This window comes from Brevundimonas sp., from assembly GCF_036963785.1.
Taxonomy (GTDB): Bacteria; Pseudomonadota; Alphaproteobacteria; order Caulobacterales; family Caulobacteraceae; genus Brevundimonas.
The window spans coordinates 54,997-277,790 of the sequence record NZ_JBALUS010000004.1 but is presented as its reverse complement, the minus strand read 5'-3'; the positions used below and the strand labels follow the sequence as shown (position 1 = coordinate 277,790).

The window sequence follows — 222,794 nt, the reverse complement described above, 5'->3', positions numbered from 1 at the left end:
TCAGATGCACAGGCCGCCAAGGCCGCTCGGCGCGCCCCGCGAGGACATGGGTGAGCTCGCTGACGAACGGACCCGAAGGCACCGCCCCGCCCGCACCGGCCCGCCACAGCAGCGACAGGCCATATTCCTCCCGCATCGGTCCCAGCTCGACCAGCCCGTCCAGGAACACGACTCCAGCCCCGCTGTCGGCACCCGCCTCGGCCTCGGGCTCGCCCCCGCCCTGCCCGCGCAGCAGACCGCTCAGACGCCAGACGTCCCCGCCGACCAGTTCCGCCGTCCGGTACTGCATCACCTCCCAGCCCGCCGGGGTTTCGACTGCCGCCGCATTTGCCCCGGCCAGCACCGTCAGTGGCTCGCGGCTTTCGGGAGACCGTCCTTCGATCCGCACCGTCACGGTCGCCGCCTCATCCCACCGTCCGCACACGCCGGGCGTCAGAGGTTCGGTCAGCACGCCCACGCTCGCCGGGCCACGCGCCACGCCGCGCAGGGTCTGGCTTGTGGCATCGGGTCCCGCCGTCACCGCATGCCGTGCCCAGGGCTCAACCGCGACCGCCGCCACGACGCCACCCTCCGACCGCCCGACCAGCGACGGCAGTTCCAATATCCGCAGCCAGGGCGCGCCCGACAGCCCCGACGAATCCGGCAGGCGCCAGATCGGCGTCCCGTCTTCTGCTGCCACCACCGGCACGGGCACCAGCACCGCCCGCGCCTCCTCCTCGAGGGAGATGCGCTCGACACGCCACAAAGCGTCCTCGCCGACCCCCTGCACCCGATCCCCGGGCTCAAGCGTCAACGCCTGCAGCGGGCCCAGCGTCACGGTCCGGCGCTCGACGCCCTCCAGCCCCGCCGCCACCCGTGCAGCAAACCGCCGCGCCTGTGCCTCGTCACAGACGGCGGGCAGGTCGACGTCCAGCCCCGCGACCGCGCCGCTCCCCTCATCCCGGCTCAGCGTCACCGAACCGGTCTGATAGTCATCTGCCAGGTTCAAATAACGCACCCGCACCCGGTCGGGGCTCTCGTCCACCGTGCGGTCACGGACCTCGGTCCCGCCCTCATCCGGCAGGGCCAGCGCATCGGGATCGATCGTCACCACCGGACCATCGTCCTCGGCCCTGAGCGTCAGGTGACCACCCGCCTCGCTGACCACCAGCCCCAGTCCGGAGACCAGCGGCGCCAGCGCCTCGCGCACGCTCATCGGGCGGTCGACCAAATAGCCCTCGATCCGGTCCCGCACCGGCCCTATCACCGGCACGTCCTCCGGCCCGACCCGTCCCGCCAGATCGGCCAGCAGGCCCTCGGTCTCGCCCAGCAGCCGTCCGTTCAGCCAGTGGCCGCCGTGCCAGGCCGGCGCATCGGCCCACAGCTCCGGTCGCCCCGGAAAGGCAGGCCACGGCCGCGCGTCCCAGCACCAGGCATCGGCCCCTTCCAGCATCCGTCCACCATAGACGCCCGACACCGGATTGGCTGCACTGCCGTCGAAATGGTCCAGCACCGCCGCCAGCGCCCGGCGCTGCATCCGGTCATCGCGCGCGCCGGTCGAATACGGAGGCAAGGCGCTCTCCGCGCTCTTCGGGTCCTGAAACAGATTGGGGGCATTCCCGCCCCGGTCCACCGCCGCACAGCCGAACTCGGTCAACCGGATCGGCTTCATGCCCGGCACCCAGGCCGTCGGGCTGGCCGACCTGACACCGCCCGGGCGGTCGTGGTGCGCATGGCTCCACCAGCCCTTCAGGTCCTTGGCCCGGAACACCCACTCCTCGCCATGGGCCAGATCGGCAATCGGCGTCCGCACCTGAGCCGCCCGGTCCGCATCATCGGCATAGAACCAGTCGAAATGCTCGCCCCCCGCCATCTGCATCGCCAGATAGGCAGGGTCATCCGGCCCGGCATAGGTCTCCGCATCCAGCCCGCCGTCCCCCGCGCGCCAGTCGCCCAGCGGCGGGTACCAGTCGATGCCGACATAATCGAGCGCCGGATCGGCCCACAGCGGGTCCAGGTGAAACATCACGTCGCCCGAGCCGTCGTCCGGCCTGTGCCCGGAATATTCCGACCAGTCCGCCGCATAGGACAGGGCCACCCCCGGCCCGACAATCGCCCGGCACTCGGCCAGCAGGTCGCAGAAGGCCGCCACCGCTGGATAACCGCCGGTCGCATCGCGGCTCGTCGTCAGCCCGCGCATCTCCGACCCGATCAGCAGGCCGTCGGCCCCTGTCTCTGCCGCCAAAGCCGCATAGTGACGCGCCAGCCGCCTCAGGCCCCAGCCGTCTTCCGCACCGAACATCGCAGCGACATCAACCACCGCCGTCGCCGGAGTGTCCGCCACGATGCGCCCGCGCCAGGGATAGGCGGCCTGCTCCGCTCCGCCATACGGATCGCTCAGACCATTGCCCGGCGGGATATCCATGAAGACGAACGGATACAGCGTCACCTCCAGCCCGCGGGCCTTCAGCTCCGCCACCGCCTGTCGCACGCTGTCGTCCGAAGGCGTCCCGCCATAGGCTGGCGCACCCCCCACTGCGCTCACCAGATGCGCACTCGCCCGGTCCAGTCCGGCCACCGACCAGTCCAGCGGCACCGTCGGCTTGTCGCGCCGCTCCACCCCCGGCCGGATCGTGCAATGCCCGGCTCTCAGATCGTCGCCGAACCAGCCGATCACCAGACTGACCCGCCTCAGGTTCGGACAGGCCGCCGTCAGCTGATCCAGCGACACGATCAGGTCCGGCCGCCCCTCGGCCGAGCTCACATTCTCCACCTCGGTCCGGGTCAGACCGGTGCGCCGCACGACCGGCTCGGTCGCCAGCACAAACTCCCCCGCCCCGGGGATCAGACACACGCCCGCCAGCCGGTCCTCCAGCGCGGCCGGGCCGCCCGCCGGCCTCCGAAACACCTCGAACGCCAGTTGGGGCACGCGATTGCCGAACGCCGCCAGCGGCAGGTCCTCGAACACGACATAGGCCGTCCCGCGATAGGCCGGCGCCGACCCGACCCCCTCGACCGCCTCGATCAGCGGATCGGGCATCTGGTCTTCGGTCCCGCGATGGATGCGCAGGGTCGCGCCCGCCCGGTCCAGCGGCTGCCCGTCGGCCCAGATCCGACCGATCCCGTCGATAGGCCCTTCGCAGACCGCGACGGCAAAGCTCAGGGAATAGGCATAGGACTCCGTGCGCGGCCCGCCCTTGCCGCCACCCTGCTCATGCCGCTGCTCCAGAAACCGTGCCGCCCAGATGACCTGACCCGTCACCCGTGCCCGGCCCAGCACCAGCGCCATCGGCGCCCCCTCGGCCGTCGACTGCAGCCGCAGCGCCTCCAGCCGCGGGCCCACCTGTCGCGCGGGTCCCAGACCGGCCACCAGCCGCTGGTCCAGCATCCCGCCCAAGGCCCGGCCAATCGCTTGCCCCACGCCCCCGCCCAGCGCCTGCCCCAGTCCTCCCAGTACGGCCTGCGCCATGCTGTCTCCTCACAGTTCAGATGTTGGCCCGGGCCAGGTGAAGGCCGCTGCCCGCTTCCTCAGCCACCAGTCGCCCATCCAGCTCTCGATCACCGACCGTCCCCAATAGGCGTGGATCAGCCTCGGCTCCGGCGGACCGACGGCGCTCAGGATTCCGCAGTGTTTGATCGGGACATCGGCCCGCATGCGGAACAGCAGCACATCGCCCGGCTGTGCCGCCTCCGGCTCGATCTCGATCAGCCAGCGCCGCGCCGCCACCAGCAGCGTCTCGGCCCCGCCCGCCTCGGCCCAGTCCGGCGAATAGGGTGGCAGGACCTCGGGCTCCGGCCCGACCACCTCGCGCCACACCCCACGGATCAGGCCCAGACAATCGGCGCCCTCGCCCTTGAGGCTAGCCTGATGGCGATAGGGCGTGCCCATCCAGCCCCGCGCTGCCGCGAGCGCCGCCGTCCTCACCGACGGCTCCGGCCATCGTGCCGGCCTCCGTCGACCGGGTGGGCCGCGATGAAGTCATCCCCGGGAATGTCGGGAAAGCCCCGGAAATTCATCCCGTTTGCGAAGGTCCCGACGCACGTCTCCCAGCGCTTGTCACACCGGGCATCCGGATGGGCCTCCAGGTCCACCCCGCACCGGCCATCGCCCAGCCGTGCCTCGCACAGCCGGCCATAGGTCCGCCCGATCCGCCGATCCAGGGCCGCCAGAGGCCCCTCCAGTTCGACCGTCAGCCGCCCACCGTCACATTTCAGGGCACGGATCCGCCCGACCCAAAGCCGCACCTTCAGGTCCGGTCGCGTCCAGTCCACGCGCCACAGCTCGACCCGCGCCCGGTCGAACAGGCCCGTACCGATGGCCGCCTCGGTCAGGGCATCGCCCTCCTGACCGAGGAGCCCCGCCAGCGTCAGGCTGCCAGGCTCGACCCCCGCCTCGCCCTCGCGCACCCCGGCCTCGAACCCCTCCACCGGTGAACAGGGGGTGCCGTCCACCTCCAGCGTCCGGTCATGATCGGTGAAGCCCAGCTGCACCCCGTCCGCCCGCGTCACCCGCCAGGCATGGCACAGGGTTGCCGCCCCGGACTCGATCCGGGCGGACATCTCCTCGGGAATATCACGCATGGCTCAGACCCGGATCTCGATCAGCGGCATGGCCACCATCCGCCCGCTGCCAAAGCTCTCCAGGGTGATCTCCAGCCGGTCCGCATCGAACCGGACGGGCGTGTCGAACCGAAAGCCGGCAGTGATTTCGACCCCCTCACCCGGCGCGGCCGCGAAGGTCACCACCCCTGTGGTCACGTCCACGCTCCACCCCTCCGATACCTCGATGCCGTCCACGGCAGTCCGCACCGATCCTTCGACCGGCTTGGCAATCCGTCGCGTCGTCCCGCCATAGGCCTTGGCCAGCGGAAACTGCGTCGTAACCCCGTCGCCGGTGCCGATCCCTTGATCGCCGGGACCGGGCTCCGTTCCGGGCGCACAGGACTTGAAGTCGGCAAAGTCCCGGAACCGGAACCCGTACAGCCGCCCCTGTCGCGCCTCGAAAAAGGCCGTCAACGCCGCCATGTCGTCCAGCGACCTCAGCCCCGCGCCGATCAGATAGCGCCGCCGCCCGCTCGCCCAGGGAGTGGATCGCCGCTCGTGCCCCGACGCCAGCGTCACCACTTCGGTCCGCCGCTCCACGCCTCCGGTCGATCCGAACGCCAGCCGCGCAGGCAGGCTCACTTCATGAAAACTCATTGCGCTCCCCTCAGTACCGGCGCGCGCCCAGCGCCACGGCCCGCGCCAGCGCCTGAGCGATCTGCGTCTCGGAGCGCAGCAGGCCCGACGCCCCGCCCTCGACCTTCAGGTTCAGCACCATGCCGGACCCCTGGACGCCGCCGACGACGCCCGCTTGCGAGGGTTGGAACACCTCCGGCCCGCGTTCGCCCACCAGATAGGCCCCGCCCGACATCACCGGTCCGCCGTCCGCCCGCGCCCCGGAAAACAGGCCGCCGACCGCGCTGGCCAAAGCCTCGCCCAGTCCAGCCCCGCCGCCGCCCATCAGGGTGCCGACGGCCGAGTTGGCCGCCGCCAGCACCGCCCGCGCCAGTTCCGCCAGGGTGATCTCCCCGTCCGCCGCCGCCCGGGACAGCGAGGCCGCCAGACTCTCGCCCGCGCGATCAAAGGCCTGCTCGATGGACCGGGCCGCGCGCTCTGCCGGTTCCTTCAGGCTCTCCAGCGCGGCCGCCGCCTCGGCGGCCTCCAGCGGCACGGTCTCCAGCCCCGACGGGCCGAATGTGTCCGTCATGCTCTTGCTCCCTCGTCAGGCCAGTCCCGGCTCAACCGGTCAAATTCTGTGCGGCTCAGCGGCGGCGCCTGCCCCGGCATCCGCGTCAGCGCCTGCCATTCCGCAATCGACAGGGCCCAGAAGGCGCAGGGCGTCAGGCCCAGCCGGACCGCCAGCCTCAACCGGCTGGCCCAGACCTCCGTCATCCGTCGCCCCCGCCCGCTGCAGCAAAGGCCTGCGCCACGGCCTCGGCCGCGACCTGCGGAGAGATCGCAGCCCGATCCAGCCGCCCGGCCAGCTCATGCTCCCCGCCGCCGTTCAGCAGCGCCGACAGCACGGCCATCAGGTCCCGCGCGGTCGGTCGCCTCAGCCGCTCAACCAGTCCCTCGACGCCCGACACGCCCAATGCCGTCTCGATCTCGGCCAGCGCTCCCAGCGTCAGGCACAGCCGACGCGGCGCCCCGTCCACCTCGACCAGCACCTCGCCGCGCGCGCCATTAGCCATCCGCATCAGATCGCCTCGAAGGTCAGTTCACCGGCGCTCGCCAGGCTCAGCGCAAAGCTCGCCTCGCCGTCATGCTCGCCGGCGTATTCCAGCGCCGAGACCACGAACCGTCCTTCCAGCCGGCCAAAGTCCGGCACGATCACCTGCCAGCGGTCCGTACTCTGGGCAAAGAAGGCCTCGCGGATTCGCGCATCCGACGCTGCATCGCGGAAAATGCCCTGCCCCGCGATGGCCGCCGTGCGCACCCCCGCCCCCGCCAGCAGTTCGCGCCAGCGCCCGGCGCTGTCGGCATCCGTCACATCGACCGCGCGCGCATTCAGCGACAGCGTCCGCGCTCTCAGCCCCGCCACCGTCAGAAAGGTCTCCGGGTCCGTCTCGATCTTCAGCAACAGGTCCTTGCCGCTCTGGGCCGCCATGTCCGCCTCCTTGAATGTGTGGGGATGTCAGATGTCCTGCGTCACCGCGCGCACGCGGATCACGGCCCAGGTCGTCAGTCTGTCGTCGGCGGCAAAGACGTCGCTCAGCGGCACGTCCAGCTTCAGGCTGCGCACCCCGTCAGCCTCGATCACCGCCTCGCCGAGGCACACGCGAACCGCGGCGGCCACTGCCCGCGCCTCCTCCGTCCCGCAGAACCTTGAGGCGACGATCAGGGTCAGCTGATGCTGCATCGCTCCGTCGCCCCCTGCCACGGGTCGGCTCTGGCTGCGTCCCAGCTTCACATGCGGATAGGTCGGCTCCGGCGGCGGCGCATCCCAGATCCGCCCGCCTATCAGCGCGTCCAGGGTGGCTTCCGCCTTCAGCCGCGCGAGGATGCCCTTCTGCAGAGCCAGCTCGTGGGTCATGCCAGCCGCTCCAGCTCCAGATCGGTGTCCGCCGGGCCGGTCGCCACCGCCAGGATGCGCCAGCGCACCCCCTCAGACTCCAGCACCCGCCCGGCATTCAGGCGCGGGTCCAGCCCCGCCGTCACCCGCCGCGTCTCGATCCGCTGCTGGCCATCGGGCCCGTTCCGGCGTCGCCCCCCGACCTTTCCCGGGGTCAGCCAGATCTGGCCCAGCAATTCATAGGTCCGGGCCTGGCCGCCATAGAGGGTCTCGACCACCGTGACCGCATACAGCGCCGCCAGCACCCGCCGCTCGGCCGCGCTCACAGCCGTACCGTCCGATAGGGCGCAATCCATGCCTCAACAGCGGCCGACGATACCTCTCCCAGCCCGCGCTCATACGCGATCAGGGTCAGCATCATCACGGCCAGCCTCAGCGGCGCGGGGCTGTCGGCATCCAGCGCCTCGCCCACCTCGCCCTCGATCCGCGCCTGCGCGGCCTCGATCAGGGTCTGGATCAGACCATCCTCGTCGTCATGCCCGACGCGCAGAAAGGCCTTCGCCTCGGCCAGGGTCACCGGTGCGGTCATTGATTTCTCGCTTCGCTTGGAAATGCTCGTCGGTCAGCCAGCGACGAGCGGCTCTCGCCACTCGTCACTCGCCACTCCGCGTCTAGGACGCCGCGAACTTCATCACCTTGATGGCGTCGAAATTCTGCACCCCGCCGCCCACGCGCTTGGTCGTGTAGAACAGCACATAGGGCTTGGCCGAATAGGGGTCGCGCAGCACCCGCACCCCCGCCCGGTCGACGATCAAATAGCCGCGCTGAAAGTCACCGAATGCGATCGCCGGGGCGTCCGCGCCGATGTCCGGCATCGTCTCGATCTCGGTCACCGGATAGCCCAGCAGACTGGCCGTATCTCCCGGCCGCTGCGCCGGCTGCCAGATATAGTTGCCGTCGCCATCCTTGAACTTGCGCACCGTGCCCACCGTCCGCCGGTTCATGGCAAAGCGCGCATTCGGCCGGTACAGCGCCTTGGGCGCATAGATCAGGTCGATCAGCCGGTCGGTCGGGTTCGAGGCCGGAAAGGCCCCGGCCGCGCCACTGGCGACATAGCCGATCTCACCCCACTCCTGATCACCGTCCTCGACCAGATCATAGTCGAGGAAACCGCGCGGCTTGTTCACCCCGTCGCCGTTGACGAAGGCCTCGGTCTCCTGGGCGGAAAAGGCATCCTCCACCTCGGCGGCCAGCCATTCGTCGAGATCGATCAGCGCATCATCCAGCAGGCTCTGGGTCGCGGCCGGACAGGCGTAGAGGTCCGCCGACGGGAACTCCAGCAGCGCCAGCGTCGCCGGATCGGTCTCGGGCCGGGCCGCCGTCTCGGCCACCCAGCCGGCCTCAACCCCGGCGGTCGACACAGGCTTGCGGAACACGCCCGAGCCCACCGTCCGCACCGTCGCGATCTCGCGCATCGGCGAGCCCGCCATCAGTCGCCGCTCGATGGCTCGCTCCGTCTCCGGCGGCACCACATAGCCGCCCGAGCCCGGCCCCGACGACAGCCCGGCCTTCAGCTCCAGCCCCAAGGTCGAACCGCCCGTCATATAGGCCGCAAACGCCGATTTCGTCTCCTCCCCCTTCAGGGGGGAGGTGGCGGCAAAGCCGCCGGAGGGGGTCGACGTGCCATCCCCCAGTACCGGCCGCCGCGTCTCGCTCAGCGCGCGGTCCAGACGCGCCTGCGCCGAGCCGACCGCCGCATCGATGCGCGCCACCTTCTCCTCCAGCAGCGTATCGGCCGAGGCCTTCTTCTCCAGCTCCGCCAGCCGCGCGTCATTGGCGCCCTTGAAGGCTTCGAACGCGGCCATGACTTCATGCATGGCGGCGCGCGTCTCGGGCGAGCCCGAGACGGTCTTGGTCTCTTTCATGGTGTCTCCTTGATGGCGTCCGGCAGTCCGGAATACGCCTTCCCATCCGCCGCCCGGTGCGGCAGTCTCCCCCTCCTGACGGAGGGAATTCTCATGCGTGCATCCACATTCGCCGCCGCGCTCGTCCTCGCGCTGGCGTCACCGGCCGTTGTTCAGGCCCAGGACCCGGCTCCGGCGACCGCCGCGGCCCCGGCCGCCGACCCCGCCGACGTGGCCTCGCCCGAGGCCATCATCGACGCCGTCTATGAGGTCATCTCCGGCGATGCCGGCGTGGCCCGCGACTGGGACCGTTTCCGCTCCCTGTTCCACCCCACCGCCCGGTTGGTGCCCTCCGGTTTCAATCCCGACGGCGACATGGTCGTGCGGGTCTGGACGCCCGAGGAGTACATCACCATCGCCGGTCCCCAACTCGAACGCAGCGGTTTCCACGAGCGCGAGATCGCCAGCCGCACCGAGCGGTTCGGCTCGATTGCGCACGTCTTCTCGACCTACGACAGCCGGCGCTCGGCCGACGACGCCGAGCCCTTCGCGCGGGGCATCAACAGCTTCCAGCTGGTGTACGATGGCACCCGCTGGTGGATCCTCAGCATCTACTGGACCGGCGAGACCGAGGCTTCGCCGATCCCCGCAGAGTACCTGCCGTAAAATACTTCGTCATACTCGGGCTTGACCCGAGTATCGGTCCGGGCGAACGGCCAACCGATCGGGGCGGCACCGATCCCCGGATCAGGTCCGGGGATGACGGCTTTTGCCCTGCCGCTCGCGCGCGGCCCGGTCGAACAGGGCCGCGGCGACCAGCCAGCCGGCCATGAAGATCAGGGTCACGCCCGGCGGCAGGTCCTGCTCCGTCGCACGGGCATAGACTGCCAGTCCGCCCTGCCCCGCCGCCAGCGCCAGCATGAGCAGGCTCATACCCCGCGCCCGAAACTGGGCGGCCAGGGTCCCCACGGCGGCCATGACCACCAGCGGCCACACCCAGACGTTGGCCGGATTGTCCTCGGCCCCGATCAGGCCGACCGCCAGATTGCCGACGACCAGCACAAAGGTCGTGCCGATCGCGACCGCCGCGCCCATTCGGAACATCAGGCTCTCGGACGCGCGCAGCACCAGTTCCCCGATCCCGCACGCCACGGCCAGCAACACGCCCATCAGGGCAAAATCAAACAGGGTCCACTGCACCTCGCTCGTGAACTGCATGGCCACCGCCGGGGCCAGCAACAGGGCCGCGGCCCCGCCCCACATCACCGTGCGCAACAGGTTCGTCTGTCCGTTCACCAGCTTCACCGTATCTCCACTCATGTCCGTCTCTCCCAGGGCTGAAGTCGAGCCGTCACCGTGACCAGCTCTTCCCTGAGCGTCCTGAGCGAACCCTGAGGAGCGGGTGAAATCAACGCCACACCCGCCCGAACTGGAAACCGGCGGGACCAGCCATTAGTCTCCTGACCGGGCAGCCATTCGTCGGGGGGAGACAATGAACAGCTCGGCACACCTTCTTGTCCTGATGTCGATCATCCTGGGGCTCGGTATCCGCGACCTGCTGGTCGGCGGGCGTGCCGCCGCCATTGATCGACCGCGCGAGGATCTCGCCCTTCTGCCGTTCCTCGCCGGTCTCCTCGTCCTGCTCGCGACGGTCCAGTTCTGGTGGTACCTCTTCATCGTCGCCAACCGCGATGTCTGGGGCACCAACTTCTTCCTGTTTGCGACGGTGCTCCTGCGCCCGGCCCTGTTGTTTCTCAGCGCTGCCTCGGTGTTTCCCCCCGCGGGCCGGCCCGGCAATCTGGAGGATCACTATTTTCGCAATCGCGGCTTCATCTATCTGCCGCTGGCCGCGTTCGAGCTGCACAATCTCGTGGAGTCAGCCACCAACCTCGGCACCCTCCGCCACGCCGCTCACATCTTCCACGTTCTCTTCACCCTCGCCTGCGTGGTTCTGGCCTTCTCGTCCAGCCGCAAGTGGCACCGCATCCTGCTCAGCCTGCTGCTGATCTCGGCCCTCCTCTTCATCGGAGTCTTCAGTCTTCGCCTGACGTGAACCGCGCCCCCGGCAGCACCGGAAACGTCACCAGCGACACCTCCCACAGATCGACCTCGGCCAGCACCCTCAGGCGGCCGTCGCGCCGCGCCCTCACCGCGCGAAAGCCGATCGACAGACCGTCCAGACACCCGGCCCGCAACAGCGCCGCCGCCATCCGGCCTTCGGGCGTCAGGTCCAGGATCCGCCCCTCGACCCTCAGGCCGCGGTCATCTTCCTCGATCCGGGTCCATACCCCGACCGGGCTCCGTTCGCCGTGCTGGTACAGCATCCGCACCCCGCCCGGTCCTCGCCGCGCGACGCTGGCGGCAAACGCCCCCGGCACCACCACATCCCCCGCCAGATCCGCGACACCCCACAGCGAGGCATAGCCGGTGATAAAAAGTGGCGAGTGACGAGTGGCGAGTGGCGGGGGCAATGGCGGCTCGTCATCCGCCGCCCGGGCGTCAGAAGTCATCGGCCTGCTCCTCGCCGGACGCGCTCGTCACACGCCACTCGCCACTCGTCACTAAAACCCTCTCAATCCGCTCCACCGCCCGCCGCGTGGCCAGGCTCTGTTCCTCCAGTCGCGCCAGCCGCTCGGCCACCAGCCGCTGCTCGCCCACCTGCATCTCCAGCGTCTCGATCCGCGCCGCCGCCCCGCCGGCCCAGATCAGGCCACTGACCGTCTGCAGCACCAGCATGGCCCCCAGCGCCAGCGCCGCCTTCCTCAGTTCACCGTTCACTTGCCCACCCCCGCCATCTGCCGACGCTCGTCTTCGGTCAGGAAGCTCGCCGCATTCAGCCGCGCCCACAGCGCATCGCGCTCGGGCGACAGCGCCGGCACCGCCTCCAGGTCGGCCTCGATCCGGCATGCGGGCAGGCGCGGCGACAGCCAGGCGGTCAGGGCCCCGGCGGCCTTCCTCACCAGCGGCACCACCGTCTGCCGCCAGAAGGCGACATTGGCCTCGCGATAGTTGGCATAGGTCGCATCCCCCGGGATCCCCAGCAGCTGCGGCGGAATCCCGAACGCCAGGGCGATCTCGCGCGCCGCCGCATGCTTGCCGGCGATAAAGTCCATCTCGGCCGGCGTCAGGCTCATGGGCTTCCAGTCCAGCCCGCCTTCCAGCAACAGCGGCCGTCCGGCATTGGCCGGCCCCGCATGCGCTTCGCCCAGCTCGGCCTTCAGCCGCTCGAACTGTTCGGTGGTCAGCCGCTCCCCGTCCCGGCTGGCATAGACCAGCGCCCCGCTGGGCCGCGCCGCATTGTCCAGCAGCGCCTTGTTCCAGGCCCCCGACGCATTGTGCACATCGATGGCAAAGGCCGCGGCCTCCAGCGGCGAAAAGCCGTAGTGGTCATCGGTCGGGTGAAACAGCTTCAGATGCATCACCGGCATCCAGCCATCGGCCTCGCGTCCGATCCGCACCGACCGCCCGGCAAGGCCATAATCATAGGCTTGAGGCCAGCCATGCCGCCCCGGCACCACCTTCACCCGGTCAGGCCGCAGCGACCACAACTCCTCCGGCAGTCCCGCGTCATCGCCGCCGGCCCCCTCGACATAGGCATTGCCCGCTGTCTGCAGGGCCCCGTACAGCCCTTCCAGGAACTCCGGCCCCGACTGTTCCGGATTCGGCCGGGACAGCAGCTGCGCCAGACCGTGGTCACGGCACTTCACCTCGCCGTCGAACACGGCCAGAGGCACCGAGGCCGCCGCCTCGGCGATCATGCGGATGGCGCGATAGGCCACCGGGTTCTTGCCGAACCCCTCGCGCGCCAGGGCGGCATAGTCGCGCGGCGTCCAGCGCGGACGCCCGCCTCCGGTCAGGGCGATCAGCGGCCCCGTCCGGCTCTCCTTGGTTTCGGGCACGACTGTCGTACCCCGGCGCCAGCGCCAGCGGGACCAGTCCATGGCTCTCTCCTTCAAAGGGGTATCAGCTGCTCAGCGACAGCAGGGCAGCATCCGGCTTGGCGACCGGTCTCAGCACCAGACGCTTCAGGCATCCGCCCAGCTGACCCGTGCCGTCGCCGGCGCCGCCCAGGGTCAGCCGCACCAGACCGCCGGGCGCCGTGCCCGACACATCTGCGTCCGACAGGCTCCCGTTCCGCGCCAGCCGGAAATCATCCGTCCGCGACCGCAGGGCCGCACCCTGGGCCGCACCACTGGCGGCAACCCCCGCCACCACGCAGCGGGCCTGTTCGACCCCGCCGCCCAGCACACGTCCCCCGACCGCCCCGTCCAGATTGCTGATCTCGACCCGGTTGGCACTCGTCCCGTCGTCCAGACAGACTGCCCGCCGGCCACTGGCCAACAAGCTGCCGGCGCCCCCGTGCAGGACAAAGTCTGCGGCCAGCGTCACCACGCCAAGTGCCTCCAGGTCCGTCAGCCGCGCCAGGTCCGCGCCCCGGCCGGCCACGGCCCCCGTGGTCACGATCGGGCTGGTCGCCAGCACTCCGGGCTCGATCTGAAAGCCCGCAAACTTCAAGGCCCGCGTCGCCTGGCTGGCATAGCGGATCACCCCGCCATGCTGCGCCGGAGAAGCCCCGGTCACCCCCGTGCTCCATACCCGCCAGACCTTGCCCGACAGGGCCTCCATCCCCACCGGTCCGGTCAGGATGACACCCCCGATCAGCAGACAGAGGTCACCTGTCGCGCTGGTCGTGCCGACCACAGGCGGCGATCCATCCGGGGTCTCGACCCACATCTGCAGCGTATAGGACGTCGCCGGGGCCAGGCTGACCGCCTGATAGGCATAGGCCCCGCCGCCCGTATTGTTCAGCGCCAGCCAGTTCAGGCCGGAGATCGGTGGCGCATCCGGTTCAACCGCCGCGGTGACATTGGCATTGCCGACCAGCTGCGCCTGCGAGGGCGCAAAACGGGGAAACAGATTGGTCGATGCGGGCTCGGTCCACAGCCCCATGTCGGTCCGGCGCGGCACATGTTCGGCAAAGGGGGCATAGGTGCCGTCCAACTGCCGGGCCCAGCCGGGTCCCGTCCGGCTGTAGGTCCAGCCGGGCAAGGCCGTCAGCCCCTCCAGCGCCGTCCCGTCCCAGACATGGCTGTCGGTCGCCAGGTTCAGCTCGATCCCGGGTTCAGACCCGGGCGCCGCGCCGCCCTGCCGCAACGCCAGTCCTCCCGGCGTCAGGTCCACACCCAGCCTCATTCCGACAGCGCCACAATGTCTTCGGCCGTGGTGCCGGTCTCCAGCACCCGCCGCGCCTGCACCGCCACATAGCCGACGGGGTGGTTCTTCAGCGTAACGGCGACCGTCCCGCCCGCCGGGATCACCGTCAGGTCGCCGGACGTCCCGACATAGAGGGCCTTGGCCCAGGGGGTCAGGTCCGCCTCGTCATCCGGTGTCACGGTCTGTGCTCCCCGCGCGGGGGCCCCCGGCGTGGGCGCATGAGTGCGATAGGCGTCGGGACTCGACGTCATGACTGTCTCCTTTGTCTCGGATGAACGGGCTTCAGAGCGGCCGCAGGCGCGGCGCGCTCCGGGGCTCCAGCAACAGATGGGTGATGGCCCATACCAGGGCGTCGGCGCGGTCCGGGCTTGGCCCGCCTTCCCCGCTTCCCAGCGCCATCATGTCTTCTTCCAGCGCGGGCAGGGCGGCGCAGTGCAACACCCGTCCCTGTTCATACAGCGCCGCGACCGGCTCGGCCCGCGCCCGCTTGGACCGCGTGGCATGCACCGATCGCACGGGACAGGCACAGCCTGCCTGCACCAAAAGGGTCCGCACCATGTCACCGCCCTGATTGACCTCGGCGATCACTGCCTCGGCCCCCTCGCGGCGGGCCACAGCGGCCACCACCCCGGCCCAGGCGGCGGGTGACAGGCCGCGCACCGTCTCATCGGCCAGCACATAGGCCGTCCGGTCCCGGCGCCCCGCCACCACAATCCCGCAGGCATCGCCATGGGCCGTCACCGGCGGGTCCACCGCCACCACCACGCGGTCCAGCGCGACCGGACGCGCCCCTCTGGCCCGCGCCAGATCCTCGGCGCGAAACAGGGCCCCGTCGGTCTCGACGATCTGCCCCTCCAGCTCCTGCGCCTCCAGCCGTGTCCCGGCGTACAGTCGTCTCAAATGGCCCAGAAATCCCGGGGCCAGATTGTCTGCATTGGCCTCTGTGCCCGCCCGGCTGACCTCGACACCCGGCTCGGCCAGCAACCGTCTCAGCGCCACCATCGGACGCGGTGTGGTCGTCACAACCAGTCGCGGATCGGTCCCCCGTCTCAGCCCAAACCGCAATGTGCTCAGCGTTCGCTCGGGATTGCGCCAGGCACAGAATTCATCGACCCACGCCGCATGAAACTGTGGCCCCCGCAAAGCGTCCGGGTCCTCGGCCGAATAGGCGTAGGCCACCGAGTCATTGGGCCAGCGCAACCGCCTGCGGCTGGCCTCCCAGACCGGCCTGTATCCGACCTCGCCCATCGCCTTCAGGCCCGACGGTCCTTCGATCATCACCTCGCGCACATCGTGCAGCGCCGGTCCCACCAGCGCCAGCACCTGCCCGTCCTTCCTCGCCTGTTCGCTCAGCCAGAGCGCTCCGGCAAAGGTCTTGCCCGACCCCCGCCCGCCCAGCAGCACCCAGGTCGCCCAGTCCCCGTCCGACGGCAGCTGATGCCTGTGGGCCCGGGGAGAAGCCCTGATCGCCTCCCTCACCTCGCACGTCGTCAGGCTCGCCATCCACTGCTGCTGGACCTCGAACGGCCCTGAGGTGATCGAGACGGGACTGCAGTTCGGCCCGAAGTAGGGCCTCCTCGGCGGGGTCTTCGATGTCACCGTGTGCGTCGCCCTCTTCCGCGTCCTCGACAGCGGTCCGGGATCGGGCCGGCACGCTCGCCAGCGCGGCCACCGCCTTGCTGGCGCGCGCCACATTCGTCACCAGCCGCGCAAAGCGATCCAGCCCCGCGACATCGGCGGGATCCAGTTCGACCTGGGGCAGCAGTTCCATGGCGCGATCCGTCTGGGCGGCCAGCAGCTCGAACTGCTTCCGGCTCCAGTGCTCCGCCCCGTCATCCCTGTTCCCGGCCATGGATGAACTCTAGCCGACCAGCGCCCTCAGGCGCGCAAGTCGGTCCGACAAATATCTATCATCTTGTTTTGACGCGATTTCACCCGCCGGGGGCGCACATCAGGGCGCCTCAGGCTGTCGCTGCCAGGTCCTCATGGACTTCGCTCGCACCCAGCACACGGCTGATGGTGGCCATCAGTTCGGCCACCTGGATCGGCTTGCCGACGTGGGCGTCCATACCGGCCTCATGGCACAGCCGAACCTGTTCCGGCTGCACATTGGCGGTCAGGGCGATGATGGGCGTCTGCCCCGGCCCCCCGGCCATGGCCCGGATTTCGCGCGTCGCCATCAGGCCGTCCATGACCGGCATATGCACATCCATCAGCACCAGATCATAGCCGCCACGGCGTACGGCCTCGACCGCCTCGGCGCCGTTCTCGACCCCGTCCAGCGACAGACCCATGCCCCCCAGAATGGCCGCGACCAGCTCCCGGTTCGCTGCGGCGTCGTCGGCCATCAGGATCCGCAGGCCGGCATCCACCGTCGCGTCCCCGTCCGAACCTTGAGCGTCCTGTCCCGGATCCGCCGCCACCAGAGGCACCTCGAACCAGAAGGTCGAACCGGCCCCCGGCTGGCTGTCGACGCCGATCGTGCCCCCCATCATCTCGATCAACCGGCGCGAAATGGCGAGGCCCAGTCCGGTCCCGCCGAACGTCCGGGTGGTCGAGGCATCGGCCTGCACAAACCGTCGGAACAGGGTCGCCGCCTTCTCTGCGCTGATGCCGATACCGGTATCCGTGACAGCGACCCGCAGCCGACCGTCGGCATAGGTCGCCGCGACCGACACCTGGCCCTGCCCGGTGAACTTCACGGCATTGGACACCAGGTTCAGCGTCACCTGCCGCAGCCGGCCCTCGTCCCCCATCAGTCCGGCCGGCATCGCCTCTTCGACCGAATGCGTCAGCGTCAGCCCCTTGGCCTCGCACAGGTTTTCGACGATCCCGACCGCCCCCGCGATCATCACGCGCGGGTCAAAGGCCAGCGGGTCCAGGCCAACCGCCTCGGCCTCCAGCTTGGAGTAGTCGAGAATGTCGTTGATCACGCCCAGCAGGGCGTCAGACGAGGTGGCGATCCGGTCAACGTACCGCCGCTCATCCGGCCCCAGACCGCTCGACTGTTTCAGCAGGCCGGCGAAGCCGATGACGCTGGTCAGCGGCGTCCTCAGCTCATGGCTCATATTGGCCAGGAATTCGGTCTTGGCCCGCGCGGCAGCCTCGGCGCGGTCCCGCTCCGCCATGAGATCATCCTCGAGCTGCTTGGTCGCCGTCGCGTCGCGCGCATTGTCCTGGATTTCGACCGGTCGACCGTTCTCGTCCCACAGGATGCTGGGCTGGGCATCCAGCCATCGAAAGCTGCCGTCCTTGTGCAGTCCCCGATAGCGCAACTGCGGCGACGGAGCGCCGGGGCCCGCAGCGAAAAAGTCCGCATAGGCCTGCTTCACCTGGGCATGGTCATCCGGGTGGATCACATCCCAGGTCTTGCGGCCGATCAGATCATCGCGCTCCCAGCCCATCAGCCGGGTAATTCCGGGCGACACATAGCGGAACGTGCCGTCCAGGGCGAAGACCGCGATGATGTCGCTGGTCTGCTCGGCCAGGTTCCGGAACGCCCGCTCGCTGGCCGCCACGGCATCGTGGATGCGCTCCTGCTCGGTCACGTCCTGGAAGACGCCGAACATGGCCCTGACCTTGCCGTCTGGTCCCCGCTCCGTATCCGCATGGGTCAGCACCAGCCGTTCGGCGCCGTCCCGACGGATCACCCGCATGCGGCGCTTGTAGCCTTCGCCTGTCGCAAGGCTGTGAGCAATGGCCCCCATCAACGGACCCCGGTCGTCCGGATGATAGAAGCTCACCGCGTCATCATAGTTCGGGTCAAACGTCTCGCGGTCGACCCCGTGGATGCGATACACCTCGTCCGACCAGGTCACGGCCATGGTCTCGGCGTCCAGTCGCCACTGACCGACTCCGGCCATCTCCTCGGCCAGACGCAACAGTTCCAGACGCTCGGTCTGGCGCCGGGTCAGCTCAGCCCGCTCCATGAACTCGGCAGCCAGCCGACCAATCTGGGCCAGATCCGCGACCCGGCTTTCGTCAAAGTCCGGATGCGGCTTCACATCCATCACGCCCACGGCGCCTATGGCCTTGCCCCGGCTGTCGCTGATGGTCGTCCCGGCGAAGAAGCGCAGGCGCGGGTGGCCGGTGACCATCGGATGATTCTTCAGCGTCGGGTGCAGGTGGGAATCGCGCACCACCAGCACCGCCCCCGGCCCCATGCCGACCAGTATGTTCGACGCGCTCTGGTCGCGCGCCATGGCATTCTGGTCCAGGCCGATATTGGCGCGGAACAGGGTTTGGTCCCCGTTCACAACGGAAATCACCGCGTGCGGCATGTCGAACAGCGTGCACGCCAATGCTGTCAGCCGGTCCAGCGGGCCCTCCAGCCCCGAACCGTCCATCATCACCGAGGCGCTCTTTTGGCGTTTCACTCCCATGCCGCAAGCGTCGGATGGAATAGCGAAATTTTGGTTACCGGCGGGACCCGGCCCCACGTTCGGCCATCCATTCCGGCGCCTCATAGGCCAGGGCGTCCTCCGGCTCGTCCAGCGCCAGTTCGGAGATCGTCTGTCCCCGGATTGAAACGCCGGCCGAATGAACGGTCTCGGGGTTCCCCGACACCAACGGGTGCCACCCGGCCAGACCCCGCCCCTCGGACAGCCTCCGGTAGCCACATGACAACGGCATCCACTTCAGCTGCGCCACATTGCCGGGCGTCAGCTTGATACAGTCGGGCACATGACGCTCCCGCTCGGCATAGTTGGAGCAGGCACAGGTCTTCGGGTCGAACAGTTTGCAGTGGACCTTGGTCGGCACCACCTCGCCCGTATCCTCATCCTCGAACCGCACCAGACAGCACAGCCCGCACCCGTCGCACAGCGCCTCCCATTCCTCGGGCGACATCTGTTCCAGGGTCTTCGTTTCCCAGAAGGGCTTCATCAGATCCTCCCCCGAGTAACGTGGGAGGGGGACCACTTCCCCTCCCCATCTTTGATGGGGAGGGGGACCGCCAAAGGCGGTGGAGGGGTCCGATCGCACAGCGATCGGTGGGTGGTGGAGGGGGCGAATGCGTGCACTAACTGATCCATGAGACCTTCGGTTCTTACCCAGAAACGTGCACGACGTCTCCGTCGGAAAATGTCGCTGCCGGAAGTTCTCCTCTGGCAGAGACTACGGGGACGCGGCTTCCGTCGCCAGCACCCGGTCGGTCCCTTCATTCTCGACTTCTTCTGCTCCAGCACCCGCCTCGCCATCGAGGTCGATGGCCTCCACCACGAGGCCCGAGCGGATCAGGATGCCAGGCGCGACGCACATCTTCTGGGTCTGGGCATCCAGACGCTTCGCATTCCTGCATCCGAAGTCCTGCGCGACCCTGACGGGGCGGCGGAGCGCATTCTTGGGCAGCTGGACGAAGACTAGGGTGGAAACTCCCGACTGAACCCCTTAAGTCAGCCCTCGTTTCCGCCCCCTCCACCACGCCTTGCGTGGTCCCCCTCCCCCGCTACGCTGGGGAGGATCCAGGTATCACCATGGCTGCGCGCCCCCCTCTTGTTGCCCTCAAGGATGTCCGTCTCCAGGACGGCCCCCGTCCCCTGTTCGAAGGCGTCGACATCGCGATCGAGCCGCGCACCCGCGCCTGCCTCGTCGGCCGCAACGGCGCCGGCAAATCCACCCTGATGAAGATTATCATGGGTCAGGTCGAGCCGGACTCGGGCGAGCGCGCCATCCAGTCCGGCATCCGCTTTGCCAATGTGCCCCAGGAGCCGGTCATTACGGGCGACACCCTGCTGGACTATGCGACCTCCGGCGAGGCCGAGCCCTGGACCGCCGAATCCTGGCTCGCCACCTTCGGCCTCGACCCGGCCAAGCCAGCGGTCAACCTGTCGGGCGGCGAGATCCGCCGCGCCGCCCTTGCCAAGGCCTTCGCCGAAGAGCCGGACCTGATGCTCCTCGACGAGCCGACCAACCACCTCGACATCCTCGCCATTGAAAAGCTTGAGGAAGAACTGATCTCGGCCCGCTGCGCCATCCTCGTCGTCAGCCACGACCGCGCCTTCCTCAATCGCGTCACCCAGACCTGTCACTGGCTGGAGGGTCGCCGCGTCCGCAGCCTGAACAAGAGCTTCAACGCCTTCGACGAATGGGCCACCAAGGTCACCGAGGAAGAGGCCGAGTCCCTGCGCCGCCTGTCCAAGACCATCGAGCGCGAGACCGAGACCTTCTACCGCTCCATCACCGCCCGTCGCACCCGCAACGAGGGCCGGGCGCGGTCGCTGGAGGCCCTGCGCGCCGAACGCGCCGAGCGGCTCAAGGACGTGCCGCGTGACCTGCACCTCGGCGTCGATTCCGGCGCTACCTCGGGCAAGCTGGTCGCCGACCTGAAAGGCATCTCCAAGGGTTTCGGCGAGCGCACGGTCATCAAACCCTTCACCACCCGCATCGTCCGCGGTGACCGGCTTGCCATCGTCGGCCCCAATGGCGCGGGCAAGACCACCCTGGTCAAGATCATGCTGGGTGAACTGGCCCCCGACACCGGCACCGTCCGGCTCGGCGCCAATCTGGAACCCGTCTACCTCGACCAGTCGCGCGAGGGGCTCAAGTCCGACATGACCCTGTGGGACGCACTCACCCCCGGCGGCGGCGACTCCATCCTCGTGCGGGGGTTGTCCAAACACGTCGCCGCCTATGCCAAGGACTTCCTGTTCCAGGAGGGCCAGCTGCGCCAGCCCATCTCGACCCTGTCGGGCGGCGAGCGCAACCGCCTGCTGCTGGCGCGCGCCCTGGCCAAGCCAGCCAATATGCTGGTCCTCGACGAGCCGACCAACGACCTCGACATGGACACGCTCGACAAGCTGGAAGAGCTGCTCGAGTCCTATGACGGCACCCTGATCCTCGTCAGCCACGACCGCGATTTCGTCGACCGCCTCGCCACCTCGACCATCGCCATGAATGGCCGCGGCGACATCGTCGAAACCCCGGGCGGCTGGACCGACTTCATCCGCCAGAACCCCGGCTTCCTCAAGCCCGGCACCCACCAGCGCCCCCAGGACGCCGAGGCCGAACGGCGCTCGGCCACCCCGGCTCCCGCCAGCGTCCCCGCCCCCGCCCCCGCCCCCGCAGCCGCAGCCGCGCCCAAAAAGCCCGCCAAGCTGTCCTTCAAGGACGCGCACCGGCTCAAGGAGATCGAGGGCCTGATGGAAACCCTGCCGGCCGACATTGCCCGCCACGACGCGACCCTGTCCGACCCCGGCCTCTACGCCCGCGACCCCAAGGCCTTCGACCGCGCCATGACCAACGCCGCCCGCGCCCGCGCCCAACTCGAGGCCATCGAGGCGGAGTGGCTGGAACTGGAGGCGAAACGGGAAGCGCTGGCGGGTTGAAGACGTCAAGGGGCCAGCGTCGCGGCTCCCTGTCCGACGCGCCAACCTGTCGCGTGGCATCGCGGCGACGCTTCCATACAGTTCCGCCATGTCCCTGACGGTCCAGACCCTGGAGCTCACCCCCGCCGAAGAGAAGGCGGCGCGGCGGATCAATGCGGCCCTGGCGCTCGCGCCCCGGCTCAGAACCGACGGCTGGCCCCTGGCCCTCGGCCAGCGGTTGAACGGCATGGTCAGTCAGGCGGCTGGCACCGTCACGGAAGCCACCTTGAAGCGGCGCGGGGTCCGCGTCTCCAACACCACCATTGCCGGTCCCGGCGGGCCCTTGCCCCTCAGACTGCTTGAGCCCGCCACCCCAGCCCGCGCTTTGGTCGTCGACCTTCATGGCGGCGGCTGGGTGGTCGGCAGTGCCGCGCTGAACGACCGCGTGACCGGCCATCTCGCCGAGGCGGGCCTCACCGTCGTCTCGGTGGACTATCGACTGCTCGATGAGGCGCGCGGCGTATGGATGCCTGACGCAGTCGCCGACTGCGCGACCGCCCTCCGCTGGGCCTTGGAAGACGGCCTTCCTCGTTTCGACGCCGACCGGGTCTTCGTGATTGGCGAGTCCGCCGGCGCCCACCTGGCCGCGCTGGCGGCGTTGACCTTGCGCGACGAAAGCCTGATTGCCTCCCTCGCTGGCTGCGTCTTCGTTCAGGGGGTCTTCGACCTGTCGGCGACCCCGTCGGCGCGGGCGGCAAACACCGAGACGCTGCTGTTCGATGGCCCGAATCTGGCCCGGGACCTTGAGCGACTCCTTCCGGGGCGAGACGAGGCCGCCCGTCGTCAGGCTGACGTTTCGCCCCTCTACGCCGACCTGTCAGGCATGCCGCCCGCGCTGTTTATCATGGGCGAAGCCGACCCCTTCCGGGATGACAGTCGACTGATGGCCGAGGCCTGGGGCCATCGCGCGTCGGCCACCTTGCTGGCGATCCCGACCGCTCCCCACGGGTTTCAGCATTTCGGCGCGCCCACCGCCGTACTCGCCCAAGCCTGGATTCGCCGCTGGATCGCTGAAATCAGCGGCTGAGCCGCCTTTTGGCGTGGAACTGTGCAAAAGTCACAACAGCTTCACGAATCGAATGAAATTGCTGCATTGGCACAGACGTACGCCATCGACGCACGATTTATCCCCAACACGCTCCACAGACGGTCGTTCCTGATCGCTTGCCACATCCGCAGATCGGAGCGAGCTTGATCAGGCCGAGGGACACGGCAGCGCGGAAATCCGGGGAGACCCGGGGCTCAAGGCGAACCGGTCCGGCTCTCGGATCCAGGGTAACGGGCGATCTCCGGATCGCAACGGACCCCGGACCGGATCAAGGCTTCGAGGCAGGGTTTCGGCCCATACCTCGGGGAACCGGATCGGGATCGGAAGACGGCGCAGGCCAGACCTGCGGGACGCGACCGGACCAGAGTCGAGGGATACAGCCGACCGTCACCGGGGTTCGCTCCGCTGACGCCCAGGCCAGGGTCCAGAACTCAATGGCCAAGTCCAACCCGGACTTGGCGAGGGCGCGAAATGCAACGGCTCGACCGGGCGTTTCGCGCCCTCGCTCAATTCCGGCGCCCCATTCCTCCCCGATCGGGGGAGGGAGACCGCGTAGCGGTGGAGGGGGCAGCAGCGCCCCGACCGCCCTTCCCTCTTCCCGTTTGCAATGACAGACTGGGGTTTCGACCCGAACGGGAGAGCCCCATGCGCCTGACCCTCGCCATCGCCGCCGCCCTCATCGCCGGGCCCGTCGTCCTGCCGCAAGTGGCACAGACCCAGGACCGCCCCCCAGCCTACACCAATGCCGAGACCTGCCTCCGGGACCGCGCCCCGGACGCTGTGGCGGCCAGCAACGGCGCCGCAGATGCCGCTGACTTCCTGCTCAACTACCTCTGCGCCGAACAGGTCAGCTATGCGACGGCATACGAGAACAACTCCGCGCTCATCGGCGCGTTCGAGAGCATGTCGGAGTTCGATTCGCGGGAATACGCCGAACCCGTCGCGGTGGCTGAAGCGGACAATCCGGCCGACCCCTCATTGCCGCCCCCTGCGGTGCCTGCCGAGAGCGACGAGTTGTTCAGCATGAACCCCTTTGAAGGTCTGTCTGTGGACCCTATCACGGGAGAGATCGGCTCGTCTGATCCCGATGTGCCCATCAACAGCCTATTGCCCATGCTCAGCCCGTTCATGGGGCTCCAGGGTGGGAATGGCGCTGGCCAGCCCCCCCTGTTCCTCCGCGTCCTGGCTGGCGAACTGGTTCTGCAGCAGCGCCGCTAGGTCTTGCCGGAAACCGCCCTTTCCTTCGCGGAAGTCAGGCCCTAAACCTTGGCCATGCGCCGCCCGCCCGTCCGCTTCGCTTCTCTGGATCGTCGAACCCTGCTGACCGGTGCCGCGGCACTCGGCCTGTCGGCGACGGCGGCCGGTTGCGGCTCGTCAGAACCGGCCATTGACGAGAACGGCCGCGTCCGCCTGCGCCTCGTGATCGGCGACCCCGCCAGTGCCGAACTGGGCGGCTTCTACCAGGCGCTGGCCACCGGTCTTTACGAAAAGCGCGGCCTGAATGTTCAGCTGGTGCGGCCCGGCTTCGGCCAGGACGTGCCGCGTGCGCTCGCCTCAGGCCATGCGGAGCTCGGCCTCGCCGCCGACAGCTTCACGCCCCTGCGACTGGTTGAGGAGGAGGCCCCGGTCAAGGCCGTCGCCGCCTTCTTCCAGAAGTCCCCGCGAGCCCTGATCAGCCCTCCGGAAGCGTCCCCCCGTCCGGGTCAGCCGGTCTCCTCCGCCGCCCCCCTGCGCATCCAGGTCGCCGAAGGGGACCGCGAGACGCTCTGGCCGTGGTACCAGACCATCAGCGACCTGACGGACGACCAGCTCGCCGACTACGACCTTGAGGCCTTCATCCGCGACCCCAGCGCCCTCATTCTGGGCCATGTGACGCGTGAGCCCGTCTTGATCCCCGACGCGGGCGGAGAGCCCCCCACCAGCCGTCTTCTGTTCGACGACGGCTTTGCCGCCTATGGCGCCCTCGTGCTGGCCCCCACTGCCTTTGCCCGCGACAATGACGAGGCCCTGCGCGCCTTCATCGCCGCCTCGGTCGAGGGCTGGGCCGCCTATATCGAGGGCAATCCGGACCCCGCCCACGCCCTGATCCGCCGCGCCAACCGCAGCATGACGTCGGACCATCTGGAACAGGCCCGCGACGCCCTGCGCGACGCCGCCATCGTCACCGGCGATGACCCCGCCTCCACGCCCCTCGGCACCATGTCCGCCGACCGCTGGCGCACCTTCTATGAAAGCGCGTCCGAGGCCGGCGTCTTCCCGGCGGGTCTCGACTGGCAGCAGGCCTTCACCACCGACTATCTGTCGCCCGCCGCAGACCCGGCCCCCGCCCCCTGAACAGACCGCCATATTAAGGCTGTTTGCGCCCGGCTGTTAGCGACGGGTTAAGTCTGGACGCCTTAACCTTTGGTCCGATCCCCCATTTGCCGGAGGTGGAATGCGACCCGACCCGTCCACATCGCTGTCCCGACCCGGCCGCCTGCTCGGCGCAGCTGCGGCCCTGGGCCTGACTGTGGTGGCCATGCCCGCCGTGGCCCAAGACGCGCCGGCCCTCCGCTACCTCGACTGGAACGGTCGCCCCGAGCCGGTGGCCATGGCCCGCGCCACACCCAATGCCCGTGGCGAGGTCCCGGCTCTCCGGCCCGCCGCGCCTGTCATCCCCCATGCGGGCAGCCAGTCGATGGCCGCCGCCCCGCAACTGCGCCCCGCCACGCCGCTTCTGCCCGGTCGCAGCGTGGACGCCGACGGTCGCCCCGGCCTGACCCCGGCCGACGCCTTCTTTGCACCCCCGGCCCGGACCCGGACCCAGCCGAGTCCGGCGGCTGTCGTGCCCGCCCCGACCCCGGTGCGGACCGTGGCTGCACCCGTTGAGACACCGCCGCCTCCCCCGCCGCCGCCGGTGCGTCAGATGCCTGAGCCGCCGCCCGCCCGCGTCCAGCCTGCGCCCCAGCCCGCACCGGCACCTGCGCGCCCGGCAGAGTGGGCCGATGATCCCAATGCCCCGCGCTCCGATGCCCTGATATGGTCCGTCGGCCAGCCCCAGCCGGCCCAGCCTCAACCCGCCCCCGTACAGGCCCAGACCCGTGCCCCGGCCCCGGCCCCGGCCCCGGCCCAAGCCCGCCCCGAGCCCTCCGCCCAGGGCGCCCGCTATTACTCCGTCCACCGCCAGAACGGCCGTCAGCCCGACCGCGCGGTCCTTCCGGAGCAGGTCTATCTGGACGCCCTGCCGGTTCAGATGGACGAGACGCCGACCTCGCCCAACATGGCCGAACCGCCCGGGCCGCCGCAGCTGGTCCGCAACCCCGACGGCACCGTCCGCCGCACGACCGGCGAGTCGGCCAGCAGCGCTGCGTCCCGCCAATGACCCAGCCGGCCTCTGACACGGTCGTGGAATCGCGTCTGCCCGACCTGATCGCCATGGCGCAGGAACCGTCCAGCGAGAAGCGCCGGGCCTTGCTGCGTGAACTGACCGAAGTCTTCTTCGGTACCGAAACCCACAGCGGCAAAGAGACCGACCTGTACGGCGCCGTCCTGGCCGAACTGTCCGCCGAGATGGAAACGGCGGTCCGCGCCGAGCTGGCCCAGCGGTTTGCCGACAGTCCTGCCGCCCCCCGCACCCTGATCCGCCGTCTGGCAAATGACGAGGCCGCGGTCGCCACCCCCGTCCTGTCGGCCTCTCCGGTCCTCACCGACGCCGATCTGATCGAGGTGGCCCGCACCCGGGGTCAGGACCACCTGCGCGCTGTCTCAAGCCGCAAGGATGTGTCAGAGGCCGTCGCCGACGCCATCGTCGATCACGGCGATGACGAGACCCTGCACAGCCTGCTGTCCAACGAGGGCGCCCGCCTGTCGCGCCAGGCCAGTGAAAAGGCCGTCGAGCGCGCCCGCGTCAATCCCGCCCTTCATGCCGCGACGGTCGAGCGCAAGAGCCTGCCGCCCGATCTGCTCAACGAGATGTACTTCATCGTCGAGGCCCGGCTTCGCCACACCATCCTCGAGCGCAACGCCCAGATGGACCCCGCCCTTCTGGAGAGCGCGCTCGAGGCCGGCCGCACCCGCCTCGCGACCCAGGACGGCGCCCTTCCCGCCGACTATTCCGAGAGCCTCGCCTATGTCGAGGAACTGCATGCCGCCGGTCAGCTGACCCCCCAGATGCTGGCCCGGTTCCTGCGCTCGGGCGGACGGACCTGCTTCCTGATCGCGCTCGCCCGGCTGGCCGACATCGACTTCCACACCGCCCGTCAGATCATCGAGCGCAAGGATCTGGACGCCCTGGCCGTGGTCTGCCGTTCGGCCGGTCTGGATCGGGCCCTGTTCCTGACCTACGCCGTGGTGCTGCTGAACGACGACGGCGACGCCATGGCCAAGGCCCACGCCTATGGCCGGATGTACCAGGAACTGGCCCCCGACGCCGCCAAACGAACCCTGCGCTTCTGGCGCATGCGCCGCGAAGCCAAAGCCGCCTGATCGCGGCTTCGAGCGATTTCAGCGATCCCTCACCTACTGCTCATGTTGCCCGGAATCCGGCCTGCTACCTCCGTCTCCTGACGGGAGGTGACGGCAATGGTGGTAGGGCAGGACTTTGACTTCAATGGCGCCGTCCAATGAAGAAGGTCATGCCTGGACTGGCCGCCTGCGTTCCTGCACTGATCGCAGCCCTTTGCGTCTACGCGCTCCTCACCCTGCCCGCCTTGACGCTGTCATCGGTCGCGGACAACCGCGCGAGGTACCAGGAGGTCCTGGCGGCGGCGCGCTTCGCCGACCATCATCATCGCTCGACCTCAAGGTGGCCAGGCGACGCCGCTCTGGCCGACCATGCCAATCTGCCGAACGTTCATCTGACTCCGGGATCGTGGCTGTCATTTGAAGACGCATGCCCCAGTTTCACGGGTGCCGCGTCCGACCGCTTCATTCTGTCCATGTGGCGGGGAGAGTATTTCGACTGCCTGGCCTATCCATCGGGCCGAAATACCTTCGGCTTGTCCGTCTGGGACTACATCCTTGGAAGCTCTGGAATGATGGCGGCGATCCTGCTCTCGGTCATCCTCGTCTGCGTCTGGGCAATCAGGAGACTCTTGCGAGGCATGCTCAGACCTCGTGTCTCCGCTTGAACACCTTCAGCACGCCAACAGCAGAAACGCCCGCCTCCATCGCTGGGGGCGGGCGCTGCTGTCGGACAGGACGTCCGTCTTACTTCTTGGCGCGGGCCGTGGTGCGGGCCGGCTTGCGGCCGCCCTGTCCCAGACCCATCTGCTTGGCCAGTTCCGAACGGGCCTTGGCATAGTTGGGCGCGACCATCGGATAGTCCTTGGCCAGACCCCATTTGGCCCGGTATTCCTCGGGGCTCATGTCGTATTTGGTGCGCAGGTGCCGCTTCAGCGACTTGAACTTGCGGCCGTCTTCCAGACAGATCAGATAATCCGGCGTGATCGACTTGCGGATCGGCACGGCCGGATCCTTGACTTCCGGCTCCGGCTCGATGCCGTCACCCGACAGTTGCGACAGGGTCGAGTGGATCGAGCCGATCAGCGCAGGAACAGCCTCGGGCGGCAGGATGTTGTTGCTGACGTAGGCGGAGATGATGTCCGCCGTCATTTCCAGCAGTTCGGCTTTTTCTTCCATAGGTCGTCCAGACGTTTCCAGGGCGAGGCGAAACATCTTGCAGGAATCGCCCCTGATGCCGGGCTGATAGAACAAACGCCCCCCTCATGCAATTGAGCGGGCCGATTTTCTGCATTGGTCAGTCAAGTATAGAGCGTACCCGATGCAAACACGGGCGCATCAACGCCCGAAATCTTGCGCCAGAGCCATCATCGCGGCCCGCTCGGGCATGGAGTATTCATCCAGTTCGTCTGTGTCGCCGTCGCGAATGGCCTTCAGCAGGGCCGGCGTCATGGCCGAGGTCAGCGACCAGTTCCAGTAACGCAGCACCGTCTGGGCCCGGTCCACCGCCAGCATCTCGAACGTCACCTGCACACGCTCCCACGCGGGGTGAACAGATCCGTCCGGCGCCCGCTCCGGCCGCTTCATCGACCGCCACAGCGCCGTCAGATACTCCCGGTCCAGCCCCGTCGCCTTGCACAGAATGGCCACCGGCTCGCCGCCCGGATCGCCGAGAATCTTGGCGCCGGTCAGCGGCTTGATCCCCGACAGATAGGCGATTTCGGCCACCGAATCCCGGCCCATGCCCTGCCGCTCGATCTCGGTGATGGCGTGTTCCAGACTGTCATAGGGGCTCTTGTCGATCGCCCCGCGATTGCGCTGGCGCCGCTCGATGAACTGCAGGGCCTTGCGCGACACCGGGTCCTGCCAGCCCTCTGCGGCGGCCATGGCAAAGATGTCCTCCGACACCTCCTGCATGACCTCCCGCGACACGGCGAACCGCTGCAGAATGGTCCGGCGGTCCTGCTCATTGGACCACCAGAACATCACATAGGCCCCGGACGGCCTCAGCTCCGGACGCCGCAGCAGATGCTCGCACAGACGCGGCTGGCTACGGCTCAGCGCCACCGCCGTCTCGATCCCGGTCTGCGACAGCCGGGCCGTGGTGTTCCGCAACAGGGTCTCGACCACATCCAGATGCCCGGCCTCGATCAGGGCCTCGGACACGACTTCGGATACCCCCCGGCGGGCGGCGATGCACCGGTGATGGTCATGGCCCGTATCCCGCACGCACGAAAGCAGATCCGCGTCCGTCAGGCCCGCACAGCCCTCGATCAGCACCCCGGCGATCGCGGGATCATCCCGCAACATCAGGCGCATCAGAGCATTGGGCAGCTCCGCCAGCGGCGCCAGCCGGTGCGCCATTTTCAGCCGGTCTTCCGGGGTCGCCAGCCGCGCCATCTCGACCAGCAGATCGCCGACCACCGACCGCTCAAAGGCATTGATGCGACTGGTCGGCAGCGACACCACATCGGCCAGCCGCCGCAACAGCGCATGCCGCGCCTTCCACGACGCCGCCGACCCGGCCTCGGGTGCGTCATCCTGCGGGCTGGAAAGAGGCTGGGTCATTTCGACCCAATCCTCGCCCCGTTCGGTTAACCGCCGGTCAAGAGCACGGTAAGCCCGGGCCCGGGGGCCGTGTCCTCACACTGAGCCCTAAAGCCCCTCGAACAATGCCGTCGACAGATAGCGTTCGGCAAAGCTGGGGATGATGGTGACGATGGTCTTGCCGGCATTTTCGTCCAGCGCCGCCTGACGGAAGGCAGCGATCAGGGCGGCGCCCGAGCTGATGCCTCCGGTCAGGCCTTCCAGCCGGGCGGCGCGGCGGGCCATCTCGAAGGCTTCGTCGTTCGACACCCGCTCGACCGCATCAATGACGTCGCGGTCGACGATCGAGGGGATGAAGCCCGCGCCGATGCCCTGGATCTTGTGCGGCCCGGGCTCACCACCCGACAGGACAGGCGAGTCGGTCGGCTCGACCGCCACCATCCGCACCGAGGGCTTCTTCGCCTTCAGCACCTGGCCGACGCCCGTGATGGTGCCGCCCGTGCCGACGCCGGCAATGACCATATCGACCGCCCCGGCCGTGTCGGCCCAGATTTCCTCGGCGGTCGAGACGCGATGGATTTCGGGATTGGCCGGATTGTCGAACTGTCCCGGCGACACCGCCCCCGGCGTGCTGTCCAGCAGCTCCTGCGCCTTGGCGATTGCGCCCTTCATGCCCTTGTCGGCGGGCGTCAGCACCAGCTCCGCCCCCAGCAGGGCCAGCATCTTGCGCCGCTCCATCGACATGCTCTCGGGCATGACCAGCATCAGCCGGTAGCCCTTGGCCGCCGCGACAAACGCCAGGGCGATGCCCGTATTGCCACTGGTCGGCTCGATCAGGACGGAGTCCGGCGTCAGCTTGCCGGCCTGTTCCAGCCCCTCGATCATGGCCAGGCCGATCCGGTCCTTGACCGAGCTCAGCGGGTTGAAGAACTCCAGTTTGGCCAGCACCCGGGCTTTCGGCTTCAGCTCGGCCGACAGGCGCGGTAGCTCAACCAGCGGTGTGTCACCAATGGTCTCCAGGATCGATCCATAGATCTTGCCACGCCCTGCGCGGGCGTGGCGGGACAGGTCGGGCGAAGCAGGCGGGGTACCGGTCATGGGGGAGGTCTCCGGGTGGCTGTCAGCCCCTGAACATCAGGTCGATCCGCGCCCGCGCAAGGGTCAGGCCTGCAGAAAGCCGTGTGATCGGCATTTCTGCGACTCATGGCACAGTGTTCGGTGAACCATCCGCGTGTCGCTTAAGCGGCTGTTAACCACGTTAACCGATCCCTGAGAGGCAGTTTCCGGGGCTTTCCTTGCATTCTCTCGTCGCCGCCGTCCAAGCCGTCGATCCCCTTGTCGTTACCGGCAAGGTCGCGGGGGTGAGTGGCCTGCTGATCGAGTCACGCGGCGGCCTGTCGCGCCTGTCGGTCGGGGCCCGGGCCGAGATCGACCGCCACGGCCGCCCGCCCCTGCCCGCCGAAGTGGTCGGCTTTCGTGAGGCCAAGGCCCTGCTGATGCCGTTTGGCCCGGTCGAGGGCGTGGCCCCCGGCGCCGATATCCGCATCGTCGAGTCGGCCAGTGTGGTGCGCCCCACCGCCGCCTGGCTGGGCCGGATCGTCAATGCCTTCGGCGAACCCATCGACGGCAAGGGCCCCCTGCCCTCGGGCCCCCGGGCCTATCCCCTGCGGGCCGCCCCGCCCCCGGCCCACACCCGCGGCCGGGTGGGCGAGCGCCTCGACACCGGCGTGCGCGCGCTGGACGTCTTTGCCACCACCTGTCGCGGTCAACGGATGGGCATTTTCGCCGGCTCCGGCGTCGGCAAGTCGGTGCTGCTGTCCATGCTGGCTCGCCGGGCCGAGTGCGACGCCGTCGTCGTCGGCCTGATCGGCGAGCGGGGCCGCGAGGTCCGCGAGTTCATCGAGGAAACCCTGGGACCCGAGGGTCTGGCCCGCGCCATCGTCGTGGTCGCCACCTCGGACGAGCCGGCCCTGACCCGCCGTCAGGCCGCCTATATGACGCTGGCCTGCGCCGAATACCTCCGCGACCAGGGCCAGCAGGTCCTGTGTCTGATGGACTCGGTCACCCGCTTTGCCATGGCCCAGCGCGAGATCGGCCTGGCCGCCGGCGAGCCGCCGACCACCAAGGGCTATACGCCCACCGTCTTTTCCGAACTGCCCAAGCTGCTGGAACGCGCCGGCCCCGGACCCGTGCGATCCGACGGCCGCCCGACCGGGGCCATCACCGCCCTGTTCACCGTGCTGGTGGACGGCGGCGACCATGATGAACCGATCGCCGACGCCGTGCGCGGGATACTGGACGGCCACATCGTCATGGACCGCAAGATCGCCGAGCGCGGCCGTTTCCCCGCCATCGACGTGCTGAAATCCGTGAGCCGGACCCTGCCCGGCTGTCAAACCGTGCCCGAGCGCGAGTTGAACAAGCGCGCCCGCCAGTGCCTCAGCGCCTATGCCAACATGGAAGAGCTGATCAAGATCGGCGCCTATCGCGCCGGGGCCGACCCGATCACCGACCGCGCCATCGCCCTCAACCCGGCGTTGGAAGGCTTCCTGTCGCAAACCCCCGACGACATCTGCGACATGGCCACCGCCTTTAGTCATCTGGAAAGCATTCTGAACCAAGGTCTCGCAGAGCGAGTGGAGTGAAGCCATGACCACCTGGGCCCGGTCCCTGATCCGCATTTCGACCTATGAGGTCGAGACCCTGCAGAAACGTCTGGCCGAGATCGGCTCGCGGCGGGCCTCCGCTGAAATGCGGCTGGCGGTGCTGGATGCCGAGGTCGAGATCGAGCGCGAACGCGCCCGGGCCGATGCCGAGGCCGGCATGCTGCTGCAGGCCTATCTGAACGGCTGGAAGCACCGCAAATCCACAGTCGAGGCAGACCTCGGCGAGCTCGAGGCCGAGGAAGAGGGCGCCCGCGACGCCCTGACCGGCGCCTTCGAGGAGCTCAAGAAGTTCGAACACGTCGCCGAAGTGTCCCGTCTGGAACGGCTCGCTGCTGCCGAGCGTCGCGAATCCGCAGCCTTCGACGCCCTTGGCCTCAGGCGGCGTGCCTGATTTTCGACTGACCCGCCGGCATCTGCTGGCCAGCCCCCTCGCGCTGGCGGCTTGCGGCAGTGCGCCCTCGACCCCGCCGCTTGGCCCCGTGCGCCCGCTCAAGGATCTGACGACCGTCCCTGTCGGCGTATGCGGCATGTCGGGCCAGTTCGACGACGCCGGCTGGCGCCGGGTGGTGCTGACCCATTTCTCCCAGTTCACGCCCGAGTGGGAAATGAAGATGGAGGCGATCCTGCGGCCGGACCGCAGCCTCGACTTCGCCCTCGCCGACCGCTGCGCCGACTTCGCCACCGACAACGGCCTGCGGCTGCATGGCCACGCCCTGGTCTGGTATTCGCAAGGGGACGAACCCTTTGCCGGGCTGGACCGCAAGACCTTTGCTGCCGACTACGACCGCTATGTCCGCGAGGTCACCGCGCGCTACCGGGGCCGCGCCGTCGGCTGGGACGTGGTCAATGAGGCGGTGGCCGAGGACGGCGACGGCCTGCGCACCCACCACTGGTCCGAAACCCTGGGCGAAATCGACCACATCCGCCGGGCCTTCGACATCGCCCATGAGGCCGATCCCGACGCGATCCTGTTCCTCAACGACTACAATCTGGAAAACCTGCCGCGAAAGGGCGCGACCTTCCTCGGACTGGTCGAGACGCTGCTGAAGGCCGGCACCCCGCTGGGCGGCATCGGCAGTCAGTCGCACCTCGATATCGACATCCCCGAGGGCCAGATCACCGCCTTCATGCGCGAGGCCGCCGGCTTCGGGTTGGCCGTCCATGTGTCGGAGCTGGATGCCTCGCTGCGATCCGACCGGCGTGTCGACCTGCGCAGCCCCGCCGAGCGTCAGGCCCGGCAGACCGCCCGCGTCACCGAACTGGCCGAGGCCTTTATGGCCCTGCCCCCGGCCCGGCAATACGCCTTCACCGTCTGGGGCGCGCGCGACACCGACAGCTGGCTCCGGCGTGATGAACGCGACGACGGCCGCGACAGCCCGCTGCTGTTCGATGCTTCAGGGATGGCGACGCCCCTCTATGACGCGGTGGCCGGACCTCTTGGATCAGCGCGCGTCGGCCAGTAGCTCGAACGTGCCTTCCAGTCCGCTCTCGGCGTTCGGGCCGATCCAGACGCTGAACCGCCCCGGCTCGACCGTCCACAGATGGTCCCGACCGATGAACACCAGATCGCGCCGCGTCAGGGTGAACCGCACGCGCGCGCTCTGGCCGGGCTCCAGCCGCACGCGCTGGAAGCCCTTCAGCTGCCGGATCGGCCGGGTCACACTGGCCGCGCGGTCGTGGATGTAGAGCTGGGCCAGTTCCTCGGCCACGCGCTCGCCCCGGTTGGTGATCGTGGCCGCGATCTCAAGCTCCCCATCCCAGGCCAGCGTACCGTCGCCCACATCCAGCCCCTCATAGACGGGGTCGCCATAGGTCAGGCCGTGCCCGAACGGCCAGGCCGCCGTGTTCAGCGTCTCGCGGTAGCGCGCCTTGAACTCCTCGCCGTGCTCCAGCGACAGCGGCGGCCGGCCCGTGACCTTGCGGTCATAGTGGAACGGCGACTGGCCCGTGTGGTGGGGAAAGCTGATCGGCAGGCGACCGCTCGGCTCATGCGCCCCGAACAGCACATCCGCGAGCGCATGGCCCGTCTCGACCCCCAGGAACCAGCCGACCACCAGGCCCGGCGCTGCTTTCGCGGTCTCGTCCAGCACCAAGGCCCGGCCGCATTTCAGCACCAGCACCACCGGCTTGCCGACCGCCATCACCGCCGCGATCAGTTCGCGCTGCGGCGCGGGGATGCAGACGTCGATGCGCGACTGGGCCTCGCCCGACATGCGCTCGCCCTCGCCGACCACCATCACCACGACATCCGCCGCACGCGCCGCCTCGACCGCCGCCTCGATCCCGCCGTCCAGCGGCCCCTCGGCCTCAGACCCCCGCACGACCGTCAGGTTCGCGGGGTCGTCCATCGCCGCGCGGAAGCCCTCATCGACCGGCACCGCATAGGCCGGGTCGCCGAACAGCACCCACGGCCCGTTCAGATGCTCGCGACCCTCGGCGAACGGCCCGATCAGGGCGATCCTGTCCGAGCGCCTGAGCGGCAGCACCCCGCCCTCATTCTTCAGCAGGACGATCGACTTGCGTCCGGCCTCACGCGCCAAGGCGCGATGAGGCGGCTCGTCGTTGGCCTCGACCCGCTCTGGCGCCAGCCGCCCATAAGGATCGTCGAACAGGCCCAGCGCCGCCTTCAACCCCAGCACCCGCCGCACCGACACATCGACGTCGGCCTCGGCAATCGCCCCCGACCGCACCAGATCGGGCAGGTGATGGGCATAGAGGTTGCTGCTCATGCTCATGTCGACGCCGCCCGTAAAGGCCAGCCGCGCCGCATCCCGCTCATCCTCAGCCAGGCCGTGGGCGATCAGCTCGAAGTCGCCGGTGTAGTCCGAGACGACAAATCCCTCGAAGCCCCATTCGCCGCGCAGCACATCCTTCATCAGCCACGGGTTGGCGTGAGCCGGCACGCCCGCCACGTCATTGAAGGCCGCCATGGTCGACAGGGCCCCGGCGTCGAACGCGGCCTGGAACGGCGGGAAGTGGATCTCGCGCAGGGTCCGCTCGGACACATCGACGCTGTTGTAGTCCAGCCCCCCGGCCCCGCCGCCATAGCCCGCCAGATGCTTGGGCGTCGCCAGCATGGCGCCGACGTCGGACAGACCGGCCTCGCCCTGGAAGCCCTCGACCCGCGCGACCGCCAGGGTGCAGCCCAGCAGCACATCCTCGCCGCCACCCTCGACCCCCCGACCCCAGCGGGCGTCGCGGGAGATGTCGACCATGGGCGCGAAATTCCAGGCCAGACCCACAGCCGTGGCCTCTTCCGCCGCAGCGCGCGCCGTCCGCTTGGCCAGATCTGCGTCAAAGGCTGCCGCCTCGGCCAGCGGCACCGGAAAGATGGTGCGGAACCCGTGGATCACATCGGCGGCGAACAACAGCGGAATACCCAGCCGCGACTCCTCGACCGCCACCGTCTGCATGCGCCGGTGCCAGTCGGCCGAGTCTCCGTTGAACACGGCGCCCAGTCGCCCGTCGCGCACGGCCTGGGCCTGTTCCTCGATCGAGCCGGGGACCGCGGCCGGATTGGCGGCATTGGCCGGGGCGGGGGCCAGCGCTGCCGGCATGATGGTCAGCTGCCCGGCCTTTTCCTCCAGCGTCATGGCGGCGATCAGCGCCTCGATCCGTTCGGCCACCGTCGTCGCGCCTCCCGCCCCGTCAGGCCGGTTCACCTCACCGGACAGGCGGGCTTCGGACGGTTTGGGCGCAGGGGAAGACATCAGTCAGGGGTCTCGCGTGTAATCGGTTACACCGTCATAGCCGAGACGGTCGCACACTCAAACCGTCCGGGCCAGACGCCTTGGGGAAAAGCGTATTCTGCGGCCGTGCCCACCCCTCTTGCCACCATCTACTTTGTGATATAAAGTCCTTTTTATACCCACTCGCCTCGGAGATCCTCATGTTGAAATCCCTCGCCCTCGCCACCACCCTTGCCGTCGGAGCCCTGGCCCTGCCGGCCTTGTCCCTGGCCCAGTCCGCCGATGTCGTCGTCACCCTGACCGGCGTCCAGGATCGCGGCGGCCACGCGCTCGCCAGCCTGTCGACCGAGTCCACCTTCATGCGCGGCCAGGGCGAATATTCCGCTCGCGTCGCCGTCGACTCGCCCGGCACCCTGACCCTGACGTTCGAGAATGTCGCTCCCGGCGACTACGCCCTGATGGTCATGCATGACGCCAACGACAACGGCGAGTTCGACATGGCGCCCTCGGGCATGCCGAGCGAGGGCTTTGCCTTCTCCAGCGGCGGCGCCCCGCTCATGGGCCCGCCGGCGTTCAGCCTGCTGAAGTTCACCGTCGGCTCCGAGGACGTCACCCTGACCGAGTCGATGACCTATTTCTGAGCCAATCCGGCCCGCCGAAACAGAAAGGCCCGCCCCGGCATCCCGGAGCGGGCCTTTTCAATGGATCTGATCGGAAATCAGGCTGCGGCGCTGACCGAGCCGGTGCTTTCCTGCGGGTCGCGCAGCACATAGCCACGGCCCCAGACGGTTTCGATATAGTGTTTGCCGTTCGCCGCCGTCGCCAGCTTCTTGCGCAGCTTGCAGATGAAGACGTCGATGATCTTCAGCTCGGGCTCGTCCATGCCGCCGTACAGGTGGTTCAGGAACATTTCCTTGGTCAGGGTCGTACCCTTGCGGAGCGAGAGCAGCTCCAGCATCTGGTATTCCTTGCCGGTCAGGTGCACGCGGTGACCGTCGACCTCGACCGTCTTGGCGTCCAGGTTCACGGCGATCTCGCCGGTGTGGATGATGGCCTGGGCATGACCCTTGGAGCGACGCACCACGGCGTGCACGCGGGCGACCAGTTCGTCCTTGTGGAAGGGCTTGGTCATATAGTCGTCGGCGCCGCCGCCGAACGTCTTGACCTTGGTCTCGATTTCGCTGGTCCCCGACAGGATCATCACCGGCGTATTGACCTTGCCGACGCGCAGCTGACGCAGCACCTCAATGCCGTTCATGTCGGGCAGGTTCAGGTCCAGCAGGATCAGATCGTAGTCATAGATCTTGCCCAGATCGATGCCTTCCTCACCCAGATCGGTGGTGTAGACATTGAACCCCTCAGACTTGAGCATAAGCTCAATGCTCTGGGCTGTGGCGTGATCGTCTTCAATCAACAGGACTCGCATGGATGCCCCTCCGGCAAAGCTTGACTCTGATCCTGTCGCTGCACGCACAGGTAACCTTGTTCCGACGTTAACGGTCCAAAACCTTAAGAACAGTTAACGTCACCCCATTGAGGCGAATCGTAGGCTGATTTGCGAATCGCCGTCGAGAGTCCGTGAGTCAAGACGGCGATATTTCTGACCGCCAGCGGCTGGAATCCCCGCTGACAGGGGCCGGCATGGACAGCCCGGACGCACCAGCTCGCCTTACCCCCACCGCCCACATCGCCGCGTCATGGGAAGATACGACCGGTTTTGACGTTTAACAGGTATTAATTCCTATCTCGACCGGTCATGGCCTCATCCTTCCGGTCTGCCCCTCTGAGAGAAAGGATTAAGGGCCATGAGCCGGACCTACCGCGTTCCCGTTACCGAAGCCGACCGCATCCGTGCGGGCCTGGCGCTACACCTTGTTGCCGCATGCACCGGTATCAGCGCCGAGCAGATGGCTGGCACCGATCGCCTGCCGCCCCCGGCCTGCCGCGCCCGCTGGCTGGCCTTCTATCTCGCCCATGTCGCCTATGGCTGGCCGCTGGAGCGGGTCGGCCATGCCTACGGCGTCAACCGCGCCACGGTGGCCGGGGCCTGTCGCTGGGCCGAGGATGCGCGCGACCGCCCGGCCCTTGATGCCCTGCTCGACAGGCTGGAAGACTTCACCCGGACCCTGCTGGGCGACGCGCCCGTGGTCCTGCCGCGATGACCGTGCGCACGGATCGCGCCCGGCGCCTGCTGCTCGACAAGGGTGGATGGATCGAGGCCACCACGCCGGGCGTCTATGCCCTGCGCATCCTGCCCGATCGCCGCGCCCGGGTGGTCCTGCGGCTGGACGAGGGCGAGTTCGCCGTCCTCGCCCGTGACCCGGGCCTTGCGGTGCGGAAGGGCGGCGGCTTTCAAGCGCGCCGGGCCGCAGGGGCCAACCGCGAGGGCTCCTCCGGCGGTGCCCCCGGCCGGATCGACGCTATCGAGACCCGCACCCTGCCCGACGGAGCCTCCCTGCCGGTGCGGGTCAATCTGGGCGACAGCGCCATCGCCTGGCTGGCGCGGCGCAAGGATGCCGCCGGGCGTCCCTGGCTGACCCCGACGGAGGTCGCCGCCGGCCTGCGCCTGACCCGCGATGCCGAACTGGCCATGAAAGGCCCTTCGCTTACCCAGAGGTGGGACGCCCTGCCCCGCTCGGGCGCCGGCACCGCCGCCCGGGTCGAGCCGGGCGACGCGGCCCTCGCTGCCGGTCGCCGGGTCGCCCGCGCGCTTCAGGCCGCCGGGCCCCGCCTCGCCCCCATGCTCGAGGCCGTCTGCATCCGCAGCTCGGCCCTCCAGGCCGCCGAGGGCCAGCTGGGCCTGCGCCGCCGCCAAGGCAAGACCGTCCTCAAACACGCCCTGCAGGCGCTCGCCGAACACTATGGAACCGGGTGATCCCCATGGTCCCGATTTCAGACGGCTCAGACGGTTCAGACGGTATTTTTCAGGGTCCAAATTGGCCGCCGCCAAGACCCAAGTTCAACCGGCGGGCGTCAGCGCCGCCTCGCGGATGCGGCCGACCATCTGGTTCAGGCCATTGGCCCTCTGGCGGGTCAGGGCCTGCGGCAGGCCCAGCGAGTCGAGCGCCGCCCGGGCGTCAAAGCCGAGGATCTCGTCCCGCGTCCGCCCGGAATAGAGGCCCAGCAGCAGGGCGATATTGCCCTTGGAGATGGCACTGTCGGAGTCCGCATGGAACCACAGCCGCTCGCCGCCGTCCTCGACCGCCAGCCAGACCCGGGACGCGCAGCCCGGCACCAGATTGGCCTCGACCCGGTCGGCATCGGGCAGCGGCGCCAGCCCCTGACCCAGCTCGATCACATAGGCCAGCCGCTCCTCCCAGTCCCCCAGCAGGTCGAACGAGTCCTGCAACTCGGCCAGCGCCTCGTCGAGGGTCTCGGTGGGGGGGGTGTGCGTCTCGGCCATGCCCTTCGAATAGGTATGCGGACCGGCAAGGGCAATGCGACACGGCCGGCGTTAATCGTTAATGGCCTGTCGTTCCCCAACTTTCGACCGAGCGCCCCCGGCCAGCAATCCCCTGAGACGGGAGCGGCCTCGCAGGGAATCGCCCCGCCCGGTAGGCTGGGAGCGCCAGCCTGTGGCAGCCGCCCCGTTTACCTCGTCAGATCCTCCTTGCCCCTCGCTCCCCGTCCTTTCCGGCCCGATCGCCCGCTGGGTGATCTGCCCGCCCTGACCGCCTCGCACGCGGCCTGGGCGGTGGTGACCGCCTTGGCGGCGCTGGGCCTGCGCGTGATCGAGCCGGGACCGGGGCTGAGCGGTCCCGTCTTCTTCGGCATGCTGGCCATGGCGGTGCCGGGTCTGGCCGGTCTGACCCTGCTGTGGCGCGACGGCGCCCGGGCCCGGCTTGGCGTGCTCGGCATCTGGTCGCTGGCCGCAGCGGTGACCGCCCTCCTGTCCGGTGGCGTGGGGGGCAGCCTGTCGGGGTATCTGCTGATGCCGGTCGCGGCGGGCATATTGCTGGGCAGCGGGCGGCCCGGAGGGCTGAAGCTGGCCCTGCTCGGGACCGCAGCCTCGGCCTTGTCGGCCCTTATCGGCATGGACGCGGCCCTGATGGGTGACACATCCGCCGCCCTGCCCTTTACTGCGGCCTTCTCGGCCCTGTCGGCGGCGGGTGCGACCGCCGTCGCCCTGCAACTGGCCTGGCGTCTGCGCGAGCGTGAGCTGGGCGAGGCGCTCGCCTCTGTGGCCCGGGTCGAGACCGTCCTGTCGGCCCAGCCGGGCCTGACCCTGGTGCTGGACGGCACCGGCCGGGTGCTGGCGGCCTATGGCGTCCCGCCCCAGCCCCTGCCCGTGGCGCCCTTGCTGGACGAGGGGCTGATGGCCGCCGTCCACGCGCCCGACCGCCAGACGCTGATGGCCGCCCTGCAGCGGGCCGGCGCAGGCGGCGAGGCCCAGATCCGCTTCACGCCGCGCAAGGCCCTCGATCGCCGCATCGCCCTTCTGGTGCGCCGCATGGACAGCCCGGACGGCGATCTGCGCCTGATCGCCCAGGCCTTTGACGCCACCGATGCCTACGTCCGCGAGGTCGCCCTCGACACCGCCCGCGCCGAGGCCGAGGCCACCAGCCGCTCCAAGTCGCGCTTCCTCGCGACCATGAGCCACGAACTGCGGACCCCGCTGAATGCCGTGCTGGGCTTTGCCGACATCATGCGCCAGAGCCTGTTCGGCCCCCTGCCGGCCCGCTACGCCGACTACGCCCAGTCGATCCATTCGGCGGGCGAGCATCTGCTGGACCTGATTAACGACGTGCTCGACGTCTCCAAGATCGAGGCCGAGCGCTATCAGCTCAGCATGGAACGGTTCGACGCGCGCGAGGTGTTGTCCGACGCCATGGCCCTTGTGCGGACCCGGGCCGATGAAACGGGCGTCAACCTGTCGGCCGTCCTGCCGTCCGACCCGGTGATGGTCGAGGCCGACCGCCGCGCCCTCAAGCAGATCGCGCTCAACCTGCTGTCCAATGCGGTCAAGTTCACGCCGGCCCACGGCTCGGTCACGGTCACGGTCGACGGCATCGGTCCCTATCTGGAGATGATCGTCTCGGACACCGGCACCGGCATCGCGCCCGAAGACCTCAAGCGTCTCGGCAAGCCCTTCGAACAGGCGGGCGGCGAGGAACAGCGGGCCCAGGGCACCGGTCTGGGCCTGTCGCTGGCACGCGCGCTCAGCGAGCTGCACGGGGGTCGGCTGTCGATCGAGAGCACCCTGGGCGAGGGCACGGCCGTGACCGTGCGCCTGCCGGTACACAAGCATCAGGTCGAGACGGGCGAACATCCGGGGGCCGAGATCATCGCCTTCGCCCCGGCCGCCAGCCAGACGTCCGACAGCTAGAGCGGGCCCATCTGCAGAAAGGCCCGGCCGGCCGAGACGTCGCCGACCTCGAAGGCCGCCCGCGCGACACTGCCGTCGCGGAACAGAAACTCGACCCAGAAGCCTTCGCGGGGGTCCAGCCCCTCCAGCTGGGTGCCCAGGCTGGCGGGGAAGGACCAGACCTCGCCCGCGCTACGGTCAGCCGCCAGCAGCATACGCGTCGCCGGCGCCTGGGACATGGCCATCACCGCCCGGCGCGAGGGCGCGGGCGGCAGGGCTCCGGCCCGGCCCAGCCAGGGTCGGGCCAGCACGCCGGCGTCCCGCATGACGACCCGGGCGGCATAGGGGCGGGGGGCCCCGACAAACGACACGACGACCTTCATCTCGCCTTCGGCCGAGGTCTGGCCGAACCGCACCGGCGAGGCCCCGGTCTGCGAGGTCTGGCTGAGGGCCCAGGTCTCCTGCGAATAGGCCCGGCGGTCGGCCAGCCACGGCTGCGCCAGCCCTGGAAAGCTCAGCGAGGGAATGCGGCGCCAGCCGTCAAAGGCGGTCTCGACCCGGTCCGCGACCTGGGCCAGTTCCGGATCGTCGCACGGCACTTCGGCAGCGCGGGCCTGGGCCCGTCGGGCCGTGGCATTGACCTCGGTCGTCTCGGTTCCGGCCCTCAGCGCCGCGCTGCGCGCCTGCCGCGTCGACACCGTCAGGGCCGCGCCCAGCTCGTCGGAGAACAGGCCGCACCGCTCATGCGCCGCCAGCACAAAGCTGCGCTCATAGAAGGGCACGGATCCCCCGGCCACCACAGGGCCCGCGGCCGTCAGCAGCGCCGCCGCCATGGCCATGGCAGACCCCGCCCGACCAATCTGTGCTTTCCTCGACATGAGGGGCAGCCTAAGGCTCAGACCTTCCAGCCGGGTTTCAAAGCAGGGTTATCGAATTGCTTCTCGCCACCGATGTCTGGGTCGGGGCCCTGATCCGACGGGCCCAGCTGGGCGGGGCCTTCGCCACCGTCGCCCGCCATGGCGATGCCCGCGCCGGCGCCGTGCTGGTCAAGATCTATGACAGCGCCAACCGCACCGCCCGCCTCTATTCCGAGGCCACCGGCCCTGACGGCGACCGCCTGTGGATGCGCCCCCTCGACACCGAGGTCGAGACCGAGGTCGACGCCTATATAGAGCGGCAGGCGCGCTTCGACAGCGACCTCTGGGTGGTCGAGATCGAGGACCGCGAGGGCCGCCACTTCCTCACGGAAAAGGTCACCTGACGCCGCGCGTCTGGTCGTAAATGCTTAACCGCGTTCGGGAACGGAACCTCAAACGCTGCCCGCTAGGGTGATCACAACGGGGCGATCATGACCCCGGTGATGGTGGGTGTGCTTATGCTGTTTCTTCTCAACGACGTTGTCTTCGATCTGGACGAGGCCTCGCCGGTCACGCCCGCCGACGCGCGCCGGTTCGAGAAGCTGGGCTTTGACTATCTGCTGGAACTGGGTTGCGAACTGTTTGCCGAAGACCCGCTGCTGCATCGCAACGACCCGGCCCGCGCCCGGCGCCTGGCCTGGCTGATCCACGCCCGGGGCCCGGACATCACCGCCGCCCTGTTCGCTGCCCCCTCTGCCGGATGCGATCCGACACTGGTCGAGCCGCAGTTCTGCGCCCTGCCGGACGAGGTTCTGGCCCAACTGCACGCCCGCTCGGACCACGGGAAGCCCGATGCCGTGGCTGTCGACCGCGCCGTCTGGGGCCGCCTCGCCGCCTGAGGCTGTAAACGGTTCGCGGCGTGACTTCGCGGACGGGACAGGCTAACCCCCCGCGCCATGTCGCAAGCCTCTCTCGCCCAGGAAGCGTCCCGCCGCCGGACCTTCGCCATCATCGCCCACCCCGATGCGGGCAAGACCACCCTGACCGAGCATATCCTGCTGGCGGGCGGGGCCATTCGTGCGGCCGGGGCCGTGCGGGCGCGCGGCGAAAACCGGCGGACCCGCTCGGACTGGATGAAGATCGAGAAGGAGCGTGGCATCTCCGTCTCGGCCTCGGTCATGACGTTCGAGCATGACGGCAAGCGCTTCAACCTGCTGGACACGCCGGGCCACGAGGACTTCTCGGAAGACACCTATCGCACCCTGACCGCCGCCGACTGCGCCATCATGGTGCTGGATGCCGCCAAGGGCATCGAGCCGCAGACGCTGAAGCTGTTCGAGGTCTGCCGCCTGCGCGACATCCCGATCATCACCTTCATCAACAAGCTGGACCGCGAGGCCCAGGACCCGATGGCCCTGCTGGACGAGATCGCCAGCCGACTGCAGCTGGACCCGGCGCCGATCTGGTGGCCGGCCGAAAGCGGCAACCGCCTGCGCGGCATGGTCGAGGTCGCCACCGGCACCTTCCAGCCCTATGCCCGCAAGGCCCCCGGCGCCGCCGACGAGCCCGATCACCCCGAGGCCCTGCCGCTGGATCAGGCCGGGGCCTTTTTCGAAGAGGGCGAACAGGCCAGTCTGCAGGACGCCCTCGATCTGGTCCGCGAGGGCTATCCGACGTTTGACGTCAACGCCTTCCTGGAAGGCCATATGACCCCGGTGCTGTGGGGCTCGGCCCTGCGTCACTTCGGGATCGAGGCCCTGCTGCAGGCGATCGGCGACTGGGCCCCCTCGCCCAAGGTCATGAAGGCGCGGAGGGAAGCCCCTCCAGAGACCCGCAATGCCCCGGCGCCGGAGGACATCACCATCGAGCCGGGCGAGGATCAGGTGACCGGCTTCGTCTTCAAGGTCCAGGCCAATATGGACCCCAACCACCGCGACCGGATCGCCATGTTCCGCATGGCCTCGGGCAGCTTCAAACGCGGCATGAAGCTGAAGGTGCAGAACACCGGCAAGTCGCTGTCGGTCAATGCGCCCATCATGTTCTTCGCCTCCGACCGGGAACTGGCCGAGGAGGCCCACGCCGGCGACGTCATGGGCATTCCCAACCACGGTGTGCTGCGGGTCGGCGACAGCCTGTCTGAAACCGGCCTGGTCCGCTTTGCCGGCCTGCCGAACTTCGCGCCTGAAATCCTGCAGCGCGTGCGGGTCAAGGATCCGCTCAAGGCCAAGCACCTGAAGAAGGCGCTGGACGGCCTGGCCGAGGAAGGTGTCACCCAGCTGTTCCGGCCCGAGATCGGCGCGGACTTCATCGTCGGCGCCGTCGGCCAGCTGCAGTTCGAGGTGATGGCCGACCGGCTGGGCGAGGAATACGGCCTGGACGTGATCTTCGAGCCCTCCCCCTATGCCGAGGCCCGCTGGATTGCCCCGGCCGAGGGTGCGACCAGGGCCGATGTCGAGGACTTCATGAGCAAATACCGCCCCCAGATGGCCGGCGACCTCGATTCCGACCCGGTCTTCCTGGCCAAGACCAGCTGGGAAACCGGCTATGTCGGCGAGCGCTTCCCCAAGGTCCGCTTCCTGAAGACCAAGGAACGGGGCTGACGTCTTTGGCGTCCGCTAGCGCGGGCGGATGTGAAGGGCGTTGGTGAAGAGTTGGCAGCCTGCGGCGACCGCGATTGCCGCGAGAGCCATCAGCCAGAAAAACAGCGGGTCGCGAAGCGCGTCATCGCAGCCAAGAGCAACCCCCCGGTGATTTTCCGGCAGGGCGAACGCAAAGATCGCCAGGAACAGAAAGGCGACAAAGGTGTAGGCCGGGCGCTTGCCGATCCCTGCCCGGGCGGGGATTTGTGCGGCACCGGCGCGCCATATTCTGGTGAGGTAGTAGATGACGCCCCCCGTCACGGAGAGGGCCGCCAGACTTCTCGAAATCATCATGCCGGCCTGCTGGCCGTCCGGCACGCAGCTGGCCATAAACCTCGGATACAGCGCCGCCATGCCGGGCCAGACCCAGGACGGGGACGCGGCCAGCTGCGCGATGATTGACACCGCGAACACGGCTCCCACGACGCCGAGGAACCCGGTCCACTGACTGTCCGAGCGATAGGTCTGGCGAAGCGCGCGACCCCTGTTGAAGGCATCTCTGTCGAACATTTCGGGGCCGCCGATGGATATCAAAGGGGAGCCTGACACTCGCAGCGATCCGTTCACTCGGCGCAAGTTTTCAGGGTTAATCGGACATTCCGGTGAAAGAGGGGGCTGAGGCCGTCAGCCTTCGTCATCTGGTCAGACCCGGCTCATTTTGCTTAAGCTGGGGACAGATCAAGGGAGAGGGATCATCATGCGTTTTGTCATTGCCGCCATGCTTGCCGCCGTCAGTCTGGGGATGGCCGTTCCGGCCGAGGCGCAGAGCCGCCGGGGCACGGAAGAGGTCTTTTTCGCCCTCACCCACGCCGACCTTCAGGGCATTCTGGCCGCCGAGGGCTATGACGAGCTGAAGCAGACCGAGCCCGGCATCTTCAACATCACCGTCGAGGGTGGGTTCAAGATGACGGTCGAGCAGCGGGTCTGCGACGCGGAGGGGCTGCCCGAGGGATGTCTCGGCCTGTCGATCATGGCCAGCTGGAGCTATTCCCCTGAACAACGCCCGACGCTCGAGGAACTGGCGAATGACTTCAACGGTCGATACAGCATCGCCAAGGTGATCGTGTACGCCGACGCCATTGCCATCGAGCGCTACGTCATCACCGATGGCGGCGTGACGCGGGAACATGTCTCGCGCGAGCTGAACGAGTTCCTGAATGTCTCTGACGTTCTGGTCGAACAGATGGTCGAGGCGCTGGGCCTCTGACTCGGGGGCGCCGACCGGTGCGAACCGGACGGGCGGCACCGCGTTTGCTTCGACAGGGTCTGCGGCGGGCGAAACGTCCCGCGTCGGGACGATCGGAGCGTGGCCCATGTTTGAGTTCGGGCGAGATCTCAGGCGGCTTTTTGACGGTCATCAGGCCGATCAGGAGCTCGGCTGGCTGGAAGTCGTGGACGTCGAGGTGCTGCGGGGTGAGGCCCGGCGCCAGACGGTCGACGCCGGTCGGGCCACCTGTCAGCGCCCGGTTCAGGCCTGGCTGCTGGCCTCGGCCCTGTGGCGCGAGCACACTCGCCGGTCCGGTGCCGCCGACAGCCTGCAGCACGCGCGCCTGACGGCGCTGGATGGTCGCAAGGCCGCCCGCAGCAATGACGAGCGGGCCGAGGCCGTCATGGCGCTGGCCGAGACCATGGTGCTGAGCTTTGACCTGTATGGGGGGCCGGACTCGCTAAGCCGCGCACTGAGCCTGATCGACGGCCTGAAGGATCATGCCACCCGCCCCCTGCTCCGGGTTCGGTTGACTGCCCTGCATGCCCGGATCCGGTCGCGGCAGGTCGGTTCGCCGGGCGGCGACAGTCTGCAGGCCATGGCCTTTCTGGATCAGGCCATCCACGAGCTGTCGCGCCGACCCGGCCTGCTGCTGGACACGCTGAAACTGGACCGGGCCGCCCTGACCCTGACCTTCGGGATCGAGCGGCGCGACGCGCGTCTGCTGGATCAGGCCGGGCGAGAACTGCGCGATCTGGTCGACACCTGCCCGGCCGAGCGCCGTCCCCTGACCCGGGCCCGTGCCCTGGCCCTGTGCGGTGCGGGCCTGTCGGCGCTGGCCGCGCTGGCCGACAATGCCGACGCGCTGGAGCAGGGACGCGCCCTGTTCGATGCCGCCTGTGACCAGTTCACACCCGACCACAGCCCGATGGACTGGGCCGCCGTCATCCTCGCGCGGTCCGCCGCCCTGCCCGGCGCGGCTTGTCTCGTCGAGGGGGCGCCATCGGATGTCGTGGGTGCCTTGACCCGATCCCGGACCGTGCCGGGGCTGGCCCTGGCCGATGCGGTGGTCGAGGCCGGCGTCATGAGAGCTGAAAGTCAGGGGGACATCTTGGCCCTCGACCGGCTGGCAGCCCGGCTACGATCCCGCCTTGCCCTGGATCGCCCGCGCCCCGTGGCCTGGGCCGTCGACCAGATCGGCCTCGCCCGTATTGCCCTGTCCAAGGCGCGCCTGCTGGACAAGCCCGCCGGACCCGTCCGACTGGTGCTGGTCGAGGCAGCGGCCGCGGCGCGCGACGAGGGCGCGGACCTGATCGCCGACCGGGCCGATCACCTGTTGCGTCAGGTAAAGGACTAGCCTTAGCCGCCCATGGCCACGAACGGGCCGTTCATGAAGCCGGGCTTGCCATAGCCCAGCGGGCCGCCGTCCATGTCCATGACGCGACCGCCGGCGGCCTCGAGTACGGCCTGCCCGGCTGCCGTATCCCATTCCGAGGTCGGGCCGGTGCGCGGATAGACGTCGAACCGCCCCTCGGCGATCAGGCAGAATTTCAGCGACGAATCCATGCCGGTCCAGATGCCGCAGCCATAGCGGGCGGCCAGCTTGTCGGCCTCGTCGTCCTTCAGGCTGTGGCTCAGCAGGGCGAGGGCCTGATCCGGCCGGTCGCGGACCCGGATCGGCTGCCAGGCCTCGCCAAAGCGACGACGGCGCGCGCCGGACGCATCGCCTGCCCAGGTCAGGCCGGTCGCCGGAGCCGAAACGACGCCCGCCACAACCCGCCCCTGGTTGACCAGGGCGATGTTGACGCTGAAGCTCTCGCCGCCCCGAACGAACCCCTTGGTCCCGTCCAGCGGATCGATCAGCCAGAAACAGTCGGCAGCCTCGCCCGGCCGTCCGTCCGCCTCGCAGGCTTCCTCGGCCACGGCGGACACGGCAGGATAGAGCGCCGCCAGCCTTTGCAGGATCAGCGCCTCGGCCTCACGGTCGGCCAGGGTGACGGGGCTGTCGTCGGCCTTGGTGATGACCTCGGCACCCGCCCGCCAGTAAGGCAGGATGACCGCAGAGGCCGCCTCGGCAAGGTCGGCGAGGGTTTCGACAAGCTGGCCGCTGTCGAAGTCAGACGTCAGGGAATCGTGCATCCCGGCCTGATAGACGATCCCGGCGGTTTCCCGAACCCGCAAATCAGGTCAGCCTTGTCGCACGCTGTTGCCGGAGTCCTGCCGCCCATGATGTCTCAAGCCTTTGCCCCACAATCCGACGACGCGACGGGGGCGACCACCGATCACGACGAGACCGAACTGGCCACCCAGATCGTCGCCAAGCTGTGCCACGATTTCATCAGCCCGGCCGGGGCCATGAGCTCGGCGCTGGACCTGATGACCGACCCGGACTCGGCCGATATGCACGCCGACGCGCTGGACCTGATGCAGCAAAGCGCGGCCAAGATGGTCGCCCTGGTCCGCTATGCCCGCGTGGCCTATGGCGCCGCGACCTCGAACCAGAATTTCTCCAGTGACGAGCTGAAGACCACGGTCACCGACCTGCTGGCCGGCGGGCGGGCGTCCATCGACTGGCAGGTGCCCGGCGGTGACTATGCCAAGCCGCATGCCCGCATCCTCGTCAATCTGGCCTATGTCGCCGTCGGCGCCCTGCCGACCGGCGGCACCGCGACGCTCAGCGCCCAGCACGCAGACGGGCATCTGATCCTGACGACCCTCTCGGAGGGGCCCCGGGCCCGCCTCAAGCCTGAAGCCGTTCAGGGCCTGTCGGGCGCAGCGCTGACGGACGGCCTGCCGGGCCAGTGGATCCAGCCGCACTGGCTGTGGCGCTCGGTGCGCGGCCAGGGCGGGACACTGCAGGTGTCGACGGACGAAAACCGGGTCGAGCTGGTCGCGCGCCTGCCCCTGTCCACGAACGGTTAAGATGTCTTAACAGCCCTTCCCAACGCCTCGTTAACCGGCTGCTTGCGATCATGGAGACCCCGAGGCCCCCTGCACCCGAACGGAATTCGACCTTGAGCTCCAGACTTTGTCTGATCGTCGATGACAGCCGCATCATTCGCAAGGTGTCGCGGCGCATCGTCGAGGCCTTCGGCTTCGACGTCGACGAGGCGGCGGACGGGGCCGAGGCCTTGACCTTTTGCACGGGCGCCATGCCCGACGTCATCCTGCTGGACTGGAACATGCCGGTCATGGACGGACTGACTTTCCTGCGGCGCCTGCGCGCCATGCCTGACGGGGATCGGCCGAAGGTGTTGTTCTGCACCATCGAGACGGCCGTCGACCGGATTACCGAGGCCCTCGCTGCCGGGGCCGATGACTATGTGATGAAGCCCTTCGACGGAGAGATCCTTCACGCCAAATTCGCCGAGGTCGGCGCCGTCTGACGATGCCGACCCTCGACCTCCACCAGGCCACGCCATGAGCCCCGAAGACTTTGACAGACTGCAGGCCCTGGTCGCGACGCGCACAGGAAACCGGCTTCGGCGGGATCGGCTGAATCTGGCCGAGCACCGGCTGGGCCCGGTCGCGCGCCGCGCGGGCTTCGACAGTGTCGACGTCATGCTGGCCGCCCTGTGGAGCAAGCCTGTCGCCAGTCTGGCGTGGGAGATCATCGAGTCCCTGCTGAACGGCGAGACCTGGTTCCGCCGCGACCGCGCGACCTTCCGCACGATGACCGAGGAACTGCTGCCGGCCCTGTCGCAGGCACGCCCCGGGCGCACCCTCAAGATCTGGTCCGCCGGGTGTTCGACCGGTCAGGAAGCCTGGTCGCTGGCCATGGCGGCGCTGGATCTGAAGCTGGACGTCGAGGTTCTGGGCAGCGACCTGAACCGCATCGCCCTCGAGAAGGCCCATCAGGGCGCCTATACCGGCTTCGAGATCCAGCGGGGCCTGTCGGCCGCCACCATGGTGCGCTGGTTCCAGCCGCAGGGTGAGCTGTGGACGGCGGCCGATCCGTTGAAGCGGGTCGTGCGGTTCGAACGGGCCAATCTGGTCGACCTGAGCGCGACAGAACCGGGAGCGGACCGTTTCGACGTCATCTTCTGCCGCCATGTCCTGACCGACATGGAGCCTGCCGCCCGGGCCTTGGTGCTGGAAGGTCTGGAGCGGCGGCTGGTCGATGACGGCTGTCTGTTCCTTGGGGCGGACGAAAGCCTGAACGGCGACAGCCTTGCCTTCCGGCCGGTCAGCGGCCGCCGTGGCCTGCACGTCAAATCCCCGACCTTCCTGCAACGCGCCGCCTGACCCGCCTTACGCACCGCGGACGGCTGGGTTAGGGTCGGGCCATGGTCGGTAAGGGGGTGACAATGTCGACAACCGGTCCAAGCCCACGCGTGCGGCGCCTCAAGGGGCGTCCGGCACTGGGACTTCTGCTGCTCGTGTCCTTGCTGCTGGGACTGGGTCTGGCCGCCCTGCTGACCCGCACGCCCGCGCCGCGCGCCGCAGACGCCGAGGCGCGCGTCTTCTCGGCCGGACGCGCCATGGTCGACGTCGAGCGACTGGCCCGGGCGCCCCGCCCGCTGGGCAGCCCCGAGCACGCCGAGGCCCGCGCCTATCTGATGGGGCGGATGCAGGCGCTAGGCCTGGACCCGGTGGTCATGGAGGGCCCCCTGTCGCCCGGTTCGATCCGGCGGATGGAGCGGTGGGAGCTGTCGCCCGAGGCCGCCGGATACCGCGTGCGCAATCTGGTCGGACACCTGCCGGGGCGCGATCCGGCTGCGGCCCCCGTGGTGCTGATGGCCCATTATGACAGCGTGCCCGGCTCGCCCGGGGCGGCCGATGACGCGACCGGCGTCGCCGCCGTCCTCGAAGCCGTCCGGGCCATTCAGGCGCGCGGACCGACCGAGCGTCCGCTGATCGTGCTGATCACCGATGCCGAGGAACTGGGGCTGGACGGCGCCCGGGTGTTCTTCGGCGACTATCCCGACCGGGCCCGCATCGGCTTTGTCGTCAATCTGGAGGCGCGCGGCGGCGGCGGGCGCGCCATGATGTTCGAGACCGGACCCGGCAATGCCGGTGCCGTCGGCCTGCTGGCCGAAGCGGCCCCCGATATTGACGGCGGGGTGACCAGCAACTCGCTGGCCGTGGCCATCTACCGGATGATGTCGAACGACACGGACTTTTCCATCCCGCGCGACCGGGGAATCGCCGGGCTGAACTTTGCCTTCATCGGGCGCGCCGACCAGTATCATAACCCGTCCTCGACCCCCGAGGCGCTGGACAAGGGCAGCCTGCAGCATATCGGGTCGCAGGCGCTGGAGGTCACCGACCGGCTGCTGCGCGCCGACGCCCTGCCGGAGGCCGGACCGGACCGCGTCTATGCCGATGCGTTCGGCGGGGCGATGATCGTCATGCCCGCGCCCTGGGGCTGGGGCATTGTCATCCTGTCGTTGGGCCTGCTGGGCTTTGCCGTCTTCCGCAGCCGCACGGCTTTGGCCAGCCTGCTGCGCGGAGCGGTCGACGGCGTCGCCTTTCTCGCCGGGGGCTTTGTTCTGGCGCAGGCGGTGCGGCTGGCGGCGGGGCCGATGCTGCGGCGGGTCGAGTCGTCCGATGTCTATTACACCCTGCTGGAGCGACTGCCGCTGATGGAGGTGGCGACGGGTCTGGCCTTGTTCGGGGCGGCGCTGGTGTTTCTGGCAGGGTCGAGCGGGCAGCTGCGCATGGGGTGGATGGGCGTCGTCGCGGTCCTTGGCCTGCTGGTCCAGCTGATCGGCGGCTGGGATCCGGTCAGCGCGGCCATGACCGCACTGGCCCTTGTCGCCGCCATCCCGGTCCCGCCGCCGGCCGCCAGTCCCTGGCCGCGCTGGCTGGGGCTGGTCGGGCTGGTGCTGGTGCTCGGCGCGGCGGCGCAGGCGCTTTTGCCGGAAGCGGCCTTCCTGCTGCTGTGGCCCGGTCTGGTTGCGGTCGCGGTCGCCGCCTTTGTCGCTGCGATCGACCCCGAGCTGACGCGGGTCCGGATCGGTCTGGTCCCGGTCGTCGCGACCGTGATCGTCGGCGGCTGGCTGCTGGCCATGGGCCATCCGGTGTTCCTGGGCATCGGCATGGACCTGCCGGGAATCCTGGCCCTGATCGCCCTGCTGTGGCTGAGCCTGGCGGCGCCGCTGGCGCTGATGACGCCGAATAGTCCGGGCGCCGGGCCGTGGTCGGGGCTGCGGATCCTCGGACTGGTGCTGATCGTGGCGGCGGTGTCCGTCTCGGCCTCGGCCCTGGTGTTTATGCCCGGCTGACCAGCCTCAGCCGCCGTCGGTCCAGACGGTCTTGTACAGGTCAAAGCGGCGGTCGCGCAGGTTGCGGACCGTGCCCTGCGCCTTGGCCCAGGCGAGGTCGGACAGGTCCAGGTCGGCGACCGTAATGGTCTCGACATTCTCCGACGCCTCGGCCGCGATGCCGTCGCGGGCGAAGGGGAAGTCGCACGGCGTCAGGATGCAGGACTGGGCGTACTGGACGTCCATGTTCTCGACGTTCGGCAGATTGCCGACATTGCCCGACAGGGCGATGTAGCACTGGTTCTCGATGGCCCGCGCGGCCGAGCAATAGCGCACCCGCAGATACCCCTGACGGTTGTCGGTACAGAAGGGCACGAACAGCATCCGCGCGCCCTCGTCGACCAGACGCCGGGCCAGCTCGGGGAACTCCGAGTCGTAGCAGATCAGCACGCCGATCGGGCCGCAGTCGGTGTCGATCGCGTGGACCATGTCGCCGCCCTTGATGTTCCACCAGTGGCGCTCGTTCGGGGTCGGGTGAATCTTCTCCTGGGCGTGGACCGAACCGTCGCGCAGGAAGACATAGGCGACGTTCTGGATGTCGCCGTCGTCGGTCTGGGTCGGGTGCGAGCCGCCGATGATGTTGATGTTGTACTCGACCGCCATCTTGCGCAGGGCCTCGACGAAGCGCGGGGTGTAGCGGGTCAGGGCCTCGATCGATTCCGCCGGCGTCAGCTTCTTCTTTTCCAGCGACAGCAGCTGCAGGGTGAACAGTTCGGGGAAGACGACAAAGTCGGTGCGGTAGTCGGCGGTCACATCGACGAAATACTCGATGTTGGCGATGAACTCCTCAAAGCTCGCCACCTTGCGCGCCTGCAGCTGGACGGTGGCGATACGGACGTTCTCCTTGACCGCAAAGGCCGTGCCCTTGCCCCGCTCCTCGACGAAATAGGGGTTGCGCCAGACCATGTGGGCGGCGTGGCCCATGGAGGCCGTGTCAGAGGCCAGATAGCCCTTCAGCACGCCGATGGGCTCGAAGCCCGTGCGGAGGTGGAAGCCGATGACCGGGTCATTGGCCTTGCGGGCCGAGACGGCGTCCAGATAGGCCTCGGGCTCGGCATAGGTGGCCTTCTTGCGCGCCAGGCCGGGCATGCGACCGCCGAAGACGATGCCCTTCAGATTCTTGGCCTCGCAGAAGTCGCGCCGGGCGTCATACAGGCGCTGGCCGATGCGCAGCCGCCGCCGGTCGGGGTCGACGCACACCTCCATGCCATAGAACCACTCGCCGATCGGATCGTGGCGCGAGGCATAGCCGCCGCCGGTGATCTGCGACCAGGTGTGCTGGCTCATCGCCGTCTTTTCATCGATGCGGAAGCCGGCGGCATAGCCGACGATGTCGCCCTCATACTCGACCACGAACTGCCCGTCGGGGAAGGCCGAGATCTGGCCGCGCAGCATGCCGGTCGTATACGGCGGCATGGATTTGTAGACCTTGGAAACCAGGGCCGCGATGGCGTCCACATCGGCGGCGCGGGCATTGCGAATGTTCAGGACGGCGGGCTTGTTTGTTTTTGTCATGCTGTGCCAACGCAAAGCTTGGCCATCGGATCACCCGTCGGGCAGATTTTTCTTGCAGCGCAACACGGCCATTCCGGAACGTCCGCGCGTCGGGTGACGTTGCGGGGCGATACCGATCATCACAAGGAGCGACTTCCATGCTGAAATGGGCCGTCATATTTGCCGTCATCGCGCTGATCCTCGCCGTCCTCGGCTTCGGCGGCCTTGCTGGCGTGTTCGTCGACATCGCCGTCATTCTGTTCTGGATCGCTGTCATCATCGCCGTTGCCGTCTTCGTGCTGGGCATAACGGTTTATAAAAAGGTGAAGTGAGCGCGCTCCCGCGCAGTCACGGGGGAGAAGGGCTGAATCAGGTTCGTCTCAGCGGGCGACGACAGGGGCGTGCCCCCTGTCGCCGTCACCGGCCGGAGAAGCGTTCGTTGATCCAGTCGCTGACGAGGGCAAGCACCGTCGGCGAGAACGTTTCCTCGATCGTGCTGTACTCGCCCATGCCGCCGGTCCGGGCGGTCTGGAACAGGTGGTTCAGCCCGGGGGCCTCCACGATTGTGACATCGGGATTGTTCCTGAGCGCTGCACGGATCGCGGCAAGGTTTTCCGCCGGCGGCACCTGCCGGTCGAGGCTGCCGATGACGACGAGCACGGGAACGTCGATACGGGCCAGGTTCTCTGCCGGTTCATATCTGAGCAGATAGTGGAGCCAGGGCGCCGTCAGGTTGCCGACAATTCCGGCGGGGTCCATGTCGGGCGGCAGGCCGAGCGCAATCTTTGCTTCCGGCGTCAACACCGCCACGGCGGCGGCATAGGCGGCCTCGGGCGTCTCGGTCGCGGCCACCGCCCTGAACATCGCCTCGACCACCGGCTCGCTACGGTTCAGATCCTCCTCGCTAACGCCCATCTGGGCGCTGACCAGCCGTCGCTGGGCAAGCAGCAGCTGGATAAGATCCGTGCCGGGGGGCGCCAGCCCCACGAAGAAGGCGACCTGGTGGTTTTCGATCATCGCGACCGGCGCGGTGACGCCACCCTCGGAATGGCCGATGAAGCCGATGGCCTCGGCGCGAATTTCGGGACGGCCCGACAGCCACGCGTACGCCGCGTTCGCGTCGGAGGCATGGTCGGGCGACGTCGCCTCTGAATAGACGCCCGTGGACTGACCGACGCCGCGGTCGTCGTAGCGCAGCACGGCGATGCCCCTGCGCGTCAGGTGGTCGGCCAGCACCGCGAACGGCTTGTGGCCCATCAGACTTTCGTCGCGATCCTGCGGGCCCGAGCCGGTCAGAAGGATCGCCGCCGGGAAGGGGCCCTCGCCGTCCGGCAAGGTCAGGGTTCCGGCCAGGCGAACGCCGGGAGCCCGGGGATTGTCGAAGGCGACCTCCTCGACGCGATAGGGAAAGGGGGGTCTGGGCTCCTGGGGGCGGTTCGGTGCGCCCGCTTCCGAACCCGGCGCGCGACGGACGAACGTCGTGGTCACATCCGGCTGCCCGGACGTGACCCATACACCGGTCAGCCGGTCACCGTCGTCCGACAGTGTGCCCGTGAACGTGCTGAGGCCACGAAAGGCCGCAAAGCTCACCCGGTCACCGTCGCGGGCGAGGTCGGTCAACGGCACGCCGTTTACCAGCTGGTCGGGCGAGGCATAGGCGGCAAAGGTGCCCTGCTCGAGCGTGCGGACGCGAAGGACCTGCCGTAGCTCGACTCCGTTGATTTCGACGACGCCCTCCCAGACGCCGTCGAGGCCGGCAACAACCGGGCGCGGCGGCGGCGCGCCCCTCTCAAACTCCAGAGGAAGCGCGGCGCCTTGCGTGAGCGTACCCGTCCAGCGCCGGGTCGTTTCGTCCCAATCGCCCTCATAGGTCGCCCCGGCGTCCGCCACCCGAAATGACAGTCGCTCCGGAGTCACTTCCAAATCCGAGACGGGCGTCAGCCGTCCCGGCGACTGATCGAAATTCTCCAGCGTCGCAGAGAGCGCGCCGTCTTCATCGTGCTCGACGCGGAGGACCAGGGTGATATCGCCGGTCGGCAGCGAAATCGCCCCATGCCAGCTGCCCTCGATATCAGGCGGCGACTGGGCGAAGGCGGGGGTGGCCAGAACGGCGATCAGCAGGGCCAGGAGGCCAGATGCCAGCGTCTTGAGGGACTTCATGGTCCTACCTCGATCCAGTTCGCCAAACTTCCTTGGCGATATGCAAAGCTACCTTGGCATATCAGGGGCTATTGTCAAGGGAGGCGTCGCCTCCCTACGTCAATCGCGGTCGCACCGCGAAAAAGAACATATTGGCAACCAGAACAAAACATGCACATATGCCGGTCACCGGGAGCGGGCCGGGGGTGGATGTCCATCCCTGTGGCGGGTCTCTCCCGAAGTCGGATGGGAATCATGGCAAGGGAGTCGAAGGCAATGGCACAGGCGGCTTTGAAACTGGTGGGCAAGGAAGACGGCGACAAGGCGCGGGCTCTGGAAGCGGCGCTGGCGCAGATTGACCGGGCGTTCGGCAAGGGCTCGGTGATGAAGCTGGGCAAGGGCGGACTGGTGACCGAGATCGAGAGCATCTCGACCGGCTCGCTGGGCCTGGACATGGCGCTGGGGATCGGCGGCCTGCCCTATGGCCGGGTGATCGAGATCTTCGGCCCGGAAAGCTCGGGCAAGACGACTCTGGCGCTGCACACGGTGGCGGAAATCCAGAAGGTCGGCGGTGTGGCCGCCTTCGTCGACGCGGAACATGCGCTGGACCCGGTCTATGCCCAGAAGCTGGGCGTGAACCTCGACGACCTGTTGGTCAGCCAGCCGGACAATGGCGAGCAGGCGCTGGAGATCACGGACACCCTGGTGCGGTCGGGCGCGGTCGACATTGTGGTGATCGACTCGGTCGCCGCCCTGACGCCGCGGGCCGAGATCGAGGGCGAGATGGGCGACAGCCTGCCCGGCCTTCAGGCCCGCCTGATGAGCCAAGCGCTGCGCAAGCTGACCGCCTCGATCTCGCGGACCAACTGCATCGTCATCTTCATCAACCAGATCCGGCACAAGATCGGCGTCATGTACGGCTCGCCCGAGACGACCACGGGCGGCAATGCGCTGAAATTCTACGCCTCGGTGCGCCTCGACATCCGTCGCACCGGCGCCATCAAGAACCGCGACGAGGTGGTCGGCAACACCACCCGGGTCAAGGTGGTCAAGAACAAGGTGGCCCCGCCGTTCCGCGAGGTGATCTTCGACATCATGTATGGCGAAGGCATCTCCAAACTGGGCGAGATCATCGACCTGGGCGTGAAGGCGGGCGTGATCGAGAAGGCCGGAAGCTGGTTCTCCTACGACAGCCAGCGCATCGGTCAGGGCCGCGAGAATGTGCGCGAATTCCTCAAGACCAATCCCGATGTGGCGGCCTCGATCGAAAAGGCCGTACGTCAGTCGACCAGCAAGATCGACGACGAACTGCTGGGCGCGCCCGAGCCCGACGAGGGGCAGGACCTCGAGGGCTGATCGCTCTTAGGCCCCTCAAGCCTCGCTACCGACTTCCCCGGTCGGGTCCCTCGCGACCCGCCACCGACCCCGCGACCCCGTCCGGGGAAAGAGGCCGCTCGACCCCCCGGTCGGGCGGCTTCGTCCGTTCTGGAGGGGCCTGAAACGGGTTCATCACAGAGGGCACAGAGGGATCACAGAGACCACAGAGGGGGCGAGCCTGACGAGAGGCTGAGCCAGGACGATTCCGCAGATGTGACCTCCGTGTCGTCTCCGTGCCCTCTGTGATGAACCTGATCGGCCGAAGACGACAGGCGGGCGCCTTTGCAAGGTTCGGCGGGCTTAATGCGCGACGGTTGGATCCCGAAACAGCCGCTGCAGGCGGGGCCGGACCTTCAGGAACTGCCCATACAGCGCCTCGAGCAGGGCCAGAACATGCCGGTTGCGGGCCGCAAGGCCGAAGGGCCTGAGGATCGGAATGGCGCGCCACATGGCGGCAAAGGCGGCGGCGCCGGACAGCAGCTGCCCGTCCTCGCGCACATGAAAGCGGGACAGCATGTCGGCCGGATCGAGCGGACAGGCCTGGGCCGCGCCCGGTTCGGCGACATCGACAAAGGTCAGGGCCCCGCGTCGGTCCAGGCGCCGCATCACGCCGATCTCGCGGCGACACAGGGGACAGGCCCCGTCATACCAGACGACCACTTCGCGCATGGATCGACCCTAGCCCTCCCCCGGCCCGCCGTCGCCCGCCGCAGTGTCGCGCCCGCACCGCCGATCACGGGCCACGATCACAGGCCACGATCACGGGCAGGTGATGCAATCCGGCGCATTCCCCTATATGACGGCTCCCTCCCCGTTTCCTCCCGACTGACCGAGCCCGCCCCGATGTCCAGCCTCAAAGAGATCCGTTCGACCTTCCTCGACTATTTCGCCGCCGATGGTCACACCAAGGTGCAGTCCGCGCCGCTGGTGCCGCAGAACGATCCGACCCTGCTGTTCGTCAATGCCGGCATGGTGCCGTTCAAGAACGTCTTCACCGGGCAGGAGAAGCGCCCCTACAACCGTGCGACCAGCGCCCAGAAATGCGTGCGCGCCGGGGGCAAGCACAACGACCTGGACAATGTCGGGTATACCGCCCGCCACCACACCTTCTTCGAGATGATGGGCAATTTCTCGTTCGGCGACTACTTCAAGGAACACGCCATCGAGGCCGCCTGGACGCTGGTGACCAAGGACTTCGGCATTCCGAAGGACCGGCTGATGGCCACCGTCTATATCGACGACGATGAGGCCTTCGACCTTTGGAAGAAGATCGCCGGCCTGCCCGAAAGCCGCATCACCCGCATCGCCGGCTCGGACAATTTCTGGTCGATGGGCGACACCGGTCCGTGCGGACCGTGCACCGAAATCTTCTATGACCATGGCGACCACATCTGGGGTGGACCTCCGGGCACGCCGGAAGAGGACGGCGACCGCTGGGTCGAGATCTGGAACCTGGTGTTCATGCAGTTCGAACAGCAGGAAGACGGCACGCGCCTGAACCTGCCCAAGCCGTCGATCGACACCGGCATGGGGCTGGAGCGGGTCGCCGCCGTCCTGCAGGGCGTGCATTCCAACTATGAGACCGATCTGTTCCGCACCCTGATCAACGCCTCGGAAGAGGCCACAGGCGTGGCCGCCCAGGGCGACCAGGCCCCCAGCCACCGGGTGATCGCCGACCACCTGCGGTCGTCGTCCTTCCTGATCGCCGATGGGGTGACGCCGTCGAACGAAGGCCGGGGCTATGTGCTGCGCCGCATCATGCGTCGGGCCATGCGCCACGCGCACCTGCTGGGCGCGGTCGATCCGCTGATGCACCAGCTGGTGCCGACGCTGGTGGCCGAGATGGGCGAGGCCTATCCCGAGCTGACCCGCGCCCAGGCCACCATCGAGGACACGCTGAAGCAGGAAGAGCTGCGTTTCCGCACCACGCTGGGCCGCGGCATGACCCTGTTCGAGGAGGCCACGCGCGATCTGGCCGAGGGCGGCACCCTGCCCGGCGCGACCGCCTTTGCCCTCTATGACACCTATGGCTTCCCGCTGGACCTGACCCAGGACGAGGCGCGCCGCCGCGGTTTTGCCGTCGACACGGACGGTTTTGAAGCGGCCATGACCGAACAGCGCGACCGCTCGCGCGAGCACTGGAAGGGCTCGGGCCAGACGGCCTCGACCGCCGAATGGCTGGCGCTGCGCGACCGCCTCGGGCCGACCGACTTCATCGGCTATGACGATGTGGACGGCACCGGCGAGGTGCTGGCGCTTGTGGTCGACGGCGCTCCGGCCGAGCAGGCGCCGGAAGGGGCCGAGGCCGAACTGGTGCTGGACCGCACCCCCTTCTATGGCGAGGGCGGCGGACAGGCCGGCGACCGCGGCACGCTGAGCTGGACCGGCGGCCAGGCCGAGGTGCTGGATGTGCAAAAGCCCGCGCCCGACCTCTATGTCCATCGCATCAAGATTACCGCGGGCACGCTGAAGACCGGTGACCGGGTCGAGGCCTCGGTGACGGCGCTCGCCCGCCTGACCACGCGCTCGAACCACTCGGCCGCGCACCTGCTGCATGCGGCGCTCAAGAATGTGCTGGGCCCGCACGTGGCGCAAAAGGGGCAGATGGTCGACGCCGACCGGATGCGCTTCGACTTCAGCCACAATGCCCCGGTGACCGACGAGGAACTGGCCCGCATCGAGGATGAGGTGAACGCCGTCATCCGTCAGAACCTGCCGGCCGAGACGAAGCTGATGGCCCCCGACGACGCCATTGCGGCGGGCGCCGTGGCCCTCTTCGGCGAGAAATACGGCGACGAGGTGCGGGTGCTGACGCTGGGCCACAGCCTGGTGGAGGACAAACCCTATTCGGTCGAGCTGTGCGGCGGCACCCATGTGGCGCGCACGGGTGACATCGCCCTTTTCAAGATCGTGTCGGAAAGCGGCATCGCCGCCGGCGTGCGCCGTATCGAGGCCCTGACCGGCGAGCCTGCGCGCCAGTATCTGGAAGGCCAGGCCCGCGTGGCGCGGGGTCTGGCCCGCGACTTCAAGATCCAGCCCACCGATGTGCCGGGCCGGGTCGAGGCGCTGCAGACCTCGGTCAAGGCGCTGGAGAAACAGGTCGCCGAGCTGAAGAAACAGGTCGCCCTGGGCGGCGGCGGCGGCGCCAATGCTGAACCCGAAGAGATCGGTGGCACCAGGCTGATCGCCCGAGTGCTGGACGGCGTCGACGGCAAGGGCCTGCGCGGCGTGGCCGAGGATTTCCGCAAACAGGTGGGTAGCGGCGTCGTCGCCCTGATCGGGACCACCGACGGCAAGGCGGCGGTGACCGTGGCCGTGACCTCGGACGTCACCGACCGGATCAATGCCGCCGACCTGGCCCGCGCCGCGGTTCTGGCCATGGGCGGGCAAGGTGCCGGCGGCAAGCCAGACTTTGCCCAGGGCGGCGCGCCGGACACCAGCAAGGCTGAAGCAGGTCTTCAGGCTATCCGCGACACCCTAGAGCAACGGTGATCATCGCACCTTGAACTGCAGGTTCGATCCGTTAGGTTTGCTCTCATTGGACAGGGGGAGCTGATCTAAACGACCCCTGAGAGTTGATTGGGGGTTTATTCAATGGCGGACACCAAGAACATATTTGCGAACAAGGCTCTTCTGGCCGGCGTCGCGGTCGTGGCGCTGGTCGGCGTGGGCGCGGCGGCCTGGTCCATGGGCGCATTCGGCGGCAAGGGCGGCGGCGGCATGGCCACCGAGATCGACCTGGGCCTGATGCCGGTGGCCTATGGCGAGAACTGCGGCTTCGTCGACGAGGACGGCAAGATCGTCATCAATCCGCAGTTCGACGGCGCGGGCTTCTTCACCCGGGACGGCGTCGCCCCGGTCAGCAACGGGGGCAAATGGGGCCTGATCGACCGCAAGGGCAGCTATGTGGTCAATCCGCAGTTCGACTCCCTCCTGATGCTGGATGGCGGCGACACCCTGCTGGTCGAAGTCGGCGGGCAATGGGGCACGGCGGATCGCAAGGGCGCCTATGTCATCAATCCGCAGTTCGACGAGATGGGCCCGTTCGACCCCAAGGGCCGCGCCCTGGTCCAGTCGGGTGATCAGTACGGCTTCATCGATCGCAAGGGCGCCTACATCATCAATCCGCAGTTCGACTCGGTGGCCATGTCGGGCGAGGACGACATGACCGAGGTCGTCTATTTCACCAAGGGTCTCGCGGCGGCCTCGACCGACCGGAAATGGGGCTTCATCGACGAGAGCGGCAAATGGGTGATCAATCCCCAGTACACCGCCGTCGGCCAGTTCGCCGAAAACGGACTCGCGCCCGTGCTGGTCACCTCGGTCGAGACCACCGAGAATACCCGGGCGGCCGAGGCGTGGGAACAGCGCCAGCAGAGCGCCGAGCAACGCGCCGCCTCCTGGGGCTACAGCTATGAGCGGCCCGAGCGGCCGGACTTCATGGAGGAGACCGAGACCCACCGCTGGGGCTATATCAACACCTCGGGAGAAATGGTCATCCAGCCCCAGTGGGAACAGGCGGGCGGCTTTGGCGCCGGCGGACTGGCCCCCGTGCTGGTCGGCGAGGACTGGGGCTTCATCGATGCCGAGGGCAATCTGGAGATCAATCCGCAGTTCGACATGGTCGGTGAGTTCGAGGACGGTCCCGGCGGGGCGCTGGCCACGGTGGCGGTGCAGGGCGATCGCAACAGCTATCGCTGGGGCGTGATCGACGCCTCGGGCACCTACAAGATCAATCCGCAGTTCCGGGCGATCTCGGACTTCGACAGCAACGGGCGGGCGGTGGTCTCGTCCGGCGAGAAGTTCGGCATGATCGATGCCTCGGGCACCTATGTGATCAACCCGATGTACGACGACCTGCGCCCCATCACCGGCAGCCGCGACTATTTCTTCGTCCGCGGAACGGGGGATGCGGTCGAGATGGGCCGGGTATCGCGCGACGGCAAGGAACTGGCCTCGGTCAACGGCCAGCAGTGCGACAGCCCCTACTGACGGGGCGGCTCGTCCAACCGCGCGTTGGCGGTCATTCCGGACGCCCTGGCAGGGAACGCCGGGTCACCGCTTGCGCCGGGATGAGCATTGGTGATGGAAGGCCTAGGCGTCCGGGAGGTCGATCTCGACCAAGCGCCAGCCGAACAGGCCCTGACGGTCCATGTTGAGGATCAGCGGCTGGTCCGGGCGGTCGGTGGTGGTCAGGCGCACCTCGACGCGGTTGGCGCCGCGATAGGTCCAGGATTTACGGACGTCGTCCTCGGTCTCGCCGGGGGTAGGCTTCGGACGGTTGAGTACGTCCTGGGGCTCGGGCGCCTCGGCGGTGCGAACCATGGTGGCCACGCCCTGGGGGGTGATGATGGCATCGATGGCGCCGGAGACGATGCCGGGTCCCAGCAGCATGCCGACGCCAGCCCAGGCGGGGTCGATGTCGGAGCCTTCGGCCCGCATCTCGGCCATCATGCGGGCGTTCAACTCGTCCTTCAGGCTTTGGCGAACCGCGGGAAAGTCGACCAGCCGCTCCAGCGCGGCCTCATCGCCCTGTTCGGCGGCGCGGGTGAGGGCCTGCATGGCGAACACGGGCGACAGGCCCCAGGCCCCGAGCAGCAGCACGATCGCCAGTCCGGCGACCCCTATGATCAGCTTACGCATAGTCCCCTCAACTCTCCCTGACCCGGTCTGAACCGGGCACTCCCGCTACCGTAACGCTCCCCGGGGATCAGGGTTGCGGTGAGTCGCGGCGTTCGACTATCGCCATCAACCGCCTTTGCGACCGCTCTGACCCACCATCGGGAGACGCTCCTCCGGCAGGCTGACGTGCACCAGATGCCAGCTGAAGAAGCCGGTGCGGGCAAAGGTAAAGACGGTTTCGTCGCCGCTGTTGCCGGTGACTGCCATGCGGGCCCGGTCCATGCCCCAGTAGACCGGTCGGGGCCAGGGGCCGCCGCGGGGCGGCTCGGCCCGGGCACCTTCGGCCTCTGACCGCAGGGCCGCCGCCCGTCCCTCGCCCCGGGTCAGGGCGCCCAGCGCCGCAGGCGTCAGATAGGCGTCGGCCCTCGGCCCCTCGGCCACCGGTCCGCGCTGGAACTGGCGCTGCACGGCACCGATCGGATCCTCGAGGATGGAGGGGGGTGGCGTCAGGGTCTCGACCCGCCCGGTCAGTTGCGGACCCAGCGCCTTGCGCATGGCGCCATAGTCCACCAGCCGGTCGAGCTCGGCCACGTCGCCGCTGTCGGCCGCGCTGCGCAGTCCAAAGAAGGCCACGCCCGGCGCCGCGAAAAAGCTGACGACCAGCAGCACCACCGCCGCCAGGATCAGATTGCCGATAATTTTCAAGACTGCCTCCGGGTCTGTAGCGCGCCAGAATGCACGAACCCGGCCCGGTCACAAACAAAAGCCCCGCCGACGCGAGTCGGGCGGGGCTGATGCGAAGAGGCATTCGTCATCCTCAGACTTGATCTGAGGATGACGAGGGTTTGGTCAGGCCATCGCCTTGTTCAGGTTCTCGGCGACCTTGTCGAGGAAGCCTTCGGTGGTCAGCCAGCTCTGGTGGTCGCCGACCAGCAGGGCCAGGTCCTTGGTCATGTGGCCGCTCTCGACCGTCTCGACGACGACGCGTTCCAGCGTATCGGCAAAGTCGATCAGGGCCTGGTTGCCGTCCAGCTTGCCGCGGTGGGCGAAGCCGCGCGTCCAGGCGTAGATGGAGGCGATGGAGTTGGTCGAGGTGGCCTCGCCCTTCTGGTGCTGGCGATAGTGGCGGGTCACCGTGCCGTGGGCGGCCTCGGATTCCAGCACCTTGCCGTCCGGCGTCATCAGCACCGAGGTCATCAGGCCCAGCGAGCCGAAGCCCTGGGCCACGATGTCGGACTGGACGTCGCCGTCATAGTTCTTGCACGCCCAGACGAAGCCGCCCGACCACTTGATGGCCGCGGCCACCATGTCGTCGATCAGGCGGTGCTCATAGGTCAGGCCCTTGGCCTTGAAGTCGGCGGCGAATTCCTCGTCGAACACCCTCTGGAAGATGTCCTTGAAGCGCCCGTCATAGGCCTTGAGGATGGTGTTCTTGGTCGACAGATAGACCGGATAGTTGCGCTGCAGGCCGAACGAGAAGCTGGCGCGGGCGAAGTCGGTGATCGAGTCATCGAGGTTGTACATGCCCATGGCCACGCCCGACGACGGGGCCTTGAACACCTCGTGCTCGATGACCTTGCCGTCGTCGCCGACGAACTTCATCGTCAGGGTGCCGGGGCCGGGCATGAGGAAGTCGGTGGCCTTGTACTGATCACCGAAGGCGTGACGGCCGACGACGATCGGCTGGGTCCAGCCGGGCACCAGACGCGGCACGTTCGAGCAGATGATCGGCTCGCGGAAGACGACGCCGCCGAGGATGTTGCGGATGGTGCCGTTGGGCGACTTCCACATCTTCTTCAGGCCGAACTCCTCAACCCGGGCCTCGTCCGGGGTGATGGTAGCGCATTTGACGCCGACGCCGTGCTTCTGGATGGCGTGGGCCGCGTCGATGGTCACCTTGTCGTCGGTGGCGTCGCGGTTCTCCATGCCGAGGTCGTAATAGTCGAGCTCGAGGTCGAGGAAGGGGAAGACCAGCTTGTCCTTGATCATCTGCCAGATGATCCGGGTCATCTCGTCGCCGTCGATGTCCACGATGGGGTTGTCGACCTTGATCTTCGCCATGTGCGCTCTCTGTCTTTGGGGGAAGGAAATGTGGGGGCGGTATAGCCGTCAGGCGCCGGGGCGCAAACCCCCGGCGACACGTCGCTCTCCGGCTTCGGCTCGACAGGCTCAGCGCACACCCGCGAGGACCAGACGCAGGAAGTCCGCGTCCGACCAGTCCGTCCCGCCCCCCCGCCGACGCGCGAGGATCCCCGTGGCCTGACGGACGACCACGAGGTCATGGTCCGGGATCAGATACAGCCGCTGATCGCCCGCCCCTGCCGCCATACGGACCGTCGGCAGGCCGGCAAGGGCGCCGGCCGAGGAGTCGATCGGCGAACGCCGGCTGGGCGGGACCAGTCCCGGGCGCAACAGCCACCACGTCAGGCCATACCCGGGATTTGCCGGGGAGGGACGAAAGCAGTCCGCGAGAGCGGCGGGGTCCACGATCGCCCGCCCCTGGATGCGGCACCCGCCCTGCACAAAGGCTCCGAAGCGCGCCCAGTTGCGGGCATCGAAATGCGCCCCCGAGGGCAGGGTCGCCTGGCCCGCCTGTCGACGCCACGACCCGTGCGTCACGCCGGCCGGCCGGAACAGCCGCTCATCCATGAAGGCCAGCACATCGTCCGGCCGTCCCCGCGCCGCCAGCTTGCGCCGCACGATCTCGCCGAATACCTGGAACGGGGCGGGGCCGTAGCGGAAGACCCCCGGTGCGCCTGCAAAGGGCTGGGCCACCGAGGCGGCATAGGTATCGGGCCGACCCGGGGATCCGCCGCCCACGCCGGAAGACAGGCTCAGCAGGCTGCGGATCGTGGCCGTCCGCTTGACCGGATCATCGCGCCATTCCGACAGGGTGTCGGCGCAGGCCTCATCCAGCGTCAGCAGGCCGTCCTGGACCATGGCGGCGGCCAGAATTCCACAGAAGCTCTTGGTGCCGCTGGCCAGCTCATGGGCCCGTCCGGTTTCACGACCGGGATAGTCCTCGAAGACGATCCGGTCGCCCTGCTGCACGAGGAAGGATATCCCGCGCCGCTGCGCCGAATAGTCGGCGGCTGCCGCATAGTCACGGGACCCGGCGCGGCCCGGGGCCGGCGTGGCGACAAGGGCCATGCCCCCGGCAAGGACTGTTCGTCGATCTGGCTGCACGACCCCCTCCTCCTGTGGCTGCATGATCCTTGAACGCGGGCATCCGAGGTATCCGTCGCCGCGCCCTTGCGCGGGCCGACGGGCTGGCCGAGGCTTGGCCCGAAACAGACTGGAGAATCCCCATGCGCCGCATCCCGCTTGTGCTGCTGACCCTTGGCCTTACCTCCGGTCTGGTGGCGTGCCAGAGCGAAGCGGGTCAGACCGCAGGGAGTACGGAGGCGTCGAGCGGCCCCGCCACCTCCGTTGATCCGGCGACGGCCTCGCCGGAAAGCCGGACCTTCCGCGACTGGACTGTGACCTGCGGCAATGACGGGGCCTGTACCGCCTTTGGCGGGGTCGAGAGCGGCACCGGCTGGCTGCGCATTGTCATGCCCGCCGGACCGGAGGCGGAGCCTGTGGTCGATCTGGGGATGGGGATGGACGCCGACAGCCTCGCGCCCACCGTCACCATCGACGGTCGCGCCTATGGACTGGACGTGGCCGATGGTGTGGCCCGTGTTTCGGCTGATCAGGCACGCGCCCTGATCGCGGCGCTGGCCGGGGGGCGGTCGGCCACGGTCGGCTCTGGCGACGAGGCCATGACGCTGTCGGTCTCAGGCGTGTCTGCGGCCCTGCTGTGGATCGATGAGCGGCAGGGCCGGCTGGACACGGTCACCGCCCTGATCCGCAAGGGCGATGCCCCGGCCTCGACGGTGCCCGCCGCCCCGGCCCTGCCGATGGTTTCGGCCGCGCCGGCGGTGGCCCAGACCGGGATGAAGAACGGGACGCAACTGCCCGATGCGGTCGAGGATCTGGCCAAGGTCAAGGACTGTCGCGCTGACACCGACTTCAACCCCGACTTCCAGTATGCGACGCAGCACTACCGGCTGGCGGCCGATACGGTGCTGTGGGGCGTGCCCTGCTTCATGGGTGCCTATAACACCGGCTACCTCTATGTACTGACGGACAGCGCCGGAGCGTCGCCCCGCCTTGTCAGCCTGCCGACCACGGGTGAGGCGATGGAGACGCCGATCAACCCGGACTATGACCCGGCCACGCGGCGGCTGGAGGCGTTCGGCAAGGGGCGGGGAATCGGCGATTGCGGCACGGTTCACCAGTGGATCTGGACGGGGCAAGAGTTCGTGCTGGAGCACGAGCGGCTGATGGAAGCCTGCATGGGCGTCACCGCCGACCTGTGGCCGGTCACCTGGGCCACGCGCCCGACGACGTAGCGCCGGTATCAGATTCCGTCACAGGCCAGAGCGCCGGGCCGGGTCTAGCCTTCCGTCATGGGAGGCTTGACCATGACCACGACACCCGCGCGTTTTGCCCGCTCGAAAGCCGCTGCGGCCCTGGCGGCCTGTGGCCTGCTGGCGTCCGCCTGTGCGAGCGACGATCCCCTGTCCCATCCCCTGTTCTGGCAAGGGGTGTCGATCGGCGCCGATCTGGTGGCGCTGGCGCTGATCCTGGACTCGGACTGCTACACGCGCATCGACGCCTGGGGCTATCCGTACCAGGTCTGTTACGACGACCGGGATTACCGGGACCGGCCGCATCGCCCGCACCGGCCCCGGCATCCCTGATCTGGGCTCCCTGACCGGGATCAGGCCTGCTGGCTGGCGACCCAGTCGGTGAACACCCGGTCCAGCACCGTCAGCGGCACGCCGCCGACCGCCAGACCGGTGTCGTGGAAGCCCCGGATGTCGAAGCGGTCCCCCAGCGCAGCCTTGGCCGACGCGCGCATCCGCACCCATTCGGTGTGGCCGATCTTGTAGGACGAGGCCTGACCCGGCCAGACGGAGTACCGCTCGACCTCGGTGGTCACGGCGCTTTCCTGATCGCCCAGGGTGTCGACCATGTAGCGGATGGCCTGTTCGCGGCTCCAGCGCTTGTGGTGCAGGCCGGAGTCGACCACCAGACGCGTCGCGCGGAACATCAGTGACTGCAGATAGCCGATCTGACCCCAGGGATCGTCGGCATAGACGCCCATTTCGTCGGCCAGTTGTTCCGCATACAGGCCCCAGCCCTCGGAGTAGGCCGAGAAGCCCAGAATCTTGAGCAGCAGCGGCGCCTCGTCGTTTTCCTGCTGCAGGGCGATCTGGTGGTGATGGCCGGGCGACGCCTCGTGATAGGTCAGGGTCGGCAGCGTCCATTTGGGCCATTCTGCCGTGTCGCGCAGGTTGATGTAGTAGGCCCCGGGCCGCGAGCCATCCAGCGCCGGTCCCTGATAATAGCCGCCGGGCGCGCCCGCCTCGGTAAACACCGGCACGCGCCGCACCTCGACCGGGCTCTTGGGGATACGGCCGAAATATTCGGGCAGCCGCCCCTGCATGTCCTGCATCTGCAGGTTCAGGTCGGCCAGCAGCTGTTCCTTGCCCTCATCGGTGTTGGGATAGATGAAGCGCTGATCCTTGCCCATGGCGGCGATGCGCTCGCCGACCGTGCCCTGGGTCATGCCCTCGGCGCGCAGAAGGCCGTCGGCCCGCGCCGTCAGCTCGGCCACCTGTTCGAGGCCCATCTGGTGGACCTCTTCGCCGGTCATGGTGGTGGTGGTCGAGTTGCGCAGGCCATAGGTGTACCAGGCCTCCCCGTCCGGCAGGCGCCAGACACCGGCATCGTGAACCGCCTCGGCCCGGCGCGCCTTCATCGCCTCGGCCTGACGGACGAGAGCGGGATAGATCTCGCCCTGGACGATCCGCTCGGCCCGGGCGGCCCAGTCGCCGGCGAGGCCCTTTTCCGTCGCGCGCCGCTGGACCGAGGTGGTCATGATCGACTCGGCGGCCGGGGTGTCATGCAGATTGGCCAGCTGCAGCAGGGTCTTGTCGATGACGAAGTCGGGCGGGATGGCGCCGGCGGCAAAGTCCGCGAGCATCCGCTCGGTTTCCTGATCCAGCGCCGTCGGGAAGGCCGCCAGACGCGACAGATAGGCCTCGGCGTCCTCCGCCGTCTCGATCTGATGCTGGCTGTCGAGGAAGTCGGGGATGTTGCTGTACGAGCCCGTCAGCTGGGTGATCGTATAGGGGGAGTTGCCGGTGCCATAAGGGAAGTCCTGGCTGATCTGGACCGTCTCGCCGAAGAATTTGACGGTGTCATAGTTGACCGCGTCGCGCCCGCTCAGGGCCGACCGGTCGATGGCCATCAGCTCCTCGGCAAAGCGATTGAATTTGGCCTCATCGGCGTCGATCTTGGCCTGGGAGCGGTCGTCCAGCTGGCCCTTGGCGGCGGCCATCGGGCCCTTGTCGAAGCCCAGCGAGGTAAGGGCCTCGGGTGAGGTCAGGACCAGCTCCTTGAACACCCGGTCCATCCAGTCATTGAGCTGGGCGACCGGGGTGGCGGCGGGCGCTTCCTGGGCGAGGACCTGACCCGAAGCGGCAAGGCCTGCTCCGGCGGCGGCGGTCAGCAGAAGGCGGCGGCGGTCGATCATGGGAACATCCTCTCGAAGCGTGGCCCGCATACGGCACCATCCCGACGCATCCGACAAGAGGCGGCCCGCCCCCTATTCGGCGTGGAGGTGCTGTTTGACGCGCTCGGCGAGGGTCTTGATGTCCAGCGGCTTGGGCAGGAAGGACACGCCCGCCTCGTCCTGGAGCAGGTCGGAGAAGTCGCTCTCTGCATAGCCCGAGATGAACATCACCGGGATGTCGCCCAGATACGGGCGGGCCTTCTTGAGCAGATTGGGACCGTCCAGCCCGGGCATGATGACGTCCGAGATCATCATGTCGATCTGACCCGCGTGTTCCTCGGCCAGGATCAGGGCCTCCTCGCCGTCGGCGGCCTCGATCACCTCATAGCCGCGCTGGCGCAGCAGGCGGGCGGCGATGCCCCGCACGGCGGCTTCATCCTCGACGAACAGGATGCGGCCTGCGCCCGACAGGTCGCGCGGCGCCTTGACCTTGACCTCGACGGGGGCGACGGCCTCGAGCTCGGCGGCGGCGGCGGCGGGCAGGAAGATACGGAAGGCCGCCCCCGCCCCCTCCAGATTGGTGACGTTGATATGGCCACCGGCCTGTTCGACGATGCCATAGACGGTGGCCAGACCCATGCCCGTACCCTCATTCACCGCCTTGGTCGTGAAGAAGGGCTCGAAGATCTTGTCCAGGATTTCAGGGGGCACGCCGGGTCCGGTGTCCGACACCTCGATCATGGCCACATCGACGTCGGGCGCGTCGTGCCAGCCCATGGCCCGCGCAGCATCGGACGTCAGGCGGCGGGTCGTAATGGTGACCACGCCGGCGCCCGGCTCGACCACGCCGCGCATGGCGTCGCGCGCATTGACCGCCAGATTCATGACGGCGGTTTCCAGCTGGCTCTTGTCGGCCAGCACCACCGGCAGGTCGCGTCCGTGGTCGGTTTCCAGCCGAACATCCTCGCGCAGCAGCCGCCGCAGCAGCACGGCGAACTCGCCCACCAGTTCGCCCAGATCCAGCCGTTCGCGCCGGACCGTCGACTTGCGCGAGAAGGCCAGCAGCTTGCGCACCAGATCGGCGGCCCGGATGGCCGTCTGGCGGATTTCGTTCAGCCCGTCATAGGACGGATCGCCCACGGGGTGACGCTCCAGCAGGCCCGACAGTTGCAGCTGGATGGCCGTCAGCAGATTGTTGAAATCGTGCGCCACCCCGCCCGCCAGCTGGCCGACGGCCTGCATCTTCTGCGCCTGCGAGAGCTGCAGCTCCATCGACTTCTGGGCCGAGGCGTCGAACAGCCAGACGCGCCGGGCGTCGTCCTCAGGGGCGACATAGAGGTGCAGGATGCGGTCGGGGTGCGCGCGGGCCACCAGCTCGATCGGACCGGCCGATCCTGCCGCCAGACGGGTGCGGGCCTCGGCCACACCGGCCGGGTCGAACAGATGGCCAAAGGCGGCATCGCGGGCGGAGGCCGGTCCGGTCAGCAGGGCCAGAGCCGCATTGGGCTGTTCCACCCGCCCGGCGAACAGGTCTTCGTGACGAATGATGGCCGAGCCGAACGGGGCGCCGGCGGCCATGGCGTGACCTTCGCGCAAGGTGCCTGTGCTGCGCGGACGTTGGGCCTCGGCGGCGGCGACCTCGCGGCCCGGGGCCTCGGCCAGCAGGGTTTCGGGTGCGGCGCGGACCAGAAACCGACCCGGTCCGGCATGACCGATCAGGGCCTCGACATCCTTGTCGCCCAGCGGGATCAGGGCGCGTCCCTGTTCCCCGGCGCGCGCCTGGGCAAAGGCGGCATAGAGGGCCTGGGCCGCCTTTCCGCCCCGCCGCGGCAGGCTGGACGTTGCGCCATCCGCCTCGCTCCAGGCGGCATTGAAGGCCAGCACCCGGCCGTCGGACCAGACCAGGGCGGCGGGCTCGGCCAGCGCCGACAGCATCTCGACCGCCGTGTCTCCGGTCGGTTTGCGGGATTCGCTGCGCGTGAAGATCATCAGGCCGATCAGGGCCACGCCCCCCGCCGCAACGATCAGGATCAGACCCGGCGCGCTGAACGGATTGGTGCGAAACGCCGGATAGGCCATGGCCCCGACCAGCAGGGCGCAGCCGATCGCCATCAGCACCAGGGTCAGGTCAATGGGCGCCCCTCGGGGCAGCGGCCGGGCCGGGGTGGTCATCCCGCTCTCTCCTGCGAGGCGAATCGCCTGCCCTCTTATGCCATATCCGCCGGGTACGGATGCCAAAGTCCTAGCGCCGACGTTTCTGGAAGACGAAGCCGATCACCTGGGCGGCCGCCTCGAAATGCTCGCGCGGGATGGTCTGGTCGACATCGACCGAGGCGTAGAGGGCGCGGGCCAGCGGCACATTCTCGACGATCGGCACATTGTGCTCTTTGGCGATCTCGCGGATCTTCAGGGCCAGGGTGTCGACCCCCTTGGCCAGACAGACCGGCGCGCCGTCGCCTTGATCCGGCTCATAGCGCAAGGCCACGGAATAGTGGGTCGGGTTGGTGACGATGACGGTCGCCTTGGGCACATTCTGCATCATCCGCTGGCGGCCGCGCTGGGCCCGGATCTGCTTCAGCTTGGCCTTGACGTGCGGGTCACCCTCGGCCTGCTTGTAGTCTTCCTTCAGTTCCTCGCGGCTCATCCGCATGCGTTTGGCAAAGCGCATCTTCTGCCACAGGAAGTCGGCGCCGGCCGTGAACGCCAGAAACACCAGGGTCGCGGCCATCAGCCAGACGGCCAGGTCGCGGGTGAAGGGCAGGATGCTGGCCGGCGACATGGCGGCCATATTCTCCAACTCGCGCAGGTGGGGCCTGAGCACCATCCAGCAGATGGCGATCACGGCCAGCAGCTTGATGAAGGTCTTGACGAAATTCATCAGGCCGTCGGGCCCGAAGATGCGCTTCACCCCTTCCAGCGGATTGATCTTGCTCCACTTGGGTTTCATCTTCTCGGCGCTGAAGATCAGGCCCGACTGGGCCAGATTGCCGCCCACGCCGCCCAGGATCACCGCCAGCGCCAGCGCGCCCAGAAAGGGTGCCGCCGCCCACAGGGCCCGGGCGCCGATCTCGACCCCTGCCCCGGCCTCGAGCGCGCCGACCATGGTGTGAGGCTCGGCGATAAACGGCAGCAGGCTTTCCGCCATCATCCCCGCGAACGGGCCGCCCGCCATCAGCAGCACTGCGGCCGCCCCGAGCAGCGACAGGGCGGAGGCGACGTCGGGCGATTTGGCAACGTCGCCCTTCTTTCGCGCGTCCTCGAGCTTTCGCGGGGTTGCCTCTTCTGTTTTGGACTCGGGATCCTTGTCGTCAGCCACCGGCCCCTCCGGCGAAGATCTGGGCCAGGCTGCGATAGCGGTCGATGAAGATGGTCCCGACCACGCCCAGCGACAGGGTGAAGATCGACAGGCCCAGCAGGATGCTGAGCGGCGCCGTAGCGAAGAACACCTGGAACTGCGGCATGACGCGACCGACCAGCCCGGAGGCCAGGTTGAAGATGATGGCGAACACGATCACCGGCGCGGCCAGCTGGATTCCCAGCATGAAGCTGTCGGCAATCGTCTGCAGGGCCAATTCGACAAAGTCCGCGGTGATCAGCGGCCGGACCGGCGCGATCAACTCATAGGACCCGGCCAGTCCCGCGAGGAACAGGTGGTGGGTATTGGTGGCAAACAGCAGGGTCACCCCCAACAGGGTCAGGAAGGCCGATATGGTCGAGCCCGGCTGGGCCTGCATGGGGTTGGTGCTCTGGGCAAAGCTGAGCGTGGTCTGCAGCGACACGACCTCGCCCGCCGTCGCCAGCGCCGTCATGAAGGCCCGCAGGATCGCCCCGATCATCAGGCCGGTGGCGACCTCGCGGATCACCCAGCCCGCCATGCCCCCGACGCTTTCGGGCAGGGCCGGCAGGGCGGGGGCGGCAACCGGCCAGACGACCAGGGTGATCACCAGCGCCAGCGACAGGCGGATGCGCGGCGGCACATAGGTCTCGCCGAGGCCCGGCAGCAGCATGAGGATGGCGCCGAGACGTGCAAAGACGAGGGCGGCACCCCAGACCTGATCGGCGGTGGCGTAGCCGTCCACCCGCCTACATGCCCGCGATGCGGGCGGCGATCGTCTGCATGAAACTGCCCAGCAGCGCCCCCATCATCGGCAGGAACAGCAGCAGGGAAATGAAGATGGCCAGGATCTTGGGCGCATAGATCAGGGTCTGTTCCTGGATCTGGGTCAGGGCCTGAAACAGGCCGATGCCGACCCCGACCAGCAGGGCGACGATCAGGGCCGGCGCGCACAGCTGGATGGTCAGCCACAGGGCATCGCGCCCCACATCCATGACCTCGGCACCATTCATGACTCAGAACTCTCCAGACCGGCACGCGTACCCGGCAGAAACTGCCGGGAGCGTGGTTAACACCGCCCTAACGATGCGTCGCTTTCGCTGGCCCGACCCTTGCGGGACCGGGGATCAAAGGAGTGCGGACCATGCTGGATCGCTGGATTTCGACCCGAAACGAGACAACCGCCATCGCCCGCGGCGGCTGGCTGGATGCCATCCGTTTCATTGTGGCCCTGCTGATCATCCTGCATCACTTCCAGGCGGCGGGACCGATTGCGCTGGCTGAAGGGCTGCACCCGGCGTTCGAGCACACCGGCTTCCTGCTGACCAATCTGTTCATCATCGACAGCGGCTATGTGCTGATGCGGCTGTATTCGCGCAGTCTGGCCGCGGGCGACGTGAGCCCGGGCGAGTTCCTGACGCGACGGGTGCTGCGGGTCGTGCCGGCGCATCTGATGATGGGGCTGGCGCTGGTGGCGCTGGTGGTCGGCAGTGCCGCCATCGGTCTGGCGCCGCGCAATCCGGAATGGTTCGACTGGAGCCAGCTGCCGGCGCAGCTGGGTCTGGTGCAGGCGTTCGGCATTCCCGGCGGGCTGGGCTGGAACGCCCCCACCTGGTCGATCTCGGCCCTGATCGGCTGCTATCTGGCCTTTCCGTGGATTGTGCGCAGCTGCGCGCGTCTCGGCCCCTGGACCTGGCTGGTGCTGGGCATTGGCCTGTACCTGATCGCCAATGAGCTGGCCCGGGCCCTGCTGGGCTATCCGGTCTATCAGATGCCGATGAAGTTCGGCTTCTTCCGGGCCCTGCCGCTGTTCTTCATGGGCATGGCGCTGGCGGCGTTTGCGCACCGGGTCTGGATCAACCCCAAGCTGGCCCGCTGGGTCGGGGTGCTGGCGACCGTCGGCCTCGTCGCCCTGCAGTTCTATGGCAAGAATGCCCTGCCCAGTCTGGTGATGATCTCGCTGATCATTCTGGCGGCCGGGGCCATTCCGGTCACCCGCCCCTCACGCCTGATCGAGCGGGCGGCGCTGGTGTCGTTCTCGATGTTCATCAGCAATGAGGTGGTGCGGATCGCCTGGTTCGGCGTGGCCAATGTCGCCATCGCCCGGCTGAACCTGTCGGAGCCTATCCAGTGGGCGATCTGGGCCACGGGCGTCGCCATGGCGGTCGCCTTTGCCTTCGCCTTCCACCATATGGTCGACGGCCCGTTGCAGGAGTGGCTCAAGGCCCGGACGCGTCATCGCGCTCCCAAGGCCAAGGCCGTCAGATCGGCATACGCATGATTTCCTGATAGGCCTGGATCATCTGATCACGCACGGCCAGGGCGGTTTCCAGCGAGGCCTCGGCCGAGCTGATGGCGGTGACCACATCGATCAGGCTGCCCTGCCCCTGAACCACCTGGGTCATCTGGGCCTCGGCGGCGCGGGTCTGGGTGGTGGCGCTGGCGAGGACGTTCTGCACCAGTTCGGAAAAGCCCGGCGCGTCGGTCGGGCTGACCGCTCCGGCAGAGCCTGCACCCTGAATGGCCTGATAGGCGCGGGCGGCGGCAATCGGATTCATGGCGGCCTATCCCCTATTTCTTCAGGATCTCGAGCAGGCGGCTTTCCATGGCGCGCGCTGTCTCGATGATGTTGAGGTTGGCCTCATAGGCGCGCTGGGCCTCGCGCATGTCCATGGCCTCGACCAGGGTGTTGACGTTGGGGCGCATCACATAGCCGTCGGCATTGGCGGCCGGGTGGGACGGGTCGTAGTCCATGCGGAAGTCGCCCTGGTCCGGGCGAACCTCGGCCAGCACCACTCCGGTCACGCCATCGACCGTGCGCGACTGGAACACCGGCACCTGCCGCCGATAGGGCTCGCCGCCCGCGACCGGTGAGGTCGAATCGGCGTTGGCGATGTTCTCGGCGATCACGCGCATACGCGACTGCTGGGCCTTCATGGCGCCGGCGGCCACGGACATCGCGGGATTTCTGGGCGGGACGGGATCGGGCATGGATCAGGCTTCCTTCAGCCGGGGCTCAGCGGCCCGGCGGGCGCGCGGCCATCCGCAGCAGGGTCATGGACTTCTGGTAGAAGCCGATCGCCGCCTCATAGGCCATACGGCTCTCGGTCATCTTCAGCATCTGCTCCTCGACCACCACCGAATTGCCGTCCAGCGTGGTCTCGGAGTCAGGGGCCTCGACAGCGGAATAGCGGGCGGCGGGCGACGGCGGGGCGATATGCCCGGCCTGGGTCCGGGCCAGGGTCACCGGCCGGGCCGTCATGGCCGAGGCGAAATCCTTGGGCAGGGCCAGGTCGTGCGCCACATAGCCGGGCGTGTCGGAGTTGGCGACGTTCTGGGCGATCACCCGCTGGCGTTCATCCAGCCAGGTCAGGCGGCCCTTGATCTGGGTCAGAATGGGCAGGTCGGCCACACCCATGTCAGCCTCCTTGGACGCGCGAACCCGCCAGCGTGCGGGCTGGGCATAAACTGCCGCCTCCATGGTTAATCACGGGTTATCTAAACGCGACGTTAACCCTCACGGTTAACCGTTGGCCTCGAACCCGCCCGTGCGGGCGCGTCGATTCGAGCCGCCATGTCGAGCCTTCATGTCCTTTCTTGATCTTGCCCGGGCGATCTTCGGCCTGGCCTTCACGCTTGGCCTGATCGGTCTGGCCGCCTGGGCCGGGCGCCGCTATGCGCCGCAACTGCTGGCCCGGTTCGGCACCGAGCGGGGCGAGCGGCGGCTGAAGGTCGTCGAGACCCTTGTGCTGGACCCCGCGCGCCGTCTGGTGCTGGTGCGCATCGATCAGGAAGAGCGGCTGATCCTGCTGGGCGAGGGCCGCGAGCTGATCGAGCCGCGCCAGTCGCTGGCCCCCCTGCCGCCCGGGTCACAGCCATGAGCAGGCCCCGGACGCGCCCCGCCATCCTCGCCCTGCCCAACCGGGAAGAGCTGAAGCGCGCGGCCCTGCTGTCGCTGCTGGTCACCCTGGTCTCGCTGGTCTGGCCGATCGCGGCCCTGGCCCAGGAAGTCGCCTCCGGCAGCGCCATCAACATCGATCTGGGCACCGGCGCCGGACTGACCGAGCGCGTCGTGCAACTGGTCGGACTGATGACCGTGCTGTCGCTGGCACCGTCGATCGTCATCATGACGACCAGCTTCGTGCGGATCGTCGTGGTGCTGTCGCTGCTGCGGACGGCGCTGGGCATGCAGCAGTCGCCGCCCAATGCCGTTCTGGTGTCTCTGGCCCTGTTCCTGAGCGCCATTGTCATGGCTCCGACCTGGCAGGCGGCCTATGATTCGGGCATCCGGCCCTTGCTGGATCAGGAGATGGAGCTGCCCCAGGCCTTCGATGCGGCCTCGGAACCGGTAAAAATTTTCATGCTCTCGCAGGTGGATCAGGACGACCTGGCGCTGTTCACCCGCCTGTCCAACATCGAGGCCCCTGAAACCGCCGCCGACCTGCCGATCCGGGTCGTCACCCCGGCCTTTATGATCAGCGAGCTGAAGCGGGCCTTCGAAATCGGATTTCTCCTTTTCGTTCCGTTCCTTGTGATCGATCTGGTGGTCGCCAGCGTGCTCATGTCGATGGGTATGATGATGCTGCCTCCGGTGGTGATTTCCCTGCCGTTCAAGCTGATCTTTTTCGTGCTGGTGGACGGCTGGCGACTGGTCGCGGGCAGCCTGGTCGAGAGCTTCCAGAGGGCGGCCGGAAGCGGGTGAAACCCTTTCATCCACAGGCGATGCGCCCCGGTATGGCTTGCAATGTCACCGGAAACGCGCGTTGATCCGGTCGTCATCGCCCGCAGCGGGCGAAAAAATGGAAACGACCCAAATGACCACTCAAGCTGAACTGATTGCCGCCGTCGCCAAGGATGCCGGTGTTTCCCAGGCCGATGCCGGTCGCGTTCTGACGTCGATCGTCGAGAACATTCACAAGAGCCTGAAGAGCGGCGGCGACGTCCGCATCTCGAACCTGGGCGTCTTCGACACCGCCGCCCGCGCGGCCCGTGAAGGCCGCAACCCGGCCACCGGCGCCACCATCAAAATCCCGGCCTCCAAGGCGGTGCGCTTCCGCGTGTCCAAGCCGCTCAAGGATGCGGTCAACAGCTAAGTCTGACGTTCAGACCTGTTAGCCGGCGGCGGCGGGGGCAACCTCGCCGCCGTCTTCGTTTCTGAAGCGCCCCTTCACGCTTTCGACCCAGCCGGTGAAGGTGTCGGCCCGCGCGGCCATGGCGGCGAACTCGCGGATGCTGGTGGGATCCTCCAGCCCGTTCAGACCGGCCAGGGCGATCCGCAGGGCATTGGGAGCCCGTGCCTTTTCGATGAAGGGCGTCCAGTTGCGCGACAGCCTGAGCAGCGCCGCATCGTCCTCAGCCAGCGAATAGCCGACGGCGGCACGCAGCAGGCGGTTTTCCTCGTCGCGGGTCAGCGGGGTCGCCGTATCCACATGGCGGTCGCCCAGACCCTGCTCGTAGAGGGCCGCAGCCTCACCCCATTTTTCCTGTTTCCAGAATACCTCGGCCCGGGCGGCGCGCGCCTCGGGGCTGGTGTCATTGGCCAGCACCTCGAGCGCATGATCGAAGCGGCCGAGGCCCAGCAGGGCCCGGGCTTCCAGCACCCGGCGCTCTGACGCCAGCGCCGTGGGCAGCAGGGTGGTGCGGGTCGCCCACAGGGTTTGAAGCGCGGCCTCGGGCTGGCGGTCCATCAGATAGACAACGGCCAGATCGGCGGCCACCTGGGCCTGGGCCACGCCCTCCAGCCGGTTCTCGACCTGGTGTTTCAGCAGTTCGGCGGCCTGATCCAGCAGGTCGACGTCGATCAGACGCCGTGCGAGACGCCGCACCATCTCATCGCCGTCGGCGCCGATCGGCGTCAGTTCGCGGAAGTCATAGAACAGGCCGAGGGCCTGGATGGGCGGCATGCCGTCGGCCCCGCCCTCAAGGAACAGCGCCCGGAACACACGGGCCAGATCGGCCTGCAGCGCCTCGGCGCCTGGCAGGCGCGACAGGCGGGTGCCCGCACTGCGCAGTGCCGTCAGCGCCTCGCGATACATGCCCTGGGACATATAGAGTTCACTGAGTGTGCGGATGACCTCCAGCTCGGTGACGTCGCCGCGCCAGCGCCAACGCAGACCTTCCAGCACCCGTGCCGCCTCGATGGGGGTGACCGCGCCGCGTGCCAGATCGATCTTTACCGCCGCCAAACGGGCCGGAACGGCGACCTGATCCAGCGGCGCCCGGCCCACGGCATGATAGACCGCCCGCGCGCGGTCGGTCTGGCCCTCAAGCTCGAACAGCCGGGCCTGCACCAGACGCACGGCCAGTTGTTCGCCGGCGCCGATGTCCTGGCTGAGACAGTAGGAGATCAGGGCCTTGGCCGCCTCGGTGTCGCCGGTCCTGAGCGCCGCCTCGGCATGGGCGGCCCCGAACCGGGCCCGCCAGACCGGCGGGAAGTCGTCGATGACCATGGAGGCGCGGGCGAAGGCTTCGCGCGCCGCCGTCCAGTCGCCGCGCTGCGTCGCCAGATAGCCCTGCCAGGCCTGGGCCGAGGGGTCGCCCGCCAGCGCCGCCCCCGCCAGATCGACGGCGGCCTCGTCATAGCGACCGATGGCGACGCGGGCCGCCGCGCGCAGGCCGCGCACCTCGGCCTCGCCCAGCATGCCGGGGGCTGCGGCCACGATCGAGTTCAGGACGCCGATCGCCTCATAGTGCAGGCCCGATCCGACGAGGAACCGCGCCAGCGCCAGACGGGCCTCGACGGGCGCGCGCGGATTGTCGCCCGCCGCCTGGGCCTCGTCGGTGGCCGCCGCCTGCAGCCGCCGGTGGGTGGCGACAAACCCCTTGTCGCCCGTTGCGGCCCATTCGCTCAGGATCAGGGCGGGATGGGTGGCCTTTTTCGGCGTATCGTCGGCCAGCTCCGCCGCGTCCAGCGCGGCCGAGGGGGGCGACAGGGTCAGCCCGCCGGGCCGGCTGATCAGCACGCGGTCGCCGGCGGCCTCGATGGTCAGATCGTCGGTCGGGGTCTCGATCCCCAGCCCCTGCGCCGAGGGCAGAAGGGTCAGGTCCACGGTCTGGCGGCGTCCGGCAAAGCCCTTGCCGGGGGCCAGGGCCGTCACGGCGGCAAAGCGGTCTCCGACCAGCGGATCGGTCAACCAGATGGCCTGGGTCGCCCCGGCCATGGTGACCACAAGCGACGCGCGGCCTTCCTCATCGCGACCGACCCGGACGCCACCCGGAGGGACGGCCCGGCCGCCGAGGGTCACGGTCCAGACATTGCCCTGTCCCGAGGCAGCGACCTGGAGGTTGCGGGGGGCGTCGATACGCAGCGAGGTGTAGTCGGGCCCGCGCGCCCAGCGGGCCTCGCCCGCCGGACCCAGATCGCTGGCGGCCGGCATCTCGAGCGACGCGGCCTGGTCGAAGACGATCCAGACGGCCTCGCCCCGGCGGAACACGGCGGCGCCGACCGGACGGTCCCAGTTGAAGGTCAGGGTGACCGAATCCGCAGAGGGCGCGGCGCGGACAACCACGGTGGCCGCGGAGGCTGCAGCCGCAGACGGGGGCGGGGCCTCGCCCGGGCGATACAGATTGATCCAGACGGCGCCGTCGGCCTGCCCCTGGGTGACCGAGGCCCCTTCGGCCAGGGTCAGGACCAGTTCGGTGGCATTGGGCACGGACCGGGTCTCGACCGCTTCCAGTCCGGGCGGGGGATCGACCTTGAGCCGCGACACATCGGGGGCAGCGGTGGTGCCCACACGGACCACGACCGTGCGCCCGTCGACCGACACGCGCGAGCGCGCCCCGACCACACCGGCGAACTCGATTCGGGTATAGGCGTCCGTGGTCCCGATGCGGATGGCCAGCGGCTCGGTCACGGCCGAGGCCGGGACTTCCTGGGCCAGGGTCAGCAGGGGCGCGAACGCGACCGACCCGGCCGCGGCAAGCGCCACGGTCGACCTCAGGACGCCCTTCGTGGCCTTGGTTCGGGACATGATGCCGGACCATCGCAACAAGGCGTTGCTTCACGGTTAACGGTTCCTGACCCCTTCCCTGTGCGACACTGCGTCGGACTTGTTTGACGGGACCCCGGGGTCCAGATGCAGGCCAGTCGATGAAGGGACATCTCATGACACCGCCGGAACCCGGCCCCGATCCCGTCGAGGCCCCAAAGCCCAACCTGCTGATGGTCTCGCTGAAATGCCGTTGTCCGCGGTGCGGCGAGGGGCCGCTGCTGGTCGGCTATCTGACCGTGCGCGACGCCTGCCCCGCCTGCGGGCTGGACTACAGCTTTGCCGATCCGGCCGATGGCCCGGCGTTTTTCGTCATGTCGATCGTCGGGGTGATCGGCATGGCCGCCATGATGGCGCTGGAGCTGGGACTGCACCCGCCGATCTGGGTGCACCTGTTGGTCACCCTGCCGCTGATCCTGATCCTGTGTCTGGGCAGTCTTCGGCCGTTCAAGTCCTGGCTGGTCGCCGAGCAATATGCCCGCAGCGCCGCCCCGCCCGAATTCTCAAGCGTCGGCAAGCATGGAGAAGGCTCGCGCTGGCGCTGAGGCAGTCTGGCGGTTCGGGAACCGCGATGGAGGCCTGACCCGGAATCGAACCGGGGTGCACGGATTTGCAGTCCGCTGCGTAACCACTCCGCCATCAGGCCATTGATCGCGAGCCGCGTTCGCTATCAGATCGGATTGTCCCCCGCAACGCACACTCCTATAAGCGGGCCAGCTTTTTCACTCTCCTCTCCCAGGGATCGATCGACGCATGGACTTCCAGACGGCACGCAAGGTGATGGTGGACAGCCAGGTCCGCGTGAACGATGTCACGGACCGCAGTCTGCAGGCGGCCCTGCTGGCGGTTCCGCGCGAGACCCTTTGCGCCCCGGATCGCGCCTTTTCCGCCTATGCCGAGGTCGAGGTTCCGGTGACGCCCCGGCGTAGCCTGATGCTGCCGCGCGACCTGTCGAAACTGCTGATGGCCGCCGCCCCCAAACCGCTTGAGCGGGCGCTGGTCATGTCGGGCGCCTACGCCGCCGCCGTGCTGGCACAGATGGGTCTGGACGTGACCTTGCAGGAGTCGGACGCGGAAGCCCTGGCCATATCCGCCCCGACCCTGAACGCTGCGGGCGTCACCATGGTCGAGGCCCCGCTGGACCGGCCGCAGTCGGACGGCTGGGACCTGATCGTCTCCGAGGTCGCCGTGCCCGTCCGTCCTGACGCCTGGCTGGACGCCCTGACGGTCGGCGGTCGCGCCGTGCTGGTCGAGCGCAACGGCCCGGTCGGCAAGGCCAGCCTGCACGTGCGCACACCCGAAGGCTGGTCGCGTCGGCAGCTGTTCGATGCCACCCCGCCGGTTCTCGACGAACTGCGCCCCGAGCCGGCCTTCAGCCTCTAGTCTCAGTGTGGCGACGGAATGAACCGGGTGCCGCGTGAAAAAAACTTAACTGGCGTCGGGCACAACGATCTCGCACTACGCTCGTCACCGAGAATGACACGACGCGGGCCGGCCGCGTCAGGCAGGATATGAAGATGTTCAATCGCACCCGTGCGCTGATTTCGCTGGCGGCCCTCGCCCTGGGGTCCGGACTGGCCATGCCGGCCCTTGCCCAGGACACCCTGCCCGATGCCATCCGCATGGCGTACCGGACCAACCCGACCCTGCTGGGCCAGCGCGCCAATCAGCGGGCGCTGGACGAATCGATCGTCCAGGCACGGTCGGGCCTGCGTCCGTCGATCGATGTCAGCGCCTCGGCCGGCTATACCCAGACCCGCACCGCCGGGGGACCGCAGGAAGTCGACACCAACAACGACGGCGTCCCCGACGCCACGGTCAACGTCCCGGCCAATACCTTCGACAGCACGTCGGGCAGCGCCACCATCGGCCTGTCCCAGACCCTCTATTCCGGGGGCCGCATCTCGCTGGGCATCAGCGCCACCGAAGCCAACATCCTGGCGGGCCGCGAAGACCTGCGCTCGGTCGAGCAACAGGTGCTGGCCACTGTCATTCAGGTCTATGCCGATGTGCTGCGCGACGAAGAGATCGTCCGCATCCGCGAAGAGAACCTGACCGTCCTGCAACGCCAGCTGGACGAGGCCTCGGCCCGCTTCGAGGTCGGCGAGATCACCCGCACCGACGTCGCCCAGGCCGAAGCACGCCTGGCCCAGTCCGAGGCCGATCTGGCCAACGCGCGCGCCCAGCTGTCGGTCAGCCGCGCCTCCTATGCCGCGATCGTCGGCCAGACCCCGGGCCGCCTGGCCCCGCTGCCGCCCCTGCCGGGCGTGCCGGATGACTTTGACGTCGCCCTCGACATCGCCCTGGTCGAGAACCCCGGCATCCGCGCCGCCGAATATGCGCTGGCCGCGGCCGAGGCCAATGTCGCCCTGGCGCGCGCCGAATACCTGCCGTCCGTGCGGGTCAGCGCCTCCTACGGCGGTTCGACCAATGAGCTGTCCAGCTTTGACCTGGCCGACCGCACCACCTTCCAGGCCGGCGCCACCCTGTCGGTGCCGCTGTTCACCGGCGGCCTGAACCAGTCGCGCGTGTCCCAGGCGCTGGAGCGCGCCAATGCCGCCCAGATCAGCATCGAGGGCCAGCGCCGCAATGTGCTGCAGTCGATCAGTTCGTCCTATGCCCAGCTGATCTCGGCCCGGTCGAGCCTTCGCGCCGGTGAGGAAGCGGTCCGCGCCGCCACGGTCGCCGCCGAAGGCGTCCGTCAGGAAGCCCAGGTCGGCCTGCGCACCACCCTCGATGTGCTGAACGGCGAACTGGAACTGCGGTCGGCCCAGGTGGCCCTGGTTACTGCCCGCCGCAATGAATACGTCGCCATGGCCCAGCTGCTGCTGGCCATGGGCCGTCTGGACGTCACCGTGCTGGTCCCTGCCGCAGACGTCTATGATCCGTCGGTCAACTATGACCGCGTGCGCAACCGCGGTGGCCTGCCGTGGGACGGGGTGATCGAGGCCATCGACCGCATCGCCGCGCCGCCGATCCGGCCCGCCAATGACGCCGAAGACGCCCCGATCGACAGCCAGCTCAAGGGCGACACCATCCAGACCGGGCCGCGCAACTAGCCGCAGTTTAACCAAAGAGGCGAAAAAGGTTCGTTGATTCCGGGCCCCGTTGATGCGACGACAGGACACACGGGGGCCGCATCGGTCCGTTCCGATCCCGTCTGCGCGCCGGCGCAGCGACCATGCCAGGGGTTATGAGACATGACTGATCCGACCGCCCAGGAACCGACGATGGAGGAGATCCTGGCGTCGATCCGCCGGATCATCTCGGAAGACGACGCCCCGGCCGAGACGGCCCCGGCGGCCGCCGCGCCCCAGGCGGAACCGGAACCCGCACCCGAACCCCAGACCTATGCCGAGCCCGAGCCGGCCGAGGACGTTCTGGAACTGACCGAACGCTATGAGGCGCCCGCCGAAGAGTCGGCCGAGGAACCGCCCGCCCCCGCGCAGGAAACCCTCGGCGACCTCGACATCGGCTCGGCCGATCCCTTCCCCGTCGATGAGGCCGCGCCCGAGCCCGAACCCGAGCCGGAACCTGCCCCCGCCCCGCGCCCCGCGCCGTCGTCCGACGAGGCTCTCGTCAGCGACGCGACCGCGGCCTCGGCCGCCGGAGCCTTTGCCGGCCTCGCCGCCGCCCTGCGCCCGGCGCCTGCTTCGGCCAGCGCGTCCGCCGGCAACAGTTCAACGGTCGATGAGCTGGTCCGTGCACTGCTCACCCCCATGCTGCGCGAAATGCTCAAGGACTGGCTGGACGCCAATCTGCAGGGCATCGTCGAGACCGAGGTCCGCAAGGAAGTCGACCGCGTATCGCGCCTGAACGGTGCGCCCCGCTAGCCTCTGACCCTGACTTCGTCCTAAAGACTGAGGGGGCGGCTCCGGCGGGGCCGCCCCCTTTCGTTTGCCCCCTCCCCTTTTCGACTGCCCCGATCATGCTTGAGAAGAATTTCGAACCGCAAAGCGCCGAGCCCCGCCTGTACCAGGCATGGGAAGACAGCGGTCTGTTCGCCCCGAAGACAGAGGGCGCGGCCGGGGCCTATTCGATCGTCATTCCGCCGCCGAACGTGACGGGTTCGCTGCACATCGGCCATGCGCTGAACAACACCCTGCAGGACATCCTGGCGCGCTATCACCGGATGGCGGGCAAGGCCGTGCTGTGGCTGCCGGGCACGGACCATGCCGGCATCGCGACGCAGATGGTGGTCGAGCGTCAGCTGGCCGCCGCCGGCAACATCGGGCGGCGCGACATGGGCCGCGAGGCCTTTATCGACAAGGTCTGGGAGTGGAAGGCGGAGTCGGGCGGCACCATCGTCCGCCAGCTGCGCCGGCTGGGCGCATCCTGCGACTGGTCGCGCGAGCGCTTCACGCTGGACGAAGGGCTGAACGCCGCCGTCCGCAAGGTGTTCGTGCAGCTGCACAAGGACGGCCTGATCTATCGCGACAAGCGGCTGGTCAACTGGGACCCGCATTTCCAGACGGCGATCTCGGACCTCGAGGTCGAGCAGAAGGAGGTAGACGGCGCCTATTGGCATTTCGCCTATCCGCTCGCGGACGGCGTCACCTATGAACACCCGGTCGCCTTCGACGATGACGGCAAGGCCACGGAGTGGGAGACGCGCGATTACATCGTCGTCGCCACCACCCGGCCCGAGACCATGCTGGGCGACACCGGCGTGGCCGTGCACCCGGACGACGAGCGCTATGCCGGGCTGGTTGGCAAGGCCGTGATCCTGCCGATCACCGGGCGTCGCGTGCCGATCGTCGCCGACGACTATGCCGACCCGACCAAGGGCTCGGGCGCGGTAAAGATCACGCCGGCGCATGATTTCAATGACTTCCAGGTCGGCAAGCGGGCCGGGCTGGCCACGCTGAACGTCATGGACTCGCTGGCCCGGATCACGGCCGCTGACTGTCCCGATGTGCCCGCCGACTATGAGGGCATGGACCGCTTCGCGGCGCGCAAGGCCATCGTTGCCCGCGCCGAGGAAGAGGGCTGGCTGAAGGCCATCGAGAAGACGAAGCATATGGTCCCGCACGGCGACCGCTCGGGCGTGGTCATTGAGCCGTGGCTGACGGACCAGTGGTACGTTGATGCCAAGACCCTGGCCCAGCCGGCCATTGCGGCCGTCGAGACGGGCAAGACCACCTTCGAGCCCGCCAGCTATTCCAAGATCTATTTCGAATGGCTGCGGAATATCGAGCCGTGGTGCATCTCGCGTCAGCTGTGGTGGGGGCACCGGATTCCGGCCTGGTACGATGCTGACGGCAATATCTATGTCGCCGAGACCGAGGAAGACGCCCTGGCCCAGGCGGGCGGCAGGCCCCTGACGCAGGACGAGGACGTGCTGGACACCTGGTTCAGCTCGGCCCTGTGGCCGTTCTCGACCATGGGCTGGCCGGAGAAGACGGAAGACCTTGAGCGCTTCTATCCGACCTCGGACCTCGTCACCGCCGCCGACATCATCTTCTTCTGGGTCGCCCGGATGATGATGGTGGGCCTGCATTTCATGGACGAGGTGCCCTTCCACCGCGTCATCATAAATGGCCTCGTCCGCGACGAGAAGGGCCAGAAGATGAGCAAGTCCAAGGGCAATGTCATCGACCCGCTGGAGATCATCGACGATCTGGGCGCCGACCCGCTGCGCTTCACCATGGCCATCCTGTCGGGCACGCGCGACATCAAGCTGAGCCGCCAGCGGATCGAGGGCTACCGGAACTTCGGCACCAAGCTGTGGAATGCGGCGCGCTTTTCCCAGATGAACGGCTGTGCCCGGGTGGAGGGCTTTGATCCGGCCGCGGCGGAGCAGACCATCAACCGCTGGATCCGCGGCGAACTGGTCAAGGCCGAGCACGAGGTGGCGTCGGCCATCGAGGGCGGCCGCTTCGACGATGCGGCGGGCGCGCTCTACCGCTTTGTCTGGAACATCTTCTGCGACTGGTATCTGGAACTGGCCAAGCCCGTGTTCCAGGGATCGGACGCCGCGGCGGGGGCCGAGACCCGCGCCATGACGGCGTGGGTGCTGGACCAGACCATCAAGCTGATGCACCCGGTCATGCCCTTCATCACCGAAGAGCTGTGGGCCCAGACCGCCGACAATGGCGCGGCGCGCAGCGAGCCCCTGCTGATCGGCGCGGCCTGGCCCGATCTGGCCGACAGCCTGATCGACACGGACGCGGCAGCCGAGGTCAGCTGGCTGATCGAGACGGTCGAGGCGGTGCGCTCGCTGAAGGGCGAGATGAGCGTGGCCACGGCCCGTCCGCCGCTGAGCTACATTGCGCCAGATGCGGCGACCTTGGCCCGCATCGACCGCTATCGCGAGATCCTGATGACGCTGGCCCGGGTGTCCGAGGTTTCGGTCGCCGAGGCCGCACCCGAGGGGGCCGTGACCTTCGTCGCCGGGGGGGCCACCGCGGCCCTGACGCTGGCCGGTCTGGTCGACATCGCCGCCGAGCGCGCCCGCCTGAACAAGGAAATCGCGGCCTTTGACAGCGACATCGGCCACTTCGGCAAGAAGCTGAACAACCCGAACTTCGTCTCGCGCGCCGCGCCGGAGGTGGTGCAGGAACAGCGCGACAAGCTGGCCGAGGCCGAGGCCGGCAAGGCGCGCCTGCAGGAGGCTCTGGAGCGTCTGAGCCGGCTGGGGTGAGCCTCCGCCTCGACCAGTTGCTGATCACGCGGGGCCTGTTCGACAGCCGGGCGCAGGCACGCGCGGCCATTGAGGCCGGTGGCGTGACGGTTGACGGGCAGGTGGTGCGCAAGGCCGCGGCCAAGGTCGCCGAGGATGCTGCCATCCAGGCCGAGGCCGCCCACCCGTTCGTCGGGCGGGGTGCGCTGAAGCTGGATCACGCCCTGACGCTGTGGCCCATCGCGGTCGAGGGGCGGAGCGTTGTGGACGTGGGCGCCTCGACCGGGGGCTTTACCGAGGTCTGCCTGATCCGGGGCGCGGCAAAGGTCCATGCCGTCGATGTCGGCCACGGACAGCTGCACGACCGGATCGCGGCAGACCCGCGCGTGGTGGTGATGGAGCGCACGGATGCGCGCGACCTGACGCCGGAGCAGATCGACCCGGCCCCCGAGCTGATCGTCTGTGACGCCAGCTTCATCAGCCTGTTGAAGGTGCTGCCCGTGCCGCTGTCGCTGGCGGCGCAGGGCGCCGATCTGGTCGCCCTGGTCAAACCCCAGTTCGAGGGGGATGGGCCCAGGGACGTCGGACGCGGCGGGGTGGTGCGCGATCCCGAGGCGCGTCAGGCGGCGCTCGACCGCGTCTCGGCCGGGCTGGAAGCGCTGGGCTGGGCCGTTCAGGCCTCGGCCGAAAGCCCCGTCACCGGCGGCGACGGCAATGTCGAATATCTGCTGTGGGCAAAGGGCCCCGCCTGAAAAGGCTGGGGCTGAATTGAGGAGACGCCACCGGGGGATTGCTCCTCCGGCGGCGTCCCTCCACGTCGTCGACAGACAGGGGGGCTGAAATTAGTCGACGACGCGATACTGTCCGTAGGCGTCGCGGCAGGCGCGGACGTAGCGCTGCTCCAGACGGCCATCGGGAAGACGAATGGTGCTCTCGCTCAGGCGGCAGTCCTGGCCCCGGGTCCGGTCGTCATAGCGACGGTCGTCATACCGGTCCTCGTATCCGCGATCGTCATAGCGACGATCATCGTAGCGGCGGTCCTGATAGCCCTGATCGTAGCCATAGGGCTGGCGGGACCGGGGCTGCTGATAGTCATAGCTGCGGTTGTCGTAGCCGCGATCGTCATAGCCATAGCCCTGATTGGCATAGCCGCGCTGGTCATAGCCGGACTGACACTGCTGGGCGGAGCCTCCGCCCACGCCGGCGCCGATCACGGCCCCCAGCACACCACCGATGACACTGCCTTCGGTCCGCCTGCCCCGGGCGCTCACCTGGGATCCGGCGACGGCACCCAGCACGGCACCGAAGGTGGCACCGGCGGCCTGGCGCTGCCCGCGATCCGACTGGCAGTAGGACTGCTGCGGATAGGACTGGCCGTAGCCCTGGCCATAGGGTTGGCCATAGCCACCATAGCTCTGGGCAGCGGACGGGCTGGCGGCCATCAGGCCCGCGGCAGCGATCGCCGAGGCCATGATACCGGCACTGGTCAGGGTCTTGCGCATCGCGGGCTCCTTGTTCCTTGGGGAGCGTCGTGCCCCCTGTGATGACCGGTATAGGGGGGCGCGACTGAACGGGATTTGAGCGGGCCGTTCATCTTCGTTCAGGTTTCGGGCGGGGCTCCGGTTTGCTCTGGGCCGCGAAAGCTGCTTGGAGGCGCCATGCGTGAACGGCTGACGATTTCCTATGTGGGCGCCCAGGGCGACGGGGTGGCCCCCGGTCCGGTGTTCGCCCCCCTGACCCTGGCCGGCGAGGTGATCGAGGCCGAGGTCCGCGACGGTCGGGCCGAAGGGCTGGCGCTGATCGCGCCCTCGCCCGAGCGGCAGGAGGCGCCCTGCCCCCATTTCGGTACCTGCGGCGGCTGTGCCCTGCAGCACTGGCAGACCGCGCCCTATCTGGCGTGGAAGGGCGAGCAGGTGCGGATGGCGCTGGCGCGGCAGGGACTGGAGACCGATATCCACCCGACCGTCGGCATCCCGCCGGCGACCCGGCGGCGGCTGGCCCTGCATGCCCGTCGGGCCGCAGACGGCACCGTCAGTCTCGGCTTCAAGGGACGGCGGTCCTGGGCGCTGGTGCCGATCACCACCTGCCTCATCGCCGATCCGCGGCTGGTCGAGGCCCTGCCCCGGCTGATCCCGGTGGCCGCGGCCTTCCTTGACCACCCCAAGTCGGCCCCGACCCTGCATGTGACCCTGACGGAGACCGGGCTGGACGTGGATGTCACCGGCGTCGAGCGGCGCTCGGGCGGCCTGCCTGCCGACCGCCGCCAGCAGGCCATCCGCGCCGCCGAGGCCGCCGATCTGGCTCGCCTGAGCCTGGCGGGCGAGGTGCTGGCCATGCGCCGGGCGCCGCGTGTCCGCTTCGGCCCGGCCGAGGTGACCCTGCCGCCGGGCGGCTTCCTGCAGGCCGTGCCCGAGGCCGAGGCCGCCATGGTCGCCTGCGTGCTCGACGGCGTGAAGGGAGCCAGGCGGATTGCCGACCTGTTCTGCGGGGCAGGCACCTTTACGTTCCCGCTGGCCTCGGTCGCCCCGGTGCTGGCCGCCGATGCAGCCGAAGGCGGCATTGCCGCGCTGAAGGCCGGGCGGGCGGGTCTGAAGGGACTGTCGCCGATCGAGGCGGTGGCCCGCGACCTGTTCCGCCGCCCGCTGACACCGCATGACCTGAAGGGCATCGACACCGTGGTGTTCGACCCGCCGCGCGCCGGTGCCCAGGCGCAGGTCGAGCAGATCGCGGCCTCGAAGGCGACCACCGTGGTCGGCGTGTCCTGCAATCCGGTGACCTTCGCGCGCGACGCCCGGGTTCTGGTCGACGCGGGCTTTCGGCTGGAAGAGGTCACCCCCGTGGACCAATTCCTGTGGTCCGCCCACGTCGAGCTGGTCGGCACCTTCCGGCGATAGGCCCTCAGGCCACGTCGAACAGGTCCATCTGGGGGCGGAACTCGGGCGGGACGCGGAAGCGGCTGATGTCGAGCAGGGGCTGGGGTGCGTCGAGGCCATACCGTTTGGCGGCCGCGCGATAGCGGGTGGCGATCAGCTGGGCGACGGGGCCGGTGCCCTTCATGCGCTGGGACCAGTCGGCGTCATAGTCCTTGCCGCCCCGCGTCTGGCGGATCAGCGACATGACCCGTCTGGCGCGGTCGGGGCGGGCGTCCTCAAGCCATTCGCGGAACAGGTCCTTGATCTCGAGCGGCAGGCGCAGGGTGACATACATGGCCCGGCTGGCCCCGGCCTTGGCCGCCGCCTTCAGCACATCCTCCAGCTCATGGTCGTTGAGGCCCGGGATGACGGGGGCAAAGCCGACGCCGACGGGCACGCCGGCATCGGACAGGCGCTTGATCGCCTCCAGCCGCCGCTCGGGAGTCGAGGCGCGCGGCTCCATCGCCCGGGCCAGCGACCGGTCCAGCGTCGTGATCGAGACGAACACCTGGGCCAGGTTCTCGCGCCCCATGGGGCCGAGGATGTCGAGGTCGCGCGTCACGCGGAACGACTTGGTGATCAGGCTGAATGGCTGATTGAAGCGCTGCATGACCTGCAGGAGGCTGCGGGTCGTTTGCCGCTCATCCTCGACCGGTTGGTACGGATCGGTGTTGCCGCCGACGTGGATGCGTTTGCAGACGTAGCGGGGATGGGCCAGCTCTTGCTCCAGCAGGCGCGCGGCGTCGGGTTTGACGAAGATGCGGCTCTCGAAATCCAGCCCCGGCGACAACCCCATCCAGGCGTGCGACGGCCGGGCATAGCAGTAGATACAGCCGTGCTCGCAGCCCTTGTAGGGATTGATCGAGCGGTCAAAGCCGACGTCCGGGCTGGTGTTCTTCGAGATGATGGTCTTCGGACGCTCGATCAGCTGCTCGGTGCGCAGCGGGGCGACCTCTGCATCGTCAGGGGTCCAGCCATCATCCATGGCCTCGGCCACATGGGCCTCATAGCGTCCGGTGGCATTGGAGCGCGCGCCCCTGCCCTTGGGCGCCTTTCGGGCTGTCGTCTCGACCATGGCTGAAGCCTAGTCGATGACCGGGAACAAAACAAGAACTGGCGACCCCGGCAGGACTCCAACCTGCGACCTCGGCTTTAGGAAAGCCTTGCTCTATGCAGCTGAGCTACGGGGCCGTCGGGGTGCACCTAGCGGCTCGCGGATCGGAGGGGAAGCGCCCGTGCCCCGGGTGCAGCCGAAAATCGCCCCGGCCAGCCCCAGGACGCCAAATCCGATTGTGGTTAATCGCCGTTAAGATACAATATCTTGCGGTGAACAAACCCCGAATCGACGGGTGTCAGTGATTCGGTCCTGATTCGTTTCGCGCTTGTTCCACGGGCGCGCCCCGCTTTGTTAATCGGGCCCGGACGGCAGGCGGGACGATTTATCCGGTTGAGTCCGGTCGCGACCCGCCCCACCTTGAGCCTGTCATGAATGATCGCCCCACAGGTCAGTCGGCAGCGCAGGTTGTGGCGGTGCTGGGGCCCACCAACACCGGCAAGACCCATCTGGCGGTCGAGCGGATGCTGGGCCATGCCTCGGGTATGATCGGCCTGCCGCTCAGGCTGCTGGCGCGCGAGGTCTATGAACGGGTGGTGCGCCAGCGGGGCGCGGCCTCGGTCGCCCTGATCACGGGCGAGGAAAAGATCGTCCCGGAGCGGCCGCGCTATTTCGTCTGCACCGTCGAGGCCATGCCGATGGACCGGGCGGTCGACTTTGTCGCCGTCGACGAGATCCAACTGGTCGCCGACCCGGAGCGCGGGCATCTGTTCACCCACCGCCTGCTGCATGCGCGGGGCCGGTTCGAGACCATGTTCCTGGGGGCCGGGACCATGGCGCCGCTGATCCGGCGGCTGGTGCCCGATGCCGAAATCCGGCACCGGGAGCGACTGTCGCAGCTGAGCTATGCCGGGCCGTCCAAACTGACCCGTCTGCCGCGCCGGTCGGCGGTCGTCGCCTTCTCGGCCGAGCAGGTCTATGCCATCGCCGAGCTGTTGCGGCGCCAGAGGGGCGGGGCTGCGGTGGTGATGGGCGCGCTCAGCCCCCGCACCCGCAATGCCCAGGTCGCCCTGTTCCAGTCGGGCGAGGTGGATTTCCTCGTGGCGACCGACGCCATCGGCATGGGGCTGAACATGGATGTCGACCATGTGGCCTTTGCCGGGTTGAAGAAGTTCGACGGGCGGCGCACCCGACATCTGCACGCCCACGAGATCGGCCAGATCGCCGGACGGGCCGGGCGGCACCTGCGCGACGGGACCTTTGGCGTCACGGCCCAGGCGACCGACCTTGATCCCGATCTGGTCGAACAGGTGGTCGAGCACCGGTTCGATCCGGTCAAGGCGGCGGAATGGCGGAACGGACGGCTGGATTTCGACAGCCTGGGCGCCCTGATCCGTTCGCTGGAGACGCGGCCGGACTGGCCGGGGCTGGTGCTGTCGGCGCCGGCGCTGGACGAGGTGCTGCTGAGGCGCGCCGCGCGCGAGGACGATGTGCAGCGCATCGCGCGGTCGCGCGGCAGTCTGATGCGGCTGTGGGACTGCTGCCAGATGCCGGACTTTCCCAAGACCACGCCGGAGGAGCATTTCCAGCTGGTCATGCATCTGTTCGAGGCGCTGACGGGGCCGGGCGGGCGGGTGACCGAGGACTGGTTCGCGGGCCGGTTCGCCGGTCTGGACAGCGATGAGGGGCAGATCGACCGGATCTCGGGGCGGTTGGCGGGGGTGCGGACCCTCAGCTACATCGCCAACCGCCCCGGCTGGCTTGAGGCGGCGAGCCACTGGCGTGAGCGGACCCGGGCGCTGGAAGACCGGCTGTCGGATGTGCTGCATGAGCGGCTGACCGCGCGCTTCGTCGACCGGCGCACCACCGTGCTGATGCAGGCGCTGAAGGACTATGGCGAGGCCGACACCCAGGTGTCCGAGGACGGCGAGGTCTCGGTCGAGGGACAGGCCGTGGGGCGGCTGACCGGGATCAGCTTCAAGGCCGAGGCGGGGGCCAGCGCGCTGGAGACCCGGGCGCTGGGCCGGGCCGCGCGGCAGGCCGTGGCCCCGGAGATCGAGCGGCGGCTGGGGCGGCTGGCGGCCGAGCCGGACGAGGCCTTTGGCGTCACACCCGAAGGCGCGGTGCTGTGGCGCGGCGTTCAGACGGGGCAGGTCCTTCCCGGTGGGGACTGGTTCGCCCCGCGGGTCCGGCTTCTGGGCGAACTGGGTTCGGCGCCGGCGCGTGAAGGGGCGCAGCAGCGGCTGGAGGCCTGGCTGGCGGGCGAGACAGGCCGGGCGCTGAAACCCCTGAAACGGCTGAAGACGGCGATCGAGAGCGGCGCCTTGAAGGGCTTGCCGCGCGGGCTGGCCTTTCGTCTGCTGGAGGCCGGCGGCGTCATCGACAGGGGCGACGTGGAGCGCGATCTGGCCGCGCTCAGCCAGGTCGAACGCCGCACGCTGCGGACCTTCGGCGTGCGCATGGGCGCCCATTCCGTCTGGCTGCCGGCCCTGTTGAAGACCCGCCCCCGCGCGGTCGCCCAGGCGTTCGCTGGCGGCTGGACGTTCCGGGCCCGCAGCCAGGGCGTGACCTTGCTGCCGTCTCCCCCTCCGCCGCCGCGGAGGTTGTCGGCCTTCGGTCTGCGCGCGGTCGGGCGATACGTCGCCCCGGTCGAATTGCTGGAGGCGATGGCCGAACGGCGGGCGGCCGGAAAGGGCACGCTCTCCGCCGACGATCTGCAGGCCCTTGGCGTGACCATCGGCGAGGCCAACGGCTTGATTGCGGCCTTGAAAACGACCCGCGCGGGTCAACCCGATCGACCGGGACAGGCTCCGAAGCCGGTCAAGAACTCTCCGTTCGCGGTCCTGCGGGCGTTGGCCGCGCCGGTGGATCCGGCCGCGCGGACCAAGCGCCGCCGGCCGCGCAAGGCACGGAACGCCTAGTCGCGGCGCGGCGAGACAGGGATCGGCGGAGGACCGGGCGGGGGCGGCGGGCGAAGCGCCGCACCGCCGGGGCAGAGCTCCCGATAGAGGGTCTCATGGCCACCCTCCCCCTGATAGATCGGCTCGGCCTTGCGGCGGTCCTCGGGCGCCTCGACGCTTTGCACGACAACGCCCGCCGCATCGTAGGCGCGGGCGGCAGTGAGCGTCAGGGTCTGGCCCTGGCAGTCCAGGAGGGCATCGGCCTCCATGGCTGTCGGCTCCTCACCCTCGTGCAGGGTGACGCGGTAGGTCAGCTGAACCTGGTCCCCCGCGTGGCGGACCGAGGCGTCGTTGACCGCAAAGTCGTAGCTCTCGTCTGAAAGGAGGGTCCGCCAGTCGGTCCCCTCCTGCGCCATCGCAATGCCTGGCCCCAGAACGATGAAGGCGACGGTGCAAATGGCCAGACGCATGGTAATCTCCTTCCCGATAGCCCCCGCACTAGAGACGCCCTCTGCCCCTCTTGTCCATGCCCTGGCCAGCCCTGTCAGATGCCGACACCCCGACCGGCCGGGACGATGCCGCTTGACCGCACCGGATGAGATCTGCCGCCTGGATGTATGGCTGTGGCGGGCGCGGCTGTCGCCGACCCGGACCGAGGCCGCGCGCATCATCGAAAAGGGTCGGGTGCGGCTGACCCGCGCGGGACAGCAGGCGCGCATGTCCAAGGCGGGCTATCGCGTACGTCCCGGCGATGTGGTGACCCTGATGCGCGGCGATCGGCTGGTGGAGGCGCGGATCCTCGCCTTCGGCACCCGGCGCGGTCCCCCGGCGGAAGCGGCAGGCCTCTACGAAGACCTGAACCGGGCCGGGCCGGATGCCCCGGACGGTTGACACTTGCGCCGCCGGGGGCCATCTGCCCGGTCCGGCCCCCGGCTGATCCTCCGACCCCCGGTTTCGTTCATGACCTACATCGTCACCGACGCCTGCGTGCGCTGCAAATTCATGGATTGTGTCGAGGTGTGCCCGGTCGACTGCTTCTATGAGGGCGAGAATTTTCTCGTGATCGCGCCTGACGAATGCATTGACTGCGGCGTGTGCGAACCCGAATGCCCGGTCGATGCGATCAAGCCCGACACCGAGGACGAGCCGGACGGCAAATGGCTGAAGGTCAATGCCGACTTCGCCAAGATCTGGCCGAACATCACCGTGAAGAGCGCACCGCCCGCCGACGCTGAAGAGTTCGAGCGAGAGACCGGAAAGTTCGAAAAATACTTCTCGGAAAAGCCCGGCAAGGGCTCCTGACGGCGGTTTTGCGCAACGGATGGGCAGCCGACGGCCCCATTCCGGTCACAATATGCCCCTCCCCCATGGTCATGCTTGGGGATATTTTGAATTTTCCGCTTTTTGTGATAGATTGATCTCATTCGGTCGGATGGCCCGCGACGCGCTCGCACCATCCGGAGTGACGATAGAACCCCGACATAAACCGGGGCGGCCAGAGGTTTGGTGATCCGTTTCCGCATCTGAGATCGACAGTCTGCCGGCGCCGCTTTGCCGGACGGGACAGGTCGTCTTCGATGCCGAAGTGAATTGCGATCGTCTGCGTCCGTGAAAGGAAATGACATGACGAGCAAGAGTGGTCTTGAATTCAAGGTTGGCGACGCGGTCGTCTATCCGGCTCACGGTGTCGGCAAGGTTGCTGCCGTGGAGACCCAGGAAGTCGCGGGCATGACCCTGGAAGTCTATGTCGTGACCTTTGACCACGAGAAAATGACCCTGCGCGTCCCGACCAACAAGGCCAAGACCGCCGGTCTGCGCTCGCTGGCGGCCGAGGATGTGGTCAGCCGCGCCCTGGTGACGCTGAAGGGCCGCGCCCGCATCAAGCGCACCATGTGGTCGCGCCGGGCCCAGGAATATGAAGCCAAGATCAACTCGGGCGACCTGATCTCGATCGCCGAAGTGGTGCGCGACCTGCACCGCGCCGACACCCAGCCGGAACAGTCCTATTCGGAGCGTCAGCTGTACGAATCGGCCCTGGACCGCATGGCCCGCGAAGTCGCCGCCGCCAACCGCATCGACAAGGACGCGGCCGTCGAGCTGCTGGCCAAGTCGCTGAGCGCCAAGAAGGCCCCGCCGGCCCCGGCCGCCGCCGAAGCGGCCTGAGTTCAGGCATCAGGCTGAGACGAACGAAGGCCCCGGAACGATCCGGGGCCTTTTTCGTGCGTCCTCAGTTTCGAGCGGGCTGTCAGCGGGTGACGGGCGGGGGCGAGGATCCGCTGAACTGCAAGGATGCGCGCGGGCTGCCGGTGCCCTCCCTGTCCAACCAGGGAGAACTGCCTTCGTCGACCTCTTTGTGCTAAGATAGCCCGCAAAATCCTGCACCGTCGCGGTGTGAGGTCGGAGTCAGACCCCTGATTTATATCACCGGCACTGAAACGTGAAGTTCGACGGCCGCTACAACTTATGGGGCTTGTTGTTCAGAGCGGTAGCCGCGTACGCTTTGAGCGTCGCTGTAATTACCGCGCTCTTGTATGGATCATCGCCCTACCTGCAGTTCTTTTACAGCCCACCAGGCAGCTACATAACGCTTGTTGTGGCAGCCATGATGTTTTTGACCGCTCTGGGCCTGACGTGGATGCTCGTGAGGGGTCTTTTCGGGCATCATGCGTTCATATTGACCGACAGCGGTCTGGTCATTCACACGTTTCGGACCATCAGACTTCCTCGCGATGAAATGCAAGGCGCCACGTATAGTCACGAACCCGAGCGGGGCCTGGTGACCATAGTTCTTTTATCCGGCAGCAAACGGAAACTGAGCACTGCGCTATTCAATTCGCCTCGCGATCTCACACTCGCTCTTGAGGAATTGGGCGCAAGGCAGACCTACTGACATGCCGCAGAAGCCCTTACGTCCGCCGAAGCCCTGGGGTTGGATTGACTGGTTCATTCTGGTGGGAGCCTTTGTAGGCAGCTGCAGTCTCCTGGTCCTTTTGGACGCCTTTAGACAGGGCCCGCCGCTCCCGACCTATTGGGGAGCCTTGCTATTGGCGAGCGCCATTGGGATCGCGTGCCTTTTCTGGGGCAAGCATCGTCGTGGCTTTTAGAGCAAGGCAAGTAGCTCATCGACCTCGCCCCGAGTCCTTTCAGACGAATGAAGGCCCCGGAGCGATCCGGGGCCTTTTTTCGTGCGGCCTCCTCAGCCGGCCTCAAGCGATTCCAGATAGGCGATCAGGTCGCGGATTTCGTCAGGTGCCAGCTCGACCTGCGGCATGGCGGGGTGGGCGGTGGTCAGGCCCTCGGCCAGGGCTTCCTGCAGGAAGCGGACGGGATAGCGGGTGTGCAGCTCGCGGAACGGCGGGGCCTCGGCCATGGGGCTGGCGCCGGTGAGGCCTGTGGCATGACAGGCGGCGCAGCGGGTCTGGGCAAGCACCTGGCCCCGCATGACGGACTCTGCAGAGGCCTCTGAGCGGGGTTCGGGGCCCTCGGACGAAGACGGGGCGTGGGGAAAGGCCGCACAGGCCGACAGCGCAGCGGCGGCAAGCAGGGTGAAAAGCATCGATGCGCGCATGTCTCGGTCCTCCATCGGGGCGCTCCGGATCCAGCATGAACCCGATGCGGTGACCTTGACGTGGATCAAGGCCGGTGTCCCGAACGTTGGCCACTATGAGCCCTATTCAAGACAACGTCGCCTCCGGTGTGGAAGCGACCAGACGCGGGAGCCCGCCATGACCTCGACCCTGACCCATATCCGTCTCGAACTGGCCCGCGAGCCCGGCGCGCCTGCGGGCAATCCGCAGGACGGCTGGGACATCGTCGCGGTTCTGGACGCAGACGGCAGGCTGGATGCTGCGGGGTGCCGGGACCAAGCCGAGCGCCTGCATGTCCGGCGGTTCGAGGACAATCAGACGATCGCCACCGGCACCCTGCGCCACGGCGCCGGCGGCAAGTGGCTGCTGGATCTGGCACCCGAGGACGCACCCGACGCTACCGGCTTTCGCTTTGGCGAGGAACAGTTCGTCGCGGGCGAATATGTCAGCCTGACCGACGCAGAGGGTGACAGCCACACCTATGTGGTCGCCAAGGCCGCGCCACTTTGATCAGAAATATTCGGCGCCGGCCGGGCAGGTGGCACTGATCCGTCGGGCGCTGATGCTGGCCGGGATGTAGGGCGTACCGCGCGCGAGCTGGGCCCCGCCGTTGAAGCGGAAGCTCTCCGGCTCATACGGGCCGTTCAGGCGCACGCGGACGGTGCGGTCCTTGTGGTCGCGGCAGATGCCTTCGAAGCGCGCCTGACCGTTGCCGACCTCGCGCACGGGATAGGTGCAGGACCAGCGCCGCGTCGACAGGCCACTGAAGAAGCGGGTGATCTCGCTGGGGCGGACGCATTTGGTCTCGGTGTCGCGGATACCCAGGGCGCTGGTCGTATATTCCCAGTAGCCGGGCAGGGGCGTGCCCGAAGCCTGCGGCGAGGTCGCCGACGACGGCACGGTCATCAGCATACCCAGGGCCAGCGCGCCGCCGGCGATGGGGAGTGCGCGGGCGAGGAAACGGGTGCGGCCTTGTGTGTTCGTCATGTCAGCCCTCTCTGAAAGCTCGGGTGTCGATATATGGCCTTACTATGTGTCCGCAATTGAACGGCGGCTGAACGATCCGTAATTGTGCCGTTGGGGCAAGTGGATTCCCCCGCCGGAATCCCCCGCGCGCGGCCTTGACGCCCGGCCCCCTCCTCCTCTATACGACCGCCTCTCGCGCGGGACAGGGTTTCGCGTGCACCCAATGTTTCGTGCCCGGTGTCTTTGCACCATGGCGCCAATGAGGATCAGTCCATGTCGCGTCGTTGCGAACTCACCGGGATCGGCCCGATGGTCGGCCATTCGGTCAGCCACTCGAACATCAAGACCAAGCGCCGGTTCCTGCCGTCGCTGAAGACCGTCAAGGTCGCGTCGGACGCGCTGGGCCAGACCTTCAGCCTGCGTATCTCGAACGCCGCCCTGCGCACCCTCGACTACAAGGGTGGCCTGGACGCCTTCATCGTCAAGGCTCGCGACGAGAAGCTGTCGACCGCCGCCCAGCGCATCAAGCGCCAGGTGAAGGCCAAGCTGGCCGAGCAGCAAGCTTCCTGATCCCTGCGGATCAATCTGATTTCGGAGAGGCCGGTGGAAACACCGGCCTTTTCTTTTGTGGTTCGCCCTCTAAGGTTCCGGCTTTCCCGTGACTGGCCTGCCGGAGACGCCCGTGACCGTATCGTTCCGCCCCCTTCTGGTTTCTATGGCCGCCCTTGGCCTGAGCTTTGGCGCGACGGCGCCGGTGCTGGCCCAGGAGGCGGCCGAACAGCGGACCTCGACCGAATTCACCATGGACACGGGCGGCCCGCGTACGCCGGAACAGCTGGCCATGCGCTTCGACGTGGCCGATCTGGCGATCAAGGTCATGCCGGACGACAAGGCCATCGAGGGGGTCGCCACCCTGACCTTTACGGCCACGGCGCCGCTGGACCGGCTGGTGGTCGAACTGGACACCCGGTTCGACGTCTCGGAAGTGGCCATCGACGGACGCGTCCTGTCGCCGCGCGACTGGGTCAACCCGGAAGGCCGGATGACCATCAGCCTGCCGCGCCGCCTGCGCGAGGGTCAGTCGGTCGATCTGCGCATCACCTATGCCGGCAAGCCGCATGTGGCGCGCAATGCGCCGTGGGACGGCGGCTTTGTCTGGTCGACCGCGCCGGGCGGAGAGCCGTGGATTGCCACGGCCATCCAGGGCGACGGCTGTGACCTGTTCTGGCCCTGCATCGACCATCCGATGGCCGAGCCGGGCCGGGTGGATCTGCACATCACCATTCCGTCCAATCTGTCGGCGCCGGCAAACGGGCGCTTCCTCGGCAAGGAAGACCACGGCGACGGCTGGACCACCTGGAACTGGACGGCGGACCGGCCCAACAACTATGCCATCTCGCTGACGGTCGGGCCCTATGTCGAGCTGTCGGGCACCTATGAAAGCCGGTTCGGCAACACCATCCCGATGCATTTCTGGCATCTGAACAGCACCGATCCGGCGAAGGCCGCGGCCCTGTTCGCCGAGTTCCCGGAGCAGCTGGCCTTCTTTGAGGCCACCGTCGGGCCGTTCCCGTTCGGCGACGAGAAGATGGGCGTGGTCGAGACCCCGCACCTGGGCATGGAACACCAGACCATCAACGCCTACGGCAACAACTATCGCAAGGATCACAACGGCTATGACTGGCTGTTGCAGCACGAGCTGGCGCATGAGTGGTTCGGCAACCAGCTGACCAACGTCAACTGGGACGACATGTGGCTGCACGAGGGTCTGGGGACCTATATGCAGCCGCTCTATGCGGGCTGGCTGAACGGCGAGCAGTATTATCAGGCGGGCCTGCTGGAGCAGCGGCTGGGTCTGGCCAACCGCTTCCCCATCGTCTCGGGCCAACCGATGAGCGAGGAAGAGGTCTATGAAGACGACCGGGGCCCCGGCGGCGACATCTACCGCAAGGGCTCGCTGATCATGCACTCGCTGCGCATGCTGATCGGCGACGAGGCCTTCTTCGAATCCGTGACCCGGCTGGTCTATGGCCGGCCCGATCCGCGCCCGGGCAATTTCGAGCCGCGCTATGCCTCGACCCCGGACTTCCTGGCGATCGTCAATGAAGTGACGGGTCAGGATCTCGGCTGGTTCTTCAACGGCTATCTGTATCAGGCGGCCCTGCCCGACCTGATGTCGCGCCAACAGGGCGACCGGCTGATGCTGGAGTGGGTGGTCGGCGACGGCAGCGTCTTCCCCATGCCGATCGAGGTCTCGGTGGATGGTCGCGTCCAGACCGTGCCGATGACGGGCGGCCGCGGCGAGATCCGGGGCGTGGGGCCGCAAAGCCATGTGCTGATCGACCCGCAGAACAAGGTGCTGCGGCGGCTGGACAATATTGACGAATACGAGGCCTGGGCGGCGACCCAGCGTCGGCGGTAGGCGCTTTCCAGGCTCAGGCCCGGGCGACGCTGACGGACTGGTGCAGCATCCGGCACGGGCCGTTGGTCGACAGGAAGGCGATGTCGACGGCGTCGCGTCCGCTGGCGATCCGCACCAGCCCCTCGACCGGGGCCAGGCCCGTCGGATCGACCAGCCACCAGCCGCCCGACAGATAGACCTCGAACACGGCGTGGAAGTCGGGCGGGTCGAGATCGAGGGCATAGGCGCTGACGGCGCGCGCCGGAATCCCCGAGGCCCGGCACATGGCCATGCCCAGATGGGTGAAGTCGCGGCACACCCCGGCGCGGTCGAGGAAGGTGTCGGCGGCCGTCGTCTGGGGCGTGGAGACACCGTGGGTGTAGGCGATATTGGCCTTGATCCAGTCGAGGATCGCCAGAACCTGCGCGCCGCCGGCCTCGGACCACTGATTGCCGACAAACCGCTCAAAGCCGTCGGACGGGCAATAGCGGCTGGGCCACAGATAGGTCAGGGTTTCGCCCGGCAGCTCGGTCCAGCTGTGCTGGTGGGCGGTCGGTGGCAGGCGTTTGAGGGTGCCGTTGTCGATCACGGCCTCATACATCAGGCGGACATCGCCCGAGAGGCGGGCGCGCAGGGTGCGGGAGCCATAGTCGGGCGTCGTATAGGGGATCAGTTCGACGCCCGGCGGGCCTTCCAGCCGCTCCTCCAGAATGGTCTGACCCGGCCAGCGCGCGGCCTGGACCAGATAGATGGCATCCGTCGGCGACTCGAAGCGATAGGTTAGTTCGGAGCGTATGCGCAGCTTCATGGAAGGGTCCGACAGGGGCCGCCCGAATGGGCCGCCGGTCCGCTCTGCCTAGGACAAAGCGCGCGTCTGCAACAGACCGCGAAGGCTATGGTTCCAGCTCGATGTCCCAGTAGAGATAGTCGAGCCAGCTGTTGTGCAGATAGTCGGGCGGGAAGCGCCGGCCGGCGTCCTGAAGCTGCCAGGAATTCGGCCGCCGGGGTGCGTGGCGGATCGGCATCCCGGCCTGAAGGGGCGTGCGACCGCCTTTCCTGAGGTTACAGGGCGGGCAGGCGGCGACGATGTTCTCCCAGGTCGTGCGACCCCCGTGCGAGCGGGGCACGACATGGTCGAAGGTCAGCTCGCCCGCATGGCCGCAGTACTGGCAGGTAAAGCCGTCGCGCAGGAAGACATTGAAGCGGGTGAAGGCGGGCGAGCGGTCCTGATCGATATAGGTCTTCAGCGACACCACGCTGGGCAGCTGGAACTCCATCGACGGGCTGCGAACCACCTTGTCATAGACCGAGACCACATCGACGCGGTCCTGCCACACGGCCTTGACCACATCCTGCCAGGGCCAGATCGACAGGGGATAGTAGGACAGGGGCCGGAAGTCGGCGTTCAGTACCAGGGCAGGCCAGCCGGAAGGCGTGCGAGGCGCCGTCATGCGGCCGGGCTGGACCTCAGCAAGGGCGGCGCCGGAAAGCGCGGTCAGGGAGCGGGACATCATCCCCCTCCGTTCCGCACGGAATATGCATAAGCGACCGGACTGAAGACGACTTCCTCCACGCTGATGGGGAAACCTTATCGCCGATTCGACACGACCGCCATGACGAACAGGTGTCGGTTCCGTGAAGTCGCAGGCCGGAGCCTAAGGCGCGCGGACACGGGCCGGGAAGGACGGCAGGCTCCAGCCCCAGGCGAGGGCCCCGGCGCGCAGGGCGAACCCCAGCGGCATGGCCAGCACGGCTGCCGTGACATTGCCGAAGCCCAGCAGCTTGAAGCCGACATAGGCGACGGCCGCCAGAATGGCCGCCGTCACCGTGATCTCGCGACGCAGCAGGATCGAGGGCTGGCCCGCCAGCAGGTCGCGCACAATCCCGCCGAAACAGGCGGTGACCGTACCCATGACGATGCAGATCAGGGGGCTGGCGCCCAGCGCCTCGGCCTTGGCGGCGCCCATCACCCCATAGGCGGCGAGTCCGATCGCATCCAGCCACAGCAGGGCCCGGAAGCGCCATTCGGGCCGGCCGATGACCCAGACCGCCAGCGCTGCCATCAGGCAGACGGCTATGTATTTCCAGTCGACGACCCAGAAGACCGGCACATCCAGCATCACGTCGCGCAGGGTGCCGCCGCCGACGCCCGTAATCGCGGCAAAGAATCCGAGGGTCACCAGGTCGTGCTTTTCGCGCGCGGCGGCCAGCGCGCCCGTGGCGGCGAACACGGCCACGCCCGCATAGTCGAGCAGATAGAGGTTCGGCAGGACCGGTTCGCTGAGGGTCTGAAGGATCGGGGCTTCAATCATGCGACGTCCTCCAGCGAAATCTCACCGCGCTTGACGGCACCATACCAGCTCCACAGCAGATGCGCCGCCACCGAGCGATGCGGGCGCCAGAGCTCGGCCCGCGCATAGGCCTGTTTCTGGGTGGGCCGCACCTCGATTCCATCGGCCCAGCGCATGGCCTCCTGCAAGGCCACGTCGCCGCCGGGAAAGACATCGGTGCGGCCCTCGCAGAACATCAGGAAGGTCTCGGCGGTCCACAGGCCGACCCCCTTGATGGCCGTCAGGGCCGCGATCGCCTCGGCATCGTCCAGCCGCTCCAGATGGTCGAAGTCGATCCGCCCCTCGACATGGGCGCGGGCGATCTCGTGGCCATAGCGGGTCTTCTGTCCCGACAGGCCAAAGGCCCGCAGCTGTTCCGGCGAGTGGGCCAGAACGGCTTCCGGCGTGATCTCGCCCAGCCCCTCGCCCACGCGACGCCAGATGGAGGCGGCGGCCGCCACCGACACCTGCTGTTCGACGATCATGCGGAACAGGCCCTCGAAGCCGCCGGTCCGCAGTCGCCATTCGAAGGGCGGCACGGCCTCGACCACGCGGGCCAGCATGGGGTCGGCCACGACCAGCGCCCGCCGGGCGGTCAGGATGTGGTCGGCGGTGGGGGCGGTCGGCATTACTCAGCCTTGGTCGACAGGGTCCGGACCGCGATCTAGGGTCGGCCCATGCCCAGTCTGGCGGAACTTTGCCCTGCGATCACCCCTGAATCCGGCCACCGGGGCCGGAATCCGCGAGCGCGCCCGGCATGACGCTGGTCACCCGGTTTGCCCCCTCGCCCACCGGCCTTCTGCACAAGGGCCATGCCTTTTCGGCCCTGACGGCCTGGACGGCGGCGCGCGAGGCCGGGGGGCGGTTCCTGCTGCGGATCGAGGACACGGACTTCACCCGTTGTCGGCCCGAATATACCGAAGCCGTGTTCGAGGATCTGGCCTGGCTGGGTCTGGACTGGGAGACGCCCGTGCGGCGCCAGTCGGATCACCGGGATGCGTACGACCGGGCGCTGGAGACCTTGCGCGAACAGGGGCTGCTGTATCGCTGCTTTCGCACCCGCAAGGAGCGGCTGGCGCTGGCGGGGGTGGCGCCCCATGCCGATGACCCGGCGGACCCGGCGGCCTTCACCGGGGGCCCGCACGACCCGCACGAGGAAGTCCGGCGGCTGGAGGCGGGAGAGGCCTTTGCCTGGCGGCTGTCGCTGGACCGGGCCCGGGCTCGGCTCGGCGACCTGTCGCGGCTGGGCTGGATCGAGGAGGGCGTCGACGCCGGCCCCCGCACAGCCCGGCCCGAGGCGCTGGGCGATATGGTCATGGGCCGAAAGGACATCGGCGCCGGTTATGTGATCGCCTCGGTCATCGACGATGCGGCGCAGGGGATCACCCATGTGATCCGGGGCGAGGACCTGATCCCCATGACATCGATCCAGCGTGTCCTTCAGGCCCTGTTGCAGCTGCCGACGCCGATATACCGTCATCATCCGCTGTTACTGGACGACAACGGCAAGCGGTTTGCCAAGCGGGACGGGGCCGTGACCCTGGCCCAGATCCGGGCGGGTGGCACCTTGCCCGCCGACCTCAGGGCCCGACTGGGCTTCCCCGACTGATCGGAGATAAAGATGATCCTCGACCGACGCATGATCCTGACCGCCATGGCCGCAACACCGGCCGTCGGTCTGTCGGCACCGGCGACGGCGCGAACGCCGGATGAGGTGCTGCAGGCGGCCCTGGACCGGGTGTTCGAGGCGGCCGCGCCGGTCGGACTGGGGGCGACCCTGATCTCGCGCGAGGGTGTCGTGGCCGCGGGCGTGCGCGGTCTGCGCCAGAAGGAGGGCAGCGAGCCGGTCCGGATCACCGACGCCTGGCATCTGGGGTCCAACACCAAGGCCATGACCGCCGCCGTCTTCGCCCGTCTGGTCGAGCAGGGGCGCGCCGACTGGGACCTGAAGATCGTCGAGGCCCTGCCCGGCGATCACCACCCGGCCTGGGCGGAGACCCGGGTGATCGACTTCATGCACCACCGGGCAGGCCTGAAGGACGTGGATGTCATGGGACAGGCGTGGCTGATGACCGCGCGGGCGGACCCCTCCACCCTGCCCGAGCAGCGTCGGGCCATTGCCGACAAGGCGCTGTCGGTGCCGCCGGACGGCACGCCGGGCGAATTCGAATACGGCAATGCCAACTATGTGCTGGTCGGTTCGGTGATCGAGGCGATTACGGGCAAGGACTGGGAGACGGTCATGCGAGAGCAGGTCTTCGCCCCGCTTGAGCTCGCCTCCGCGGGCTTTGGCCCGCCGCCCGAACCCGCGCCGTGGGGGCATCGCGAATATGCCGGCCAGGACCTGTCGCTGCCGCCGTCGCACCCCGGGGCCGACAATCCGCAGGCGCTCGGGCCAGCGGGCACGGTTCATATGACGATGAGCGACTATGCCCGGTTCCTTTCGGTGTTCCTGAACGACGGCGGCGATCTGCTGACGCCGGCCTCGGTCGAGGTGCTGACCACGCCGGTGACGACCTCGCCGCCGCCCTATGCCTGCGGCTGGATCGTGCTGGAGCAGCCTTGGGCGGGGAAAGACAGCGAGGGGCCCGGACCGGTCCTGGCCCACGACGGCTCCAATACAGCCTGGTATGCCACCGCCGTGGTTGCCCCCGCCAAGGGGCTTGCCCTGATTGTCGTCAGCAATGACGGCACCGCCGGTGCCCGGGCCTGCCCCATGCTGGTCGAGGCGACAATCCGGGGACTTCTGGTCGCCGAACCCGGCGGGGTCGTCTAGTCTGACCTCATGAAGCGCGATCTGGCCGACTTCTGGAACCTGTTGTGGGAGGCGGCGCTGGGCCTGTGCGCCGCCTTTGCCATGCTGAACGTCTTTGCGCCGCCGCAAGACCTGCCGTGGAAGCCGCTGGATCTGGACCGCCCGATCGGTCAGGCGACGGCCGCCAAGGTCGACGACTTCGAGATTTCACGGGTCGCCGCGCCAGAGGAGGTCCGGGGCGTGACCGAGGCCTGCATGCAGGTGCTGCGCGACGCCGGGGTCGAGGTCGAGCGCGCGCCAGATCGGGATGACGGCGGGTTCTGTGTCGTAAAGGGCGCCGTGCGGATCACCGGCGGCGATGTCACCCCCCTGGCCCCCGGAGGGCTGGTGATGCAGTGCCCGCTGGCGGTGCGCTACGTCATCTGGGACCGGCAGGTGCTGCGTCCCGCGGCGCGCGAGACCTTCGGCAGCGAGGTGGCCAGCGTCCAGAACTATGGCTCCTATTCCTGTCGCCGCATCTACGGCAAGGACGACGTCAACGCCCGGCCCAGTGAGCACGCCCGGGCCAATGCCCTCGATGTGTCCGCCGTCCGGCTGGAGAACGGGCGGGTGGTCAGCATCGCCTCGGACTGGCGCGGAACCGGGCCTGCGGGGCCTGACGCCCGCCCGTTCCTGAAGCGTCTGCGCGACGGCGCCTGTCGCGTTTTCTCGACGGTTCTGACGCCGGATTACAACGAGGCGCACCGCGATCACCTGCATCTGGATGGGGCGCCCCGGGGCCTGTGTGCCTGACCTGTTCGCCTGCCGGACGAATCAATTCCGGTTGACCAAAAGGCCCTGACGCGAGACAACGCTTTCGCAGCCCGGATTTGCGCGGTGTCCAAAGCCGCGGGTCGCTCCTTCGCCTGAACGAGCTTTATCCAGACGGGTTGACGGGCTCCCAACAGGGGGTCCGCCTGGAAAGCGCGTTTACGGAGACGCATTATGGCGACCGGTACGGTCAAATGGTTCAACCCCACCAAGGGGTACGGTTTCATCCAGCCTGATGGCGGCGGGTCTGACGTGTTCGTTCACGTCACCGCAGTTCAGCAGGCCGGCCTGACGGGCCTGGATGACAATGCCAAGGTCGAATACGAGCTGGAATCCCAGCGCGGCAAGACCTCGGCGGTGGGCCTCAAGCTCCTCTAGGAGCGACTGAGGTTACAAACCTTTGCGGGCGCGGACTCTTCGGGGTCCGCGCCCGTTCCAATTGCGCGGACGGTCCGCGGCCCCGACCGGCACCATGACGGGGCCGGCGGGCGGCGTCAGGCGGCTGGCGCGCTGGGCCAGGACGACGCCGATCAGGACCAGCACGCCGCCGATGGCCTGCACCGGGGTCAGGGCCTCGGCAAAGATCCACCAGCCCAGCAAGGCCGCGACCACCGGCTGGATCAGGATGGTGACGGCGGTGACCGAGGCAGGCAGCCGGCCGAGCGCCCAGGCGACGCCGCCCTGCCCCACCACATGCATCAGGCCGAGGCCCGCGCAGGCCAGCCAGCCGCCCGGCCCGGCGGGGATGATGTCTTCGCCCAGAGCCATGGCGATCAGAAGCAGCAGGGGCGTGCCGACCAGTGTGGCCCAGAAGGTCACCTTGAGCGCACCCGCCGTGCGCCGCGCGGCCTTTACCGCGAGGAAATAGGCCGCGTACCAGACGGCCACCGACAGGGAGAACAGGTCGCCCAGCAGGGGGTTGGTGCCCTGCCCGCCATCGGCACCCGCCGCCATGGCAAAGGCCCCGGCGACTGCCAGCGCGAGCGCGAGAACAAAGCTGCGGCCCGGGCGCTGCTTCCAGACGATCCAGGCGAACAGGGTCACGACCACGGGCGTCAGGTTGCAGAGTACCGTGGCATTGGCGACCGAGGTCATGACGATGCCGTAGTGCCAGAAGGCCAGATCCAGCACGAAGAATAGCCCGGCCAGCAGCATCCAGCGCGAGGGGGTGCCGAGACCCCGGCTCTCCCCGCTCCCCTGCGTCGCGGTCAGCAGGGTCAGCAGCGGCAGGGCGAACAGGAACCGCCAGAAGCCCGCCGCCGCCGGCCCCGTCTCGGTCAGCCGCACGAGGATCGGCGCCAGCCCCAGCACCATGGCCGCCAGTACCAGCACCGCCAGCGGAAAGGCGGCATGGCGGGTCAGGGCGGCGAAGGAGGCCGGGGCGCGGATCATGCGGCCCTCTATCCCTTCTCATCGGGGCCGGGAAGGCGCTATCAGGAGGCATGACCGCACCGCTTCCCGACGCCGGCCAGAACTGGGTCGACCGCCATGCGCCCGAGGGGCTGAAGCCCTGGCTGAAGCTGGGCCGCTTCGACCGGCCGATCGGCATCTGGCTGCTGCTGCTGCCCGGCTGGCAGGGGATCACGCTGGCGGTTGCGTCGCTGGAGCCGGAGGCGCCGCGGTTGGCGCTCGCCTGGCTGGCGGTGGCGTTCGCGGTGGGGGCCTGCCTGATGCGGGCGGCGGGCTGTGCGTTCAACGACATCGTCGACCGGGACATCGATGCGAAGGTGGCGCGCACGGCGGCCCGGCCGGTGGCCTCGGGACAGATATCGGTGAAGGGCGCCTGGGCCTTTGTCATCGGCTGCTGCCTGATCAGCCTGCTGATCCTGCTGACCCTGAACGTTCTCGCCGTGCTGCTGGGCGTGGCGTCGCTGGCGCTGGTCGCGGCCTATCCCTTCATGAAGCGCATCACCTGGTGGCCGCAGGCGTGGCTGGGCCTGACCTTCAACTGGGGCGCTCTGATGGGGTTTCTGGCCGCATCAGGCGGCTTCGCCTTTTTGCATTGGGCCTGGCACCTTGGCATCGCGGACATGTTTGCTCACGACGTCCTGACAACAGATCTGGATGTCTGGCGCGCACAGATGCCACAGCTGACCTCGGCTGCCCTGCTCCTCTACCTCGGCGGGGTCTTCTGGACGTTGGGCTATGACACCATCTACGCCCTTCAGGACATTGAGGACGATGCGCTGGCGGGGGTGAAGTCCTCGGCGCGGCGGCTGGGCGGCAAGGTCCGCGATGGCGTGGCCTTCTTCTACCTGCTGGCGGCGATCCTTTCGGCCGGTGCGGCGGCGGTGGGCGGGTTGTCGCCGCTGTTCTGGGTCGGCTGGCTGGCCTTTGCGGCGCATCTGGTCTGGCAGGTCCGCAATGTCCGGGCCGATGATCCGCAGGGAGCGCTTATATTGTTCAAGTCCAACCGCGAGGCCGGTGTGCTGTTGTTGATCGCGCTGGGCCTTGGGGCGGCCCCGATCGGGGTCTAGACTGGCGCCAACCCAGGAGTTTTCCATGCGTCCCTCCCCGATCCAGACCCTCCGCCTGTCCCTGATCCTGCTGGCGATGCCGCTGGCGCTCGCAGCCTGTAATCGCGACCGGGAGGAGCCCGCCCCGGCGGAGGTGGCGACCGAAGCCGGCACGCCTGCGCTGGAGACCCCGGCGGCCTCGCCGTCCAACCTGACCTTTGCCGACAAGACCGCACACGCCACCGTCGCCCTGACCCTGCCGGAGGGCATCAAGGCCGAGCCGGACCTGCACGCCCGCACCTATGCCGAGGAGGTGCGGGGTCTGCGCCAGTTCGAGGAGGGGGCGCTGGCCGCCCGCACCGAGGCCGAGGGCGATGAGGGCATGCCGCCGTTTGAGAAGACGGTCACCGTCACTGTCGCCGGCCAGACCGACCGCCTGTTCAGCCTGCGCCGTGAAGCCTTTGACTATTCCGGCGGAGCCCATCCCAACACACTGACGACGGGCATTGTCTGGGACCGGTCGCTGAAGCGGGTGATCGGGGCGCCGGAGCTGTTCCGGAAGGGGGCGGACCTGACGGCGCTGGATCAGGCCCTGTGCACGGCGGTCAATGCCGCCCGGCGCAAGCGGGTGCCGGACGCCCGGACGATTACCCTGGCGGGGCGCGATGGCTGGGCCTGTCCGCGCGCGGCCGAGACGCCCTTTGTGCTGGCGCCGGGCGATCAGGCAGGCAAGGCCGGGGGGCTGATCTTCCTGATCGGACCGTATCAGGTGGGGCCGGGCGTCGAAGGCAGCTATGAGATCGCCATCCCACAGACCGCCTTCAAGAGCATGATCGCCACGGCCTATGCCGGAGAGTTCGCGGGCCAGCCGCGGCGGACGGGGGACGTCACGCCGCGCTGACGCACCCGCCTATTCCGCGAGGAAGCGGTCGACGATCTCGCTGAACCGCTCCGGCTGGTCGGCCATGATGAAGTGGCGGGTGTCATCGACCCGGATCAGCTCCACGCCCGGCAGGGTGGCGTACTCGCGTTGCCACAGGGCATCAGCCATGGCGGGCGGGGCGCCGCCGTTGGCATCGGCCGCATAGACGGCCCAGACCGGGGTGGTCATGGTGGGCAGCGCGGGGCGGAGGTCGGTCAGCATGACCTCCTTGATGGCGGTCGCCAGAGCCTGACGATCCGAGGCCATGCCCCATTCGACCATGGCGGCCTGTGTCGCGGGGTCGTTGACATAGCCCACGGCACCCTGGACCTGACCGGCGCGGAAGCTGGCATCATCGGCGGCGAGGGTTCCGGCGGCGGCCTGTTCGGCGAAGGGGCGCGCCGTTTCGACCGTCACCTCCGGGCCGAACAGGGCCGAGAAGAAGGGCAGGCTGTCGACGCTCATGACCTTGCCGACGAGGGCCGGGTATTGCTGGGCCAGCATCAGGGCGCTCATCCCGCCCATGGAGTGGCCGATGATGGCGGGGTCCCGCAGGCCTGCCTCATCGATATAGCGGGCCAGATCGTCGATCACCGGCTGGACGAACGGGCCGTCGCCGTGGACCCAGGGCTCACCGGCGAAACCGGCCAGCTGGACCATGTGCACCCGGTGGGTGGCGGACAGGCGCTCGGCCTCGGCCCGCCAGACCTCCCGCGAGGAGGCATAGCCGGGGATGAAGATGACGTCGGGGCCTGAGCCCAGAACCTCGACCGACAGCCGGTCCGAGGTGAAGGTCGGCGCGCTCTGGGCCAGGGCCGGACGCGTCACGATCAGGCTGACGATGCCGCCGGCCGGCAGCAGGGCCGAGGCGAGGAACAGGGCGCGCAGAACCGAGCGCCCCAGGAAGGGACGAAGATGCAACATGGGAAATGTCCTTGGATTGGGCCTGACGATCAGGCGTGCGGATTTTCGAAGATGTCTTCTACCGGGCGGTCAAACACCACGGCGATGCGATAGGCGAGGTCGAGTGAGGGGTCATGCTTTTCGGTCTCGAGCGCATTGACCGCCTGACGCGAGACCCCCAGTTCCTGGCCCAGCTGTTCCTGGGTCCAGCCGCGCTCGACGCGCAGCAGTTTGAGGCGGTTCTTCATCAGCGGCTGCTCCGGATGAAGATCGGCATGAAGCCCATCAAGCCCCAGAAGACGACGTAGACCCACCAGCCCTCGACGTGCGGGGCCTCGGCGAACTTCTCGGCAAAACCCCAGAAGACGCTGAGGGCGAAGGTCATGCCGGCGGCGAGGATGAACCGCTTGGCCGTGACACCGGCGACGAACTCGTCGCTGTCGCGGATGAAGACCAGGGTCGCCCAGATCTGTCCGGCCACCGGTGCCGCGACGGCCGCCGCAAGAACCCAGCCGCTGACGCCGCCGATGGTGTCCAGCGCGCCCCCGACGGCCAGCACCAGGGCGACGACATAGCCCAGCATGAAGAATACGGTTCGAAAGGTGTAGGCCTTGGCTGCAGATGTCATGTCATGTCCTCCTGACTGAATGTAAAGACGACCTTACACCGCTTTTATGTCATGTCAACCTGACTTTTCGTCAGGATCGCCTGACTAGACTCACGCCTTTTGTCCGTTGTCGAAAAGGACGGTAGACTGGGGCCATGCCCGCTGCTCCGCGCATTGCTCCGCAACAGCTGTTTCAGCCCGAAGAGTGGGCGCCGTTCCAGTCGCGCAGTGCCGTGGCCGGGCCGCTGCTGGTGCTGCATTGCTGGGGGGTGATTGCGCTGGCGGTGGCGCTGGGGATCTGGATCCCCTGGCTGATCCCGCTCAGCGTCATGATCATCGGCACGCGCCAGCTGGGGCTGGCCATATTGATGCATGAGGCGGCGCATGGCGGGCTGTCGCGCAATTTAAGGCTCAATGACTTTCTCGGCCACTGGCTGTGCGCCGTGCCGGTCGGCGCGTCGCTGGCCAGCTATCGGCCCTATCATCTGGCCCACCACCGCTTTGCCCAGCAGGCCGAGGACCCGGACCTGATCCTGTCGGCCCCCTTCCCCGTCAGCCCCGCCTCGCTCCGGCGCAAGCTGATCCGCGACCTGACCGGCCAGACCTTCTTCAAGCAGAGGGTGGCGCTGCCGTTGGCGGCCCGCGCTCAAGCAGCGAGGCTCCGCGAGCCGAACGTTAGCGCAACAAATACAGACGACCATGCCTATGAGGCGCTGGTGACGGGAAAATCGATCCTGCCGTTCCTGCTGGTCAATGCGGGCCTGCTGGCGGCGTTCAGCCTGGCCGGGGTCTGGTGGGCCTATTTCGCCCTGTGGCTGCTGCCGATGGCGACCTGGTTTCCGATGGTCACCCGCATCCGCAACATCGCCGAACACGCCTGTGTCGAGGGCTCGGCCGAGGATGCGTTTCGCGCCGCGCGCACCACCCGCGCCAACTGGCTGGAGCGAGCCTTCATCGCCCCCTACTGGGTCAATTTCCACGCCGAACATCATCTGTTCATGCACGTGCCCTGCTGGAAGCTGCCAACCCTGCACCGCGCCGTCCACACCCGCTCCGAAGGCGAGCGGATGGAGGTCGCCGGCGGCTATGCCGAGGTGCTGAAGCGGGCGACGACGGGGCGGGAAACGGACGCAGCGGCGGCAGGATAGGGTGGGGAGCGGGCCCGAACGAGGCTGTTGGCTTTCCCGGCGGTAACCCTGAAGAGCTGCCAAGCGTTAGCAATCTGCCTGTATGACCAGCGCATGCGTGCGACGCTCACATGCCTTGAGTTCCTGCTCACTTTGCCAGGACGGATCATCCTGCTGCTGTATTGGGGGGCGTCGGGGACGTTGACGGCCGGAGATTACGAGGGACGGGATTCCCGAGTTAACCGATGGCTGCAGACGATCGCATTCTGGATCCTCTTCATTCCGCTGGTGGGCCTCTTCTTCGAATCTTGGCCAGAGATCAGGGCCGCCTACACAGCATCTCATCCATAGGCATTCCCCTCAGCGAGGGTCCGCTTACGGCGGGCCGGTGAATACGGCCCCGCTTGGCGCGCTTCGCCAGCCGCCCTATCTTTCCCCCATGAACCGTTCCCTGATCCTGTCCGGTCTTGTCGCTGGCCTGGCCCTGGCCGGCGCCACGGCGGCCGAGGCGCAGAGCTTGCAACCGCCCTATAGTGCGCCGCCGCCGCGCGCGGGGGCCCTGCCGCCGCCCGGGGGCTATGCGGCCGAGCGGCATCGCTATGAGATTGATCGCCAGCGGGCGGGGGCTGACCTGCGTCAGGCCGAGGCCGAGCGGGGCCGGGCCGAGGCGGCGCGCGTGGTCGCCGATCTGGAACGCCAGCGGCAGACACCGGCCCTGACACCGCCCGTGGCCGTGCCGCCCGGCACCCCGGCCAGCGCCCGCGCCCGCCGCGAGGAGGTCGAGGCCCGCACCGGCGGGATCGACCGCTGGCTGGACGGCGACGACTGATCGCCGGATCCACGCATCCCTTTCCCCCGACCGGCGTTCGCCGTTAAGCTGAGTCAGGGATCAAGGGAGGGCATCATGCGCTGGAGAGGCGGACAACGCGGCGGCGGCGGTATCGAGGACCGGCGCAGTATGGGCGTGGGCGGAATCGCCGGGGGTGGCCTGGGCGTGACCGTGCTGGCGCTGCTGGGCTATTTCATCTTTGGCATCTCCCCCGAGACCACGACCCAGGTCGCGACCCAGTTGGGTGCTGCGGGCAGTCAGGCCGAGGGCGAGCGCGGCACGCCCGAGGACGATGCCGGCCTGTTCGTCGATGTGATCGGCGGCAATGTGAATGCCGTCTGGTCGGACCTGCTGATGGGCTACCGACCGCCGACCGTGGTGCTTTACGAAACGGGCACGGGTACCGGCTGCGGCTTTGGGCAGGCGGCCATGGGGCCGTTCTATTGCCCGGCCGATCAGACCGTCTATCTGGACCTGGGCTTCTGGCAGCAGATGCAGACCCAGTTGGGGGCTTCGGGCGCGGACTTCGCCAAGGCCTATGTGATCGCCCACGAGTTCGGCCACCATGTGCAGACCCTGACGGGGGCCTCCGACGATGTGCGGCGGGCGCAGGCGCAGGCCACCAGCCAGGCCGAGGCCAACCGGTTCTCCGTCGCGCTGGAGCTCCAGGCCGACTGCTATGCCGGGGTGTGGGCGGCCAATGCCGCGCGCCTGTCGGGCGGCGAGGTGGCGCTGCGGCCCGGCGACCTTGAGGAAGGGCTGAAGACGGCGGCGGCGATCGGCGACGATGCCCTGCAGCAACGCGGAGGGGGTCGCGTTTCGCCCGACAGCTTTACCCATGGATCGTCGGAGCAGCGGGTCGAGTGGCTGACGCGCGGCTATGAGACCGGCGACCCGGCGGCGTGCGACACCTTCCGGGGTTACTGAACCACCGTCAGGTCCAGCTGGGCGGTGCGGTAAAGGGCGCCGCCGCCGATATCGAGCAGCAGTCCCTGGTCGCGGAAGGCGGCCATGCCAAGCAGGGCCTCGGGGATGCCGGGCATGCCGACCGCGCCATAGACGGGCACATCGACCTCGCGGAAGGTGCGTCCCACGGCGCGCAGGCGCTCGACCGTCAGGATGTCGGCGGTGATCTGTCCGCCCAGCACCAGACTTTCGCCGGTGCCGGCCGCGCGTCCGTCCAGAATGCCGGCGGCCTCGGCAGCGGGCTGGCTGAGGCTGAGGATGGAGGAGGCGCCCGTGTCGACCACGGCATCCAGCGTATGGCCCTCGACCTCGACCGGGGTGACCAGGGCGGTGCCGCGCCGGCGCACGGCGACCCGGCTCCAGCGCGCGTCATGGACCACGGCCTGCCGGTCCAGAAGGCGCATGCGGCGCTCGACCAGATCGACTTCGAGCGCCAGCAGTTTCAGCAGATCCTGCCCCAGGATCAGCGGCGCGGACAGGCCCGCCTCGTCCGCCAGCGGACCCAGATCGAGGATGGCGCAGCGCAGACCGCTGAGCGACAGGCCGTCCATGGCCATGTCCAGCCGCACGCCCTTGCCCATCTGGGGCTGGCCGCCGACGCCATAGGCCACCAGCGGAATGTCGAACAGCGGGCGCGGGCCCAGCTCGGCCTCGATGGCGGTGTGGAAATCGCGGTCGATCACCGAATACTGGGCACCGCTGTCGATCAGGGCGTTGACCGTCTGGCCGGCAATGCGGACCGGGATGGTCGGGCTGAGCACCCGGGCAGCGAAATCCATCCACGGCGTGGTCGTGCCCCCGGTGAAGGCCAGCCCCGGCGCACTCCACAGGACATTCTCCTTCAGCCACCAGCCGCCCCCGAGGGCGCCGGCGACCACACCTGTCCGGATCAGGAGGCTGCGACGGTTCATGTCGACCTGTTTGGCCTGAACGCGGCGCCGTGGCCAGAGACGATCAGCCCCCCATGGCTGCGCCCTGGGGTCGCGGGCGGTTCTGCATGGCGCCGGTCATGGGAATGAAGAACACCCCGACATCGCGACGCGAGCGGACGCGGCCGTCGGCGTCCTTGGTATAGACATACAGCACCTGGCCCCGGCGGAAGGGCTGTCCGATCGGGATGATGAGCTTGCCGCCGGGCTTGAGCTGACGGAACAGCTCGGGCGGGGCGTACTGGGCCACGCACGTCAGCATGATGGTATCAAAGCCGCCCTCGACCTCGGGCCAGCCGAAATAGCCGTCGCCGACGCGGGCGTGGACGTTGTCATAGCCCAGCGGCTTGAAGATCTTGCTGACCGCGTGGCCGACCGGCTGGATGATTTCGATGGTGTAGGAATCGCGCACGATCCGCGACAGCAGCGAAGACTGAAAGCCCGAGCCGGTGCCGATTTCCAGCGTGACATCCGTCGGCTTCGGCTCGGCCAGCTGGGTCATATAGGCCTGGCCCAGATAGTCGCTGAGCACCGAGCCATGGCCGATGGCCCAGGGCTTGGGATTGGCCTCATAGGCCTGGTACGCCGTCGAATCCTGTGCGGCATACGCATAGTGATAGAAGTCGCGTGGCACGCTCTCGAAGGCCTGGACCACGCGGGGATCGGCCGCGCCGAACTTGCCGTCCAGATAGGTCTTGATGCGCTGGATGGCGGCGGGCTTGCGCGACTGGATGACGTCGAACTGGGCGCGGCTGAGGCTGCTGGGGCGCTCGGACGCCGCCATGGCGGCGACGAAGGCGTCATAGGTCCACGGCCGGGCCGGCATGCGGACGGTTTCGGAGACGGCGCTGCCGGTCGCCTCGGGGGCGGCTGTGGCAGCCGGGGCGTCGGGCGAGGGCGCGGCCGTGTCGCCGCCCGTGCGGGTCGGGTTCAGCCGGGCCTGAAGCCGCTCGCGCGTGGCCTCGTCACAGGCGGCGAGGGTCGAGGCTCCGGCCAGGGCGGCCCCTCCGGCGATCAGGCGTCTACGGTCGATCGTCATGGCGGAAATCCTTTTTACGCAGGCGACGAAACAGGAAGGGGATCGGGGTTGGACCGCGCTCGGCGGCCCGGCGGCAGGGCGAGGAAGGCGAGGAGGTAGAGCGCTGCCCCGACCATCAGCAGGGAGGAGAAGCCGACCTCGCGCGACATCAGATTGGCCAGCGGCGTGGCGACGACCGAAAAGGCGCCGTTCAGCCCCCAGGCCCAGGGCAGCATCCGCCCCTCGCCCACCTGGATCAGGCCCAGCGGGAAGGGCAGGCCCAGCGCCAGAGACACCGGCGCGGCGGCCGCGAGCACGATCAGCCAACGCGTCCAGGCGGGCTGGTCCAGCGTCGACAGCATGACCGCCTCGCCCCGCGTGAACACCAGCCAGATCCAGCCCAGCACCACGATCAGGGAGAGGAAGGAGGCCACCTTGGGCAGGGCCGCGACCCGTCCGGCGATCAGACTGCCCAGACCCGAGAAGATCAGCATGGACGTCAGCACCAGGGCAAAGGCCGAGGAATAGTCGTTGAGATAGAAGGCCGCCTTGTCGATCAGGAAGATCTCGATCAGCAGGAAGCCCAGCCCCAGACTGGGGAAGTACAGCACCGGCCACAGGCGGCGGGGCTCGGGCGCGGCGACCTTCCGTTTACGGAACATCAGCGGGGCGGCCAGCACCAGCAGGGCGATCAGGGCGGCCTGGGCCAGCACCACCAGATTGACGAGGGCGCCGATCTCGGCCTGGGGCAGGACCTCAAGCCGGTGGATCAGGGTCGTCGGCCGGTCCAGCCGGAGCGAGGCATAATAGGCGGGCCGGTCCAGGGTCTGGGGCCGGATGTTGAAGGCGCGGCTGGAGGGGCTGTCGCGCCCCTGCAGCACCGCCTCGGCCTCGCGCCCAATGGCGTCGTCCGTGCCCTGCGAGACCACGGTGCCGCTCTCGAACGACACCACGGGCAGGTCGTTGAACAGACCCGCGCGGGCGGCCTCGACGTCCAGCCCGGGACGCCAGGAAATGTCGAACGACCGGGCCGCGGCGAAGGTCTCGAGCGCGGCGACATCCGCCTCGCTCCAGGGCGTGGGCGAAATCAGGATGCGGGCATTCCAGGCCGAGCGATAGACCATGACGTGGTCCTCGGGGCGCTCGACGCCGGCCCGGATCAGGGCCTCGCGGGCGGTGGCCATCACCCGGAAGGCATAGACGGGAAAGTCGCGGATCGAGACGGGGACCGAGACCATGCCCTCGGGATCGAGGGCGGCCAGATAGGCCTGCATGGCCTCGACCGTCAGCGCGGTGACATTGGCAGGGGCGGCATCGATGAAGTCCGACGAGACGTCGATGACGTCAAAGCGCTCGCCGGGGGCAGCACCCGCCGCCCGGGCGACGGCCAGCGGTCCGCCCTCGGCCAGTTGCACGTCGTCGCCCAGCGCCAGACCGCGCGAGGGGCCAAGGCCATGGGTCAGGGCGTGCTTCAGCACCGGCTCGCTCTCGACCACCAGCAGCCGCTCGGCCCCCAGCGCCCGCGCCTCGGCCAGACGGAAGCCGCCGGACGCCCCGAGGATCAAAGCTCCGGCCCGGGGCCTGAGCACATAGGGGGCCGCCGACAGGGCGCTGTCGGCATAGCCGCCGCCCAGACCGCCCGCCTTGGGCAGGGCCGCGATGCGGCTGCCGTCGCGATAGAGGCCATAGGTGGCAGGCGGCCCCTCCACCTCCATCATCGAGGCATTGTTGGAGACGTCGGCGTCGACCCGCTCGGTGAAATTGTCGAGCATCAGATAGTGGCCGCGCGGGCGGCGGACCTCGGCCACCACCTCGGCGCCCTGGGTGTTCATGGGCGCATAGACGGCCTTGAATTCGGAATAGGCGGGCGGGGTGCCCAGCAGCAGGATGGCCTCGCCCAGCACGAGCGCCCCCCCGGCCAGCGCCCCGCCCAGCGTGCTGTAACGGCCCGGCTGGAACAGCGGCGCCAGCGCCAGCGGCACCAGCAGCAGCGGCGCCAGAAGGAAGGGGTGGACGAGGAACATCAGCCCCAGCGCCAGCGCCGACCCCAGCCCCGCCCCGATCAGATCATAGGCATAGACCCGCCCGATCTCGCGCGGATTGAGGATGAAGATCAGCGCGATATAGAGGCCGGCCAGAAAGAAGAAGGGCAGCAGGGCGCCGTAATAGCCCGCGATGTTCAGCAGCTGGTCGGCCCAGGTCGTGGGGTTCTGTAACTGCAGCGGGTTGAAGGGGTTCCGGGCGATGCGCTCATAGCCAAGGGCCGCGGCCAGCACCATGGCGGCCGGCAGGACGGCCCGTAGCCACTGGCCATGTCGCTCGACCGTGTCGCGGAACAGGGCGACGGCTACGCCCGACAGGGCAAAGCCCGCCATGACGATCGAGATGATCCAGTAGCCATACTCGGACCACTTCGCGACGGCGAAGTAGCGCGTCAGGGCGTTCTCGATCCCGACCACGCCCAGCGCCACGAGGAACAGGGGGATCAGCGCCGCCCGGCCGGTCTTCGACAGGCCGGTCACAGGGCCGCCCACGCCACCGGGGTCCGGATCACGAGGCGATCCCGACACCCGTTTCCGCGCACGGAAGATTTCAAGGTTAACAGCCCCTTAACCCACATGGGGTCATCTGGCCTGACCGGCGTTATCTGTCGACCGCCTTCCCCGAAAACGCGAGGATTCGGGACGCTCGACCTGCGTTTTACCCGTCAGCGCGGCCCGAAAGGCACGATCTTGTTGGCCGCGTCATGGCCGATGTCGGCCGCGCCCAGGTACGGAATGTCGGACCGCAGGCACCAGTAGCGGACGATTTCCTCGGGGGTCAGGCCGAACTCGGGCTCGTTGGGCGTGACGTCGCTGACCCGGCCGAGGCGGAAGCCCGCGATGCGGCGGATCGAGGTCTGACCGGTCAGGTGAAACATCATCCGGTCGATCCGGTAGAGGGCCTCGGACACGTCTTCGATCATGACCACATGATCGGTCAGATCGGGCTCGAGTGCCGTGCCGACCAGCTGGTCGAGGATGGTCAGGTTGAAGGCGACGGTCGGGCGGCCCTCGAGACTGGGCTCATGCCCCGAGGTCGCCCCCTTGATCAGCCAGTCCAGCGCGCGGTCGATGGCCTCGGCGCCGTCGCCGCGAGATATGTCGGCGACCATCGGCCCGTGGGCGACGTGGGCGAACCCTTCCTTGTAGAGGGTGGCCAACAGGCTTCCGGCATCGGAATAGCCCAGATAGCGCTTGGCCCGCGCCTCGGGCTTCAGCCCGTCCCGCACCGCTTCCGCAATCCGGCATGAGCCATAGCCCCCGCGCGCAAACCAGACAGCGTCATAGCGCAGGTCATTGGCCATCTCGAGGAAGGCGCGGGCGCGCAGGGCATCGTCCCCGGCGAAATGGCCGTGGTTGGCAAAACAGGCCGGGTGGAACACGACCTTGACATCACCGCCGGGAAAGCGGGCCTCGACATGGGCCTCCAGTCGCTCGGCCGTCGCCTTGCTGAAGCGCGACGAGGCCGCCACCACGCCGATGCGGGTCACCGATCCCATACTGTGTATCCCCTGTGCGGCAGGCGGTCGGACAAATCGGGCTCCCGGCTCTGGCGTGCGGTGCGCCCCGTGCTAGTCAGGGCCTTCCTCGGACACTCCCCGGTTTCGCCTCCATGAATCAAGACGCCAATCCAGCCGGCTCCTATTTCTTCTGCGGCATCGGCGGGTCGGGCATGTTGCCGCTGGCTCTGATCCTGGCCGCGCGCGGAGCCCGGGTATCGGGATCGGACCGGTCGCGCGATCAGGGCCGCAGCCCCGAAAAGTTCGCCTGGCTGGAGGCCCAGGGCATCGCCCTTCATCCGCAGGACGGATCCGGCGTCACCGACCCGGCGACCACGGTCGTGGCCTCGGGCGCGATCGAGGACACCGTGCCGGACATTGCGGCCGCCCGCCGGGTCGGGGCCACCGTTGTGACCCGGCCACAAATGCTGTCGCAGCTGTTCAACAGCGCGGGTCGCAGCATCGGCATCGCCGGCACCAGCGGCAAGTCGACGATCACCGGCATGGTGGCCTGGATCCTTGATCAGGCTGGACAGAACCCGACCGTCATGAACGGCGCCGTGATGACCAATCTGGTCCGCGAGGACACACCCTTTGCCGCAGCGAGGATCGGCAGCCCCGACCTGTTCATCTCGGAAGTCGATGAATCCGACGGCTCGATCCAGCTGTACGAACCCACGGTCGCTGTGCTGTCGAATATCTCGCTTGATCACAAGTCGATGGAGGAGCTGCGCATGCTCTTCGGCGGGTTCGTCGGCCGATCCTATGCGGCGGTTGTCAATCTCGACGACCCTGAATGTTCCGCAATCGCCGATGAAATGGGCTTGGCCCGACCGACGACCTTCTCGTTGGGTAATTTGGCGGCTGACCTGTCGGCGCACAATCTGCAGCCCACCCCGACAGGAATGACGTTCGACCTCAAATGGCCGTGGGAAGATCCCGTACGCGTGACAATGAACGTCCCCGGCGCTCACAACGTCGCCAACGCGCTGGCAGCGCTGGGCGTAGCTGAGGCGCTGAAGGTGGACCGGGCCGTGGCCATTGCGGCGCTCGGCAGCTTCCGGGGCATCCGGCGGCGCCTGGATGTCGTCGGACAGGCGGGCGGCGTCACGGTCATCGACGACTTTGCCCACAACCCGGACAAGATCACCGCCACGCTTCAGACGCTGCACGCCTTCCCCGGGCGACTGCTGATCCTGTTCCAGCCGCATGGCTTTGGTCCGCTGAAACTGATGCGACGCGAGTTCATTCACACCTTCGCGCAGCTGATGACCGCCGAGGACCGCCTGTTCATGCCCGAGCCCGTCTATTATGGCGGCACCACCGACCGCAGTGTCTCCAGCCCGCAGATCGTCGAGGGTGTGGTCGCGGAGGGGCGTCAGGCCGAGGCCCATGCCACGCGGGCCGAGTGCGGCGACCGCCTGGTCGAACTGGCGCGGCCCGGCGACCGGATTCTGGTGATGGGCGCGCGCGACGACACCCTGACCACCTTTGCCCGCGAGTTGCTGACGCGCCTTTCGGCATGATGCAGGATCCGCCCGTCGTTCTCGACGAGATCGTGATCACCGCCCCCCGCCTGCCCGCCGCCGAAGGTGACGCCGCCTTTTCGGTGATCCGTCTGGACGGCGAGGCGCTGGACCGGTCGATGCGGCTGGACGAGGCGCTGGGCCGGGTGCCCGCCGTCGGCCTGTTCCGGCGCACCACCAGCCTGACCGCCAATCCCACCACCCAGGGCCTGTCGTTGCGGGCCATCGCGCCCAGCGGGGCCGGGCGGGCGCTGGTGACCCTGGACGGTGTGCCGCTCAACGATCCGTTCGGCGGCTGGGTGATCTGGGCCCAGGTGCCGCCCGAAGGCCTGTCGGGCGTGGATGTGGTACGCGCCGGTGGCACCGGCCCCTATGGCGCAGGCGCGCTGACCGGCTCGGTGCTGCTGCGCGAACGCGATACGGGAGGGGCCTGGACGGCTGCGATTGGTGAGCGCGGGTCGGCCCGGCTGGCGGCATCTGGCACCGGCGACCTCGGCCCCCTGCGTTGGGTGGCGACGGCTAGGCACGAGCAGACAAACGGCCATACGCCCGTGCGGGCGCCCCAGGCCGGAGCGGCCGACCGGCCGCTTGACCTTGAAGCCAACTCCGCCTCGCTGCGGCTGGACCTGCCCGTCGGGGATGCGCTCGTCTCTGGCCGGGTTTCCGCTTTCGAGGAGATGCGCGGATCGGGCGTGGAGGGATCGGACGCCGAGGCTTCTGGCACGGCCCTGTCGCTGACCGCGACGCGCCAGCCGGACGACCGGGCTGGCTGGCGCGTGCAGCTGTGGCGGCGCACCAGCGACCTGCAGAACCGCTTTGTCGCCACCGCGCCTGACCGGTCCTCGACCAGCCCGGCCAATCACCAGTTCCACACCCCGGCCACGGCCTGGGGCCTGAACGCGGCATGGCGCATGAAGCGGGACGGCTTCGAAACCGAGCTGGGCGTCGATGCCCGAACGGCCGAGGGCGAGACCAATGAGCGCTACCGCTTCATGGGCGGCGAATTCACTCGCTCGCGGCAGGCGGGCGGGGAGACTTCGGTGGCCGGGGTCTACGCGGAGGCCAATGCCACGCGCGGACCGTGGCTGGTGGCCGGAGGACTGCGCCTCGACCACTGGGCGGCGCGTGACGGCCGGCGAATCGAGCGGGACTTGCAGACCGATGCGCTGGTGCTGGACGACCGACCTGTGGACCAGTCGGGCGAGGTGGTGTCGGCCCGGCTGGGCGTGCGCCGCGCCCTGTCGCCGGAATGGTCGGTGCGCGCGGCCGCCTACAGTGCGTTCCGACCGGCGACGCTGAACGAACTGCACCGCCCGTTCCGCGTCGGCAACGACATCACCGAGGCCAATGCCGGACTGGTGCCCGAGCAGCTGACCGGCATCGAGGCCGGGCTGGCGCGCGAGACCGACCGGCTCGACGTCCGGGCCACGGCTTTCGCCACCCGGATCGAGGACGCCATCGTCAATGTCACGATCGGCGCGGGGCCCGGGGTCTTTCCCCGCGCGGGCTTTGTCCCGGCCGGGGGCGTGCTGCGCGAGCGGCAGAACGCCGGGACCATCGAGGCTGTCGGGCTGGAGCTTGAGGTCGAGGCGCGACCGCGCGAGGGGCTGACGCTGCGGGGTGCGCTGGCGGGCACCGATGCCCGGGTCGATGGCGGATCGCAGGCGCCGCAGCTGACCGGGCTGCGCCCCGCCCAGGCCCCGATCTGGAGCGCGACCGCGGGGCTGGACTGGACCCCCGCACCGGACTGGACCGTCAGCGTCGACGCCCGCTGGGAGAGCCGCCGGTTCGACGACGATCTGAACAGCCGCGTGCTGGACCCGGCGCTTGTGGCCTCGGCGCGGCTGGAGCGGAGACTGTCGTCCGGCCTGAGCGCCTGGGTCGAGGGGGTGAACCTGTTCGACGCGGACGTCGAGACGGCCGAGACCGGCACGGGCGTGGTGTCCTATGGCCCGCCGCGCACCCTGTGGGTCGGGCTGTCACGTCGCTGGTAGCGAACGCTACTTGCAAGCCGTTCGCATTTTTGGCACAGGCGCAGGGTGTCGACCGCTCCCGCGCCCGCTCCTGCCCCATCCGCCGCCCGGCTCAGCTCCGCGCGGGCCTTCTGGTTGAAGCAGCTACACCAGTGGCACTGGATCTCGGCCTCGGTCAGCCTGATCGGCCTGATCCTGTTTGCGATCACCGGCTTCACCCTGAACCACGCGGCCCAGATCCCGGCCGAGCCGGTGGTGGCCGAGCGCACGGCCACCCTGCCTGCGCCACTGCTGCAGCGGCTTGAGACCTTCCCCGCCGAGACCACCGATCCGGTCCCCGAGGCCGTGGCCCGCTGGGCCGAGGGGGCGCTGGACGTCTCCATCGCCGGGCGCGCGACCGAGACCACGGATGCGGAAATCTATGTCGCCCTGCCCCGGCCCGGGGGCGACGGATGGATGACGCTGGACCGCCAGACCGGCGAGGCCTTTGTCGAGGTGACCACGCGCGGGCCGATCGCCTATCTGAATGACCTGCACAAGGGGCGCGATACCGGCGCGACCTGGGCCCTGTTCATCGATGGGTTCGCGGTCGCCTGTCTGGTGTTTGCCCTGACCGGGCTGGCGCTGCTGGTGCTGCATGCCCGCAATCGCCGCATGACCTGGCCACTGGTCTCGCTGGGCCTGCTGATCCCGCTGATCCTCGCCCTGATCTTTATCCACTGAGCGTGCCCCGAGTTCTCATGAAGACCCTGACCCTTGCCGCCACCCTGCCCGCCGCCGGTCTGATCTTGATAGGGGCGGCCTCCCCCCTCGCTCCCGGAGACCTGACGGTCAGCATCGGCATTCCGCGCATTTCCAGTGCCTCTTACCATCGGCCCTATGTGGCGGTGTGGATCGAGCGCCCCGACCAGACCGCCGTGCGCACCCTGTCGGTCTGGTACGACACCGCCCTGCCGGCCGGAGAAGGCAAGGACTGGCTGAAGGACATCCGCACCTGGTGGCGCAAGGACGGGCGCAACCTGACCCTGCCCGCGGACGGCGTGTCAGGCCCGACCCGTGCGCCGGGCACCCAGACGGTTACGGTTCCGGCCTCGCGCCTGCGCGACCTGCCGGCCGGTAACTATGTGATGGCCGTCGAGGCCGCCCGTGAGCTGGGCGGGCGCGAGATCGTGCGCGTGCCTTTCCGGCTCGGCGCCGCCAATACCGCCTCGGGTACCGGAGAATCCGAACTGGGCGCCGTGCGCGTCACCGTCGCCCGCTGACACTGGACAGGACAGCCCCCATGGCCCGCTATCGCTTCTCGCCGCTCCTGGCCTTTGCCGCCGGTGTCATCGCCCTGATGGCCGTGCCGCTGGGGGCCCAGGCCCACCGCGCCTGGATGCAGCCCAGCTCGACCGTGCTGTCGGGCTCGGACGCCTGGATCGGGGTCGATGCGGGCATGTCGAACGGCGTCTTCATCGCCGATCACGCCGCCATGCGGCTGGACGGCCTGACCATCCTCGGGCCGGACGGACAGTTGCTGACCCCCGAGAACATGATGCGCGGCCGCTATCGCACGACCTTTGACGTGCACCTGACCCAGCAGGGCACCTATCGCATCGCCAATGTGCTGGGCGGGGTGGTGGCGAGCTATACCCTGAACGGCGAGCGCCAGCGCTGGCGCGGCACCCCGGCCGAGTATCCGCAAGGCCTGCCGGAGGGCGCGACTGCGGTCGAGGCGACCCTGTCGGCCATGCGGGTCGAGACCTTTGTCACCCTGGGCAATCTGAGCGACGCGGTGTTCACCCCGACCGGCTACGGGCTGGAGATCGTCCCCATCACCCATCCGAACGATCTGGTGCTGGGCGAGGCGGGTCAGTTCCGCCTGCTGATCGACGGCCAGCCGGCCGCCGGGCTGGAGGTCACCGTCGCGCGGGGCGGGTCGCGCTACCGGACCGCTCCGGAAGAGCTGACCCTGACCACCGACGCCGACGGGGTCTATTCGGTCGACTGGCCCGAGTCCGGGATGTACTGGATGCATGCCTCGATCCAGGTGCCGGGCGCGGATGGCAAGCTGCCGCTGTCGGCCCAGTACAACGGGATCGTCGAGGTCCTGCCCTGAGGTCCTGATGTCCGAGCCGCGCGTCCCCGCCTCCAGCCGTTCGGCACCGCCGGTCATCGACCTGTCCGGGGGCGCGAACGAGCCACGTCCGGAGACGGACAATCGCGTCCTGATCCCGCCCTTTCGCAGCGCGCCGGAAAAGCCGCCGGGCGCGCAGATCGCCCAACTGGGCGGCGAGACCATGGGCACGGTCTGGACCGCCCGGATCGTCGTTCGCGACGAGGCCGAAGCCGGCCGCTGGCAGGCCCTGATCGAGGAGGAGCTCGGCCGCATCATCGCCCTGTTCAGCCCGTGGGAGCGCAACAGCGAGATTTCGCGGTTCAATGGCGCACCGGAGGGTACCTGGGCCCTGTCCGATGCCTTCTGGACCGTGCTGACCCGGGCGCTGGAGCTGGCGGACGACACCAATGGCGCGGTCGATCCGACGTTGGGGGCGCTGGTCGATCTGTGGGGGTTCGGCCCGCCCGGACGCCGTTCGCCCCTGCTGCCCCTGCCCACCGATGACGAGGTCGAGGCCGCGCGAGCCCTGAGCGGCTGGATGCGGCTGCGGCTGAATGTCGATGCGCGGGCAGCGGTCCAGCCCGGCGGACTGAAGCTCGACCTGTCGGGCATCGCCAAGGGGCATGCGGTCGACCGCATCTCGCTGCGGCTAGCGCGCGAGGGCGCAACCTCGCACCTGTTCGAGATCGGCGGCGAGCTGAAGGGCGTCGGCGTCAAGCCGGACGGCCGTCCGTGGTGGGTCGAGCTGGAGAAGCCCGAGGGTCTCGAGGCACCGCGCACCATCGCCGCCCTGTACGGGTTGGCGGTCGCCACCTCGGGCGAGGCGCGCCGGCAGTTCGTCCACGGCGGCCAGACCTACTCCCACACCATCGACGGCCGCATCGGGCGACCCGTGACCAACGGCATGGTCTCGGTCTCGGTGCTGCACGACTCGGCCATGGTTGCCGATGCGCTGGCGACTGCCCTGACGGTGCTCGGGCCCGACGAGGGTCCGGCCCATGCCGAGGCTGCCAGCATCGCCGCCCTGATGGTCCATCGGACCGAAGACGGCCTGGTCGAGCAGGTGAGCCCCGCCCTTCAGGCCATGCTGGACGTCGGGCGGGAATGATCTCCTTGGGCGGCGAACTCTGGGCGGCAACGGCGGTGCTGGCATGGGCCGGGCTGACCGCCTGGTCGCTGCGGCCGCGACCGGCGCCGGAGGCCATTGGCGAGGCCTCCACCCTGATCGTGCACGCCAGCCAGACCGGCAGTGCGGAGGCCCTGGCCGAGGAAACCGCCGCCGCCCTGTCGGCCACCGGCCTGTCTGTGCAGCGGCTCAGCCTGTCGCAACTGACCCCCGAACTGCTGGCGAAGGCCGAACGCCTGTTCCTGATCGCCGCGACCACGGGTGAGGGCGATGCCCCGGATGAGGCGACCGGTTTCCTGCGACGGCTGATGCCGGCACCGCCCGACCTGTCGCACCTTCAGGTCGGGGTTCTGGCGCTGGGCGACAGCAGTTATGGCCACTATTGCGGCTTTGGCCGGTCGCTGGACAGCTGGCTGGCGCGGGCGGGGGCGACGGCCCTGTTCGATCGGGTCGAGGTGGACCGGCTGGACCCCGGTGCCCTGGCGCACTGGCGGCACCAGTTGGCGGCCGTGACCGGCGCGACATTTGCCCGAGAAACGCGCAATCGCCCGCACCGCCCCTGGCGGCTGGAACGGCGCGCCCATCTGAACCCGGGCAGCCTTGGCCGACCGGTCCATCGCCTGCGCCTGCGGCCCATCGGGGACTTCCCGGACTGGCGGGCCGGCGATGTGGCCGAAGTCGAACTGCCCGAGGCCGTGGCGGGCCAGCCGGGTCAGCTGCGCGACTATTCCATCGCCACCGTACCCGCGGACCGGGCCATGGATCTGATCATCCGCGAGACGGTGCGGGAGGACGGCACCCCCGGCCTGGCCTCGGCTTGGCTGCTGGACCGCTGCAAGATCGGCGAGACCGTGCCGCTGCGCATCCGCACCAACCGGACCTTCCACGGCCCGGAGGCCACCACGCCGCTGATCCTGATCGGCAACGGCACGGGGCTGGGGGGGCTTGTGGCGCATCTGTCCGAGCGGGCGCGGGCCACCAAACCCGGACCGGCGTGGCTGCTGTTCGGCGAACGGACCTCCGCCCATGACGCCCTGCTGGACCAGCGGCTGCAAGGCTGGATCGCTGCCGGCGTGTTGACCCGGCTGGACCGGGCCTTCTCACGCGACCCGGGTGGGGTCCGATATGTGCAAGACCTTCTGCGCGCCGAGGCCGACACCGGGCGCGACTGGGTCGACCGGGGCGCCACCCTCATGGTGTGCGGCAGCCTGAAGGGCATGGCCCCGGGCGTCGATGCGGCGCTGCGCGAGATCCTGGGCGAGGACCGGCTTCTGGACCTGCGCGAGGCCGGGCGCTACCGGCGGGATGTGTATTAGGCGCCTTTCGCGACCGCCTTCATCGACACAGTCGGGTCGGCCAGCTTGTCCGGATCGACCGGTGTGGCCTTGCCGATCAGCAGACGCCCGCCCATGAACTCGGCCGGGGCATTGATGGCCTCAACGCACAGCAGCCGGTCCCCCGCGAGGTGGAAGACGGCCAGCCCGGCGCCATCGGCGACGGTGCGAACGACCTTGCGATCCGCCCCGTCAGCCAGACCGGCCATCTGCAGCTTCAGATCATACTGGTCGGACCAGAACCACGGCACTTCGGGCACGGGCGGGTTGCGACCCGTGATCGCCGCCGCGGCCTGCTTGGCCTGCTCCAGCGCATTGGGCACACTCTCCAGACGCACCACGCGGCCGTCGTGAACGGGCACCGGGCGCCGGGTCATGTCACCGAGCGCATAGATGTCGGGGTCCGAGGTGCGGGCGGTCTCATCCACCACCACCCCGCCGTCGCAGGTCAGACCGGCGGCGGCGCCCAGTCCCTCGCAGGCCACGCCGCCGACACCGACGATCACCAGATCGGCCGGCAGGCTCTGGCCGTCGTCCAGGGTCACGCCGCCGACCGCGCCATCGCCGCCCGCATCGAAGGCCGTCACCGTGCGCCCGGTCAGGATCGTCACGCCGTGCCGTGTGTGGGTCGCGTGCATGAAGTCGGCCAGCACATCCGACGCCACCCGGGCCAGCAGGCGGGCCTCGCGCTCGACCACCACGACCTCGGCGCCCAGCGCCCGGACCGAGGCCGCGACCTCCAGCCCCACATAACCGCCGCCGACGACCACCAGCCTCGTCCCCGGCCGGATCGCAGCCCTCAGCTTTCGCCCGTCCGCGAGGGTCCGCAGCTCCAGCACGTTCGCCAGCTCCGCCCCCGGCACCGCCAGCTTCCGCGCCGTCGACCCGGTCGCGAGGATCAGGGTGTCATAGGAAACGGTCCCGCCGTCCGCGAGCATCACCGTCTTGCCGGCCCGGTCGATGGCCGTGACCGTCTGGCCCAGCCGCAGCTCGATGTTCTGTTCGACATAGAAATCGGCGGGCCGCAGCAGCAGGTCCTCTTCTTCCCCCTCGCCCTTCAGCAAGGCCTTGGACAGGGGCGGGCGCTGATAGGGGGCCACCGGCTCCTCGCCGATCAGCACCACCTCGCCCTCGAAGCCATACTGTCTCAGAAGCGCCGCCGCACTGCCCCCGGCATGCCCCGCGCCCACGATCACGATCCTGCTCATGACCCGGACATAGGCTGCGATGGGCAGTCGCACCATAGGCGGGGTGATAGCGCTTGACCGTTCCACTGTTACAGCATAGTGGAACGCGCCATGACCGACGCCCTTCCCCCCAATGCCGCCGTCGCGGCCCGCAGCCGGCTGGACCTGTACGACGCCCTGCTGTGTCTGAAGTCGCGCGAGGAGGTCGATGCCTTCCTCGCCGACCTGTGCACGCCCGCCGAGGTGCGCGCCTTTGCCGAGCGCTGGCAGGTCGCGCGCCTGCTGGACGCGGGCGGCAAGTCGTATCGCGAGATCGCCGCCGAGGCCCAGGCCAGCCCGACCACGGTCGTGCGCGTGGCCCGCTTCCTCAGAGAAATGCCGCATCAGGGCTATCGCCTGGTGCTTGACCGACAGTCCGGAGTATCCGCGTGAGCAAGGTTCAGGGGCGACTTCGTATCGCCGTCCAGAAATCCGGTCGTCTGGCCGAGCGCAGCCTCGACCTGATCCGCAATGCGGGTCTCCGCGTCATCAAGGGCAACAATGACCTGCTCTACAAGGTCGAGAATGCGCCGGTCGACCTGCTGCGCGTCCGCGACGACGACATCCCGACCTTTGTCGCCGACGGCGTCTGCGACCTCGGCATTGTCGGCGAGAATGTGCTGGAAGAGGCGCGCAACGGCGGCCCGCTGGCCGAGGTGGTCATGCCGCTGGGCTTTGGCCGCTGCACGCTGAAGATCGCCGCGCCCGCGAGCCTGGCGTGGGACGGCCCGGCCTCGCTGAATGGCCTCCGGCTGGCGACCAGCTATCCGCGCATCCTGGGCCGCTGGCTGGCCGAGAACGGCGTCGAGGCCGGGGTGATCACCATGCGCGGCGCGGTCGAGGTCGCCCCGCGGCTGAAGCTGGCCTCGGCCATCTGTGACCTGGTGTCGACCGGCGCGACGCTGGAGGCCAATGGTCTGGTGCCGCTGGACACGGTGTTCGAGAGTCAGGCGGTCCTGATCCGTTCGCCCCAGCCGGTCGAGGACACGCTGGAGCCCCTGCTCGAAAACCTGATCACGCGCATCGGCGGCGTGGTGGCTTCCCAGGACGCCAAATACGTCATGCTGAACGCGCCGCGCGCCGCGCTGGACCGCATCACCGCCCTGCTGCCGGGCTCGGAGTCCCCGACCGTCATGCCGTTGTCGGGCCGCGATGATGCCGTGGCGGTCCACGCCGTCTGTCAGGAAGCGGTCTTCTGGGAGACGCTGGAGCGGCTCAAGGCCGAGGGCGCCTCGTCCATTCTGGTCCTGCCCATCGAGAAGATGATGTGATGCGCCAGATCGACTGGACGACCCTGTCCGCACCCGAGCAACGCGAGGCCCTCGCCCGCCCCGCGCAGCGCACCGAAGCGCGCGTCAGCGACACCGTGCGCACGATCTTCGACGATGTGCAGGCGCGCGGCGCGGCGGCCGTGACCGACTGGAGCCTGAAGCTGGACGGCGCCGCGCCCCGACGCATCGCCCTCACGCCCGATGTCGTGCGCGAGGCCCGCGCGGCCCTGCCGCCGGCCGACACCCGCGCCCTGCGTATCGCCGCCGAGAATGTCCGCATCTTCCATCAGGCCACCCGGCCCGACGACACGAACTGGGTCGAGACCACGCCCGGCGTGCGATCCAGGCTGGTGTGGCGGCCCATCGCGTCGGCGGGCCTCTATGTCCCGGGCGGCAGCGCGCCGCTGTTTTCCTCCCTGCTGATGCAGGCCATTCCGGCGGGCGTCGCCGGCGTTGCGCGCCGCGTAGCCGTGACCCCGCCCGCCAAGGACGGCGGCGTCCACCCGGCCATGATCGTGGCGGCGGATGAGGCCGGGCTGGACGCGATGTGGCTGATCGGCGGGGCCCAGGCCATCGCAGCCCTGACCTTCGGCGCGATCTTTGGCGATGGCGAAATCGCCCCCGTCGACAAACTGTTTGGCCCGGGCAATGCCTGGGTCGCCGAAGCCAAGAAGCAGGCGAACGCCCGGCCCGGTGGACCCGCGGTCGACATGCCGGCCGGGCCGTCAGAACTGATGGTCATCGCTGATTCCAGCGCCGATCCGGAGATTGCCGCCGCCGACCTGCTCAGCCAGGCTGAACACGATGCCGACGCCCAGGTGCTGCTGGTGTCGAACAGCCGGGGCGCCATCGCCGCCATTCTCGAGGCGGTCGAGGACCAGTTGCAGACCCTGCCGCGCGCCGACATCGCCCGCCGGTCGCTGGCCGAGGGTCGCGCCATTCGCGTCGCCGATCTGGAGCAGGCCTGCGCGGTCGCCAATCTGTACGGCCCCGAACACCTCGCGCTGCAGACGCTGGATGCGGAAAAGCTGGTCGATCGGATCACCGCCGCAGGCGCCATCTTCGTCGGCACCTGGGCGGCCGAGACCCTCGGCGACTATGCGGCCGGGCCCAGCCACGTCCTGCCGACCGACGGCGGGGCGCGGACGCTCGGCGGCATCACCACCGCCAGCTTCATGACCTCGATGTCGGTGCAGTCCGTCTCCGAGGCGGGCGCCGCCGCCCTCGCCCCGGTTGCCGCGCGTCTGGCCCGGCTGGAGGGTCTGGAAGCCCACGCCCGCGCGGCGGATCTGAGGACCGGCGCATGAAGAACCTGCCCGCCCCCTTCGCCCCGCTGGTCAGTGGCGGCGACGGACTGGATCGCTATCCCGCACGCCCCGGCGCCCTCGCCGCGCGCATGGCCGAGCTGTACGGCGTCGACCCCGATCAGGTCCTGCCCGTCCGGGGCGTGACCCACGGGCTGGAGCTGGCCTTCCGGCTGGCCGCCCGCGCGGGACAGTCCGTCGAGGCCCCGCAGGCCGAGCCCTTCCGGACCCTGGCCGACCTCTATGCCCGCCCGGGTTCCGAGGCCCGTCCCGGCGTGGTGATCGTGCGCGCCCTCGGCTCGCCCGAGGCCGTCGCCGAAATGGCGGCCCGCGTGGCCCCGGCCCTGCTGGTAGTCGACGAAGGCCTCGCCGAGTTCGCCGAGACCCCCTCCGCCGCAACCGTCGTCGCCGATCAGGCCAATCTGGTCGTCCTGCGCAGCCTGTCGCTCGCCTACGGACTGGCGGGCGCGCGCGTCGGCGCCGCTCTGGGACAGGCCGCAACGCTGCAGCGGCTGGCCGCCGTGCTCGAACCCTATGCCCTGCCCGAGGTCTGCGTGCGCCTTGGCCTGCAGGCGCTCGACCCGTCGCGCCTGATCGAGACGCGCGAGCGTATCGCCGCCACGGTCCGAGAGCGGGCGCGGCTGACGAAGGCGCTCGGCCGTGAGATATCGGTCGAGCCCGGCGTCGGGCCGGTGCTGATGGTGCGCCCGACTGATCCCGCCGCCGTGCGGGCGGCGCTGGCCCGGTTCGGCATTCCGGCGGAGACGGCCGGCGAGCGGCTGCGCCTGCCGGTGTCGGCGCGCGCGGACATCAACGACCGCCTGCTGGCCGCTCTGGATCTGGCCCCGGCGCAGGCCCGTCCCAACCGGACCGGACAGGCCGTCCGCGATACGAAGGAGACCCGCATCGTCTGCACCATCGACCTGGACGCGACCGGCCCGGTCTCGATCACCACGGGCGTCGGCTTCTTCGACCACATGCTGGAACAGGTCGCGGCCCACGGCGGCTTTTCGCTGCGTCTCGCCTGTGAGGGCGATCTGCACACCGACCCCCACCACACGATTGAGGACTCGGCCATCGCCCTCGGTCAGGCCCTGAAACAGGCGCTGGGCGAACGGCGCGGCATCGCCCGCTATGGCTTCGTCCTGCCGATGGACGAGGCCAATGCGACGGTGTCCATTGACCTGTCGGGCCGCCCCTATCCGGTGTTTGAGGGGACATTCGCCACCCCCTTCATCGGCGACTACCGCACCGATCTGACGGCTCATGTGTTCCGCTCGCTGGCCGAGCATCTGGGGGCTGCCATCCACGTCTCGGTGACCGGCGAGGACGACCACCACAAGACCGAGGCCGTCTACAAGGCCTTCGGACGCGCCCTGCGTCAGGCGATCCGCATCGAGGGCGACGCCGTGCCCTCGACCAAGGGGGTGCTGTGACCGAGGTTGCGCTTCTGGATTACGGCGCGGGCAATCTGGCCTCGGTGCAGTTCGCCTTCGAGCGACTGGGGGCACGCGTGCACCGGGTGTCGGACGCTGCGGGCATCTACGCGGCCGAGCGGCTGGTCCTGCCCGGCGTGGGGGCAGCGGCCTGGGCCATGGGGCGGCTGGATGCGCTGGGGCTTAGCGATCCGATCCGCGCCTTTTCCCGCCCGCTGATCGGCCTGTGTCTGGGCCAGCAACTGCTGTTCGAAGCGAGCGCAGAGGGCGATGTGCCGATGCTGGGCCTGATCCCCGGACAGGTGATCCCGCTCACGCCCGGCCCCGGGCTGACGGTGCCGCACATGGGCTGGTCGGCCCTGTCCGATCTGGCCGACGATCCGCTCACCGAGGGCGTCGAGGACGGCGCCTACGTCTATTTCGTCCACGGCTTTGCCTGTCCCGACGGTCCGGCGACGCTCGCCCGCGCCCGCCACGGCCCCCCCTTCCCCGCCATGGTCCGGCAGGGCAACCGCTGGGGCTGCCAGTTCCATCCCGAGCGGTCGTCGACGAGCGGGGCCCGCATCCTCTCGAACTTTCTGGCGATCGACGCATGATCCTCTATCCCGCCATCGACCTGAAGGACGGCGTCTGCGTGCGGCTGATGCACGGGCGCTTTGATCAGGTGACCCGCTATGACGACGACCCGGTCGCACGCCTGAATGCCTTTGCCGACGCCGGGGCCGACTGGGTCCACATCGTCGATCTGGACGGCGCCGAGGCCGGTCGCGCGGTCCAGCACGAGACCCTGGCGCGCCTGGCCGGGACCGGGCGGGTCCGCATCCAGTCCGGCGGTGGGGTGCGCACGCGCGAGGATGTCGTGCGGCTGAGCGAGGCCGGAGTGGCCCGGGTGGTGGTCGGCTCGCTGGCCGTCACCACGCCCGACACCGTGCGCGGCTGGCTGGAGGATCTGGGGCCCGAGGCCCTGACCCTGGCGCTGGACGTGCGCGTCACCGACGACGGCATCGTGCCCGCACTCAAGGGCTGGACCGAGGCCGCACCGCTGGACCTGTGGGCCGTGCTTGACCTCTATCCCGAAGGAGTCTTCCGCCACCTGCTGGTCACCGACATCGGTCGCGACGGGGCCCTGACCGGCCCCAATATCGACCTGCTGGCCGAGATCGTCCGGCGCCGTCCGGACCTGAAGGTCCAGGCCTCGGGCGGGGTGGCGCAGACCTCCGACCTGACGGCGGCGCGCGACGCGGGCTGTGACGGGGCCATCATCGGCCGCGCGCTCTATGAAGGCCGCTTCACCGTCGAACAGGCGCTCGAGGCCGTGCGATGACCGCGCGACGCATCATCCCCTGTCTGGACGTCAAGGACGGTCGGGTGGTCAAGGGCGTGCGCTTCGAGGGCCACGTCGACATGGGCGACGCGGTCGAACTGGCCCTGCGCTATCGCGATCAGGGTGCCGATGAACTGGTCTTCTACGACATCACGGCCAGCCCCGAGGGCCGCACCCTCGACTATGGCTGGATTGCCGACATCGCGCGCGATCTGGACATCCCCTTCTGTGTGGCGGGCGGCATCGCCGATGCCGATCAGGCCGCCCGCTGTCTCGACCACGGGGCCGACAAGGTGTCGGTCAATTCGCGGGCGCTGGCGCGTCCCGACCTGATCACCGAAATGGCCGAGCGGCTGGGCCGCCAGTGTGTGGTGGTCGGCGTCGACAGCCGCCTCATCGACGGCGAGTGGCAGGTGCACCAGTTCACCGGCGACCCCTCGGCCACGAAGCGCACGGGCCGCCGCACCCTGGACTGGATTCTCGAGGCCGAGGCCCTCGGCGCGGGCGAGATTGTGCTGAACGTCATGGACCAGGACGGCGTCCGCAACGGCTATGACATCGCCCAACTGAAGGCCGCGCGCGAGCGGCTGACCATTCCGCTGGTCGCCTCGGGCGGGGCCGGTGCGCCCGACCATTTCCGCGATGTGTTCGAACAGGCCGATGTCTCGGGCGCCCTCGCCGCCAGCGTCTTCCACACCGGGGCCATCGCCATCCCCGACCTCAAACGCTATCTCGCCGACGCCGGACAGGAGATCAGGCTGTGACCCTCAATCCCGAGACGCTGGACTTCGAAAAGGGCGGCGGCCTGATTCCGGTGGTGGTGCAGGACGCGGCGACGCTTCAGGTCCTGACCCTGGCCTATATGGATCGCGACGCCCTGGAGGAAACGCAGGTCAGCGGCGAGGCCACCTTCTTCTCGCGGTCGCGCGGCGGGCGTTGGCGCAAGGGCGAGACCTCGGGCGACCGCCTGCATGTCGTCTCGCTTACCCCCGACTGCGACGGCGATGCCCTCGTGCTCAAGGTGCGGCCGGTCGGCAATGCCTGCCACCTCAATCGCATCAGTTGCTTCGGAGAGGAGGATGCCCCGGGGCTGGGCCGCCTCGGCCGGCTGGAGGCGACCATCGCCGCGCGCGCCGACGCCGATCCCGAGACCAGCTGGACCGCCCGCCTGATGGCCGAGGGCCCCAAGCGCGCCGCGCAAAAGGTCGGGGAAGAGGGCGTGGAAACCGCGCTGGCGGGGGCCGCAGGCGACACAGAAGAGCTTGCGAATGAGGCGGCGGACCTCATCTATCACCTGTTCGTTCTGCTCAAGACGCGTCACATGGTGTTTCAGGACGTGCTCAACGTGTTGGCCCGGCGGGCCGAACCGGCCAAGAACCCTGACTGACGGCGCGCCGCCTCTGGCCGGAGCGCCCGGACGAAGAGACGGAGAGGCGAATGTCGGCCCTGATACTGTTCGGCGGAGGTGGCGATCTGGCGCTGCGCATGCTGCTGCCGTCGCTCTATTTCCTCGACCACGACGGTCTGCTGGATCCCGAGCTGAAGATTATCGCCGCCGCCCGCTCGGACGAAACGCGGGAGGACTATGTCGCCCGGGTCAAGGCCTCGGTCGAACCCCGCGCGACCTCTGACGAGGCCTGGTCGGAAGACACCTGGACCCGCCTGGCCGCCCGGCTGGACTATTTGGCGCTGGACGCGACCAGCGCGGATGAGCTGAAGGCGCTGAAGACGAAAACCGGGGACGGGTCTGTAACCGCTTTCATGGCCGTGTCGCCCTCACTCTACGGCCGGATCGTCCCGGCCATGCACGCCGCAGGGCTGGCCGGGCCGGACACCCGCATCGTGCTGGAAAAGCCGGTCGGTCGCGATCTGGAGAGCTTCCGCGAGATCGACGATGCCGTCTCGGCCGTGTTCGACGAGAGCCAGGTGTTCCGCATCGACCACTACCTGGGCAAGGAGACGGTCCAGAACCTGATCGCACTGCGTTTCGGCAACACCATCTTCGAGCCGCTGTGGAACAATCTGACCATCGACCATGTGCAGATCACCGTGGCCGAGACCGTCGGGGTGGGGGACCGCTGGCCCTATTATGACGAGTACGGCGCATTGCGCGACATGCTGCAGAACCACATGCTGCAGCTGCTGTGCCTGGTCGCCATGGAGCCGCCCTCCGACATCGATGCGGACTCGGTTCGCAATGAAAAGGTCAAGGTACTGCGCAGCCTCAGGCCCATTACGACAGAAGAGGTGACGCGCGTCACGGCGCGCGGTCAGTACCCGGATTATCTGACCGAGCGGGGCGCCCCGACCGACACCGAGACCTTCGTCGCCATCCGGGCCGACATCGACAACTGGCGCTGGGCGGGCGTGCCCTTCTTCATGCGGACCGGCAAATGCATGGCTGAAAAGCGCACCGAGATCGTCATCCAGTTCAAGCCGGTGCCGCATTCGATCTTCGGGCGGGACGGCACGGGCTATCGCAGCGCCATCCAGCCCAACCGTATGATTATTGAACTTCAGCCGGACGAGGACATTTCCCTTGAGGTGATGAACAAGCAACCGGGGCTGGATCAACGCATGCAGCTACAGCCCATCACCATGAGCCTGTCGTGGGGCCATAATGACCGCAAGGCCACCCCGCCCCGCCGTCGCATCGCCTATGAGCGGCTGCTGCTGGACGCGATGTCGGGTGACTCGACGCTGTTCGTCCGGCGCGACGAGGCGGAACAGGCCTGGAAATGGGTCGACGAGGTCTCGGACGCCTGGGAGGGCGCGGCCATGACGGTCGACCCCTATGGCACCGGCAGCTGGGGCCCCGAGAGCGGCGACCTGCTGCTGTCCCGCACCGGCCGCCGATGGAACAGTCATGAGCGTTGAGATCGAAACCTTTGCCTCGCCCGCGAAATGGGCCGCGGCCTGCGCCGAGCGGATGACCGACGCCCTGGCAGGCGCCCTGACCGAGCGTCCGCGTGCCTTCTTCGCGGGCTCGGGTGGATCGACCCCCGGTCCGGTCTATGCCGCCATGCGCGAGGCCGATCTGGACTGGAGCCGGGTCACCGTCACCCTGGTGGACGAACGCCATGTGCCGGAGAACTCGCCCGAGTCGAACGCGACCCTGCTGAAGACCAGCCTGCCGGTCGGCCCCGGCAAGGCCGACTTCATCCCGCTCTACAGCCCGGCCGTCACGGTTGATCGGGCCGCCGCCGTCGCCACCCAGGCCCTGGCCGGCCAGACCGATCGGCTGGATGCCGCCCTGCTGGGCATGGGCGAGGACGGGCACATCCTGTCGATGTTCCCGCAAAGCCCGACGCTCAAAGCCTTGCTGATCCCGACCCTGACGCCGGCCATATTCGGCGTCCCGGCGGGCCGCGACGGTATGGCGCCCAGCCGCGAACGCCTGTCGATGAACCTGCCCTGGCTGATGGCCTGCGGAACCGTCGTCATGGCCCTGACCGGCTCGGCCAAGCGCAAGGTGTTCGAGGATCAGGTCATGAGCGACCCGGCCCTGGTTCCCGTCGCGGCGCTCGCCGCCCACATCCCCCACCTGCAAGTCCTCTGGACGGAACAGTCTGAATGACCGACCTCCATCCCACGATCCGCGCGGTCACGGACCGCATCATCGCCCGCAGCCGCGAGACGCGCGCCGACTATCTGCGTCGCATGGACGACGCCGCGACCAACCGGCCGGGGCGCGCCAAGCTCAGCTGCGCCAACTGGGCCCACGCCTTTGCCGGCGCGCCGGTCAAGGACAAGCTGAACGCCATGTCGGGCAGCCAGCCGAACCTCGGCATCGTCACCGCCTACAATGACATGCTGTCGGCGCACCAGCCGTTCGAGCGCTTCCCCGAGGTCGTCCGTCAGGCGGTGCGGGAGGTCAATGCCACAGCCCAGGTTGCGGGGGGCACGCCCGCCATGTGCGATGGGGTAACCCAGGGCCGGCCGGGCATGGAACTGTCGCTGTTCAGCCGCGACCTGATCGCCATGTCGACCGCCATCGCCCTCACCCATGACGCGTTCGACGCGGCCCTCTGCCTCGGCGTCTGCGACAAGATCGTGCCCGGCCTGTTCATGGGCTCGCTGGCGTTCGGCCATCTGCCGGTCGTTTTTGCGCCCGCCGGTCCCATGCCCAGCGGTATTCCCAATGCCGAAAAGGCCCGGGTGCGCGCCCTCTATGCCCAGAACAAGGTGGACCGCGCGACCCTGCTGGAGAGCGAGGTGGCCAGCTATCACTCGCCGGGCACCTGCACCTTCTACGGCACGGCCAATTCCAACCAGATGATGATGGAGGTGATCGGCCTGCACCTTCCGTCCACGGCCTTTGTCCACCCCGACACCGGCCTCAGGGACGCCTTGACGGCGGCGGCGGCGAGGCGGGCGGTCGAACTGGCCCGCTCGGGCGAGGGCCGGATGAGCCGCGTGGTCGACGAGAAGTCGATCGTCAACGCCATCATCGCCCTGCTGGCCACGGGTGGCTCGACCAACCACGCCATCCATCTGGTTGCCATGGCCCGGTCAGCCGGGGTGCTGATCGACTGGACCGACATGGACGAACTGAGCAGTGCCACCCCGCTGCTGGCACGCGTCTATCCGAACGGCTCGGCCGATGTGAACGCCTTCCAGGCGGCCGGCGGCGTGGCCTTCGTGGTGCGCGAGCTGGCCAATGCCGGCCACCTGCACACCGACGTCACCACCGTCATGGGCGACGGGCTGGAGGCCTATTATCAGGAGCCCGTTCTGGACGAAGACGGCCGGCTGGTCTGGCGTGACGGTGTCTCCGAAAGTCTGGACACGGACATTCTGCGCCCCGTCTCGGACCCGTTCCAGAAGGACGGTGGTCTCAGGCTGGTGCACGGCGAACTGGGCCGGGCCGTCATCAAGGTCTCGGCGGTCAAGCCCGAGCACCGGGTGGTCGAGGCCCCCGCCGCTGTCTTCGACAGCCAGGAAGCCGCCCTGGAGGCCTTCAACGAGGGCAAGCTCAATCGCGACGTCATCGTCGTGCTCCGCTTTCAGGGGCCCAAGTCGAACGGCATGCCCGAACTGCACAGCCTGTCACCGGCGCTCAGCGTGCTGCAGGATCGCGGCTTCAAGGTCGCCTTTGTCACCGACGGCCGCATGTCCGGGGCCTCGGGCAAGACGCCGGCGGCCATCCACCTCAGTCCCGAAGCGCTGGACGGCGGGTCGATCGCCCGGGTGCGCGACGGCGATATTCTCCGGCTGGACCCCGACCAAGGTGTGCTGACCGTCGTCGGCGTGCCGGACTTTGCCGACCGCCCCTGTGCCCCGCGCGCCGAGGGTCACCTTCAGACCCATTCATGGGGCTATGGACGCGAGTTGTTCGGCGCCTTCCGCGATGCGGTCAGCTCGGCCGAGGAAGGCGCCTCGATCTGCTTTGCCCAGCCGCCGGCCGGACCGCCCGGCACAGACACCCCCCCGGACCCCAATGTGGTCGACCGCACCATGGACGCCTGAATGAGCAACGCCCCCCTTCACCTGGTCGGCGATGTCGGCGGCACCAATGCCCGCTTTGCCCTGTCGCGCATGGTCGACGGCATGCCGCGCGTCGAGCACCACGCGAGCTTTCCGGCCGAGGACCATCCGACCTTTCTGGATGGCGTGCGGGCCTTTCTCGAAGGGTGTGACGAGCGCCCGAACGGCGGCGCCATCGCCGTGGCCGGGCCGGTCACCGACGGCTTCATCGATCTGACCAATTCCCCCTGGCGCGTGTCAGAGGGCGAACTGGCCAGCCTGGGCGTCGGCCCCATCCGGCTGATCAACGACTTCGAGGCCCTGGCCTGGGCCGCGCCCCTGATCGGCGGGGACGACCTGTCGCATCTGGGGGGGCCGGAAACCGGCGATCCCCTGCAGACCCTCGCCGTGCTGGGACCCGGCACGGGCTTCGGCGTCTCGGCCCTCGCGCGCGACCGATGGGGCTCGGCCGTGGCGCTGGCCTCCGAAGGCGGCCATGTCGACTTTCCGCCGTCCGACGCCATCGAGGACGAGGTGCTGCGCATTCTGCGGCGGCGCTACACCCGGGTGTCGATCGAGCGCCTGATCTGCGGGCCGGGGCTGGTCAATCTGCACCGGGCGCTGGCCGAGATCGACGGACGCCCGACCTCCATCGACGATCCGGCAGAGATCACCCGCGATGCCCTGGCCGATCCGCGCAGCCCGTGCGGGGCGACGCTGGCCCGCTTCTGCGCCATCCTCGGCTCGGTCGCCGGGGACGTGGCCCTGACTACGGGTGCACGCGGCGGCGTCTATATCGCGGGCGGCATCGCGCCGCGCATTCTCGACTTCCTGAAGGCCAGCCCCTTCCGCGAACGGTTCGAGCAGAAGGGGCGCTTTACCCCCTATATGCAGGCCATTCCGACCTGGGTGGTCCTGCACAAACAGGCGGCCCTGCTGGGGGCAGCCCAGGTCGCCTGTCGCAACGACTGATTGTCATCACGTCCGCGTGAACCCTTTGCCACATTCCGGCGTTTGGGTGTCTCAACCGAGGAAGGGACTTCTCATGCGTAAACTGATCATCGCCTCCGTGTCCGCTATCGCCCTGATGGGCGTGGCTGCCTGCAATGAAACCGCTGCCGAAAAGGAAGCGGACGCCCAGGCTGACGCCATCGAGGCGCAAGCCGAGGTCGAATCGACCCAGCTGGAAAACGCCGCCGACCAGGCCACCACCGACGCCGAACGTGACGCCCTGAACGACCGGGCCGACGCCGTCGAGGAATCGGCCGAGCAGCGCGCCGATGCGGTCGAGGAAGCCGCCGAAGACACTGCGCCCGCGCAGTAACAGCTCCGACCTGCCGGGGGGTCATGCCTCCGGTCATCCTTCGGAAGGAAAGGCCCCGCCATCCCCCCGGCGGGGCCTTTTTTCTGTGCCCTATCCGGCCCGCTTCGGCGGCCAAGGGATGAAGGCGCTGGTGCGGCGCACATAGTCGGCATAGCCGGGCCGCGAACTGTGGATCGACTTTTCCGTAATCCCGATGCCGGACCATTTGGTGAGGGTAAAGGTCAGGAAGACCGGCCCGAGGATCGAGGCCAGGCCCGGCCCTGTCTCGGCCGCGATCAGATAGAGGCCCCACCAGACACAGGCGTCGCCGAAATAGTTGGGGTGGCGGGTGTAGCGCCACAGGCCGGTGTCCAGCACCTTGCCCTTGGTCGAGGGATCCCGGCGGAAGGCCGCCAGTTGGGCATCGCCCACCGTCTCGAACACCAGACCGACGGCGAACAGGGCCACCCCGGCCCAGCCCAGCCCGCCGACCGGCGGCGTATCGGCCACCTGACCCAACTGCACCGGAAGCGACGTCAGCCAGGCCAGCCCTCCCTGCGGCAGGAAGACGAACAGCAGCGCGACCATCGGCCAGCTCTTGCCCGTCTTCGTCTGGCGGCCAATCAGATCGGCATAGCGGCGGTCCTCGCCATGGGCCCGCCAGCGCAGGAACAGGTGCAGACCCAGCCTCACCGCCCACAGGCCGCACAGCCCGACCAGCAGGGCAGACCGCAGGGCGTCGCCCTCCGTCCGGGGCCAGGTCACCAGCGCGAGGAACAGCATGGCCAGCGGCCAGACCGCGTCGATGAAGCTGACATCGCGGATCCTCACCGCCACCAGCCACAGAAGGCTCATGACGCCGAGGATCAGGGCCAGATTGACGCCCAGCAGCCAGGCGATCTCGGTCAGGGTCATGGGCAAGGCTCCGATAGCAGGGGACAGTCCCTTATACGTTGAACCCTGTCCCCGGGATGCCCGCCCGGGCAACCCTCACTCGTGATGCTGCGATCCGAAGGTCCGTTCCAGCCGGCGCTCCAGCCGCGTCTTCACGCCGTCGATCAGGCTGAAGGCGGCCGGGATGAAGATCAGCGACAGGGCCGTCGAGGTGATCAGCCCCCCGATCACGGCGACCGCCATCGGGCTGCGGAACTCGGTGCCCTCGCCGAACGCCAGGGCGATCGGCAGCATGCCCAGACCCATGGCCAGGGTGGTCATGATGATCGGCCGGGCCCGCTTGTGCGCGGCATCCAGAATCGCCGCGCGACGGTCCATCCCGTCCTTCATGGCGATGATGGCATAGTCGACCAGCAGGATGGAGTTCTTGGCCGCGATGCCGGTCAGCATGATGATGCCGATCAGGGCCGGCATCGACAGCGACTTGCCCGTCACCAGCAGCAGGAAGAAGGCCCCGCCGAATGACACGGGCAGCGCCGCCAGAATGGTGATCGGGTGGAAGAAGCTGCGGAACAGCAGCACCAGCACGACGTACATCAGCAGGATGCCGGTCACGATGGCGAACATGAAGCCGATGCCCGTCTCCTGCAGGTTCTCCAGCTCCCCCGACACCGCCTGGGATACACCCTCGGGGAGGTTCTTCATGGCCGGCAGAGCATCGACCCGCTCGGACGCCTGACCAAGCGTGATGCCGTTAAGCTCGGCCGTCAGGGTCGCGACCCGCTTGCGGTCAAGGCGGCTGATCTGGTTGGGCCCGGCCCCGAAAGAGATATCGGCCACCGACGTCAGGGGTACTGAGGCACCGGACGCCGTCGGCACGCGCAGGTTTTCCAGAATGCCCAGATCGCTGCGGGCTTCCTCGCGCAGCATGACCCGGATCGGGATCTGCCGGTCACCGAGATTGAATTTGGGCAGCAGCTGATCGGCGTCGCCGAGCGTCGCCACCCGGGCGACCGAACTGATGTCTGCCGAAGCCACACCCTGCAGGGCCGCGACTTCGGCCTTGGGTGTGATGAGGATCTCGGGACGTACAAGGGCGGCAGACGAGATGACGTTGGTCAGACCGGGGATCTCCCGCATCTGACGCTCAACCGCCGCCGCCGCTTCTTCCAGGGTATCGCCGTCATCGCCGACCAGCTGGATCGACACTTGGCTGCCCTGACCATCGGCACCGAACTGGACGCGGGCGCCCGGAATGGCGCGCAACACCGGGCCCATTTCCTGCTCAAACGCCTGCTGACGCAGCGAGCGCTCGCTGCGTTTGACCAGATTGACGGTGATGTTGGCCGAGCGAACCTCGGCCGCCGATCCGCCGCCGCCCGGTCCGAAACTGACCGAGGCCGAGCCCACCGAGGAATAGACCGACCGAACCTCGGGCCGTTCCAGCAGCGCCGTGTTCACCCGTTGAACAACGGAGTCCGTTTCGGTGAGGGTCGAGCCGGGCGGCAGCTGGATGCTGATGCTCGAGCGCGAGACATCCTCGGCCGGGATGAATTCGAACGGGAGCTGCATGGCCAGGAAGAGTGAGCCGATCAGGAACAGGCCGCCGCCGCCCATGACCCACAGACGGTGGTCGTTGCGCCGCCGCACCACGCGATGGGCAAACCGACCGCGTGGATCGTCGCCCCCTTTGCGGAAGTCGTTCAGCGCCCAGTCGAGAACACGCAGATAGCCCTTCATCCAGGCCGGATCACCATGCTCCTTGCCCTGGTCGCGCTTCAACATATAGGCGCCCATCAGCGGGGTGAGCGTGCGCGCCACGACCAGCGAGAAGAAGACGCTGACGCAGGTGGCGATGGCAAAACTCTTGAAGAACTGCCCCACGACGCCCGGCATGAAGCCGGTCGGCGCGAACACCGCCAGCAGGGTCGCCGTGGTCGCGATGACCGCAAGACCGATTTCATCCGCCGCCTCGATGGCCGCGGGATAGGGGGCCTTGCCGTCGCGGATGTGCCGGACGATGTTCTCGATCTCGACGATGGCGTCATCGACCAGAATGCCGATGGTCAGCGACAGGGCCAGCAGGGTCACCACATTCAGGGACTGACCGGTCAGGTCCATGATCCAGAAGGTCGGGATCAAGGACATGGGCATGGCCACGGCGGCGATCAGCGTGGCCCGCCAGTCGCGCAGGAAGATGAACACCACCAGCACGGCCAGGCCGGCGCCCAGCAACAGCGCCTCGACCGAGGCGTGGAAATTGTTGATCACGTCCGAGGTGGTGTTGGTCACCTCCTCGATGGTGACATTGTCGAGTTCCTCATCCAGCGCCTCGATCGCGGCCTGGGTGGACTCGTAGACGTCCAGTTCGGACGAGCCTTTCGAGCGACTGATGCTGAAGCCGACAACCTCGGCCCCGTTGTAGCGCGCGCGCCCGCGCGGCTCGGACCATTCGTCGACCACTTCGCCCAGATCGCCGAGACGCACCGAGCGCCCTCCGACCGGAATCCGTGTCTCACGCAGATCCTCGACAGACCCGGCCGAACCGACCGTCCGGATCGCCTGCTCCTCGCCGCCGATCTGGCCGCGGCCGCCGGGCAGGTTGATGTTGGACGCCCGCAGCTGGTTCGACACCGCCGCCGCCGTCACCCCCTGGGCCGCCAGCTTGGCGGGGTCCAGCTTGATGCGGATCTCGCGGCTGACGCCCCCATCGCGACTGATCTGGCTGACGCCCTCGATCGAGAGCAGTCGCTTGGCGACGGTGTTGTCGACGAACCAGCTCAACTCCTCGGGGTTCATGCCAGGCGCGCGGACCACATAGGTGGCGATCGGCTGTTGGGTGAATTCGATGCGCTGGACAATCGGCTCTTGCACATCCGACGGCAGGTTCTGGCGAATGCCTGCGATGGCGTTGCGCACATCATTGGTCGCCTTCTCCAGGTCGACACCGAGCTGGAAGGTGATGGCCGTCGTCGATACAGAGTCATTCACGGTCGAGCTGATATCATCGACCTCGCCGAGGCCCGCGACCGCATCCTCAACCAGACGCGTCACCTGGGTTTCCAGCTCGGTCGGCGCCGCGCCCGACTGGACGACCGTGACCGCCACGATCGGCAGGTCAACGTTGGGGAAATTGTTCGTCGGCAGTTTGAAATAGCTCAGCACCCCGGCGACCGTCAGGATGATGAACAGCAGCACCACCGGGATCGGGTTCCGGATCGAGGCCGCCGAAATATTGTTGAAGTTCATCGGGCCGGTCTCAGCTTGCGGACGCGGGGGGAGCGGCCGGCGCCGCCGGGGTCGCCGGTGCCACCGTCACCCGGTCGCCGTCGCCGAGGAAGCCCGCGCCCTTGACCACCACCCGCTGGCCGGCCTCGAGCCCGCTGTCGATGGCCACATTCGGTCCCTCGCGCGCACCGGTTCTCACCTCGACAAAGCGGACGGTGGAGTCGCTGCCCACGACATAGACCCCGGCTTCACCCTCGCGGTAGATCACCGCCTCGGAGGGCACGACCAGGGCCGGCAGCTGACCCAGGGCGATCTCGGCCCGGGCGAACATGCCGGTCTTCAACTCGCTGCCACTGTTGAGCGCGATGCGCGCCACGCCCAGACGCGTCTGGGGATCGACCTCGGGCGTCACGATCCGCACCCGACCGCCGGTCGGACCGTTGGCCCGGTCGGAGGTGACAACGGCGGTCATGCCGGAGCGCACCAGCGACAGATCGGATTCCGGCACCTGGGCATCCAGTTCCAGACGCCCGTCGCGCACGACGCGGAACAGCTCCGTGCCCGGCTGGACGATCTGACCCCGCGTGACGCTGCGGCTGATCACCCGACCCGAGACGGGGGCCCGGATAGTGGTCTGGGCCAGACGCGTCGCCGTTTCCGACCGCGCCGCGCGGGCGGCGTCCAATTGGGCCGCGGCCGTGCGTTGATTGGCCTCGGCTGTGTCCAGCCCGGCCTGACTGAGATAGCCGCGCTCGCGCAGCTCGCGGGCCCGGTCCAGTGCGGCATCCTGCTGCGCCACAAGGGCTTCCGCGGATTTCACCGAGGCGTCCTGCTGGGCCAGCTGGGCGCGCAGCACATCGTCGTTCAGCTTGACCATGGCCTGGCCCTGCCGGACATAGCTGCCCTCGTCGACATAGACGGCGGTTGCCACCAGCCCGCCGGTTTCGGCGCCGACCGGCACCTCTTCCCACGCCGAGATGGTGCCCGAGACGGTCAGGGTCCGCGCCAGATCAACGCTCTGGACCGTCGCCACGGTCACGGTCTGGCCAGCGGCCGGCTCGACGCCGGCCTTGTCGTCCTCGCTGTGGCCGGAACAGCTTGCCAGAACCGCCAGCCCAAGCATTGCGAAGGCAGCAACCACCGGCTTCAGCATTGATCTCACGTCCATATCCCCTGTGCGTGGTTCCGGCCTCTATCGTCCCGCTGCGTGACAGCCGCGTGGCGAAGCCTGAAACCCGAACGCCGCCTATACCCTGTTCGCGACCCGTTCTCAAACGAGACCTTGTCCATTACAGCAATATAATCCTGCCGCGACGGGACGCCTGGCGCCCGCGTGAGTTGGCGTCGGCCCGGCCCCATGCTAACCGCGCCGCAGCATGAGCACGTCCCCTCCGACACCCCCGATCGACCGCATCCGCAATTTCTCTGTGGTCGCCCATATTGACCATGGAAAATCAACGCTTTCCGACCGGTTGATTCAGTTCACCGGGGGGCTGACCGCGCGGGAAATGCGCGAGCAGGTCCTGGACAATATGGAGATCGAGCAGGAGCGCGGGATCACCATCAAGGCCCAGACCGTGCGGCTGAACTACAAGGCCAGGGACGGGCTGGATTACGTTCTGAACCTGATGGACACGCCCGGCCACGTCGATTTCGCCTATGAAGTCTCCCGCTCGCTGGCCGCCTGCGAGGGCTCGATCCTGGTGGTTGATGCGTCGCAGGGGGTCGAGGCCCAGACCCTCGCGAACGTCTATCAGGCCATCGACAACAACCACGAGATCGTGCCGGTCCTCAACAAGATCGACCTGCCCGCCGCCGAGCCCGAGCGCGTCCGCGAGCAGATTGAGGACGTGATCGGCATCGACGCCTCCGAGGCCGTCCTGTGCAGCGCCAAGTCCGGCATCGGCATCGAGGATGTGCTCGAGGCCATCGTCACCCGCCTGCCCGCCCCCAGGGGCGACGCCGACGCCCCGCTGAAGGCCATGCTGGTCGACGCCTGGTACGACCCCTACCTCGGCGTCATCCTGCTGGTGCGCGTGTTCGACGGCCACCTGCGCGCCGGCCAGCGGATCAAATTCATGCAGAACGGTTCGACCCATCTGGTCGACCGCGTCGGCGTCTTCCTGCCCAAGAACACCCCGGTCGAGAGCCTCGGCCCGGGCGAGGTCGGCTTCATCACCGCCCAGATCAAGGAGGTCGCCCACGCCGCCGTCGGCGACACCATCACGGATGAAAAACGCCCCACCGACACCCCGCTCAAGGGCTTCAAGGAAGTCCAGTCGGTGGTGTTCTGCGGCCTGTTCCCGGTCGATGCGGCCGATTTCGAGGACCTGCGCGCCGCCATCGGCCGCCTGCGCCTGAACGACGCCAGCTTCACCTATGAGATGGAATCCAGCGCGGCCCTCGGCTTCGGCTTCCGCTGCGGCTTCCTCGGCCTGCTGCACCTCGAGATCATTCAGGAGCGCCTCAGCCGCGAGTTCAACCTCGACCTGATCGCGACCGCCCCCTCGGTGGTCTACAAGATCGGCCTGCGCGACGGCACGACCATCGACCTGCACAACCCGGCCGACCTGCCCGACGTCATGCAGATCGACACCATCAGTGAGCCGTGGATCAAGGCCACCATCCTGACCCCCGACGAATACCTCGGCGGCGTCATCAAGCTGTGTCAGGACCGCCGCGGCCAGCAGATCGAGCTGTCCTACGTCGGCACCCGCGCCCTGGTGGTCTATGAGCTGCCGCTGAACGAGGTCGTGTTCGACTTCTACGACCGGCTGAAGTCGATCTCGAAGGGCTATGCCAGCTTCGATTACGAGCTGACCGACTACAAGGTCGGCGATCTGGTCAAGATGAACATCCTGGTCAATGCCGAGCCGGTCGACGCCCTCAGCATGCTGGTCCACCGGGGCCGCGCCGAGACCCGCGGCCGCGGCATGGTCGAGAAGATGAAGGAGCTGATCCCGCCCCACATGTTCGTCATTCCCATCCAGGCGGCCATCGGCGGCAAGATCATCGCCCGCGAAACCGTCCGCGCCCTGCGCAAGGATGTGACCTCGAAATGCTACGGCGGCGACGCCACCCGCAAGAAGAAGCTGCTGGAGAAGCAAAAGGCCGGCAAGAAGCGCATGCGCCAGTTCGGCAAGGTCGACATCCCGCAGGAAGCCTTTATTGCCGCCCTGAAGATGGACGAGGATTGATCGTGACCCAGACCCCTGCCACCCCGCAGACCGCCCCCCTGACCGATCCCGTCTCCTCCGCCCTGACGGCCGCCAAGGCTGACCCGGCCAAGGTCGGAGCCTTTGAACTGGCGCTGATTTCGGCCCTGCTCTACGTCGTGCCGGCCGACGGTCCGCCCCCGCTGGACAAGACCTTTGGCGTCGATGTGCCCTTCACCCTGATGGGGGTCACCCTGAAGGACGGGACCCGGGCCAATGGCCTGTTCACGACGCGCGAGGCCGCCGCCGCCGTGTTCGGCGACGCGCCGCTGATGGGCATCCGCGGCCTGCATGCGCTGCAGATCCTGCGCGAGCACTGGATCGCGCTGAACCCCGGCGCCACGCCCGGCCTGATCCTGTCGCCCGACCAGATCCAGGCCATCCTGGAGTCCGTCGGCGAGGTCCGGCTGGCGTCCGCCGACGCCCCCGGCCGCACCCCGACCCTGCCCGAGCGCGAGCCGCTGGAACTGACCGACCGTCTGCGCCGCGCCCTGACGCACGAGACCATCACGGGCGTCTGGCTGGGCCGCATCACCGACCCGGAGACGGATGCCCCCGGCTGGCTGCTGCAGGTGCAGGGCACAGCCCCCTTCGCCAATGTGCGCGCCGCCGTCGACATCGCCGCGGTCGGCCTGGACTTCCACGGCGAGACGCTGGACCTGTCGGTCAGCCTGCCCGGCGGCCCCGAAGGGGTCGGCCTGCGCGTGGTGTAAGGCGGGGCGGAGAGGTCGTAAGGCGCCGTCCGCACGACCCCGGCGAAAATCTCGGTTTCTTAACGGGTTCGCGTCAAGGTAGGGGCTGTATCAGTCAGGATTCCCCCATGCCCTGTCATGCGTGCCGCCATGGCGCCGGGTTCGATCTGGCCATCACCATGGCCTTTCAGCCGATCGTCGATGTCGGGACCCGCACGGTCTTTGCGCAGGAGGCGCTGGTGCGCGGCGCCGACGGCAGCGGCGCGGCCGCGGTGCTGGCGCAGGTGTCGGACACCAACCGCTATGGCTTTGACCAGTTGTGCCGCAGCACCGCCATCGAACAGGCCGCGGCGCTCGACCTGACCGCCGGCGGCGCCAGCCTGTCGATCAACTTCCTGCCCAATGCCGTCTATGAGCCGCGCGCCTGTATCCGGGTGACGCTGGACGCGGCGATGCGCACCGGCCTGCCGACCAGCGCCATCATCTTTGAATTCACCGAGAGCGAGTCGATCGACACCGACCACCTGCTGAACATCCTGCGGTCGTATCGGGCCATGGGGTTCCGCACCGCCATCGACGACTTTGGCGCCGGCTATGCCGGGCTGGGCCTGCTGAGCAAATTCCAGCCCGACATCGTCAAGCTGGACATGGGTCTGGTGCGCGGCATCGACACCGACCCGGTCCGGCGGATCATCGTGCGCAACACCCTGGCGACGCTGACCGAGCTGGGCATCCAGCCGGTGTGCGAGGGGATCGAGACGGTCGGGGAATACACCGCCCTGCGCGACCTGGGCGTGACCCTGATGCAAGGCTATCTGTTCGCCCGCCCCACCGTCGGACGGCTGGCGGAGGTGGTCTGGCCGGAGGAGGCGGAGGGGCAGGCGGACGCGGTGCGCGCGGTGGGGTGAGGATTGAGGGGTAGACTCGCGCGCTGATTGCTCTCTAACCTCAGTTCGCGGGGGTGAAAAAGATGAGCGATAGTCCACCGGATGATCGGCCTGAGCACCGCTTCGGGGGGCCCTGGACGGAAGTGAAACTCGACGCAGTCGAGTACTATCTGAAATTCTATACCCAAGCGCTCAGGGACAAGCCTGCACCCGATAATCCATTTGTGCTTTGGTATATCGACGCATTTGCCGGCACGGGCATGCGTGCAGCGGACCAAGTAGAGGGCGGACTCTTCGATGGAACCCCCTCAGAGATAAAAACGGTTCGTCTCGCGGGATCAGCTACACGGGCCCTGCAGGTCGATCCACCATTCAAGCGATTTGTGTTCATTGAGGAGCGGCCAGATTTCTGCGTCGCGCTCGAGACCCTGAAAAGGGACCATCCTGATCGGTCAATCGAATGCAAACAAGGCGACGCAAACCTCATACTTCCGAAGCTATTCGGATCGCCGCCATGGGTGGGACGCAAGAAGTGGGGCAGCCCTTCACACAGGGCGGTAGTCTTTCTTGACCCCTACAACCTCGTCGAGTGGTCAACACTTGAATGCTTGGCACAGACTAAAGCCGTCGACCTATGGTTTCTCTATCCTATTGCGAGCGTGCTGCGCCAAGCTGCTAGGAGCTATGAAGCGGTCGACGCCAAAAAGGCAGCCTATCTCGATAGGGCTTTCGGCACCGCTGCGTGGCGGACTGAGCTTTACAAGCCAGAGACCCAAGCCCCTCTCCTCGAAGACTTAGGAACCCGCAACGAGAGGGTAGATCGGTCGGAAGTGGAGGCCTACGTGAAACGCCGTCTGGAAACGCTCTTTCCATACGTCTCTCAACCGCTGCCGCTTCTGATGCCAGCCGGTGCGCAGCTATTCTCTTTGTTCTTCGCTGCTGCAAACCCAAGCCCGCCTGCGGTCGCACTCGCGCGCCGGTGCATCAAGGATTTGCTTAACAACTATGGACGACCGGCATCTCATCGTAGGTCTGGCCGTCAATAGAGCGACCAGCCGCCTTCTTATTCCGACCGCCCCACTGCTTGAAGAAGAACGCCGTCCCAGACACCCGGCAACGACTCTGAATTTCATCGACCCATTGAGGGTCCATCGGGCGGGAACGCGGTCCAGATTCGCCACCGATGATTGCCCAGTCGATGTCGGTCAGGTCGGCACTCGCTACCGAGCCGATCAAAGGTTCGAACGACACAAAGCGTATGACGGAAGGTGTTGCGCGTAGATCGTCGAGGCGCGACAGGACGGCAGCGTCTTCGACGCTGGTCCCCAACCAAACGTGCGGCAACACGGGCAAATCGAGCGCCACAAGCACATCGCGCATGCGCTCGGGCCGCTTGGTGAGTATCTGATAGGTATGTCGCGGAGTCTGCTCCATCACCTTCCAGACGCGAGCGATGAAGTCGGTCGGCACATCGTCATGGAAGAGGTCCGACATGGAATTGACGAAAATTTTTCGGGGCTTTCGCCACTTGAGCGGCACGTCGAGAGATGCCTCGTCAATCCTGGCCTTGCCGACCCATACGTAGCGACCGCCGCTCTTGCGCGTCAGGCCTTGGTATTTGGGCAGGCCCATGGCCTCGAGCCGCGCGGCCATCCGCATGGCATAGCAATTCGTGCAGCCGGGCGTGATGACCGTGCATCCCGCAACGGGGTTCCACGTCGCGTCTGTCCATTCGATCGTGGTGTCGGCCATTGTCGATCCTAACATCCTAGTGCCTGCCGACCGACCCCTTGCATTAACCATGCCATCCCGCATTGTTCATGGTATGTTCTCATTGTTTAAGGGTGGAAGCAAGGGGAGTTCGAATGAGTGGATCGAGTGACTACGGAAAGTGGATTGCTGCCGTCGACCGCATCATGAAGCGCGACTGGTGCATCGACACGGCCGAGGCCGGGCTAAACGAGGGCGAGTTGCGGCGCTTCTGGAGCGAAGGCGATGTGCCCGAGGCCTTCGTCGCGTGGTATGCCGCAAAGTATGATCTGATCCGGTTTGAAAGCGGGTATTCTCAGCGTTCGCCTGCCTAAGCGCCGGACTGCTTGCCGATCAGCCCCATGCGGGCAAGAAGTCGGTCTCGTAATGTGGTCGAGGTAACGCCCGCCCCGAGCTTTACGCCTTGACCGTGATACTCGCCGTACGGCGTGTTCAAGAGCGAGGGGTGGACCTGCACTTGCAGCGTCGCGGGGTCAATCGTCACGAGTTCGCGGTCAAATAAGGTGTGAAGATCGGCCCGGAGCAGCAAGGCATTGTCGGGGGTGTTGGTGTGCTCACCGAGGTAGGGAACGATATGAGCAGCCTCCAAAACCTCGACCACTTCGTAGCCCGATATGGCGCACCGGCGGTCGAACCGCTTGAGAGCCTCTTCGCGAAATCGCTTCCCACCTTGTCGCGCGACGATCTGAGCTTCGATCCTGCGACGCGCATCTTCTGGCGAAATCGGCAGTGCGGGTTCCGCTACAGCCCCTAACTCAGACTGCGACGGAGCGAACTTGAAGTTTTGCGAAGGCAGCTCGCCTTGGTCATTGTAGCCCTGAAGACTGAAGTATCCGTCCGCGAAGCCGACGACCTGCGCCAATCCCAAAACTCGATATAGGGCCGTCGGCTTACTCCTAACTTGGATCATCACGGCAACCGGGACGTCATCATCGCGATTTGCGAAAAGGGCCCGGTTCGTCGCCACCCGTTTTGCCTACTCCGGATCAGCGCGCTCCTGGAAGTAGCGATACGTCCATGAGCCATCCGGTGCCGCAACGGGATCGTGGTCGTCGTACGGGCTGTTGAGCGTCTCACGAATGCTGAGGGCGTAGATCCAGCCCTTCGGCTTTTGGATGCCCGTCTGAGGATTGACGAGATGAACGCCGTTGAGCGGTGCGGGCCACCGGATGTCCTCTCCGCGTCGGCTGTTGAACCACTCCAGCGCTTCACGGTGGGGTGCTTCGAGCTCCGAGAACTTGATTTCCAGCGCGCTCATTGCGCGCGCCCGAAACTTCGGATGTCGATGCTCCCCTGTCCTATTTTAGATAGGTGAATCATCGCGCCCTCCTATCGGAGGTTAGGTCGCAACTTCACCGTTGGGCAAGCGCCCCACGTCCGCCTTTGACGCAGACGCCCTCTATCCTGCCCCGCATGGATATGACCCTGCCCCCGGCTGTGCCTCTGCCGGATCCGCCGAAGGCGGATCGGCCGGCGCATTATCGGCTGTCGACCGAGACCTGGCTGTTGATCCTGAAGGAGTATCGGGAGGGGGCGACCGCGCCCTTTCTGGCCAGCAAATGGCGGGTGTCGGAGCATGCGGTGCGGCGGCGCATCACCATGCACGGGGCGACCAAGCGCGAGTGGGGCGATGGTCAGGCGATCGCCATGGCCACGGCGCGCGAGGCCGAGCTGGAGGCGGCGCGGCGGAACAGCCCGGAGGCGGTGGCGGCAAGGCTGTTCGCGGGCCTGCCGATGCCCTCGGATGAGGGGGAACCGGACGGCGGTGAAGACCCGGCGGGGCTGGCGCGGATGGCGATGCTGGCGTCGGGGCGGGCCATGCGCGGGCGGCTGTGGGCCGAGGCGCGGGCGCTGGGGGCGCTGGCCGAGACCTATCAGCGGCTGGCGGCGCGGGAGGCGGAGGCTGTGGCTGGCGGTGGCGGTGTGCGCGGCAGCGGGCCGGACGGGGCGCTGACGGTCGCGGACCTGCCGCTCGCGCTGGTGCTGCAGGTGATGGAGATGGGGGGCGAGGAACGGACGGCGTTGTTCGGCTATCTGCCCGAGGGGCGGCCGGACCCCGACCGGGCGGTGCGGAAGGCCTATTGGCAGATGTATGGCTTTCAGCGGCGGTATCTGACCAAGGCGAGCTATCGCCAGCGGGCGACAGAATTCTGGATCGAGACGCTGGAGGCGTCGCTGGCGGCGGCGGGGGTACCGCTGCCCGACGAGGGCCATCTGAGCGGCTGGCGGCAGATGTCGGACGCGGACCTGATGGACGCAGCGGCTGAGGGAATGGAGGACTGAGGCGGGGCAGGCCCCCTCCCCCTCTCGCCATTCGCGGGCGGGCGGGGTAGGTCACTGCCCTTTCCGTTTTTGCTGCACAGGACGGCTCTCATGACCGCCTCTCCGTCTCCCGCCTTTTCGCCGCTGAATGACCTCGAGGTGCTGCTGATGGCGGCCAGTTCGGGCGGGGCGGAGGAGCGCGCGGCCTTTGAGGCGGCGGTGCCGGAGGGCAAGCTGTGGGCCGTGGTGGCCGAGGAAGATGCGGCGCGCGACACCCTGCGGCTGCGGACCGTGACGCCCCGGGACGGACGCCCGGCGACGGCGCTGTTTACCGCACGGGAGCGCGCGCAGGCGGTGTTCGGGGAGGATGCGGCGGCCGAGGCCTTTGACGGGCGGGCGCTGCTGGAGGTGGTGTGCGTCAATCCGGCGGTGCTGAACCCGGGTCAGCCCTATGGGGTATCGTGGCCGCCGGCGGCCCTGTCGGCGATGATCGGCCAGACCCTGCCGGCCCCGGAGGCGCGGTTTCCGACCCATCTGGCCAAGCCGAAGACCACGCCGGACGGGCTGGTCGAGGGGCTGAGGCGGGAGCTTTCTGCCGATCCGTCGGTCAAGGCGGCGTGGCTGGCGCTGGCGCGCTGGTCGGGCAGCGAGGAGGCCGGCTTTTATCTGGATGTGCGGATGCCGGCCGGCGAGGCGCAACTGCCGGGCCTGATGGAGCGGGCGCTGAAGGATGTGGTGCTGGATGCGCGTCTGGATGCGGGGGTGCGCGCGCCCGAAGCGCCCGCCGGGATCGGGCTGGAGATCGTGGCGCTGCGGGATTGATCGCGGGGCCTCAGTATTTTCGTCACAGGACCGTTGACCGGACCCGGAGCCTGCCTTATGGGTCCGCGCCTTCCCGGACGATATGTCTCTGATGTGTCGGCCCGAGAGCCCAGGTGGCGGAATTGGTAGACGCGCTGGCTTCAGGTGCCAGTGATCGAAAGGTCGTGGAGGTTCGAGTCCTCTCCTGGGCACCAATTCTTCGAAACGGCGCTGCATCCTGACGATGCGGCGCCGTTCGTTTATGGTCCTCAGGCAAGTGAACAGGCGGGACGCATGACAGTATATCTGCACAGGGGCGATCTGCCCGACGGTCTGGACCTCGGCACCGTGGTGGCGGTCGATTCCGAGACCATGGGCCTGCGCTATCGCCGCGATCCGCTGTGCGTCGTGCAGCTGTCCGCCGGGGACGGGGACGCCCATCTGGTCCAGCTGGACCGCGACGCCTATGACTGTCCGAACCTGAAGCGGCTGCTGACCGACCCGCAGGTGCTCAAGATCTTCCACTTTGGCCGCTTCGACATCGCCATGTTCCAGCTGTGGCTGGGGGTCGAGACGCGGCCGGTGTACTGCACCAAGATCGCCTCGAAACTGGCGCGCACCTATACCGACCGGCACGGTCTGAAGGATGTCGTGCGCGAGCTGGCGGGGGTGGACCTGTCCAAGGCGCAGCAGAGCTCGGACTGGGGGGCGGAGACGCTCAGCCAGGCGCAGCAGGACTATGCGGCCTCGGACGTCCTGTACCTGCATCAGGTGCGCGAGCGGCTGGACGCCATGCTGGCGCGCGAGGGCCGCACGGGGCTGGCGGCGCAACTGTTCGACTTCCTGCCCGTGCGGGCCCGGCTGGACCTGGACGGCTGGGAAGACACCGACATCTTCGCCCATACCTGAATGACCGACACGCCCCCGCCCGTGGATCCGACGTCGCCGACGGCCGCCAAGGCCCGGCACTGGCGCGCCCATTCGCGGCGGGTGATGCTGTTCCGGCGGGTGCTGCCGATGGTGATCCTGCTGCTGGCCGGGGGGACGGTCGCCTGGATCGTGCTGCGCTCGGCCATTTCGGACGCCGAACGCCGGGCCGAGCAGCGCAGCGATGTGGCGCTGGATAATGCCCTCTATTACGGACAGGACGATCAGGGGCGCTCGTTCGTAATCGGCGCCAAGGGCGTCGTGCGGGTGGCCGAGACCGGCCATCTGCGGCTGGTCGGGCCGGTGCTGAGGCTCAATCTGGGCGGAGCCAAGGTTACCGAGATGACCGCCGACGGCGGCACCTATGACGAGGCCGCGCGCCGGGTCGTCATCGGGCCGAATGTGCGGATTTCCGATGGCGGTTCGGGCTTTGTCCTGACGACGCCCGAGGCTGTGGTCGACACCCGCACGGGCGTTGTCACCGGTGACAAGGGCGTGCAGGGCACCGGACCGCTTGGCACCATGGCCGCGACGTCCTATGTCATCCGCGACCAGGGCGAGAGCATCGAGTTTCGCGGCACGGTCGAGAACAAGGTTCGCGGCACCATCAACCCCGCGTCCTCCCGGAGATAAGGTCGGCCATGACCCGTTCCAGCAAGCTGTCCCTGACCGTCGCGGTCGCCCTGGCGCTCAGCCTGACCCTGCCCGGTACCGGCGTGTCGCAGGACCCGTCCGACGACCCGGTCATGTATACGGGCATCGTCTTCAGCTACACGCCGAACGGCTTTGCCCTGGAAGGCGAGGCGGAGATCCTGCAGGGCGACAACCGGCTGCGCGCCAACCGCATCGAGGCCTTCACCAACGCCGATTCCGACCTGTCGCGGGTGGAGGCGTCGGGCGAGGTGTTCTTTGTCACCCCCACCCAGACCCTGCGCGGCGACCGGGCGGTCTATAATCTGCAGTCGGCCGAAGTGGTGCTGACCGGCAATGTCATCGTGACCCAGGGCCGCAATGTCATGACCGGCAGCCGGCTGGTCTATAATGTCCGCACCGAGAGCGCCCGCATGGACGGGGCGCCGACGCCCGCCGGCAACCGCGTGCAGGGGGTCTTCTATCCCAATGGCACCACCCCGCCGGATCAGGCTGACTGATCCCCGGTGGCCCGCAAGGAACTCTCTGCCCTCAATCTGGAAGACCGGCCCAAAGCGGCCGCGAAGACCGCTGCGCCCAAGGCCGCCGAGCCCGACCGGGGCCTGAAGGCCCGCCATCTGGCGCGGTCGTTCGGCAAGCGCCAGGTGGTGCGCGATGTGTCGCTGACAGTGCACCGCGGCGAGGTGGCGGGCCTTTTGGGGCCGAACGGCGCGGGCAAGACCACCTGTTTCTACATGATCACCGGCCTGATCCCGCCCGACAGCGGCACCATCACCATCGACGGCGAGGACATCACCCGCCAGCCCATGTACCAGCGGGCGCGCATGGGTCTGGGCTATCTGGCGCAGGAGGCCTCGATCTTTCGCGGCCTGACCGTCGAGGAAAATGTCCGCGCCGTCGTCGAACTGCACAAGACCGGCGAGGCCGCCATCCGCGAGGAAACCGACCGCCTGCTGGACGAGCTGAGCGTCGGCCATCTGCGGCACGCCCCGGCCGTGGCCCTGTCGGGCGGCGAACGGCGGCGGGTCGAGATCGCCCGGGCGCTGGCGGGCGACCCCGCCTTCATGCTGCTGGACGAACCCTTTGCCGGCATCGACCCCCTGGCCATTGCCGACATCCGCCAGGTGATCCGCTATCTGGCCGACCGCGGCATCGGCGTGTTGATCACCGACCACAATGTCCGCGAGACGCTGGACATCATCGACCGCGCCGCGATCATCGCCGGGGGTGAGCTGCTGTTCGAAGGCACCGCCGCCGAAATCGTCGCCAACCCCGACGTCCGCCGCGTGTATCTGGGCGATATGTATGGCTAGGGCGGCGACCGTGGGCCCGGAACGATCCTCGGCTCAAGCCGTACGCGGTTGAAATACTGCGGTGCCCTGAAAGCCTTCGTCATCCTCGGGCTTGACCCGAGGATCGGTTCATCCCCAACCTTGGCCATGGTGACCGACCGCCGCCCGTTCATGGCCACCTATATTCAGGCGAACCGGCCCTTTGGCACCCTGTATGTCGGCATGACGTCTGACCTTCTGACGCGGGCGAATGACCACCGGTACGGCCGGAAGAAAGGGTTCACCAGCCGCTATGGCTGCAGTGTGTTGGTCTGGTTCGAACAACACGATCTCGTCACCGAGGCCATTCGTCGGGAGAAGGCGCTCAAGAGCTGGAATCGTCCGTGGAAGGTCGATCTGATCGAGAAGCGAAATCCGGACTGGGCTAATCTGTATCCATGGCTCTGCGGCGAGGCGCCGGACCCGAGGGCGCCTCTGGAGACCCCGGCGGAGGGCAGTGTGGGGCACTTTCTTGCACGCCTCGCGCGGGGTGAAATCGGGGAGCCCTGAGCGGACAACGCCTGCCCGGACCGATCCTCGGGTCAAGCCCGAGGATGACGAAGGTGGAAAGGGGGGGCGGTCAGATCTGAGACGCGGACAAGCCGCTTCAACCCCCGTTAACCGCTTCGCGTCAGTGTGCCTCCAGCAAGTTTCGGGCCACGGTGTCCGAACGAGGTTCGGTGGGGACGGTTGCGGTGATCGGTCAGAGACTGGAGATCAGGCAGGGCCAGGGGCTGGTGATCACGCCCCAGCTGCAGCAGGCCATCAAGCTGTTGCAACTGTCGAACCAGGAGCTGGAGGCCTTTGTCGAGGCCGAGCTGGAACGCAATCCGCTGCTGAAGCGCGATGAAGAGGCCGACATCCCCGGCGAGGCGGTCGGCGAGGCGTCGGCGGACCTCCCGAATGACCCCCATGCCGAGTTGAGCTTTGACGAGGCGCGCCCGGACGCGGCCGAGCAGGCCATGGATACGCGCGCCGACGATGTCTATGACGCCAGCCCCGGTGAGCGGGCGACCGAGGGCGCGGGCGGGACCGACGAAGCCCAGCCCGGCCTGTCGGACTGGTCGCGCACGGGCAAGGGTGGCCCTGCCCCCGAGGGCGAGGGGCTGGAGCGCGCCGACAGTCGCGAGCTGACCCTGTGGGAACATCTGCAGGCGCAGCTGTCGGGCACACCGCTGAACGCCGCCGACCGGGCCATCGGTCTGGCCCTGATCGAAATGGTCGATGACCATGGCTATCTGCGCGGCGATCTGGCCGAGGTCGCCGACCGGCTGGGCTGCGGGGTCGACCGGGTCGAGGCGGTCCTGGCCGTCTGTCACGGGTTCGAGCCGACCGGCATTATGGCGCGCTCGGTGCCCGAATGCCTGAAGCTGCAGCTGGTCGAGCGCAACCGGTTCGATCCGGCCATGGCGGCCCTGCTGGACAATCTGGAGCTTCTGGCGCGGCACAATCTGTCGGCCCTGCGCAGCGCCTGTGGCGTCGATGCCGAGGACCTGTCGGAGATGATTTCCGAGCTGAAGGCCCTGACGCCCCGTCCGGGCGCCGGCTTTGGCGGGGAACCGGCCCAGACAGTGATCCCCGATGTGCTGGTGCGGCCCGACCCGGCCGGCGGCTGGCGGATCGAACTGAACGCCGACACCCTGCCCCGGCTGCTGGTCGACAAACGCTATCACGGCGTGGTTTCGGCCGGTGCCCGGTCGGACACGGAAAAGACCTTCGTCGCCGACTGTGCGGCCCAGGCCAACTGGCTGGTGAAATCGCTGGACCAGCGGGCCAAGACCATCCTGAAGGTGTCGTCCGAGATCATCCGCCAGCAGGACGCCTTCTTTGCCTTCGGCGTCGAGTTCCTGAGGCCGCTGAATCTGAAGACGGTGGCCGATGCCATCGGCATGCATGAGTCGACCGTCAGCCGCGTCACCTCGAACAAATACATGGCCACGCCGCGCGGCGTGTTCGAGCTGAAATTCTTCTTCACCTCGGCCATCCAGTCGGTCGACGGCCAGTCCAGCCACTCGGCCGAAGCGGTCCGTCACCGGATCAAGTCGATGATCGATCACGAAGGGCGCGACGGCGACGTTTTGTCCGACGACCGGATCGTCGAATTGCTTAACCAGGCGGGCATCGATATCGCCCGGCGGACGGTGGCCAAATATCGGGAAGCCTTGAGAATTCCGTCTTCGGTCGAGCGCAAGCGGCGTCTGAAGACCGGTTAATCGCGCCCGCTCCGGCGACCACAAAAATGTGAAGTCCGTTGACACCGAACGGCTTCGGTCGCGTTCTGTCTCCTATGCAAGTCCAAGTCAGCGGTAAGCACGTGGATGTCGGCGAAGCGTTAGGCTCGCGCATCTCTCTGGAACTCAATGAGGGGGTCGGCAAATACTTTGAACGCGGCGGACAGGATGCCGAGGTGGTGGTGTCCAAGGACGGCCCCGGGTTCAAGGTGGACTGCTGGGTTCGGCTGGCCTCGGGGCAGAGTCTGGTCACCACCGGACACGGCATGGACGCCCACGGCGCCTTTTCCGATTCGCTCGACAAGCTGGAAAAGCGGGTCCGGCGCTACAAGCGGCGCCTGAAGGACCATCACGCCGGGCCCAAGGGCCTGTCGCCCGAGAAAACGGAAATGGCGGCCGCCGAGGTGGCGCGCATGACCGTCTTCCGCAATCTGGATGAGACCGACGACGAGGACTTTGCCGATGTCGGCAAGCCGGACGGCGAGGCGCCGGCCGGTCTGGTCATCGCCGAGACCGAATCGGAACTGCGCACCCTGACCGTTGGCCAGGCCGTGCTGGAGCTGGACATGAGCGGCTACCCCGTCGTCGTGTTCAAGAATGCGGCCCATGGCGGCGTCGCCGTGGTCTATCGTCGGCCCGACGGCAACATCGGCTGGGTCGACCCCCGCCGTACGAGTTCACAGAACGGACACGGTTCGGTAAACGGTTCGTCGGTATAAGGCCTTTAAGGGGCCGCAAGTCGGGCCTAGAGGGCTGATGCCTTCCGGGCCCACAGTTGCGTAGTTTCGGGGATGAATATGGAAATCGGAGATCTGGTCGCCAGGGACGGTATCGTCCTGCGCGGAAGCGTCTCGTCCAAACGTCAGGCCCTGCAGGCGGTGGCGGATGCCGCTGCCCATGTGCTGGGTCACGCGGATGCCGCCCCTCTCATGGATGCCCTGATGGAGCGTGAGGCGCTGGGCTCGACCGGAGTCGGCTCGGGCGTGGCCATTCCGCATGCGCGGCATCGCGATGTGGACCATGTGTTCGCTGTGCTGGTGCGGCTGGAGACACCGGTCGCCTTTGATGCGGTCGATGATCGTCCGGTCGATCTGCTGGTGGGGCTGTTTGCGCCGCCCAGCGATGGTGCGGGGCATTTGCGGGCTCTGGCTGCGGCCTCGCGCGCGCTGCGCTCGCCGGACCTGCAGCAACGCCTGCGCCAGGCCGACAGCCGCGACACCCTGCAGGCCCTGCTGGTCCGCCAGATCGAATCGACGGCGGCCTGAGGCCCGGATAGCGGTCTAGTGGACCGAGACCGGCTCCAGCTCGTGGGCCACCGCAGCGGCAAAGGCGCTCTCGCGGTCGGCCATGACGGCCAGCCGCTCGCCATCGGCGCTGTGCACCGCATACAGGGTCTGGCGCGGGTCCAGCCGGATCGGCGGCTGATCCGGATCGGTCGCGCCGGCGACCTCGTCCATGATCTCGGACGCGGCCACCTCACGCACATAGACCAGATCGGGCGCACCCAGATCGGCAAAGGCCTTGTCCGTCATGTCGTCGGTCGTCATCACCTGGGTAGGGCTCCTGAAACGCGGGTGTGAAGGGTCAACGCGTGACCCGGTAAAGTGGCTCCGGAAGGATCGGAGGCGGGACCAGCCTATCAGCGGGTCGTGATGGGAATACGGCGGGTCTGGGCGACCTGTTCGGGGCGCAGCAGATCGACGTGCAGCAGGCCGTGCTCCAGCGAGGCCTCCTCGACCTCCAGACCATCGGCCAGCACAAAGGTCCGAAGGAAGCCGCGCGCCGCGATGCCACGGTGCAGATAGGCATTTCCGCCGTCACCCTTGTCGGCGCCGTCGCGCTTGCCCGAGATGGTCAGCTGGCGGCCCTCGAGCGTGATCGACAGATCGTCGGGGGAAAATCCGGCCACGGCCAGGGTGATGCGAACGGCCGCCTCGCCGCGCTGCTCGACATTATAGGGGGGATAGGCCTCGGACGCCGCCCGCGCCGCGCGGTCGATCAGGCTGCGGGTGTGGTCAAAGCCCAGCAGAAACGGGCTGTCGAACAGAACGGTACGCGTAGTCATCCGGCCCTCCTGGAAGCGACCCTGAATGCGGACCCCCGAAAGCGGCGGATCCATCGAACCCCTATCTGGGATGTCGCGCGCGGGCTTTCAAGCCTCGAAGCCCGGCCTCAGATCCACCAGGAGCGCGGATGGGGGATGGCCCGGCGTGACTTGAGCATCCAGCTGCCCCAGGCGCCGCGCATCAGCACCCACAGCACCAGCAGGAACAGCACAAACACCCCGGCATTGACCACGATCAGGATGACGCCCAGCACCGCCACGACCGCCGCCGTCCACAGGGTGCGGACCTGAAAGACGTGGTGGCTGGCGGCGACGGCATGGGTCGGCACATCCCGGACCATGACCGCCAGAAGGCCGATCGCCGCCGACACGCCGAAGGTCGGAATGGCGAACAGGATGAGGGCATAAACGGTGTAGAGGCCCATCATGCCCTCGGGCTCGGGCAGGTCATCCACCGGCGCGCGCCGGGGCGGAGTCGTGTCGGGCGGCGTCGCCGCAGCCACGGGCTCCGGCTCTGGCTCGGGCGTGGACGGCGAATCCGCCGCGGGCTCGGGGTCCGGCTCGGGGGCAGGTTCGGGCGCGGGCTCGGGCGGAGGCTCCACCGTGCGCGGATGACCGGCGAGGGCATCGGGCGAGCAAAAGCCCACCTCCGCATCCGGGTCGGCCTCGGGCCGGGGGGCGGGCTTGTCCTTGAACAGGTCGGGATCGCCGGGTTCGGCCATCGGGCTCCTCACACTTCGCGGCGACAATGCCGGGGCAAGCGCCCCCGCGCAACCACTGTCAGCCGCGCGACAGGGTGATCTCACAGCCGGCCTCGGCCGCATCGGCCAGACAGCCGGGCTTGCCGATGCGCACCGTCACCCCCTGCACGACCGGATCGGCCATCAGCCGCCGGCCCAGACGCTGGGCAAAGGTCTCGACCAGACCGACATGGCCCTCGGCCACCAGCTCGCGCGACAGGCGGGCGACATCCTCATAGTTCAGCGTGTTACCCAGGGCCTCGACCGGGCCGGGCGCCAGCTGCAGCGCGACATTGATCACCAGGGTCTGCAGACGCCCCTGCTCATGGGCGTGCACGCCGATGCCCGCCTCGACCACCAGGTCGCGCACGAACACAGTCAGCCCCTCGTGGCGCAGGCCGTCAGCCATGGATCAGTCCTCTTCGATATCGGGAGTGCGCCAGGCCAGATGCTGGCCCGCGTCGACGGCGATCATCTGGCCGGTCACGCCGGGCGCCCGGGCCAGCCACACGACGGCGTCGGCGATCTCTTCGGGGCGGTTGGCGCGCTTGAGGGGGGTGCCGTCAACCTCGGCCTGGAAGTCGGTCTCGCTCTGGTGCACCGAGGCCAGAGTCGGGCCGGGGCCCACGCCATTGACCCGCACCCGCGGCGCCAGCGCCTGGGCCAGGGTGCGCGTCGCCCACCACAGGCCGGCCCGCGACAGGGCATAGGAAAAGAACCGGGGGTCAGGCTTCTTCACCCGCTGGTCCAGCAGGTTGACGACCCAGCCGCCGCCGTCCGGCACCTGGCCAGCCAGGGCCTCGGCCAGCACCACGGGCGCGCGCAGATTGGTCTCCATATGCGTGTCCCACAGGGCGCGCGACAGATCACCGACGCGGTCATCCTCAAAGGCCGAGGCATTGTTGACCAGCCCGGTCAGGGGGCCGAGCGCGGCGCGGGCTTCCGGCACCAGGCGGCGGACCTGATCTTCCTTTGACAGGTCGGCGACGACCACGGCGGCGCGGCGGCCCATGGCGCGGACCTCACCGGCCAGGGTTTCGGCGGCGTCTTTCGAGGAGCGGCAGTGGATGGCCACGTCATGGCCGGCGCCGGCCAGGGCCAGCACAATGGCGCGTCCGATGCGTTTGGCGCCGCCGGTGACCAGCACGGCCCCGGGCGTGTCAGACGGACCCGTGGGGGTATCAGTCAACCCGGCCGAACTCGAACACGTTCAGCGCGCCCAGAACGATGACAAAGCCGAAGATGATAAAGAGCGCGGTCATGGAATTCTCCCGTCGGAAATCTGGTTCTGGCCTTAAAGCGCGCCCGGCCTCTGTTCAAGGGGCGCGGGCCGGGCCATCAAGCCGCATGGCCCCCTCCCCGACCCGCAACTGGCGCGAACGCATCGAGCCGTTCACCCGTCCGGCCTTTCACACCCTCGCCCGGCTGACGCGCGGCATGACGCTGGGCGTGCGCGGTCTGGCGGTGGACTCAGAGGGCCGCATCCTGCTGGTCCGGCACACCTATCTGCCCGACTGGTGGCTGCCGGGTGGTGGGGTCGATCGCGGCGAGAGCCTGCACGACGCCCTGGTGCGAGAAATGCGCGAGGAGACCGGCCTGATCCTGACCGGGCCTGCCACCCTGCTGTCGATCCATTCGAACGAGGCCCATTTCCGGGGCGACCACGTGGCCGTCTATCTGGTCCGCGACTTCACCCCCGGCCCCGCCAGCCAGCACGGCGAGATCGCCGAGGTAGGCTGGTTTGCCCCCGACGCCCTGCCCGACGCCCTCAGCCGCGGCAGCCGCGCGCGGCTGAGGGAGTATCTGGACGGGGTGCCGGCCGATCTGCGGTGGTGAGGTGAATGCTCCGGGGGCTGACAAACTGGCGGATCAGGGGCGGAGACCCTGCCACCGGATAGCCTGTCGCCCGACACCCAGGACTGGATCGCCGCCTTCAAGGCCAGCGCCGCCAATGACAGCTACCTGCCCCTTTCCGTGGCGGGTTACGATGGCCCGTCGACCGATCTCGGCGAAATTGTCGTCATCGGCGATCGGCCCTGGTACGAGCTCTATAACAACTGGTGGGAAGTCGGCGGCTCACTCGGCGGCGACGGTCCTGATCCCTGGACGGATAGCGGTGGTGGGGGTGACGGAGGCCAGACGACTGATCCCACTCAACGCGACTACGATGCCTGCGAAGATCGGCAGGCGGATACCCTCGCTGACGACATCAACGACGAAATTCGCAACCAGCCCGACAGTGATCGGCGGGAGTATGGCGCCCTCATTTGGAGAGACGACCAAGGCAATCTTCACCGGACGGCACTGGTTCCAGGCTCTAACGGCAGCGTACCATTCCCCGCAGACCCCACCGAACTAGGGCTGGACAGTTACAGCCGGGTGGTTGGCATGGTTCATAGCCACCCCAGCTTGGTGGACATTGGGACTAACGGCGTCTCTAACTGGGTGTCTGCCTCGCATGGATGGATTTGGGGCGGTGACTGGCTCGTCGCGGACGATTGGGTAAACACACACAACCTGGATCCGGACAACTTCACGATGTACATATCGTTTGAGGGGCAGATCAGAGAGTACGACTATTTCGACAACCAATCGCCAGAACTCCGGGAGCCCGATAACTTCACCGACGCAGGCTCCGCAGAGTCAGGGGATTATAATCCCGGAGCATCTTGCCCATGATGGAGTTATTTGCGGCGCTGATTCAGGATCCCCCGCCCCCCATTATCGAGTATCGCCAGCCGAACTCCGGCGCGATTGAGGCGACATGGGACTGCCGTGGGCGGCAGGTTCGCTACCGGATTGAAACGGAGTGGGACCGGGTGCGCCTCGTCTCCTATTCCGGCGTGACAGGGCCAGCTTCTGATGCCGATCTGGCCAGAATAAATGAGGCGCTGGCACCGATCTGGGTGATCGGAGGGCTCACCTTTCTCTGCACGGCCGACGCTGACAATCTGGGCATAACCGGCCCCCGAAAGGGCGGGGGCGGCGAGGCGTGGATCAGCGCCCGATGGTACGATGGCGAGCTGCATCTGCGGGTTCATTAGGCCCCTGGTCACCCTTGGCGTTCCCATTCTGCCCCGCCGGTGCTAGCCAGCGCGGATGAATCCTGCACTGCTTGCCATGCTGGCCGTCGTTCTGGCGGGAGGGGCCACCGCCCTTCAGGCGCCGACCAATGCGCGGCTGGCCGAGGCCGTGGCCTCGCCGGTCAATGCGGCCTTCATCTCGTTTGCCGTCGGCACCATGGCGCTGGGCCTGGTGGCCATGGTGCTGCAGACCCGGCCGGACATGGCGGCGACGCGGTCGCTGCCCTGGTGGGTGTGGATCGGCGGTCTGTATGGGTCGGTGTTCGTGGTCGCGGCCGCCTGGGCCGTGCCGCGGCTCGGGGTGGCCGTGACCATCACCCTGATGGTGGCCGGGCAGCTGCTGATCAGTCTGGTGCTCGACCATTTCGGCGCCATGGGCGTGCCGAAACAGCCGATGAACGTCATGCGGGTGGCCGGTATCCTGATGGTGATCGGCGGCGTGGTTCTGGTCCGGCGCGGGTGATCCTATATTGGGGCGGATGAGCGCCCTGCCCCCTGATTCCCTGACGGAAAAGCCGCCTCTGGTCGGCGCGGACCTGATCCGCGACGAGGCCCGGCGCGCACCCGACAAGCCGGGCGTCTATCGCATGTATGGCGAGGACGGGTCGTGCCTGTATGTCGGCAAGGCCAAGTCGCTGAAGAAGCGCGTCCTGCAATATGCGCAGGGACGGGTGCACAGCCAGCGCACCGCCCTGATGGTCAATCAGACGCGGTCCATGCAGCTGGTACTGACGGCGTCGGAGACCGAGGCCCTGCTGCTGGAGGCGACCTACATCAAGTCGCTGAAGCCGCGCTACAATGTGCTGCTGCGCGACGACAAGAGCTTCTCCCAGCTGATGATCCGGCGCGACCACCCGGCGCCCCAGATCCGCAAGCACCGGGGCGGGCGCACCATCAAGGGCGATTACTACGGGCCGTTCGCCTCGACCTGGGCGGTCAACCGGACCCTGACGACCCTGCAAAAGGCCTTCCTGCTGCGGTCGTGCTCGGACAGCGTCTATGAGGGGCGCACCCGGCCCTGCATGCTGCACCAGATCAAGCGCTGTTCGGCACCGTGCACCGGCCTGATCTCGCTGGAGGATTACAACCGGCTGGTCGGCGAGGCGGCGGCTTTTCTGAACGGCAAGTCGGATGCCGTGGTCGGGCGTCTGTCGCGCGACATGCAGGCGGCGTCCGAGGTCATGGACTATGAGCGGGCGGCGCGGCTGCGCGACCGCATCCGGGCGCTGACCGCCATTTCGATGGAATATTCGCGGCTGGCAGGCGGGGTGTCCGAGGCCGATGTGTTCGCCCTGCACACCGACGCCGGTCAGGCCTGTGTGCAGGTGTTCTTCTATCGGGCGGGCCAGAACTGGGGCGGGCGGGCCTATTTCCCGCGCATCGACAAGAGCGACAGCGATACGGAAATCCTGTCGGCGTTTCTGGCCCAATTCTATGAGGACAAGCCGGTCCCGCGCCTGATCCTGACCAATCTGCGCCCGCTGGAGCTGGAGCTGCTGGAAGAGGCCTTCAGTCTCAAGGTCGAGCAGAAGGTCGAGATCGCCATTCCGAAGCGCGGCGACAAACTGAGCCTGGTCGACCATGCCCTGACCAATGCGCGCGAGGCGCTGGGCCGGCGGCTGGCCGAAACCTCGGCCCAGGGCAAGATCCTGGAGGCGGTGACCGAGGCCTTTGGCCTCGAGGCCCGGCCCGAGCGGATCGAGGTCTATGACAATGCCCACATCTCGGGCTCGAACGCGGTCGGCGGCATGATCGTGGCCGGGCCCGAGGGCTATCGCAAGAACCAGTACCGCAAGTTCAACATCCGCGATCAGGACCTGACCCCCGGCGACGACTACGGCATGATGCGCGAGGTGCTGACCCGGCGCTTTGCCCGGCTGCTCAAGGATGAGGAGGCGGGTCAGGCGACCGAGCGGCCCGACCTGATCCTGATCGACGGCGGCGCCGGCCAGCTGTCGGAGGTCGTCCGGGTCATGGCTGATCTGGGCATTGACGATGTGACCGTGGTCGGGGTGGCCAAGGGCCCGGACCGCGATGCCGGGCGCGAGCGCTTCTTCATGCCGGGCAAGCCGCCCTTCATGCTGCCGCAGAAATCGCCGGCCCTGTATTACCTGCAACGGCTGCGCGACGAGGCGCACCGGTTCGCCAACGGCGCCCATGCGACGCGCCGGTCCATGGACATCAAGAAGAACCCGCTGGACCAGATCGAGGGCATCGGCCCGGGGCGGAAGAAGGCGCTGCTGCAGGCCTTCGGCTCGGCCAAGGGCGTGTCGCGGGCCGAGGTCGTCGACCTGGCCAAGGTGGACGGCATCAGCCAGCAGACCGCCGAGCGCATCCACGCCTTTTTCCGCAAGGGATGAGGGGAGAGGCGGTTGGCGACGTCCCCGGCCACCGCTAGAACCTTCGCATGACCGATCTTTCGACCGATCCCCTGCTGGCCGGCTATCGCCGGTTTCGTGCGCATCAGTGGCCCCGGGCCCGCGCGGCCTATGAGACCCTGGCCGAGGCCGGGCAGACGCCGCACACCCTGTTCCTGGCCTGTTCGGACAGCAGGGCCGACCCGGCGCTGATCTTCGACGCCGCGCCCGGCGATCTGTTCGTGGTGCGCAACGTCGCCAATCTGGTGCCGCCCTATCAGCCCGACGGCGGCCTGCACGGCGTGTCCTCGGCGCTGGAGTTCGGGGTCAAGGCGCTGAAGGTGTCGCGCATCGTCGTCATGGGCCACGCCCTGTGCGGCGGGGTGCAGGCCATGCGCTCGGACAGCGGCGCGGCCGGTCTGGATTTCGTCGAGGCCTGGGTCGACCAGGGCCGGCCGACCGTGCGGCGGGCGCTGTCGACCTGCGACCATGACCATGCCGTTCAGGTCAGTGAGGAAGCGATCGTCAAACTGTCGCTGGACAATCTGCGGACCTTCCCCTGGATCGCGGAACGCGAGGCCGCAGGGGCGCTGACCTTGACCGGGCTGCACTTCGGCATCGCCGACGGGGTCCTGCGCGTTCTGGGCGACGACGGACAATTCCATCCCGTCTAGACCGCTCGCCAGCGCCCGCGAAGCATGGCACACCGGGACATCGGAGATGACCATGCCAGACGCCCCCGCCACCCATCACGCCAACCCCATCCCCAACATCCTGACGGGCATCCGCCTGGCGGCCGGGGTGGTGATGTTCCTCATCCTGGCCGGGGCCACCGGCGGCATTCCGATCGTCTCGTCCTATCTCAGCCCCGAGGACCAGTTCGGCCTCTATCGCGTGGCCTTCATCATCTTTGTGGTGGCGGCCTCGACCGACTGGATCGATGGCTATCTGGCCCGACGCTGGCACGCGACCACCCGCTGGGGCGCGATCCTCGATCCGATCGCCGACAAGGTGCTGGTGACGGGCGCCATCCTCGGCGTGCTGACCTCGGGCTCGGTGCCGCAGATCGCCATTCCCTGCGGCCTGATCCTGTTCCGCGAGTTTGCCGTCTCGGCCCTGCGCGAGACCGTGGCCGGCAAGGTCAAGCTGCCCGTCACCCTGCTGGCCAAGTGGAAGACCACCCTGCAGCTGGTGGCACTGGGCGCCCAGCTGTTCGCCCGCAACTGGGACGGCTTTGGTCTGGAGTTCGAATATTATCCGTACTTCCAGATGTTTGCCGATGTGCTGATCTGGGCCGCGGCGATCATCACCCTGTGGACCGGCTGGCAGTATTTCGACAAGGCCCGCCGGAAGATGGCGCACCTGTAGGGTAGCAGTGAATAGGCAGTAGGGCTTCTCTACTGCCTACTGCCTACTGCCTACTGCCTACTACCTCACTCCACCCCCAGCTCGGCCAGCAGGCCGTCCATGCCATAGACGTCGCGCAGGGCCACGGTGATGGCGCCGGTGGTGACGATCACGCTGCGATTGACCTTGGGGTCATAGCCATAGGCGTTGCGCTGGGTCAGGACGGTCGAGTCGAAATTCGCCCCGATGATCTCGCCCCGCGCATTGATGGCAGGGGACCCTGACGAGCCGCCGATGGTGTCGGTCGAGACCGACATGTTCAGCACCGCGTCCGGATCGATCCGGTCGCGGGCGGCCAGCAGTTTCGGCGCCACATCGAAGGGCGGGGCGCCGGTCGCCCGGTCCCACAGCCCGCCGAAGGTGGTGAAGGGCTGAACCGTCGTGCCCTGATAGGTCCAGCCCTCGACCCGACCCCAGGTCAGGCGCAGGGTGCCGGTCGCATCGGGATAGACGCTGTCGCTATAGGCGGCGAAGCGGGCGGCGGCCAGGTCCTCGGACGCCTGGGCGGTCGGGGCCTCGACGGTGTCCTCCCACTCGGCGCGCACTGACCGGGTCACGTCCTGGATCGACAGGACATAGCGGATCAGCGGATCGTCCGAGGCCATGATGGCCGGCAGGCCGCCCTCCCACAGCGCCTTGCGCACCGCGGGATCGGCCAGGGTGGTGCCCGAGATCAGACGCTCGGACAGACCCTCGGGCGACTCGCGGCCCAGCAGCTCGCGCACGCGGGGATCATCGACGGTCAGCCACTCGCGCGTCTTGGACAGCCACCATTCCATCCGCACCTGCTCCAGGTCGGCATAGACGGGCCGGTCGGCCAGCAGGCGGGACTCCAGACCGGCCAGACGCCCGTCGCCATATTCGGGCAGGCGTTCGGCCGACGGCTTCTCGCGCTCCTGCGCCGCGCGCACCAGCGCCTCGGCCCAGGCGTAGAGGGTCGAACCGCCGCCCGAGCGGGCGACCACGAGGGCATAGGCCGGATAGAGACGCCGCACGTCCTCCTGCACCGCCGACAGGGTCGCCCAGGGGTCTGCACCCCCGGCTGCTGTGTGGGCGGCCAGCCAGTCGGTCGAGCGGGCGCGGAAGTCGGCTTCCTGCTCGGCCTTGGAGGCCATGAAGTCGGCGTCGATCAGCGCCTTCATCCGGCCGATGCCGCGCTTGTAGCTGTTCTCGAGGCCGACCAGCGGATCCATGACGATGAAGGCGTTTTCCTCGCTCTCGGACCCGAAGCGGATCATGCGGCCGCGCAGCTCGGACATGATCAGCTGGTCCAGCGGCAGCTGCACGTCACGCACAGTCAGCAGCTGGTCCATGGTCAACAGGCGCTGGGTCGAGCCGGGGCTGCCCGCGACGAACACCGGCTGGCCCGCCGTCGGGCGGTCCGGGTTCCAGGTGAAGTGGGTCGGCGTCTCGACCGGCGCACCGTTCTCGTACAGGCGGATGAAGGCCGCATCGATGGCGAAGCGCGGGAAGTTGAAGTTGTCGAGGTCCCCGCCGAAGGTCGCGGCGCGGTCTTCGGGCGCAAAGGCCAGCCGTACATCGGTGTAGCGGCGATAGCTGTACAGTTTGAACTGGCCGCCCCGGTAGAGCGACACCACCTGACAGCGGCGCTCGGGCTGGTCCTTGCAATATTCCGCCTCGATGGCCGCAGCCTCCGAGTCACGCGCGCGGTTGAAGGCCTGACCGCTCAGCCCGCGCCCGGCCGCATGCATGCGCTCGGTGACATCGGTGATGTCCATCAGGATCTCGGCCGAGGCGCCGGGACAGCGCAGCTCCTCCTCGCGCGTGGCGGGGGTAAAGCCGGTCTCGGCATAGTTGATGGCCGGGGTCGACAGCTGGGCGACGCAGCTGGCCACGCAGTGATTGTTGGTCAGCACCAGGCCCTCGCCCGAGACCACCCCCGCCGAACAGCCCCCGAACTTGACCGAACTGCGCTGTACCCGGTCCAGCCAGGCCTGATCGATGGCCGTGCCCAGCGCTGCATTGGCGCGGGCGATGGGGAAGTTGTCGAAGGTCCACATCCCCTCGTCCGCGACAGCAGACGAGGGGACAGCGGCAAGGGCGAGCACAGCCGCGGACGCGGCGAACGCAAGACTACGCATGGATGTCTCTCCGGTCGGGATCAGCTGACGCCCAGCTCGCGCAGCAGCGCGGGCTGGTCATAGACGACCCTGAGGGCCTCGGTGATGGCGGCGGTCGAGACCGTCACCGTACGGTTGAGGTTTCCGTCATAGCCGAACGAGCCACCCAGCGAGTGGATGTTGCCGTCGAAGGCGGCCCCGATCACCTCACCCTTGGCATTGATCACGGGCGAGCCCGAGTTGCCGCCGATGATGTCGTTGGTCGAGACGAAGTCATAGACGGTGGTCGGATCGATCCGGTCGCGGGCCGCGAGGAAGCGCGGAGCGGCATTGAACGGCTCGGAGCCGGTCGCCCGGTCGAACAGTCCGCCCATATCGGTGAAGGGCGGGATGTCCACGCCGCGATAGCTCCAGCCCTTGACCTGGCCGTAGCTGAGGCGGAGCGAGAAGGTCGCGTCCGGATACTGGTCGGTGCCATAGACGGCGAAGCGGGCCTGGGCGATACGCTCGGCCGCCTGGGCGGTCGGGGCGGTCACGCCGGCTTCCCAGGCCGTCGCGGCGGCCACGGCATTGTCGTTATTGGCGATGATCAGGGCCAGCAGCGGATCGGCGGCGGCCATTTCCTCGGGGGTCATCATCACGGCCTGACGACGGAACTCGGGATCGTTCAGGCGGGTGTTGGCGATCAGACGTTCGGCCAGGGCCTCGGGGCTCTCCTTGCCCAGCAGGGCCTGCACCGCCGGATTGTCGACCGTCAGATACTCCCGCGTCTTGGACAGCCAGAAGGTCAGCTGGATTTCCTCAATGCCTTCATAGATCGGGATCTCGGCCCCGACCCGGTCGGCGAAGCCGGCCAGCTGGGCCTCGGTGATCGTGCTGCCGGGGGCCGCGCGCGAGATACCGGCCCGGGCGATGGCGCGACCGATCGCATACAGGGTCGAGCCGCCACCGGCGCGGGACTCGAGCTGATAGTAGGGCAGGAACAGATCGCGGGCGACGGCATCGACCGCCTCCAGCTCGGCCCACGGATCGCCGATGCTCTGGGCCAGGGCCGGGTCAGCGGCGACAGCGGCGCGCAGTTCGGCCTCTTCCTCGCGCTTGGTGGCCATGAAGGCCGGATCCAGCAGGGCCTGCTGCTGGCCGAACCAGACCTTGAAGCTGTTCTCGAGGCCAAAGATGGTGTCGACCGAGACGCGCTTGGTCTCCTCGTCCGTGGCCGCATAGTTCAGCAGGCGACCGCGCAGTTCCGAGCCCTGGATCAGCTGGAGCGGCAGCTGCTGGTCGCGCAGCCGCTCCAGCTGCGACACCGTCAACAGGCGTTGGGTCGAACCGGGGTTGCCCGAGACGAAGGTCACCTCGCCCTCGGTCGGGGCGTTCGGATTCCAGGTCAGGTGGTTGGGGGTGACGGCCGGCTGGCCATCCTCATAGGCCCGCAGGAAGGCGGCATCGAGCGCATAGCGCGGGAAGTTGAAATTGTCGGGATCGCCCCCGAAGAAGGCCGCCTGGAATTCGGGCGCGAACACCAGCCGCACATCGTCATAGCGCCGGAATTTGTAGAGGGCGTACTGGCCGCCGCGATAGAAGCTGATGACCTGGCAGTTCATCTTGTCGTCGCCGCCACAGGCTTCGGCCTGGATGGCGCGGATCTCGGCAGTGCGCGCCTGGGTGAAGGCCTGACCCTCAAGCCCCTGTCCGGCGGCCAGCACCCGGTCGGTGACGTCCACGATTTCCATCAGCACATCGGCGGTCTGGCCGGGGCAGGTCTTTTCCTCCTGCCGGCCGGCCGTCATCCAGCCGTCCTGCACATAGTCGTTCTCGGCGGTGGACAGTTCCTGCACGCAGGACACCACGCAGTGATGGTTGGTCAGGATCAGCCCCTCGCCCGAGACGAACGAGGCCGAGCAGCCCTGCAGGCGCACCGAAGCCAGCCGCACCCGGTCCAGCCAGGCCTGATCGATGTTGGTGCCGTACTGGGCGTTGACCCGCGCGATCGGGAAGTTGTCGAAGGTCCACATGCCCTCGTCCGCCTGTACCGGCGTGCCGGGCATCAGGGTCAGGGCCGCCCCGAGTCCAAGGGCGGCAAGCGAGGCGGTCACCGAAGCAGCGAAGCGAAGCGGGCGGAGAGTCATGGGGTGTTTCCTGGATGGTTTCGGGCCGTTGGCCGTCCCTGTATCCCAGAGTTAAACCGCCCGGGGGCCTGCCGTCCATGCCGATCACGCCGGGGTGAACACGACCCTTACCCCGATTTAACTTGGCCTCACGCCTCATGGCCTTCAGAACCGGGCCAACGTCAGGGGTTTGGCACCACATATGTCGCTTGCACTTTCAACACTGCTCTACGAATGGCGCCGCTACATGGCGGCCGTGATGGCGCTGGCGCTGTCGGGCCTGCTGGTGCTGGCCATGACCGGGGTCTTCATCGGCATCGGCAAGGGCTTTACCGCGACCATCGAACGGTCGGGCGCCGACATCATGATCATGCAGCCCGGCGCCACCAGCCTGATCGGCGGCCCGTCGGGCGTGCCGCGCCGCTTCATCCCGCTGGCCTATCGCCACCCCGAGGTGGTCGAGGTCAAGCCGCTGGACGGCGCCGGCGGCAGCTTCCAGAGCATCAAGAGCTACGACCCGACCATGTCCCAGGCCGAGCGGGCCAAGACCAAGGCTCCGCGCCGCGAGTTCGTGCAGACGGTCATCATCGACACCACGCCGGGGTCGGTCACCATTCCGCGCGACTACTCCCAGGAGTTGGTCGACGCCCTGCGCCAGCCCTATACGGTCGCCGTCGACGAAACGGCCCTGACCAAACTGGGCGTCAAACTGGGCGATCGCGCCCTCTACAACGGCCAGACCGTGACCGTGGTCGGCGTGACCCGCGGCTACCCCAACATGATGCAGTCCACGATTGTGATGTCGCGGGACACCCTGCGCATGGTCGGACAGGCCGATGACGGCCCCCGCGTCGGCCCCCTGATGGTCAAGATCAGCGACCCGGCCCGGGCGCAGGTCGTCGCGGCCCAGCTGACCGCCATGGGCGATGGCCAGTGGAAGGCCTGGACCCGTCAGGAATTGGCCGATGCCAATGCCGGAGCCATGTTCGAGGAAGGCATTCTGGTCATCATCATCGGCGGCTGCGTGGTGCTGGGCACCATCATCGGCGTGGCCATCACCTGGCAGACCCTGCGCGGCGCCATCATGGCCAACATCAAGGAGTTCGCCTCGTTGCGGGCGCTCGGCGTCGGCATGGGCTCGCTGCGGCGGATCGTGATGGAGCTGAGCTTCTGGGTCGGCCTGGTCGGCGTGGCCGCCGCCATCGGCCTGACCATGCTGGTGCAGTGGTTCGCCCTGTCGAACGCCGTCATTATTGCCCTGCCCCCGATACTGCTGATCGTGGTCGGAGGCGGGCTGGTCATCATCGCCATGCTGTCCGGCCTGCTGTCGATGGGTGTCCTCAAGAACAGCCAACCGGCGGACCTGCTGCGATGAACGCCACACGAACACACGGCAAGCACGGCGACTTCGCGATCGAGGCCAAGGGTCTGGTCAAGCGGTTCAAGTCGGGCAAGGCCTATATCGAAGTGCTCAAGGACGTCGATTTCGATGCCCGCCACGGCGACCTGACCATGGTCATGGGGCCCTCCGGCTCGGGCAAGTCGACCCTGATCGCCGCCCTGTCAGGGCTGCTGCGCCCCGAGGAGGGCAAGGTCAGCGCGCTGGACGTCGACAATCTGTGGAAGATGTCGTCCGGCAAGATCGACAAATTCCGGCTGGATCACTGCGGCTTCATCTTTCAGGGCTTCAACCTGTTCCCGGCCCTGTCGGCCCTGCAGCAGGTCGAGATCGTGCTGAAGTTCCAGGGGCTGTCCAAGTCCCAGGCGCGCAAGCAGGCCATGACCACGCTCAAGGAAGTGGGACTGGGCCACCGGCTGCACCAGCGGCCGTCGATCCTGTCGGGCGGGGAGAAACAACGCGTCGCCATCGCCCGCGCCCTGGCCAAGAACCCGCAGATCCTGTTCGCCGATGAGCCGACCTCGGCCCTCGACGGCGAGAACGGCCAGATCGTCATCCAGCTGTTGCGGCGCGCCGCCACCGAGCACGGCGCCGCCGTGATCTGCGTCACCCACGACCCGCGCCTTGAGGCCTGGGCCGACCGCGTCATCAAGATCGAGGACGGCATCATCATCTCCGATGAGCGCCGCGTTCCGGACCCCAACGCCGCCCTCGCTCACCACTAACCCTCTCTCAGAGACCGAAAGATCGTCATGCCCGCCTTCCTGAAGAACAAATGGCTCTGGATCGGCCTTGTCGTCATTGTCGTCGTCGTCGTCGGCTTCATGATGATGCAGGGTGCCAACAAGGCCAAACAGGCCGAACTGGCCGAGGCCACCGCCAATACGCCCGAGAGCCCCTATGCGGCGGTCGCCAACGGCAAGGCCGACGTCGAGGGCGGCATCATCCAGGTCGCCGCCCGCCGCGGCGGCGTGGTCAAGGCCGTCTATGTCGAGGAGGGTGACCGCGTCACCGCCGGTCAGATCCTGGCCCGCCAGGAAGACGACGAGCCGCGCCTTGCCGTCGAACGCGCCCGCGCCGAGGTCGCCCAGGCCCGCAGCCAGCTGGCCGCCCTGCGCGTCGATCTGAGCGCCGCCCGCCGCGAATACGAGCGCATGCAGCAGCTCGCCGACAGCAACTACATCGCCGCCCAGCGGCTGGATCAGGCCCGCGACGATGTCGCCATGGCCGAGGCCCGTCTGGCCAGCCAGGAGGCTTCCGTCCGCACCGTCCAGGCCCGACTGGCCGAAGCCGAATACAATCTGGAACTGACCGTCGTCCGTGCCCCGATGAGCGGTCGGATCGTGCGCCGCTATGCCAACCCCGGCGCCGGGGCCTCGACCCTGAACGTCTCGACCATGTTCGACCTTGAGCCCGATGCCCCGCGCATCGTGCGCGCCGAGATCGTCGAGGCCGACATCCCCAACATCTCGGTCGGCCAGGCCGTCGAGATCAGCCCCGAGGGCGACCCCTCCAAGGTCTATGTCGGCCGGGTGCTGCGCCGCGCCGCCGTGTTCGGGGCACGCAAGCTGTCCTCGGACGATCCCTCACAACGGTCGGACGAGCGGGTCATCGAGGTGGTCGTCGCCTATGACGATGCGCCTCTGCTGATCGGCCAGCGCGTGCTGGTCAAGTTCATGAAGCCGGGCGAGACCGCCGGCGCCCCGCGCGACACCGAGGTCGGCGTCGGACCCGACCGCGCCATGAAAGCTCCGGGCGCCTGATCCGGGCGGGGCCTCAAGCCCCGCTAAAATTCCCCGGGCGCTTTTCCAGGGCGGCGGCCACGCCCTCGGCATGGTCGTCGGTCATATGGGCGAGGGCCTGCATGGCGGCGGTCATCTCGAGGATCTGGTCAAAGGTCAGGTCGCGCCCCTGACGCAGCAGGGCCTTGGTCATGCGCAGGGCCTGGGGCGGCTGGGCGGCGATCTCGAGGGCCATCGTCAGGGCCTCGTCCATCAGGGCGGCGGCGGGGACCACCCGGTTGACCAGCCCCCAGTCCAGCGCCGTCGCGGCATCGATCGATTTCGCCGTGAACAACAGCTCCGCCGCCCGCGCATAGCCGACATTGCGCGGCAACAGCCAGGTACCCCCGTCGCCCGGCAGAATGCCCAGCTTCAGGAAGGGCGCGCCGAAACTGGCCGCGTCCGAGGCGATGCGGATGTCGCCCAGGCCGGCGATGTCTCCGCCCAGCCCTATGGCCGGCCCGTTGATGGCGGTGACCAGCGGCACCTCCAGTTCATACAGGCTGCGCACGATCCGGTGCACGACGCGGCGGTAGCGCTCGCGGATGGCGGTGCCGGGGCCCTCGAACATGTCGCGGCGGTCGCGCATGGCCTTGAGGTCGCCCCCGGCGGAAAAGGCCCGCCCGGCCCCGGTCAGCACCACGACCCGCACCTCCGGATCGGCATTGACCGCCTCGCAGGCCGTGGCAAAGGCCTCGCCGTCCTCCAGATCGGGCAGGGCATTCAGCCGGTCGGGCCGGTTCAGGGTCCAGACCTCGATCGCCCCCTGACGCTGTATGTCGATCAGTCCCGTCATGGCCGTGCACCGCCCCGCAATTGAAAAGCCCCGGCCTTTTCAGGTCCGGGGCCTTCAGATGCAAGTCGTGATCACCGCAGGGCGATCAGCGCCGCTTCTTGATCGGATAGGGCACGAAGTTCGACGGGTGGCTGACCACGCGGTCGCCCGCTCCGTTCGTATTCCGTGTGTCCACCAGAAGCCCGCCCCAGAGGGCAAAGGACATCATGGCATGCTGGAGGTTTTTCTCTTTCCTGTTCATGGTGGCGTCTCCTTTCGCTGAACGATGAAAAGAGACGCGTCGTGCTCACAGGGGCTTTCACCCTCTCAGTCGTTTCGCGTCCTTTACAGGAAACGACAGTTTTGTGACGGGCGCAAGTTTTTTCGTCTGCTATCGGAGTATAATTGCGGTTGATGTCACATATGCGCACCCCCACCGACGGCCCGCCGAAGCCCATCAAGACGCCCTGCACCAAGGTCTGCACGGTCGATGGCGCCTCGGGCCTGTGCCTCGGCTGCCTCCGGTCGCTGCAGGAGATCGCCGAGTGGAGCCGCCTGGATGACGCCACCCGCGAGGCCATTCTGGAGGATCTGCCCGGGCGGGTGTCGCGTCTCGATCCGGCGCTGCAGGGGCTGGTCCCGCGCTAACCTTTTGTCAGCCATGACGCTTCACCGCATCCCAACGTCCATGCCCTAGACCGGACCCATGATTGCCGCAGAAGCGGCGCGTATATACGGGTGTCCGAGTGAGTATCGACATGACCGGCAGCGTTTCCGGCAGTGCTATTCTGGCTGCAGCTGTGGGGACGTCCCTTCTGGCGGCCTGGGGCTTTGGAGCCCTTTCCGACAAGTCCGCACAGGCTGCCCCGCAACCGGCCGCAGTGGTCAGGCTGGCAGAGACCACCACGCCCATCCAGCGCGGTGCAGACGGTCACTACTGGGCCCGTGCCCAGGTCGATAACAAGCCCGTCGCCCTGCTGGTCGATACCGGCGCGGCGGCCGTGGTGCTGCGCCCGGCCGATGCCCGGGTGCTGGGACTGAACCCCGAGACTCTCGACTATGAGCTGTCGATCCGCACAGCGTCGGGCATGGCCCAGGCCGCGTCGGTCACCCTGTCCAGCGTGACCGTGGCGGGGGTCGAGGTTCGCGATGTCGCCGCCCTGGTGGTCCAGGCTGACCTGCCGCACTCGCTGCTGGGGATGAGCTTCCTCGGCCGCCTGTCGGGTTTCGAGGCGACGCCCGAGGGTCTGGTCCTCAAGCCCTAGAGCGCCTTCACCACCACCGAGACCGCCGTCGCCATCAGATAGAGGGCGAACAGCCGCCTGAGCAGCCGCCGGTCCAGCCGGTGCGCCAGCCGCGCTCCGAAGGGCGCGACGAAGGCCGTCAGCCCCCCGATCACCAGGGCGGCAGGCACATTGACGTAGCCCAGCGACAGCGGCGGCCGGCCCTCGGCCGACCAGCCGAACACGACAAAGCCGACGGTGGCTGCCGCGCCGATCGCCATGCCGAAGCCCGAGGCCGTCGCCACCGCCTGATGGATCGGCCGTCCGCACAGGGTCATCATCAGCCCGCCAAAACTGCCGCCGCCGATGCCCATCATGGCCGACAGCCCGCCGATGGCCGTGCCCCAGCCGCGCCGACCCCAGCCCGTCGGCACATCGCGCGCCAGGGTGAACCGCTCGGGCATCAGGCCCAGCTGGGCGGCGATCAGGCCCAGAAAGACCGCATAGATCCAGGCCAGCCCCTGCATCGACACCAGCCCGGCCAGAAAGGCCCCGACCAGCGCCCCGCCGCCGACCCAGGGCGTCCAGGTCGCCAGCACGACCTCATCGACCGCCCCATGCGCCCGGTGCGCCATCAGCGACCGCCAGGAGGTCAGCACAATGCTGAGCAGGGAACTGCCGATCGCCACATGCAGATTGGCCTCGCCGCCCAGACCCAGCAGGGCGAAGGACCAGAACAGCACCGGCACGATGACGGTGCCGCCGCCCACGCCGAACAGCCCCGCGATCAGCCCGGCAAACACCCCCGCTGCGGCCAGCCCGGCGATCAGGCTGGCGATCTCGAGGGGGCTGAGGTCCACTAGGCGGCGGACTCCAGCCGCGCGGCGGCCCGGGCCTCGGCCTCGTGCACGGCGTCCAGTGCCCGGTCCAGAACCTCCAGCCCGGCCCCCGGCTGAATGCTGTCGACCGTCAGGATCCGTCGCCAGCTGCGCGCACCCGGGCGGCCGTGCATCAGGCCCAGCATGTGACGCGCCATGGCCGGCAGAGGCACGCCCTCCTCCAGACGCGCGGCCATATAGGGGCGATAGGCGGCAAGCGCGTCCTCGACAGAGCGCGCCTCGCCCTCACCGAAGATCAGCGGGTCGACCCGGCCCAGACCCGCGGGCTCATGATAGGCGGTGCGGCCCAGCATGACCCCGTCCAGCGCCACGCCGTCCTGGGGCTCCAGCAGATCGCGGGCCGCCTCGACGGAGGCAACCCCGCCGTTCAGCACCACGGTCAGCTCGGGCCGTTCGCGCTTCAGCCGCCGCACCAGCGCATAGTCCAGCGGCGGGATGTCCCGGTTCTCCTTGGGCGACAGCCCCTTCAGCCAGGCCATGCGGGCATGGACGACGAAGTGATCGACCCCGGCGTCGGCACAGGCCTCGACCAGGGCGAACAGCGCCTGCTCCGGGATCTGGTCATCGACGCCGATCCGGCATTTGACCGTCACCGGAACCGGGACCGCCTCGGCCATGGCGCGCATACAGTCGGCAACCAGCGCGGGCTCGCGCATCAGACAGGCCCCGAAGCGGCCGGACTGGACCCGGTCGGACGGGCAGCCGACATTGAGGTTGATCTCGTCATAGCCGAACGGCAGCGCGGCCTGCGCGGCCTGGGCCAGCGCCGACGGATCAGAGCCCCCCAGTTGCAGCGCCACGGGTCCGACCTCCGGATCATGACGCAGCAGGCGCGTCCGGTCGCCATGGATCACCGCATCGGCGGTCACCATTTCGGTATAGAGCATGGCCCGGCGGGTCAGGGACCGGTGAAACGCCCGGCAGTGCCGGTCCGTCCAGTCCATCATCGGGGCGACGCTCAGCCTGTGGGCGGGGAAGGTCATGGCCGGGGCGGATACACCAAAAGCGCGCCGACAGGAATTCTGCCGCCCTCTGCCCTCCGGGGGGCCGCGTCCCGCCTCTTTCTCGCCGCGTCCGCGCCGCCGGGGGGCCGCAGGTTCGGCACGCCCGGAAGGCTGCGAGGCCCGCGTGGCGGGAATCCCGCACCGATTTGGTCCCATCCCCGCCTTAGTTGCATCGCGGGAAAAGAGCCGCTACCTTTGTGAATGAGACCACTAGTCCTTGTTTTTCAAGGGCTTTGGTGAACCGGTATCGGAACCGGATCCGGGTTTCACCCGTTTTGACAGTACGTCCAACCTCCCCGGAAGGAGCTATTCCATGCGTATTCCTCTATTTGCTGCCGTTTCCGCCGTGGCCCTGATGGCCGGTTCGGTCCAGGCCGCCCCCGCCAGCATCACCCCGGCCGCGGCCGTCGCCCAGGACCCCGGCTATACCGATGACGAACTGAAGAAGTTCGGCACGGCCATGGAGCAGCTGTCCGGCATCTCGGCCCAGATCCAGAACGGCACCCCGACCGCCGAACAGCAGGCTGAAATGGCCGGCATCGTCGAGAGCTCGGGCCTGACCATCGATCGCTTCAATGCGATCTCGAACGCGGTCAGCGCCGATCCCGTACTGCAGGCCCGGATGGTTGTCGTCATGACGCCGCCGTCGCCGGAAGGCTCGGTCGCCGCCTCGGTCACCGATCAGGAAGTCGCGCAGTTCTCGTCGGCCATGGGCCGCATCCGGGATATCGCCGCCGCCGTTGAGGGCGGAACCCCCACCGCCGAGCAGCAGGCTGAAATGGCCGCTGTGGTCCAGGGTTCGGGCCTGACCATCGAGCGTTTCAACGCGATCTCGACGGCTGTCAGCCAGGATCCCTCGCTTCAGGCCCGCATGTTGCTGGCCGATGCCGAGCGGTCGGCCGGCATGTCGGGCGCCCAGTAAGGGCCCCTACAGACTGACCTGTTGAAAGCGGCGGTTCCTCACGGAGCCGCCGTTTTTTCGTCGGCCTCGATCGCGTCCTGGTTCAGCAGACGTCCCTCGCGGCGCGGCTTGATATAGGGCGCCGGCTGCGGTGTCGGCATATTGCCGCGCATCAGCGACCGCCCGGCCTGCAATCCGCCCGAGAGCTGCAGGGTCAGCCGTTCGTCGTCGCGCCGGCGCACATCCTCGATGGTCTCGCGCGCCTCGATGTCCGAGGCCCCCAGTTCCTTCAGCACCTGCTCGCCGAACGCCAGGGCGGACTCGAAGGTCTCGCGGATTTGGTAGTCGACGCCCGCCTGGATCAGGCGCATCGAATGGCCCCGGTCATAGGCGCGCACGAACAATTTGGTCAGCGGGAATTCGGCGCGGATCAGCTCGACGATCCTGTCCGCCTGTTCCGGCTTGTCGATACAGACCAGCACCGCCTCGGCCTTGTCGACGCCCGAGGCGCGGAGCACGTCCAGCCGGGTCCCGTCGCCGTAATAGACCTTGAAGCCGAACTGGCCGGCCGCCTGGATCATCTCGACATCGTTCTCGATGATGGACACATCGACGTCGCGCGCCAGCAGGGGCTGGGACACCACCTGGGCAAAGCGGCCAAAGCCGATGATCAGCACCCGCTCGCGCAGGTTCTCGGCCAGCTCGACCCCGTCCATCGAGCCGGGCTCCAGCGTCTCCTTCGGCATGAACCGGCCCAGCAGCATCGTCGTCACCGGGGTCAGCACCATCGACAGGATGACGATGGCCGTCAGCGCCGCGCTGATCCGCGCGTCGAACAGGCCGACCGTGCCGGCAGCCGCGTACAGCACAAAGGCGAACTCGCCCCCTTGCGCGAACAGCACGGCGCGCTCGACCGCCTCGCGCTCCCGCGCCTTGAACAGCCGCGCCACGCCATAGATGGCCACCGCCTTGACCGCCATGAAGGCGATCACCCCGCCGACCACCAGCTGCCAGTCGGTGATCACCACCCCGATATCCAGCGCCATGCCGACGCTCAGGAAGAACAGGCCCAGCAGGATGGCCCGGAACGGCTCGACATCGGCCTCCAGTTGATGGCGGAAGGTCGATTCCGACAGCAGCACCCCGGCGAGGAAGGCGCCCATGGCCATCGACAGCCCGCCCATGTCCATGACCCAGGCCGCGCCAACCACGACCAGCAGGGCGGCGGCGGTCATCACCTCGCGCCCGCCGTAGCGCGCCAGGATGCGGAACACCGGGTTCATCACGAAACGCCCGGCCACCATCACCGCGGTGATCGCCGCCAGCGCCAGACCGACCGTCTGCCACAGGGGCGGTCCCTCGACCGTATTGACCCCCGTGACCGTGGCCAGCACCGCCACCACCGCCAGCAGCGGCACAATGGCCAGATCCTCCAGCAGCAGGATCGACACCGCCCGCTGGCCGGACGGCGCGCCCATCTCGCCCCGCTCCTCCAGCATCTGCATGATCACGGCGGTCGAGCTGAGGACAAAGCCCATGGCCCCGACAAAGGCGACTGCGGGGGACAGCCCCAGCGCCAGACCGGTCAGGGTCAGCAACAGGCCGCAGGCCGCGACCTGGGCCGCGCCGAGACCGAAGATCTCCTTCCTGAGGGACCACAGCCGCGACGGTCGCATCTCCAGCCCGATGATGAACAGGAAGATCACCACGCCGAACTCGGCGACATGCAGAATGGTCTCGGGCTCGGAAAACAGGCCCAGCCCAAACGGTCCTATGGCCAGACCGGCGGCCAGATAGCCCAGCACCGAGCCCAGCCCCAGCTTGCGAAAGATCGGCACCGCGAGGACGCCGGCACCCAGCAGCGCCGCCGCATGCCCCAGCCCCAGTCCGCCCGCATCCGCCATGGCCGCCTCCCCCTGATTGAAACGGACTCCGTAGCAGAGGTTGGCGAGGCCGTCACAATCTGGCCCCATAACCCACGGCTGAATGCGCATCTCGACCTTGGAGGGTGTCGCCATGAACCGCACAAAGCCGAACCGCATTGCTGCCGTCGCCGTCAGCGGATCCCTGATCCTGTCGTTGTCCGGCCCGCCCGTCCTCGCTGTCCCGTCGCAGGATCGCGTGGTGGATGGAGAGCCCACGGCTGCGGCCTGTGCGCCCTATGGGTTCGAACCGGCCTCGCGACCTGAGCGGGCCTATGCCACCTCCGCGCCACCGCCACCGCCGCCGCCGCCGCCGCCGCCGCGCCCGCCGGTAGTCACCCGCACGCCAAGCGGCGAGGTCGTCGTTGATGGCCGACCAACCGGCCAGCAGGCCGCCGCCGTGGACGACATCGTCGTCAGCGGAGTCCGTATCGGGCGATCCGCCGAATACGCCGCCCCCGCCACCATGTCGCCTGCCCCCGCGGTCACCCCGCCCTCCTCCGAGCGCTATCCCGACGCCACGCCCAATCCGGTCAAGCGCGCGGCCGACGCGCCGGTCTCGACCTTCTCGATCGACGTCGACACAGCCTCCTATTCCAATGTCCGGCGCTTCCTCGGCGATGGTCAGCGGCCGCCGCGCGATGCCGTGCGGGTCGAGGAGATGGTCAACTATTTCGACTATGACCTGCCCGCTGCGACCTCGATGGACCACCCCTTTGCCGTCAGCACCAGCGTGGTCGACTCGCCCTGGAGCCCCGGCCGCAAGATCGTCCATGTGGCGCTTCAGGGCTATGAGCTGCCGGCCAACCAGCTCCGCCCGCTGAACCTGACCTTCATGGTCGACGTGTCCGGCTCGATGCAGTCCTCGGACAAGCTGGGGCTGGCCCAGCGCACCATGAACCTGATCATCGACCGCATGCGGCCGCAGGATTCCATCGCCGTCACCACCTATGCCTCGGGCGCGCGCATCCTGCTGGCACCGACGCCCGGCACCGAAAAGCTGAAGCTGCGATGCGCGGTCGCGGCCCTGTCCGCAGGCGGATCCACCGCCGGGGCCGCGGGCATGGTCAATGCCTATGACCAGGCCGAGGCCGCCTTTGGCGCGGACAAGGTCAACCGCATCCTGATGTTCACGGATGGCGACTTCAACGTCGGGGTGACCGAGGACAAGCAGCTGGAGGACTATGTCGCCGAAAAGCGCGAAACCGGCATCTATCTGTCGGTCTATGGCTTCGGGCGCGGCAACTATCAGGACGCCCGCATGCAGGCCATTGCCCAGGCCGGCAACGGCACCGCCGCCTATGTCGATGATCTGGACGAAGCCCGCCGCCTGTTCGGTCCGGCCTTTGACCGGGGCGCCTTCCCCATCGCCGACGACGTCAAGATCCAGGTCGAGTTCAACCCCGCCCGGGTCAGCGAGTATCGGCTGATCGGCTATGAGACCCGCCTGCTGTCCGAGGCGGATTTCTCGAACGATCGCATCGATGCGGGCGTGGTCGGATCGGGCGCGGCGGTCGTCGCCCTCTATGAGATCACCCCCGTGGGCGGACCCAGCCAGCTGCCGGATCGCCGCTACGCGCAGACCCCCGCCCCGACCGGTGACCCGTCCGGCGAATGGGCCTTTGTCCAGGTGCGCTTCAAGCCGCCGGGCGGCGACACCTCGCAGCTGATGCAGCATCCGGTCACCGGTCAGGACGCCCGCCCGGGCACCGAGGTCCGCTGGGCCCTGGCCGTCGCCGGTGCCGCCCAGCTGCTGCGCGGCGACCCCTGGCTGGCCCCGGACTATGGCTGGGACGACGTCATCGACCTGGCCCAGGGCGCCCGCGGCGAGGACCCGTGGGGCCAGCGAGCCGAGTTCGTCAACCTGTCCCGCGCCGCCTCGGAACTGGGACCGGTCCGGGCCCCCTGAGCCGTCAACTGCGTCATGGGGGGACACGCATGAAACGGTTCGGGGTGCTCCTGCTTCTGGCCCTGACAGCCCCCGGCTGCGCGATGATCAGCGACTGGCGCGATCACCGTCGGGCCTCGACACCCTCCTGCACCTGGAGCGCCGACGGGTCGCAGGTCTCGATCACCGGTCCGACAGACCGGCGCATGCTGGACTGCCTGCTGCAGCGCGACGGTGCCCCCGATACCCTTCAGATCAACAGTCTGGGTGGCAATGTGGAGTATGCGCTGGCCCTTGCCGAGCGACTGGCGCCGTCTGCGCCGCGCGTGATCGTCGACGGCAACTGCAGCTCGTCCTGCGCAAACTATATCCTGCCGATCGCCCGCCAGATCGTCCTGCTTCCGGACGCTCTCATCCTCCTGCACGGGTCTGCGGACCCGGCCCTGCTGGCCCGTTTCGAGCGCGACGGATCCGGCTCGGACGCCTTTCGTCGGATAGCCGAGCGGCAGGCGCGTTTCGTCGCTGCGCAGGGCATCGCGCCCGGCTGGTTGCTGTACCGGACCGGGGAAGCCGACGATCCGCCCTGGGGCGCCCATGTCACCGGCTCGCCCGACGACGGAGGCGAGACGGGGCGCTTCCTTCTGGTCGGGGAGGATTTTATGCGAAGCTGTCTCCCGACCATCCCCATCGAGGGTTTCGCGGGGTCGATTGGTGGCAGGGTCACAGCCGACCTGGCGCTGCGGGACCGACTGGCGCGCCAGGGTGTGATGCCGACAGGCACGATGCGATGTGTCGCGGCTTCGCCCGGTCCATGACCTGCGGGAGCCGAACGGCCTCGCGTGACGTTGTTCGGACAGTGACCGCTTCCCGGAGGATTGCCCATGCCTGACATGATGTCCGCCCTGCCCGTCTCCGGCATCATGGAGACCTGGGTCCTGCCGGTGCTGCTGGCGCTGGGGCTGGCGGCGGCCTCGGGCCTGCGCATCTTCGTGCCGCTGTTCATGGCAGCGCTGGCGGCGCGGTTCCAGCTGTTCGGCATCGAGCTGAACGACGGCATGCTGTGGATGACCTCCAACACGGCCATTGCCGCCCTCGGTCTGGCGACCGTCATCGAGATCGTCTCGGACAAGGTGCCCGTGCTCGACAATGCCCTGCATGCGGTCGGCCTGATCGCACGGCCGGTCGCGGGGGCAATGGTCGCCGGGTCGATGTTCGCGGGCCTTGATCCGACCGCAGCGGCCATCGCGGGTATCATCGTCGGCGCCCCCACGGCCCTGGCCTTCGGCGCGGCCCAGGGCGGTACGCGCGCGGCCTCGACCCTGTCCACCGCCGGCATGGCCAATCCGTTTCTCAGCGTCGTCGACGATGTGGTGAGCGTCGGCACGGTGCTGATCGCCTTCCTGATGCCGCTGCTGATCCCGGTCGTGGTGCTGATCGGCTTTCTGGTGCTGCGAGCGGTCTACAACCACTGGCGCAAGGGCAATGCTCCCACCGCCATGCCGGAACTGTCGGCTAGACGTCGAACCTGACGCCCTGCGCCAGCGGCAGACTGGTCGAGAAATTCACCGTCTGGGTCTGGCGCCGCATATAGGCCTTCCACGCGTCCGAGCCGCTCTCGCGGCCGCCGCCGGTGTCCTTTTCGCCTCCGAAGGCCCCGCCGATCTCGGCGCCCGACGGGCCGATGTTGACGTTGGCAATGCCGCAGTCCGAGCCCCAGGCCGACAGGAAGGTCTCGGCCTCGCGCAGCCGGTCGGTGAAGATGCAGCTGGACAGCCCCTGTGGCACCGCATTCTGCATCGCTATGGCCTGATCCAGATCGCGCCAGGTCATGACGTACAGGATCGGGCCGAAGGTCTCGTGCCGGACGATGGCGCTCTGCTGCGGCATACGCACGATCGCGGGCCGGACATAGGCTCCGTCACGGTCCAGCCGCTGGCCGCCGGTGACCACCTCGCCGCCCTCGGCCACCGCCTGTTGAAGCGCCGCCGCCATCGCTTCGGCCGAGGCCTCGTCGATCAACGGCCCCACAAGCGTGCCAGGCTCGCGCGGATCGCCGACCGGCAGGGTCTCATAGGCCGCCTTCAGCCGCGCGATCAGCCCCTCGGCCACGTCCTCATGGACCAGCAGGCGGCGCAGGGAGGTGCAGCGCTGACCACAGGTGCCGACCGCGGAAAAGGCGATGGCGCGCACGGCCATGTCCAGATCGGCGGTTTCGGTCACGATCATGGCGTTGTTGCCGCCCAGCTCCAGCAGCGATCGGCCCAGCCGCCCGGCCACATCGACCGCCACCGCCTTGCCCATCCGGGTCGAGCCGGTCGCCGAGATCAGCGGAATACGCGGATCGCGGGCCAGCGCCTGGCCCACCTCGGCCCCGCCGACCAGCACCTGATTAAGCCCCTCGGGCGCCTCCGCGCCAAAGCGGGCGGCGGCCTTGTCGAACACGGCCCGTACCGCCAGCGCCACCAGCGAGGTCTTGTCCGAGGGCTTCCAGATCACCGGATCGCCGCACACCAGCGCCAGCGCCGCATTCCACGCCCAGACCGCCACCGGAAAGTTGAAGGCCGTGATCACCGCCACCGGCCCCAGCGGCTGCCAGGTTTCGCGCATATGGTGGCCGGGGCGCTCGCTGGGCATGGTCAGGCCGTACAGCTGGCGCGACAGGCCCACGGCAAAGTCGCAGACATCGATCATCTCCTGCACCTCGCCGAGACCCTCGGAGGTGATCTTGCCCGCCTCCAGCGTCACCAGCCGGGCCAGATCGTCCTTGGCGGTTCGCAGCTCCTCGCCCAGCAGGCGCACCAGTTCGCCCCGACGCGGTGCGGGCACCTGACGCCATGCGACAAAGGCCTCCGTGGCCTTGGCAATCGCGGCGTCGACCGCATCCGGCGTCGCCGCAGCGAGGGCGCCCGCCTCCGACCCGTCGACCGGCGAGCGGGCGGTCGCACCCGTGTCAGCCCATTCAGGCCGCACGCCCAGTCGCGTCAGGGTGTCCCGCAGGTCGTTCGCCGTCGATGTCATGGTGTGCCTCTCCATCCGTTCGGGCACCGCTTAGCCCGAATCCCGAGCGCGTTCACCCTTGCTTCACCCCGTTTCCCAACCGGGTGCTAACGCCCGCGCCCGATACTGCAGGGACCGAAGGAGGGTCTGATGGCGCGCGCACAATTCCAGAAGGGTCAAAAGGTCTGGGTCGAGTGCGTCGGCGTCTGGGCCCGTATCGAACAGGTCCAGCCGGTCTGGGCCAAGGGGTTCGATGAGCCTGTGCGGGTCACCTATGACGTCGGTCTGGGCCGCGAATTCCTGGCCCAGGAACTGGCGGTGGCCGTCGAGGACCCCGTGGCCGTGTCCGAGGGCGATGCGCGTTGGCGCCTGCTGCGGGCCCGCAACAAATGGCAGACGGCCGAAGATTGTCCGCACCATCCCTTTCCCGGCACCTATCCGGTCGTGGTCACCGATCCGCAGGACTGGGGCGGCTGGCGCGTGCCGGGGGCCGAGTATGACCGGGATCCCGAACGTATCGAGTATCAGGCCCGCCTGATTGCTGCCGCGCCGCGCCTGTTCGCGCTGGCCGAGGCCATGGTCACGGCCGTGGCCGACGCGCCCGATGACGCCCCGCCCGAGATGCGCCGCCTGGCCGAGGCCGCCCGCGACCTCGTGCGCAACGTGGCCGAGGTCACCACGGCGGCCCCGGTCACCGAGCAGCCGACGACCCGGATCTCAAGCCGGTCCGAGCCGCTCCCCGATGCGCCGACCGAGTCCCGCGCGACACAGGCGGCCTGACACCGGTATTCGGCACCTCGACACCGCAAGGCGACGCAGCCTAGATTCCCGCTTCGACGACACATCGGGCCGGGAGAAGACGATTGCGCGCCAGCGAGCGACGCATCAATCCGACGGGACGCCGCAAGGCGGATCGCGGTCGCGCCGCACCCGCATGGGCGAGGGTGCTTGTACTGGTCGTCGCCCTCGGCGTCGCCAGCTACGTCCTGCTGTTCGGTCGCGAAATGGCCCAGCCCGTGCGCGATTCCGACCAGTTGCGCGATCAGGCCATGGTCGCCGAGGCCGGGCGGCTGGCCTCCGACACCCTGCTGGGCATCCGCACGGCTGAACTGGCCCTGGCCGGGGCCAGTGGCGACCTGCCCGCCGACATGGCCGTCGCCTTCCTCAATGCGGCGGGCCAGATCGAGATTGCACGCGGCGCCCCCAGCGGGGCCTTTCGTCCCCTTCCCGCCCGTGATGCAGCACCGATCGCCGATGCTGACGGACGGGCCCTGCTGATCCGCCGCACCACGGCGGATGGGCGCGACGCCGTGGCCCGGATTCCCCTGCCCCCGGCTGCGGTCGCCCCCGAGAATGGCGTCCTGGCCCTGCGCGTCGGCCGGACGGTGATCGGCGCCGGTGGCCAGTCGGCGGACCAGACCTCGCTCTGGATGGGTCTGACCGGAGCGGCGCCCGAGGCCGACGGTCGCATTCACGCCGTCCTGCCGGACGAGGGGCCCAGCTTCCGCCGGGTGGCCCTGCCCGTCGGGGATACGGGCCTGCTGGTCGTCGGGGCGCGCCCCGATGCCGTCGGGGCGACCGCCCTGCTCGACGATGCCTGGGTGCTGATGGCGCCGCTGCTGGTGGGCGTGCTGGTGCTGCTGGCCGTGCTGCTGCAACAGGCCCGCTCGGCCCGCGCCGGTCGCGAATGGGCCGAGACCGAGCGCCGCTTCCGCATCGCGGTCGAGGGCGCGCGCTGCGGCGTCTGGGAGTGGGACCTCGAGCGCGAGGAAGTGATCCTCTCCGACTATATGGCCGTCATGATGGGCGTTGAGCAGGCGGGCCCGATCCCGGCCGCAGCCTTCATCGAGCGGGTTCATCCCGACTACCGCGACGCCCTGATGCACGCCCTGCGTCAGGCGGCGACCTTCGGCGCGTTCGAGGCCAGCTTCCCCGTTCCCGACGTCAACGGTCGCCCCCGCTGGATCGATGCGCGTGGCCAGTCGCGCGGCGCGCGCAGCGAGAGCGGCTTTTCGGTTATCCTCGGCGTGGCGCTGGACATCACCGAGGAGCGCCGCGCCAAGGCCCAGGCCCAGTCCGCCGAAAGCCGCCTGCGCGACGGCATCGAAAGCGTCTCGGACGCCTTTGTCCTGTTCGACCGGGCCGACCGGCTGATCCTGTGGAACCAGGCCTTTGTCGATACTTTCGGCTTTGAGCCCGGCATGGTCCGTCGGGGCGCGAAGAAGGACGATCTGAACCGCATCGCCGCCCTGGCCATCCGGGCCGAGCATCCGGCCGCCGGCGGTCGCAGCGGCGCGCGCGAGGTCGAGCTCAACGACGGCCGCTGGCTGCAGCTGGTCGAGCGGTTCACCGCCGACGGCGGCACGGTCGTCACCGCCGCCGAGATCACCGCCATCAAGCGTCAGGAGGCCGAGCGCCAGCGCGCCGCCGACTCCCTGCGCGCCATGGTCGAGAAGCTGGAGGCCAGCCAGGAGAAGCTCAGCCTTCTGGCCCGCAAGTACGAGATCGCCATGACCCGGGCCGAGGCCGCCAACCAGGCCAAGTCCGAATTCCTGGCCAATATGAGCCACGAACTGCGTACCCCGCTGAATGCCATCAACGGCTTCTCGGAAATCATGACGGCCGAGATGTTCGGCCCGCTGGGCGACCCCCGCTACAAGGGCTACTCCGCCGACATCCTGAAGTCCGGCCAGCATCTGCTCAGCCTGATCAACGACATCCTCGACATGGCCAAGATCGAGTCGGGCAAGATGACCCTCTATTACGAGGCCGTCTCGGTGCACGACATCTGCGAGGATGCGGCCCGGCTGATGCGCGGCAGGGTCGAGGAAGCGGGCTTGACCCTGACGCTGGACGCGCCCGACACCCTGCCCGAGATGCAGGCCGACCATCGCGGTCTGAAACAGGTCATGCTGAACCTGATCTCCAATGCCGTGAAATTCACGCCCGAGGGCGGCCAGATCCGGATCGAGGCGCGCCAGACCGACACCGGCCTGATCCAGATCGCCGTCACCGACACCGGCATCGGCATCGCCGCCGAGGATGTCGCCCGGCTGGCGCGGCCCTTCGAACAGGTCGAGGGCCAGCACTCCAAGACCACCCAGGGCACCGGCCTGGGCCTCGCCCTGACCAAATCCCTGATCGAGCTGCACGGCGGCGAAATGTGGATCGACAGCGAACCCGGTCAGGGCACCACCGTCGCCTTCACCCTGCCGCTGGTACCGCCCGCCCAGGCCGAGGCCACCGGAGAGCGCGAAGCGGCCTGACCCTATTCAGCGGGTGGGGGCTCGCGCCGCTCGCCGCGATCTCCGCGATCCCGCCCGCCCCGGCCGCGGGGACCATGGCGCGACAGCAGGGGCGCCACGGCGGCACGTTCCTCCGGCGTCAGGGTCGCCAGCAGGGCGGTCGTATCGTCCTCGATCCGGGCCCGGCCGCGCAGTTCCGCCTCACGCGACGTGGCCAGCAGCGTCCGCACCGCCTCGCCGTCATAGGGGGTTTCCAGCGCCCGGCTGAGCGCGGCCTTGCGCGCGGTGCGCGCCTCCTCGAAATCGGGGCGGGCAGACAGGGCCGACTCGCGCAGCGTGGTGCGGACGCGCGCCTGGGTCTCGGGCGACAGCGCCCCGACCGCCTGCCAGGGACTGCTCCCGCTGCGCCCTGGCCGGCGCTGGTCCTCGACCCGGCTTTCGATCCGGTTCAGCGACACGGCCATGGTGGCCACGGCCGCCAGGGCAAACACATTGATCACGGCCAGAACGATCAGACCGATCTTCATCGCACGTGCGCTCATCCCAGCACCTCCGTATCGTCGATCCCGCTCAGGGTCGCCTGATAGAGCACGGCATCGGCCTGCACATCGGCGGTCAGCCGGTCGGTCAGGGTCACACCGAACATCACCCCGGCACAGGCCGCGGCCATCAGCCCGGCCCCCGAGGCCAGCCGGAACCGGTCCAGCCTGAAGCTCGGCAAGCGCAGCGACGGGCCGCGCGGCGCAGGCGTCAGCGCCGCCCCGGCCCCCTTCAGCGCCCGGGCAAAGGCCGCCGCATCCGGCAGTGGCGCCGCATGAACGGCCAGACCGGCGTCTAGCGCCCGCGCCTCGGCCAGAACGGCCCGGGCCGCCTCACCGGCCTGACCGGCATAGCCCAGCGCCGCGTCACGCTCGGCCTCGGGCCAGCGGGCGGGATCGGCCCCATAGGCCTCGACGATCGCCTGAAAGCGTTCGGCCTTCATCATCTCTCTCCTTCAGAGGTCGGGCTGAGGTCGGACAGCGCCGACCGCAACGCCCGCCGTCCTCGCGACAGCAGGCTTTCCAGAGCCTCGATACTCACACCCATGATCCCGGCGGCCTCGATATTGCCGAGCTCCTGGTAATGGCACAGCACCACGGCCTCGCGCTGCCGCTCGGGCAGGGCCTGCAGGGCCGCATCGACCCTCACCCCCACATCCCGCGCCAGCAGACCGCGGTCCGGCGCCGCGCCGTCTTCCACCTGCTCGGGCACGGCGTCGGTGGCGATCTCGCGCCGTTTCCGCAGCCGGTCGTAGCAGAGGTTCATGGCCACCCGGTGCAACCAGGTGTCGAATTTCGCCTTGCCGGGTCTCCAGCGCGGGGCCTGTTTCCAGGCCCTCAGCAGGGTTTCCTGCGCCACATCCTCGGCCTCGACCGGGTCGCCCAGCAGCCGTCCTGCCAGCGCCATCATGCGCGGCAGCTTGGCGGAAACCAGGGCCTGGATGGCCTCCGGGTCGCCCCGGGCCACTCGGGCCACCAGTTCCTGATCGGGGTCGGCGATCACGGGCAAACGGTTGTCCTGTCTCGCAAAAGACTGAGGGCCGTCGATCCCGGATCGCCTCGCCCGACATTCACCCTACTCCGAAGAGGCCGCCGCCTGCGAGCGACGTTCCTGACGGCGTTCACGGCGCTCTTCCCGCATGCCCTGACGGGCCCCCTGACGCTCCTCGGCGGTGACATAGCCGTCGCCGTTCGCGTCCATGCGGGCAAAGCCCTCGGCCATGCGTGTCTCGGCCTCGGCGATCACCACCGGGCCGCGTTCGCCGCGCCCGCCTTCGCCGCCCATGCGATGACAACGGCCCGGGCCACGCATACCGCGACGAGGGCCCCGATCACCGCGTTCGGCGCGACGCTCGCCGCGGGCTTCGCGTGCCGCATCATATTCCGCCCGCGTCACGGCGCCGTTGCCGTCCGCATCCATACGGGCGAAGCGGGTGTCGGCACGCTCGGCCTGACGGGCCTCACGGGCGGCGGCCATTTCCTCGGGGGTCACCGTGCCGTCGCCATTGGCATCGACCTCGGTCAGGCGCGAGACACGCCCGGCCACGAACTCGGCCTGGCTGATGCGACCGTCACCGTCCGCATCGACACGGGCCATACCGCGATCCTGGCGGCCAGGATCCTGCGAAGGCGCCTGCTGGGCCACGCCCACGCCGGCGGACACCGCCAGCGCCACAGCGGCTGCGCCGCCGATCCAGATAGATTTTCTCATGGGTCTTTCTCCTTGATCGTCAGATCGGACGTCCCCTTGTCCAGTCCGTCTAACGCAGGGGCCCTCAGGATTCCGTCGCGACCGGTGGAAGCACGATCTCGAACCGCGCCCGGGCTCGCGCGCGCAGCGCCGACAGATGGTCCTTCAGTCCCGCCAGATCGCCCTGTCCGCCGACCTCGGCCAGCCGCGCCTGCAGGCCGGCCGGTTCCTCTTCGGGCACCGGCTTTTCATTGAAGGAACAGGCGAAGATCTGGGCGATCCCCTGTTGCGTGCGCCAGGCCTCGGCCAGGTCGGGATCGTCGGCCAGCGCCTCCAGCGTCGAGACGGTCAGGGCCTCGCCGCCTGCGGCGCGCAGCAGCTGCCGGTACTGGGCCACGAACTCGGCATCGACCAGCCCGCCCGCGACCCGCTTCAGGTCCCAGAAGCCGCCGGACGGCAGGTCGCGCATCATCCGGTCGCGCATGGCCCGTACATCATGGGCCAGCGTCCCGGGCGACCGCCCATGGGCCCGGACCACATCCTCGAGCACGGCCGCGATGCGCGCCCCAAAGGCCGGATCGCTGGACCACACCACCCGCGCCCGGGTCAGGACCATGAACTCCCAGGTGTCAGCCTCGCTCGCATAATAGTCGGTCAGCCGCGCCAGCTTGACCGACAACGGCCCCTTGGAGCCCGAAGGCCGAAGTCGCATGTCGACCTCATAGAGGCCCCCCTGGCTGGTATGGGCCGACAGGGCCGCGATCAGCCTCTGGGTGAAGCGGCCGTACCAGGTCTCGGGCGGCAGGCCCCGCCCTTCCGACACGGCGTCGGCGGGGGCCTCATGCACGGTGATCAGGTCGAGGTCGGAGGCCGCCGTCATCTCGCGCGAGCCGGCCTTGCCCAGCGCCACCACGGCCACCGATCCGTCGATGCGGCCCGACTGGCGGGTCACCTCGGCCACCGCCGCCTGCGCCAGCGCCTGGATCGAGGCATCGGCCAACACCGTATAGGCCCGCCCCGCCGCCTCGACGTCGGCCCGTCCCGTCAGGGTCTGCAGGCCGATGCGGAACCGCTGGTCGCGGTGCAGACGCCGTACCGCATCCATGGCGGACTCAAAATCCTCGGCTGCCGCGGCCTCGGCGCGCATCTGATCGGCGACCCCGGTGTCGGCATCCAGCGGGGTCTGGAACCGGGTATCCAGCATACTGTCCAGCGCCGCCGGATCGCGTCCCAGCGCCCGCGCCAGCCGCGGCGCCCAGGCCATCACCCGCACCACCAGATCGAACAGGGTCGGCTGGTTCAGGAACAGGGCCTGGATCTGCACGCCTGCCGACAGGCCGGAAAAGAAGACCGCGAACCGGCGAAAGGCCTGATCCGGCGCCCCGGTCGCGGCCAGGGCCTCCAGCAGGCGCGGCGCCAGCCGGGTGAACAGCTCACGCCCCCGCGCGCTGCGGGTCGCGGGGATGCGTCCGTGGTGCCAACTGCGGATCATGTCCGAGACCGGGGCCGGCTCGGCAAACCCCATCCGCTCCAGCGTGGCCAGAGTCTCGGGATCGCTTTCAACCCCGGTGAAAACCAGGCTGCCATAGTCTGACGACAGCGATTCCTCGCCCTCGAACAGGTCGCCGTACAAGTGGTTGACCTCGGCCAGCAGGGCCTCGACCGAGGCGTCGAACGCCGCCAGATCGGCCTCGCCCGACAGGGCCGCGACCGCGCGCCGCCGCACGTCATCGACCGGCAGGGCATGGGTCTGTTCGTCGGCCAGCATCTGCACCCTGTGCTCCAGCCCGCGCAGCCGCACATAGGCCTGGCTCAGGGCGGCGCGCGTCGCCTCGGGCACATGACCCGCGCGGGTCAGGGCCTCCAGCGCGGGCAGGGTCGCCGGCAGGCGCAGCGCCGGGTTGCGTCCGCCCAGGATCAGCTGCTGGGTCTGGGCATAGAATTCGATCTCGCGGATGCCGCCCCGGCCCAGTTTCAGATTGGCGCCGGCCGCCTCCAGCCCCTCGCCGGTCTTGTGCACATGGATCTGCCGCTTGATCGCCTGCACATCCAGAATGGCCTGATAGTCGAGGCTGCGGCGCCAGACGAACGGCACCAGCGCCTCGAGGAATTCGCGCCCCGCCTCCCGGTCCCCCAGCATGGCGCGCGCCTTGATGAAGGCCGCCCGCTCCCAGTTCTGGCCGACGCCCTCATAGTAATCCAGCGCCATGGGCACAGCCACGACCGGCGGGGTCGAGGACGGATCGGGCCGCAGCCGCAGGTCCACCCGGAACACATAGCCGTCGCCGGTGCGCTCGGTCAGCAGGGCGGCAAAGGCCTGGGCCGCCCGGTCGACCGTGCGCTGCATCTCGACACCCTCGGCCAGCGCCCCGGCCAGCCGCTCGGGGTCGTAGAAGAGCGAGATATCGATATCGCTGGAATAGTTCAGCTCCAGCGCGCCGTGCTTGCCCATGGCCAGACCGAACAGGCCGGGGACCGGATTGTCAGGGTCAGGGTCAGAGATCAGCCGCCCCCGCTCGCGTAGATCATGCGCCACCGCACGCAGCGCCGCCTGTGACGTGGCATCGGCAAAGCGCGACAGGGCGCCGGTCACCGCCCCCAGATCCCAGACCCCGCCCAGATCGGCCAGCGCCGTCAGCAGGTGCAGGTCGGCCTTGGCCTGCCGCAGGGGGCGCTTCATCTCGTCCGTGCCGCCGGTCAGGGCCCCGGTCCGCATCAGGATGTCGGCGAGGGTCGCCTCGGGGCTGACCTTCAGCATGTCGCCGAGCGCCTCGGGCCGCCGCCGGGCCAGCGACGCCAGATAGGGCGAGGCCGCAAACACCGGGGCCAGCGACGGCCAGGCGGTGTCCAGCGACGGCCCCAGCCCCGCCTCCACCAACTGCGCTTTCAGCGTTTCCAGCCCCGGCGCCTCCAGCGTCGGCCCGCAGGGGCGGATCCGGTCGGCCAGGGCCTCGCCCGGAACCGCCGTCATGGCGCCGGGGCCAGCACCAGCGCCACCCTCAGGCCCGGCCCGTGGCCGTTATAGACCCCCGGCCCCTCATCCAGCTGGATGCGACCATTGTGGGCCTCCATCACTGCGCCGACCAGCGCCAGACCCAGGCCCGAGCCCGGCTCGGTGCGGCTGTTGTCCAGGCGCACGAAGCGCTCGATCACCCGTTCGCGGTCTTCCTCGGGCACGCCCGGCCCGGTGTCGGTCACCGAGAATTCAATCTCGCCGGACGACCGCCGCCGGGCGCGCAGCTTCACCGCCCCGCCTGCGGGCGTATATTTGATGGCATTGTCGATGATGTTGGCCAGCGCCTGGGTCAGGAAGGGCCGGTTGCCGATGATCTCCAGCCCGCGCTCGATCTCGGCCGAGAACTCCAGCCCCTTGTCCTCGCCGGCGGGCTCGTAAAGCTCGGCCAGATCGGCGGCCAGATCCGCCGCGTCAAAACGTTTGGCGTCCGGAATATTGCCCGACCCCGCCGCCGCCTGCAGTCGGGCGATGGCCAGCACGGTGTTGAAGGTCTTGAGCAGGTCGTCGGCTTCCGACAGGGCCAGTTCCAGCGCCTCGGGGCCACTGACCTTGCCCGCCTCGGCATCGATCAGCGCCACCTCCAGCTTGGCCCGCATCCGCGTCAGGGGCGAGCGCAGGTCGTGGGCGATGGCGTCCCCCGCATGGCGGATCGAGGCCATGGAGGCCTCCAGCCGGTCCAGCATGCCGTTCAGCCCCTGACCCAGCTCGTCCAACTCGTCGCCCGAGCCGCGCACCGCCACCCGGGCCTTCAGGTCGCCGTCCTGCACGGCCAGCACGGTCCGGTTCAGCCGGCCCATGGCCCGCTCCAGATTGCGGCTGACCAGCAGGCCGCCGATCAGGCCCAGCAGCACGACGATCCCCATCGCCCCCCACAGGGCCTGGGTCAGCCGGCCCAGATAGGCTTCGGTATCGCCCAACGACTGGCCGACGAACAGCTGCTCGCCGCCGCGCAGGGTCATCTGCACCCCGCGCGACTGGGGCCGCACCACCCGCCCGTCAGGCAGGGTGTCGGTTATCGGAAAGGTGTGCCAGACGGTGCCGCCCTCATAGTCCTGGATGGGCGAGACATTGAGGCTGCCTGTCACCCGGTTCCCGTCGGCGTCGATCAGCAGATACAGGAAGTTGTCGCGGGTCAGGGTGCGGTCGATGACCGCCATGTTCAGCGCATCAAAGCCCCGCGCATCATAAATGCCGGTCAGGGTGGTGACCTCGGTGCGCACCGCCTCCTCGGCCCTCAGCCGCGCCTCATTGGCCGAGGCCACATAGACCCACGCCAGCACCGCCGCTGCCGCCGTCGCGAACAGCGCCAGAAACAGCAGCGTCAGCCGGAACGGCGTCCGCCGGAAGAGCGAGGGGAGCTTCACGGCTTAACTCTCTCCCTCCCCTTTATGGGGAGGGAAGGTGGCGCGAAGCGACACCAGGGTGGGGGAGTCATTCAGTTGATCAAGAATACAGTCCATTACGCCATCGACATTGTCGCGGATGGAGGCGTTGTCGAAACGAAGCGTCGTGAAGCCCTCGCAGCTCAACACACCATCCCGGATACGGTCGTGGCGCGCCTGCTCCTCTTCGCCATGAACCCTTCCATCAACTTCGATGACAAGGTGGTGTTTGAAGCACACGAAATCGAGGAAATACCCTCTGAACGGCGCTTGCCGACGAAAACGAAAGCCTTGCTTTCTCAGCATCTTGAGTCGGGACCACATTCGCGCCTCCGGTGGGGACAGGGTCTTTCGCATTTCGCGAGCGCGTTCAATCTTTCCTGACATGGACGCCTCCCCACCCTGACGGCTTCGCCGTCTTCCCTCCCCATAAAGGGGAGGGAGAATTCCTTCACGCCTCCAGCCGGTATCCCGCGCCACGCACGGTCTGCAGCATGGCCTTGTCGAAGCCCTTGTCGATCTTGGAGCGCAGGCGGCTGATGTGGACGTCGATGACATTGGTCTGGGGGTCGAAATGGTATTCCCAGACCTTCTCCAGCAGCATGGTGCGGGTCACCGACTGGCCGGCGTGGCGCATCATGAACTCCAGCAGCTGGAACTCGCGCGGCTGAAGGTCGATCTCCTGACCGGCGCGGGTCACATCGCGGCTGATCAGGTTCATCTCCAGATCGCCGACCTTGAGCACGGTCGCAACCGATCCGGTCTCGCGCCGCCGCGACAGGGCCTCGACCCGCGCGATCAACTCGGCAAAGGCATAGGGTTTGACCAGATAGTCATCGGCCCCGGCCTGCAGGCCCGTCACCCGGTCCTCGACCTCGCCCAGCGCCGACAGGAACAGCACCGGCGTCTGATCGCCGTTCTTGCGCACCGTCTCGACCATGCCGACCCCGTCCAGGCGCGGCATCATCCGGTCGACGACATAGACGTCATAGCCGCCCTTCTGCGCCTCCAGCAGGCCAAAGGCCCCGTCCACGGCATGGACAACATCGTGCCCTGCCTCGGTCAGCCCCCGAACCATTGCCGTCGCCGCTTCGGCGTCGTCCTCGACCACCAGAATGCGCATTGCCCTCTCCCTTCGTTCCCGCATCTGCGGGATTCGTCTCGAATAATAGCCGATCCCGGCCGGTTTTCTTACTGCTTCGTCGCCGGGGTCCGGGACTGGGGTTGAGCCGCCGGTCGGGACGGCACATCCAGCAGGACCGCACCGTTCCCGTCCGGCGACCAGGCCAGAACGAAAAACTCGTCGCGGCCCGCCGCCCGGGCCCGGGCGATCTCGGCCTGGATGTCGGCAATGCTGCGGACCGGGCTCAGGCCCGCCTGCAGAATGACGACGCCCGGCACGAAGCGGGTCGGCCCCAGTTGCGCCTCGGCCACAACGACCACGCCGTTGACGCCGGCCGGGATGTCGTACTTTGCGCGCAGTTCGGGTGTCATCGGCGCCAGGGTCAGACCGGCCAGGGCCTGACCGGGGCTGGCCTCGGGCACCGGGCGGCGCCCGGGCGTCTGCAGGGCCGCCAGCTCCGACTGCGACGGACGTTTGGCCGCCCGCACCCGGGCCACCAGTCGCCGCTCGCCGCGCAGCACCACGACCTCGATCGTGTCGCCGACCTCGGCGGCCCCGACCCGACGGGTCAGGTCGGTCGCGCCCGACACCGGGGCATCGTCCAGCTCGACGACGATGTCACCGGGACGCAGGCCCCCGCGCGCCGCCGGCCCACCGGCCGTGACGTCATTGATCAGTGCACCGGCGATGCTGGCCTCCAGCCCCATGGCCTCGCGGAACGGGTCCAGATCGGCGATGGTCACGCCCAGATAGCCGCGCTCGATCTGCTCGCCGCGCATCAGCCGGTCGGTGATGGTCTTGGCGGTATTGGCCGGAATGGCAAAGCCGATGCCGATCGAGCCGCCGGTCGGCGAGAAGATGGCCGTGTTGACGCCGATCACCCGGCCATAGATGTCAAAGGTCGGCCCGCCGGAATTGCCCCGGTTGATGGCGGCGTCGATCTGGATGTAATCGACATAGTTGCTGGACACGTCCTGCAGGTCGCGCGACTTGGCCGAGACGATGCCCGCCGTCGCCGTGCCCCCCAGGCCGAACGGATTACCGACCGCGATCACCCAGTCGCCGACGCGCGGCTCGGCCGATTCCTCGAAACTGACATAGGGAAAGCGTCCGCCATCGACCTTGATGACCGCCAGGTCCGTGCTCTCGTCGCGCCCCACCAGACGCGCGGGCAGCTCGCGATTGTCGGCCAGCCGGACAGTGATCTCCTCGGCATTGGCGATCACATGGTTGTTGGTGACGATATAGCCGTCCGCCGAGATGAAGAAGCCGGAGCCCGCACCGAGGGTGGTCTCGCCCTCGGGGCTCTCGCCCTCACCCTGCGGCCCCTCGAACTCGAACGGCAGGCCGGGAATCTGGAAGGTTTCCGCCTGGCGCGGCACACGCGTCCGCACATCGATCTGCACGACCGCCGGGGCCACCTGGGTAAAGATGTCGGCAAAGCTGACCGGCGCACCGGGCGGCGGACCAAAGGCAGCGTCCGGCGCACCCGCCGACGGCGTGATCGGGCCGCTGACCGACAGCAGGCTGCCGTCCATGCCGGGCCAGCGAATCAGACCGCCTGCCGTGGCGACGACCGCCACCAGCAGCCCTGCGGCCGCGCCTATGATGAACTCCTTGCGCTTCAACATCCGGTTCCTGTTCGATCGACCGCGCCGTCCGAAATCGGACCGGCGTTTCCGTGACGATATAGGCCCTTATCCCCGATCACCAATCGCCGCGATACGACAGCCTTGGTGAGGGCGGGCATCAGGGCGTCCCGTCGCGTGTTTTTGACGGCGAAGTTGCGTCATCTTCGGGGCCGGTTCTTGCCGCCTTGAGAAGATTGTCGACCCGTGTTCGTTCCGCCGCCGTCAGATCGGCCTCCGGCTCGCCCCGGTCGGTCGGCCTGCGCGCGAACCAGACCAGCACCCCCGCCCCGCCCAGCACCAGTACCAGCGGCAGGCCCCACAGCAGCAGGGTGCCCGGCCGAACCGGCGGGGTGAACAGCACATAGTCGCCATAGCGCGCCACCAGTCCGTCACGGACCTCGGCATCGGTCTGGCCCTCGGCGATCCGGTCGCGCACCCAGCGCCGCATGTCGGACGCGACGCCCGCCGGCGAATCGGCGATCGACTCGTGCTGACAGACGACGCAGCGGATGTCCTCGAACAGGGCCTGTGCCCTCGCCTCCTGCTCCGCATTGGCCAGCGGACGGTCGGGGGCGGCCGGCGGCTCCTGCGCCAGCGCCGGGCCCGCCAGTCCCAGCATCATCGCAAGGATCAGCAGCCGCCTCATGCCGGAGACCTTCTGCGCCGGGTCGTGTCGACGGTCCGCAGCCGCCGGTCCAGCAGCGACAGCAGCCCGCCCAGCGCCATCAGTGCCGGCCCGAGGAAGATCAGCCGCGCCCATGGGTTCCAGTTCATCCGCACCGTCCAGGCCCGCTCGCCGCTGTCGCTCAGCCGCCGCTCGCCCAGCACCAGATAGACATCGTCCAGCCCGTGGAAACTGAGGCCCACCTCGGTAGTGGTCTGCCCCCCGGCCGGGAAGAAGCGCTTTTCGGCCCGCACGGTCTCGGGCCGCCCGCCGCCCAGCGGCTCGACCTCCAGCGTGGCACTTTCGGCCAGATAGTTGGGGCCCTCGATGATCTCGACCGAGCGCAGCGTCGCCTGATACGGCCCGGCGGCGATCGTCTGGCCGATCTCGAGCGGGCGGGACACCTCGACCTTCAGCCCGGTCTCGACCACCGCGCCCAGCACGAACAGGCCCAGCCCGGCGTGTGCCGCCGTCATGCCCCAGGCCGCCAGCGGCAGGGCGCGGGTGCGCCGCCCCAGCTCGCCCGGTGTGCGCTTGCCGAACAGGTGGATGCGCTCGGCCAGTTCGGCCAGCGCCCCCAGAACCAGCCAGGCCCCCAGCGCCAGACCGGCCCCCGTCAGCGCCTGACGCGGCTGGAACACGCCCCAGACGACGAGGGCGAACACCAGCGACAGCCCCGCCGCCCACGCCAGCCTCTGCAACGCCCCGATCAGGTCGCCGCGCTTCCAGCCCAGCAGCGGCCCCATCGGCAGGATGATCAGCGCCATGGCCATCAGCGGCGTGAACGTCACGGCAAAATAGGGCGGTCCGACCGAAATCGTCGCCCCGCCGGCTGCCTCAAGCACCAGCGGATACAGCGTCCCGACCAACACGGTCGCCGCCGCCACCGACAGGAACAGATTGTTGACCACCAGCGCGCCCTCTCGGCTGATGGGCGCAAACAGGGTCTTGCCCGTCAGCTGCCCGGCCCGGAGCGCGAACAGGGTAAAGGCCGCCCCCGCCGCCAGCCCCAGAATGCCCAGCAGCATCAGCCCCCGCTCGGGATCGACGGCAAAGGCGTGGACACTGGTCAGCACGCCCGACCGCACCAGAAACGCGCCCAGCATCGACAGGGAAAAGGCCACCAGCGCCAGGAACACCGTCCAGCCGATCAGCGCCCCGCGCCGCTCGGTCACCACCGCACTGTGCAACAGGGCTGCCGCCGCCAGCCAGGGCATGAAGCTGGCGTTCTCGACCGGGTCCCAGAACCACCAGCCGCCCCAGCCCAGTTCGTAATAGGCCCAGAAACTGCCCAGCGCGATGCCGGCGGTCAGCAGGGCCCAGCTGGCCAGGGCCCACGGCCGGATCCAGCGTCCCCAGGCCGGCCAGAAGCCCGCCCCCGGCCGTCCCTCGATCAGGGCCGCCACCGCCAGCGAGAAACAGACCGACAGGCCGACATAGCCGCCGTAGAGCAGCGGCGGATGGATGGCGAGCGCCGGGTCCTGCAGCAGCGGGTTCAGCGACGCGCCTTCGACCGGCACCGGTGTCAGCCGCACGAACGGGTTGGAGGTAAACAGGACAAAGGCCAGGAACAGCGCGCCCAGCCCGCCCTGCACGGCCACAGCTACCGCCTTCAGCCCGAACGGCAGGCCGGCTTCACCCGTCCGCGCGCGGCCCAGCAGCGCACCAAAGCCCGTCAGCACCAGACACCACAGCAGCAGCGAGCCTTCGTGGCTGCCCCAGGCGCCGGCCACCTTGTAGAGCATCGGCTTGTCGGTATGGCTGTTGAGCGCCACGTTCGAGACCGAAAAGTCCGAGACGACAAAGGCATGGATCAGCACGCCAAAGGCCAGGGCCACGGCCAGGAAGGCAGCCAGGCCGGCACCCTCCCCGGCCCCTGTCAGCACCGGGCTGGCGCGCAGACGCCCCGCGACCGAGGCCGCAACCTGCAGTCCGCTCAGCGCCAGGGCCAGACACAGGGCAAAGGCCCCCAGTTCGACGATCACGGCTGAACCCCGCCCGCTTCAGGGCGCCACTCGCCGCGTTCCTTCAGCCGCTCGGCCACCTCGCGCGGCATATAGGTCTCGTCGTGCTTGGCCAGCACCTGACGCGCAACAAAGGTACGGTCGGCGCGGAACTCGCCCTCGACCACCACGCCCTGCTCCTCCTTGAACAGGTCCGGCAAGTCGCCCTCATAGATAACCAGCGTCGAGGCCGCATTGTCGGTCACGCGGAAGCGCACCTGACCGCCCGGATCGTGTTCGACACTGCCCGCCTCGACCAGACCGCCCAGCCGCATGGCCCGACCGGGAGGTGCGGCCTCGACCGTGGCCTCGGATGGCGAGACGAAGAAGGTCACCGTATCCTGCATGGCCCACAGGCTCAGTCCCACAGCCACGGCCAGCACCGGGGCGGCGGCCATCACCACCCACACCCGCCTGCGGGCCTTCGGCGATTTCGGCATCCAACCCATCAGCCTTCTCCCCCCGACAGCGGCGGAAGGCGCGATTCCAGGTCGATCCGGCGCGGATCGGTCGGCGACAGCGCCGCGATCAGCGGGCCCCACAGCTCATGCACCCGGGCCGCCTCGCCGCGCTGAAGCGCCAGTTCACCGAGGAAGTAGCGCGCGCCCAACTGGCCGGGGTCCAGCTCCAGCGCCCGCATAAAGGCCATTTCGGCATCGGTCCCGACCTCGCCCTCCTGGGTCTGCACCAGCGCCTCCCCCAGCCGTGCCCAGGTCCGGGCATCGTCGGGCCGAAGCATCGCTGCCCGGCGCAGGGCCGACGCTGCGCCGATCGGATCACCCGCCTCGAACCGCGCCGCCCCCAACAGGGCCTGGGCCTCGAAATTGTCAGGCTGGGTCGCGGCTTCCCGCTCCATCACGGCGGCCAGCTTCGGGGCATCCAGCATGCCGGGCGTCTCGGCCCATTCCGCTACCCGCCGGGCATAGGGCTGATCCGCCACCCCGGGGCTGCCCACGCCCATGTAGATGGCCAGCGCCACCAGGGCCGTCGCCCCCGTCCCGGCCAACACCCAACGCGCCTGACGCAGCCGTGCCGTAGCATCGACGACGGGGGCAGAAACGCTGGCGTCCGCTTCCAGATGCCGACGCGCCACCTCGGCCCGTGCCGTCTCCAGCTCGGTCCCGGCCAGGACGCCGCGCGCCGCCATCCGCTCCAGCTCCTCAAGGTCACGGGCCAGCGCACGGCCCCGGGCGACCTCGTCCGCCTCCGCATCCGGCACAGCGGCGCCCCCGGCCGCACCGGCGGCGCTCAGGATCAGCAGCCCGGCAAGCGCACAGGCCAGTCCCGTCAGGGTCCAGAAGATCAGCATGCCCGGCGTTTAGCCGATCAGGCGGCCTCGGGCGAGGCCCCGCGCACAGCAGTGCCGTGAATCGTCGCAGCGGCGCGGCGTCGCACCGTGCGGGCGGCCTCGTGCGCCTCCAGATAGGTCAGCAGTCGCGCCACCGCCTCCATCAGCGCCAGCGCCCGATCCAGATCCTCGGCCTCGCCCCCGTGGATCAGGTCGAACCCCTCCTCGGCATAGCGGCTCAGCATCTCGACCAGGGCATCCGCCTGCTGCTTGCGGTCCGACTCACAACCGAACACCGCCGCTGCGGGCCGCAGGGCGCCCAGCATCCGCAGCTGTACCTTGGCCGTCGCCAGCGCAGGCGAGGCCGGATCGCTGTTCAGGTCGGGCACCTTGCGGGTCATGCGCCCGGCCAGCGGCGCGCGGATCATGGGCAGGGCGGCCTCGACGACCTTTGGCGCACCCCGGATCGTCTCCGTCAGCCGCCGGGCCACCTTCAGCCGGGCCTCGCGCACATCCTTGCCCCAGACGCTGCCGGGCTGCATCTCGAGGGTGACGTCCAGCTCGCCCAGCGTCGCCGTGCACCAGCGGATGTCCTCCAGCGCCGCCTCGGCCTCGGGACCGGCGTCCGGTCCGGGACGGAAGGCGGCGACCCGTGCCGCCCGCACCTCGACCCCGGCGATCAATCGCTCGACGAACACCGCCATTTCCGACCCGCTGAGAAACTCGTCCCGGCCCGCCGATCCGCTGGTCTGGGTCACCAGCCTCAGCACCAGCGCCGCATCCCTCAGATGGGCGAACAGGATGTCGATCAGACGCGGCGCGCCATCCTCATGGATGGTCGCGGCATCCCGGATCAGCAGGCGCAGCTCCGCCAGACTGTCGGCATCGGGACGGCCCAGCCACGACTCCAGATGTTTCAGGGCCTTGCGCGCCAGATGGGCCAGGTCGAGGCAGCTGGCCATCGCCTCCAGTCCCGCCTCGCGCGTTTCCGCCGACAGACCCGTCGGCCAGACAGCTTCTGGACGATCGCGCACCGCAGCCGCTGCGGCCAGGCACAGCCGGTCACCGACAAGCGATGCCTCGGGGCCGTCGCGGTCCAGCCGCGCCAGAAGGTCCAGCTCGCTCTCGCGCGCCACCGCCCACAGCCGGGGCAAGACCTGTGCCGGAAAGGTCAGCGCCTCGACGCCGTCCATCCGGTCACGGAACATGGGCGTCAGCGGCCCCAGTGCGCGCTCGCAGCGGCGGCGTTCCTGATCGACCTCATTCAGCATGCCGCCCAGTTCCTGGGCCTTGTCGCCTGGCCAGCCGCGGACAGCCCGCCGCAACCCGTCCAGCAGTTCGGGAGGGCACAGGGTGATCAGATGCGCCAAGGCCGCGCGATGGGCGACCGACAGACCCGCCATTCAGAGCTCCGCGTGAGGACCACGTCCCCCCAAGCCTGGGCGGTTGAGGTTAATATTCCGTCCACCGCGTTACAGGGTTACAGGCTTGGAATTCGGGGCGCTCAGCCCTCGGTCGCGGGTAAATCCAGCACGGCCTTAAGCCCGCCCATCTCACTGCGCGAGAGGGCCACACGCCCGTTGTAGGCCTTGGTCAAATCGTCGACGATCGACAGGCCCAGACCCGATCCGGGCGCATCCTCGTCCATCCGGGTTCCGCGTTTCAGGGCGGCTTCCCACTGGTCCTCTGCCAGGCCCGGGCCGTCGTCCTCGACCACGACCACCATCTGGCCCAGACCGGTCGCCCCGGCGCTGACCCGCACCCGGCGCTTCGCCCATTTGCAGGCGTTCTCGATCAGATTGCCCAGGATCTCCTGCAGGTCCTGCCGCTCGCCCCGGAACATCAGATCGTCGGGCGCGCGCCAGTCGATCTCGACGTCCCTGGACGCAAACACCCGCTCCAGCATCACTGCCATCTCGTCCAGCACCTCGGCCACCGGCGTGCGCTCGCCCAGCCCCTGGGCGCGGGCTGCGGCGCGCGCGCGGCGCAGATGGTGATCGACCTGGTCCTTCATCACCCCGCTCTGGCGGGTCACGACCTCGGCCAGCGGATCGGATCGGCCCTCGGCCTCGGCCAGCATCACCGACAGCGGGGTCTTCAGCGCATGGGCCAGATTGCCGACATGGGTGCGCTGGCGTTCCACCACTTCGGTATTGTGGTCCAGCAGCCGGTTGACCTGTTCGGCCAGCGGCTGGATTTCCAGCGGATAGGTGCGCTCGATCCGGCCCGAGCGGCCCTTCCTCACATCCGCGATCTCGTTTCGCAGCAGGAACAGCGGGCGCAGGCCGATCCGCACCTGCATGAACACCGCCGCCACCAGCCCCAGCCCGAGGATCAACAGAGCGATCCAGGTAAAGGTGGCAAAGGCCCGGGTGTCGGCATCGATGTCCGACCGGTCCATCCCGGCCATGAACACCAGCGGCTGTTCGCGCCCCGGCAGCAGCTTGACGCTGGCGGCGATCCGCAGCGGCCGGTCGACCGGGCCGATGGCCGTGTAACTGAGCGTCCGCCCCCGCTCCAGACGGGCGGGCATGTCGGCGGGGATCAACAGGTCCTCACCCGCCAGCGACGGCGAGCGCTCCAGAATGCGGATCCCGCCGCGGCCATCGAACTCGCCGACCACCCAGTATTTGCCCGACAGGGGCCTGAGCGTGCGCGAGTCCTGAATTTCCGCGACCGAGACCCGGCCCCCGACCACGGTCGTCGCCAGCACCACCTCGTCTATGGTTTCGGCCAGGGCATAGCCCATGCGGCGCAGGGCGGAGTCCTGATACTGGCTGGTCAGCATCCAGCCGGTCAGCACCAGCGCCACCGCCATCCAGGCCGAGGCCAGCCAGATCAGCCGCCGGGTCAGGGACCGTCCCGGGCGTCCAAAGGCCTGTCCGGCCCAGGCCTGCCAGGTCACGCGGCCTCGGACTCGCCCGGCAGGGCCGTCAGCCGATAGCCCAGCCCGCGCACCGTCTCGATCCGGTCGGCGCCGATCTTCTTCCGCAAGCGGCCGACGAACACCTCGATGGTGTTGGAATCGCGGTCAAAGTCCTGGTCGTACAGATGCTCGACCAATTCGGTGCGGCTGATCACCCGGCCCTGATGCATCATCAGATAGTGCAAGAGCCGGTATTCAAGACTGGTCAGGCGCAGCGGTTCGCCGTTCACATTGGCCCTTGCTGCGCGCGGATCCAGTCGCAGGCCGCCGCACGACAGGGTCGCCGAGGCGATCCCGGCCGAGCGCCGCAGCAGGGCCCGCAGGCGCGCCAGCAGTTCTTCGGTGTGGAAGGGCTTGGTCAGATAGTCGTCGGCGCCCGCGTCAAACCCGGCCACCTTGTCGGACCAGGCCCCGCGCGCCGTCAGGATCAGCACCGGCGTGGTCTTGCCCTCGCGGCGCCAGCGCTCCAGGACCGACACGCCGTCGATCTTGGGCAGGCCCAGGTCCAGCACAACCACATCATAGGGTTCGGTATCGCCCAGAAAATGCGCTTCCTCGCCGTCGGGCGCATGATCGACCGCATAGCCGGCATCGCCCAGGGCGGCCTTCAGCTGACGCGACAGATCGGCGTCATCCTCGACGAGCAGAACACGCATGAAGGCCCCTTATCTCTCGGCGGCGACGCCGATATCGAACACCCGGCCGTCACGCTCTTCAAACCGGAACACGTGCTGACGGCCTCGCATCCCCATATAGCCGACATAGCGCGCCCCGCCTGCCCGCGACTGGGCAATCCGCTGGGCCTCGGCCTCGCTGACGCGGCGCGAATACTGTTGGCGCGGATCGTCCACGCTTTCGCGGCTGGGATCTTGCGGTCGGCTGTTGGGATCCGGGCGACGCCGCGGATCCTGATCCTGAACCAGCCAGGCCGGATCATTCGCAAGGGTGTCGACGGAGGGCGACACGGGCGCGGCCAGGGCCGAGCCGCCGAAGGCCATCATCCCCAGCATGAGGCCGGTGGCGGCGGCGGTCGTCAGATGATGTTTCACGGTGCGGGTCATGACAGCGGCTTTAGGCGCCTCGTTCTGAACGGGGGCTGAACGCCCAGTCTAGAATCATTTCACCCCTCCGGCCCAGCGGATTCCCTCGCAAGGAACAGGCCCCCGTCAGGTTCGCCACCTCAGGATCGAGGGCTCGACCGGATTGTCGAAGACCGCACCGCTCCCCTGCGCCTCGAGCAGCGCCCGTTTGCAGGCATAGTACCACAGGGACGGCTGATCCGGGGGCCCGGCAAACAGGGGGCGTCCCGTATCGGCCTCACTGTTCAGGGTCTCGAGGATCACCGCGTCCTGCGACAGGAACCGCCGCCCCAGCCACGACAGCACCGGCCGCGCCGGCACCAGCAGCGGCTGGTTGCAGAAGATCAGGTTGCGCAGGGTGATCCGCCCGTCGACCTCGGGCGTGACCGTCGTCAGATTGCACAGGCGAAAGCCCTTGCTGCGCACCGTCTCCACCCGCGCCGACGGCAGGCGGAATTCGATCGACACCGACCGGTCCTGTCCGACCAGGTCATAGACGGGGGCCGAGGCGAAGGCGTCGCACGACACGGCCGTAAAGCCATACGGCGAGGGCGTATATCGTTTGGTCTTGACCTTGCGCACCGGGTCCGACCGCCACCACCACGAATTATGCACCATCGGCACATGGGCCGGATCGACCAGCCCCAGCACTGCCTGATCGTAGTCGGTCGCCACCCGCACGACGGAATAGCAGACCTGCACCATATCCGCTTCAAGGTCTTCGGCGGGCAGCGGCGGCACGCGGGCGTCGTCCGCCCCTGCCTGGCGCACCCAGACCATGCCCAGCGCGGCCGTGGCCTGCCAGGTCTCCGCGTCCGCACCGGCCAGCACCGGCGACGGGCCAGACTGGTCCACCGTCAGCGCATGGCCATGCAACATCACCTGGCGAAGCCCGCGCCCTCGACCCTGACGGCACACCGGATACCACGCCTCTCGGGGCGCCCCCCGATGCCAGGGCTTCTCCGGACGAACCCGCGCAGGGTCGGCCGGCGGCGACGCATCGCCGATCATCAAGGCACTGGACAGATGCTCCCCCCGAGCGGCCCCGGCTGACCGGGTTGCCGCGAACCCTAGTCAGGTTCCCGACGCCCGCGCAACCACGCATCCACGGGACCCGCCCCCGCCGCACCTGTCACCGATGTCATGCCGATGAACCAAACCTGAAACGGCCTGTTCAGTTTGGGCTCAGCCGCGACCTGCTTTTGTGCAGTCAACGTCGCCTCCCCGGACGACGACCGTTGAAAGGATACGACCATGATCAAGAAGCTGCTTATCCCCGCCCTCGCCCTGGCCGCCACCTCGGTTGCGCTGCCGGCCGCCGCACAGAGCTTCAGCGTCAGCATCGGCACCACGCGGGCCCCGGCCTATGCGCCCGCCTATGCCCCCGGCTACGGTTATGACCGCAATGATCGCTATGACCGCGACTGGGTGTCGATCAACCAGCGCCAGCGCCAGCTGGACCGCCGCATCGACCAGGGCGTCCGCAACGGCCAGCTGACCCGCCGTGAAGCCGTCAGCCTGCGCCGCGAGTTCAACCAGCTGGCCCGGCTCGAGGCGAACTATCGCCGCAACGGCCTCAGCCGGTGGGAACGCCAGGACCTCGATCGTCGTTTCGATGCCCTGGAAGCCCGCATCCGCTACGAGCGTCGCGATCGCGACGACCGCCGGGGCCGCGGCCATCGCTAAGCCATAAGGCGGCGCCCCAAAGGCCCGCCTCCGCAGGCCCCACCCTCCCCTCGCAGGGGCCTGCCCCCGGGGCGCGATCCGCAAGGATCGCGCCCCTTCTTCGTGGGTGAACGGGCGCGCGATCCGCAAGGATCGCGCCCCTTCTTCGTGGGCAGAGAGTCCCGGCCTGGATTACTGCGGCAGGGACACGGCGTCGGTGACGTGGATGACGCCGTTCGACTGGAGGATATCCGCCTGGGTCACCGTGGCGACGCCGCCGTTCTCATCGGTCAGGATGACCGAGCCGTCGCGCAGCGACGCGGTCAGCGTATCACCCGACAGGGTTTCGATGGCCGCCGAACGCCGGATGCGAAAAACCCCGCCGTGCGGCAACCGGACGCGGCCGGCCACTCGCCGATAGAGGGACAAGTGGGCGCCGCCTCGGCGAGGCGTCGTCTCCGCCCGCAACGCTCGCCACCACTCACCTGGCCTGGTGCATCATCTCCACGAGCATAGCGAGCCCGAAGATCCCAAGGCCGCTGCCGACCACGCCGAACGCGCCTCCCTCCAGGCGGGTCCCTGATCGCCCCGGCCAGACCATGGCAAACAAGACCGGAAGGCCGAAAGCCACTCCGAACGAACTGGCAAGCGTCACCCTCTCCGGCAGCAACAGACCATCCACCGCCAGCAGCCATCCGGCCCCGGCGACAGAGGATAAGACACCGACAAGGAAACAGGCCGCCAACCAGCCCCACCGTCCCTTGCGATCGTTCATCGCCCGCCCACCTCCGGCCCCGGCTGCCACTCGGCAACATCCCACTCGAACACCGCGCCCGTGGCCTTCTCGACAGCGAACCAGCCCATCAGGGTGCTGCCGCACAGGTCCTGATTACAGACCGCGCGGAGGCCCAGAACATGGTGGCCGACCGGGCTGTCTTCCGCCCGGACCGGGTCGCACGACGCAACGTGCCCGAGCGGCAGGCCCCGCGCCGCCGTCACCCGTGCCGTCGCCAAGGCGCAGGCGGCCTCGGCACTGACCACGACGTCGGGCTGTGGCTCCTGCTTCGAGGAGGTAGCAGATCCGGCGATCGCCCGACGCTCCACGCGAACCTGCTGCGTTTCCGTTTCGGAGACGCCATCCGGGTGGACTGTATCTATTGTCGTTATGACCGTTCGCCGGATCGGCCTCCCGACCGCGTCGACCTCAAAAGCCACTTCGACCGTGCCCGAAATTGTCTCCTTCGAGCGCTCGATCAGCGCGGACTCCAGCGTCACCGGCGTCTGCATGATCTCGCCAACGACGACGTCACTCTCCGCATGAGCCTTGCGCACAGCATCGGCATCAACCTCCAGCCTGACAGCGTAGGTTGCCCCGTCTGCACCCTCCGATGTCCGGGTCAGCGTGCCGGCGCCCAAAGCGCCCGGATGCCGATAGGGAGCCCCCTCACGGATATCGGCGGACCGGAGATCGAAGGCCTCGATGTCGTCCACGACGGTCTCCGGGTCGCACTCGATGCGAAACGCAGTCCAGGTGAAAATCCATTGTCCGCATGCCGCCTTCGGCAATCCCGCAGCCGCCAGCCAGCGGTCGAGGCGGACCTCAAGGTCCGGCCTGTTAAGCAAGCGCATGGGACCGTCTGACGGCTGGAGAACCCTTGCCGGATACTGCCAGACCCGATCTCTCTCCTCGTCAGTTGAGGCTGCCGGAAGGTCGAACTCCAACTCGACGCCGAGATCGCTGACGGCAATCACACGCTCTTCGAACGTCTTGCGCCCACTCGAGCTGCCGGACGAACCATCGCTGCTCCGTTGAGACGTTTCGTAGGAGACGATGATCTCGTATCGGTCTCCGACGACCGGATCGCTGTCCGGAAATCCGGAGAGTCCGTCCGATCCCGCCCCCAGTGAAGCGAAGAGTGCCGCGATGATTGCTATCAAGCTCATGCGGCGAACAATGAATGCCGACGGTCGCGATAGCAACGCCGCTAGGGAACGCCCCCCTACACCCTCAACCGGCTCTCCACCGTCGTCACCGCCTGTCCGGTCAGGATCACGCGGTCGCCGCGCATCTCGGTGGTGATGGCACCGCCCCGCGTGGGGAAGGCCTGGAAGAAGTCGACGCGGGCGCGGCCGAGGCGGTCGGTCCACAGGGGGGCCAGGATACAGTGGGCCGAGCCGGTGGCCGGGTCCTCGGGCACGCCACAGCCGGGGGCAAAGAACCGGTCGACGACGTCATGGGGATCGTCCGGATCGGCGGGGGCGCAGACGATCACCTCGCCCTGTTCGCCCGCCGGGCTGACCAGGGCATTCAGCGCCGCGATGTCGGGCGTCAGGGTTCGCACCGTCTCGGCATCCTTCAGCACCGCCACCAGATAGCGGGCGGCCCAGACCTCGACCGGCTCGGCCCCCAGCGCCTCGGCCAGACCCGCGACCGGCCCCGCGCGGCGCGGCGGATCGGCGGGAAAGTCCATCTCATAGGCGTCCTTGCCCTGCCCCCGCTTCACGATCAGCGGTCCTGAGGCGGTGTCAAAGGTGACGGCCTCGACGTCCAGCCCCAGTTCGCCCAGCAACACATGGGCGCTGGCGAGCGTCGCGTGGCCGCACAGATCGACCTCGCGCCCCGGGGTGAACCAGCGCAGGCCGAACCGGTCGGGCCGGTCGGTGCGTGTCAGGAAGGCCGTCTCCGACAGATTGTTCTCGCGCGCCAGCGCCTGCATCCAGGCCTCGTCGGGCCACTCCAGCTGGGGTTCGACCACACAGGCGCCATTGCCCATGAAGGGGCGCGCGGCAAAGGCATCCACCGTCCACTGTCTCATCTCTCGCGCTCCACCTTCAGTTCCGGCCAGCGGGCCACAAGCTTGTCGACCACCCGGTCCCAGTCCGCGGCCAGCGGCCGGGTCGGATTGGGGCGCAGCACCATGGCGAACATGTCGTCCAGGCCAAAGGGCGCCTCGACCGTCAGCCGGTCGTCGGGCTCCAGCCGCACCCCGACGGCAAAGGCCGGGGCGACGAACCGCGACAGCGCCTCGGCGGTGGCGCTGACCGGCGGCCAGGGCTGGCCGAACTTCTCCGGAAACCATTCCGAGACGCGGCGCTGATTGCGAACCTCGACGCGGCTTTTCAGCGGCTCGTCAAAGCGTGCGGCGACCCGGCGGATGACCGCATCCTCGGCGTCCCAGCTATAGTCAGCATCGAAATAGCCGACGTCGAAATCCTTGATCCCGTGCCCGGCCGGCCGCCCCGTCAGGTGGTTCCAGACGCTCTGATAGACCGCGCCGGAAAAGATCAGCCAGTCGTTGAGACCCTCGGCCCGCACCCCCTCCAGTACCGTCATCAGATCCGGGTCGGCCCGGACGATGGCCTCAAGCCGGGTCGCCGGATCGCTCATCGATCGCGCACCGGCCAGCCGTGGTCCAGCGGCCCGTGCCCCTGCCCCAGCCCGGGCGCCCGGCGGATCGCCTCGGCCACATAGGCCCAGGCGCTGGCCACCGCCGCCTCCATCGTCTGCCCCTGCGCGAGGCCCGCCGCACAGGCGCTGGCGAGCGTACAGCCCGTGCCGTGGGTGTGGCGCGTCTCGACCCGCTCGCCCTCCAGCACCGTCTCGCCCCGGCCGGTCAACAGCAGGTCCAGCACGCGCTCGCCCGGCACATGGCCGCCCTTCATCAGCACGGCGCCTGCGCCCATTTCCAGCAGGGCCTCGCCCGCCCGGCGCTGGCCGTCCAGATCGGTGACCGCGATGCCGGTCAGGGCCTCGGCCTCGGGCGCATTGGGGGTCAGCAGGGCCGCACGCGGCACCATCCGGGTGCGCACGGCGTCGATCGCGGCATCCTCCAGCAGGCTCGCCCCGCCCTTGGCCACCATGACCGGATCGACGACTGCGGGCACGCCGGCCCCGTCCAGAATGTCGGCGACCGCCTCGACCACCTCGACGCTGCCCAGCATGCCGGTCTTGATCACGTCTGTGCCGATGTCGTTCAGCACGGCCCGGGCCTGTTCGCGGATCAGACTGACCGGCAGCGGATGGACGCCATGAACGCCCAGGGTGTTCTGCACCGTGATGGCCGTCACCGCCGTCGCGGCAAAGCCCCCCAGCATGGTCACCGCCTTGATGTCGGCCTGCAGCCCCGCGCCGCCGCCGGAGTCAGACCCAGCGATGATGAGAACCCTGCCGCGGGTCATACGGTCGCTCCCGAGAACAGCTTCAGCCCGACGATGCCCGCCACGATCAGGACGATGCACACCAGCCGCAGCGCCGTCGCCGGCTCGCCATAGGCCAGGATGCCGATGCTGGCGGCCCCCACCGCCCCGATCCCGGTCCAGACGCCATAGGCCGTGCCGATCGGCAGCTTCTGCGTCGCCAGCCACAGGAAGCCGAAGCTGGCCAGCATGGCGATCCCGACCAGAAGGCTGATCCCCGGCCGCTGTGGTCCGACAAACTTGAAGCCCGAGGCCCAGCCCACCTCCAGCAGTCCGGCAATCGCCAGCGCCAGCCACGGGTTCATCTGGGTCAGCAGTCTGAGCGTCTCGGTCATCTCTCGTGAATGGCGACGCGTGAGCCCGGGGGCAAGTCTTACCTTCCCGCCACCAGCTTCTTCAGCGCGTTGAACATGGCCATCACCTCGCTGACAAAGATCACCGCCACGATCAGCATCAGCACGCTCTCGGCCCCCTCGCGTGTGCGGATCAGCGTCTCGATGCGGTCGATGAAGGCCGCCACACTGTCCACCCGGATCAGCGACGAGAAGGGCGAATACAGCCAGATCCAGCCCAGCAGGGTCAGGGACGCCCCCCGGAACACGACATCGCCGAAGGCCGTCAGCCGCACGGGCGATCCGGTCAGGGCCCGGATCAGGTGGAACACCCCCTGGGCCGCCGCAAACACCACCACCGGCCAGTACAGCAGCGCCACCGTCTCGGCGAACAGCAGGCCATAGTCGACCCCGCCGCGCACCAGCTCGCCGCCCAGGTCCTCGGGGCGGAAGCCCAGCCCCAGTAGGCCCGACCACCACATCAGGAAGATGCCCCAGGCGGTGGCGCTGCCCAGCGCGCCCGCCGTCGGCGACAACTCCGGCAACACCCTGTCCAGCGCCCGGTCGGTGTCATCCAGGGTGCCGCCGCCGCTCTTTTCGTTCAGCGAATCCCACCACCGGCGACTGAACACGCCGACCTCGAACATGCCCAGATCCCTGGCCCGCCATTCGGTCAGGAAGGCCGGCTTCTTCGCCTGCCGCTCGATGATGAAGCCCGCCAGCGTCGCCAGCCCGACCACCGTCAGCCCGCTCGCGAACAGGCCGGCAAGGGCCTGACCGATCGCCTGGCCCACCTCGGCCCCGCCGAACAGGATGCGCGCCACAGCCCCCACGGCCGTGAGCAGAACCAGCACCGTCAGGGCCGTCTTCACCCCGAACAGCCACCAGGGGTAGAGCTCGGGCCCCACCACATGCTGCGGCCCGGCGCCATAGCGGGCGGCCACCGTCAGCGGGTGCCCCACCTCGCGCAGCACGGCCTCGACCTCGGCCTCGGTCAGCGGCCGGCCCAGCTCGGCCTCCCGCTCCTCGACCCGGCTCATCAGCAGGTCGCGCAGCTCCGCCAGAATGTCCTCGCGGCCGGCGGCGGGCAGCTGCGCCCCCACGGCCTTCAGATAGCGTTCGATCAGGTCCATCGTCCCCTCCAGTTTCACAGAATTCGGTCCAGCGAGGCCGACAGCCTGCGCCATTCGGCCTCAAGCCGGCCCAGCATGGCCTCGCCCGCGGGCGAGAGCCGGTAAAAGCGTTTCTTGCGGCGCTCTTCCTCGCGCCATTCGCTGGTCAGCAGCCCCTGGCTCTCCAGCCGGCGCAGCAGCGGATAGAGGGTCGATTCCTCCATCTCCAGCCCGTGCTCGCCCAGCGCCACGCGCAGGGAATAGCCGTATTGCTCGGTCTTCAGCCGCGCCAGCACCGCCAGCACCAGCGAGCCCCGCCGCAGCTCCAGCCGCATCGCCTCATAAAGATCGGTCTCGCCCAAGGGCCCGCTCCACTCACGTCACATAGTGTGTGACACACAGTGTATGCGACATACTGTATGAGCGAGTCAAGCGGTGCCGACCACGAAGCCTTAACCCGCGCGGCCTAACAGGAGGGAGTGGCGTGATCCGGAGGCCGAGGTGGCGAGACGATGAGTCGAAAACACATTGTTCTGATTGTCTTTTGGGCAGCCCTGATCGCGGTCGTCGCCGGCTTCGTCGCCATGGTCATCCGGGCTGTGACAGAGGGCCAGTGGACCTTGCTCCTGACCCTGCCACTCGCTCTGATCCTCGGCTACGTCCTGACCAGATCCGGCAAAAAACACCGCCGCTGACGTCAGGGCCTAATCCTTCAGGTAAAACAGGTCCTCGACGCTGACCCCCAGCGCCCGGGCCAGGTCCAGCGCCAGCAGGGTCGAGGGGATGAACACCCCGTTCTCGACCGTATTGATGGTCTTGCGCGACACGCCCGCCCGCTCGGCCAGCTCGGCCTGGGTCAGGCCGGCGGCGGTGCGGATGGCCTTCAGGTGCGACCCCAGCCGCGGGTCACCCATCCCCGCGCTCCGGCAGGCCCGCCTCGCGATCCAGCCAGGCAAAGCGCAGTCCGGCCGCCGCCCCGCCCAGCGTCAGCGCCGTGATGATCGCCAGCGGGCTCCACTCCGGCCGCCACAGGCTGACCCCGGCGGCCACCGTGCCGCTCGCCATCAGCACCACGAACGCCGCCCCCAGGGCCCGCGCCCGCAGCGCCCCGGTCAGCTCGTCGTCGAGGTATTTGCGCTGGGTCCGCGACTGGAAGTCCCAGCCCATGACCACCATGCTCACCACCCAGGAATACAGCACCGGCAGGCCGACCTGCAGATAGTCGACGACCGCGTCATCGCCCGCCTCGATGCCGCCCCAGGCCTGATACGACACCGCCAGAAAGAACAGGCTGGCCACCGGAAACGCCCAAAGGATCCCGTTGCGCCGCGCCTGCAGCCGATCGCGGCGCGCCTGCACCGGCTCCAGCTGCCACGTCCGGTTCCACGGCCGGAGCGTCCACGCCTTGATCGCCGCGATCAGCGCCAGTCCGACGCCAAAGCCCAGAACCGCCGCCACCGTTCCGGTCGCGCCGACCCCGGCCCGGATGTAGCCGTACACCACCAAGGCCACCGCCACCCCGATGACCAGCGCCGCCAGCGCCGCCACCAGCTTCCTGCCCCGCGCCCGGCCCTCCCGCACGCGCTCCTGTTCGGTCATCGTCATCATGGCGCTCGCTCCCTCGGATCAATGTCACCTTCGGGTTACATATCACCTCAAGGTTACACGCCGTCAAGTCCCCTCCAGCCCCTCCCGGCTCCGGGCCGGGCATCGACATCGAGGAACCGGTGCCGGTGCCGGGGCTCGACGACGACACAGGACGGGCGCCGCCCGAACCACCGGTACCGGTGCCGCGCGACCAGATCATAGACCCCGTCGCGGATCGGCCTTGGCACGAGTCCAAGGCCCGCCAGCCAGCACCACGGCCGCCGGAGCCTCCGTGCGAGGGCGAGCCCCGCGTCGGACCGGGTCAGCGCCCGCCCGTCCCGGATGACCAGAAAGGTGTCGTTGAGGTCCGCCTGCGTAAATCCATGGCGCTCCGCCAGCGCCCGCCCCGTCGCCGACCACGCGCCCGCAAAGTGCAGGTCCGGCCCCCGCTCAGGCGCCAGAACAAACCGCACCATCCCGCTGCAGAGCACGCAGTCGGTGTCGAACACGACGATCGCACGGGTCTCGGGTTGTGCAGGCATCAGCACTCTATACCGCGCAATCACCCCACGATCAGCACGGGATTGGCAGGGGGCATAACCCACCCCTTCCGCTCATCCCGGCGGAAGCCGGGACCCAGATCTCGTGCACGGCTCAGCCCTACCCGCTCGCAGACCTAGGTATGCCATCCGGCCTCCTGCCCTTGGCCAAAGCACTGGGTTCCTGCTTCCGCAGGAATGAGCGGGTATAAGGAGGGATCAGGCCTTCAAGCAGCGAGCGACCGCTTAGCCCAAGGCGAATTTCACCCCGATTACCTTGGGCAGAAGGAACGCCATGGCGAAGTAGTCGAGAAGGATGAAGGGGCTGATGAGCCCGGTCGGCATAGGCAACCAGCCCCCTCCGACGAAAGAAAAGAACAGCACGTGCAAAAATGCGTATGCGCCCAGCGTGGCCCAATACCCGGCGTGCCTGTACGCCGCGCGATAAGAAAACGCCGTCACACCGATCGCCATGCCTGACACGGCCAGGAGAAAGCCGACCTCGAAGTCCACGCCGCAGATTGCCAGCACTATCCAGCCCCCTAGCGTCGCCGGGAGCATCCAAAGAAGATCACGACTTCTGAATACGTAAAACGGGAGCGCAGCCTTGTTCACCTGCAAAACGCCCTGCCCCCCGGCTCCAGATGCAGATGGTCCTGGTGCGGGGCGTCATAGTCGGGGCTCAGCACGGTGCTGAAAATCCAGCAGCCCTCATCGCGGATGCGCTTCAGGAACCGTGCCTCGGGCCCGTCGCCATACCAGTGCTGCTTGACCATCACCCGCGTGCCGTCGCGCAGGATGACCCCGGCAAAATCCACCGCCGCCGCGCGCGAATGGGCGCTGGGCCGCGCGCCCGGCCGGTTCGACACAGTGCGACAGGCAAAGGTGCCATAGTGGACGATGTCGACCACGTCCTGGCCGAAGATCTCGCGCGCCGCCGGCTCGACCACCTGCCGCCGCCACACCGACAGGGCCAGCGCCGTCTGGCATGTCATCACCGGCCCCGCGGGCGACAGGCGCGCCACCGTGCCCCGGTCGACGTCCAGCGTGCCCGCCCCCGCCAGGCCACAGGTCTCGGAGTCCACCCGGTCGGGCACGGGGGTAAAGGTCACCCGCGCCGCATCCAGCTCGGCCCGACAGACCGCCAGGTCCGCCCCCGCCGCATCCACCCGCTCGCGCATGCCACGATCCGGCCGCTGGTCGATCAGTCCCGAGGCCAGTCGCACACTGACCGGCGCATTCACCGGCGGCTGGCTGACCGCGCCCCGATCCCCCCACCCCGGCGGCGGCGGATTGGCCCGCCCGCACGACGCCAGCACCAGCAGGCCCAGGGCAAGGATCAGTCGGGAGTGTTTCATGGGCGGAGAGGGTAGCGGGATTCGGGCGATGGGGCGGCAGCTTGCGTCGCATTGCCTTGTGCAGGACCGTTTGGCAGGGTGACCAAATGTCCCGTTTCCTCGTCGTTCCGCTCGCCCTTTTTGCCGCGACCCTGGCGGTCCCGACCGAGGCGCTGGCCCAGAAGCCCCCGTCCCAGGCGGCGCCCGCCTCTCCCCAGATCCAGGCGATCCAGGACAAGCTGATCCTGGCCCTTCAGGCGCTTGAGCAGGGCGACTACGACGGGGCCCTGCGGGCGCTGGACGCTGTCGTCGTCGACCCTGCGTTCAAGGAGATCCCCGCCTCCATGCAGACGCAGGTGTACCGCCTGATCGCCAGCGTGGCGGATGAGACCGGGCGCGTCGACCGGTCGTGGCGGGACTGGCGCCGCGTCACCGAAGCCGACGATGCGGTCTGGGGCGACTGGTGGGCACGGACCCTGTCCGCGCATCTGGCGGACGAGCCGGTCGATGCGGTGACGTCCCTGGCGCAGGCGGTTCGCCTCTACCCGGCACTCGTGACGGAGGCTCCGGAAGGCTGGATTTCCCAGATCATGCGGGCGGCCCATGATCATCCGGAGGCCCAGGGCCGCCTGATCGAGGCCCTGACCGACGCAGGCTGGGAGGACACGGGCGGGCGGTTCTGGATGGCCCATGCGGCCTGGCTGATCGACGGTGGCAAGGCGGACCAGGCCAGGGCCTTCGTGGCGCGAATCGAGAGGGCGACCCCGCGTCTGATCATGAGCACGGACCGTCGGTTTGACGGCCTGCGAGCGCAGCATCCCGATCTGTTCGAGATCGAGCGCGCTGCGGCCGCGGAACTCGAGGACGCCCGACAGGCCACCGAGGCCCCGGACGCGGACCTGTCCGACTGGAACCTCTACGCCTCGATGCTCCATGACGAGGGCCGGCTGGACGAGGCGCTGCAGATCCTTGACCGGGAGATCGCCGACGCCGAGCGCCCCCGCAAGCCGGGCGAGGCGGCCGTCGTTTCCGACGACTTTATCTGGGCGCTGGATGCTCGCTCGCGGATCCGCATCGACCTGGGCGACGTCGAGGGGGGCCTGGCCGATCTGCGGCGGGCCGCCCGCCGACCCGAGGGCGGCGAGGTCAACGTCAGCCACGCCATCAATCTGGGCAATCTCTACGTCAAGCTGGACCGTCCGGCGGAGGCGCTCGAAGCGACCATCGACGTCACGGCCGGGCGACTGGCCCCCTATGGCCGCGTCCAGCTGGCCGAGGTACGGGCCTGTGCCCATGCGGCGCTGGGCGACCTCGACGCCGCGCGCGCCGAGATCGCCTACATCGAGGAGAATCCGACCGTCGCGCCGGGTTCGACCTGGGGCGTCTATGCCTGCATCGGCGACGAGGACGCGGCCGCGGCGGCCCTGATCGCCCTGCTCGAGGATCCCCGGGAGCGGCTCGGCGCCCTGTATAGCGTCCAGATCTTCGCCCCTTCGCCCGAGGCCACCCCGGGTTCGCTGCGTCGCAGGGCGTTCCGCGAGTCCGTCCTGGCCCGGCCGGATGTGATTGCCGCGATCGAGGCAGTGGGGCGTCGGCAGACATGGGACCGGATGCCCCCCGGGTTCTGACCCCCTAGCCGCGGGCCACCCGGCGCACTACCTTTCCGTTCATGGCCCGTTCTCCCCGATCTTCGCGTTCCACGTCCGGTGTGTCCGAGGCCCCGGCGGCCTTCAAGGGCGCCTCTGCCGCCCCCGGCAACCTGCCCATGTTTGCGCCGGTCACCGGGCCGCGCCTGACGCCCGAGGAGGCGCCGGGCGCGCCGTCCGACTGGGTGCCGCACCGGCCCTCGCGCCCGACGGACAAGGTCTCGCGCCCCTTCCGGCTGGAGACCAAATACACCCCCGCCGGCGACCAGCCCGCCGCCATCGCCGAACTGGTGGCCCAGGCGGCCGAGGGCGAGCGCGACCAGGTGCTGCTGGGCGTGACCGGCTCGGGCAAGACCTTCACCATGGCCAAGGTCATCGAGCAGACCCAGCGCCCGGCCCTGATCCTGGCCCCCAACAAGACCCTCGCCGCCCAGCTGTACAGCGAGTTCAAGGCCTTCTTCCCCGACAACGCCGTCGAGTATTTCGTCTCGTATTACGACTACTATCAACCGGAAGCTTATGTCCCAAGAACAGATACTTATATCGAA

The 222,794-nt window shown here is 68.5% G+C and carries 232 protein-coding genes and 3 tRNA genes (2 of these 235 only partly in view); 118 read left to right on the top strand and 117 right to left on the bottom strand.

Annotated features, from left to right (window positions below; all coding sequences use genetic code 11):
- From V7672_RS11275 to V7672_RS11220, 12 genes are all read right to left on the bottom strand, one after another.
- Window positions 1-3,448, bottom strand: the 5' portion of a protein-coding gene (locus tag V7672_RS11275; RefSeq protein WP_335624682.1) for a baseplate multidomain protein megatron. It extends 311 nt beyond the left edge of the window; 3,448 of the gene's 3,759 nt are visible here — the first part of the coding sequence; it begins with the start codon at window positions 3,446-3,448; the stop codon falls past the left edge of the window.
- 9 nt (window positions 3,449-3,457) lie between these two features.
- The gene (locus V7672_RS11270; protein ID WP_335624681.1) at window positions 3,458-3,904 is read right to left on the bottom strand and encodes a peptidase P60; all 447 of its coding nucleotides are present in this window, start codon (window positions 3,902-3,904) and stop codon (window positions 3,458-3,460) included.
- Window positions 3,901-4,560 (bottom strand): DUF2163 domain-containing protein, encoded by a 660-nt coding sequence (locus V7672_RS11265; RefSeq protein ID WP_335624680.1) that lies wholly within the window; start codon window positions 4,558-4,560, stop codon window positions 3,901-3,903. The genes V7672_RS11270 and V7672_RS11265 overlap by 4 nt, the downstream gene beginning before the upstream one ends.
- A 3-nt stretch (window positions 4,561-4,563) precedes the next feature.
- Entirely contained in the window at window positions 4,564-5,178 is a 615-nt protein-coding gene (locus V7672_RS11260) for a DUF2460 domain-containing protein (protein WP_335624679.1), read from the bottom strand.
- 10 nt (window positions 5,179-5,188) lie between these two features.
- The gene (locus V7672_RS11255) at window positions 5,189-5,728 is read right to left on the bottom strand and encodes a phage tail tape measure protein (RefSeq protein ID WP_335624678.1); all 540 of its coding nucleotides are present in this window, start codon (window positions 5,726-5,728) and stop codon (window positions 5,189-5,191) included.
- Entirely contained in the window at window positions 5,725-5,913 is a 189-nt protein-coding gene (locus V7672_RS11250) for a phage tail assembly chaperone (protein ID WP_335624677.1), read from the bottom strand. Before V7672_RS11250 ends, V7672_RS11255 begins: the two co-directional genes overlap by 4 nt.
- Window positions 5,910-6,218 carry a GTA-gp10 family protein gene (locus V7672_RS11245; protein ID WP_335624676.1) on the bottom strand — a complete coding sequence of 103 codons (309 nt, stop codon included), beginning with the start codon at window positions 6,216-6,218 and terminating at the stop codon, window positions 5,910-5,912. The genes V7672_RS11250 and V7672_RS11245 overlap by 4 nt, the downstream gene beginning before the upstream one ends.
- Window positions 6,218-6,628, bottom strand: a complete 411-nt coding sequence (locus V7672_RS11240; RefSeq protein WP_335624675.1) for a phage major tail protein, TP901-1 family — start codon at window positions 6,626-6,628, stop codon at window positions 6,218-6,220. Before V7672_RS11240 ends, V7672_RS11245 begins: the two co-directional genes overlap by 1 nt.
- Before the next feature lie 27 nt (window positions 6,629-6,655).
- Complete coding sequence (locus tag V7672_RS11235) at window positions 6,656-7,054, bottom strand: DUF3168 domain-containing protein (protein WP_335624674.1); 399 nt, start codon at window positions 7,052-7,054, stop codon at window positions 6,656-6,658.
- The gene (locus V7672_RS11230; RefSeq protein WP_335624673.1) at window positions 7,051-7,359 is read right to left on the bottom strand and encodes a hypothetical protein; all 309 of its coding nucleotides are present in this window, start codon (window positions 7,357-7,359) and stop codon (window positions 7,051-7,053) included. Before V7672_RS11230 ends, V7672_RS11235 begins: the two co-directional genes overlap by 4 nt.
- Entirely contained in the window at window positions 7,356-7,622 is a 267-nt protein-coding gene (locus V7672_RS11225) for a head-tail connector protein (protein WP_335624672.1), read from the bottom strand. The genes V7672_RS11230 and V7672_RS11225 overlap by 4 nt, the downstream gene beginning before the upstream one ends.
- A gap of 82 nt (window positions 7,623-7,704) precedes the next feature.
- Window positions 7,705-8,958: a phage major capsid protein gene (locus tag V7672_RS11220; RefSeq protein WP_335624671.1), complete on the bottom strand. Its 1,254-nt coding sequence runs from the start codon at window positions 8,956-8,958 to the stop codon at window positions 7,705-7,707.
- A gap of 93 nt (window positions 8,959-9,051) precedes the next feature.
- Between V7672_RS11220 and V7672_RS11215 the strand changes: the two genes are divergently transcribed.
- Window positions 9,052-9,603 carry a hypothetical protein gene (locus V7672_RS11215; RefSeq protein ID WP_335624670.1) on the top strand — a complete coding sequence of 184 codons (552 nt, stop codon included), beginning with the start codon at window positions 9,052-9,054 and terminating at the stop codon, window positions 9,601-9,603.
- An 81-nt stretch (window positions 9,604-9,684) separates the two neighbouring features.
- Here V7672_RS11215 and V7672_RS11210 read toward each other — a convergent pair whose 3' ends face one another.
- Window positions 9,685-10,257 carry a hypothetical protein gene (locus tag V7672_RS11210; RefSeq protein WP_335624669.1) on the bottom strand — a complete coding sequence of 191 codons (573 nt, stop codon included), beginning with the start codon at window positions 10,255-10,257 and terminating at the stop codon, window positions 9,685-9,687.
- Window positions 10,258-10,429: 172 nt separating this feature from the next.
- Between V7672_RS11210 and V7672_RS11205 the strand changes: the two genes are divergently transcribed.
- Window positions 10,430-10,990: a hypothetical protein gene (locus tag V7672_RS11205; RefSeq protein ID WP_335624668.1), complete on the top strand. Its 561-nt coding sequence runs from the start codon at window positions 10,430-10,432 to the stop codon at window positions 10,988-10,990.
- Here V7672_RS11205 and V7672_RS11200 read toward each other — a convergent pair.
- From V7672_RS11200 to V7672_RS11165, 8 genes are all read right to left on the bottom strand, one after another.
- Window positions 10,971-11,447 (bottom strand): HK97 family phage prohead protease, encoded by a 477-nt coding sequence (locus V7672_RS11200; RefSeq protein WP_335624667.1) that lies wholly within the window; start codon window positions 11,445-11,447, stop codon window positions 10,971-10,973. The genes V7672_RS11205 and V7672_RS11200 overlap by 20 nt on opposite strands.
- A complete protein-coding gene (locus V7672_RS11195; RefSeq protein ID WP_335624666.1) occupies window positions 11,437-11,715 on the bottom strand; it encodes a hypothetical protein in 279 nt (92 codons plus the stop codon). The genes V7672_RS11200 and V7672_RS11195 overlap by 11 nt, the downstream gene beginning before the upstream one ends.
- A complete protein-coding gene (locus V7672_RS11190) occupies window positions 11,712-12,878 on the bottom strand; it encodes a phage portal protein (RefSeq protein WP_335624665.1) in 1,167 nt (388 codons plus the stop codon). The genes V7672_RS11195 and V7672_RS11190 overlap by 4 nt, the downstream gene beginning before the upstream one ends.
- A 22-nt stretch (window positions 12,879-12,900) precedes the next feature.
- Entirely contained in the window at window positions 12,901-14,118 is a 1,218-nt protein-coding gene (locus V7672_RS11185; RefSeq protein ID WP_335624664.1) for a phage head spike fiber domain-containing protein, read from the bottom strand.
- 8 nt (window positions 14,119-14,126) lie between these two features.
- On the bottom strand, window positions 14,127-14,402 hold the full coding sequence (locus V7672_RS11180; RefSeq protein WP_335624662.1) for a spike base protein, RCAP_Rcc01079 family: 276 nt from the start codon (window positions 14,400-14,402) through the stop codon (window positions 14,127-14,129).
- 31 nt (window positions 14,403-14,433) lie between these two features.
- Window positions 14,434-15,750: a DNA-packaging protein gene (locus tag V7672_RS11175; protein ID WP_335624661.1), complete on the bottom strand. Its 1,317-nt coding sequence runs from the start codon at window positions 15,748-15,750 to the stop codon at window positions 14,434-14,436.
- A gap of 362 nt (window positions 15,751-16,112) precedes the next feature.
- Window positions 16,113-18,527, bottom strand: coding sequence for a PAS domain-containing protein (locus tag V7672_RS11170; RefSeq protein ID WP_335624660.1), 2,415 nt, complete (start codon window positions 18,525-18,527; stop codon window positions 16,113-16,115).
- Between the two features lie 40 nt (window positions 18,528-18,567).
- Window positions 18,568-19,035, bottom strand: coding sequence for a YcgN family cysteine cluster protein (locus V7672_RS11165; protein ID WP_335624659.1), 468 nt, complete (start codon window positions 19,033-19,035; stop codon window positions 18,568-18,570).
- Window positions 19,036-19,182: 147 nt separating this feature from the next.
- Here V7672_RS11165 and V7672_RS11160 point away from each other — a divergent pair, with 147 nt between their 5' ends.
- The 8 genes from V7672_RS11160 (at window position 19,183) to V7672_RS11125 (ending at window position 27,671) form a co-directional block, all read left to right on the top strand.
- Window positions 19,183-19,515 (top strand): endonuclease domain-containing protein, encoded by a 333-nt coding sequence (locus V7672_RS11160; RefSeq protein WP_335624658.1) that lies wholly within the window; start codon window positions 19,183-19,185, stop codon window positions 19,513-19,515.
- A 104-nt stretch (window positions 19,516-19,619) separates the two neighbouring features.
- Entirely contained in the window at window positions 19,620-21,476 is a 1,857-nt protein-coding gene (locus V7672_RS11155) for an ABC-F family ATP-binding cassette domain-containing protein (RefSeq protein ID WP_335624825.1), read from the top strand.
- Window positions 21,477-21,564: 88 nt separating this feature from the next.
- The gene (locus V7672_RS11150; protein WP_335624657.1) at window positions 21,565-22,542 is read left to right on the top strand and encodes an alpha/beta hydrolase; all 978 of its coding nucleotides are present in this window, start codon (window positions 21,565-21,567) and stop codon (window positions 22,540-22,542) included.
- A 666-nt stretch (window positions 22,543-23,208) separates the two neighbouring features.
- The gene (locus V7672_RS11145; RefSeq protein ID WP_335624656.1) at window positions 23,209-23,781 is read left to right on the top strand and encodes a hypothetical protein; all 573 of its coding nucleotides are present in this window, start codon (window positions 23,209-23,211) and stop codon (window positions 23,779-23,781) included.
- Between the two features lie 54 nt (window positions 23,782-23,835).
- Window positions 23,836-24,897, top strand: coding sequence for an ABC transporter substrate-binding protein (locus V7672_RS11140; protein ID WP_335624655.1), 1,062 nt, complete (start codon window positions 23,836-23,838; stop codon window positions 24,895-24,897).
- A 100-nt stretch (window positions 24,898-24,997) separates the two neighbouring features.
- On the top strand, window positions 24,998-25,924 hold the full coding sequence (locus tag V7672_RS11135) for a hypothetical protein (RefSeq protein ID WP_335624654.1): 927 nt from the start codon (window positions 24,998-25,000) through the stop codon (window positions 25,922-25,924).
- Window positions 25,921-27,027 (top strand): DUF2336 domain-containing protein, encoded by a 1,107-nt coding sequence (locus tag V7672_RS11130; protein ID WP_335624653.1) that lies wholly within the window; start codon window positions 25,921-25,923, stop codon window positions 27,025-27,027. Before V7672_RS11135 ends, V7672_RS11130 begins: the two co-directional genes overlap by 4 nt.
- Before the next feature lie 137 nt (window positions 27,028-27,164).
- Window positions 27,165-27,671 (top strand): hypothetical protein, encoded by a 507-nt coding sequence (locus tag V7672_RS11125; protein ID WP_335624652.1) that lies wholly within the window; start codon window positions 27,165-27,167, stop codon window positions 27,669-27,671.
- Window positions 27,672-27,750: 79 nt separating this feature from the next.
- Here V7672_RS11125 and V7672_RS11120 read toward each other — a convergent pair whose 3' ends face one another.
- The 3 genes from V7672_RS11120 to cysK form a co-directional block, all read right to left on the bottom strand.
- The gene (locus V7672_RS11120) at window positions 27,751-28,182 is read right to left on the bottom strand and encodes a MucR family transcriptional regulator (RefSeq protein ID WP_123286076.1); all 432 of its coding nucleotides are present in this window, start codon (window positions 28,180-28,182) and stop codon (window positions 27,751-27,753) included.
- A 159-nt stretch (window positions 28,183-28,341) separates the two neighbouring features.
- Window positions 28,342-29,571, bottom strand: coding sequence for a DUF2336 domain-containing protein (locus tag V7672_RS11115; RefSeq protein ID WP_335624651.1), 1,230 nt, complete (start codon window positions 29,569-29,571; stop codon window positions 28,342-28,344).
- An 87-nt stretch (window positions 29,572-29,658) separates the two neighbouring features.
- Entirely contained in the window at window positions 29,659-30,648 is a 990-nt protein-coding gene (cysK, locus tag V7672_RS11110) for a cysteine synthase A (RefSeq protein ID WP_335624650.1), read from the bottom strand.
- A gap of 197 nt (window positions 30,649-30,845) precedes the next feature.
- Between cysK and fliI the strand changes: the two genes are divergently transcribed.
- The 3 genes from fliI to V7672_RS11095 are packed head-to-tail and all read left to right on the top strand — an operon-like array spanning window position 30,846 to window position 33,679.
- Window positions 30,846-32,195: a flagellar protein export ATPase FliI gene (gene fliI / locus V7672_RS11105; RefSeq protein ID WP_335624649.1), complete on the top strand. Its 1,350-nt coding sequence runs from the start codon at window positions 30,846-30,848 to the stop codon at window positions 32,193-32,195.
- A 4-nt stretch (window positions 32,196-32,199) separates the two neighbouring features.
- The gene (locus V7672_RS11100; RefSeq protein ID WP_335624648.1) at window positions 32,200-32,607 is read left to right on the top strand and encodes a flagellar export protein FliJ; all 408 of its coding nucleotides are present in this window, start codon (window positions 32,200-32,202) and stop codon (window positions 32,605-32,607) included.
- Window positions 32,600-33,679, top strand: a complete 1,080-nt coding sequence (locus V7672_RS11095) for an endo-1,4-beta-xylanase (protein WP_335624647.1) — start codon at window positions 32,600-32,602, stop codon at window positions 33,677-33,679. Before V7672_RS11100 ends, V7672_RS11095 begins: the two co-directional genes overlap by 8 nt.
- Here the strand turns inward: V7672_RS11095 and V7672_RS11090 are convergent.
- Window positions 33,659-35,926 (bottom strand): glycoside hydrolase family 3 N-terminal domain-containing protein, encoded by a 2,268-nt coding sequence (locus tag V7672_RS11090; protein WP_335624646.1) that lies wholly within the window; start codon window positions 35,924-35,926, stop codon window positions 33,659-33,661. The genes V7672_RS11095 and V7672_RS11090 overlap by 21 nt on opposite strands.
- A 179-nt stretch (window positions 35,927-36,105) precedes the next feature.
- On the opposite strand from V7672_RS11090, the gene V7672_RS11085 reads away from it, so the two are divergent.
- Complete coding sequence (locus tag V7672_RS11085; protein ID WP_335624645.1) at window positions 36,106-36,546, top strand: DUF2141 domain-containing protein; 441 nt, start codon at window positions 36,106-36,108, stop codon at window positions 36,544-36,546.
- Between the two features lie 77 nt (window positions 36,547-36,623).
- Here V7672_RS11085 and ctrA read toward each other — a convergent pair whose 3' ends face one another.
- Entirely contained in the window at window positions 36,624-37,331 is a 708-nt protein-coding gene (gene ctrA / locus V7672_RS11080) for a response regulator transcription factor CtrA (RefSeq protein WP_335624644.1), read from the bottom strand.
- A gap of 379 nt (window positions 37,332-37,710) precedes the next feature.
- Here ctrA and V7672_RS11075 point away from each other — a divergent pair, with 379 nt between their 5' ends.
- Both V7672_RS11075 and V7672_RS11070 read left to right on the top strand, forming a co-directional pair.
- Window positions 37,711-38,067, top strand: a complete 357-nt coding sequence (locus tag V7672_RS11075) for a chromosomal replication initiator DnaA (protein ID WP_335624643.1) — start codon at window positions 37,711-37,713, stop codon at window positions 38,065-38,067.
- Window positions 38,064-38,780 carry a DUF6456 domain-containing protein gene (locus V7672_RS11070; protein WP_335624642.1) on the top strand — a complete coding sequence of 239 codons (717 nt, stop codon included), beginning with the start codon at window positions 38,064-38,066 and terminating at the stop codon, window positions 38,778-38,780. Before V7672_RS11075 ends, V7672_RS11070 begins: the two co-directional genes overlap by 4 nt.
- Before the next feature lie 84 nt (window positions 38,781-38,864).
- Here the strand turns inward: V7672_RS11070 and V7672_RS11065 are convergent, their stop codons facing one another.
- Window positions 38,865-39,308, bottom strand: a complete 444-nt coding sequence (locus V7672_RS11065) for a SufE family protein (RefSeq protein WP_335624641.1) — start codon at window positions 39,306-39,308, stop codon at window positions 38,865-38,867.
- A 207-nt stretch (window positions 39,309-39,515) separates the two neighbouring features.
- Between V7672_RS11065 and V7672_RS11060 the strand changes: the two genes are divergently transcribed.
- Window positions 39,516-41,231 carry a sensor histidine kinase gene (locus V7672_RS11060; RefSeq protein ID WP_335624640.1) on the top strand — a complete coding sequence of 572 codons (1,716 nt, stop codon included), beginning with the start codon at window positions 39,516-39,518 and terminating at the stop codon, window positions 41,229-41,231.
- Here the strand turns inward: V7672_RS11060 and V7672_RS11055 are convergent.
- On the bottom strand, window positions 41,228-42,088 hold the full coding sequence (locus V7672_RS11055; RefSeq protein ID WP_335624639.1) for a hypothetical protein: 861 nt from the start codon (window positions 42,086-42,088) through the stop codon (window positions 41,228-41,230). The two genes, V7672_RS11060 and V7672_RS11055, sit on opposite strands and share 4 nt — an antisense overlap.
- Before the next feature lie 56 nt (window positions 42,089-42,144).
- On the opposite strand from V7672_RS11055, the gene V7672_RS11050 reads away from it, so the two are divergent.
- The 3 genes from V7672_RS11050 to V7672_RS11040 all read left to right on the top strand — a co-directional run bounded on the left by V7672_RS11050 (window position 42,145) and on the right by V7672_RS11040 (window position 44,667).
- Window positions 42,145-42,471: a DUF1491 family protein gene (locus V7672_RS11050; RefSeq protein WP_286691694.1), complete on the top strand. Its 327-nt coding sequence runs from the start codon at window positions 42,145-42,147 to the stop codon at window positions 42,469-42,471.
- Between the two features lie 114 nt (window positions 42,472-42,585).
- Window positions 42,586-42,966, top strand: a complete 381-nt coding sequence (locus V7672_RS11045; protein ID WP_335624638.1) for a hypothetical protein — start codon at window positions 42,586-42,588, stop codon at window positions 42,964-42,966.
- Window positions 42,967-43,023: 57 nt separating this feature from the next.
- Window positions 43,024-44,667, top strand: a complete 1,644-nt coding sequence (locus V7672_RS11040) for a peptide chain release factor 3 (protein WP_335624637.1) — start codon at window positions 43,024-43,026, stop codon at window positions 44,665-44,667.
- Window positions 44,668-44,682: 15 nt separating this feature from the next.
- Here the strand turns inward: V7672_RS11040 and V7672_RS11035 are convergent, their stop codons facing one another.
- Complete coding sequence (locus V7672_RS11035; RefSeq protein WP_335624636.1) at window positions 44,683-45,216, bottom strand: hypothetical protein; 534 nt, start codon at window positions 45,214-45,216, stop codon at window positions 44,683-44,685.
- Window positions 45,217-45,403: 187 nt separating this feature from the next.
- Between V7672_RS11035 and V7672_RS11030 the strand changes: the two genes are divergently transcribed.
- Together V7672_RS11030 and V7672_RS11025 are read left to right on the top strand one after the other, a co-directional pair.
- The gene (locus V7672_RS11030; protein WP_335624635.1) at window positions 45,404-45,913 is read left to right on the top strand and encodes a YbjN domain-containing protein; all 510 of its coding nucleotides are present in this window, start codon (window positions 45,404-45,406) and stop codon (window positions 45,911-45,913) included.
- A 106-nt stretch (window positions 45,914-46,019) separates the two neighbouring features.
- Complete coding sequence (locus tag V7672_RS11025; RefSeq protein ID WP_335624634.1) at window positions 46,020-47,270, top strand: hypothetical protein; 1,251 nt, start codon at window positions 46,020-46,022, stop codon at window positions 47,268-47,270.
- A gap of 2 nt (window positions 47,271-47,272) precedes the next feature.
- Here the strand turns inward: V7672_RS11025 and cysQ are convergent, their stop codons facing one another.
- On the bottom strand, window positions 47,273-48,052 hold the full coding sequence (gene cysQ / locus V7672_RS11020; protein ID WP_335624824.1) for a 3'(2'),5'-bisphosphate nucleotidase CysQ: 780 nt from the start codon (window positions 48,050-48,052) through the stop codon (window positions 47,273-47,275).
- Window positions 48,053-48,139: 87 nt separating this feature from the next.
- On the opposite strand from cysQ, the gene chpT reads away from it, so the two are divergent.
- From chpT to V7672_RS11000, 4 genes are all read left to right on the top strand, one after another.
- Entirely contained in the window at window positions 48,140-48,835 is a 696-nt protein-coding gene (chpT, locus tag V7672_RS11015) for a histidine phosphotransferase ChpT (protein WP_335624633.1), read from the top strand.
- A 50-nt stretch (window positions 48,836-48,885) separates the two neighbouring features.
- Window positions 48,886-49,299 carry a response regulator gene (locus V7672_RS11010; protein WP_335624632.1) on the top strand — a complete coding sequence of 138 codons (414 nt, stop codon included), beginning with the start codon at window positions 48,886-48,888 and terminating at the stop codon, window positions 49,297-49,299.
- Between the two features lie 34 nt (window positions 49,300-49,333).
- Window positions 49,334-50,158, top strand: a complete 825-nt coding sequence (locus tag V7672_RS11005; protein WP_335624631.1) for a CheR family methyltransferase — start codon at window positions 49,334-49,336, stop codon at window positions 50,156-50,158.
- 89 nt (window positions 50,159-50,247) lie between these two features.
- Window positions 50,248-52,140, top strand: a complete 1,893-nt coding sequence (locus tag V7672_RS11000; RefSeq protein WP_335624630.1) for a M20/M25/M40 family metallo-hydrolase — start codon at window positions 50,248-50,250, stop codon at window positions 52,138-52,140.
- Between the two features lie 6 nt (window positions 52,141-52,146).
- Here the strand turns inward: V7672_RS11000 and V7672_RS10995 are convergent, their stop codons facing one another.
- The gene (locus V7672_RS10995) at window positions 52,147-53,694 is read right to left on the bottom strand and encodes a GNAT family N-acetyltransferase (protein ID WP_335624629.1); all 1,548 of its coding nucleotides are present in this window, start codon (window positions 53,692-53,694) and stop codon (window positions 52,147-52,149) included.
- 137 nt (window positions 53,695-53,831) lie between these two features.
- Between V7672_RS10995 and V7672_RS10990 the strand changes: the two genes are divergently transcribed.
- Window positions 53,832-54,005: a DUF1328 domain-containing protein gene (locus V7672_RS10990; protein ID WP_335624628.1), complete on the top strand. Its 174-nt coding sequence runs from the start codon at window positions 53,832-53,834 to the stop codon at window positions 54,003-54,005.
- A gap of 85 nt (window positions 54,006-54,090) precedes the next feature.
- Here the strand turns inward: V7672_RS10990 and V7672_RS10985 are convergent, their stop codons facing one another.
- The gene (locus V7672_RS10985; protein WP_335624627.1) at window positions 54,091-55,833 is read right to left on the bottom strand and encodes a S9 family peptidase; all 1,743 of its coding nucleotides are present in this window, start codon (window positions 55,831-55,833) and stop codon (window positions 54,091-54,093) included.
- 255 nt (window positions 55,834-56,088) lie between these two features.
- Between V7672_RS10985 and recA the strand changes: the two genes are divergently transcribed.
- On the top strand, window positions 56,089-57,168 hold the full coding sequence (gene recA, locus V7672_RS10980) for a recombinase RecA (protein WP_335624626.1): 1,080 nt from the start codon (window positions 56,089-56,091) through the stop codon (window positions 57,166-57,168).
- A 321-nt stretch (window positions 57,169-57,489) separates the two neighbouring features.
- Here the strand turns inward: recA and V7672_RS10975 are convergent, their stop codons facing one another.
- Window positions 57,490-57,858 (bottom strand): thiol-disulfide oxidoreductase DCC family protein, encoded by a 369-nt coding sequence (locus tag V7672_RS10975; RefSeq protein WP_335624625.1) that lies wholly within the window; start codon window positions 57,856-57,858, stop codon window positions 57,490-57,492.
- A gap of 174 nt (window positions 57,859-58,032) precedes the next feature.
- Here V7672_RS10975 and alaS point away from each other — a divergent pair, with 174 nt between their 5' ends.
- Entirely contained in the window at window positions 58,033-60,681 is a 2,649-nt protein-coding gene (gene alaS, locus V7672_RS10970) for an alanine--tRNA ligase (protein ID WP_335624624.1), read from the top strand.
- Between the two features lie 102 nt (window positions 60,682-60,783).
- Window positions 60,784-62,181, top strand: a complete 1,398-nt coding sequence (locus V7672_RS10965; RefSeq protein WP_335624623.1) for a WG repeat-containing protein — start codon at window positions 60,784-60,786, stop codon at window positions 62,179-62,181.
- Window positions 62,182-62,283: 102 nt separating this feature from the next.
- Here V7672_RS10965 and V7672_RS10960 read toward each other — a convergent pair whose 3' ends face one another.
- The 4 genes from V7672_RS10960 to V7672_RS10945 form a co-directional block, all read right to left on the bottom strand.
- The gene (locus V7672_RS10960; protein WP_335624622.1) at window positions 62,284-62,832 is read right to left on the bottom strand and encodes a DUF2939 domain-containing protein; all 549 of its coding nucleotides are present in this window, start codon (window positions 62,830-62,832) and stop codon (window positions 62,284-62,286) included.
- A 105-nt stretch (window positions 62,833-62,937) separates the two neighbouring features.
- Window positions 62,938-63,516 carry a DUF2939 domain-containing protein gene (locus V7672_RS10955; protein ID WP_335624621.1) on the bottom strand — a complete coding sequence of 193 codons (579 nt, stop codon included), beginning with the start codon at window positions 63,514-63,516 and terminating at the stop codon, window positions 62,938-62,940.
- A gap of 144 nt (window positions 63,517-63,660) precedes the next feature.
- Window positions 63,661-64,872, bottom strand: coding sequence for an NADP-dependent isocitrate dehydrogenase (locus tag V7672_RS10950; protein ID WP_335624620.1), 1,212 nt, complete (start codon window positions 64,870-64,872; stop codon window positions 63,661-63,663).
- A 108-nt stretch (window positions 64,873-64,980) separates the two neighbouring features.
- A complete protein-coding gene (locus tag V7672_RS10945) occupies window positions 64,981-65,997 on the bottom strand; it encodes a serine hydrolase domain-containing protein (RefSeq protein ID WP_335624619.1) in 1,017 nt (338 codons plus the stop codon).
- A 122-nt stretch (window positions 65,998-66,119) separates the two neighbouring features.
- On the opposite strand from V7672_RS10945, the gene V7672_RS10940 reads away from it, so the two are divergent.
- The gene (locus V7672_RS10940; protein WP_335624618.1) at window positions 66,120-67,208 is read left to right on the top strand and encodes a DUF1176 domain-containing protein; all 1,089 of its coding nucleotides are present in this window, start codon (window positions 66,120-66,122) and stop codon (window positions 67,206-67,208) included.
- A 72-nt stretch (window positions 67,209-67,280) separates the two neighbouring features.
- Window positions 67,281-67,559: a hypothetical protein gene (locus tag V7672_RS10935; protein ID WP_335624617.1), complete on the top strand. Its 279-nt coding sequence runs from the start codon at window positions 67,281-67,283 to the stop codon at window positions 67,557-67,559.
- Between the two features lie 20 nt (window positions 67,560-67,579).
- Here the strand turns inward: V7672_RS10935 and V7672_RS10930 are convergent, their stop codons facing one another.
- The 5 genes from V7672_RS10930 to fliQ all read right to left on the bottom strand — a co-directional run bounded on the left by V7672_RS10930 (window position 67,580) and on the right by fliQ (window position 73,726).
- Complete coding sequence (locus tag V7672_RS10930; protein WP_335624616.1) at window positions 67,580-69,400, bottom strand: DUF885 domain-containing protein; 1,821 nt, start codon at window positions 69,398-69,400, stop codon at window positions 67,580-67,582.
- A gap of 72 nt (window positions 69,401-69,472) precedes the next feature.
- A complete protein-coding gene (gene cckA / locus V7672_RS10925) occupies window positions 69,473-71,551 on the bottom strand; it encodes a cell cycle histidine kinase CckA (RefSeq protein WP_335624615.1) in 2,079 nt (692 codons plus the stop codon).
- A 70-nt stretch (window positions 71,552-71,621) separates the two neighbouring features.
- On the bottom strand, window positions 71,622-72,695 hold the full coding sequence (flhB, locus tag V7672_RS10920) for a flagellar biosynthesis protein FlhB (protein WP_335624614.1): 1,074 nt from the start codon (window positions 72,693-72,695) through the stop codon (window positions 71,622-71,624).
- On the bottom strand, window positions 72,688-73,458 hold the full coding sequence (gene fliR, locus V7672_RS10915; protein ID WP_335624613.1) for a flagellar biosynthetic protein FliR: 771 nt from the start codon (window positions 73,456-73,458) through the stop codon (window positions 72,688-72,690). Before fliR ends, flhB begins: the two co-directional genes overlap by 8 nt.
- Window positions 73,459-73,462: 4 nt before the next feature.
- On the bottom strand, window positions 73,463-73,726 hold the full coding sequence (gene fliQ, locus V7672_RS10910) for a flagellar biosynthesis protein FliQ (protein ID WP_123287918.1): 264 nt from the start codon (window positions 73,724-73,726) through the stop codon (window positions 73,463-73,465).
- Between the two features lie 131 nt (window positions 73,727-73,857).
- On the opposite strand from fliQ, the gene V7672_RS10905 reads away from it, so the two are divergent.
- Window positions 73,858-74,994, top strand: a complete 1,137-nt coding sequence (locus V7672_RS10905) for an acyltransferase family protein (protein WP_335624612.1) — start codon at window positions 73,858-73,860, stop codon at window positions 74,992-74,994.
- Here the strand turns inward: V7672_RS10905 and V7672_RS10900 are convergent.
- From V7672_RS10900 to V7672_RS10890, 3 genes are read right to left on the bottom strand one after another with little or no spacing between them, the layout of a single operon-like run.
- The gene (locus tag V7672_RS10900; RefSeq protein ID WP_335624611.1) at window positions 74,975-75,271 is read right to left on the bottom strand and encodes a flagellar hook-basal body complex protein FliE; all 297 of its coding nucleotides are present in this window, start codon (window positions 75,269-75,271) and stop codon (window positions 74,975-74,977) included. The two genes, V7672_RS10905 and V7672_RS10900, sit on opposite strands and share 20 nt — an antisense overlap.
- 13 nt (window positions 75,272-75,284) lie before the next feature.
- Window positions 75,285-75,704: a flagellar basal body rod protein FlgC gene (flgC, locus tag V7672_RS10895; RefSeq protein WP_442889291.1), complete on the bottom strand. Its 420-nt coding sequence runs from the start codon at window positions 75,702-75,704 to the stop codon at window positions 75,285-75,287.
- Window positions 75,705-75,729: 25 nt separating this feature from the next.
- Entirely contained in the window at window positions 75,730-76,131 is a 402-nt protein-coding gene (locus V7672_RS10890) for a flagellar basal body protein (protein ID WP_335624822.1), read from the bottom strand.
- Window positions 76,132-76,300: 169 nt separating this feature from the next.
- Here V7672_RS10890 and V7672_RS10885 point away from each other — a divergent pair, with 169 nt between their 5' ends.
- From V7672_RS10885 to V7672_RS10875, 3 genes are all read left to right on the top strand, one after another.
- A complete protein-coding gene (locus V7672_RS10885; RefSeq protein ID WP_335624610.1) occupies window positions 76,301-76,594 on the top strand; it encodes a flagellar biosynthetic protein FliO in 294 nt (97 codons plus the stop codon).
- Window positions 76,591-77,415: a flagellar type III secretion system pore protein FliP gene (gene fliP, locus V7672_RS10880; RefSeq protein WP_335624609.1), complete on the top strand. Its 825-nt coding sequence runs from the start codon at window positions 76,591-76,593 to the stop codon at window positions 77,413-77,415. Before V7672_RS10885 ends, fliP begins: the two co-directional genes overlap by 4 nt.
- Window positions 77,416-77,527: 112 nt before the next feature.
- On the top strand, window positions 77,528-77,806 hold the full coding sequence (locus tag V7672_RS10875; protein ID WP_305488182.1) for an HU family DNA-binding protein: 279 nt from the start codon (window positions 77,528-77,530) through the stop codon (window positions 77,804-77,806).
- Window positions 77,807-77,824: 18 nt separating this feature from the next.
- Here V7672_RS10875 and V7672_RS10870 read toward each other — a convergent pair whose 3' ends face one another.
- On the bottom strand, window positions 77,825-80,683 hold the full coding sequence (locus tag V7672_RS10870) for a tetratricopeptide repeat protein (protein ID WP_335624608.1): 2,859 nt from the start codon (window positions 80,681-80,683) through the stop codon (window positions 77,825-77,827).
- 134 nt (window positions 80,684-80,817) lie between these two features.
- Here V7672_RS10870 and V7672_RS10865 point away from each other — a divergent pair, with 134 nt between their 5' ends.
- A complete protein-coding gene (locus V7672_RS10865) occupies window positions 80,818-81,246 on the top strand; it encodes a DUF983 domain-containing protein (RefSeq protein ID WP_335624607.1) in 429 nt (142 codons plus the stop codon).
- A 27-nt stretch (window positions 81,247-81,273) separates the two neighbouring features.
- On the opposite strand, the gene V7672_RS10860 is transcribed toward V7672_RS10865, so the two are convergent.
- A tRNA-Cys gene (locus V7672_RS10860) sits at window positions 81,274-81,347 on the bottom strand.
- A 107-nt stretch (window positions 81,348-81,454) separates the two neighbouring features.
- Here V7672_RS10860 and V7672_RS10855 point away from each other — a divergent pair.
- The 5 genes from V7672_RS10855 to V7672_RS10835 all read left to right on the top strand — a co-directional run bounded on the left by V7672_RS10855 (window position 81,455) and on the right by V7672_RS10835 (window position 88,075).
- On the top strand, window positions 81,455-82,084 hold the full coding sequence (locus V7672_RS10855; RefSeq protein ID WP_335624606.1) for a protein-L-isoaspartate O-methyltransferase family protein: 630 nt from the start codon (window positions 81,455-81,457) through the stop codon (window positions 82,082-82,084).
- A 134-nt stretch (window positions 82,085-82,218) separates the two neighbouring features.
- Entirely contained in the window at window positions 82,219-83,760 is a 1,542-nt protein-coding gene (locus tag V7672_RS10850; protein ID WP_335624605.1) for a TolC family outer membrane protein, read from the top strand.
- Between the two features lie 141 nt (window positions 83,761-83,901).
- Window positions 83,902-84,534: a DUF2497 domain-containing protein gene (locus V7672_RS10845; RefSeq protein ID WP_335624604.1), complete on the top strand. Its 633-nt coding sequence runs from the start codon at window positions 83,902-83,904 to the stop codon at window positions 84,532-84,534.
- Window positions 84,535-84,629: 95 nt separating this feature from the next.
- The gene (locus tag V7672_RS10840) at window positions 84,630-87,344 is read left to right on the top strand and encodes a valine--tRNA ligase (protein ID WP_335624603.1); all 2,715 of its coding nucleotides are present in this window, start codon (window positions 84,630-84,632) and stop codon (window positions 87,342-87,344) included.
- Window positions 87,341-88,075: a TlyA family RNA methyltransferase gene (locus tag V7672_RS10835; protein ID WP_335624602.1), complete on the top strand. Its 735-nt coding sequence runs from the start codon at window positions 87,341-87,343 to the stop codon at window positions 88,073-88,075. Before V7672_RS10840 ends, V7672_RS10835 begins: the two co-directional genes overlap by 4 nt.
- Window positions 88,076-88,165: 90 nt before the next feature.
- Here V7672_RS10835 and V7672_RS10830 read toward each other — a convergent pair whose 3' ends face one another.
- Window positions 88,166-88,825, bottom strand: a complete 660-nt coding sequence (locus tag V7672_RS10830; RefSeq protein ID WP_335624601.1) for a hypothetical protein — start codon at window positions 88,823-88,825, stop codon at window positions 88,166-88,168.
- 156 nt (window positions 88,826-88,981) lie between these two features.
- On the opposite strand from V7672_RS10830, the gene V7672_RS10825 reads away from it, so the two are divergent.
- The gene (locus tag V7672_RS10825; protein ID WP_335624600.1) at window positions 88,982-90,217 is read left to right on the top strand and encodes a class I SAM-dependent RNA methyltransferase; all 1,236 of its coding nucleotides are present in this window, start codon (window positions 88,982-88,984) and stop codon (window positions 90,215-90,217) included.
- 4 nt (window positions 90,218-90,221) lie between these two features.
- Here V7672_RS10825 and V7672_RS10820 read toward each other — a convergent pair whose 3' ends face one another.
- Window positions 90,222-91,310: a PA0069 family radical SAM protein gene (locus V7672_RS10820; RefSeq protein ID WP_335624599.1), complete on the bottom strand. Its 1,089-nt coding sequence runs from the start codon at window positions 91,308-91,310 to the stop codon at window positions 90,222-90,224.
- A gap of 39 nt (window positions 91,311-91,349) precedes the next feature.
- Window positions 91,350-91,426: transfer RNA gene (locus V7672_RS10815), tRNA-Arg, on the bottom strand.
- Between the two features lie 294 nt (window positions 91,427-91,720).
- Between V7672_RS10815 and V7672_RS10810 the strand changes: the two genes are divergently transcribed.
- The gene (locus tag V7672_RS10810; RefSeq protein WP_335624598.1) at window positions 91,721-94,210 is read left to right on the top strand and encodes a helicase-related protein; all 2,490 of its coding nucleotides are present in this window, start codon (window positions 91,721-91,723) and stop codon (window positions 94,208-94,210) included.
- Here V7672_RS10810 and V7672_RS10805 read toward each other — a convergent pair.
- Window positions 94,207-94,659 carry a hypothetical protein gene (locus V7672_RS10805; protein ID WP_335624597.1) on the bottom strand — a complete coding sequence of 151 codons (453 nt, stop codon included), beginning with the start codon at window positions 94,657-94,659 and terminating at the stop codon, window positions 94,207-94,209. The two genes, V7672_RS10810 and V7672_RS10805, sit on opposite strands and share 4 nt — an antisense overlap.
- Before the next feature lie 112 nt (window positions 94,660-94,771).
- On the opposite strand from V7672_RS10805, the gene V7672_RS10800 reads away from it, so the two are divergent.
- The 4 genes from V7672_RS10800 to V7672_RS10785 all read left to right on the top strand — a co-directional run bounded on the left by V7672_RS10800 (window position 94,772) and on the right by V7672_RS10785 (window position 97,079).
- Window positions 94,772-95,080, top strand: coding sequence for a S4 domain-containing protein (locus V7672_RS10800; RefSeq protein WP_335624596.1), 309 nt, complete (start codon window positions 94,772-94,774; stop codon window positions 95,078-95,080).
- A 69-nt stretch (window positions 95,081-95,149) separates the two neighbouring features.
- Window positions 95,150-95,491, top strand: coding sequence for a ferredoxin FdxA (gene fdxA, locus V7672_RS10795; RefSeq protein ID WP_335624595.1), 342 nt, complete (start codon window positions 95,150-95,152; stop codon window positions 95,489-95,491).
- A gap of 321 nt (window positions 95,492-95,812) precedes the next feature.
- On the top strand, window positions 95,813-96,352 hold the full coding sequence (locus V7672_RS10790; protein ID WP_123287901.1) for a CarD family transcriptional regulator: 540 nt from the start codon (window positions 95,813-95,815) through the stop codon (window positions 96,350-96,352).
- A 274-nt stretch (window positions 96,353-96,626) separates the two neighbouring features.
- A complete protein-coding gene (locus V7672_RS10785; RefSeq protein ID WP_335624594.1) occupies window positions 96,627-97,079 on the top strand; it encodes a hypothetical protein in 453 nt (150 codons plus the stop codon).
- A gap of 306 nt (window positions 97,080-97,385) precedes the next feature.
- Here V7672_RS10785 and V7672_RS10780 read toward each other — a convergent pair whose 3' ends face one another.
- Window positions 97,386-97,757, bottom strand: coding sequence for a c-type cytochrome (locus tag V7672_RS10780; RefSeq protein WP_335624593.1), 372 nt, complete (start codon window positions 97,755-97,757; stop codon window positions 97,386-97,388).
- 157 nt (window positions 97,758-97,914) lie between these two features.
- Here V7672_RS10780 and V7672_RS10775 point away from each other — a divergent pair, with 157 nt between their 5' ends.
- A complete protein-coding gene (locus V7672_RS10775; RefSeq protein ID WP_335624592.1) occupies window positions 97,915-98,286 on the top strand; it encodes a hypothetical protein in 372 nt (123 codons plus the stop codon).
- Here the strand turns inward: V7672_RS10775 and V7672_RS10770 are convergent, their stop codons facing one another.
- Entirely contained in the window at window positions 98,287-98,763 is a 477-nt protein-coding gene (locus V7672_RS10770) for a DUF3617 domain-containing protein (protein WP_335624591.1), read from the bottom strand.
- A gap of 252 nt (window positions 98,764-99,015) precedes the next feature.
- Between V7672_RS10770 and rpmB the strand changes: the two genes are divergently transcribed.
- Together rpmB and V7672_RS10760 are read left to right on the top strand one after the other, a co-directional pair.
- On the top strand, window positions 99,016-99,312 hold the full coding sequence (rpmB, locus tag V7672_RS10765) for a 50S ribosomal protein L28 (protein ID WP_292160801.1): 297 nt from the start codon (window positions 99,016-99,018) through the stop codon (window positions 99,310-99,312).
- A gap of 112 nt (window positions 99,313-99,424) precedes the next feature.
- Entirely contained in the window at window positions 99,425-101,164 is a 1,740-nt protein-coding gene (locus V7672_RS10760; protein ID WP_335624590.1) for a M1 family metallopeptidase, read from the top strand.
- 13 nt (window positions 101,165-101,177) lie between these two features.
- On the opposite strand, the gene V7672_RS10755 is transcribed toward V7672_RS10760, so the two are convergent.
- From V7672_RS10755 to V7672_RS10740, 4 genes are all read right to left on the bottom strand, one after another.
- Entirely contained in the window at window positions 101,178-101,951 is a 774-nt protein-coding gene (locus V7672_RS10755) for a transglutaminase-like domain-containing protein (RefSeq protein ID WP_335624589.1), read from the bottom strand.
- An 85-nt stretch (window positions 101,952-102,036) separates the two neighbouring features.
- Window positions 102,037-102,594 carry an HNH endonuclease gene (locus V7672_RS10750; protein WP_335624821.1) on the bottom strand — a complete coding sequence of 186 codons (558 nt, stop codon included), beginning with the start codon at window positions 102,592-102,594 and terminating at the stop codon, window positions 102,037-102,039.
- 204 nt (window positions 102,595-102,798) lie between these two features.
- Complete coding sequence (locus tag V7672_RS10745) at window positions 102,799-103,455, bottom strand: trimeric intracellular cation channel family protein (RefSeq protein WP_335624588.1); 657 nt, start codon at window positions 103,453-103,455, stop codon at window positions 102,799-102,801.
- Entirely contained in the window at window positions 103,452-104,102 is a 651-nt protein-coding gene (locus V7672_RS10740; protein ID WP_335624587.1) for a DNA-3-methyladenine glycosylase family protein, read from the bottom strand. The genes V7672_RS10745 and V7672_RS10740 overlap by 4 nt, the downstream gene beginning before the upstream one ends.
- Window positions 104,103-104,230: 128 nt before the next feature.
- On the opposite strand from V7672_RS10740, the gene gluQRS reads away from it, so the two are divergent.
- The 4 genes from gluQRS (at window position 104,231) to V7672_RS10720 (ending at window position 107,416) form a co-directional block, all read left to right on the top strand.
- Window positions 104,231-105,082: a tRNA glutamyl-Q(34) synthetase GluQRS gene (gene gluQRS / locus V7672_RS10735; RefSeq protein ID WP_335624586.1), complete on the top strand. Its 852-nt coding sequence runs from the start codon at window positions 104,231-104,233 to the stop codon at window positions 105,080-105,082.
- Window positions 105,083-105,094: 12 nt separating this feature from the next.
- Window positions 105,095-106,249: a serine hydrolase domain-containing protein gene (locus V7672_RS10730; protein ID WP_335624585.1), complete on the top strand. Its 1,155-nt coding sequence runs from the start codon at window positions 105,095-105,097 to the stop codon at window positions 106,247-106,249.
- A 9-nt stretch (window positions 106,250-106,258) separates the two neighbouring features.
- Complete coding sequence (locus tag V7672_RS10725) at window positions 106,259-107,020, top strand: extensin-like domain-containing protein (protein WP_335624584.1); 762 nt, start codon at window positions 106,259-106,261, stop codon at window positions 107,018-107,020.
- Window positions 107,021-107,212: 192 nt separating this feature from the next.
- On the top strand, window positions 107,213-107,416 hold the full coding sequence (locus V7672_RS10720; RefSeq protein WP_123287890.1) for a cold-shock protein: 204 nt from the start codon (window positions 107,213-107,215) through the stop codon (window positions 107,414-107,416).
- A 12-nt stretch (window positions 107,417-107,428) separates the two neighbouring features.
- Here V7672_RS10720 and V7672_RS10715 read toward each other — a convergent pair whose 3' ends face one another.
- Entirely contained in the window at window positions 107,429-108,430 is a 1,002-nt protein-coding gene (locus V7672_RS10715; RefSeq protein WP_335624583.1) for a DMT family transporter, read from the bottom strand.
- A gap of 50 nt (window positions 108,431-108,480) precedes the next feature.
- Between V7672_RS10715 and V7672_RS10710 the strand changes: the two genes are divergently transcribed.
- On the top strand, window positions 108,481-109,515 hold the full coding sequence (locus V7672_RS10710) for a UbiA family prenyltransferase (RefSeq protein WP_335624582.1): 1,035 nt from the start codon (window positions 108,481-108,483) through the stop codon (window positions 109,513-109,515).
- Between the two features lie 25 nt (window positions 109,516-109,540).
- Window positions 109,541-110,395: a DUF3298 and DUF4163 domain-containing protein gene (locus V7672_RS10705; protein ID WP_335624581.1), complete on the top strand. Its 855-nt coding sequence runs from the start codon at window positions 109,541-109,543 to the stop codon at window positions 110,393-110,395.
- A gap of 9 nt (window positions 110,396-110,404) precedes the next feature.
- On the opposite strand, the gene V7672_RS10700 is transcribed toward V7672_RS10705, so the two are convergent.
- The 3 genes from V7672_RS10700 to V7672_RS10690 are packed head-to-tail and all read right to left on the bottom strand — an operon-like array spanning window position 110,405 to window position 111,947.
- Window positions 110,405-111,340, bottom strand: a complete 936-nt coding sequence (locus V7672_RS10700; RefSeq protein ID WP_335624580.1) for an alpha/beta fold hydrolase — start codon at window positions 111,338-111,340, stop codon at window positions 110,405-110,407.
- A 29-nt stretch (window positions 111,341-111,369) separates the two neighbouring features.
- Window positions 111,370-111,567 carry a helix-turn-helix transcriptional regulator gene (locus V7672_RS10695; RefSeq protein ID WP_123287885.1) on the bottom strand — a complete coding sequence of 66 codons (198 nt, stop codon included), beginning with the start codon at window positions 111,565-111,567 and terminating at the stop codon, window positions 111,370-111,372.
- Window positions 111,567-111,947, bottom strand: coding sequence for a hypothetical protein (locus V7672_RS10690; protein WP_335624579.1), 381 nt, complete (start codon window positions 111,945-111,947; stop codon window positions 111,567-111,569). Before V7672_RS10690 ends, V7672_RS10695 begins: the two co-directional genes overlap by 1 nt.
- A gap of 134 nt (window positions 111,948-112,081) precedes the next feature.
- Between V7672_RS10690 and V7672_RS10685 the strand changes: the two genes are divergently transcribed.
- The 3 genes from V7672_RS10685 to ypfJ all read left to right on the top strand — a co-directional run bounded on the left by V7672_RS10685 (window position 112,082) and on the right by ypfJ (window position 114,809).
- Entirely contained in the window at window positions 112,082-113,074 is a 993-nt protein-coding gene (locus V7672_RS10685; protein ID WP_335624578.1) for a fatty acid desaturase family protein, read from the top strand.
- A 418-nt stretch (window positions 113,075-113,492) separates the two neighbouring features.
- Window positions 113,493-113,882 carry a hypothetical protein gene (locus V7672_RS10680; RefSeq protein ID WP_335624577.1) on the top strand — a complete coding sequence of 130 codons (390 nt, stop codon included), beginning with the start codon at window positions 113,493-113,495 and terminating at the stop codon, window positions 113,880-113,882.
- A 75-nt stretch (window positions 113,883-113,957) separates the two neighbouring features.
- Complete coding sequence (gene ypfJ, locus V7672_RS10675; RefSeq protein ID WP_335624576.1) at window positions 113,958-114,809, top strand: KPN_02809 family neutral zinc metallopeptidase; 852 nt, start codon at window positions 113,958-113,960, stop codon at window positions 114,807-114,809.
- Here ypfJ and V7672_RS10670 read toward each other — a convergent pair.
- The 4 genes from V7672_RS10670 to V7672_RS10655 all read right to left on the bottom strand — a co-directional run bounded on the left by V7672_RS10670 (window position 114,803) and on the right by V7672_RS10655 (window position 120,336).
- A complete protein-coding gene (locus V7672_RS10670) occupies window positions 114,803-115,759 on the bottom strand; it encodes an aspartyl protease family protein (RefSeq protein ID WP_335624575.1) in 957 nt (318 codons plus the stop codon). The genes ypfJ and V7672_RS10670 overlap by 7 nt on opposite strands.
- Window positions 115,760-115,802: 43 nt before the next feature.
- A complete protein-coding gene (locus tag V7672_RS10665) occupies window positions 115,803-116,816 on the bottom strand; it encodes a protein-L-isoaspartate O-methyltransferase family protein (protein ID WP_335624574.1) in 1,014 nt (337 codons plus the stop codon).
- A gap of 14 nt (window positions 116,817-116,830) precedes the next feature.
- Window positions 116,831-119,365: a hypothetical protein gene (locus V7672_RS10660; RefSeq protein WP_335624573.1), complete on the bottom strand. Its 2,535-nt coding sequence runs from the start codon at window positions 119,363-119,365 to the stop codon at window positions 116,831-116,833.
- Window positions 119,366-119,502: 137 nt separating this feature from the next.
- A complete protein-coding gene (locus V7672_RS10655; protein WP_335624572.1) occupies window positions 119,503-120,336 on the bottom strand; it encodes an LD-carboxypeptidase in 834 nt (277 codons plus the stop codon).
- Window positions 120,337-120,449: 113 nt separating this feature from the next.
- On the opposite strand from V7672_RS10655, the gene V7672_RS10650 reads away from it, so the two are divergent.
- From V7672_RS10650 to V7672_RS10620, 7 genes are all read left to right on the top strand, one after another.
- A complete protein-coding gene (locus V7672_RS10650) occupies window positions 120,450-121,862 on the top strand; it encodes a UDP-N-acetylmuramate--L-alanine ligase (protein WP_335624571.1) in 1,413 nt (470 codons plus the stop codon).
- Window positions 121,859-123,856 carry a TonB-dependent receptor gene (locus V7672_RS10645; RefSeq protein ID WP_335624570.1) on the top strand — a complete coding sequence of 666 codons (1,998 nt, stop codon included), beginning with the start codon at window positions 121,859-121,861 and terminating at the stop codon, window positions 123,854-123,856. The genes V7672_RS10650 and V7672_RS10645 overlap by 4 nt, the downstream gene beginning before the upstream one ends.
- 114 nt (window positions 123,857-123,970) lie before the next feature.
- Entirely contained in the window at window positions 123,971-124,558 is a 588-nt protein-coding gene (locus V7672_RS10640) for a PepSY-associated TM helix domain-containing protein (RefSeq protein ID WP_335624569.1), read from the top strand.
- Between the two features lie 17 nt (window positions 124,559-124,575).
- A complete protein-coding gene (locus V7672_RS10635; RefSeq protein WP_335624568.1) occupies window positions 124,576-125,097 on the top strand; it encodes a DUF2271 domain-containing protein in 522 nt (173 codons plus the stop codon).
- Window positions 125,098-125,117: 20 nt separating this feature from the next.
- Window positions 125,118-125,936: a DUF4198 domain-containing protein gene (locus tag V7672_RS10630; RefSeq protein ID WP_335624567.1), complete on the top strand. Its 819-nt coding sequence runs from the start codon at window positions 125,118-125,120 to the stop codon at window positions 125,934-125,936.
- 7 nt (window positions 125,937-125,943) lie between these two features.
- Window positions 125,944-127,044, top strand: a complete 1,101-nt coding sequence (locus tag V7672_RS10625) for an FAD:protein FMN transferase (protein WP_335624566.1) — start codon at window positions 125,944-125,946, stop codon at window positions 127,042-127,044.
- The gene (locus tag V7672_RS10620) at window positions 127,041-128,378 is read left to right on the top strand and encodes a sulfite reductase subunit alpha (protein ID WP_335624565.1); all 1,338 of its coding nucleotides are present in this window, start codon (window positions 127,041-127,043) and stop codon (window positions 128,376-128,378) included. The genes V7672_RS10625 and V7672_RS10620 overlap by 4 nt, the downstream gene beginning before the upstream one ends.
- Here the strand turns inward: V7672_RS10620 and V7672_RS10615 are convergent.
- Window positions 128,375-129,604, bottom strand: a complete 1,230-nt coding sequence (locus V7672_RS10615; RefSeq protein WP_335624564.1) for an NAD(P)/FAD-dependent oxidoreductase — start codon at window positions 129,602-129,604, stop codon at window positions 128,375-128,377. The genes V7672_RS10620 and V7672_RS10615 overlap by 4 nt on opposite strands.
- 90 nt (window positions 129,605-129,694) lie before the next feature.
- On the opposite strand from V7672_RS10615, the gene V7672_RS10610 reads away from it, so the two are divergent.
- The 13 genes from V7672_RS10610 to V7672_RS10550 all read left to right on the top strand — a co-directional run bounded on the left by V7672_RS10610 (window position 129,695) and on the right by V7672_RS10550 (window position 141,747).
- Window positions 129,695-130,015, top strand: a complete 321-nt coding sequence (locus V7672_RS10610; RefSeq protein WP_335624563.1) for a YerC/YecD family TrpR-related protein — start codon at window positions 129,695-129,697, stop codon at window positions 130,013-130,015.
- The gene (gene hisG / locus V7672_RS10605; protein ID WP_335624562.1) at window positions 130,012-130,893 is read left to right on the top strand and encodes an ATP phosphoribosyltransferase; all 882 of its coding nucleotides are present in this window, start codon (window positions 130,012-130,014) and stop codon (window positions 130,891-130,893) included. Before V7672_RS10610 ends, hisG begins: the two co-directional genes overlap by 4 nt.
- Window positions 130,893-132,200: a histidinol dehydrogenase gene (gene hisD, locus V7672_RS10600; RefSeq protein WP_335624561.1), complete on the top strand. Its 1,308-nt coding sequence runs from the start codon at window positions 130,893-130,895 to the stop codon at window positions 132,198-132,200. The genes hisG and hisD overlap by 1 nt, the downstream gene beginning before the upstream one ends.
- Complete coding sequence (gene hisB / locus V7672_RS10595; protein ID WP_335624560.1) at window positions 132,197-133,633, top strand: imidazoleglycerol-phosphate dehydratase HisB; 1,437 nt, start codon at window positions 132,197-132,199, stop codon at window positions 133,631-133,633. Before hisD ends, hisB begins: the two co-directional genes overlap by 4 nt.
- The gene (gene hisH / locus V7672_RS10590) at window positions 133,630-134,229 is read left to right on the top strand and encodes an imidazole glycerol phosphate synthase subunit HisH (protein ID WP_335624559.1); all 600 of its coding nucleotides are present in this window, start codon (window positions 133,630-133,632) and stop codon (window positions 134,227-134,229) included. Before hisB ends, hisH begins: the two co-directional genes overlap by 4 nt.
- On the top strand, window positions 134,226-134,957 hold the full coding sequence (gene hisA, locus V7672_RS10585) for a 1-(5-phosphoribosyl)-5-[(5-phosphoribosylamino)methylideneamino]imidazole-4-carboxamide isomerase (RefSeq protein ID WP_335624558.1): 732 nt from the start codon (window positions 134,226-134,228) through the stop codon (window positions 134,955-134,957). Before hisH ends, hisA begins: the two co-directional genes overlap by 4 nt.
- Window positions 134,954-135,721: an imidazole glycerol phosphate synthase subunit HisF gene (gene hisF / locus V7672_RS10580; RefSeq protein ID WP_335624557.1), complete on the top strand. Its 768-nt coding sequence runs from the start codon at window positions 134,954-134,956 to the stop codon at window positions 135,719-135,721. Before hisA ends, hisF begins: the two co-directional genes overlap by 4 nt.
- Window positions 135,718-136,344 (top strand): bifunctional phosphoribosyl-AMP cyclohydrolase/phosphoribosyl-ATP diphosphatase HisIE, encoded by a 627-nt coding sequence (gene hisIE / locus V7672_RS10575; RefSeq protein WP_335624556.1) that lies wholly within the window; start codon window positions 135,718-135,720, stop codon window positions 136,342-136,344. Before hisF ends, hisIE begins: the two co-directional genes overlap by 4 nt.
- 50 nt (window positions 136,345-136,394) lie before the next feature.
- On the top strand, window positions 136,395-137,834 hold the full coding sequence (gene zwf, locus V7672_RS10570; protein WP_335624555.1) for a glucose-6-phosphate dehydrogenase: 1,440 nt from the start codon (window positions 136,395-136,397) through the stop codon (window positions 137,832-137,834).
- Window positions 137,824-138,534, top strand: coding sequence for a 6-phosphogluconolactonase (gene pgl, locus V7672_RS10565; RefSeq protein ID WP_335624554.1), 711 nt, complete (start codon window positions 137,824-137,826; stop codon window positions 138,532-138,534). Before zwf ends, pgl begins: the two co-directional genes overlap by 11 nt.
- On the top strand, window positions 138,531-140,426 hold the full coding sequence (gene edd / locus V7672_RS10560) for a phosphogluconate dehydratase (protein WP_335624553.1): 1,896 nt from the start codon (window positions 138,531-138,533) through the stop codon (window positions 140,424-140,426). The genes pgl and edd overlap by 4 nt, the downstream gene beginning before the upstream one ends.
- Window positions 140,427-141,395, top strand: a complete 969-nt coding sequence (gene glk, locus V7672_RS10555; protein WP_335624552.1) for a glucokinase — start codon at window positions 140,427-140,429, stop codon at window positions 141,393-141,395. It begins immediately after the preceding gene.
- 73 nt (window positions 141,396-141,468) lie between these two features.
- Window positions 141,469-141,747, top strand: a complete 279-nt coding sequence (locus tag V7672_RS10550; protein ID WP_335624551.1) for a hypothetical protein — start codon at window positions 141,469-141,471, stop codon at window positions 141,745-141,747.
- A gap of 90 nt (window positions 141,748-141,837) precedes the next feature.
- On the opposite strand, the gene V7672_RS10545 is transcribed toward V7672_RS10550, so the two are convergent.
- The 3 genes from V7672_RS10545 to V7672_RS10535 all read right to left on the bottom strand — a co-directional run bounded on the left by V7672_RS10545 (window position 141,838) and on the right by V7672_RS10535 (window position 147,016).
- On the bottom strand, window positions 141,838-142,641 hold the full coding sequence (locus V7672_RS10545) for a DUF1295 domain-containing protein (RefSeq protein ID WP_335624550.1): 804 nt from the start codon (window positions 142,639-142,641) through the stop codon (window positions 141,838-141,840).
- Between the two features lie 75 nt (window positions 142,642-142,716).
- Window positions 142,717-145,869: an efflux RND transporter permease subunit gene (locus tag V7672_RS10540; RefSeq protein ID WP_335624549.1), complete on the bottom strand. Its 3,153-nt coding sequence runs from the start codon at window positions 145,867-145,869 to the stop codon at window positions 142,717-142,719.
- Between the two features lie 10 nt (window positions 145,870-145,879).
- Complete coding sequence (locus tag V7672_RS10535; RefSeq protein ID WP_442889269.1) at window positions 145,880-147,016, bottom strand: efflux RND transporter periplasmic adaptor subunit; 1,137 nt, start codon at window positions 147,014-147,016, stop codon at window positions 145,880-145,882.
- Between the two features lie 208 nt (window positions 147,017-147,224).
- On the opposite strand from V7672_RS10535, the gene lepA reads away from it, so the two are divergent.
- The 4 genes from lepA to tcmP all read left to right on the top strand — a co-directional run bounded on the left by lepA (window position 147,225) and on the right by tcmP (window position 151,688).
- A complete protein-coding gene (gene lepA, locus V7672_RS10530) occupies window positions 147,225-149,045 on the top strand; it encodes a translation elongation factor 4 (RefSeq protein ID WP_335624548.1) in 1,821 nt (606 codons plus the stop codon).
- A 2-nt stretch (window positions 149,046-149,047) separates the two neighbouring features.
- Window positions 149,048-149,776, top strand: coding sequence for an SseB family protein (locus tag V7672_RS10525; RefSeq protein WP_335624547.1), 729 nt, complete (start codon window positions 149,048-149,050; stop codon window positions 149,774-149,776).
- Between the two features lie 107 nt (window positions 149,777-149,883).
- Window positions 149,884-150,663: an EAL domain-containing protein gene (locus V7672_RS10520; RefSeq protein WP_335624546.1), complete on the top strand. Its 780-nt coding sequence runs from the start codon at window positions 149,884-149,886 to the stop codon at window positions 150,661-150,663.
- 122 nt (window positions 150,664-150,785) lie between these two features.
- Window positions 150,786-151,688, top strand: coding sequence for a three-Cys-motif partner protein TcmP (gene tcmP / locus V7672_RS10515; protein ID WP_335624545.1), 903 nt, complete (start codon window positions 150,786-150,788; stop codon window positions 151,686-151,688).
- Here tcmP and V7672_RS10510 read toward each other — a convergent pair.
- Entirely contained in the window at window positions 151,639-152,394 is a 756-nt protein-coding gene (locus V7672_RS10510; protein ID WP_335624544.1) for a DUF5131 family protein, read from the bottom strand. The two genes, tcmP and V7672_RS10510, sit on opposite strands and share 50 nt — an antisense overlap.
- A gap of 113 nt (window positions 152,395-152,507) precedes the next feature.
- Here V7672_RS10510 and V7672_RS10505 point away from each other — a divergent pair, with 113 nt between their 5' ends.
- Entirely contained in the window at window positions 152,508-152,726 is a 219-nt protein-coding gene (locus V7672_RS10505) for a hypothetical protein (RefSeq protein WP_335624543.1), read from the top strand.
- Here the strand turns inward: V7672_RS10505 and V7672_RS10500 are convergent.
- Together V7672_RS10500 and V7672_RS10495 are read right to left on the bottom strand one after the other, a co-directional pair.
- The gene (locus V7672_RS10500; protein ID WP_335624542.1) at window positions 152,723-153,274 is read right to left on the bottom strand and encodes an HNH endonuclease; all 552 of its coding nucleotides are present in this window, start codon (window positions 153,272-153,274) and stop codon (window positions 152,723-152,725) included. The two genes, V7672_RS10505 and V7672_RS10500, sit on opposite strands and share 4 nt — an antisense overlap.
- A gap of 114 nt (window positions 153,275-153,388) precedes the next feature.
- Window positions 153,389-153,670, bottom strand: a complete 282-nt coding sequence (locus V7672_RS10495) for a hypothetical protein (protein WP_335624541.1) — start codon at window positions 153,668-153,670, stop codon at window positions 153,389-153,391.
- Window positions 153,671-153,831: 161 nt separating this feature from the next.
- Here V7672_RS10495 and V7672_RS10490 point away from each other — a divergent pair, with 161 nt between their 5' ends.
- The 11 genes from V7672_RS10490 to V7672_RS10440 all read left to right on the top strand — a co-directional run bounded on the left by V7672_RS10490 (window position 153,832) and on the right by V7672_RS10440 (window position 161,880).
- Entirely contained in the window at window positions 153,832-154,695 is an 864-nt protein-coding gene (locus V7672_RS10490; RefSeq protein ID WP_335624540.1) for a hypothetical protein, read from the top strand.
- Between the two features lie 90 nt (window positions 154,696-154,785).
- Window positions 154,786-155,496: an SseB family protein gene (locus V7672_RS10485; protein ID WP_335624539.1), complete on the top strand. Its 711-nt coding sequence runs from the start codon at window positions 154,786-154,788 to the stop codon at window positions 155,494-155,496.
- A 107-nt stretch (window positions 155,497-155,603) separates the two neighbouring features.
- Window positions 155,604-155,690: transfer RNA gene (locus V7672_RS10480), tRNA-Leu, on the top strand.
- Between the two features lie 79 nt (window positions 155,691-155,769).
- Window positions 155,770-156,384 carry a ribonuclease D gene (locus V7672_RS10475; protein WP_335624538.1) on the top strand — a complete coding sequence of 205 codons (615 nt, stop codon included), beginning with the start codon at window positions 155,770-155,772 and terminating at the stop codon, window positions 156,382-156,384.
- Entirely contained in the window at window positions 156,385-157,035 is a 651-nt protein-coding gene (gene lptC / locus V7672_RS10470) for an LPS export ABC transporter periplasmic protein LptC (protein WP_335624537.1), read from the top strand.
- 8 nt (window positions 157,036-157,043) lie between these two features.
- Entirely contained in the window at window positions 157,044-157,553 is a 510-nt protein-coding gene (locus V7672_RS10465; protein ID WP_335624536.1) for an LptA/OstA family protein, read from the top strand.
- A gap of 6 nt (window positions 157,554-157,559) precedes the next feature.
- Entirely contained in the window at window positions 157,560-158,366 is an 807-nt protein-coding gene (gene lptB, locus V7672_RS10460; protein ID WP_335624535.1) for an LPS export ABC transporter ATP-binding protein, read from the top strand.
- Between the two features lie 126 nt (window positions 158,367-158,492).
- On the top strand, window positions 158,493-158,894 hold the full coding sequence (locus V7672_RS10455) for a GIY-YIG nuclease family protein (protein ID WP_335624819.1): 402 nt from the start codon (window positions 158,493-158,495) through the stop codon (window positions 158,892-158,894).
- A gap of 185 nt (window positions 158,895-159,079) precedes the next feature.
- The gene (rpoN, locus tag V7672_RS10450; RefSeq protein WP_335624534.1) at window positions 159,080-160,597 is read left to right on the top strand and encodes an RNA polymerase factor sigma-54; all 1,518 of its coding nucleotides are present in this window, start codon (window positions 159,080-159,082) and stop codon (window positions 160,595-160,597) included.
- 74 nt (window positions 160,598-160,671) lie between these two features.
- A complete protein-coding gene (gene hpf, locus V7672_RS10445; RefSeq protein ID WP_335624533.1) occupies window positions 160,672-161,334 on the top strand; it encodes a ribosome hibernation-promoting factor, HPF/YfiA family in 663 nt (220 codons plus the stop codon).
- A 78-nt stretch (window positions 161,335-161,412) separates the two neighbouring features.
- The gene (locus V7672_RS10440) at window positions 161,413-161,880 is read left to right on the top strand and encodes a PTS sugar transporter subunit IIA (RefSeq protein ID WP_335624532.1); all 468 of its coding nucleotides are present in this window, start codon (window positions 161,413-161,415) and stop codon (window positions 161,878-161,880) included.
- Between the two features lie 15 nt (window positions 161,881-161,895).
- Here the strand turns inward: V7672_RS10440 and V7672_RS10435 are convergent, their stop codons facing one another.
- The 5 genes from V7672_RS10435 to V7672_RS10415 all read right to left on the bottom strand — a co-directional run bounded on the left by V7672_RS10435 (window position 161,896) and on the right by V7672_RS10415 (window position 164,609).
- Entirely contained in the window at window positions 161,896-162,162 is a 267-nt protein-coding gene (locus tag V7672_RS10435) for a DUF1150 family protein (RefSeq protein WP_123287843.1), read from the bottom strand.
- Window positions 162,163-162,254: 92 nt separating this feature from the next.
- Complete coding sequence (locus V7672_RS10430; protein WP_335624531.1) at window positions 162,255-162,680, bottom strand: Hsp20 family protein; 426 nt, start codon at window positions 162,678-162,680, stop codon at window positions 162,255-162,257.
- Between the two features lie 107 nt (window positions 162,681-162,787).
- On the bottom strand, window positions 162,788-163,402 hold the full coding sequence (locus V7672_RS10425) for a hypothetical protein (protein WP_335624530.1): 615 nt from the start codon (window positions 163,400-163,402) through the stop codon (window positions 162,788-162,790).
- A 58-nt stretch (window positions 163,403-163,460) separates the two neighbouring features.
- Window positions 163,461-163,829: a dihydroneopterin aldolase gene (locus V7672_RS10420; protein ID WP_335624529.1), complete on the bottom strand. Its 369-nt coding sequence runs from the start codon at window positions 163,827-163,829 to the stop codon at window positions 163,461-163,463.
- 3 nt (window positions 163,830-163,832) lie between these two features.
- Window positions 163,833-164,609: an SDR family oxidoreductase gene (locus V7672_RS10415; RefSeq protein ID WP_335624528.1), complete on the bottom strand. Its 777-nt coding sequence runs from the start codon at window positions 164,607-164,609 to the stop codon at window positions 163,833-163,835.
- A 158-nt stretch (window positions 164,610-164,767) separates the two neighbouring features.
- On the opposite strand from V7672_RS10415, the gene V7672_RS10410 reads away from it, so the two are divergent.
- The 7 genes from V7672_RS10410 to pgsA all read left to right on the top strand — a co-directional run bounded on the left by V7672_RS10410 (window position 164,768) and on the right by pgsA (window position 170,228).
- A complete protein-coding gene (locus tag V7672_RS10410; protein WP_335624527.1) occupies window positions 164,768-165,256 on the top strand; it encodes an NUDIX domain-containing protein in 489 nt (162 codons plus the stop codon).
- Between the two features lie 138 nt (window positions 165,257-165,394).
- A complete protein-coding gene (locus tag V7672_RS10405; protein ID WP_335624526.1) occupies window positions 165,395-166,099 on the top strand; it encodes a hypothetical protein in 705 nt (234 codons plus the stop codon).
- The gene (locus tag V7672_RS10400; protein WP_335624525.1) at window positions 166,096-166,464 is read left to right on the top strand and encodes a hypothetical protein; all 369 of its coding nucleotides are present in this window, start codon (window positions 166,096-166,098) and stop codon (window positions 166,462-166,464) included. Before V7672_RS10405 ends, V7672_RS10400 begins: the two co-directional genes overlap by 4 nt.
- 55 nt (window positions 166,465-166,519) lie before the next feature.
- A complete protein-coding gene (locus tag V7672_RS10395; protein WP_335624524.1) occupies window positions 166,520-166,966 on the top strand; it encodes a DMT family transporter in 447 nt (148 codons plus the stop codon).
- Between the two features lie 16 nt (window positions 166,967-166,982).
- The gene (gene uvrC, locus V7672_RS10390; RefSeq protein WP_335624523.1) at window positions 166,983-168,863 is read left to right on the top strand and encodes an excinuclease ABC subunit UvrC; all 1,881 of its coding nucleotides are present in this window, start codon (window positions 166,983-166,985) and stop codon (window positions 168,861-168,863) included.
- Window positions 168,864-168,910: 47 nt separating this feature from the next.
- Entirely contained in the window at window positions 168,911-169,534 is a 624-nt protein-coding gene (locus V7672_RS10385) for a carbonic anhydrase (protein ID WP_335624522.1), read from the top strand.
- A 46-nt stretch (window positions 169,535-169,580) separates the two neighbouring features.
- On the top strand, window positions 169,581-170,228 hold the full coding sequence (gene pgsA, locus V7672_RS10380; RefSeq protein ID WP_335624521.1) for a CDP-diacylglycerol--glycerol-3-phosphate 3-phosphatidyltransferase: 648 nt from the start codon (window positions 169,581-169,583) through the stop codon (window positions 170,226-170,228).
- A gap of 65 nt (window positions 170,229-170,293) precedes the next feature.
- Here pgsA and V7672_RS10375 read toward each other — a convergent pair whose 3' ends face one another.
- Both V7672_RS10375 and V7672_RS10370 read right to left on the bottom strand, forming a co-directional pair.
- Window positions 170,294-172,369 (bottom strand): S46 family peptidase, encoded by a 2,076-nt coding sequence (locus tag V7672_RS10375; protein ID WP_335624520.1) that lies wholly within the window; start codon window positions 172,367-172,369, stop codon window positions 170,294-170,296.
- A gap of 20 nt (window positions 172,370-172,389) precedes the next feature.
- The gene (locus V7672_RS10370; protein ID WP_335624519.1) at window positions 172,390-174,477 is read right to left on the bottom strand and encodes a S46 family peptidase; all 2,088 of its coding nucleotides are present in this window, start codon (window positions 174,475-174,477) and stop codon (window positions 172,390-172,392) included.
- Window positions 174,478-174,658: 181 nt separating this feature from the next.
- Between V7672_RS10370 and V7672_RS10365 the strand changes: the two genes are divergently transcribed.
- Genes V7672_RS10365 through V7672_RS10355 form a run of 3 tightly spaced genes read left to right on the top strand, consistent with a single transcriptional unit; the run spans window position 174,659 to window position 177,618 of the window.
- On the top strand, window positions 174,659-175,831 hold the full coding sequence (locus V7672_RS10365) for an ABC transporter permease (RefSeq protein ID WP_335624518.1): 1,173 nt from the start codon (window positions 174,659-174,661) through the stop codon (window positions 175,829-175,831).
- Window positions 175,828-176,580: an ABC transporter ATP-binding protein gene (locus V7672_RS10360; protein ID WP_335624517.1), complete on the top strand. Its 753-nt coding sequence runs from the start codon at window positions 175,828-175,830 to the stop codon at window positions 176,578-176,580. The genes V7672_RS10365 and V7672_RS10360 overlap by 4 nt, the downstream gene beginning before the upstream one ends.
- A gap of 27 nt (window positions 176,581-176,607) precedes the next feature.
- Window positions 176,608-177,618, top strand: coding sequence for an HlyD family secretion protein (locus tag V7672_RS10355; RefSeq protein WP_335624516.1), 1,011 nt, complete (start codon window positions 176,608-176,610; stop codon window positions 177,616-177,618).
- 13 nt (window positions 177,619-177,631) lie between these two features.
- On the opposite strand, the gene V7672_RS10350 is transcribed toward V7672_RS10355, so the two are convergent.
- Together V7672_RS10350 and V7672_RS10345 are read right to left on the bottom strand one after the other, a co-directional pair.
- Window positions 177,632-178,432 (bottom strand): crotonase/enoyl-CoA hydratase family protein, encoded by an 801-nt coding sequence (locus V7672_RS10350; RefSeq protein ID WP_335624515.1) that lies wholly within the window; start codon window positions 178,430-178,432, stop codon window positions 177,632-177,634.
- An 85-nt stretch (window positions 178,433-178,517) separates the two neighbouring features.
- Window positions 178,518-178,673: a hypothetical protein gene (locus V7672_RS10345; RefSeq protein WP_164461983.1), complete on the bottom strand. Its 156-nt coding sequence runs from the start codon at window positions 178,671-178,673 to the stop codon at window positions 178,518-178,520.
- A gap of 161 nt (window positions 178,674-178,834) precedes the next feature.
- Between V7672_RS10345 and V7672_RS10340 the strand changes: the two genes are divergently transcribed.
- Both V7672_RS10340 and V7672_RS10335 read left to right on the top strand, forming a co-directional pair.
- Entirely contained in the window at window positions 178,835-179,059 is a 225-nt protein-coding gene (locus tag V7672_RS10340) for a DUF1289 domain-containing protein (protein ID WP_335624514.1), read from the top strand.
- A gap of 110 nt (window positions 179,060-179,169) precedes the next feature.
- Window positions 179,170-179,676: a retropepsin-like aspartic protease family protein gene (locus tag V7672_RS10335; protein WP_335624513.1), complete on the top strand. Its 507-nt coding sequence runs from the start codon at window positions 179,170-179,172 to the stop codon at window positions 179,674-179,676.
- Here the strand turns inward: V7672_RS10335 and V7672_RS10330 are convergent.
- Together V7672_RS10330 and dusA are read right to left on the bottom strand one after the other, a co-directional pair.
- Complete coding sequence (locus V7672_RS10330) at window positions 179,673-180,494, bottom strand: sulfite exporter TauE/SafE family protein (protein ID WP_335624512.1); 822 nt, start codon at window positions 180,492-180,494, stop codon at window positions 179,673-179,675. The two genes, V7672_RS10335 and V7672_RS10330, sit on opposite strands and share 4 nt — an antisense overlap.
- On the bottom strand, window positions 180,494-181,516 hold the full coding sequence (gene dusA / locus V7672_RS10325) for a tRNA dihydrouridine(20/20a) synthase DusA (protein ID WP_335624511.1): 1,023 nt from the start codon (window positions 181,514-181,516) through the stop codon (window positions 180,494-180,496). The genes V7672_RS10330 and dusA overlap by 1 nt, the downstream gene beginning before the upstream one ends.
- 334 nt (window positions 181,517-181,850) lie before the next feature.
- On the opposite strand from dusA, the gene V7672_RS10320 reads away from it, so the two are divergent.
- Complete coding sequence (locus V7672_RS10320; protein ID WP_335624510.1) at window positions 181,851-182,459, top strand: DUF4168 domain-containing protein; 609 nt, start codon at window positions 181,851-181,853, stop codon at window positions 182,457-182,459.
- Between the two features lie 38 nt (window positions 182,460-182,497).
- Here the strand turns inward: V7672_RS10320 and V7672_RS10315 are convergent, their stop codons facing one another.
- Window positions 182,498-184,456 carry a monovalent cation:proton antiporter-2 (CPA2) family protein gene (locus V7672_RS10315; protein WP_335624509.1) on the bottom strand — a complete coding sequence of 653 codons (1,959 nt, stop codon included), beginning with the start codon at window positions 184,454-184,456 and terminating at the stop codon, window positions 182,498-182,500.
- Between V7672_RS10315 and V7672_RS10310 the strand changes: the two genes are divergently transcribed.
- The 3 genes from V7672_RS10310 to V7672_RS10300 all read left to right on the top strand — a co-directional run bounded on the left by V7672_RS10310 (window position 184,455) and on the right by V7672_RS10300 (window position 187,777).
- On the top strand, window positions 184,455-186,269 hold the full coding sequence (locus V7672_RS10310) for a vWA domain-containing protein (RefSeq protein WP_335624508.1): 1,815 nt from the start codon (window positions 184,455-184,457) through the stop codon (window positions 186,267-186,269). The two genes, V7672_RS10315 and V7672_RS10310, sit on opposite strands and share 2 nt — an antisense overlap.
- A gap of 29 nt (window positions 186,270-186,298) precedes the next feature.
- Window positions 186,299-187,063, top strand: a complete 765-nt coding sequence (locus V7672_RS10305) for a hypothetical protein (protein WP_335624507.1) — start codon at window positions 186,299-186,301, stop codon at window positions 187,061-187,063.
- Window positions 187,064-187,129: 66 nt separating this feature from the next.
- Entirely contained in the window at window positions 187,130-187,777 is a 648-nt protein-coding gene (locus V7672_RS10300) for a DUF4126 domain-containing protein (RefSeq protein WP_335624506.1), read from the top strand.
- On the opposite strand, the gene amaB is transcribed toward V7672_RS10300, so the two are convergent.
- Complete coding sequence (amaB, locus tag V7672_RS10295) at window positions 187,761-189,266, bottom strand: L-piperidine-6-carboxylate dehydrogenase (RefSeq protein WP_335624505.1); 1,506 nt, start codon at window positions 189,264-189,266, stop codon at window positions 187,761-187,763. The genes V7672_RS10300 and amaB overlap by 17 nt on opposite strands.
- A gap of 129 nt (window positions 189,267-189,395) precedes the next feature.
- Between amaB and V7672_RS10290 the strand changes: the two genes are divergently transcribed.
- On the top strand, window positions 189,396-190,025 hold the full coding sequence (locus tag V7672_RS10290) for a hypothetical protein (protein WP_335624504.1): 630 nt from the start codon (window positions 189,396-189,398) through the stop codon (window positions 190,023-190,025).
- Between the two features lie 83 nt (window positions 190,026-190,108).
- A complete protein-coding gene (locus V7672_RS10285; RefSeq protein ID WP_335624503.1) occupies window positions 190,109-192,511 on the top strand; it encodes a sensor histidine kinase in 2,403 nt (800 codons plus the stop codon).
- 2 nt (window positions 192,512-192,513) lie between these two features.
- Here V7672_RS10285 and V7672_RS10280 read toward each other — a convergent pair whose 3' ends face one another.
- From V7672_RS10280 to V7672_RS10195, 18 genes are all read right to left on the bottom strand, one after another.
- Window positions 192,514-193,032, bottom strand: coding sequence for a periplasmic heavy metal sensor (locus V7672_RS10280; RefSeq protein WP_335624502.1), 519 nt, complete (start codon window positions 193,030-193,032; stop codon window positions 192,514-192,516).
- Window positions 193,029-193,475, bottom strand: a complete 447-nt coding sequence (locus V7672_RS10275) for a hypothetical protein (protein WP_335624501.1) — start codon at window positions 193,473-193,475, stop codon at window positions 193,029-193,031. Before V7672_RS10275 ends, V7672_RS10280 begins: the two co-directional genes overlap by 4 nt.
- Window positions 193,472-194,038, bottom strand: coding sequence for an RNA polymerase sigma factor (locus V7672_RS10270; RefSeq protein WP_335624500.1), 567 nt, complete (start codon window positions 194,036-194,038; stop codon window positions 193,472-193,474). Before V7672_RS10270 ends, V7672_RS10275 begins: the two co-directional genes overlap by 4 nt.
- 66 nt (window positions 194,039-194,104) lie before the next feature.
- Window positions 194,105-194,740, bottom strand: a complete 636-nt coding sequence (locus tag V7672_RS10265) for an EF-hand domain-containing protein (protein WP_335624499.1) — start codon at window positions 194,738-194,740, stop codon at window positions 194,105-194,107.
- Between the two features lie 64 nt (window positions 194,741-194,804).
- Entirely contained in the window at window positions 194,805-197,690 is a 2,886-nt protein-coding gene (locus V7672_RS10260; protein ID WP_335624498.1) for a bifunctional [glutamine synthetase] adenylyltransferase/[glutamine synthetase]-adenylyl-L-tyrosine phosphorylase, read from the bottom strand.
- On the bottom strand, window positions 197,687-199,099 hold the full coding sequence (locus V7672_RS10255) for a sensor histidine kinase (protein ID WP_335624497.1): 1,413 nt from the start codon (window positions 199,097-199,099) through the stop codon (window positions 197,687-197,689). Before V7672_RS10255 ends, V7672_RS10260 begins: the two co-directional genes overlap by 4 nt.
- A 3-nt stretch (window positions 199,100-199,102) precedes the next feature.
- Window positions 199,103-199,504 (bottom strand): endonuclease domain-containing protein, encoded by a 402-nt coding sequence (locus V7672_RS10250; RefSeq protein WP_335624496.1) that lies wholly within the window; start codon window positions 199,502-199,504, stop codon window positions 199,103-199,105.
- Window positions 199,505-199,568: 64 nt separating this feature from the next.
- The gene (locus tag V7672_RS10245; RefSeq protein ID WP_123287814.1) at window positions 199,569-200,240 is read right to left on the bottom strand and encodes a response regulator transcription factor; all 672 of its coding nucleotides are present in this window, start codon (window positions 200,238-200,240) and stop codon (window positions 199,569-199,571) included.
- 68 nt (window positions 200,241-200,308) lie between these two features.
- Window positions 200,309-201,871 (bottom strand): trypsin-like peptidase domain-containing protein, encoded by a 1,563-nt coding sequence (locus V7672_RS10240; RefSeq protein WP_335624495.1) that lies wholly within the window; start codon window positions 201,869-201,871, stop codon window positions 200,309-200,311.
- 118 nt (window positions 201,872-201,989) lie between these two features.
- Window positions 201,990-202,517 carry a cytochrome c-type biogenesis protein gene (locus V7672_RS10235; RefSeq protein ID WP_335624494.1) on the bottom strand — a complete coding sequence of 176 codons (528 nt, stop codon included), beginning with the start codon at window positions 202,515-202,517 and terminating at the stop codon, window positions 201,990-201,992.
- The gene (locus V7672_RS10230; RefSeq protein ID WP_335624493.1) at window positions 202,514-204,520 is read right to left on the bottom strand and encodes a heme lyase CcmF/NrfE family subunit; all 2,007 of its coding nucleotides are present in this window, start codon (window positions 204,518-204,520) and stop codon (window positions 202,514-202,516) included. Before V7672_RS10230 ends, V7672_RS10235 begins: the two co-directional genes overlap by 4 nt.
- Complete coding sequence (gene ccmE / locus V7672_RS10225; RefSeq protein ID WP_335624492.1) at window positions 204,517-204,987, bottom strand: cytochrome c maturation protein CcmE; 471 nt, start codon at window positions 204,985-204,987, stop codon at window positions 204,517-204,519. The genes V7672_RS10230 and ccmE overlap by 4 nt, the downstream gene beginning before the upstream one ends.
- Window positions 204,987-205,847 (bottom strand): c-type cytochrome biogenesis protein CcmI, encoded by an 861-nt coding sequence (gene ccmI / locus V7672_RS10220; protein ID WP_335624491.1) that lies wholly within the window; start codon window positions 205,845-205,847, stop codon window positions 204,987-204,989. Before ccmI ends, ccmE begins: the two co-directional genes overlap by 1 nt.
- A 17-nt stretch (window positions 205,848-205,864) precedes the next feature.
- Window positions 205,865-207,229, bottom strand: coding sequence for a hypothetical protein (locus tag V7672_RS10215; protein ID WP_335624490.1), 1,365 nt, complete (start codon window positions 207,227-207,229; stop codon window positions 205,865-205,867).
- Window positions 207,230-207,330: 101 nt separating this feature from the next.
- Window positions 207,331-208,644, bottom strand: a complete 1,314-nt coding sequence (locus V7672_RS10210; RefSeq protein ID WP_335624818.1) for a sensor histidine kinase — start codon at window positions 208,642-208,644, stop codon at window positions 207,331-207,333.
- Between the two features lie 83 nt (window positions 208,645-208,727).
- Complete coding sequence (locus V7672_RS10205; RefSeq protein ID WP_322256481.1) at window positions 208,728-209,408, bottom strand: response regulator transcription factor; 681 nt, start codon at window positions 209,406-209,408, stop codon at window positions 208,728-208,730.
- A 9-nt stretch (window positions 209,409-209,417) separates the two neighbouring features.
- The gene (locus V7672_RS10200; RefSeq protein ID WP_335624489.1) at window positions 209,418-209,813 is read right to left on the bottom strand and encodes a hypothetical protein; all 396 of its coding nucleotides are present in this window, start codon (window positions 209,811-209,813) and stop codon (window positions 209,418-209,420) included.
- Between the two features lie 105 nt (window positions 209,814-209,918).
- Window positions 209,919-210,710: a hypothetical protein gene (locus V7672_RS10195; protein ID WP_335624488.1), complete on the bottom strand. Its 792-nt coding sequence runs from the start codon at window positions 210,708-210,710 to the stop codon at window positions 209,919-209,921.
- Between the two features lie 378 nt (window positions 210,711-211,088).
- On the opposite strand from V7672_RS10195, the gene V7672_RS10190 reads away from it, so the two are divergent.
- Window positions 211,089-211,517 carry a hypothetical protein gene (locus V7672_RS10190; RefSeq protein WP_335624817.1) on the top strand — a complete coding sequence of 143 codons (429 nt, stop codon included), beginning with the start codon at window positions 211,089-211,091 and terminating at the stop codon, window positions 211,515-211,517.
- A gap of 171 nt (window positions 211,518-211,688) precedes the next feature.
- Here the strand turns inward: V7672_RS10190 and V7672_RS10185 are convergent, their stop codons facing one another.
- From V7672_RS10185 to V7672_RS10145, 9 genes are read right to left on the bottom strand one after another with little or no spacing between them, the layout of a single operon-like run.
- On the bottom strand, window positions 211,689-211,925 hold the full coding sequence (locus V7672_RS10185; RefSeq protein ID WP_335624487.1) for a fasciclin domain-containing protein: 237 nt from the start codon (window positions 211,923-211,925) through the stop codon (window positions 211,689-211,691).
- A 52-nt stretch (window positions 211,926-211,977) separates the two neighbouring features.
- Window positions 211,978-212,271, bottom strand: coding sequence for a hypothetical protein (locus V7672_RS10180; RefSeq protein WP_335624486.1), 294 nt, complete (start codon window positions 212,269-212,271; stop codon window positions 211,978-211,980).
- Entirely contained in the window at window positions 212,268-213,440 is a 1,173-nt protein-coding gene (locus V7672_RS10175) for a hypothetical protein (protein ID WP_335624485.1), read from the bottom strand. The genes V7672_RS10180 and V7672_RS10175 overlap by 4 nt, the downstream gene beginning before the upstream one ends.
- Window positions 213,441-213,496: 56 nt before the next feature.
- Window positions 213,497-214,312 (bottom strand): PhzF family phenazine biosynthesis protein, encoded by an 816-nt coding sequence (locus tag V7672_RS10170; RefSeq protein ID WP_335624484.1) that lies wholly within the window; start codon window positions 214,310-214,312, stop codon window positions 213,497-213,499.
- Window positions 214,309-214,884 carry a nucleotidyltransferase family protein gene (locus tag V7672_RS10165; protein WP_335624483.1) on the bottom strand — a complete coding sequence of 192 codons (576 nt, stop codon included), beginning with the start codon at window positions 214,882-214,884 and terminating at the stop codon, window positions 214,309-214,311. Before V7672_RS10165 ends, V7672_RS10170 begins: the two co-directional genes overlap by 4 nt.
- Window positions 214,881-215,675, bottom strand: a complete 795-nt coding sequence (gene thiD, locus V7672_RS10160) for a bifunctional hydroxymethylpyrimidine kinase/phosphomethylpyrimidine kinase (RefSeq protein WP_335624482.1) — start codon at window positions 215,673-215,675, stop codon at window positions 214,881-214,883. The genes V7672_RS10165 and thiD overlap by 4 nt, the downstream gene beginning before the upstream one ends.
- Window positions 215,672-216,028 carry a DMT family transporter gene (locus tag V7672_RS10155; RefSeq protein WP_335624481.1) on the bottom strand — a complete coding sequence of 119 codons (357 nt, stop codon included), beginning with the start codon at window positions 216,026-216,028 and terminating at the stop codon, window positions 215,672-215,674. Before V7672_RS10155 ends, thiD begins: the two co-directional genes overlap by 4 nt.
- Window positions 216,029-216,066: 38 nt before the next feature.
- Window positions 216,067-217,158: a hypothetical protein gene (locus V7672_RS10150; protein ID WP_335624480.1), complete on the bottom strand. Its 1,092-nt coding sequence runs from the start codon at window positions 217,156-217,158 to the stop codon at window positions 216,067-216,069.
- Between the two features lie 14 nt (window positions 217,159-217,172).
- The gene (locus V7672_RS10145) at window positions 217,173-217,472 is read right to left on the bottom strand and encodes a PadR family transcriptional regulator (protein WP_335624816.1); all 300 of its coding nucleotides are present in this window, start codon (window positions 217,470-217,472) and stop codon (window positions 217,173-217,175) included.
- Between the two features lie 177 nt (window positions 217,473-217,649).
- On the opposite strand from V7672_RS10145, the gene V7672_RS10140 reads away from it, so the two are divergent.
- Window positions 217,650-217,832 carry a hypothetical protein gene (locus V7672_RS10140; protein ID WP_335624479.1) on the top strand — a complete coding sequence of 61 codons (183 nt, stop codon included), beginning with the start codon at window positions 217,650-217,652 and terminating at the stop codon, window positions 217,830-217,832.
- Window positions 217,833-217,841: 9 nt separating this feature from the next.
- Here the strand turns inward: V7672_RS10140 and V7672_RS10135 are convergent, their stop codons facing one another.
- The 5 genes from V7672_RS10135 to V7672_RS10115 all read right to left on the bottom strand — a co-directional run bounded on the left by V7672_RS10135 (window position 217,842) and on the right by V7672_RS10115 (window position 220,621).
- Window positions 217,842-218,051 carry a helix-turn-helix transcriptional regulator gene (locus V7672_RS10135; protein WP_335624478.1) on the bottom strand — a complete coding sequence of 70 codons (210 nt, stop codon included), beginning with the start codon at window positions 218,049-218,051 and terminating at the stop codon, window positions 217,842-217,844.
- Window positions 218,044-218,745 carry a hypothetical protein gene (locus tag V7672_RS10130; protein WP_335624477.1) on the bottom strand — a complete coding sequence of 234 codons (702 nt, stop codon included), beginning with the start codon at window positions 218,743-218,745 and terminating at the stop codon, window positions 218,044-218,046. Before V7672_RS10130 ends, V7672_RS10135 begins: the two co-directional genes overlap by 8 nt.
- A 53-nt stretch (window positions 218,746-218,798) precedes the next feature.
- Window positions 218,799-219,266, bottom strand: a complete 468-nt coding sequence (locus tag V7672_RS10125) for a thiol-disulfide oxidoreductase DCC family protein (protein ID WP_335624476.1) — start codon at window positions 219,264-219,266, stop codon at window positions 218,799-218,801.
- A gap of 243 nt (window positions 219,267-219,509) precedes the next feature.
- Window positions 219,510-219,878, bottom strand: a complete 369-nt coding sequence (locus tag V7672_RS10120; RefSeq protein WP_335624475.1) for a hypothetical protein — start codon at window positions 219,876-219,878, stop codon at window positions 219,510-219,512.
- Window positions 219,875-220,621 carry an extensin family protein gene (locus V7672_RS10115; RefSeq protein ID WP_335624474.1) on the bottom strand — a complete coding sequence of 249 codons (747 nt, stop codon included), beginning with the start codon at window positions 220,619-220,621 and terminating at the stop codon, window positions 219,875-219,877. The genes V7672_RS10120 and V7672_RS10115 overlap by 4 nt, the downstream gene beginning before the upstream one ends.
- 86 nt (window positions 220,622-220,707) lie before the next feature.
- Between V7672_RS10115 and V7672_RS10110 the strand changes: the two genes are divergently transcribed.
- Window positions 220,708-222,228, top strand: coding sequence for a hypothetical protein (locus tag V7672_RS10110; protein WP_335624473.1), 1,521 nt, complete (start codon window positions 220,708-220,710; stop codon window positions 222,226-222,228).
- 137 nt (window positions 222,229-222,365) lie between these two features.
- Window positions 222,366-222,794, top strand: partial view of an excinuclease ABC subunit UvrB gene (gene uvrB, locus V7672_RS10105; RefSeq protein ID WP_335624815.1) — the 5' end (the start) only. The gene runs 1,791 nt beyond the window's last position; 429 of the gene's 2,220 nt are visible here — the first part of the coding sequence; its start codon is at window positions 222,366-222,368; the stop codon falls past the right edge of the window.

Coding starts and splice junctions, on each gene's coding strand:
- V7672_RS11265 (WP_335624680.1), bottom strand. CDS start 4,560: ATGCGTGATATTCCCGAGGAGATGTCCGCCCGGATCGAGTCCGGGGCG.
- V7672_RS11260 (WP_335624679.1), bottom strand. CDS start 5,178: ATGAGTTTTCATGAAGTGAGCCTGCCTGCGCGGCTGGCGTTCGGATCG.
- V7672_RS11255 (WP_335624678.1), bottom strand. CDS start 5,728: ATGACGGACACATTCGGCCCGTCGGGGCTGGAGACCGTGCCGCTGGAG.
- V7672_RS11250 (WP_335624677.1), bottom strand. CDS start 5,913: ATGACGGAGGTCTGGGCCAGCCGGTTGAGGCTGGCGGTCCGGCTGGGC.
- V7672_RS11245 (WP_335624676.1), bottom strand. CDS start 6,218: ATGCGGATGGCTAATGGCGCGCGCGGCGAGGTGCTGGTCGAGGTGGAC.
- V7672_RS11240 (WP_335624675.1), bottom strand. CDS start 6,628: ATGGCGGCCCAGAGCGGCAAGGACCTGTTGCTGAAGATCGAGACGGAC.
- V7672_RS11235 (WP_335624674.1), bottom strand. CDS start 7,054: ATGACCCACGAGCTGGCTCTGCAGAAGGGCATCCTCGCGCGGCTGAAG.
- V7672_RS11225 (WP_335624672.1), bottom strand. CDS start 7,622: ATGACCGCACCGGTGACCCTGGCCGAGGCGAAGGCCTTTCTGCGCGTC.
- V7672_RS11220 (WP_335624671.1), bottom strand. CDS start 8,958: ATGAAAGAGACCAAGACCGTCTCGGGCTCGCCCGAGACGCGCGCCGCC.
- V7672_RS11215 (WP_335624670.1), top strand. CDS start 9,052: ATGCGTGCATCCACATTCGCCGCCGCGCTCGTCCTCGCGCTGGCGTCA.
- V7672_RS11210 (WP_335624669.1), bottom strand. CDS start 10,257: ATGAGTGGAGATACGGTGAAGCTGGTGAACGGACAGACGAACCTGTTG.
- V7672_RS11205 (WP_335624668.1), top strand. CDS start 10,430: ATGAACAGCTCGGCACACCTTCTTGTCCTGATGTCGATCATCCTGGGG.
- V7672_RS11200 (WP_335624667.1), bottom strand. CDS start 11,447: ATGACTTCTGACGCCCGGGCGGCGGATGACGAGCCGCCATTGCCCCCG.
- V7672_RS11190 (WP_335624665.1), bottom strand. CDS start 12,878: ATGGACTGGTCCCGCTGGCGCTGGCGCCGGGGTACGACAGTCGTGCCC.
- V7672_RS11180 (WP_335624662.1), bottom strand. CDS start 14,402: ATGACGTCGAGTCCCGACGCCTATCGCACTCATGCGCCCACGCCGGGG.
- V7672_RS11165 (WP_335624659.1), bottom strand. CDS start 19,035: ATGAAGCCCTTCTGGGAAACGAAGACCCTGGAACAGATGTCGCCCGAG.
- V7672_RS11160 (WP_335624658.1), top strand. CDS start 19,183: ATGAGACCTTCGGTTCTTACCCAGAAACGTGCACGACGTCTCCGTCGG.
- V7672_RS11150 (WP_335624657.1), top strand. CDS start 21,565: ATGTCCCTGACGGTCCAGACCCTGGAGCTCACCCCCGCCGAAGAGAAG.
- V7672_RS11145 (WP_335624656.1), top strand. CDS start 23,209: ATGCGCCTGACCCTCGCCATCGCCGCCGCCCTCATCGCCGGGCCCGTC.
- V7672_RS11140 (WP_335624655.1), top strand. CDS start 23,836: ATGCGCCGCCCGCCCGTCCGCTTCGCTTCTCTGGATCGTCGAACCCTG.
- V7672_RS11135 (WP_335624654.1), top strand. CDS start 24,998: ATGCGACCCGACCCGTCCACATCGCTGTCCCGACCCGGCCGCCTGCTC.
- V7672_RS11130 (WP_335624653.1), top strand. CDS start 25,921: ATGACCCAGCCGGCCTCTGACACGGTCGTGGAATCGCGTCTGCCCGAC.
- V7672_RS11125 (WP_335624652.1), top strand. CDS start 27,165: ATGAAGAAGGTCATGCCTGGACTGGCCGCCTGCGTTCCTGCACTGATC.
- V7672_RS11120 (WP_123286076.1), bottom strand. CDS start 28,182: ATGGAAGAAAAAGCCGAACTGCTGGAAATGACGGCGGACATCATCTCC.
- V7672_RS11115 (WP_335624651.1), bottom strand. CDS start 29,571: ATGACCCAGCCTCTTTCCAGCCCGCAGGATGACGCACCCGAGGCCGGG.
- cysK (WP_335624650.1), bottom strand. CDS start 30,648: ATGACCGGTACCCCGCCTGCTTCGCCCGACCTGTCCCGCCACGCCCGC.
- V7672_RS11100 (WP_335624648.1), top strand. CDS start 32,200: ATGACCACCTGGGCCCGGTCCCTGATCCGCATTTCGACCTATGAGGTC.
- V7672_RS11090 (WP_335624646.1), bottom strand. CDS start 35,926: ATGTCTTCCCCTGCGCCCAAACCGTCCGAAGCCCGCCTGTCCGGTGAG.
- V7672_RS11085 (WP_335624645.1), top strand. CDS start 36,106: ATGTTGAAATCCCTCGCCCTCGCCACCACCCTTGCCGTCGGAGCCCTG.
- ctrA (WP_335624644.1), bottom strand. CDS start 37,331: ATGCGAGTCCTGTTGATTGAAGACGATCACGCCACAGCCCAGAGCATT.
- V7672_RS11075 (WP_335624643.1), top strand. CDS start 37,711: ATGAGCCGGACCTACCGCGTTCCCGTTACCGAAGCCGACCGCATCCGT.
- V7672_RS11070 (WP_335624642.1), top strand. CDS start 38,064: ATGACCGTGCGCACGGATCGCGCCCGGCGCCTGCTGCTCGACAAGGGT.
- V7672_RS11065 (WP_335624641.1), bottom strand. CDS start 39,308: ATGGCCGAGACGCACACCCCCCCCACCGAGACCCTCGACGAGGCGCTG.
- V7672_RS11055 (WP_335624639.1), bottom strand. CDS start 42,088: ATGTCGAGGAAAGCACAGATTGGTCGGGCGGGGTCTGCCATGGCCATG.
- V7672_RS11045 (WP_335624638.1), top strand. CDS start 42,586: ATGCTGTTTCTTCTCAACGACGTTGTCTTCGATCTGGACGAGGCCTCG.
- V7672_RS11040 (WP_335624637.1), top strand. CDS start 43,024: ATGTCGCAAGCCTCTCTCGCCCAGGAAGCGTCCCGCCGCCGGACCTTC.
- V7672_RS11035 (WP_335624636.1), bottom strand. CDS start 45,216: ATGTTCGACAGAGATGCCTTCAACAGGGGTCGCGCGCTTCGCCAGACC.
- V7672_RS11030 (WP_335624635.1), top strand. CDS start 45,404: ATGCGTTTTGTCATTGCCGCCATGCTTGCCGCCGTCAGTCTGGGGATG.
- V7672_RS11025 (WP_335624634.1), top strand. CDS start 46,020: ATGTTTGAGTTCGGGCGAGATCTCAGGCGGCTTTTTGACGGTCATCAG.
- cysQ (WP_335624824.1), bottom strand. CDS start 48,052: ATGCACGATTCCCTGACGTCTGACTTCGACAGCGGCCAGCTTGTCGAA.
- chpT (WP_335624633.1), top strand. CDS start 48,140: ATGATGTCTCAAGCCTTTGCCCCACAATCCGACGACGCGACGGGGGCG.
- V7672_RS11010 (WP_335624632.1), top strand. CDS start 48,886: ATGGAGACCCCGAGGCCCCCTGCACCCGAACGGAATTCGACCTTGAGC.
- V7672_RS11005 (WP_335624631.1), top strand. CDS start 49,334: ATGAGCCCCGAAGACTTTGACAGACTGCAGGCCCTGGTCGCGACGCGC.
- V7672_RS10995 (WP_335624629.1), bottom strand. CDS start 53,694: ATGACAAAAACAAACAAGCCCGCCGTCCTGAACATTCGCAATGCCCGC.
- V7672_RS10990 (WP_335624628.1), top strand. CDS start 53,832: ATGCTGAAATGGGCCGTCATATTTGCCGTCATCGCGCTGATCCTCGCC.
- V7672_RS10985 (WP_335624627.1), bottom strand. CDS start 55,833: ATGAAGTCCCTCAAGACGCTGGCATCTGGCCTCCTGGCCCTGCTGATC.
- recA (WP_335624626.1), top strand. CDS start 56,089: ATGGCACAGGCGGCTTTGAAACTGGTGGGCAAGGAAGACGGCGACAAG.
- V7672_RS10975 (WP_335624625.1), bottom strand. CDS start 57,858: ATGCGCGAAGTGGTCGTCTGGTATGACGGGGCCTGTCCCCTGTGTCGC.
- alaS (WP_335624624.1), top strand. CDS start 58,033: ATGTCCAGCCTCAAAGAGATCCGTTCGACCTTCCTCGACTATTTCGCC.
- V7672_RS10965 (WP_335624623.1), top strand. CDS start 60,784: ATGGCGGACACCAAGAACATATTTGCGAACAAGGCTCTTCTGGCCGGC.
- V7672_RS10960 (WP_335624622.1), bottom strand. CDS start 62,832: ATGCGTAAGCTGATCATAGGGGTCGCCGGACTGGCGATCGTGCTGCTG.
- V7672_RS10950 (WP_335624620.1), bottom strand. CDS start 64,872: ATGGCGAAGATCAAGGTCGACAACCCCATCGTGGACATCGACGGCGAC.
- V7672_RS10940 (WP_335624618.1), top strand. CDS start 66,120: ATGCGCCGCATCCCGCTTGTGCTGCTGACCCTTGGCCTTACCTCCGGT.
- V7672_RS10935 (WP_335624617.1), top strand. CDS start 67,281: ATGACCACGACACCCGCGCGTTTTGCCCGCTCGAAAGCCGCTGCGGCC.
- V7672_RS10930 (WP_335624616.1), bottom strand. CDS start 69,400: ATGATCGACCGCCGCCGCCTTCTGCTGACCGCCGCCGCCGGAGCAGGC.
- cckA (WP_335624615.1), bottom strand. CDS start 71,551: ATGACCACCCCGGCCCGGCCGCTGCCCCGAGGGGCGCCCATTGACCTG.
- fliQ (WP_123287918.1), bottom strand. CDS start 73,726: ATGAATGGTGCCGAGGTCATGGATGTGGGGCGCGATGCCCTGTGGCTG.
- V7672_RS10905 (WP_335624612.1), top strand. CDS start 73,858: ATGCTGGATCGCTGGATTTCGACCCGAAACGAGACAACCGCCATCGCC.
- V7672_RS10900 (WP_335624611.1), bottom strand. CDS start 75,271: ATGAATCCGATTGCCGCCGCCCGCGCCTATCAGGCCATTCAGGGTGCA.
- flgC (WP_442889291.1), bottom strand. CDS start 75,704: ATGCCCGATCCCGTCCCGCCCAGAAATCCCGCGATGTCCGTGGCCGCC.
- V7672_RS10890 (WP_335624822.1), bottom strand. CDS start 76,131: ATGGGTGTGGCCGACCTGCCCATTCTGACCCAGATCAAGGGCCGCCTG.
- V7672_RS10885 (WP_335624610.1), top strand. CDS start 76,301: ATGTCCTTTCTTGATCTTGCCCGGGCGATCTTCGGCCTGGCCTTCACG.
- fliP (WP_335624609.1), top strand. CDS start 76,591: ATGAGCAGGCCCCGGACGCGCCCCGCCATCCTCGCCCTGCCCAACCGG.
- V7672_RS10875 (WP_305488182.1), top strand. CDS start 77,528: ATGACCACTCAAGCTGAACTGATTGCCGCCGTCGCCAAGGATGCCGGT.
- V7672_RS10870 (WP_335624608.1), bottom strand. CDS start 80,683: ATGTCCCGAACCAAGGCCACGAAGGGCGTCCTGAGGTCGACCGTGGCG.
- V7672_RS10865 (WP_335624607.1), top strand. CDS start 80,818: ATGACACCGCCGGAACCCGGCCCCGATCCCGTCGAGGCCCCAAAGCCC.
- V7672_RS10855 (WP_335624606.1), top strand. CDS start 81,455: ATGGACTTCCAGACGGCACGCAAGGTGATGGTGGACAGCCAGGTCCGC.
- V7672_RS10850 (WP_335624605.1), top strand. CDS start 82,219: ATGTTCAATCGCACCCGTGCGCTGATTTCGCTGGCGGCCCTCGCCCTG.
- V7672_RS10845 (WP_335624604.1), top strand. CDS start 83,902: ATGACTGATCCGACCGCCCAGGAACCGACGATGGAGGAGATCCTGGCG.
- V7672_RS10840 (WP_335624603.1), top strand. CDS start 84,630: ATGCTTGAGAAGAATTTCGAACCGCAAAGCGCCGAGCCCCGCCTGTAC.
- V7672_RS10830 (WP_335624601.1), bottom strand. CDS start 88,825: ATGCGCAAGACCCTGACCAGTGCCGGTATCATGGCCTCGGCGATCGCT.
- V7672_RS10825 (WP_335624600.1), top strand. CDS start 88,982: ATGCGTGAACGGCTGACGATTTCCTATGTGGGCGCCCAGGGCGACGGG.
- V7672_RS10820 (WP_335624599.1), bottom strand. CDS start 91,310: ATGGTCGAGACGACAGCCCGAAAGGCGCCCAAGGGCAGGGGCGCGCGC.
- V7672_RS10810 (WP_335624598.1), top strand. CDS start 91,721: ATGAATGATCGCCCCACAGGTCAGTCGGCAGCGCAGGTTGTGGCGGTG.
- V7672_RS10805 (WP_335624597.1), bottom strand. CDS start 94,659: ATGCGTCTGGCCATTTGCACCGTCGCCTTCATCGTTCTGGGGCCAGGC.
- fdxA (WP_335624595.1), top strand. CDS start 95,150: ATGACCTACATCGTCACCGACGCCTGCGTGCGCTGCAAATTCATGGAT.
- V7672_RS10790 (WP_123287901.1), top strand. CDS start 95,813: ATGACGAGCAAGAGTGGTCTTGAATTCAAGGTTGGCGACGCGGTCGTC.
- V7672_RS10780 (WP_335624593.1), bottom strand. CDS start 97,757: ATGCGCGCATCGATGCTTTTCACCCTGCTTGCCGCCGCTGCGCTGTCG.
- V7672_RS10775 (WP_335624592.1), top strand. CDS start 97,915: ATGACCTCGACCCTGACCCATATCCGTCTCGAACTGGCCCGCGAGCCC.
- V7672_RS10770 (WP_335624591.1), bottom strand. CDS start 98,763: ATGACGAACACACAAGGCCGCACCCGTTTCCTCGCCCGCGCACTCCCC.
- rpmB (WP_292160801.1), top strand. CDS start 99,016: ATGTCGCGTCGTTGCGAACTCACCGGGATCGGCCCGATGGTCGGCCAT.
- V7672_RS10755 (WP_335624589.1), bottom strand. CDS start 101,951: ATGAAGCTGCGCATACGCTCCGAACTAACCTATCGCTTCGAGTCGCCG.
- V7672_RS10750 (WP_335624821.1), bottom strand. CDS start 102,594: ATGACGGCGCCTCGCACGCCTTCCGGCTGGCCTGCCCTGGTACTGAAC.
- V7672_RS10745 (WP_335624588.1), bottom strand. CDS start 103,455: ATGATTGAAGCCCCGATCCTTCAGACCCTCAGCGAACCGGTCCTGCCG.
- V7672_RS10740 (WP_335624587.1), bottom strand. CDS start 104,102: ATGCCGACCGCCCCCACCGCCGACCACATCCTGACCGCCCGGCGGGCG.
- gluQRS (WP_335624586.1), top strand. CDS start 104,231: ATGACGCTGGTCACCCGGTTTGCCCCCTCGCCCACCGGCCTTCTGCAC.
- V7672_RS10730 (WP_335624585.1), top strand. CDS start 105,095: ATGATCCTCGACCGACGCATGATCCTGACCGCCATGGCCGCAACACCG.
- V7672_RS10725 (WP_335624584.1), top strand. CDS start 106,259: ATGAAGCGCGATCTGGCCGACTTCTGGAACCTGTTGTGGGAGGCGGCG.
- V7672_RS10720 (WP_123287890.1), top strand. CDS start 107,213: ATGGCGACCGGTACGGTCAAATGGTTCAACCCCACCAAGGGGTACGGT.
- V7672_RS10715 (WP_335624583.1), bottom strand. CDS start 108,430: ATGATCCGCGCCCCGGCCTCCTTCGCCGCCCTGACCCGCCATGCCGCC.
- V7672_RS10710 (WP_335624582.1), top strand. CDS start 108,481: ATGACCGCACCGCTTCCCGACGCCGGCCAGAACTGGGTCGACCGCCAT.
- V7672_RS10705 (WP_335624581.1), top strand. CDS start 109,541: ATGCGTCCCTCCCCGATCCAGACCCTCCGCCTGTCCCTGATCCTGCTG.
- V7672_RS10700 (WP_335624580.1), bottom strand. CDS start 111,340: ATGTTGCATCTTCGTCCCTTCCTGGGGCGCTCGGTTCTGCGCGCCCTG.
- V7672_RS10695 (WP_123287885.1), bottom strand. CDS start 111,567: ATGAAGAACCGCCTCAAACTGCTGCGCGTCGAGCGCGGCTGGACCCAG.
- V7672_RS10690 (WP_335624579.1), bottom strand. CDS start 111,947: ATGACATCTGCAGCCAAGGCCTACACCTTTCGAACCGTATTCTTCATG.
- V7672_RS10685 (WP_335624578.1), top strand. CDS start 112,082: ATGCCCGCTGCTCCGCGCATTGCTCCGCAACAGCTGTTTCAGCCCGAA.
- V7672_RS10680 (WP_335624577.1), top strand. CDS start 113,493: ATGAACCGTTCCCTGATCCTGTCCGGTCTTGTCGCTGGCCTGGCCCTG.
- ypfJ (WP_335624576.1), top strand. CDS start 113,958: ATGCGCTGGAGAGGCGGACAACGCGGCGGCGGCGGTATCGAGGACCGG.
- V7672_RS10670 (WP_335624575.1), bottom strand. CDS start 115,759: ATGAACCGTCGCAGCCTCCTGATCCGGACAGGTGTGGTCGCCGGCGCC.
- V7672_RS10665 (WP_335624574.1), bottom strand. CDS start 116,816: ATGACGATCGACCGTAGACGCCTGATCGCCGGAGGGGCCGCCCTGGCC.
- V7672_RS10655 (WP_335624572.1), bottom strand. CDS start 120,336: ATGGGATCGGTGACCCGCATCGGCGTGGTGGCGGCCTCGTCGCGCTTC.
- V7672_RS10650 (WP_335624571.1), top strand. CDS start 120,450: ATGAATCAAGACGCCAATCCAGCCGGCTCCTATTTCTTCTGCGGCATC.
- V7672_RS10645 (WP_335624570.1), top strand. CDS start 121,859: ATGATGCAGGATCCGCCCGTCGTTCTCGACGAGATCGTGATCACCGCC.
- V7672_RS10635 (WP_335624568.1), top strand. CDS start 124,576: ATGAAGACCCTGACCCTTGCCGCCACCCTGCCCGCCGCCGGTCTGATC.
- V7672_RS10630 (WP_335624567.1), top strand. CDS start 125,118: ATGGCCCGCTATCGCTTCTCGCCGCTCCTGGCCTTTGCCGCCGGTGTC.
- V7672_RS10625 (WP_335624566.1), top strand. CDS start 125,944: ATGTCCGAGCCGCGCGTCCCCGCCTCCAGCCGTTCGGCACCGCCGGTC.
- V7672_RS10620 (WP_335624565.1), top strand. CDS start 127,041: ATGATCTCCTTGGGCGGCGAACTCTGGGCGGCAACGGCGGTGCTGGCA.
- V7672_RS10615 (WP_335624564.1), bottom strand. CDS start 129,604: ATGAGCAGGATCGTGATCGTGGGCGCGGGGCATGCCGGGGGCAGTGCG.
- V7672_RS10610 (WP_335624563.1), top strand. CDS start 129,695: ATGACCGACGCCCTTCCCCCCAATGCCGCCGTCGCGGCCCGCAGCCGG.
- hisD (WP_335624561.1), top strand. CDS start 130,893: ATGCGCCAGATCGACTGGACGACCCTGTCCGCACCCGAGCAACGCGAG.
- hisB (WP_335624560.1), top strand. CDS start 132,197: ATGAAGAACCTGCCCGCCCCCTTCGCCCCGCTGGTCAGTGGCGGCGAC.
- hisA (WP_335624558.1), top strand. CDS start 134,226: ATGATCCTCTATCCCGCCATCGACCTGAAGGACGGCGTCTGCGTGCGG.
- hisF (WP_335624557.1), top strand. CDS start 134,954: ATGACCGCGCGACGCATCATCCCCTGTCTGGACGTCAAGGACGGTCGG.
- zwf (WP_335624555.1), top strand. CDS start 136,395: ATGTCGGCCCTGATACTGTTCGGCGGAGGTGGCGATCTGGCGCTGCGC.
- pgl (WP_335624554.1), top strand. CDS start 137,824: ATGAGCGTTGAGATCGAAACCTTTGCCTCGCCCGCGAAATGGGCCGCG.
- edd (WP_335624553.1), top strand. CDS start 138,531: ATGACCGACCTCCATCCCACGATCCGCGCGGTCACGGACCGCATCATC.
- glk (WP_335624552.1), top strand. CDS start 140,427: ATGAGCAACGCCCCCCTTCACCTGGTCGGCGATGTCGGCGGCACCAAT.
- V7672_RS10550 (WP_335624551.1), top strand. CDS start 141,469: ATGCGTAAACTGATCATCGCCTCCGTGTCCGCTATCGCCCTGATGGGC.
- V7672_RS10545 (WP_335624550.1), bottom strand. CDS start 142,641: ATGACCCTGACCGAGATCGCCTGGCTGCTGGGCGTCAATCTGGCCCTG.
- V7672_RS10540 (WP_335624549.1), bottom strand. CDS start 145,869: ATGAACTTCAACAATATTTCGGCGGCCTCGATCCGGAACCCGATCCCG.
- V7672_RS10535 (WP_442889269.1), bottom strand. CDS start 147,016: ATGGACGTGAGATCAATGCTGAAGCCGGTGGTTGCTGCCTTCGCAATG.
- lepA (WP_335624548.1), top strand. CDS start 147,225: ATGAGCACGTCCCCTCCGACACCCCCGATCGACCGCATCCGCAATTTC.
- V7672_RS10520 (WP_335624546.1), top strand. CDS start 149,884: ATGCCCTGTCATGCGTGCCGCCATGGCGCCGGGTTCGATCTGGCCATC.
- V7672_RS10510 (WP_335624544.1), bottom strand. CDS start 152,394: ATGGCCGACACCACGATCGAATGGACAGACGCGACGTGGAACCCCGTT.
- V7672_RS10505 (WP_335624543.1), top strand. CDS start 152,508: ATGAGTGGATCGAGTGACTACGGAAAGTGGATTGCTGCCGTCGACCGC.
- V7672_RS10495 (WP_335624541.1), bottom strand. CDS start 153,670: ATGAGCGCGCTGGAAATCAAGTTCTCGGAGCTCGAAGCACCCCACCGT.
- V7672_RS10490 (WP_335624540.1), top strand. CDS start 153,832: ATGACCCTGCCCCCGGCTGTGCCTCTGCCGGATCCGCCGAAGGCGGAT.
- V7672_RS10485 (WP_335624539.1), top strand. CDS start 154,786: ATGACCGCCTCTCCGTCTCCCGCCTTTTCGCCGCTGAATGACCTCGAG.
- V7672_RS10475 (WP_335624538.1), top strand. CDS start 155,770: ATGACAGTATATCTGCACAGGGGCGATCTGCCCGACGGTCTGGACCTC.
- lptC (WP_335624537.1), top strand. CDS start 156,385: ATGACCGACACGCCCCCGCCCGTGGATCCGACGTCGCCGACGGCCGCC.
- V7672_RS10465 (WP_335624536.1), top strand. CDS start 157,044: ATGACCCGTTCCAGCAAGCTGTCCCTGACCGTCGCGGTCGCCCTGGCG.
- V7672_RS10455 (WP_335624819.1), top strand. CDS start 158,493: ATGGTGACCGACCGCCGCCCGTTCATGGCCACCTATATTCAGGCGAAC.
- hpf (WP_335624533.1), top strand. CDS start 160,672: ATGCAAGTCCAAGTCAGCGGTAAGCACGTGGATGTCGGCGAAGCGTTA.
- V7672_RS10440 (WP_335624532.1), top strand. CDS start 161,413: ATGGAAATCGGAGATCTGGTCGCCAGGGACGGTATCGTCCTGCGCGGA.
- V7672_RS10435 (WP_123287843.1), bottom strand. CDS start 162,162: ATGACGACCGACGACATGACGGACAAGGCCTTTGCCGATCTGGGTGCG.
- V7672_RS10430 (WP_335624531.1), bottom strand. CDS start 162,680: ATGACTACGCGTACCGTTCTGTTCGACAGCCCGTTTCTGCTGGGCTTT.
- V7672_RS10425 (WP_335624530.1), bottom strand. CDS start 163,402: ATGGCCGAACCCGGCGATCCCGACCTGTTCAAGGACAAGCCCGCCCCC.
- V7672_RS10420 (WP_335624529.1), bottom strand. CDS start 163,829: ATGGCTGACGGCCTGCGCCACGAGGGGCTGACTGTGTTCGTGCGCGAC.
- V7672_RS10410 (WP_335624527.1), top strand. CDS start 164,768: ATGGCCCCCTCCCCGACCCGCAACTGGCGCGAACGCATCGAGCCGTTC.
- V7672_RS10400 (WP_335624525.1), top strand. CDS start 166,096: ATGATGGAGTTATTTGCGGCGCTGATTCAGGATCCCCCGCCCCCCATT.
- V7672_RS10395 (WP_335624524.1), top strand. CDS start 166,520: ATGAATCCTGCACTGCTTGCCATGCTGGCCGTCGTTCTGGCGGGAGGG.
- uvrC (WP_335624523.1), top strand. CDS start 166,983: ATGAGCGCCCTGCCCCCTGATTCCCTGACGGAAAAGCCGCCTCTGGTC.
- V7672_RS10385 (WP_335624522.1), top strand. CDS start 168,911: ATGACCGATCTTTCGACCGATCCCCTGCTGGCCGGCTATCGCCGGTTT.
- pgsA (WP_335624521.1), top strand. CDS start 169,581: ATGACCATGCCAGACGCCCCCGCCACCCATCACGCCAACCCCATCCCC.
- V7672_RS10375 (WP_335624520.1), bottom strand. CDS start 172,369: ATGCGTAGTCTTGCGTTCGCCGCGTCCGCGGCTGTGCTCGCCCTTGCC.
- V7672_RS10370 (WP_335624519.1), bottom strand. CDS start 174,477: ATGACTCTCCGCCCGCTTCGCTTCGCTGCTTCGGTGACCGCCTCGCTT.
- V7672_RS10365 (WP_335624518.1), top strand. CDS start 174,659: ATGTCGCTTGCACTTTCAACACTGCTCTACGAATGGCGCCGCTACATG.
- V7672_RS10360 (WP_335624517.1), top strand. CDS start 175,828: ATGAACGCCACACGAACACACGGCAAGCACGGCGACTTCGCGATCGAG.
- V7672_RS10355 (WP_335624516.1), top strand. CDS start 176,608: ATGCCCGCCTTCCTGAAGAACAAATGGCTCTGGATCGGCCTTGTCGTC.
- V7672_RS10350 (WP_335624515.1), bottom strand. CDS start 178,432: ATGACGGGACTGATCGACATACAGCGTCAGGGGGCGATCGAGGTCTGG.
- V7672_RS10345 (WP_164461983.1), bottom strand. CDS start 178,673: ATGAACAGGAAAGAGAAAAACCTCCAGCATGCCATGATGTCCTTTGCC.
- V7672_RS10340 (WP_335624514.1), top strand. CDS start 178,835: ATGCGCACCCCCACCGACGGCCCGCCGAAGCCCATCAAGACGCCCTGC.
- V7672_RS10335 (WP_335624513.1), top strand. CDS start 179,170: ATGACCGGCAGCGTTTCCGGCAGTGCTATTCTGGCTGCAGCTGTGGGG.
- dusA (WP_335624511.1), bottom strand. CDS start 181,516: ATGACCTTCCCCGCCCACAGGCTGAGCGTCGCCCCGATGATGGACTGG.
- V7672_RS10320 (WP_335624510.1), top strand. CDS start 181,851: ATGCGTATTCCTCTATTTGCTGCCGTTTCCGCCGTGGCCCTGATGGCC.
- V7672_RS10310 (WP_335624508.1), top strand. CDS start 184,455: ATGAACCGCACAAAGCCGAACCGCATTGCTGCCGTCGCCGTCAGCGGA.
- V7672_RS10315 (WP_335624509.1), bottom strand. CDS start 184,456: ATGGCGACACCCTCCAAGGTCGAGATGCGCATTCAGCCGTGGGTTATG.
- V7672_RS10305 (WP_335624507.1), top strand. CDS start 186,299: ATGAAACGGTTCGGGGTGCTCCTGCTTCTGGCCCTGACAGCCCCCGGC.
- V7672_RS10300 (WP_335624506.1), top strand. CDS start 187,130: ATGCCTGACATGATGTCCGCCCTGCCCGTCTCCGGCATCATGGAGACC.
- amaB (WP_335624505.1), bottom strand. CDS start 189,266: ATGACATCGACGGCGAACGACCTGCGGGACACCCTGACGCGACTGGGC.
- V7672_RS10290 (WP_335624504.1), top strand. CDS start 189,396: ATGGCGCGCGCACAATTCCAGAAGGGTCAAAAGGTCTGGGTCGAGTGC.
- V7672_RS10280 (WP_335624502.1), bottom strand. CDS start 193,032: ATGAGCGCACGTGCGATGAAGATCGGTCTGATCGTTCTGGCCGTGATC.
- V7672_RS10275 (WP_335624501.1), bottom strand. CDS start 193,475: ATGATGAAGGCCGAACGCTTTCAGGCGATCGTCGAGGCCTATGGGGCC.
- V7672_RS10265 (WP_335624499.1), bottom strand. CDS start 194,740: ATGAGAAAATCTATCTGGATCGGCGGCGCAGCCGCTGTGGCGCTGGCG.
- V7672_RS10260 (WP_335624498.1), bottom strand. CDS start 197,690: ATGACGGCGGTTCCGGGCGAGGCCCTGGCCGACCGGATCCGCCCCTGC.
- V7672_RS10250 (WP_335624496.1), bottom strand. CDS start 199,504: ATGTCAGGAAAGATTGAACGCGCTCGCGAAATGCGAAAGACCCTGTCC.
- V7672_RS10245 (WP_123287814.1), bottom strand. CDS start 200,240: ATGCGCATTCTGGTGGTCGAGGACGACGCCGAAGCGGCGACGGCAATG.
- V7672_RS10240 (WP_335624495.1), bottom strand. CDS start 201,871: ATGTTGAAGCGCAAGGAGTTCATCATAGGCGCGGCCGCAGGGCTGCTG.
- V7672_RS10235 (WP_335624494.1), bottom strand. CDS start 202,517: ATGAGGCGGCTGCTGATCCTTGCGATGATGCTGGGACTGGCGGGCCCG.
- ccmE (WP_335624492.1), bottom strand. CDS start 204,987: ATGGGTTGGATGCCGAAATCGCCGAAGGCCCGCAGGCGGGTGTGGGTG.
- ccmI (WP_335624491.1), bottom strand. CDS start 205,847: ATGCTGATCTTCTGGACCCTGACGGGACTGGCCTGTGCGCTTGCCGGG.
- V7672_RS10215 (WP_335624490.1), bottom strand. CDS start 207,229: ATGGCGGGTCTGTCGGTCGCCCATCGCGCGGCCTTGGCGCATCTGATC.
- V7672_RS10210 (WP_335624818.1), bottom strand. CDS start 208,644: ATGGCGGTGGCGCTGGTGCTGACCGGCTGGATGCTGACCAGCCAGTAT.
- V7672_RS10205 (WP_322256481.1), bottom strand. CDS start 209,408: ATGCGTGTTCTGCTCGTCGAGGATGACGCCGATCTGTCGCGTCAGCTG.
- V7672_RS10200 (WP_335624489.1), bottom strand. CDS start 209,813: ATGACCCGCACCGTGAAACATCATCTGACGACCGCCGCCGCCACCGGC.
- V7672_RS10195 (WP_335624488.1), bottom strand. CDS start 210,710: ATGTTGCATGGCCATGCGCTGACGGTGGACCAGTCTGGCCCGTCGCCG.
- V7672_RS10180 (WP_335624486.1), bottom strand. CDS start 212,271: ATGAACGATCGCAAGGGACGGTGGGGCTGGTTGGCGGCCTGTTTCCTT.
- V7672_RS10175 (WP_335624485.1), bottom strand. CDS start 213,440: ATGAGCTTGATAGCAATCATCGCGGCACTCTTCGCTTCACTGGGGGCG.
- V7672_RS10170 (WP_335624484.1), bottom strand. CDS start 214,312: ATGAGACAGTGGACGGTGGATGCCTTTGCCGCGCGCCCCTTCATGGGC.
- V7672_RS10165 (WP_335624483.1), bottom strand. CDS start 214,884: ATGAGCGATCCGGCGACCCGGCTTGAGGCCATCGTCCGGGCCGACCCG.
- thiD (WP_335624482.1), bottom strand. CDS start 215,675: ATGACCCGCGGCAGGGTTCTCATCATCGCTGGGTCTGACTCCGGCGGC.
- V7672_RS10155 (WP_335624481.1), bottom strand. CDS start 216,028: ATGACCGAGACGCTCAGACTGCTGACCCAGATGAACCCGTGGCTGGCG.
- V7672_RS10150 (WP_335624480.1), bottom strand. CDS start 217,158: ATGGACCTGATCGAACGCTATCTGAAGGCCGTGGGGGCGCAGCTGCCC.
- V7672_RS10145 (WP_335624816.1), bottom strand. CDS start 217,472: ATGCGGCTGGAGCTGCGGCGGGGCTCGCTGGTGCTGGCGGTGCTGGCG.
- V7672_RS10140 (WP_335624479.1), top strand. CDS start 217,650: ATGAGTCGAAAACACATTGTTCTGATTGTCTTTTGGGCAGCCCTGATC.
- V7672_RS10135 (WP_335624478.1), bottom strand. CDS start 218,051: ATGGGTGACCCGCGGCTGGGGTCGCACCTGAAGGCCATCCGCACCGCC.
- V7672_RS10130 (WP_335624477.1), bottom strand. CDS start 218,745: ATGATGACGATGACCGAACAGGAGCGCGTGCGGGAGGGCCGGGCGCGG.
- V7672_RS10125 (WP_335624476.1), bottom strand. CDS start 219,266: ATGCCTGCACAACCCGAGACCCGTGCGATCGTCGTGTTCGACACCGAC.
- V7672_RS10115 (WP_335624474.1), bottom strand. CDS start 220,621: ATGAAACACTCCCGACTGATCCTTGCCCTGGGCCTGCTGGTGCTGGCG.
- V7672_RS10110 (WP_335624473.1), top strand. CDS start 220,708: ATGTCCCGTTTCCTCGTCGTTCCGCTCGCCCTTTTTGCCGCGACCCTG.